This window comes from Pseudomonas bharatica CSV86 (genome assembly GCF_000319305.2).
GTDB classification, from domain to species: Bacteria; Pseudomonadota; Gammaproteobacteria; order Pseudomonadales; family Pseudomonadaceae; genus Aquipseudomonas; species Aquipseudomonas bharatica.
Genome location: NZ_AMWJ02000004.1, coordinates 170,847 through 401,532, shown reverse-complemented (window position 1 = coordinate 401,532; position 230,686 = coordinate 170,847). Strand labels below are relative to the sequence as shown.

The window sequence follows — 230,686 nt, the reverse complement described above, 5'->3', positions numbered from 1 at the left end:
GGACTCGCCGACCATCTCGCTGATGGCCAGGCCCAGCGACTCCGGCAGGCCCTGGCCGCCGTGCTCGACGTCATGGGCCAGGCTCGGCCAGCCGCCTTCGACGAACTGCTTGTAGGCTTCCTTGAAGCCGGCCGGGGTCTTAACGCCGGATTCGCTCCAGGTGCAGCCTTCCAGGTCACCCACGCGGTTCAGCGGGGCCAGCACCTGCTCACAGAACTTGGCGCCCTCTTCGAGGATGGCGTCGACCATGTCCGGCGTGGCGTCCTGGCAACCCGGCAGGCTCTGATAGTGCGCTTCATAGCCGAGCAGTTCATCACGGACGAAACGAATATCACGCAAGGGGGCTTTGTAGTCAGGCATAGCGATGAACCTCTGCTGATGAATCCTGGTTGGGTTGAAAGACCACGCCGAGCAGTTCGGCCTTGGGGTCAAACGATTGTTTGAAACATACGTTTACGACCATGCCTTGTCAACACCCGGCCAATGACACTTCTGCCATCGTTCAGACGAACTACGAGCGTAGGAAAAGTCTTAGCAGCGGGTAGCCGAACGCCTGGCAGGAAAGCCAAGGCGCTGATGCATAAAGCGTAGGGGAGAAAGATGAAGCCTGAGGCGTCGCGCCTCAGGCGTAGGTATCGATCAAGGTGCCGAGCATTTCGTCCGATGCTTTGGCCACTTTGACACCGAGTTCAACCTGATGCTTGCCCAAGGCCTGCTCGACGCTGGCGGTGGCCATGTCCATCTGTTGGCTGCGATCCACGGCGCGCAGGCGCTCGGCCTGGAAATCGCTGGATTGACTGGTAGCAGACCGCTCCACGGTGTTATTGGCGATCTGGCTGGCGGCCTGGTCGACGCGCTGCTGTCCGGCCTGAATGGCGCCCAGGCCGGCATAAAATGCGGAACTGCCCGAGATTTCCATTTCGAAACTCCAGAAAAGAGGATGGCAATACAGTGGCCTATTGAAGCAGAGATAGGCAGGTATTGCCGTTGAAAAACACTAATGGGGTTGGCTGCTGCAATAGAGAGGAACTAGCAGACCGACTCAACCCCTTGTGGGAGCTGGCTTGCCAGCGATTGGGCCAGGCCTGACAACATCATTGCCCATGCCTGCCTCATCGCTGGCAAGCCAGCTCCCACAAGGGTCCGTGTCAGTCCAGCAGGTCGATCTGCAAATGCTCCGCCACCGCTTCCGCCGAGGCGATCTTCAACTTCGGCACCCGCCCCAGGCACGGTGCCGGCAAGCGTTCGGCCAGGCTGGCCAGGTTCTCTTCCAGCCGAGAGGTCCGCGGATCGACGATGTTCGCGACCCACCCCGCCAACTGCAGGCCATCCCGGGCGATTGCCTCGGCGCTGAGCAACGCATGGCTGATGCAGCCGAGCCGCACGCCCACCACAAGGATCACCGGCAGTTTCAGGGCGATCGCGAGGTCGGACAGATTGGCATGATGGGACAAAGGCACGCGCCAGCCGCCAGCACCTTCGATCAGGGTGAAATCCGCGCCCTGGGCCAACACCTCGCGCATCGGTCCGAGCAGGCCCGCCACACTCAGGTCGACGCCGGCCTCCCGCGCGGCCAGGTGCGGGGCAATGGCCGGTTCGAAAGCGAAGGGATTGATCCGCTCATAAGGCAACTTGACGGTGCTCTGTGCCATCAACGCGAGGGCGTCGCTGTTGCGCAGCCCCTTGGGCGTGACCTCGCAGCCCGAGGCCACCGGCTTGGCGCCCAGAGTGCTGAGCCCGGCCAGTTGCGCCGCGTGCAACAGCCCGGCGGCGACGGTGGTCTTGCCGACATCGGTGTCGGTTCCGGCGATGAAGTAGGCCGCGCTCATCTCACTCCCCTTCCGTCAGCGGCTTGCGCAAAACGCCATAGACCACCTGGTAGGTCGCCGGCAGGCCCTGCGCCTGGCGAAACCGCTCGTAAGCCTGCAGCAAGCCCTGCATCCGCGCCCGCCCGGTCAGCCCGGCGGGACGCCCGGGATTGAGGTTGTGCGCGCCAAGGGCCTTGAGTTCGTGGGTCAGGCTGCGCACATCAGGGTAGTGCAGCACATGGGGTTGCGCGTGCAGGTCGAGCACCTCCAGCCCGCTCGCGCCGCACAGGCGCTGATAATCCTCGAAGCGGCGGAAACGATTGACATGCACCAGGCCGTCCACCGCTTCCCAGCTCGACCGCAGCTCCTGCAAGGTACCCACGCACAGGCTGGAAAACGCCAGTACGCCGCCAGGTTGCAGCACCCGTCGCGCCTCGCCCAGCACGGCGCGAAAATCCGCGCACCATTGCACCGCAAGGCTGGAAAACACCAGGTCGGCGCAGGCCGGGCGCAGCGGCAGGCGCTCGGCATCGCCAGCGACGTGATACGCCGCGCCCCCTGCATCGCGGGCATGGCGCAGCATGCCTTCGGCGATATCCACCGCCACACCGACTCCCTCGGCATAACGCCCCTGCAACGCCCGGCTGAAGTACCCGGTACCGCTGCCGAGATCGATCCAGCAACGGGGCACCAGTTCCTGCGGCACACGCTCCAGCAACTGGCTGCCTACCGCCCGTTGCAGCTCGGCAACGCTGTCATAACTGGCGGCGGCACGGGAAAAGGACGCGGCAACCTGGCGCTTGTCGGGCAAGGCGCCGGGCAGGGCCGGTCGGGATAGATCAGTCATCGCCACTCTCATGCAGGAAGGTCTTGATATTGGCTGCCAGCTCTTGCGGATATTCGAGGATGAAAGCGTGGGAGGAACCCTCGACCAAGCCCACCTCGACATCCGGCAGCCATTCGCTAAGGGCCCGGGCAGCCTGGACGGGCACCAGCTCGTCGGAACCGGCGAACAGATGCAGTTGCGGCCCGGTGTAGGCCTGCAATGCCGCACGGGTGTCCAAGCGCCCGAGCACCTCCAGGCCCTTGACCAGCAGCACCGGGTCGGTATCGGGCACGCCGATGCCCAGTTGCCGCAGTACGCTGCGCGGCTCCTGGGCCCCCTCGCTGCACAGCGACTTGAAGCGCTTGAGCGTGACCGCCGTATGGCTGCGACAGCCGTCCACGAAGGTCTCGAAGGTGTCCGGCGGCATGCCGTCCGGCCAGTCGGCGCGGGCGACGAAGCTGAGGTTGCTGGCGAAGGTCAACAGCCCGCAACAGTGATCGCCACGCCGCGCCGCCAGCTCGGCAGCGAGCATGCCGCCCAGCGACCAGCCACCCAGCCAGGTGTCCTTGGGCAGCCTTCGGTCCAGTTCGTCGAGCCAGGCTTGCGGGTCGTCGCTGACCAGGCTGGGCAGGGCCGCCAGTTCGACCCGAAGTCCGGCATCCTGTGCCCTCAAGCTTGCCGCCAGCGGTTCCAGCGCGGCGCTGCCCAGGCCCCAGCCCGGCAGAAGAATCAGATGGTTACGCATCGACAGGCTCCAACAGCGGATAGCACTCGGCCAATGCATTCAACAATAGCTGGACCTGCGCGGCGCTGTGCGCAGCCGTTAGCGTTACACGCAAGCGGGCGCTGCCGGCGGGTACGGTGGGCGGACGGATGGCGGTGACCAGCAGGCCGCGCTCGCGCAACATCCGCGAAAGGTGCAGGGCGCGCCCGGCATCGCCGATCATGATCGGCTGGATCGGCGTGAAGCTGTCCATCAGCTCCAGCCCGATCGCTTCGGCGCCACCGCGGAACTGGGCGATCAGCGCAGCCAGGTGCTCGCGGCGCCAGTGCTCGTCGCGCAGCAGGGCCAGGCTTTTCAGGGTGGCGCAGGCCAGCGCCGGAGGCTGGCTGGTGGTGTAGATATAAGGACGAGCGAACTGCACCAGGCTTTCGATCAGATCCTCGCTGCCGGCGACGAAGGCGCCTGCGGTGCCGAAGGCCTTGCCCAGGGTGCCGACCAGCACCGGCAGCTCTTCCGGGCTCAAGCCGAAATGCTCGGCCACACCGCCGCCCTTGCGCCCCAAGGTACCGAAGCCATGGGCGTCATCGACCATCAGCCAGGCACCCTTGGCCCGGGCACGGTTGAGCAGCTCGGGCAGGTCGGCGATATCGCCGTCCATGCTGAAGACACCGTCGGTCACCACCAGGGTGTTGCCCTCGGCCTTGTCCAGGCGCTTGTCGAGGCTGTCGGCATTGTTGTGCAGGTAGCGGTTGAAACGCGCGCCGCTGAGCAGGCCGGCGTCCAGCAGGGACGCATGGTTGAGGCGGTCCTGCAGCACGGTGTCACCCTGCCCCACCAGCGCGGTGACAGCGCCGAGGTTGGCCATGTAGCCGGTGGTGAACAACAGCGCCCGCGGGCGTCCGGTGAACTCGGCCAGGGCTTCTTCCAGCTGGTGATGCGGGGTGCTGTGGCCGACCACCAGGTGCGAAGCGCCACCGCCCACGCCCCAGCGTTCGGCGCCGGCACGCCAGGCAGCGATCACCTCGGGGTGATTGGCCAGGCCCAGGTAGTCGTTGCTGCAGAAGGCCAGCAGCGATTGCCCGTCCACCACCACCTGCGGCCCCTGCGGACTCTGTAGCAACGGGCGCTGACGGTACAGGTCAGCGGCGCGCCGTTGTTCGAGGCGCGCGCGAAGATCGAAGCTCATGCAGGCCTCAGGCCGATGCGGCGTCGTAGAACAGTTCGCTGCTCTTCTGCTCGACCAGCGCCTGCTCGATGGCCGCCTGGTGCACCTCGTCGGCATGCTCCTCGCGGGCTTCGGGCTGGATACCGAGGCGGGCGAACAAGCGCATGTCCTTGTCGGCCTGGGGGTTGGCGGTGGTCAGCAGCTTCTCGCCATAGAAGATCGAGTTGGCGCCGGCCATGAAGGCCAGCGCCTGCATCTGCTCGTTCATCTGCTCACGCCCGGCGGACAGGCGCACATGGGACTGCGGCATGAGGATCCGCGCCACTGCGAGCATGCGGATGAAATCGAACGGATCGACCTCCTCGGCGTTTTCCAGCGGCGTGCCGGCGACCTTGACCAGCATGTTGATCGGTACCGACTCGGGATGCTCCGGCAGGTTGGCCAGCTGGATCAGCAGGCCGGCGCGGTCATCCAGCGACTCGCCCATGCCGAGGATGCCGCCGGAACAGATCTTCATCCCGGCGTCGCGCACATAGGCCAGGGTTTGCAAGCGCTCGGCGTAGGTGCGTGTGGTGATGATGTTGCCGTAGAACTCCGGCGAGGTATCGAGGTTGTGGTTGTAGTAGTCGAGGCCGGCGTCGGCCAGGGCCTGGGTCTGCTCCTGGTCAAGGCGGCCGAGGGTCATGCAGGTTTCCAGACCCATGGCCTTGACGCCCTTGACCATCTCCAGCACGTAGGGCATGTCCTTGGCCGACGGGTGTTTCCACGCCGCGCCCATGCAGAAGCGGGTGGAACCGATAGCCTTGGCCCGGGCGGCTTCCTCCAGCACCTTCTGCACTTCCATCAGTTTCTGCTTGTCCAGGCCGGTGTTGTAGTGACCGGACTGCGGACAATATTTGCAATCTTCCGGGCAGGCACCGGTCTTGATCGACAGCAGGGTGGAAACCTGGACGCGATTGGGGTCGAAATGCGCCCGATGCACCGACTGCGCCTGGAACAGCAGGTCGTTGAACGGCTGCTGGAACAGGGCTTTGACTTCGGCCAGGGACCAGTCGTGACGAAGCGTTGCAGTTGTGCTGGCGCTCATGGGTGTTTCCTTGTTTAGGCTTGTACTGGCGCCGGGATCGGATTGCCCGCCAGCGCATCACGGATAGTCCGCATAGTTAAGGAAGGCCCATGCGCTGTCAACCCGCACCTAAACAGAAGGTTTACATCTGCTCAAATAACAACCAGCCCTGCCTTTTATGCGACGAAGCGTCCGAGCAGGCTCAGCCCATCTGTATGCCCTGTGAAAGTGAATTGCCGTGGCTGGATGAACAGTGCCGGGTATGCGCCCTGCCCCTGCCGATCGACGGCCTGCTCTGCACCCAGTGCGCGCGACGGCGTCCAGTGTTCAGGCGGGTGCTGGTGCCGTGGCACTACGGATTTCCGCTGGATGCCCTGATCACCCGTTTCAAGCACCAGCGCCAATGGCCGCTGGGCCGGTTGCTGGCGCAGATGCTCGGCAACTGGCTGGCCCATCGTTTCGCCGAAGGGCTGCCACGCCCGGCCCTGCTGCTGCCGGTGCCGATGGCCAGGCAACGTTTGCGCCAGCGCGGCTACAACCAGGCCGCGATGCTTGGCCAGTGGATCGCGGCGCAGCTGTCGATTTCCTGCGACCCTGAATTACTGAGCCGCCCTGTCGAGACCATCGCGCAACAGGAACTGGATGCCCGAGCGCGCAGGCGCAACCTCGCCAATGCCTTCGCCATCGTCCGGCCCGAAGCCGTCGAAGGCCTGCATGTGGCCCTGGTGGACGACGTCATGACCACCGGCGCCACCGCCCAGGCCCTGGCCCGGCTGTTGCGCGATGCCGGCGCGGCGCGGGTGGACGTCTATTGCCTGGCACGTACGCCGCGCCCCGGCAACGCTTGACTTGGCAGGGTCAGGCAGGCACTTTCCTGCCGATCATCGCCAGCTTTGGTACCGGTCCCCATGTCACTGCCCACGCCCCTGTCCCAGCACATCGTCCGTCGCCCGCAACGCATCGCCCTGTTGCAGCACATCGATGAGCAAGGCTCCATCACGCGGGCCGCCAAGGCAGCGGGGATGAGTTACAAGGCCGCCTGGGATGCCATCGACGAACTCAACAACCTGGCCGCCCGGCCATTGGTGGAGAGAAGCGCCGGGGGCCGTGGCGGTGGTGGCGCTCAGCTGTCGGACGAAGGCCGGCGGGTGCTGCGCCTGTACCAGCGTTTGCAGATTCTTCAGGCGCAGGTCCTCGAGGAAGCCGAAGACAGCGGCGACCTCGACCTGATCGGGCGCCTGATGCTGCGCACGAGCGCGCGTAACCAGCTGCACGGGCAGGTCACTGCCATCCACCCGCAGGGCCGCAACGACACCATCGAACTGACCCTGCCCGGCGACCTGCGCATCCAGGCGCAGATCACTCGCGACAGCACCCAGCGCCTGGAACTGCAGATCGGCACCACCGTGGTCGCCTTGATAAAGGCCGGCTGGCTGCAGCTGGCCACCCGCGACGCTGCGGTCACGCATGGCAGCAACTGCCTGGAAGCGCGCATCGACGAGGTGCAGGAAGATCCCCACGGCGCCAGCGAACTGCGCCTGAGCCTGGGCAGCGGACAGACCCTGTGCGCGTTTGCCGAGCAGGACTGGCTGAACACCCACAGCCTTGGCGTCGGAAGCTTCGTACAGGTCACCTTCCTTCCTACCTACGTTCTTCTCGGAACACCCGCCTGAAAAACGCCACAAAACTGTCATAGGGCCTGATTAAGGTGACTGCCACGAACCGCAGGGAGCCTGACATGAACCTATTAGAAGAAAACCAGCCGACCGACCTCGAGCAACTGGTCGGCCTCAGCCGTCGCCGTTTCATCGGTGCCGGAGCCTTGTGTGGAGCGGCGCTGTTTCTCGGCGGCAACCTGCTGAGCCGCAGCGTGCTGGCCAACAGTGTGAGCGCCGCGTCCGGCAGCCCGTTGCTCGGTTTCAGCGCGATTGCTTCCTCCACCGCCGACGGCATCAGCCTGCCGCCGGGCTACAAGGCTTCGGTGTTGATCAGCTGGGGCCAGCCCCTACATCCCGGAGCGCCGGCTTTCGACCCGTCCGGCAAGGGCACGGCCAAGGCCCAGGAAATGCAGTTCGGCGACAACAACGACGGCATGAGCCTGTTCCCCTTCCCGGGCGATGAAAACCGCGCGCTGATGGCGATCAACAACGAGTACACCAACTACCGCTACCTGTTCGATCACGGCGGCCAGCCGGCCAATGCCGAAGACGTGCACAAGGCCCAGGCGGCCGAAGGTGTGTCGGTGATCGAAGTGCAGCGCAACAACGGCCAATGGCAGTTCGTCCAGGATTCCCGGTACAACCGGCGCATCCACGGCAACACACCGATGCGCATGAGCGGCCCGGCGGCCGGCGATGCCTGGCTGCGCACCGCCGCCGACAACAGCGGCAGCAAGGTCCTCGGCACCTTCCAGAACTGCGCCAACGGCAAGACGCCCTGGGGCACCTACCTGACCTGCGAAGAAAACTTCACCGATTGCTTCGGCAGCAGCGATCCGCAGCAGGCCTTCGATGCAGGGCAGAAGCGCTATGGTGCCTCGGTGACGGGCAAGGAGGTCGGCTGGCACCAGCACGACCCGCGCTTCGACCTGGCGAAAAACCCCAACGAGTTGAACCGCCATGGCTGGGTGGTGGAAATCGATCCGTTCGATCCGCAGTCCACACCGGTCAAGCGCACCGCCCTCGGCCGTTTCAAGCACGAAAACGCAGCACTGGGCGAAACCCGCGACGGCCGCGCCGTGGTGTACATGGGCGACGATGAGCGCGGCGAGTTTATCTACAAGTTCATCAGCCGCGAGCGCATCGACCACAAGAACCCCACCGCCAATCGCAACCTGCTGGACCACGGCACCTTGTACGTGGCCCGTTTCGACGATGGCGACGGCAACCCCGGGCACCCGAAGGGCAAGGGCCAGTGGCTGGAACTCACCCACGGCAAGAACGGCCTCAACGCAGCCGCCGGTTTCGCCAGCCAGGCGCAGGTCCTGATCCACGCGCGCCTGGCCGCCAGCGTGCTGAAGGCCACGCGCATGGACCGTCCGGAATGGATCGTGGTCAGCCCGAAGGACGGGCAGGTCTATTGCACCCTCACCAACAACGTCAAGCGCGGTGAAGAAGGCCAGCCGGTAGGCGGTCCAAATCCGCGGGAGAAGAACGTCTACGGACAAATCCTGCGCTGGCGCGAAACAGGGGATGACCATGGCTCGATGACCTTCGACTGGGATCTCTTCGTGGTCGCCGGCAATCCGCAGGTGCATCCTGGAACGGCCAAAGGCGGCTCGGGCAACGTCACCGTACAGAACATGTTCAACAGCCCCGACGGCCTGGGCTTCGACCCGGACGGCCGGCTGTGGATCCTCACCGACGGCGACTACAGCAATGCCGGGGATTTTGCCGGCATGGGCAACAACCAGATGCTCTGCGCCGATCCGGCGACCGGGGAGATCCGCCGCTTCATGGTCGGGCCGGTGGCTTGCGAGGTGACCGGGATCGCCTTTGCGCCGGACCAGAAGACCCTGTTCGTCGGCATCCAGCACCCGGGCGAAACCGGCGGCTCGACCTTCCCCGAGCACCTGCCCAATGGCAAGCCACGGTCGTCGGTAATGGCGATTACCCGGGACGATGGCGGCATCATCGGCGCCTGACACAAAGGACTGGTTAACACAAAACCTTGTGGGAGCTGGCAAGCCAGCTCGCACAAGGTTCTCTGAATGCCTTGAGAATTGGACCTCTCCAGGAAACACCCCCTGGGTTACCATGCCGGAATCGATGCGGCCCTTTTTTCCTCGCCGCACAGCCGGAGTCGCGCATGTCCCACCCCTTCGATACCCTCACCCCCGATCTGGTCCTGGATGCCATCGAAAGCCAGGACCTGCTCAGCGATGCCCGCGTGCTGGCATTGAACAGCTACGAGAACCGGGTGTACCAGGTCGGCATCGAAGACGCCGAGCCGGTGATCGCCAAGTTCTACCGCCCCGGCCGCTGGAGCGATGCCGCCATCCTCGAGGAACATGCCTTCACCGCCGAACTGGCCGGGTGCGAAGTGCCCGTGGTCGCCCCGCTGCTGCATAACGGCAAGACCCTGTTCGAACACGCCGGTTTCCGCTTTGCGCTGTTCCCCCGTCGTGGCGGTCGTGCGCCGGAGCCAGGCAATCTCGACCAGCTCTATCGCCTCGGCCAGTTGCTCGGCCGCCTGCATGCGGTCGGTGCCAGCCGTCCTTTTGTCGAGCGCGAAAGCCTCGCTGTGGATAACTTTGGTCATGCCTCACTGAGCACCCTGCTGGAAGGCGACTTCGTGCCGAAAAGCCTGCTTCCGGCCTTCGAATCCGTGGCACGCGACCTGCTCAAGCGCATCGAGGCCATCTACGCCCGCACCCCGCACCAGCAGATCCGCCTGCACGGCGACTGCCACCCCGGCAACCTGATGTGCCGCGACGAGGTATTCCATATCGTCGACCTCGACGACTGTCGCATGGGCCCCGCAGTCCAGGACCTGTGGATGATGCTCGCTGGCAGCCGCGAAGAGCGCCTCGGCCAGCTCGCCGAGCTAATGGACGGCTACAACGAATTCCACGATTTCGATCCCCGCGAGCTGGCCTTGATCGAACCCCTGCGCGGCCTGCGCCTTTTGCACTACAGCGCCTGGCTGGCGCGGCGCTGGGACGATCCGGCGTTCCCGCGCAGCTTCCCCTGGTTCGGCCAGGAGCGCTATTGGGGCGACCAGATCCTGGCGTTGCGCGAGCAGTGCGCGGCACTGGACGAAGAGCCACTCAAATTGTTCTAGAAGCGGCAGGACCTCTGTCTACAATAGCCGCGCAACCCGTTAGCCCAAGCAAGGATCATCATGACTGCCGCCAACCCGCGCCGCGGGTACATTCTCGGCCTGACCGCCTACATCATCTGGGGCCTGTTCCCCATCTACTTCAAGCTCCTGCAAAGCGTCCCGGCGGTGGAAATCATCGTCCACCGGGTGCTGTGGTCGGCGCTGTTCGGCGCGGCGTTGCTGCTGGTCTGGAAACACCCCGGCTGGTGGCGCGAACTGCGCGAGAACCCGCGGCGCCTGGCCATCCTGGCCCTGAGCGGTTCGTTGATCGCCTTCAACTGGCTGACCTACGTCTGGGCGGTGAACAACGGGCGCATGCTCGAAGCCAGCCTCGGCTACTACATCAACCCGCTGGTCAACGTGTTGCTGGGCATGCTCCTGCTCGGTGAGCGCCTGCGCCGCCTGCAATGGGTCGCGGTGGGCCTGGCGGCAGCGGGGGTGGCGCAGCAGGTGTGGCAAGTGGGCAGCCTGCCCTGGGTATCGCTGGCCCTGGCCCTGAGCTTCGGTTTCTATGGGTTGATCCGCAAGCAGGCGCCTGTAGCGGCCTTGCCCGGCCTTGTAGTGGAAACCTGGATGCTGGTGCCGATCGCCATCGGCTGGCTCCTGCTCAACCCGATGGCCAGCAGCGCCCAGCCGGAGTTCTATACCACCAGCCAGGCGTTGTGGCTGATGGCTGCCGGGCCGGTGACCCTGGTGCCGCTGGTCAGCTTCAACGCAGCGGCCCGCCACCTGCCCTATACCACCCTGGGCTTCCTGCAGTACCTGGCGCCGACCCTGGTGCTGCTGCAGGCGGTGCTGCTGTTCGACGAGCACCTGTCGAGCAGCACCCTGGTTGCGTTCATGTTTATCTGGGCCGGCCTGGCCCTGTACAGCGTCGATGCCTGGCTGAGCCTGCGCAAGCGCGCCTGATCAAAAAACGATCAAGCCGCTACAGGCCACGTGATTCGTGGCCTGTAGCAACCTCTCCCAAGGTTATCCACATCCTCATCCCCGCGCTTTGTGCACAAGCCGCTGATTTCTGGCGGTTTTTTGCTCAATCCTTGGGAAGCTTTGATCCACGTGGCCTGCACGTCGCAGCCCCCAGCTTATCCACAGGGCGATCCACGCGAAAACGGGATAAGTGCCTGGGGATAACCTACTCCTCCGGACGCAGTTCCAGCTCGACCATGAGGTCGTCGGCCAGCTCTTCAAGGCGCACCTGCAGGCCGTCCAGCGACAGGGTCAGCGGTACCGCAAGCAGGGCCTCGGCATGGAACAGCGGCTCGCTGCTCATGGGGCCGGGCGCACGTCGGTACTCAAGCGCTCGACATTGACGCCCTGTTCGGCCAGCAGACGGGTGATATCGCGGACGATCCCGGGCCTGTCATTGCCCACCAGGCTCATGGCAATCGGCTTCCATGAACAGGATGGCTCGATCCCGCTTTCCGCGATCAACACGCGAATGCCGCGCTCGCCCAGGGCCTGCAGGGCGTCGACCAGTTCATCATGGGACTCGGCCGGCACGGCAATGCGCAGGATCCCGGCGAACTGCCCGGCCATCCGCGACATGCGGCTTTCCAGCCAATTGCCGTTATGCTCGGCGATGGTTTGGGCGATACGCTCGACCTGCCCGGCCTTGTCGGCGGCAATGACGGTAAGAACAAGATGGTTCACGCGGACGACCCTCTGCAATACCCGTGGAAACGCCGCTGGCAGCATGGCGTCGGGTCAGTATAGGCAAGGCGCGGCAACCTGCCGCAGAGGAACGGAAAAGCGAATCGTGTACTGTTTTAAGATTTATCTGGAACAATCCACACGTTTTTTGCGAACATATCCCTTCCCAGCGTGACCCCATGCGACCAAACGGTCGCAGAACGACGTATTTAGTCTAATTTTCACATGCGCAGCGCATCATGTAGTATGCCGCAGCGTGGACTACAAAACGTTCCGATCGATGTCTGCCAAGCGCCTGTGAAAATGCGCAACCGCCCTCCAGCCAGCCTGGCGGGCCGCATCCAGTCGCCCGTCAGGGCATGTCCTGGTGCCGTGTTTAGAGAAGCGCGCAAGGCATAAATAGAAAAGCGATATAGCTGAGCAGAGTGAGGCAAGCAATGACTGAACACGTTCAAGTCGGTGGCCTTCAGGTCGCCAAAGTCCTGTTCGACTTCGTGAACAACGAAGCGATTCCCGGAACCGGCGTCAGCGCCGAGAAGTTCTGGGCAGGTGCGGAAAAGATCATCAACGACCTCGCTCCAAAGAACAAAGCCCTGCTGAGCAAACGCGACACCCTGCAAGCGCAGATCGATGCCTGGCACCAGGCGCGCAAAGGCCAGGCCCATGACGCCGCGGCCTACAAGGCTTTCCTTCAGGAAATTGGTTATCTGCTGCCAGAAGCGTCGGATTTCCAGGTGTCCACCCAGAATGTCGACGAAGAAATCGCCGTGATGGCCGGCCCGCAGCTGGTGGTCCCGGTCATGAACGCCCGTTTCGCCCTGAACGCCTCGAACGCCCGCTGGGGCTCGCTGTACGACGCGCTGTACGGCACCGATGCCATCAGCGAAGAAGGCGGCGCCGAAAAGGGCAAGGGCTACAACAAGGTCCGCGGCGACAAGGTCATCGCCTTCGCCCGCGCCTTCCTCGACGAATCCGCGCCACTGGCCGCCGGCTCCCACGTCGATGCCACCCGCTACAGCATCGAAGGCGGCAAACTCATCGTCGCCCTCAAGGGTGGCAGCAACAGCGGCCTGCGTGACGACGCGCAACTGATCGGCTTCCAGGGCCAGGCCAGCGAGCCGACCGGCATCCTGCTCAAGCACAACGACCTGCACTTCGAAATCCAGATCGACCCGACCACCCCGGTCGGTCAGACCGACGCCGCCGGCGTGAAGGACATCCTGGTCGAAGCCGCCCTGACCACCATCATGGACTGCGAAGACTCGGTCGCCGCCGTGGACGCCGACGACAAGGTCGTGGTCTACCGCAACTGGCTGGGCCTGATGAAGGGCGACCTGGCGGAAAGCGTAAGCAAGAACGGCCAGACCTTCACCCGCACCATGAACCCGGACCGCGAGTACACCGCGCCGAACGGTGGCACTGTCACTCTGCACGGTCGTTCGCTGCTGTTCGTGCGCAACGTCGGTCACCTGATGACCATCGACGCGATCCTCGACAAGGACGGTAACGAAGTGCCCGAGGGCATCCTCGACGGCCTGGTCACCAACCTCGCGGCGATGCACAACCTGAACGGCAACACCTCGCGCAAGAACAGCCGCAAGGGTTCGGTGTACATCGTCAAGCCGAAGATGCACGGCCCGGAAGAAGCCGCGTTCACCAACGAGCTGTTCGGCCGCATCGAAGACATGCTGGGCCTGCCGCACAACACCCTGAAAGTCGGGATCATGGACGAGGAGCGCCGCACCACGGTCAACCTCAAGGCATGCATCAAGGCCGCCAGCGAGCGCGTGGTGTTCATCAACACTGGCTTCCTCGACCGTACCGGCGACGAGATCCACACCTCCATGGAAGCCGGCGCGATGGTGCGCAAGGGTGCCATGAAGGCGCAGAAATGGATCGGCGCCTACGAAAACTCCAACGTCGATATCGGCCTGGCCACCGGCCTGCAAGGCCGTGCCCAGATCGGCAAGGGCATGTGGGCCATGCCGGACCTGATGGCCGACATGCTGGAGCAGAAGATCGCCCACCCGCTGGCCGGTGCCAACACCGCCTGGGTACCGTCGCCGACCGCTGCGGCCCTGCACGTGCTGCATTACCACAAGGTCAACGTCAAGGAACGCCAGGCCGAACTGGCCAAGCGTGCCCCGGCGTCCGTGGACGATATCCTGACCATCCCGCTGGCACCGGACACCAACTGGTCCGCCGAGGAAATCCGCAACGAGCTGGACAACAATGCCCAGGGCATCCTCGGCTACGTGGTGCGCTGGATCGACCAGGGCGTGGGTTGTTCGAAGGTGCCGGACATCAACGATGTCGGCCTGATGGAAGACCGCGCCACATTGCGCATCTCCGCCCAGTTGCTGGCCAACTGGCTGCGACATGGCGTGGTGACCGAAGCGCAGGTAGTGGAAGGCCTGAAGCGCATGGCGCCGGTGGTGGACAAGCAGAACGCCAACGACCCGCTGTACCGCCCGATGGCACCGGACTTCGACAACAACATCGCCTTCCAGGCGGCGGTCGAGCTGGTAGTGGAAGGTGCCAGGCAGCCGAACGGCTACACCGAGCCGGTGCTGCATCGTCGTCGTCGCGAGTACAAGGCGCGTAACGGCCTGTAAGTGCTGTACAGGCCAGACATCGATGGTGTCTGGCCTGGCCTCATCGCTGGCAAGCCAGCTCCCACAGGGACTGCATGCACCGCAAAACCTGTGGGAGCTGGCTTGCCAGCGATTAGGCCATCCCCAGCAACAAATTCTTCTCAGGAAATCCCCAGCTCCCGCCGCACCAACTCCATCAATTTCCCCACCTCGATCGGCTTGAGCAGGAAGTCCACGACGCTCAGGTGCATCGCGGTGATCGCATCCTGCACCCCGGCATCCCCGGAAATGATGATGATCGGCAGCTCCGCCCGCTCCGACTCGCGCACCTTGCCGATCAGTTCCAGGCCATCGAAGGGCCCCATTCGCAAATCGGTGACCAGCAATCCGATGCGCCGGTCGCGCAGGATCGTCTTCAATGCCTCGCGCGCATCGGTCAGGGCAAGGCATTCGATGCCTTCGGCCTGGAGGTACTGGGCCAGCAACTCGCTGGCGTCTTCATCATCATCGACGACCAGCACTTTCTGCGGCCGGGCGGGCGGTGCGGACACTTCCGCCAGGGCCTCGCGCTCTGCGTCGCTCAGTAAATCGTCGTGGTCAGGCATGGGCATCTCATTGGTTCCAGAGCACGCAAAAGCTTATTTATCAAGTTCAGACCGCAAACAGAGCGCTTGCAACCTGCATTTCGTCGGCGCCCTAGACTTACGTCCAATGGGCACCCGGCCCTTGCACATCCGACCATGGCGGCAATAACAACAATCGGTTTCGCCCACGAGACCCCGAGACGGTGCCGTTGATGAGCAAAATGGACGCGTTCGACCAGGCCGGTAAAACCGCGGTAATGCAGAACATCCAGGGGACCATGCAGTTCCTGCAGCGCTTTCCGCCGTTCAACCAGATGGAAAACGCCCATCTGGCGTACCTGGTGGAACAGTGCCAGCTGCGCTTCTACGCCGCCGGGGACAGCATCATCAAACCCGCCGACGGCCCCGTCGAGCACTTCTTCATCGTCAAGCAAGGCCGCGTGGTCGGCGAGCGCACCCATGTGGTCAAGGGCGGCACGGAAACCACCTTCGAAATCACCCGCGGCGAATGCTTCCCGCTGGCCGCCCTGCTCGGCGAAAGGGCTACCCGCACCGAGCATATCGCCGGCGAGGACACCTTCTGCCTGCAACTGAACAAGGCCGCCTTTATCCGCCTGTTCGCCCTGTCCGATGTGTTTCGGGATTTTTCCCTGCGTGGCGTGAGCAGCCTGCTCGACCAGGTCAACCAGCAGGTCCAGCGCCGTGCCGTGGAAACCCTGGGCAACCAGTATTCACTCAACACCCGCCTCGGTGAACTGGCGATGCGTCATCCGGTGGTCTGCACGCCGGCAACCAGCCTGCGCGAAGCGGTGCGGATGATGGATGAGAGCCAGGTCGGCAGCATCGTGATCGTCGATGAGCAGCGCTTTCCGGTGGGCATCTTTACCTTGCGCGACCTGCGCCAGGTGGTGGCGCGCGCCGAAACCGACCTTGACTCGGCGGTGTCCGGACACATGACGGCCTCGCCCTTCTACCTGCCGCCCCAGGCCAGCGCCTTCGATGCCGCCATTGCCATGACCGAGCGCCACATCGCCCACGTCTGCCTGGTGGAAGACCGCCGCCTGTGCGGCGTGGTTTCCGAGCGCGACCTGTTTTCCCTGCAACGGGTCGATCTGGTCCACCTGGCCCGCACCATCCGCAGCGCGCCGCGCCTGGACAACCTGGTCGCCCTGCGCGGCGAGATCGGCCAGTTGGTGGAGCGCATGCTGGCCCACGGCGCCTCCTCGACCCAGATCACCCACATCATCACCCTGCTCAACGACCACACCGTATGCCGGGTGATCGAGCTGGCGATCGAGGACAAGGGCGATCCCGGCGTGCCTTTCTCCTGGCTGTGCTTCGGCAGCGAAGGCCGCCGCGAACAGACACTGCACACCGACCAGGACAACGGCATCCTTTTCGAGGCGAAGGACGCGGTGGAAGCCGCCGCGATCCGCGAGCGCCTGCTGCCCCTGGCCCAGCGCATCAACCAGGACCTGGCGCAATGCGGTTTCAGCCTGTGCAAGGGCAACATCATGGCCGGCAACCCGGAGCTGTGCCTGTCGCGCAGCGAATGGGCCCGGCGCTTCTCGGCGTTCATCCGCGAGGCGACCCCGGAAAACCTGCTGGCCTCAAGCATCTATTTTGACCTGCGGGTGGTCTGGGGCGATGGCCGGGGCTGCGAGCAACTGCGCCACGGCATCCTTGAACAGGTCGCCGACAACCGCCTGTTCCAGCGCATGATGGCCGACAACGCGCTTCGCCAGAAACCGCCGGTGGGCCGCTTCCGCGAATTCGTCCTGACCCGCAGCGGCAATGACAAGGCCGCCACCCTCGACCTCAAGGTTCAGGGCCTGACGCCTTTCGTCGATGGCGCACGCCTGCTGGCCCTGGCCCACGGCATCAGCGCCAACAACACCCTGGAGCGCCTGCGCCAACTGGTGGAAAAAGAGGTGATCGACCCACTGGACGGTGGTGCCTTCGAAGAGGCGTATCACTTCATCCAGCAGACCCGCATGCAGCAGCACCAGATCCAGACCCGGCAGAACCTGCCCTACTCCAACCGCGTCGATCCGGATGATCTGAACGACCTGGACCGGCGCATCCTGCGTGAATCCCTGCGGCAGGCCCAGCGCCTGCAAAGCAGCCTGGCGCTGCGGTACCAGTTATGAGCCTGTTTGCCTGGCTGCGTCCCGCCCAACCCACCCTGCCGGACGACCAGCGCCAGCGCCTGGCCCGGCTGGCTGCCGCTCCCGTACTGGACGAGCGGCCCCTGCGCCAGCAGCGCTGGTGGTGCTGGACCTGGAAACCAGCGGCCTCAACCTTAACCGCGACCAGGTGTTGTCCATCGGTGCTGTGGTGATCGAGGACGGCGCCATCGACTTCGGCCAGCAATTCGAACGTACCCTGCACCGTCACGACCACAAGCTTGCGCCCAGCGTGCTGATCCACGGCCTGGCGCCCAGCGCTATCGCCGCGGGGTGCGATCCGGCGCAAGCCTTGCTGGACCTTATGGAGTTCATCGGCGACAGCCCGCTGCTGGCTTTCCACGCCGGGTTCGACCAACGCATGCTGGGCCGCGCACTCAAGGACAGCCTCGGCTACAAGCTCCAGCACCCGTTCATGGATGTCGCCGAACTGGCACCGCTGCTCAACCCGGACGTTGTGCTACGGGACGCCGGGCTCGATGACTGGATCGCTCATTTCGGCCTGCAGGTCGAGGAACGCCACAACGCCAGCGCCGATGCCCAGGTTACTGCCGAAATCGCCTTGATCCTGTTCAGCCAGGCCCGGCGCCAGTTGCTCGACAGTCCGCGGCAACTGGAACAGCGCCTGCAAGGCTGGCGGCGCAAGCGCCAGCAGCATCACGGTTTGTAAGACCTTTCCCGGAAAGACCGACGAGCAATCCGATAAGCGTTAATTGCACAGTGCTAGCTGCTCTGACACAATCGCGAATAATTCTCGTTAGTTAACACTTTCTTTTCCGGGGAACGCCTTGTCGTCCGTACCTAGCCCTCACAGCGAGCTGGTTGGCGCACTGTACCGCGATCACCGCAGCTGGCTGCTCGCCTGGCTGCGCCGCAACCTCGCCAGCGCCGAACGTGCCGAAGACCTGAGCCAGGACACCTTCGTTCGTCTGCTCGGCCGCGACGAGCTAACCGCCCCGCGTCAGCCGCGGGCGTTCCTTATGGCGGTGGCCAAAGGGCTGCTGTTCGACCATTTCCGCCGTACCGCGCTGGAACAGGCCTATCTGGACGAACTGCTGCTGATGCCCGAGGCCGAGCACCCGTCGCCGGAAGCCCTGCACCTGATTCTCGAAGACCTCAAGGCCATCGACCGCCTGCTCGGCAAGCTGTCGAGCAAGGCCCGCGCGGCCTTCCTGCACAGCCGCCTGGACGGCATGAGCCATGCCGAGATCGCCGACAGGCTCGGCGTTTCGGTAGCCCGGGTGCGCCAGTACCTGGCCCAGGGCATGCGCCAGTGCTACATCGCCCTGTACGGCGAGCCGACATGAAGGGGATGAATGGCGCACCGGTCTCGGCCCCGGTGCTCGATGCCGCGATCAACTGGCAATTGTGTTTCGATGCCGGCAGCGACAGCGCCCAGCAGCGGGCCGAGTTCGAGCGCTGGCATGCTGCGAGCGAAGAGCACGCCCGGGCCTGGCGGCAACTGGGCATGCTCGACCAGCGTTTCGCTGCGGCTGCCGGCCCGGCACGCAAGGCCTTGCAGCAATCCCGCGTCGGCCTGCGCCAGCGCGTGCGCAAGCTCGGCGGCGGGCTGGCCAGCCTGGTACTGCTGGGTGGCCTGCTCAACTGGATCAACCTGCACCAGCCGCTGGGCTACTGGCTCGCCGACCAACGCACCGGCACTGGCGAAACCCGCAGCCTGCGCCTGGACGACGGCACCCTGGTCAGCCTTGCCACGCACTCCGCCGTGGATATCCGCTTCACGGCCAAGGAGCGCCTGATTGTCCTGCACGATGGCGAGATTTCCGTCGAGACCGGGCACAAGGACAACGACCGACGGCCCTTCGTGGTCGCTACCGACGACGGCCGCCTGCGTGCCTTGGGCACCCGTTTCCTGGTGCGCCTGGAAAGCGACGGCACGCGGTTGAGCGTGTTGCAGTCGGCAGTCGCAGCCAAGCCGCATGACAGCGGCGAGGAGCAGGTGGTGCAGGAAGGTCACCAGGTGTTGATGAACCATGAGCGCCTGGGGCGGATCGACACACTCGCGGTCGGCGCCGACGCCTGGACCCGCGGCATGCTGGTGGTGGACAACGTGCGGCTGGCAGATCTGGTCGGCGAACTGGGTCGTTATCGCAGCGGGTACCTGGGCGTGGCACCGGAAGTGGCGGACCTGCGGATCACCGGAAGCTTCCCGCTGCATGACACCGACCTGGCGCTGAAGTCGCTATTGCCCACCTTGCCGGTGCAGGTGCAGCAGCGCACGCCATGGTGGGTGACCGTGGTGGCTCGCGCAGACAAATAGGTATCGGCCTTACGGGCCTCATCGCTGGCAAGCCAGCTCCCACAGGGATCGCATATACCCTGTGGGAGCTGGCTTGCCAGCGATGAGGCCCTCACAAACACCACCGAAATCTAAATCAAAAATATTTTCACTAACCCCTATCACTTTTTGTTTCTCGTTCGGCATGGAGGCTATTCAGCACAAAAATTCCCGTCGAGGACTCGCATGACCCGCTCAATCAAAAGCCTCCTGCGCCCCAGCCTGCTGGCCGCGGCCATCGCCATCGCCACCCCGCTGATCGCCGCCGAGCAGGCTCCGCGCACCTACAACTTGCCAGCAGCCCCGCTGGCCAGCACCCTGAACCAGATCGCCAGCCAGGCGGGTATCGCCCTGGCGCTGGATCCGGCGTTGGCGAGTGGCAAGACCTCCGCACCGGTGAAAGGCGAGTACAGCGGCGTGAGCGCGTTGCAGCAGGCCTTGCGCGGCACTGGCCTGCAACTGCAACAAAGCAGCGAAGGGACCTACACCCTGTCGGCGGTCGAAGAAGGCGTCCTGGCCCTGCCCAGCACCGATATCAACGCTACTGTCGCCAGCTTCGACGGCAGTGCTGCTGCCGGCTATCGCAGCGAGAACGTAAAGAACGTCGGCGCCCTCGGCGGCATGAAGCTGCAGGACACGCCCTACTCCATGAGCGTTGTATCCCAGGAGTTCCTCAAGAACACCCAGACCACCAGCCTCGACGACGTCTTCAAGCGCAACCCCGCCACCCAGTTGTACGGGCCACGTGCCGCCGGTTATGCCAGCGCCGTGGCGATCCGCGGTTTCAGCGGTTCGGGCAACATGAACATCGCCAATGACGGCCTGCGCTTCAGCAACGGCGCCGATGCCGGCAACTTCATCGAAGACACCGAGCAGCTGGAAATCATCACCGGCCTCACCGGCTTCCTCTATGGCCCGGGCACGCCGGGCGGCCTGGTCAACTACGTGCTCAAGCGCCCGACCTACGAGCGCTACAACAGCGTCACCCTGGGTAATGCCGGCGGCCAGAACTACTACCTGCATGGCGACTTCGGCGGCAAGATCGACGACGCCGGCGTCTTCGCCTATCGCCTCAACGTCCTGACCCAGGACGGCGAGACCGCGATCGACCTGCAAAAGCACCGTCGCCAGATGATCAGCGCGGCGCTGGACTGGAACGTCAACGACGACCTGCAGATCCAGTTCGATGCGTCCCATCGCAAGAACCAGATGCGCGGCCTGAGCAGCTACTGGTATGTGTTCCCGGGCGCCGAGCGGCCTGACGCCTCGTCGCTGAAAAACGACAAGATGTACAGCCAGAAGTGGTCCTTCTCCGACAACGAGACCGACAAGGCCGGCGTGCGCGCCAACTGGCGCCTGAACGACACCTTTACCCTGCGCGCGGCCTTCGCCGCCCAGCAGTACACCGATGAGTTCACCTACACCGGCCCGACCATCAACAGCACCGGCACCTACAGCCAGCCGATCTACGCCTTCGCACCGATCGAAAGCGAAGAGAAGTCCGGCTCGCTATTCCTCGACTCGGTCTTCGCGACTGGCCCGCTGGGGCACAAGCTGACCGTGGGCTACCAGGGCAACACCACCCGAGTGAAGCAATACGAGGATCACATTCCGTACCCCGACTGGCAGTACCAATCTCCTGTGGGCACCCTGCCGCTGGACCAGCGGCCACAGGTCGACAAGCCCTCTTGGTCCATCGGACACGGTGACCAGCGCCTGGCCAACAGCGCGGAAACCAACAACTTCCTGATCGGTGACGTCATCACCTTCAACGAACAGTGGTCGACCATCCTTGGCGTGACCCAGACCCAGATCAAGAGCTACACCAACGAGTTCGTCTACGCCAAGGCGTTCGGTCAGCCGGAGACGGAGACCAAGTACAACAAGAGCAAGACTTCGCCGAACATCTCGCTCATCTACAAGCCAGTTCCCTGGCTGACCACCTACGCCACCTATATCGAAGGCCTGCAGGCCGGCGGCGTGGCGCCGAACGACGCGATCAATGCCGGCCAGGCACTGGCCCCGCAGGTAAGCGAACAATACGAGATTGGCGCCAAGGCGACCGTGGGCGAAACCCTGCTGACTCTGGCCTTCTTCAACATCGACAAGCCGAACAACTACAAGAACAGCCTTGGCCTCTACACCCAGGATGGCCGCCAGGAAAACAATGGCATGGAATTCAGCGTGACCGGCAAGGTAATGCCCGAACTGACGGTGGTCGGCGGTATCACCCTGCTCGATCCGAAGGTCAAGAAAACCGCGGTCACCGCCAACGAAGGCAACGCGCCGACCAACGTCGCCAAGCAGTTGGCCAAGGTCTACGCCGAGTACGACGTGGCCGCGATCCCCGGCTTTGCCCTGACCGGTGGCGCCTACTACACCGGCAAGCAGTACGCCGATGAGGCCAACCATGAAAGCCTGCCGTCGTTCACCACCTTCGATGCCGGTGCGCGCTACAAGATGCATGTGTCGGACAACGACGTGACCTTCCGCGTCAACGTGGCCAACCTGGCGAACAAGGAATACTGGCTGAACAGCTTCTACCTGGGCGATCCGCGGACCGTGCAGTTCTCGGCTCAGCTGGAGTTCTAAGTCTGGGGCCGCTCTGCGGCCCTTCGCGGGCAAGCCACGCTCCTACAGTCCCCGCCCCGTAGGAGCGTGGCTTGTCGGGCCGCCGAACCGCCGCGAAGGCCTGCGCAGCAGGCCCAAAAATCAAACAGGCAAAAGACCTGTCCTCGCTCATACACCGGTTAGCCAGATACTATGCAAGCCAAGACCATCCGCCGCTGGTCCGCAGTCCACACCTGGACCAGCCTGATCTGCACCCTGTTCCTGCTGCTTTTGGCAGTAACGGGGTTGCCGCTGATCTTCCATCACGAGATCGACCACCTGCTGGGCGATGCGCCCGAGTTGCAGGTGATGCCTGCTGACACACCCAGGCTGGACCTCCAGCAGCTTGTCGTGAAGGCCGAGGCCCACCGCCCGGGCGAGGTGATGCAGTACTTCGGCTGGGACGAGGACGACAGCAACGGCGTGGTGGCGATCATGGCCGCCAGCGCCGGCACCGAGCCGAACTCGTCGCATACCTTCATGCTCGACGCCCGTACCGGCGAGGCGGTGGAAATGCCGTCGGCCAACGGCGGCTTCATGATGGTCATGCTGCGCCTGCACGTGGACATGTTCGCCGGGCTGCCAGGCAAGCTGCTGCTGGCCTTCATGGGCGTGCTGTTCGTGGTGGCGATCATTTCCGGGGTGGTGCTCTACGCACCCTTCATGCGCCGCCTGGACTTCGCCACCGTGCGTCATGAAAAGTCACGGCGTACGCGCTGGCTCGACCTGCATAACCTGATCGGCATCGTCACCCTGACCTGGGCCTTGGTGGTCGGCGTGACCGGGGTGATCAGCGCGCTGTCCGACCTAGTCATCGCCGCCTGGCGCAACGACAGCCTGGCCCAGATGGTCGCGCCGTACCGGGATGCGCCGCCGCTGACCGAACCGGCTCCGGTCAGTCGGGTCCTGGATATCGCAGCCGGAGCCGCGCCGGGCATGCAGCCGGACTTCATCGCCTTCCCGGGCACGCGCTTCTCCAGCGAGCACCACTATGCGGTGTTCATGAAAGGCAGCACGCACCTGACCTCGCACCTGCTAACGCCGGTATTGATCGATGCCAGTACCCTGAAGGTCACGGCCGTGGGCGAGCGCCCCTGGTACATGGACGCCATGGGCCTGTCGGCGCCCCTGCATTTCGGCGACTACGGCGGCCGCCCCATGCAAATTCTCTGGGCGGCGCTGGATGTGCTAACCATCATCGTGCTCGGTAGCGGGTTGTACCTGTGGTGGGTGCGCCGACGGACGGAGGCGGGCCGATGACCTGGAAGGTATTCGGCATGCCGCTGCTGATCGGCGTGCTCGGGGCGGCGGGGCTGTTTGCCGCGCTGCTCGGGGATGGCTGGTGGGATGTCCTGTCCTGGGTCGGGCTGGGGTTGCCGGCCTGGTATGGGTTCAGGGGTTTCTTCAGGTAAATCTGTGGTGCCCCCAATCGCTGGCAAGCCAGCTCCCACAGGGATCCCTTGTGGGAGCTGGCTTGCCAGCGATGAGGCCCTGAAGAGCACCAACAAACCCACGCCGGGAACATTCCCCAAAAACCCGATCCAACCCTCGTTTTCCCTGCCTTTCCCGGCTGACGAGGTCCCTCCCCCATGAAACGCTTCGCCCTGGTCTCCTTCCTGGCCCTGGCTGCCACCCCGGTGTTCGCCTTCAATCTCGGCGATGCGGCCAACGCCATCTCCACTATCCAAGGCCAGCAGAACAAGGCTCCGGTCCAGGCGCCCGAAGCCTCGGCCAACCTGCTCAATACCCTGGGCAGTCAACTGGACATCACTCCCGAGCAAGCCATCGGCGGCACCGGTGCCCTGCTGGGCCTGGCGCGCAACCAGCTCAGCGGCAGCGACTACGAACAACTGAGCAAGGCGGTACCGGGCCTGGACATGCTGTCCGGGGACAACGCCCTGGGCGGGCTGGCGGGCTTGGGTGAACTGCTCGGCAAGAGCGGAGAAAGCTCGGCCCTGGGCAATGCCCTGGGCGGCAATGTGAAGAACGGCAGCGACCTGAACAACGCCTTCAGCGCGCTGGGCATGGATACCGGGATGATCGGCCAGTTCGCCCCGCTGATCCTGCAATACCTCGGCCAGCAGGGCGTGGCCGGTTCGCTGCTGCAAAGCCTGGCCGGCATCTGGGGCCACGGCACTACCGCACCGCTGGCCCCGACGCCGCGCTCATCGGTTTAATTCGGCGCGCAGGCGCTCGATGCGCTCGTCCTTGTCGTGCCACAGCTGGTTGACCCAGGCCTGCACGGCCTGGCGCACGGCGGGGTCGGTTTCGTAGTCGCCGGCCCACAGCGCCGGGTCCAGTTCGCGCACCTCGATATCGACAATCACCCGCGGGATCGAGCCGCTGACCAGGTCCCAGAACCCCGGGGCCTTGTCGCCCGGATAGACGATGGTCACGTCCAGCAGCGCATCCAGCTGTTCGCCCAGCGCCGCCAGGACGAACGCCACCCCGCCCGCCTTGGGCTTGAGCAGGTGCTTGTACGGCGACTGCTGCGCCGCACGCTTGGCCTCGGTGAACCGGGTGCCTTCAAGGTAGTTCACCACCGTCACCGGCTGGCGCTTGAACAGCTCGCAGGCGGCCTTGGTGATTTCCAGGTCCTGGCCCTTGAGGTGCGGGTGCTTGTCGAGAAAGGCCTTGCTGTAGCGCTTCATGAACGGGTAATCCAGCGCCCACCAGGCCAGGCCCAGCAGCGGCACCCAGATCAGTTCCTTCTTCAGGAAGAACTTGAAGAACGGGATCTTGCGGTTGAGCACCTGGATCAACGCCGGGATATCCACCCAGGTCTGGTGGTTGCTGACCGCCAGGTACGAGGTGTCCAGGCGCAGGTTCGAGTTGCCGCGCACATCCCAGGCCGTAGGAATGCACAAGGCGAAGATCAGCTTGTCGATTTCGGCCCAGGTCTCTGCGAACCACATCACCATCCATGATGCGTAGTCGCGGTAGCGACCGGGCAGGACCAGCTTGAGCAAGGCGAAAACCATCAACGGCCCGATAAGGACCAGAGTGTTGAGCAACAGCAACAGGGTGACGAAACTGCCGGTGAGCAGGCGACGCATAAGTCGACTCTTATCGTGGGAAAACAGTCGGCCATTTTAAGCAGCCGGGTGAGGAACACCAAACGCCACCGGCATACGGTCACAGACAAATGTTTCACATTGTGTTGTTTACAGTCTGTTGCCGAACCTGTAGCCCAACGGCAGTCTAAGCACTGTCACGATCCCAGGAAGCACTGCATTGAAACCACTGATTGCCCTGCTCGGCCTGCTGTCCCTGCCGGTGATGGCCGCCGAGCCCGACCTCTATGGCCGCTACGAATACATCGGCGTTGCCGATATCGGCCAGACCTTCAAGGCCAAGATGGACACCGGTGCGCTGACCGCCTCGCTGTCGGCCAGGAACATCGAGCAGTTCACCCGTGACGGCGAGGACTGGGTGCGTTTCCGCCTGGCCACCAAGGACGCCAACGACAAGGTCTACGAACACAAGCTCGCGCGCATGAGCAAGATCAAGAACCGCGCCGACGAAGAGGACGAGGAAGGTGCCGATATCGCCCACCGCCCGGTGATCGACCTGGAACTGTGCCTGGGCGACGTCAAGCGTACGGTCGAGGTCAACCTCACCGACCGCAGCAGCTTCAACTACCCGCTGCTCATCGGCGCCAAGGCCCTGCGCGAGTTCAACGCCGCGGTCAACCCGGCCCGTCGCTACACCGCCGGCAAGCCGGACTGCGGCAAGTAAAGCGCGACAAGCGGCAAGTGCCAGCAGTTCGCTTTACACTTGCCGCTTGTCACTTCTCGCGTGCTCTTGCCCCATGCCCCATATCCTCATCGTTGAAGACGAAGCGGCGATCGCCGACACCCTGGTCTTCGCCCTGCAAGGCGATGGCCACAGCACCGAGTGGGTCAGCCTCGGCCAGCTGGCTCTGGAACGCCTGCGCCAGCAGCCGGCGGACCTGGTGATCCTGGACATCGGGCTGCCGGATATCAGTGGCTTCGAGACCTGCCGGCAACTGCGACGCTTCAGCGAGGTGCCGGTGATGTTCCTCAGTGCCCGCGACAGCGAGATCGACCGGGTGGTGGGCCTGGAAATCGGTGCCGACGACTATGTGGTCAAGCCGTTCAGCCCGCGTGAAGTCAGCGCCCGGGTGCGCGCCATCCTCAAGCGCATGGCGCCAGCACCCGCCGTCGCTCCGGCCCCAGCCAGCACGCCGTTCAGCCTCGACACCCTGCGCATGCAGATCCACTACCGCGAGCAGTTGCTCAACCTGACCCGCCACGAATTCCGCCTGCTGCAATGCCTGCTGGAGCAACCGGAGCGGGTGTTCAGCCGCGAGCAGTTGCTCGATGCCGTGGGGGTGTCCGCCGACGCCGGCTACGAGCGCACCATCGACAGCCATATCAAGAGCCTGCGCGCCAAGCTGCGCGGGGTCGCCGCCGATGCCGAGCCAATCCAGACCCACCGCGGCCTGGGCTACAGCTACAACCCGGCGCACGCCTGATGCGCCTGGGTACCCGCATCTTCCTGGTGTACTTCCTGTTCGTCGGGCTGACCGCCTGGTTCGTCCTCAACACCGTACGTGAACAGGTACGCCCGGCAGTGCGCCAGTCCACCGAGGAAACCCTGGTGGACACCGCCAACCTGCTCGCCGAGATCCTGCGTGACCAGGTCAAGGCCGGGACACTCGGCCAGAGCGAGTTGCCGCACGTGCTCAAGGCCTACGGCCAGCGCCGGCCCAACGCGGAAATCTGGGGCCTGGCCAAGACCGAGGTCAGTCACCGCATCTACGTCACCGACGCCAAGGGCATCGTTTTGCTCGACTCTGCCGGCGAGGCTGTAGGCCAGGACTATTCGCGCTGGAACGACGTCTACCTGACCCTGCGCGGCCAGTACGGCGCGCGCTCGACCCGCAGCGATCCCAACGATCCCGACTCGTCGGTAATGCACGTGGCGGCGCCGATCCGCGATGGCGAAACCCTGATCGGCGTGGTCACCGTGGCCAAGCCCAACCTGTCGCTCAAGCCCTACGTCGATCGCTCTGAAAAACGCCTGATTACCCTCGGCATCGGCCTGATCGTCCTCGGCCTGCTGGTCGGCGCGGCGCTGTCCTGGTGGCTGGCGCGCTCGCTGCGGCGCCTGACCCGTTATGCCCAGGCGGTCAGCGAGGGCGAGCGGGTCGCCCTGCCGCACTATCGCGGCGGCGAGCTGGCGATGCTGGCCGGCGCCGTGGAACGCATGCGCACCCAACTGGAAGGCAAGGACTACGTCGAACGCTACGTGCACACCCTGACCCATGAGCTGAAAAGCCCGCTGGCCGCGATCCGTGGCGCCAGCGAGCTGCTGCAGGGGCCGATGAGCGAAGAGCAGCGGCAGCGCTTCGCCAGCAATATCGAAAGCGAAAGCGCACGTATGCAGCAACTGATCGAGCGCCTGCTGGACCTGGCCCAGGTCGAGCAGCGCCAGGGCCTGGAAGATCAACAGCAGGTGGCCGTGGCGGCGCTGGTCGATGAACTGCTGATGGCGCGCGGGGCGCGCATCGAAAGCGCCGGCTTGCAGGTCCGGCAACGTATCCCGGCCGTGGCACGGCTGTACTGCGAGCCCTTCCTGATGCGCCAGGCCATCGGCAACCTGCTGGAAAACGCCCTTGATTTCACCCCGCCCGGTGGCTTGCTGGTGTTCGAGCTGGAGCAGGATGCGCAACGCGTGGCCCTGAGCCTGTTCAACCAGGGCGAGGCCATCCCCGACTACGCCCTGGGCCGGCTCAGCGAACGGTTCTATTCGCTGCCGCGCCCGGGCACGGGCCGCAAGAGCACCGGCCTGGGCCTGAATTTCGTCGAGGAAGTGCTGCACTTGCATGGCGGCTCGCTGGAGATCGCCAATGTCGAGGATGGGGTGCGCGTGCGGCTATGGCTGCCGGCCAGTCGCCTGGGCTGAATCTCTCCACAGAAGCTCCACACAAGCTCCCGAAAGCCTCCACATAGCGCCGCCAGACTGGGCTCCTTCTCAAGCGGAGCCCTTTGCATGAACAAGTCACTAAGCCTGAAACTCGGCACCATCGCCTTGCTGGTGGTGGTGTTGCTGATCCCGCTGGTCATGATCGGCGGCCTTATCGATGAACGCCAGGCCCTGCGCGACAGCGTGGTCGAGGATATCGCGCAAAGCGCCAGCCGGGCCCAGCAGATCAGCGGGCCGCTGCTGGTGGTGCCGTACAGCAAGTACGAGCGGGTGTGGAAGATCCAGGACGGCAAGAGTTTCCAGACCGCCGAAGTGACCAGGAGCTACTTGGTGTTTCTCCCCGAGCGTTTCGTCCTCGACGGCACCGCCAGCACCGAACTGCGCTCGCGGGGCATCTACCAAGCGCGGCTGTTCCATGCGCAGAGCCGGATCAGCGGGCAGTTCAAGGTTCCGGCCAACTGGGGCATCACCAGCGACCTGGACGACTACCGCTTCGACAAGCCCTTCATCGCCGTGGGCATCAGCGACATCCGCGGCATCCAGAACGGCCTGCAACTGCAGCTCGACGGCCGCACCCTGGACTTCGCCGCCGGCAGCCGGCTGGACTGGCTGGGCGGCGGCGTGCACGCGGTGATCGACAACCTCGACAGCAAGGCAGAGATGCGCATGGACTATGCCTTCGACCTCGACCTGCAAGGCACCGGGCAACTGCATGTGCTGCCGGTGGGCCGCAGCAGCAGCGTGACGCTCGCCGCCAACTGGCCGCATCCAAGCTTCATCGGCAACTACCTGCCCACCAGCCGCGAGATCGACGCGACGGGCTTCAAGGCGACATGGCAGACCTCGTTCTTCTCCACCAACCTCGAAGAGACCTTGAGCCGCTGCACCAGCCAGCAGAACTGCGAGGGCTTCGCAAGCCGGGCGTTTGGCGTGAGCTTCGTCGACCCGGTGGACCACTACCTGAAGAGCGAGCGGGCGATCAAATACGCGCTGCTGTTCATCGCCCTGACCTTTGCCGGCTTCTTCCTCTTCGAAGTGCTGCGCAACCTCAGCGTGCACCCGATCCAGTACGCGCTGGTGGGGGCGGCCCTGGCGCTGTTCTACCTGTTGCTGCTGTCGTTGTCGGAGCACATCGGCTTTGGCCTGGCGTATCTGTCGTCGGCGGGTGGCTGCGTGCTGTTGATCGGCTTCTACCTGTGCCACGTGTTGCACAGCCGTGTGCGCGGGTTCGGTTTCGCTGGCGGCCTGGCGGTGTTGTATGCGCTGCTCTACGGGCTGTTGAGCGCCGAGGATTACGCGCTGCTGATGGGGGCCTTGCTGCTGTTCGCGCTGCTTGGAGTATTCATGGTGCTGACGCGGCGGCTGGACTGGTACCGGGCCGGGCAGGTGCAGGGATGAGCGGGCTCAGGGAAGACCGGGAGTTTGGGGAGGCGTTGGTGAGGGGGATCAGGGGCTTGTGGAGCGCAGAGGTTTTTGTGGGGGCTGCTGGTCAGTCATCGCTGGCAAGCCAGCTCCCACAGGTACTGCATGCGCCGGACCCTGTGGGAGCTGGCTTGCCAGCGATAGGGCCCTCAGGTCAGGCCGGAGCGGTGGCCTTCATCGAAGCCCGCTGACTGACCTCGGCATACCAGGCCGCCAGCTTCGGCTGCTGCTCGCGCCAGCCGAAGTCCGGCATGCGCAGGTCGATATAGCCCAGGGCGCAGGCCACGCCAATCGAAGCCACATCGAACGCCGAGGCGATCTCGGCGTAGTGGTTTTCTTCCAGATCGGCCAGGCCCCGGCGGATCTTCTGCGTTTGCGCCTCGACCCATTGGTCCCAACGCTTCTCCTCCGGGCGCAGGAAGGTCTCGTAGCGGGTCAGCACCGCCGCATCCATGATCGCGTCCGCCTGCGAGGCCAGGGTCAGGCGCCGCCAGCGCGCCGAGCCCTCGCGGGGAATCAGCGGATTGCCGACATGCTGCTGGTCGAGGAAGTCGATGATCACCCGGCTGTCATGCAGGACGCTGCCGTCCTCCAGGCGCAGGGCCGGAATCTTGCCCGACGGGTTGCCCTGGTTGAGATCGGCGTCCGGGCTGACCGGGGTGATGTTGACCGGCTGCACCTTGACCCGGTCCACCTGGCCGGTTTCATGCAGCACCACCATTACCTTGCGCACGAACGGCGACAGCGGCGAATGGAACAGCGTCATGCTCGACATCACGGTTCCTCAGTTGTTTTGCAGGCTGGGCGGCAGGCAGACCCCAGTGCCACCGATGCCGCAGTAGCCGTCGGGGTTCTTCGCCAGGTACTGCTGGTGATAGGCCTCGGCGAAGTACACGGTCGGCGCCTGGTCGATCTCGGTGGTGATCTCGCCGAAGCCGGCCTTGTGCAGTTCCGCCTGGTACTGGTCGCGGCTGGCCTTGGCTTGCTCCAGTTGCTCCGGCGAGGTGCAGTAGATCACCGAGCGGTACTGGGTGCCGATATCGTTGCCCTGGCGCATGCCCTGGGTCGGGTTGTGCAGCTCCCAGAACATCGCCAGCAGCTCGCGGTAGCTGACCTTGTCCTTGTCGAACACCACCAGCACCACTTCGGTGTGGCCGGTCAGGCCGGAGCAGACTTCTTCGTAGGTCGGATTCGGGGTGAAACCGCCGGCATAGCCGACCACGGTGCTGATCACGCCCTCGCGCTGCCAGAAGCGTCGTTCCGCGCCCCAGAAGCAGCCCAGGCCGAAGATGGCGAAGTCCACCGCGCCTTCGAAGAACGGGCCGAGCAGCGGCGTGTCCTTGAACACGAAGTGTTTTTCCGGCAGTGCCATCGGGGTTTCGCGACCAGGCAGGGCCTGTTCAGCGGTTGGCAGGACGTTTTTATTCACGAGGATTTCCGAACGCAAGACCATGAACCCATTCCTCTCGTCAGGTAGGCGGGCAGCGCCACGGCGCAGCCCTTATCGGGATAGACCGGTAGTGTGCCCGAGTGTTTCGCCGCTGTCAGGCGCTCGGGCCACGGGGATAGCGGCGCAGCTTGTCGACCAGTTCGTCGCCGGGGATCGGCCGGTCGAACAGGTAGCCCTGGCCGACATCGCAGCGGTGCCTGCGCAGGAACGCCAGTTGCTCCGCCGTCTCGATGCCCTCGGCGACCACCTTGAGCTTGAGGTTGTGGGCCATGGCCACCACCGCCGAGGTGATCTCCATGTCGTCCTGGCTGTCGGGGATGTCGTTGATGAAGCTGCGGTCGATCTTGATGATGTCGATGGGGAATTTCTTCAGGTAGCTCAACGACGAATAGCCGGTGCCGAAGTCGTCCATGGCCAGGGTCAGGCCGAGCTGCTTGAGCTGGTCCAGTTGGCGCCGGGTATCCTCGGTCGCCTCCAGCAGCAGGCCCTCGGTCAGTTCCAGCTCCAGCAGGTGCGGCGGCAGCGCTTCTTCCTGGAGAATATTGGCGATGGACGCGACCAGGTCGGGATCGGAGAACTGCTTGGGCGACAGGTTGATCGCCACCTGCAGGTTGCCCATGCCTTCGGCCGCCAGCTCCTGGCTCATGCGGCAGGCCTGGCGCGCCACCCACTTGCCGATGGGGATGATCAGGCCGGTTTCCTCGGCCACGCTGATGAACTGGTCCGGCCGGATCATGCCCTTCTCCGGGTGGTTCCAGCGCAGCAGGGCTTCCAGGCCGAGCAGGCGCCCGGTACGCAGGCACAGCTTGGGTTGGTAGAACACCTGCAGCTCGTTCTGCGCCAGGGCGCGGCGCAGGTTGTTCTCGACGAACAGCTTGTAGCTCGCCTCGGCATTCATCGCCTCGGTGAACACCTGGACCTGATGCTTGCCGCTGGCCTTGGCCTTGTGCAGGGCGAGGCCGGCGTTTTTCATCAGGGTCTGCGGGTCGCTGCCATGCAGCGGCGCGCAGGCAAGGCCCACGGAGCCGGTAACGTTGATCAGCTGGTTATCGACGAACATCGGCTTGTCGAGGGTATTGAGCAGTTGCTGGGCAATCTGCTGGCCGCTCTCCAGGTCGGTGTTGTTCAGCAGCACGGCGAACTCGTTGCTGGCGAAGCGCGCCAGGCTGCCGCCCGGGTTGAGGCTGTTGCGCAGGCGTCGGGCCAGGCTGACCAGCAGCTTGTCGCCGGTCTGGTGGCCGAGGCTGTCGTTGATCCGTTTGAAGTTGTCGATATCCACCAGCAGCAGGCAGATCGGCGTATCGCTGTCGCGGGCGAAGCGCTCGTCGAGGTTGCGGATGAACGCCGGACGGTTGCCCAGGCCGGTCAGGTTGTCGGTGTAGGCCAGGCGCTCGATGCGCTGCTGGGCCAGCTTGCTCTGGGTGATGTCCTCGTAGATGCCGATGTAGTGGGTCAGCTCGCGATTGTCGCCGTACACTTTGGAAATCGACAGTTGCCCCCAGTACGGTTCGAGGTTCTTGCGGCGGCTTTTGAATTCGCCCTGCCAGCTGTTGCCCATCGCCAGGCTGGACTCGTCGGACAGCAGTTCGCTGAGGTTCTCCAGCGCCGACAGCTCCGACAGCCGGTGCCCCTGGACCTCTTCGGAGCTGTATTGGGTGATCGCGGTGAAGCTCGGGTTGACGTACTCCACCACACCGTCGCGATTGACCAGTAGGAAGGCGTTGGCGCTCTGCTCCACCGCACGCTGGAACAGGTGCAGGGCGCTGGTCGCGGCACGGCGGTTGTGGTTGTTGATGACCTGGGCGAACTGGTCGGCCAGTTCGCCGGCAAAGGCGATCTCGTCGGTCTGCCAGGCCCGCGGGCTGCCGCCGTGCTCCAGGCAGAGCACGCCGACCACCTGGCCGTCGATACGGATGCTGGCGTCGAGCATGGCGATCACATCGCGCGGGCGCAGGCTCTCGGTGATATCCCGGGTGCGCGGGTCATGGCTGGCGTTGTGCGCGTCGATGGCGCGGCTGGTGTGCAGGGCTTCCAGGTAGTCCGGAAACAGGCCAGCGTCGATCGGTTCGGGCGTGCGGTACTCGCGGGTCTCGCGGTAAAACGCGGAGATCGGCTCCAGGCGCTGGCCTTCCAGGTACCACAGGCTGGCGCATTCGATGTTGTAGATCTCGCAGGCGCTGCGGGTGATCAGCTCGGCGGCTTCCTGCAGGGAATTGCCGGCGCTGTAGCGATGCCGTGCCAGGTGCAGGATCAGTTCCTGCTGGGCACGCACCCGCTCCAGGTGCTCGAGTTGTTCCTGCTGTGCCTGCTGGTTGAGCTTGAGGGCGATCTGCAGACGATTGTTGCGGGTTTCCAGAACATCGGCGCTCAGCTCCGGGCTGATGCCATCCTGCTCGTCGAGCACCAGCAGGTAGCCGCGCAGCAATTGGCGGTTGTGCTGCTTGTAGGCTTCGCCCAGTTCCAGCAGCGACAGCGGACCACTGTTGGTGTGCAGGGTATAGCGGCTGACGTAGTGGCTGCTGTTGGCCAGTTGCGCCTGGATGCTGTCATGCAGTTTGTAGCGGGCCTCGGGCTCCATCAGGCTGGCGTAGGGCGAGCCGACCAGGGCGCAGAGTTCAACCGCCGGCAGACCGAATTGACGTTCGCAACCCGGATCGAGATAGAGCATTGCCCAGCTCGCTTCGTTCAGCCGCTCGAAGCGCAACATGCCGAGCCGCGAAGGCACCGGCAACTGCGTCACTACCTCGGCCGCCGGACGGCTGGCGGCATCGGTTTGGCTCTTCATGGAAAGCTCGCTCGAATAAGACTGATGGCACGGGCGTTGGCACTTTGCTATGCACGTTCGGGCAAGGTTGCATCATGCGCCGGAGGCTGACAAGCACCAAGCTTGGCGCGTGTTTGATCTGTGTCGGCCAGACAGGGGATTTCTTCAACTCCCGAGGTGCAATACGAACCCTGTGGGAGCTGGCTTGCCAGCGATTACGATGGTGAATTCACCGCAGTCATCGCTGGCAAGCCAGCTCCCACAGGGGACGGTGTCGGCTTCTGAATGGCAAAAAAAAGCCCCGCCAAACGACGGGGTTGAGGTACGAGCGTGGCAGCTCGAAAGGGTTGCAGGCCTGCGTCCCCCGGTGGGGGGACACAGGCCGGACAGCAGTTACAGCAGCAAGGTGCGGATGTCGCCCAGCACGTCGCCCAGACGCTTGGTGAAGCGGGCGGCGGCGGCGCCGTTGATCACGCGGTGATCGTAGGACAGCGACAGCGGCAGCATCAGCTTCGGCTGGAAGGCCTTGCCGTCCCAGACCGGCTGGATGGTGGCCTTGGAAACACCGAGGATCGCCACTTCCGGCGCGTTGACGATCGGCGTGAAGCCGGTACCGCCAATGTGGCCGAGGCTGGAGATGGTGAAGCAGGCGCCTTGCATCTCGTCGGCCGAGAGCTTCTTGGTCCGGGCTTTTTCAGCCAGGGCCGCGGCTTCGGCAGCGAGTTGCAGCAGGCTCTTCTGGTCGACGTTCTTGATTACCGGTACCAGCAGGCCATCCGGGGTGTCGACGGCAAAGCCGATGTGCACGTATTTCTTGCGGATGATGGCCTTGCCGCTCGGGCCAGCGAACTGTTGAAGTCCGGCAGTTCCTTGAGCAGGTGGGCACAGGCTTTCAGCAGCAGCGGCAGCACGGTCAGCTTGACGCCGGCTTTCTCGGCGACGGCTTTCTGCGCTACGCGGAAGGCTTCCAGCTCGGTGATGTCGGCCGAATCGAACTGGGTCACGTGTGGCACGTTCAGCCAGCTGCGGTGCAGGTTGGCAGCACCGACCTGCATCAGGCGGGTCAGGGCCACTTCTTCCACTTCACCGAACTTGCTGAAGTCGACGGCCGGGATCGGCGGAATGCCGGCGCCGCCGGTAGCGCCGCCAGCGGCTGGCGCTTCCTTGGCCTTCTGCATCATCGCCTTGACGTACACCTGCACGTCTTCCTTCAGCACACGACCATGCGGACCGGTCGGCGATACGGCGCTCAGTTCGACGCCAAATTCGCGGGCCAGTTGGCGCACGGCAGGGCCGGCATGGACTTTCGCACCGCTCGGCGCAGGCGCAGCGGCCGGAGCGGCAGCGGCTGGGGCCGGAGCTGCGGCAGCAGGTGCCGGGGCAGCAGCAGGCGCGGCAGCCGGAGCCGGTGCAGCAGCGGCAGGCGCTGGAGCAGCAGCAGGCGCGCTGCCTGCGACCTTCAGTTTCAGGATCAGGTCACCGGTGCCGACTTCGTCGTCCAGCTTGGCGATCACGGCTTCGACCACGCCAGCGGCTGGCGACGGGATCTCCATGGAGGCCTTGTCGGACTCCAGGGTGATCAGCGACTGGTCGGCTTCGACGGTATCGCCAACCTTGACCAGCACTTCGATGATCTTGGCCTTGCCCGACGAGCCGATGTCCGGCACGTGGATGTCCTGGACGGCAGCAGCAGCCGAAGCGGCTGGCGCCGGGGCCGGAGCAGGTGCAGCCTCGGCCGGTGCAGCAGCAGGCGCGGCAGCGGCAGGTGCGGCGGCCGGAGCCTCGGGGGCCGCGGCAGCGGCACCCTCGACTTCCAGTTCCAGCAGTTCGTCGCCTTCCTTCAGGCGGTCGCCCAGCTTCACTTTCAGCGCCTTGATCACGCCGGCCTTGGGTGCCGGGATCTCCATGGAGGCCTTGTCGGACTCCAGGGTCAGCAGGCTCTGGTCCGCTTCGATACGGTCACCGACCTTGACGAACAGCTCGATGATTTCACCTTCACCGCTGCCGATGTCAGGTACGCGAATGAGTTCGCTCACTTAAAAATACTCCTCAGCAGTCCAGTGGGTTGCGCTTGTCCGGGTCGATGCCGAACTTGACGATGGCGTCGGCCACCACCTTCGGTTCGATCTCGCCGCGGTCAGCCAGGGCTTCCAGGGCAGCCAGCACGACGAAGTGACGGTCGACTTCGAAGAAGTGACGCAGCTTCTTGCGGCTGTCGCTGCGACCGAAGCCATCGGTACCCAGGACCTTGAACTCTTTGCTCGGCACCCACTGGCGAATCTGCTCGGCGAACAGCTTCATGTAGTCGGTGGAGGCGATGACCGGGCCCTTGCGGCCAGCCAGGCACTCTTCGACGTAGGTGACCTGAGGCTTCTGGCCCGGCTTCAGGCGGTTGCTGCGCTCTACGGCCAGGCCGTCGCGACGCAGTTCGTTGAAGCTGGTGACGGACCAGACGTCGGCGCCGACGTTGTACTCGTCGCGCAGGATCTTCGCCGCTTCGCGGACTTCGCGCAGGATGGTGCCCGAGCCCAGCAGCTGGACGTGGTGCGCCGCGTCGCGGGTGTCTTCTTCGAGCAGGTACATGCCCTTGATGATGCCTTCCTCGACGCCGGCCGGCATGGCTGGCTGGGTGTAGGCTTCGTTCATCACGGTGATGTAGTAGAAGACGTCCTGCTGCTCTTCGGTCATCTTCTTCATGCCGTCCTGGATGATCACCGCCAGCTCGTAGCCGTAGGTCGGATCATAGGTGCGGCAGTTCGGGATGGTGCCGGCAAGCATGTGGCTGTGACCGTCTTCGTGCTGCAGGCCTTCACCGTTCAGGGTGGTACGGCCGGCGGTACCGCCGATCAGGAAGCCGCGGGTACGGCTGTCGCCGGCCGCCCAGGCCAGGTCGCCGATACGCTGGAAGCCGAACATCGAGTAGAAGATGTAGAACGGCAGCATCGGCTGGTTGTGGTTCGAGTACGAGGTACCGGCCGCGATGAACGACGACATGGCGCCGGCTTCGTTGATGCCTTCCTCGAGGATCTGGCCCTTCTTGTCCTCGCGGTAGAACATCACCTGGTCCTTGTCGACCGGCTCGTAGAGCTGGCCCACGGACGAGTAGATGCCCAGTTGGCGGAACATGCCTTCCATACCGAAGGTACGGGCTTCGTCCGGGATGATCGGGACGATGCGCTGGCCGATTTCCTTGTCCTTGACCAGTTGCGCGAGGATCCGCACGAAGGCCATGGTGGTGGAGATTTCACGGTCGCCCGAACCGTCCAGGATCGCCTTCAGGGTTTCCAGCGGAGGCGTCGGGATGCTGAACGACTTGCTGCGGCGCTGCGGTACGAAACCGCCCAGTGCGGCGCGGCGCTCGGCCAGGTAGCGAGCTTCGGCGCTGCCTTCTTCAGGCTTGAAGAACGGCAGGTTTTCCAGCTCTTCGTCCTTGACCGGGATGTCGAAGCGGTCGCGGAAGTGACGCAGGCTCTCGACATCGACCTTCTTGGTGTTGTGCGCAGTGTTCTTGGCTTCGCCAGCACCGGTACCGTAGCCCTTGATGGTCTTGGCCAGGATGACGGTCGGCTGCTCTTTGTGGTTGACCGCCTGGTGGTAGGCCGCATAGACCTTGTACGGGTCGTGGCCGCCACGGTTGAGCTTCCAGATCTCGTCGTCGGACAGGTCGGCGACCATGGCCTTGAGTTCCGGGGTATTGAAGAAGTGCTCACGGACGAACGCGCCGTCCTTGGCCTTGTAGTTCTGGTACTCGCCGTCGATGACTTCGTCCATGCGGCGCTGCAGGATACCGTCGGTGTCCTTGGCCAGCAGCGGATCCCAGAAGCGGCCCCAGACCACCTTGTTGACGTTCCAGCCACCGCCACGGAACACGCCTTCGAGTTCCTGGATGATCTTGCCGTTGCCGCGAACCGGGCCGTCGAGGCGCTGCAGGTTGCAGTTGATGACGAAGATCAGGTTGTCCAGCTTCTCGCGGCCGGCCAGGGCGATCGCGCCCAGGGATTCCGGCTCGTCGCACTCGCCGTCGCCCATGAAGCACCAGACTTTCTGCTTGCCGGCAGGGATGTAGCCGCGGGCTTCCAGGTACTTCATGAAGCGCGCCTGGTAGATCGCCTGGATCGGACCCAGACCCATGGAAACGGTCGGGAACTGCCAGAAGTCAGGCATCAGCCATGGGTGCGGGTAGGACGACAGGCCGTTGCCATCGACTTCCTGGCGGAAGTTGTTCATCTGCTCTTCGCTGATGCGGCCTTCCATGAAGGCACGGGCGTACACGCCTGGAGAAGCGTGGCCCTGGAAGAAGATCAGGTCGCCGCCATGCTCCTCGGTAGGAGCCTGGAAGAAGTAGTTGAAGCCGATGTCGTACAGCGTGGCGCTGGAGGCGAACGAGGAGATGTGACCACCCAGGTCCGAGTCCTTCAGGTTGGTGCGCATGACCATCGCCAGGGCGTTCCAGCGAACCAGCGAGCGAATGCGGCGTTCCATGAACAGGTCGCCAGGCATGCGTGCTTCGTGGGTTACCGGAATGGTGTTGCGATACGGCGTGGTGATTGCGTATGGCAGCTGCGAGCCACTACGGGTGGCCAGCTCGCCCATACGGGTCATCAGGTAGTGAGCGCGGTCTTCGCCTTCTTTGTCGAGGACCGACTCAAGGGCGTCCAGCCATTCCTGGGTTTCGACGGGATCGAGGTCTTGCATGGCTTGCTCCAGGGCGGAAAGGCTTCCAGAATCGGTTGCCTGAAGTTTGCGACTGGCCTTTTGGGCAGACGACATGAATTCTTGGATTACCGAGGGTGGTCTCGGCGGCGTGTAGTTTTACTACAAATCGATCCGCCTTTACACGCCTTCTACTGAAAAAAGCAGTAGTAAAACTACATCAAACCCATCCGAGCCTTGCTAACGGCTTGTGGGAAAAAACGATACCGGTGATTCGAAACCGGTCGACAAAAGGCTTCTCGCGATGATTTCTGCCAAGAAAAACGCAAATGCCGCTATTTTCAACTTTTGTACGACAGTCCAGCCCGGGCCACGCCCTGACGCTGTAGCCACCACCTGCTTTTGCCCGCCGATCAAGGATAGACCATGAGCCTGCCTTCGCTGGTCGCACTGCCAGATACCCTCCAACACCTGACCGGCAGCAATGAACAGTCGCTGCGCAGCGCCGTGGCCGCTGTCGATGGCCTGAGCCTCGACGCTTGGACCGCCGAGCGCTGGGCCGCGTTCGCCCGGGTCGCCGCCGCCAGCGAATTCGTTCTCGAACAGAGCCTGCGCGACCCGGCCATGCTCCTGTCGCTGGCCGAAAGCGGCGAGCTGGAGCGGCGTTTCGCGCCGGGCGAACTGTGCGCGCAACTGGCCGCCGCCGCCCAGACCGCGACCACCGAGGACGAACTGGCGCGCAACCTGCGCCGCCAGCGCACCCGGCACCAGGTACGGATCATCTGGCGCGACCTGACCCGCCAGGCCGACCTGGTGGAAACCTGCCGCGACCTCTCGGGCATGGCCGACGCCGCCATCGACCAGGCCTATCAATGGCTCTATCCGCGCCACTGCCAGCAATTCGGTACGCCGATCGGCAACCGCAGCGGCCAGCCGCAACAGATGGTGGTGCTGGGCATGGGCAAGCTCGGCGCAGTGGAGTTGAACCTGTCGTCGGACATCGACCTGATCTTCGCCTTCCCCGAAGGCGGCGAGACCGAAGGCGTGAAGCGCTCGCTGGATAACCAGGAGTTCTTCAACCGTCTCGGCCAGCGCCTGATCAAGGCCCTCGACCCGATCACCGTCGACGGCTTCGTCTTCCGCGTCGACATGCGCCTGCGCCCCTATGGCTCGGCCGGCGCCCTGACCCTGAGCTTCAATGCCCTGGAACAGTACTACCAGGACCAGGGCCGCGACTGGGAACGCTACGCCATGATCAAGGCCCGGGTTGTCGCCGGCGACCAGGTGGCCGGCAGCCAGTTGCTGGAAATGCTGCGGCCCTTCGTCTACCGCCGCTACCTGGACTTCTCGGCGATCGAAGCGCTGCGCACCATGAAGCAGCTGATCCAGCAGGAGGTCCGGCGCAAGGGCATGTCCGGGAACATCAAGCTCGGTGCCGGGGGTATCCGCGAGGTGGAATTCATCGCCCAGGCCTTCCAGCTGATCCACGGTGGCCGCGACCTGAGCCTGCAACAGCGCCCGTTGCTCAAGGTGCTGGCGACCCTCGAAGGCCAGGGCTACCTGCCCGCGCCGGTGGTCGAGGAACTGCGCGAGGGCTATATGTTCCTGCGCTACACCGAGCACGCGATCCAGGCCATCGCCGACCGCCAGACCCAGATGCTCCCCGACGGCGACCTCGACCGTGCGCGCATCGCCTTCATGCTCGGTTTCCCGGACTGGGCCGCGTTCCATGACCGGCTGATGCATTGGCGCGCCCGTATCGACTGGCACTTCCGCCAGGTCATCGCCGACCCGGATGAGGACGAAGGCGAAGGCGAGGTGGTGGTCGGTGGCGAGTGGCTGCCGCTCTGGGAAGAAGCCCAGGACGAGGAAGCCGCCTGCCGTCAGTTGGAAGATGCCGGTTTCCGCGATGCACCGCGGGCCATCAAACTGCTCGCCGGCCTGCGTTCCAGCCCGCAGTTGCGCGCGATGCAGCGCCTCGGCCGCGAACGTCTCGATGCCTTTATCCCGCGCCTGCTGGCCCAGGCCGTGGAGCACGACGACCCCGACCTGGTGCTGGAGCGTGTCCTGCCCCTGGTCGAAGCCGTGGCCCGGCGTTCGGCCTACCTGGTGCTGCTCACCGAAAACCCCGGCGCCCTGCGCCGCCTGCTGACCCTGTGCGCGGCCAGCCCTTGGATCGCCGAACAGATCGCCCGCTTCCCGCTGCTGCTCGACGAACTCCTCAACGAAAGCCGCCTGTTCAGCCCGCCCCTGGCCCCTGAACTGGCTGCCGAGCTGCGCGAACGCCTGACCCGCATTCCCGAGGACGACCTCGAACAGCAGATGGAAGCCCTGCGCCACTTCAAGCTGGCCCACAGCCTGCGGGTCGCCGCGTCGGAAATCGCCGGCAGCCTGCCGCTGATGAAGGTCAGCGACTACCTGACCTGGCTTGCCGAGGCCATCCTCGACCAGGTGCTGGCCCTGGCCTGGCGCCAGACCGTGGCCCGCCATGGCCGGCCCCAGCGCAGCGACGGCAGCCCGTGCGATCCGGGCTTCATCATCGTCGGCTACGGCAAGGTCGGCGGCATCGAGCTGGGACATGGCTCGGACCTCGACCTGGTGTTCATCCACGACGGCGATCCGCAGGCCGAGACCGACGGCGCCAAGCCCATCGACAGTGCCCAATTCTTTACCCGCCTGGGCCAGCGCATCATCCACCTGCTGACCACCCAGACCGCCTCCGGCCAGCTCTACGACGTGGACATGCGCCTGCGACCCTCCGGCGCCTCCGGGCTGCTGGTCAGCTCGGTCGGCGCCTTCGAGCGCTACCAGCAGAACGAAGCCTGGACCTGGGAACACCAGGCCCTGGTCCGCGCCCGGGTGCTGGTGGGTTGCCCGCAGGTCGGCGCGGCCTTCGAGGGCGTGCGGGCCCGTGTCCTGGGCAAGCAGCGCGACCTGGCCGGCCTGCGCAGCGAGGTCAGCGAGATGCGCGCCAAGATGCGCGACAACCTCGGAACCAAATCCACCGCCGCCGGAACCGCCGCCAATGCCTACGACAGCGGCGTTCCCTTCGATATCAAGCAGGATGCCGGTGGTATCGTCGATATTGAATTTATGGTGCAATACGCCGCGCTCGCCTGGTCCCACAGCCATCCGGCGCTGCTGCGCTACACCGACAATATCCGCATCCTCGAAGGCCTCGAGGACGCCGGGCTGGTCCCGGCCAGCGATGCGGTGCTGCTGCGCGAGGTGTACAAGGCGTTCCGCTCCGCCGCTCACCGCCAGGCCTTGCAGAAACAGGCCGGGGTGATCGATGCCGGGCAGTTCGTCAACGAGCGCCAGCAGGTACGGCGGATCTGGAGCGAACTGGGACTGAGCTGAAACGTGATCGGGACCCGGCGGCAGGAAGCCCGCCTACACTGAGCGTCGTGGACGGTTGTCACCGAGCCTGAATATATAAAGAAGGGAGGCCAGTGCTGTTGCAAGACAGGCTGCAGCCTCCCTGATCGTTTCTGGATAAAGCATGAGAATTTTGATCATAGGGCCCAGTTGGGTGGGCGACATGGTAATGGCGCAGACGCTGTTCCAGGTCCTGAAGCAGCGTCACGCCGATTGCGTGATCGACGTGCTGGCGCCCGAATGGAGCCGGCCGATCCTCGAACGCATGCCGCAGGTTCGCCAGGCCTTGAGCTTCCCGCTCGGCCATGGCGTGCTCGACCTCGCCACCCGTCGGCGCATCGGCAAGTCGCTGGTCGGCCAGTACGACCAGGCGATCCTCCTGCCCAACTCGCTGAAATCGGCACTGGTGCCGTTCTTCGCGAAAATCCCCAAGCGCACCGGCTGGCGTGGCGAATTCCGCTACGGCCTGCTCAACGACGTGCGTCGCCTGGATAAAGAGCGCTACCCGCTGATGATCGAGCGCTTCATGGCCCTCGCATACCCGGCCGGCAGCGATCTGCCGCAGCCGTATCCGCGCCCGGCCCTGCAGATCGAAGCCGCCAGCCGCGACACCGCCCTGGCCAAGTTCGGCCTGGAGCTGGATCGCCCGGTCCTGGCCCTGTGCCCCGGCGCCGAGTTCGGCGAAGCGAAGAAATGGCCTGCCGAGCACTACGCCAAGGTCGCCGAGGCGAAAATCCGCGAAGGCTGGCAGGTCTGGCTGTTCGGTTCGAAGAACGACCACCCGGTCGGCGAGCAGATCCGCGAGCGCCTGATCCCGGGGTTCCGCGAAGAATCCGTGAACCTCGCCGGCGAAACCTCCCTGGCCGAGGCCATCGACCTGCTGTCCTGCGCCGACGCGGTGGTGTCCAACGACTCCGGCCTGATGCACGTCGCTGCCGCGCTGAACCGCCCGCTGGTGGCGGTGTACGGCTCCACCTCGCCGGGCTTCACCCCGCCCCTGGCCGACCAGGTGGAAGTAGTGCGCCTGGGCATCGAGTGCAGCCCGTGCTTCGACCGCACCTGCCGCTATGGCCATTACAACTGCCTGCGCCTGCTCGAACCGGGTGCGGTCAACGGCGCCCTGCAACGACTCGACGGCCCGGCGCTGGTCGATATCACCGAGGTTGATTAAGTGCGGGTTCTGCTGATCAAGACCTCATCCCTCGGCGATGTGATCCACGCCCTGCCGGCATTGACCGATGCGGCCCACGCCATCCCGGGCATCCGCTTCGACTGGGTGGTGGAAGAAGGCTTCGCCGAGATCCCGACCTGGCATCCGGCAGTGGACCAGGTGATCCCGGTGGCCATCCGCCGCTGGCGCAAGAACCTCTGGCAGACCTTCAGGAATGGCGAGTGGCGCCAGTTCAAGAAGCGCATCCGCGAGCAAAAGTACGACCTGGTGATCGACGCCCAGGGCCTGGTCAAGAGCGCCTGGCTGACCCGCTACGTGAAGAAGACGCCAATTGCCGGCCTCGACCGGTACTCGGCGCGCGAGGGTTTCTCCAGCCGCTTCTACGACCGCCGTCTGTCGGTTGCCAAGGGCCAGCACGCGGTGGAGCGCATCCGCCAGCTGTTCGCCCTGGCCCTGGGTTACGACATTCCCGAGGGCATCGGTAACTACGGCCTGGACCGCAGCCGCCTTGAAGAGGTCGGTGTCGCCCCTTATGTAGTGTTTCTCCACGGCACCACCTGGGACACCAAGCACTGGCCCGAGCTGTACTGGCGCCAGCTGGCCGAACGCCTGGGCCGGGCCGGCCTGCACGTGTGCCTGCCCTGGGGCAACCCGGTGGAAAAAGCCCGCGCCGAGCGCATCGCCCAGGACCTGAAGAATGCCCGGGTGCTGCCCAGGCTGAACCTGGCCGGGGTAGCCCGGGTACTGGCGTCGGCCAAGGCCTGCGTCGCGGTGGATACCGGGCTGGGCCACCTGGCGGCAGCGCTGGACGTGCCGACCGTTTCCCTGTTCGGCCCGACCAACCCGGGCCTGACCGGAGCCTATGGCAAGTCCCAGGTGCATGTCGCCAGCGACTTCCCCTGCGCGCCCTGCCTGCGCAAGAAATGCAACTACAAGCCGAGCGTCGAGGACCTGCGCCGGTTCGATCTCAAACGTGAGTGGCCACTGTGCTTCACTCGCCTGAATCCCGAACGGGTAGCGCGCCAGCTGGGCGAGCTGCTGCGGGCCGAGGATGTTCGTTGATGCAACTGGCTTTCGTGCTCTACAAGTATTTCCCCTTCGGCGGCCTGCAGCGCGACTTCATGCGCATCGCCCTGGAGTGCCAGCGCCGCGGGCACCGGATTCGTGTCTACACCCTGATCTGGGAAGGCGACGTACCACCCGGCTTCGAGGTGCTGGTGGCGCCGGTCAAGGCGCTGTTCAACCACCGCCGCAATGAAAAGCTCAGCGCCTGGATGGCGGCGGACCTGGCCAAACGCCCGGTGGACCGCCTGATCGGTTTCAACAAGATGCCCGGCCTGGACGTCTACTACGCCGCCGACGGCTGCTTCGAAGACAAGGCCCAGACCCTGCGAGGCGGCCTGTACCGCCGCTGGGGCCGCTACCGGCACTTCGCCGAGTACGAGCGTGCGGTGTTCGATCGCGAGGCGAAAACCGAAATCCTGATGATTTCCGAAGTCCAGCAGCCGCTGTTCATCAAGCACTACGGCACCCAGGAAGAACGTTTCCACCTGCTGCCGCCGGGCATCTCCCAGGACCGCCGCGCCCCGGCCAATGCCGCTGAGATCCGCGCCGGGTTCCGTCGTGAATTCAAGCTGGGCGAGGACGACCTGCTGCTGGTGCAGATCGGTTCCGGCTTCAAGACCAAGGGCACCGACCGCAGCCTCAAGGCCCTGGCCGCCCTGCCCCCGGCCCTGCGCAAGCGCACGCGGCTGATGGTCATCGGCCAGGACGATCCCAAGGTCTTCCAGTTGCAGGCCACCACCCTCGGCCTCGGCGACCAGGTGCAGTTCCTCAAGGGACGCAGCGATATACCGCGTTTCCTGCTCGGCGCCGACCTGCTGATCCACCCGGCCTACAACGAAAACACCGGCACCGTGCTGCTCGAGGCGCTGGTCGCCGGGCTGCCGGTGCTGGTCACTGCGGTCTGCGGCTACGCCCATTACATCGCCGAGGCCGACAGCGGCCTGGTGCTGGACGAACCTTTCGAGCAGGAGCAGTTGAACAGCTACCTGCAACGCATGCTCGAAGATCCCGCCGCCCGCGCCAGCTGGGGCCAGAACGGCCTGGCCTTCGCCGAAACCGCCGATCTGTACAGCATGCCGGAGCATGCCGCCGACGTGATCCTCGGTCAGGAGCGCTCATGAAACTGATACTCAAGGAGCCGTTCAAGCGGCTCTGGACCGGACGCGACCCCTTCGAGGCGGTCGAGGCCCTGCAGGGCGAGGTCTACCGCGAGCTGGAAGGCCGCCGCACGCTGCGCACCGAGGTCGCTGGCGAGGGCTTCTTCGTCAAGATCCACCGTGGCATCGGCTGGGGCGAGATCTTCAAGAACCTGTTCAGCGCCAAGCTGCCGGTGCTCGGTGCCGGCCAGGAGTGGACCGCTATCCAGCGCCTGCATGAAGCCGGCGTGCCGACCATGACCGCCGTGGCCTTCGGCGAGCGCGGCAGCAACCCGGCGACCCAGCATTCGTTCATCGTCACCGAGGAGCTGGCACCGACCATCAGCCTGGAAGATTTCAGCATCGACTGGGCCAGGCAGCCGCCCGAGCCGCGCCTCAAACGCGCCCTGATCGCCGAGGTGGCGAAGATGACCGGCAGCATGCACCGCGCCGGGGTCAACCATCGCGACTGCTACATCTGCCACTTCCTCCTGCACACCGACCGCCCGGTGACGGCGGATGACTTCCGCCTGTCGGTCATCGACCTGCACCGCGCCCAGACCCGTGACAGGATCACCCGGCGCTGGCGCGACAAGGACCTGGCTGCCCTGTACTTCTCGGCGCTGGACATCGGCCTTACCCGGCGCGACAAGCTGCGCTTCCTGCGCGGTTACTTCAGGCAGCCGCTGCGCCAGGTCCTGGCCGAGCAGGCGAGCCTGCTGCGCTGGCTGGACGGCAAGGCGCAAAAGCTCTATGAGCGCAAGCAACGGTATGGGGACGCGCTCTGATGGCGGGTTGGACACTGGAGCCGAAGTACGCGGCCCTGGCAGAGGATTTCGGCAGCATTGACGCGGTCTTCGCCCTCAAGGGCGAGCATCTGACCCGCGATCCGCTGAGCGAAGTGATCCGCGTCGAGCGTGACGGGGTCAACTACTACGTCAAACGCTACACCGGCGCCGGCAAGCATCTGCGCCGCTACTTGGGCAGGCCGCGGATCAAGGCCGAATGGCAGAACCTCAAGCAGTTCGCCAAATGGCAGATCCCCACCGCCGAAGTGGTTGCCTGCGGCCTGGAGCGCAACGGCCTGAGCTTCGGCCGCGGCGCCATGATCACCCGCGAGCTGCCGCGCACCGAAGACCTCTCGGCCCTGGCCGAACGCAACGATGCGCGCCTGCGCGACCGCCAGTGGGTCGATCACCTGAGCCGCCAACTGGCCCGGCATACCCGGGTGATGCATGACCACCACTTCACCCACAACGACCTGAAGTGGCGCAACCTCCTGGTGGACGATAACGGCACGCTATTCTTCATCGACTGCCCCACCGGCGACTTCTGGTGGGGCTTCATGCTGCGCTACCGCATCACCAAGGACCTGGCGTGCCTGGATAAAGTGGCGAAGTACCATCTTTCCGCCACCCAGCGCCTGCGCTTCTACCTGCAATACCGCCAGCGCGAACGCCTGAACGCGTCGGACAAGAAGCGCATCCGCCACATCGTGAAGTTTTTCGAGGGACGTGAATGAGTGATTTTGTCGCCAGTGCCGACGTGGCGCTGCTCGAACGCCATGGCTTGAACGGCTTCGAGCAGCTCTGGGCGCTGCAACTGGACGCGGTGGACGAGCCCAACACCGGACGCGGTGGCTGGAGCAGCGTGTTCCGCCTGGAGCTGGAGGGCAAGGGGTTCTACCTCAAGCGCCAAAGCGACTACCTGACCCATACCCTGCACGCCCCCTTCGGCGAGCCGACCTTCGCCCGCGAATTCCGCAATATCAGCCGTTACCAGAAGCTGCATATCCCGGCCCTGCAGGCGGTGTACTACGGCGAGCGCAAGGTCGAGGGCCAGCGTCGTGCGATCCTGATGACCCGCGCCCTCGATGAATGGACCGACCTCGACCTGCTGCTCGGCCAGTGGCAGGAACTGGACGATGGCCAGCGCCACGGCATCCTCCGTGCCTGCGGCCAGCTGGCGCGGACCCTGCACGGTGCCGGGCAGGTGCATGGCTGCTTCTATCCCAAGCACATCTTCCTGCGCGAACGCGGCGACGGCTGGAACGCGCAGCTGATCGACCTGGAAAAGACCCGCCCGCTGCTGTTCGGCCAGCGCGACCGGCTCAAGGACCTGGAACCGCTGCTGCGCCGCGCCCCGGTGTGGAGCGAGGCGCAGATCCGCCTGCTGCTGGCCGCGTACCTCGACCAGCCGGCGGACAGCTCGTTGGTGCAGGCCTGGCTGCAACGCTTGCTGCACCGCCGTCGTCACAAGGAGACCCGCTGATGCGCCTGTCTGAACTCAAGGATGCCGGCCGTACCCCGCAATTGCCCCTGGGCATCACTCTGGCCGATGCTGCCGGCAGCGCTGAACTGCAACTGCTCAGCCTGCTGCGGGTACTGCCGGGGCAGCGTTACGTCGGCGCGGGTGTCTGGCGCGGCAGGCCGGTGCTGGCCAAGCTGCTGGTCGGCAGCAATGCCGCCCGCCACTTTCAGCGCGAACTGGCCGGGGTGCGCCTGCTGGCGGACAACGGCGTGACCACCCCGCTGCTGCTCGCCGACGGCCTGGAAGAAGGCCAGGGCGGCTGGCTGCTGTTCGAATTCCTCGAAGGCTCGCGCAGCCTGGGCGATGCCTGGGCCGAGGTCGAGGGGCAGGCGCCGCTGAGCGACGCGCAGAGCCTGGTGCTCGGCGAAGCCCTGGCTGCCGTGGCGCAGTTGCATGCCAAGGGCCTGTGGCAGGACGACCTGCACCTGGACAACCTGCTGCGCCACAACGGCCAGCTGTTCATCATCGACGGTGGCGGCATCAAGGCCGAGACGCCGGGGCAGCCGTTGTCGCGCCAGCAGGTATTGCAGAACCTCGGCGTGCTCTTCGCCCAGTTGCCCAAGCGCCTGGAACCCTTCATCGAAGAGCTGCTGGTGCACTACCTGCTGGCCAACAGCGAGCACGCCCTGCCGCTGGAAGCATTGCAGAAACAGATCGACAAGGTGCGTCACTGGCGTATGAAGGACTACCTGGAAAAAGCCGGGCGCGACTGCACGCTGTTCGCGGTGGAGCGCGGGGCTTCCGGCCTGCGGGCCATCCCGCGCACGGAAGTGGCGGCGATGCTGCCGGTACTGGAGCAGGCCGACGCGCTGATCGACCAGGGCCACCTGTACAAGACCGGTGGCGCCGCCAGCGTAGCACGGGTCGAGTTCCAGGGCCGGCCACTGGTGATCAAGCGCTACAACATCAAGGATGCAGCCCACTGGTTCAAGCGCTTCTGGCGCCCGAGCCGGGCCTGGCATTCATGGATCGAAGGGCATCGCCTGGCGTTCCTCGGCTTCGCCACGCCAAAACCGCTGGCGGTGCTGGAAACACGTACGCTGGGGCTGCGGGGCAAGGCGTACCTGGTGACGGAATGGCTGGAAGGGCCGGACCTGATGACTGCTTTCGCGCCCTACGTGGAAAGCGGCGAGGTGCCGGAAGATCAGTTGGCAGCGTTGCAGAACCTGCTCGCCCGGTTGATCCACGAGCGCATCAGCCATGGCGACCTCAAGGCCTACAACCTGTTCTGGCAGGACGGGCAATGGGCGCTGATCGACCTGGACGCCATGAGCCAGCACGCGACGCAGATGAGCTTCGCCCCGGCCTTCGCCAAGGACCGCGCGCGGTTGCTGCGCAACTGGCCGGCGGAGAGTGCGCTGTACAAGCGGCTGGACGAGTGCCTGCCGAAACTCTCCGACTGACACACAAAACCTGTGGGAGCTGGCTTGCCAGCGATAGCTGTAGTGAATTCACCACAGCTATCGCTGCGGTTCGGCGGTCCGACAAGCCAGCTCCCACAGGTTCGGTGCACCCCATAAGAAAGGGGCCAGACGTGGCCCCTTCTTCATGTCCGCTTACGCCGCACTGAACATCTTGTGCGGGTCGATCACGAATTTCTTCGGCACACCGGCATCGAATTCGCCATAGCCTTCCGGTGCCTGGTCCAGGCTGATGACCTGCACCCCGACCACCTCGGCGATGTTGATGCGGTCCCACATGATCGCCTGCATCAGCGCGCGGTTGTACTTCATCACCGGGGTCTGGCCGGTGTGGAAGCTGTGGGACTTGGCCCAGCCCAGGCCGAAGCGGATGCTCAGGGCACCGATCTTCGCCGCGGCATCCACCGCCCCCGGGTCCTCGGTCACGTACAGGCCCGGGATACCGATCTTGCCGGCCACGCGGGTGACCTGCATCAACGAGTTGAGTACCGTGGCCGGTGCTTCCGCCTTGGCCCCGGCATGCCCATGACCACGGGCCTCGAAGCCGACCGCATCGACAGCGCAATCCACTTCCGGCTCACCCAGCAGGTTGGCGATCTGCTCATGCAGCGGGGTGTCCTGGGACAGGTCGGCGATCTCGAAGCCCTGGGCCTTGGCGTGCGCCAGACGGACAGGGTTGACGTCGCCGACGATCACCACCGCCGCACCGAGCAGGCGCGCCGAGGCAGCAGCGGCCAGGCCGACAGGGCCGGCGCCGGCCACATAGACGGTGCTGCCCGGGCCTACGCCGGCAGTCACCGCACCGTGGTAGCCGGTCGGCAGGATATCGGACAGGCAGGTCAGGTCGCGGATCTTCTCCATGGCCTTGTCGCGGTCCGGCAGTTTCAGCAGGTTGAAGTCGGCATACGGCACCAGCACGTATTCGGCCTGGCCGCCGGTCCAGTCGCCCATGTCGACATAACCGTAGGCACCACCGGCACGGGCCGGGTTGACGGTCAGGCACACGCCGGTGTGCTGTTCCTTGCAGGAGCGGCAGCGGCCGCAGGCGACGTTGAACGGTACCGACACCAGGTCGCCGATCTTCAGGTTCTCGACATCGCTGCCCTTCTCCACCACCTGGCCGGTGATTTCATGACCCAGGACCAGGCCGACCTGGGCGGTGGTCCGGCCGCGCACCATGTGCTGGTCGGAGCCGCAGATATTGGTGGACACCACCTTGAGGATCACCCCGTGCTCGATCTTGCGACCGCGCGGGTCCTGCATCTTCGGATAATCGATCTTCTGCACCTCGACCTTTCCGGCGCCGAGATACACCACTCCACGATTGCCAGACATGCTCTTACCTCGCTTGATTTGTAATTATGCAGCGTTGGTTGAAGCGCCACCGTCCATGGGCGGCATGTGTTACTGGAATGGGGGAATTGTGGGCCTGCCTGCCGTGAATGCAGTGACTGGATGCGACAGCCAGTTATCTACCGGCGGCAGGTTTTTGTCGGTTTCAGAAATGCAAATCGCTGGCAAGCCAGCTCCCACAGGTACTGCATGCAGCGGACCCTGTGGGAGCTGGCTTGCCAGCGATGAGGCCAGTCAGAGCACTACAGTTCGATTGGCGTTCAGGAAAACCCGCCGCTCGATGTGATACCCCACAGCCCGCGCCAACGTCAGGCACTCGATATCCCGCCCCTTGGCAATCAGGTCCTCGGGATAGTGGCTGTGATCCACCACTTCCACACCCTGGGCGATGATCGGGCCTTCGTCGAGGTCGTTGTTGATGTAGTGCGCCGTGGCGCCGACCATCTTCACGCCCTTGTTGTAGGCCTGGTGATACGGCTTGGCGCCCTTGAACCCGGGCAGCAGCGAGTGGTGGATATTGATCGCCCAACCGTCCAGGCGGCGGCACAGCTCGGGCGACAGCACCTGCATGTAGCGGGCGAGGATCACCAACTCCGCGCCGGACTCCTCGATCACCTGCAGGACCTTGCGCTCCTGCCCCGGCTTGTCATGGGGATCCAGCGGGAAGTGGTAGTACGGAATATGGTGCCACTCGGCCAGGGGTGCGAGGTCCGGGTGGTTGGAAATCACCGCCACCACGTCCATGCCCAGCTGGCCGATACGCTGGCGATAGAGCAGGTCGTTGAGGCAGTGGTCGGCCTTGGAAACCATGATCACCACCTTGGGCCGGTGGTTCGGTGCGGTCAGCTCGAAGGCCATGCCAAAGGCCTCGCCACGCTCGGCCAGGCCGGCACGGAAAGCGTGTTCATCGAAGTCCTCGGGTTGACGGAATTCGACGCGGATGAAGAAGCGCCCGGACAGCCGGTCATCGAACGAGTGGTGCTCGGTGACATAGCAGCGCTGCTCGTAGAGGAAGCGGGTAACCGCATCCACGGTGCCGAGCAGGCTCGGGCAGTCGGCGGTGAGGATCCAGGTGTCCGGGGCACGGCTCATGGCGATACTCCTCAGGCTTCGATGGCCAGGCCGTATTCGGCGGAGGCGTCCTGCAGCCACAGCCACCAGTAGTCGGAGAAGCTGCGGCGGATCAGCAGTTCCCAGGTTTCCTCGCCGGTACGGCGGATCACCAGTTGCGACTTGGCGAACACGGTGCCGACGGCCTTGCCGACCGGGAAGTTGTTCGGGTGCACGTCATAGCTGGTGGACTTCATCAGCACTTCGCGGACTTTCGGGCCGCTCAGTTCCAGCAGGGTCTGCCCGCCGCTGACATTGACCACCTGGATATGCTGGCCGGCGAGCGCTTCGCGCAGGGCGTTCTCCACCGGGACTTCCTGGCCGCCGGGCACGATCAGCAGCCACTCGTCCGGGCCGAGCCATTGCAGGGACATCTCGCCGTTGGCGACCACGGTCAGGGCCACCGGCAATTCCAGGCCGATGGCCTTGAATACGCCGCTGGCGAAAGCCGGGTCATGGGCGTCGCCGCGCAGGGTCAGGTGACCGAGGAATTTCTTTTCGCGCAGCGTGACACCCGGGTTCTTGCGGCCCTTGCCGACCAGGCTGGACAGGTCGGCGTGGTGCAGCGGCGATTCGGCCTTGGCGTCGGAGCCAGGGCGTTGTTCGTAGACGTTGATGGCGCTCATCTTTTTCATACCTGCCTTGAATTCTGTTGGACCTGTGTCGCTTTCGAGGGCCTCATCGCCGGCAAGCCAGCTCCCACAGGTACTGCATGCACCGGACCCTGTGGGAGCTGGCGTGCCAGCGATGAGGCCATCACAGCCCCCACAGGCACTCCGTCAAACGTTCTGCCGCTCACCTTTCGGATCGAAGAACACCGAAGAACAGATCTCCGCCTCGATCACGCTGCCATCGGCCTGCGGCGAGTAGACGCGCTGGCCCATGCGCTTGAGGCCGCCCTTGACCACGCCCATGGCGAACGAATAGCCCAGGGAGTTGGCGGCGTAGCTGGAGGTGACGTGGCCGACCATGTCCATCGGGATCGGTTGCTTCGGATCGAACACCAGTTGTGCACCTTCCGGCAGCCATTTGGTCGGATCCACCGGCTTGAGGCCCACCAGTTGCTTGCGGTTTTCGCGCACGCAGTCCTCGCGGTTCATGCCACGCAGACCGATCCACGAGAACGGCTTGTTGCGGCCGACGCACCAGCTCATGTTGAGGTCGTCCGGGGTCATCGAGCCGTCGGTGTCCTGGCCGACGATGATGAAGCCCTTCTCCGCCCGCAGTACGTGCATGGTCTCGGTGCCATACGGGGTCAGGTTGTACTTCTTGCCGGCCTCGACGATCTTCTCCAGCACGCCCATGGCATAGTTGGCCTGGATGTTGACCTCGTAGGACAGCTCGCCGGTGAAGGAAATCCGGAACACCCGCGCCGGCACGCCGCCGACCAGGCCTTCCTTCCAGCTCATGAACGGGAAGGCGTCCTTGTCCAGGTCGATATCGCTGACCTCGCTGAGCAGCTTGCGGCTGTTCGGGCCGGACAGGGTCAGGGTCGCCCAATGGTCGGTGACCGAGGTGAAGTACACCTTCAGGTCCGGCCATTCGGTCTGCTGGTAGATCTCCAGCCATTGCAGCACACGGGCCGCGCCGCCGGTGGTGGTGGTCATGATGAAGTGGTTGTCGCCGACGCAGGCGGTCACGCCGTCGTCGAAGACCATGCCGTCTTCCTTGCACATCAGGCCGTAGCGCGCCTTGCCCACGTCGAGCTTGGTCCAGGCGTTGGTGTAGATGCGGTTGAGGAACTCACGGGCATCGGGGCCCTGGATGTCGATCTTGCCCAGGGTCGAAGCGTCCAACAGGCCCACGCTGTCGCGCACGGCCTTGCATTCACGGGCCACGGCGGCGTGGATGTCCTCGCCGGCACGCGGGAAGTACCACGGCCGTTTCCACTGGCCGACATCCTCGAACTCGGCGCCGTTCTTCACGTGCCAGGCATGCAGCGCGGTGAAGCGCACCGGCTCGAACAGGTGGCCGCAGTGACGCCCGGCAACCGCGCCGAAGGTGATCGGCGTGTAGTTCGGGCGGAACATGGTGGTGCCCATTTCCGGAATGGTGATGCCCATGGAGCGCGCGGCGATCGCCAGGCCGTTGATGTTGCCCAGCTTGCCCTGGTCGGTACCGAAGCCCAGCGCGGTGTAGCGCTTGACGTGCTCGACCGACTCGAAGCCCTCGCGGGTCGCCAGTTCGATGGCGGCGGCGGTGACGTCGTTCTGCTGGTCGACGAACTGCTTCGGTGCGCGGGCAGTGCTCTTGTCGTGGGGGACCTGGAACAGTGCGACGGTGGCTTCTTCCTGGCGCGCCAGGGTCTTCGGCACGGTCACGGCCGGAGCCTTGAAGCCGGCCTCGGCGGCGGCCAGGGCGCCACCGGCAAAGCCGTCGGCCAGGCTGTCGCCCAGGGCGAAGACGCCATTGATGCCACCGACGCACACACGTTTCTGCGGCGCATCGCCCGGTACGAAGCCGAGGATGTCTTCACGCCAGACCGGCTTGCCACCCAGGTGCGAAGCCAGGTGCACGACCGGGCTGTAGCCACCGGAGCTGCCGATCAGGTCGCAGTCCAGCCACTCGCCGGGGCTGGTGACCTTGTGCGCCTTGACGTCGATGGCAGCGACACGGGCACCGGTCACGCGCTTGCTGCCGCGGGACTCGACCACGGCGCTGGAGGTGAGGATGCGAATGCCCTTGGCCCGCGCTTCTTCCACCAGCGAACCACGCGGGTTGTGGCGCGCGTCGGCGATGGCGACCACTTGCAGGCCGGCGTCGTGCCAGTCGAGGGCCACGCGGTAGGCATGGTCGTTGTTGGTCGACAGCACCAGCTTGCGGCCTGGGGCCACGCCGTAGCGGCGCACATAGACGGAAATGGCACCGGCCAGCATGTTGCCCGGTACGTCGTTGTTGGCGTAGACCAGCGGACGCTCGTGGGCGCCGGTGGCCAGGACCACGCGCTTGGCACGCACGCGGTGCATGCGCTGGCGAACCTGGCCGATCGGCGCGCGATCACCGAGGTGGTCGGTCAGGCGCTCGTGGATGGTCAGGAAGTTGTGGTCGTGGTAGCCGTTGACGGTGGCACGCGGCAGCAGGGTGACTTCCGGCATGCCCTTGAGTTCGTTGACCGCAGCGGAAACCCATTCGGTCGCCGGCTTGCCGTCGAGGCTTTCGCGGCTGTCGAGCAGGCTGCCACCGAACTCTTCCTGTTCGTCGGCGAGGATCACCCGCGCACCGCTACGGCCTGCGGCCAGGGCGGCAGCCAGGCCGGCGGGGCCGGCGCCGACCACCAGCACGTCGCAGTGCTGGTTCATGTAGTCGTAGGTGTCCGGGTCGTTCTGCAGTGGCGCGCGGCCCAGGCCGGCTGCCTTGCGGATGTACTTCTCGTAGGTCATCCAGAACGACTGCGGGTACATGAACGTCTTGTAGTAGAAGCCCGGCGGCATCATCTTGCCGCCGACCTTGCCGATGATGCCCATGACGTCGTTGTTCACGCTCGGCCAGCCGTTGGTGCTGGTGGCCACCAGGCCGGAGTACAGCGCCTGCTGGGTGGCACGCACGTTCGGCACCTGGGTGGCTTCGCTGGCGCCGATCTGCAGGATGGCGTTCGGCTCCTCGGCACCGGCGGCGATGATGCCGCGCGGACGCGAGTACTTGAAGCTGCGCCCGACGATGTCGACGCCGTTGGCCAGCAGCGCAGCGGCCAGGGTGTCACCGGCATAACCCTGGTAGGTCTGGCCGTTGAAGGTGAAGTTCAGGACCTTGCTGCGGTCGATGCGGCCGCCGCTGGAAAGACGATAAACCTGGCTCATACCTTTTCTCCCTGGCCGTTGGCGACCAACTGCGGGGCGCTGCTTTTACCGGTGACTTGCGGCTTGGCGCCGATCTTGTAGGTTTCCAGGATCTCGTAGGTCACGGTGTCGCGGGTGGCGTTGAAGTACTGGCGGCAACCGGCAGCGTGGATCCACAGTTCGTGGTGCAGGCCGCGCGGGTTGTCGCGGAAGAACATGTAGTCGCCCCACTGCTCGTCGGTGCAGGCGTTCGGGTCCAGCGGACGCGGGATGTGCGCCTGACCGGCCGAATGGAACTCTTCCTCGGACCGCAGTTCGCCGCAGTGTGGACAGAAGATGTGCAGCATGATGGATTCTCCTGTTAGTGGGCGACGGCGGCTGCGCCGTGTTCGTCGATCAGGGCGCCGTTGTGGAAACGGTCGATGGAAAACGGTTTGGCCAGCGGGTGCATTTCGCCCTTCGCCAGGCTGGCGGCGAAGACGTTGCCCGAGCCCGGGGTGGCCTTGAAGCCGCCAGTGCCCCAGCCGCAGTTGAAGAACATGTTCTTCACCGGGGTCTTGGAGATGATCGGGCAGGCGTCCGGGCTGGTGTCGACGATGCCGCCCCACTGGCGGTTCATGCGCACGCGGGAGAGGATCGGGAACATTTCCACAATGGCCTGCAGGGTGTGCTCGATCACCGGGTACGAGCCGCGCTGGCCGTAGCCGACCCAGCCGTCGATACCGGCGCCGATCACCAGGTCGCCCTTGTCGGACTGGCTGATGTAGCCGTGCACGGCGTTGGACATGATCACGCTGTCGATGATCGGCTTGATCGGCTCGGACACCAGCGCTTGCAGCGGGTGGGATTCCAGCGGCAGGCGGAAGCCGGCGAGGCGCGCCATGTGCCCGGAGTTACCGGCGGTGACCACGCCGACGCGCTTGGCGCCGATGAAGCCCTTGTTGGTTTCCACGCCGATCACGGTGTTGTTTTCCTTGCGGAAGCCGATCACTTCGGTCTGCTGGATCAGGTCGACGCCCAGGGCATCGGCGGCACGGGCGAAGCCCCAGGCCACGGCATCGTGGCGGGCCACGCCGCCGCGGCGCTGCACGGTGGCGCCGATGATCGGATAGCGGGTGTTCTTCGAGCAGTCCAGGTAGGGAATTTCTTCCGCCACCTGTTTCGCGTTGAGCAGTTCGCCGTCCACGCCGTTGAGGCGGTTGGCGTTGACCCGGCGCTCGGAGTCACGCATGTCCTGCAGGGTGTGGCACAGGTTGTAGACGCCGCGCTGGGAGAACATCACGTTGTAGTTGATGTCCTGGGACAGGCCTTCCCAAAGCTTCATGGCGTGTTCGTACAGGTGTGCCGACTCGTCCCACAGGTAGTTGGAGCGCACGATGGTGGTGTTGCGCGCGGTGTTGCCGCCGCCCAGCCAGCCCTTCTCGATCACGGCCACGTTGGTGATGCCGTGTTCCTTGGCCAGGTAGTAGGCCGTGGCCAGGCCGTGGCCGCCGCCGCCGACGATGACCACGTCGTAGACTTTCTTCGGCGTTGGCGTGCGCCACATGCGCTGCCAGTTCTCATGATGGCTGAGGGAATGCTTGAAGAGGCCGAAGCCCGAATAACGTTGCATGGTTCTTTGCTCCACTCAGCGGTAAACCGGGAAGTCCGCACACAGTGCCGACACGTTGCGCGCCACATCGGCTTCCACATCGGCGTCACCGAGGTTGTCGAGGATGTCGCAGATCCAGCCGGCCAGGGCCACGCACTGGGCAACCTTGAAACCGCGGGTGGTGACGGCCGGGGTACCGATGCGCAGGCCCGAGGTCACGAAAGGCGACTGCGGGTCGTTGGGCACGGCGTTCTTGTTGACGGTGATATGGGCACGGCCCAGGGCGGCATCGGCATCCTTGCCGGTCAGGCCCTGGCGGATCAGGCTGACCAGGAACAGGTGGTTGTCAGTGCCGCCGGACACTACATCGTAGCCACGATCGATGAACACGCCAGCCATGGCCTGGGCGTTTTCGATCACTTGCTGCTGGTAGGCCTTGAAGCCAGGCTCGAGGGCTTCCTTGAAGCACACGGCCTTGGCCGCGATCACGTGCATCAGCGGGCCGCCCTGGGCGCCAGGGAAGACCGCGGCGTTGAGCTTCTTCTCGATCTCTTCGTTGGCCTTGGCCAGGATCAGGCCGCCACGAGGACCGCGCAGGGTCTTGTGGGTGGTGGTGGTGACCACGTCGGCATACGGCAGCGGGTTCGGGTACAGGCCGGCGGCGACCAGGCCGGCGACGTGGGCCATGTCGACGAACAGCAGCGCACCGACCTTGTCGGCGATCTGGCGGAAGCGCGGGAAGTCGAGGGTCTTGGAGTAGGCGGAGAAGCCGGCGACGATCATCTTCGGCTTGTGCTCGACGGCCAGGCGCTCGACTTCGTCGTAGTCGATCAGGCCGGTGTTGGTATCGATGCCGTATTGAACCGCGTTGTACAGCTTGCCGGAGGAAGACACCTTGGCGCCGTGGGTCAGGTGGCCGCCGTGGGCCAGGCTCATGCCCAGGATGGTGTCGCCGGCCTGCAGCAAGGCCAGGTACACCGCGCCGTTGGCGGAGGAACCGGAGTGTGGCTGGACGTTGGCGTAGTCGGCGCCGAACAGCTGCTTGGCACGCTCGATGGCCAGGGCCTCGACCTTGTCCACATGCTCGCAACCGCCGTAGTAGCGCTTGCCCGGATAGCCTTCGGCGTACTTGTTGGTCAGGCCGCTGCCCTGGGCCTGCATGACGCGCTTGCTGGTGTAGTTCTCCGAGGCGATCAGCTCGATGTGATCTTCCTGGCGTTGCTCTTCGGCGTTCATGGCCGCCAGCAGTGCATCGTCGTAACCCTGGATCTGGTCTTGCTTGCTGAACATCGCATTTCTCCCGGCAGCGGTGGGGCTCTTATTTAAGTGGAACCCGTGTCATTGACGGGTGTCCTTTGCAGCGATGGTATGACCGGGACGGCCCTGCCAGATGCCTGCGCACGCCACGCAAAGGTGCGTTTACGACATTGTTTTGTCTTGTTTGCGATAGTCGCTCTTTCGGGCCTCATCGCTGGCAAGCCAGCTCCCACAGGTGCGGCGTGTACAGTCCCTGTGGGAGCTGGCTTGCCAGCGATGAGGCCCCTGAAAACGACATCGAAACCAGGTTGTATAGGCAACCTGACAGGCCATGCTTTAGAGTGCTCCCCTGCCTTGCTAACAGGACCCGAGCCATGACAGAACAAAGCCAGCAATTCGCCAGTGACAACTATTCCGGTATCTGCCCGGAAGCCTGGGCCGCCATGGAAAAGGCCAACCAGGGTCACGAACGCGCCTACGGCGACGACCAGTGGACGGCCCGCGCCGCCGACCATTTCCGCCAGTTGTTCGAAACCGACTGCGAAGTGTTCTTCGCCTTCAACGGCACCGCGGCCAACTCCCTGGCCCTGTCGTCCCTGTGCCAGAGCTACCACAGCGTGATCTGCTCCGAGACTGCCCACGTCGAGACGGACGAATGCGGTGCGCCGGAATTCTTCTCCAACGGCTCGAAGCTGCTCACCGCGCGCAGCGAGAACGGCAAGCTGACGCCGGCATCGATCCGTGAAGTGGCGCTCAAGCGCCAGGACATCCACTATCCCAAGCCGCGCGTGGTGACCATCACCCAGGCCACCGAGGTCGGTAGCGTGTACCGCCCGGAAGAACTCAAGGCGATCAGCGAGACCTGCAAGGAACTGGGGCTGAACCTGCACATGGACGGCGCCCGCTTCGCCAACGCCTGCGCCTTCCTCGGCTGCTCGCCGGCGGAACTGACCTGGAAAGCCGGGATCGACGTGCTGTGCTTCGGCGGCACCAAGAACGGCATGGCGGTGGGTGAAGCGATCCTGTTCTTCAACCGCAAGCTGGCCGAGGACTTCGACTACCGCTGCAAGCAGGCCGGGCAACTGGCCTCGAAGATGCGCTTCCTGTCAGCGCCCTGGGTAGGCCTGCTGGAAAACGGCGCGTGGCTGCGTCACGGGCAGCATGCCAACCATTGCGCGCAGTTGCTGAGCGGCCTGGTGGCGGATGTCCCGGGGGTCGAACTGATGTTCCCGGTGGAAGCCAACGGGGTGTTCCTGCAGATGCCGGAGGCGGCGCTGGAACAGCTGCGGAATAAAGGCTGGAGGTTCTACACCTTCATTGGCAGCGGTGGGGCGCGGTTCATGTGTTCGTGGGACACCGAGGAAGCCCGGGTGCGGGAATTGGCGGCGGATATCCGGGCTGTGATGGGGGGCTGAGGGCCTCATCGCTGGCAACGCCAGCTCCCACAATGTCCGCGTCGCTGCAGAACCCTGTGGGAGCTGGCTTGCCAGCGATAGTGATCTAGAGCCGGAAACCGCCCATCTGCCGGGCCAGGTCATCCGCCAGCCGCTGCAACGCCTCGCAATCCTGCCGGCAGCCCTGCACCTCCACCGCCGTCTGCCGGGCCAGTTCGGAAATCCCCTGCACATTGCGGTTGATCTCTTCGGTCACCGCCGACTGCTCCTCGGTCGCCGTTGCCACCTGCAGGTTCATATCGCTGATCCGCTCGACCTGCCCGGTAATGGTGGTCAACGATGCACCGGTCAACTGGCTGGACTCCACTCCCGTCCCCGTCGCCGCCTGCCCGGCATGCATCGAGTCCACCGCCGTGCCGGTGCCCTGCTTGAGGCGCTGGATCATTTGCTGGATCTCGCCCGTGGACACCTGCGTGCGCTGCGCCAGGGTGCGCACTTCGTCGGCCACTACGGCGAAACCACGGCCCATCTCCCCGGCCCGCGCCGCTTCGATGGCCGCATTGAGCGCCAGCAGGTTGGTCTGTTCGGAAATGCTGCGGATCACCGCCAGCACCTTGTCGATCGACGCCACCTCCTCGGCCAGTTGGCTGACGGCCCCGGCCGCCGTGCCGATCTCGCCCGACATGCCTTCGATATGGGCGATCGAGCGCTGCACCACGCTGCGTGCCTGCAAGGCTTCGTCCCGGGCGGTCTGCGAGGCGTGCGCCGCTTCCCCGGCGTTCTGCGCGATTTCCTGCACGGTCAGGCCCATCTCGTGCACGGCGGTAGCGACCATCTCGGTCATCGCCTGCTGCTGCGACGATCGCTCGGCGGTGCTGACCACCACATGGATCACCTGCCCCACCGCCTTGTGCAGTTCTTCGCTGGTGCGCAGTACCTCGCCGATCAGCTTGCGCTGGCTGTCGAGGAAGCGGTTAAAGCCACGGGCCAGGTCACCCAGTTCATCGCGCCGGCTCTCGTCGAGGCGATGGCTGAGGTCGCCGCCGCCATCGCCGATCGCGCCCAGCGCGGCGGTGACCTGGCGCAGCGGCCGCACGATGCCTCGCGCCAACCACACCACCAGCAGCAGCGACAACAGGGCCACGGCGGCGCCGGTCAGGCTGGTCAGCCATACGGTCTGCTTCACCTGCGCATAGATCTGCGCCTGCGGCACTTCTGCCACCAGCCGCCAATTCAGGTCCCGCAGTGGCAGGCTCAGGGCCAGCCAGGTTTCACCGTCGCGCTCGAAGCTCACGTTCTCGAAGCCATCACTGTTGAGCAGGATGGCCTGCGCCGCCGCTTCGCCAATCTGCTCGGCCAGTTGGCGCTTGCCGCCATGTTCGGTCTGCGGATGAACCTGGATCAGGCCATCGTTGCGCACCAGCATCACCCGCCCGTGCTCGCCGAAGCTGAAATCGTGGATCAGTTCGGACAACTCGGTCATGCGCAGGCCGAGGCCACCCACACCGACCAGCCGGCCGTCCTTTTCCACCCGGTAATCGATGAACAGTGCCAGTTCGCCGGTGCTGGTGTCGGTATCGATGTTGAGCACCCGCTGGTTGCCGCTGTCGATGAAGCCGTAGAACCATTTGTCCGCGGGATTGCTGCGGCTAAGGGTGCGGTCCAGGCCCTTCTCGTTGTAGTAGTGGTTACTCAGGGTCGAGGCATAGACCGAGGTGAAGGCCTTGTTCTTGTCGCGCAGGGTGTCCAGGTATTCGACCACCGCCGGGGTCTGCGCCGGATCTTCCCCGGCTGCCAGCCAGTCGCGCAGCATGGGGTTCCAGGCGATATCGGCCGCTGCGGTCAGCGGCCTGGCCAGCATGCGCTCGATGTCGTTACGAATCGCCTCAATGCTGGCCGGCAGCGCCGTGTCCACCAGGTAACGCTCGGTCAGGCGGTTGACCGCCACGGTATAGATCGCCACCACGATCAGGATGCTCGCCAACAGGGCTGCGCCCATGCTTGCTATCAATTGCCATTGGATACTGCGCCGCCAGAAGTGCATGGGTGTTCCTCGAGGAAATAAAAGCCTGTAGTGCAAATGACAGGCCAATTGTATACAACACAGGTATACGATATTTCCAGACGGGCACGACAATATCCCGGACAAAACGTAGGGTCAGTGAAAAAAGGCGGGGATCACTCGGAACCTGTGGGAGCTGCGGTTCGGCGCCCCGACTTGCCAGCGATGAGGCCGGTACAGCCCCCACAAATATTGGGAAATCAGGCGTTATCGATCGCCTGGGAAATTGCATCGACCGTGGCGCTGACTTGCTCTTGATAACGGTCGAGGGTTTGCTGGTGCGCCTGCTGCAGTGCGATCTGCTGCGAACACAGGTTCAAGGCCGCCAGCACCAGCAGCTTGTCGCCGATCAACGACGGGTAGCTGCGCTTGGTTTCGGCCAGGGATGCCTTGAGCATCCGCACCGCGTCGGCAAGCACCTGCTCCTGGCCCGCCGGGGCCTTGATCGAATAGTCGTTGCCCATGATCGAGACGACATTGATCGTCTTCGCAGACTCGTTCATGCGCCGACGGTACCGCTGGCACGTTCGATCAGGGCCTGGATGCGGGCGTTGGTGCCGGCGTACTTCTCTTCCTGCTCCATCAGGCTCAGTTGCAGGCTTTCGTTCTCGTCACGGGCCTGGGCCAGTTCGCTGTCCAGTTGGGCATTGCGCTCGGCCAGTTGCTGATTTTTCTGCAGCAGTTCGCTGACCAGTTGTTCCAGTTGACTCAGGATGGTGTCCAGCATGGTGACCTTCTCCAGGGAGGGGTAAATCGGGGGCGCACACGATAAAGAAAACATGCCCGACCCGCCAGAGATATCGGGGCCAGAGCCCCGCGTTGGTGCACATTGACCTGACATGGGTCACTCGGTTCCCCCTCCGGTCGGACAAAGCGCGATCAGCGGCCAATGATTTTGTCCGACAAAGCCTCAAGTCCGCCCGCCGTTTACCGATAGGCATTAAGAACACCCCAACTTTGCGCATGGATCGCGTTCCTTCCCGAGCCTGGATACGAACCATGTCCTTACGCAATATGAACATCGCCCCGCGTGCACTGCTGGGCTTCGCGCTGATCGGCACGCTAATGCTGACCCTGGGCATCTTCGCCCTGCACCAGATGAGCGACATCCGCCAGGCCGGCCAATCGATCGAGCGGGTCACGGTGCCGAGTATCAAGGCCCTTGACCAGATCAACCTGTACACCCTGCGCCTGCGCACCCTGTCCTATCGCCTGATGATCAACCGCGAAGCGGACCTGCTGCAAACCACCTACAGCCAGCTGAACGAGCGCAACACGCAGATCGATGCCGCGCGAAAAATCTACGAACCGCTGATCGCCAGCGACGAAGAACAGGCCGTGTACAACCAGTTCGTCCAGGCCCTCGGCCAGTACCGCCAGCTGGAAACGCGCATGGTCCAGCTCTCCCAGGCCAACGACCTCCCGGCGATCCGCGAGATGATCAACCGTGACCTGTTGCAGAACATGGAGCTGATTACGGGCACCGTGGACAAGCTGGTCAAGATCAATACCGAGCAGACCCGCGACATCAACCAGACGGCCGCCGATCAGTATTCTAATGCCTTTACCCTGGTCATCGCCCTGCTGGTCGCGGCCACGGTGCTGACCTTCCTCTGTGCCATCGTCCTGACCCGCAGCATCGTCAGGCCGATGAGCGAAGTGCTGGGCGTCGCCGAGCAGATTGCCAGCGGCAACCTGACCCAAAGCATCCGCCCCGAGGGCAAGGATGAAGCCACCCGCCTGCAACAGGCCATCGCGACCATGCAGGAGCAGCTGCGCGACACCCTGCAGCAGATTTCCGGCTCCGCCACCCAACTGGCGTCGGCCGCCGAAGAGCTGAACAGCGTCACCGAGGAAAGCGCCCGCGGCCTGCAACAGCAGAACAATGAAATCCAGCAGGCGGCCACTGCGGTCACCGAGATGACCAGCGCCGTGGAGGAAGTGGCGCGCAACGCGGTCAGCACTTCCGAAGCCTCGGCCGAAGCCACCCGCTCCGCCACCGACGGGCGCGACCTGGTGCTGGAGACCGTCAGCGCCATCGAACGCATGAGCACCGACGTGCAAAGCACCTCGGTGCTGGTCGGCAACCTGGCCGAACAGTCGCGGGATATCGGCAAGGTGCTGGACGTGATCCGCGGCCTGGCCGACCAGACCAACCTGCTCGCCCTCAACGCCGCCATCGAAGCCGCGCGGGCCGGCGAGGCCGGTCGCGGGTTTGCCGTGGTCGCCGATGAAGTCCGGGCGCTGGCGCACCGCACCCAGCAATCCACCCAGGAAATCGAACGCATGGTCAGCAGCATCCAGGGCGGAACCGAGCAGGCGGTCAGCTCCATGCGCAACAGCACCGAACGCGCCGAGTCGACCCTGAACATCGCCCGTGGTGCCGGTAGCGCGCTGGATACCATCACCGGTGCCGTGGCGCAGATCAACGAGCGCAACCTGGTGATCGCCAGCGCCGCCGAAGAGCAGGCCCAGGTAGCGCGGGAAGTGGACCGCAACCTGGTGAACATCAATGACCTGTCGGTACAATCGGCGACCGGCGCCCACCAGACCAGCGCAGCCAGTGCCGAGCTGTCGCGGCTGGCGGTAGACCTGAATAACCTGGTGGGGCGGTTCAGGGTCTGAGACCTGCTTCGTCTGTGATGACCCTATCGCTGGCAAGCCAGCTCCCACAGTGACCGCGTGCACCGCTGGACCTGTGGGAGCTGGCTTGCCAGCGATGAGGCCATGAATATCGACAGTGATACTAGGAATTCACCACACAATCCGGCATCCCTGGAGCACCACCTACACCCTCGCAAAACCAATTCCTACAAATCTTCGCGAAATCCCCCGGAAACCGCTTAATCCCCGGTAATCCCCCGCCTTTTTCCCCTGCACGTTTTGAATCATTTCCCCCGGTAAAACGCCTCGACATCCCCTACCCTCGCGCGCTCGAACCTGACGAGTACGCCAGCCCCTACCATGCACACCCAGCCCCGCCAGAGCATCGCCTTCTGGTTCGCCAGCAACTTTCTCCCCGGCCCGCTCGCCATCGGCTTCCTCGGCCCGCTGCAGGGCCTGGGCTTCTGGCAGTCGGTGCTGGCGATCATTCCGGCGATACTGCTCGGCAGCCTGGTCTCGCGCCGGCAGCCTTTCATCCCCTGTGCAATCCTGCTGCTGCCGCTGGCCTTGGTTCTGCACACCGTGCATTTGCAGATCCTCGCGCGCATGGCCATTCACCTGCTGCCCGGAACACCCCAGCATTGGCTGCTGCTGGCGGTAAGCCTGTCGGCATTGCTGGCATTCATTGGCCCGCCCTTGCTGTATCGGCTCCTCACATTGCTGGCACCTTTGCTGGCGCTGGTCCTGGTGCTGCTGGGTTTCGCCGCTCCGCTGTTGCTGGAAGCCGATACGGCACAACGCCAGCCGGGTTTTGCCTGGTCGGCCTTCGCCTCCCTGGCAGTAGCGGCGACACTCTGGCAGATCCTGTTGCCTGCGCTGGTCAACCAGGGGCCGGCACATTACCTCGGCCTGAGCCTGCCAGCGCTGGGCCTGATGTGCCTCGGCGCCCTGATGGCCTCGGCCATTCCCGCCGTGGATACGGTGCTCAGCCTGCGCCTGCTGGGCGAACGGATCATCCCCGGGCTGGGTAGCGCCACCCTGGCCTTGCTGGCGCTGTGCATGCTCGGGGCCATGGCCGTGCAGGGCCGTGCGCTGGTCACCGCACTCGCCGCCAGGCCCAGAAAAACCAAAGCCCGCGTGCTGCTGCTCGCGGGCTTCGTTATGTCGCTGCTGTTGACTTGGGTTCCCTTGTACTAACCTCAGTATTCGATCCGCACATCCCCCTTCGGCACGCTGCAGCAGGACAGGATGTAGCCTTCGGCGACGTCCTCGTCGGTGATCCCGCCGTTGTGCTCCATCTCTACTTCGCCACCCAGCTTGAGCACCTTGCAGGTGCCGCAGATACCCATGCCGCAAGCCTTGGGAATCATCAGGCCGACCTTGGCCGCAGCGGCATGCACGGTCTCGCCGGGCACGATTCGGCTGCTCTTGCCGGTGGCGGTGAACTCCACCAGGTGCATATCGCTGGCGGTGATTTCCTCTGCCGCTTCCGCTGCCTGCTCGGCATGCTCCACCGCGTCGGCCTTGGCCTCCGGCGGCGTCGCACCGAAGGACTCCTCGTGATAGCGGCTCATGTCGTAGCCGGCGGCTTCGAGCAGGCGCTTGACCGCGGTCATATAGGGCGTCGGGCCGCAGCAGAAGATCTCGCGCTCCATGAAGTCCGGCGCCATCAGTTCCAGCAGCTTGTGGTTCAGGTAGCCGCGATAGCCGGCCCAGGGCTCGCCGAGGCCATGTTTCTCGCAAATGATGTGCAGGCTGAAGTTAGGAATCCGCGACGCCATGTGCTCCAGCTCGCGGTGGTAGATGATGTCCTTCGGCGAGCGCGCGCTGTGCACGAAGACCATATCGACGTTGCCGTTGGTGTCGTAGAACCAGCGGGCCATGGACATCACCGGGGTGATGCCGACGCCGCCGCTGAGGTACAGGACCTTCGGGCTGGGGAAGTCGATGGCGTTGAACAGCCCGACCGGCCCGTGCACCGCCAGTTCCTGGCCCTCGTGCAGGGTGTCGTGCAGGTAGTTGGAAACCTTGCCGCCCGGCACGCGCTTGATGGTCACCGAGAAGCTGTAGGGCACCGATGGCGAGCTGGAAATGGTGTAGGAACGCATAACCGGCTGGCCTTCGATTTCCAGCTCCAGGGTGACGAACTGGCCCGGCTTGAAGAAGAACATGATCGGCTGGTCGGCCATGAAGCAGAAGGTGCGCACGTCCCAGGTTTCCTGGATGACCTTGACGCAGCGAACGATATGGCGGCCGTTGGCCCAGGTCTGGGTGGTCACCGGGTTGAGGAAGGTATTGGACATGCTCGGGTCTCCACGGCCGACTGCGGCCTGATGATGCCGATAATGCGCAAGCCATCGGCGCTGCACTTACCTGTTCACGACATCGGCGTGCTTATCGCGACCAGCCCCTGCCGACAAGGGCTGGCGCGTCGGAAACGGATTCGATCATGTCGCCCATGGATATGGTTCGCGTCGTCGGCAATCGCACACTCCGTCGCAAATGATCCCTGCACAAATGCCCTGCGTCGCATAACAACGATTAGCCACTTTCGCCGGCCCACCGAGGCCATGAGGACACGCACGATGGACGTCACCACCCTGAGCCTGGACGATCCGCTGGAACCAGCACGCAAGGCCACCGCCGAAATGCTGCAGAACCGCGAGCGCACCTTCTCGCTGCCGCAACCCTTCTACACCGACGAGCGCCTGTTCCAGATCGACATGCAGGAGATCTTCCACAAGGAGTGGCTGATCGCCGGCATGACCTGCGAAATCCCGGCCAAGGGCAACTTCCTCACCCTGGAAATCGGCAAGAACCCGATCATGGTGGTACGCGGGGCCGAGGGCCAGGTCCACGCCTTCCACAACGTCTGCCGCCACCGCGGCTCGCGCCTGTGCACCAGCGACAAGGGCAAGGTGGCCAAGCTGGTCTGCCCGTACCACCAATGGACCTACGAGCTGGACGGCCGCCTGCTGTTCGCAGGCACCGAAATGGGCGCCGACTTCGACATGAAGCAGTACGGCCTGAAACCGGTGCATGTGAAGGTCGCCGGCGGCTACATCTTCATCAGCCTGGCGGAAAACCCGCCGGCCATCGACGAGTTCCTCGCCACGCTGGCGCACTACATGGAACCGTACGACATGGAAAACACCAAGGTGGCCGTGCAGACCACCCTGCTGGAAAAGGCCAACTGGAAGCTGGTCCTGGAAAACAACCGCGAGTGCTACCACTGCAGCGGTTCGCACCCGGAACTGCTCAACACCCTGCTCGAATGGGACGACACCAACGATCCGCGCGCGACCCAGTCGTTCAAGGACCACGTCGCCGCCTCCGCCGCCGCCTGGGAAGCCGAGAAAATCCCGTACCTGCACAAGAGCCACGGCCTGCGCAACCGTATCGTGCGCATGCCGCTGCTCAAGGGCACCGTGTCCATGACCATGGACGGCAAGCAGGCCTGCAGCAAGCTGATGGGGCGGATCCAGAACCCCGACCTCGGCTCGATGCGCATCCTCCACCTGCCGCACTCGTGGAACCACTGCATGGGCGACCACATGATCGTCTTCACCGTGTGGCCGATCAGTGCCCAGGAAACCAAGGTCACCACCAAGTGGCTGGTGCGCAAGGACGCCGTGGAAGGCGTGGACTACGACCCGCAGCGCATGCGCGAAGTGTGGGACGCCACCAACGACCAGGACCGTCGCCTGGCCGAGGAAAACCAGCGTGGCATCAACTCCACCGCATACCAGCCAGGCCCGTACTCGAAAACCTACGAGTTCGGCGTGGTCAACTTCATCGACTGGTACAGCCAGCGGGTGTTGAACAACCTGGGGGCGGAGCCGGCGCCTTATCTGAAGGATGTTTCGGTGTAACCAAGTCGCTCTGCGCAAGCGCCGGGCCCAAGCGGGCCCGGCTCGGCTACTGCCGAATTGAGGACCCCGACTGCCGTGTCCCATGCCTGTTCAATTCTGCGGCCCGGACGAGAGCGGTTGAGCGCAGCTCATGCACGATTAACCCAGTGTTGATGACATCAGGCGGGTACTCATCGAGCCCCTCGAATGTCTTAGGGTACTCCGCTCGGCCAGCGGGCCCGGATTTGGGCATGCCCGATACAGGTACTGCAGTTTTTATCCACAGCCGGGTGGTCAGACTGGCAGACCCCGAATGGAACTCCACCCCCGAGCGCGTGAACGAATATCGATCGAGTGAAGGCGTCGCCTGGCGGGTGGGGCGCGTGTGGCTAGCCGCAACAGCCGGGACATCCGATCTATTGATTCCCTGGCCACTGAACGCTACAGGCTGAGGCGCCATCCTGTGCCTAGAAACAGAAGGTGCCTGGCGTTGTGTGCCAAGCGGTAGACGAGGTATGTTCCAGTCAGTCCGCGCAGACACATGGATTTGTAGATCCAGTTGCGGTCTCATCGTCTTTTGAAAGCCCCTGGTTTGCCATCCCTGGAGCCAGGAAACCACCACCCGCCCACTTGGATCGCCATTGTTCAGCGGGTCACCTGCGCAATATCCATATCCATTGAACCCACCCGCCTCGAACGGGCTTAGCTCGTCCATACCTTGAAAGCGCCTCAGCAGTGGATTGTAGAAACGATAACCCACTCCCAGTGCGTATCCGTCCAGCAGCGTTTCGCGAAGCTCACCATTGAAGCCCTGGCGTGACTGCGGCGGCCGATCTGCGCTTTGCACACCGTAGGGTTCGCAGGCGATGCGGTTGAGCCTGCCGGCATGTTCTGCAATTACCGTCTGGCTGTGATTGGTGGCGATCAGCACTGTGGTGACAGCCTTTCGACCATGGTCAGCATCCGTACCGAGGTCTTTCATTGCTGGATGTTCCTGTAGGCGAATTTGTAGCCACCACGCTAATCCAGTCGTCGGCACAGCGAAACTGGCAGAAATGCCAGGTCAGCTACGCCCCGCACCCGACCTACTCGGGACGATTCCAACTGCCCCGCGTTGGCCATAGTCGCCGGAAATACTCTGCGGTACGCCCGCTACGCCTCTGCACGACCTGCTGTTGCGACTGCATCTCCGGCAAGATTGGAGGGGTGGCCCGCCTCGACGAGAGATTCCTCATTTCGATATCCGGATCGTTCATCGACGCTACATTCAACCTGGGCTGCTCGTTCCGTTCGATTTTTTTCGGACCATGGACGAACTTGCCCACGGTGCGCCAGCGATGGGAGGTGAAGTCTTTCGCAGGCGTCACCCCCACAACCAGCCTACCGGTGACCAGTACGCCGAGCGTTGTGTACAGGCTGATATGAGTAAGGTCCTTCGCCAAGCGTGACTCCGGGTCCTCCATGCTCAGCTTGGTGGCCGCGGCCCCGAGTCCTCCCCCTGCTATTCCGGCAATGGTAGCAGCGGCATCCAGCCCCCCGGGGACGAGCTGAGAGGTGGCCCCATCGAAGCCCAGCCATGCACGCGGGAGCCAGGGCGCGCCAGCCTGGCCAGCGGAGGAACGATGAGAGACATGAACCCGTAGCCGATGGATATACCAGCAACGACCAGACTCACGATGTGAATATCTTCTGTCGCGCGTCCCGTCGGGTCCCTTCTATTGACCGGGTCGCCCAGGCAATAGGCGTAGGCATTCAAGCCCCCCGCGCCGAACGGGCTCAGTCGGTCCGGGCAGTGAAAGCGCATGAGCAACGGGCTGTAGACCCGGTGGCCGTTGCCCAGGTGATACCAACCCGCAGCCTCCAGGTGGTGGCCGTTGAAGCCAGGTTGTGAGAATGGTCTGCTCATCAATAGTTGGTCGCGAAGAAGCGCACGCTTTGCTTGCGCTGCCCACGAATATCCCGGTTGATCTTCGGTAAATCTCCAATTACCGAACCTCGACTGCTGGTCGACGCAACGCTGACTATCGATCCCGAGCGCGGCGAACCCGACACATGCGAAGGAATACTGGAAATCGGAGAAGCCGACTGCTCACGCGGCGGCGGCGGTGTCCGCTGTACCGGATTGGCCGGGGGCGTGCTCGCGGGCGGAGTGACCGAGCGGAGCGGAACGGGTGTTTGGGGCGGGGAAGCCGGCGGCACATACTTGACGTTCGATTCCCTGTACATCTTGTCACGCATCACCTGAATGCGTTCGTTGAAGCGATCCTGCCGGTCCACCCTCCGCGCGAGCCAGACGCGCGTCGCGGCCGAGATGGTCGACAACGATGTGCCTAGCCAGTTGAGGTACCTGCCCTCGGGATTGCCCAGCAGTTGCTCGACGGAACCATACATGCCGATCAGGGAACCACTGAAGCTGATATAGGTAGCCGTCAGCGGCGCGCGTTTTTGCATGGCTGGCGCCGTGCTGCGCAATGCGTAGGCAGCCAGGCTGAACAGCATCATGTTCAGCCCCAGCGACAGCAGGGGGGTGATCTTTTCTTCCCAGCGTCCGGTCGGATCCACGGCGTTCACCGGGTCACCGGAGCAGTAGGCATAGGGATTGAGCCCGCCGCGCTGGAAGGGACTCCAGCGGTCCGGGCCGTGGAAACGCAACAGGATCGGATTGTAGGCCCGATAACCATTGCCTGGTAGATAGCAACCCCAAGGCTCGAGAACCTGGCCGTTGAAGGCGGCGCGGGTTGCATCAGGCACTGTTCGATCAGTCCGGACGGCGGGCAAAGTCGGCATGCTGAACCTCACGCAGGTAATCCCTCGTTTAACCTTACGCCTTGATCCGGGACGAGCACTACTGACAGTTCTATCAGGTAGCGGGGCCCTCAGTACGGCTGTGCATTTTTTGAACAACCCTCGCAGGCCCCCGCATTTGCTGAACAAAACCACCTTGGCAACATTTTATCCACAGCTCGACCCACAGCTATTGTGGGCAACCCCTGTGGAAAGCGCCCGGGGTGCACGCTGGCCGCACAGAGGTAAACCGATCAATTTTTGACCACTTCGCTCGACCCCTTGTAAAACCTGGCCTTCAGCGCTCAGCGAACACCTTATCCACAAAGGGGCCAACAGACTTTGTGTGAAACTTTTCATTCCGTGTCATGAGCTGTGGATAAGGTCGAAAACCTCCGATTTACCTGGGCTATAGAGCATCTGACCGGATTTTTTCGAACAATTGAACATATTTTGATCAAACCATATAAGTACATGATTTACATGAACTTATTTTTTGAAAGAACAGTTTATCCACAGAACCGCCAACAAGGATTGTGGGCAACTCCTATTGCCCAAGGCTGATCAACAGCGCGCATTCCTGGATCTGAGCTGTACGATATATGACCAGAAACGCGAAAGCCTTGCAGAGCAAGGCTTCCAGAGGGTGACCAACATTTTATCCACAGAGCCGCCAACAGACTTTGTGCACAACGCTCAGCGCAGCACGCCTTCCTCCACCAGCAGCTTGAGAATCGCCTCGGCGCCCGCCTGTGGGCTGACATCCTTGAGCACCTGACCGCCGCCACCACTGGCCTTGGCCGTAGCGGCCTTCATGCGGTCCGCGCCACTCTTCGCCTTGATCACCTTGAGCCGCTTGGGCCGCGGCTTCGCCGGCAGCAATTCGGCACTTTCGAACAGTTCGTCGTCGACGATTTCCACCTCGTGAGGCGCCAGCACGCCGCGCCGGGCCGGGCCGAAAGCGCTCTGGCGAGGCTTCGGTGCGGCGTTATCCACAGAGGCGAGAAACGGCAGGCGCACTTTCAGCCGCCTGCGCTGCCCGCGAGGCAAGGCTTGCAGCACCTGCGCAGTGCCATTTTCGATGGATTCCACCTCGGCCAGCCCTACCACCAACGGCCAGCCCAGGCGTTCGGCCAGCAAGTACGGGAGCATCCCCGAGCCTTCGCCGGTTTCCGCCTGGCTGCCGGTCAGCACCAGTTGCGCTCCGGCATCACGCAGGTAATCACCGAGCGGTCCGAGCACATCGGCACCGGCCGGTTGTTCCAGTACCTCCAGTTTCTCCAGGCCCATGCCCAGGTAGGCGCGCAAGGCTTCTTCCCGTGGGTCGCCGGCATGCAGCACCCGCAGGCTGTCGCCGGCCAGTTGCAGCCCCAGTTCCACCGCGCGGGCGTCCTGTTCGGCGCGGCGGCTGCGCCCCGAGGTGGGGTGGGCGCCGACCGATACCAGGCTGATGATCTTCGTGTTCATGACGTTGCCCTGCCCTTATGCCGCATCGCGCCGGGCGCCGTTGCGGAAGTTGTCCACAGCCTCGATCAGGGCCTGGAGGATCGCTGCGCTGTCACCGATCACCGAGAGATCGGCGCGTTTGATCATGTCGCAGCCCGGATCCATGTTGATCGCCACCACCTTGTCGCAGGCGCCGATGCCCTGCAGGTGCTGGATCGCCCCGGAAATACCCACGGCCACATAGACCCGCGCGGTAACCCAGGTGCCGGTGGCACCCACCTGGCGGTTGCGCGGCATGAAGCCGTCGTCCACCGCCACCCGCGAGGCGCCTTCGGTGGCACCGAGGGCTGCCGTGGCACGGTGGAACAGCGCCCAGTCCTTGACCCCGTTGCCACCGGAGACGATGAACTCGGCCTCGGCCATGGCGATGGCCGCCGGGTCTACCGCCACCGGGCCGAGATCCTCGATCCGCGACAGGCTGCGCGCTACGCCTGTGGACAACTCCACCGGCAAGGCTTCATGGCGGGTTTCGCTGACCGGTTCGGCACATTCGGCGGCGGCCAGGATCAGGCGTGGCAGATTGCGCACCAGGTCCTGCTGGCCAGCACCGGCGCGCCCGCTGGAAAGCCCGTCCTTGACCTGCCAGACCCGCGTCGCCGGGCGTTCGCCCAAGGCGGCGGCAAAGCGCCGGCCCAGTTCGCCACCACCGGTACGGCTGTCAGGCAGCAACCAGTGGCGTGGCGAAAACTGGTTATCCACAGCCCGCAGGCCCTGCACCCTTTGTTCCGGTGCATAACCCTCGAACTGCTCGCCGTCGATCAGCAGCAGGCGGTCGACACCATTGCCGGTAAAGTTGCTTTCCTTGTGCTCACCGAACACCACGGCCAGCACCGCGCCGTCGCTGCCGGCCAGGCTGTGGGCCAGGCCGAGCAGATCGCGGTCGTGGCTGCTCAAGCGACCGCCGACCATGTCCGGGACCACGGCGATATAGAACGCCGGCGCCGTGACCTGGTGCAGCGGCAGTTGTACCTCGGCCGCCGCGCTGCGCTTGCTGCTGCCACCACCTTGCTGGGCGCCGCTGCGGTCGATGCGCTTGAGGCCGTTGGGGCCGATGAAGCCGAGCGCGTGGGGATTCTTGCGGATGACGCCGTTGGGCCCCATCCAGCTGTCCTGCTTGACCTGCATGGCCGCATGCAGCGGATGCAGGCGGTTGCGTGCGATCCATTCGGCACGCGGGTCGCGGCGAATAATGTCGCTCATCAGTGCACCTCCGCAGGTTCACGTTTGCTCGGCGCCGGCTTGCTCGGCGCGGCACTTTCCACCAGGGCATCGGCCACCAGTTCGGCCAGGTCCTTGATCAGCGGCCGGGGTTCGACCACGCCTTCGAGCATGGCCGTGCACTGTGGACAACCTACCGCCACCACCTCGGCGCCGGTCTCGCGGATGTCTTCCATGCGCATATCGGGAATGCGCTGCTTGCCCGGGATATCGGTGATCGGCGCACCGCCGCCACCACCGCAGCAGCGGGAACGGAAGCCGGAACGCTCCATCTCCTTGACCTCGATGCCGAGGGCGCGCAGCACCTGGCGCGGCGCCTCGTATTCACCGTTGTAGCGGCCCAGGTAGCACGGGTCGTGGTAGGTCACGCTGCCGCCCTTGTGTGCGTCGAGGCTGAGCTTGCCGGCGTCCAGCAGTTCGGCGATGTAGGTGCTGTGGTGCTGCACCAGGTACTCGCAGCCAAAGGCGCCGTATTCGTTCTTCAGCACATGGAAGCTGTGCGGATCGCAGGTGACGATGCGCTGGAAACGGTATTTCGCGAGCGTCTGGATATTGCGCTTGGCCAGGGTCTGGAAGGTGGCTTCGTCACCCAGGCGCCGGGCCACGTCGCCGCTGTCGCGCTCTTCCAGGCCGAGCACGGCGAAGTCCACGCCCGAGGCTTTCAGCACCTTGACGAAGGCGCGCAGGGTGCGCTGGTTGCGCATGTCGAAGGCGCCATCGCCGACCCAGAACAGCACCTCGGTGGATTTCACCTCCGAGAGCACCTTGAGGTTCAGGTCCGCGGCCCAGTTCATGCGTCCGCCCGGGTTGAAGCCGCCGGGGTTGTCGGTGGCGATCAGGTTATCGAGGACTTCCGCACCCTTGTTCGGCGTGGCGCCCTTTTCCAGGGTCAGGTGGCGGCGCATGTCGACGATGGCATCGACGTGCTCGATCATCATCGGGCATTCCTCGACGCAGGCCCGGCAGGTGGTACAGGACCACAGAGTCTCGGCGTCCACCAGGCCGTTGACGATCGGCTGGTGCGGATGGCCGCCGTGTTCGCCGATCGGCTTGCCAGGGTACGGGCTGCCGGCGAACTGCGCGTCGGTGCCACCGGCCAGGCCGATGACCATGTCCTGGATCAGTTTCTTCGGGTTCAGCGGCTGGCCGGCAGCGAAGGCCGGGCACATCGCTTCGCACTTGCCGCACTGCACGCAGGCATCGAAGCCGAGCAACTGGTTCCAGGTGAAGTCCTTGGGTTTTTCCACGCCCAATGGCGCGCTGCGGTCTTCCAGGTCCAGCGGCTTGAGGCCGGTGGAGCGGCCGCCGCCGAAGCGCTCGGCGCGGCGGTGCCAGGCCAGGTGCAGGGCACCGGCGAAGGCGTGTTTCATCGGGCCGCCCCAGGTCATGCCGAGGAACAGCTCCGACACGCCCCAGATCACCCCCAGCCCCAGCAGGCCGACGAGGAACCAGCCGCCGAAGCCTTCGGGGAGGATGCCGGCTACCGGCAGGGTGGCGATGAAGAAGGTGGTGGAAAACACCAGCAGGCTTTTCGGCAAGCGCATCCAGGGGCCTTTCGACAGCCGCGAAGGCGGGTCGAGGCGGCGCTTGAAGACGAACAGGGCACCACAGAACATCAGCACTGTCGCCGCCAGCAGGGCGTAGCCGAGGATCTTGCTGTGCAGGCCGAAGCCGTGGACGACAATGGCGAGCACGGCGGACAGGACGAAGCCGCCAGCGGTAGCCACGTGGGTTTTCGACATGTACTTGTCGCGTTCCACCACATGGTGGAGATCGACCAGGTAACGCCGCGGCATGGCCAGCAGGCCGGCCAGCAGGTTGACCGGCGACGGCCGGCCCTGGCGCCACATCCGCACGCGCCGCACGGCGCCGAGCACGGCCAGGCCGAGGGCGGCAAACAGCAGGACGGGGAGGATAACGTTCAGCATGGGAAGCTCCCGCTCGGGTTGGAGTTGGCGCGTACCCTGTGGGAGCTGGCTTGCCAGCGATTGCAATGGTGGATTCACTACCGCTATCGCTGGCAAGCCAGCTCCCACAGGGTCCGTGCCGCTCTCTCGATCAAGGTCCGATCAGAAGTCCTTGCACAGGCGCAAGGCGTCATAGATCGCCGCATGGGTATTGCGCTGCGCCACGCAGTCGCCAATGCGGTACAGCAGGTAACCGTCGCCAGCCTGGCCGAGGATCGGCTGCGGCTGGATGGCGAACAGGGCTTCCACATCGATCTGGCCCTTGTTGCGCGAACCGTCCTTGAGCGCGTAGTACAGCGCTTCGTCCGGCCGCACGCCGTTCTCGATCACCACTTGGTCGACCACCCGTTCTTCCTTGGCCCCGGTGTATTCGTTCTCCAGCACCGCCACCAGCTTGTCGCCCTCGCGGTAGACCTTTTCCAGCATCAGGTCGCCGGTCATGATCACTTCCTTGGGGTACATGCTGCGGTAGTAGGTGGGGAACGAGGTCCCGCCGATGGCCACGCCCGGCTTGATGTCGTCGGTGACGATCTCGACCTGGCTGCCCTTGTCAGCGATGAAGTCGGCCACCGACATGCCGGTGAATTCGCAGATGGTGTCGTAGACCAGCACGTTCTTGCCCGGCGCGACCTTGCCGTCGAGCACGTCCCAACTGCTGACCACCAACCCTTCGGCAGCGCCCCAATGTTCGTTCTGCTCCATGAACGGATGACCGCCCACCGCCAGCACCACGATGTCCGGGCGCAGGTCCATGATGGTGTCGGCATCCGCCGCGGTGCCCAGGCGCAGATCCACCTTCAGGCGTGCCAGCTCCAGTTGGTACCAGCGGGTGATACCGGCGATCTGGTCGCGTTGCGGGGCCTTGGCGGCGATGGTGATCTGCCCGCCGATCTGCTCCTTCTTCTCGAACAGGGTCACGTCGTGGCCACGCTCGGCAGCGACCCGCGCCGCCTCCATGCCCGCCGGGCCGGCACCGACGATCACCACCTTGCGCTTCGGCCCGGTGGATTTCTCGATGATGTGCGGCACGCCCATGTATTCACGGGAGGTCGCGGCGTTCTGGATGCACAGCACATCCAGGCCCTGGTATTGGCGGTCGATGCAGTAGTTGGCACCGACGCACTGCTTGATCTGGTCGACCTGGCCCATCTTGATCTTGGCGATCAGGTGCGGGTCGGCGATGTGCGCACGGGTCATGCCGACCATGTCGACATAGCCGCCTTCGAGGATGCGCGTGGCCTGGTTCGGGTCCTTGATGTTCTGCGCGTGCAGCACCGGGGCCTTGACCACTTCCTTGATGCCCGCCGCCAGGTGCAGGAACGGCTCCGGCGGGTAGCTCATGTTGGGGATCACGTTGGCCAGGGTGTTGTGGGTGTCGCAACCCGAGCCGATCACGCCGAAGAAATCGACCATGCCGGTGGCATCGTAGTACTTGGCGATTTCCTTCATGTCCTCGTGGCTGAGGCCATCGGGGTGGAATTCGTCACCGCAGATACGCATGCCGACGCAGAAGTCCGGCCCGACCTCGGCGCGCACCGCCTTGAGCACTTCCAGGCCGAACTTCATGCGGCCTTCGAAGCTGCCGCCCCATTCGTCGGTGCGCTTGTTGACCCGCGGGCTCCAGAACTGGTCGATCATGTGCTGGTGCACGGCAGACAGCTCGACGCCGTCCAGGCCGCCTTCCTTCGCGCGGCGGGCAGCTTGCGCGTAGTTGCCGATCACCCGCCAGATCTCTTCCGGCTCGATGGTCTTGCAGGTGGCGCGGTGCACGGGTTCGCGGATGCCGGACGGCGACATCAGGGTCGGCCAGTGGTAGCCGTCCCAGCGCGAGCGACGGCCCATGTGGGTAATCTGGATCATGATCTTGGCGCCGTGCTTGTGCATGGCGTCGGCAAGATTCTGGAAGTGCGGGATGATCCGGTCGGTGGACAGGTTGACCGACGACCACCACTGCTGCGGGCTGTCGATGGCGACCACGGAAGAACCGCCGCAGATGGCCAGGCCGATGCCGCCCTTGGCCTTCTCTTCGTAGTACTTCACATAGCGCTCGGTGGTCATGCCGCCGTCGGTGGCATAGACCTCGGCGTGCGCGGTACTCAGCACACGGTTGCGGATGGTCAGTTTGCCGATCTGGATCGGCTGGAACATAGCTTCGAACGCCATGGCGGGTGCTCCTCGACTTACAACGGCTTGACGATGAACAGGCCGTCGTCGTGGCCTTCTTCGGAACCGCCGTAGACCTGCTCGGCGACCGTACGGATGTTGCTGCCGCGAGCGGCGAGGATCTGGTCCATGGCCCCGGCGAACCAGCCGGTGAACATGTAGTCGACCTTGCGCCCGACCTTGCCGTAGACGTAGACGAACGCGGAGTGCTCGAGCTTGACGCTGGCGGTGCCTTTATCCAGGTCGATGTCCTGGATCTTGAACAGGCCCCAGCCGCGCTGGGACAGGCGCTTCATGTAGTGCTCGAACACCGCCACACCTTCCAGGCCGTGGCATTCGGCTTCCTTCTCGCACCAGTGCCAGGCGGACTTGTAGCCGGCCTTGTAGAGAATTTCGGCATAGGCCTCGGCGCCCAGCACTTCCTCGATGCCCATGTGATTGTTGACGAAGAAATGCCGCGGTACGTAGAGCATCGGCAGGGCATCGCTGGTCCAGACACCGGTCTCGCTGTCGACTTCGATTGGCAATTGCGGGGCGATCTTGGCCATGGAAACTCAACTCCAGAAATATGTATTGGCTGCCCCCGCCCTGATGCGGGGGTTCGATAGAGAGGCTTCGGAGGCTTACTCGCCCCAGACATCCTTGAGAACGTTCACCCAGTTTTCGCCCATGATCTTGCGCACCACGCGCTCGGAATGGCCGCGCTTGAGCAGGGTTTCGGTGAGGTTGGGGAACTCGCCCACGGTGCGGATGCCCAGCGGGTTGATGATCTTGCCGAAGTTGGTCAGGCGACGGGCGTAGCCCTTGTCGTGGGTCAGGTATTCGAAGAAGTCCTGGCCATGGCCCTGGGTGAAGTCGGTACCGATACCGATGGCGTCTTCACCGACGATGTTCATGGTGTACTCGATGGCCTCGGCGTAGTCGTCGATGGTCGAGTCGATACCCTTGGCCAGGAACGGCGCGAACATGGTCACGCCGACGAAGCCGCCGTGGTCGGCGATGAACTTCAGTTCCTCGTCGGACTTGTTGCGCGGGTGCTCCTTCAGGCCCGAAGGCAGGCAGTGGGAGTAGCACACCGGCTTCTTCGATTCGAGGATGACTTCCTCGCTGGTCTTCGAGCCTACGTGCGACAGGTCGCACATGATGCCGACACGGTTCATCTCGGCGACGATCTCGCGACCGAAGCCCGACAGCCCGCCGTCACGCTCGTAGCAGCCGGTGCCGACCAGGTTCTGGGTGTTGTAGCACATCTGCACGATGCCCACGCCGAGCTGCTTGAACACGTCCACGTAGGCGATCTGGTCTTCGAACGCGTGGGCGTTCTGGAAACCGAAGAGGATGCCGGTCTTGCCCAGCTCCTTGGCCTTGCGGATATCGGCGGTGGTGCGCACGGGCATCACCAGGTCACTGTTTTCGCGGATCAGCTTCTGGCTCGCGGCGATCTGGTCAACGGTCGCCTTGAAGCCCTCCCAGACCGACACGGTGCAGTTGGCCGCGGTCAGCCCGCCCTTGCGCATGTCCTCGAACAGTTCGCGGTTCCACTTGGCGATGATCAGACCGTCGATAACGATGCTGTCGGCGTGTAGTTCGGCTGGGCTCATCAGGCTGTCCCCTTTATTGGCAATCGCGCGCCGAATCGTCTGCCGGCGCTATTGGGGGTCAGCATATGCCTCGGTTGATTGTCGTCCCGATGCAAAAACGACAGGGGAATTGCCGAAAGCGTCAAAGGGCGACAAAGGGTGGCGGGAAGGGTCGTGGAAGGCCCTCCGACTGCCATGGTTCGCGCATTTCACTAGTGTCTGCGGCTCCCTTAATGACAGGAGTCACCCATGAACAACCTGACCGATCAGCTGGAATTCATCGCCTCGCTGGAAATCGCGACCAACGTAGTGCGTCCACTGCTGCAAAGCCCGCCGGATGAGCCCGACGCTCCTGGTCCATCCAGCGACAGTGCGGTGGTCGCCGGCGACAGCCTGTTGTCCTTCGTCGCCGGCCTGACCCGCCAGGCCCGGGAAGATGTGCTCAACAGCACCCTGCTGATGCAACTGGCGGCGAACAAGCGTTTCGACAAGGCGCGGCAGCGCGAGGAATGGTTCGGGTTCTATACCGAGGGCCTGGGCAAGCTGGGCTGGACCCTGTCGCACACCGAACTGCTGCGTTTCCACCCGAGCCAGGCGTCGTTCTGCATGAATGACGTCATCATCGAAATCATCGAAGGCGTCGTCGGAGGTTCGGCCTTCAGCCCCATCGCCCGGCGCACCCTGGAGTCGCTGCGCAAGCAGCCCCATGCCCTGGAGCTGTTCATGAACCACAGCAATGCCGGGCATGTCGGCACCTTCCAGATCCTGCCCTGCTCGCAGAATGCCGCGGGTGACGTGACCATGCTGATGAATTGCGTGCAACTGATCCGCAATGTCAGCAACAACAGCTTCCTGTTCATCAACTTCCAGAACAACGAAGTGCAGATCTTCCGCTCGGCACAGACGGCGGTGCTGAATGTGCAGGCGTACGAGCAGGTGCGCGGCGCGGTGGTCGAGAAGCTGGGGAGGAATGCCAGCCAGTTCGTGGCAAATCTGAGTCTTTGACTGTTCTTCCGGGCCCTATCGCTGGCAAGCCAGCTCCCACAGGTTCAGCGGTGCACGCGGCCCCTGTGGGAGCTGGCTTGCCAGCGATAGGGCCATCAACAGCAACCACTATGCAGGTACAGCCTCCCCTTCCAGCATCACCGTCCGCTCGAACAACCCCGCCAACACCACCTGGTGCGTCACCGCCACCACCGTGCACCCCGGCAACTCCCGCTTGAGCATCTTCAACAGGCCCCGGGCACTGTCGTCATCCAGCTGGTTGGTCGCCTCGTCCAGGTACAGCGTCTGCGGCCTGTACAGCAAGGCCCGGGCCAGGCTGATGCGCTGCTGCTCGCCGCCACTCAGGGCGCGTTGCCATTCACAGGTGTCGTCCAGCCGTGCGGCCAGCGCGGCGAGCCCGACCTTGGCCAGCGCCCCGGCAAGTCGACCGTCACTGGGCAGAACCGTGTCCGGATACGCCAGCAGTTCACGCAATGACATTCGCGCCAGATAAGGCTGCTGCGGCAACAACAGGCTTCGCCCTGGCGGCAACTGCCATTGGCCCCGGCAGTAGGGCCATAGACCCTGCAAGGTGCGCAGCAGCGTCGACTTGCCAAGCCCGCTGCGCCCGTCCAGGCGTACCCACTGCCCCGGCATCACCCGCACATCCAGCCCGTCCAGCAGTACGGTGCCGTCTGGCCGGCACACCACTAGCCCTTCGGTGCACAGGCAGGCCCCTGCCGGCACCTCGCGAACCTGCTGGCGGCTGGCGGCAATCGCCCGCTCGAACTGCTCCAGGCGCTGCAACGCCGCGCTCCAGCGCACCAGCTTGGGGTACAGCTTGATAAACCAGCTCAGCGAGCCCTGCACCGCCGTGAACGCACTGCGGATCTGCATCAGCCCGCCCAGGGTGATGGTCTTCGCCAGGAACAGCGGCAAGGCGGCGAATACCGGGATAATCAGGCTGACCCGCTCGAACGCCACAGTAAACAGGCTCAGGTTGCGTTCGCGCCCCATCAGTTGCCGCCAATTGTCGGCAATCGCCTGGAAATGCCCGGACAACTGCCGCCGCTCCACCGCTTCGCCGCGGTACAGGGCAATCTGCTCGGCATGGTCGCGCTTGCGCAGGAGGCTGGCACGGAAGTCCGCCTCGCGGTGTTCGCGTTCGTAGTTGAGGTGGTGCAGCGGCTTGCCGACCCAATGGGTAACCAGGCTGCCGAGCAATGTGTAGGCCAGCACCAGCCAGACCAGATAGCCGTCGATGCTGAACGCCGTGCCGAACAGGCTGAAGGTCTGGGTCCCGGACAGTTCCCAGAGAATCACCACGAAGGCGCCGACCTGGGCCAGATTGATGACGAAAGACGCCACCAGCTCGATGCTCAGGTCCACCATCATGTCCACATCTTGGGCGATACGCTGGTCCGGGTTGTCCGGCTCGTTGCCCAGGCCCAGGCGATAGAAGGCCTGGTCGCCGAGCCAGTCGGCGGTAAGGCGCTCGGTCATCGCCTGGCGCCAGCGCATCACCAGGCCCTTGCGCAGCCAGTCGAGGTACACGTAGATCAGCACGTAGGCGCCGATATACAGCGAGTACTGGCCCATCAGCGCATACAGCGCGTCGGTGTCGAAGGCGCCGAGGGTGTCGTAGAAGGTCTTACTCCAGGCGTTGATCCACACGTTGATCTGCACCACCAGCAAGCCCATGCCGATCACCCCGGCAAGCATCACCCAGGCCGGCCACTGCCGGCGGCTGGCCCAGAAGGGCCGTGACAGGCGCCAGAAGGCACGCAGGGCGTTCACAGGGCCTGGTCCTGCGCTGCCGGGGACGGCAACAGGCGAAGTTGGACCTGGTTGGCGCGGGGGAACAACTGCCCGGCCATGGCCTTCAATGCACCGCTGTTCAGGCCTTCAGGCAGCCGCGCCTGGCTGCTCAGGTAACGCGGATCGCCCCAGTGGCGCTCGCTCAGGACCAGGCGGCGCTGTTGCGTCGCCGGGTCGTCGCGGCGTTTGCTTTCCTGCCTGGCCAACTCCGCCCTCTCGCCCTTGACCCATTCGGCGCTCACCGCACCCGGCAGTTTATCCAGGGCGTCCTGGGCAAGGGCCCAGAGCTCATCGACCCGGGCCGGATCGCAGGTGAAGCTCAACCGGCTTTCGATACGACCGGTGTCGGGGTTCAGCTCGCTGTCGAACTTGAGCCGGTACACCCCCGCCGCTTCGCCACGCAGGCGCTGCTTGAGCTGCAGGCTGGCGAGATCACGCAAGGCCGCGACCCGCGCCGCCGCCTGCGGGCTCCAGGGTTGTTCGCTGAAACTGCTGGCCTGGAATACCGCGCGGGGCTCCAGGGCAATGGCCAGGGATTCGCTGCGCCGGCCCGGTTTCTGCGAGGCCGCGGCGGGATTCAGGGCCTTGCCCCTGGGGATATTCGCCAGATGGGCGAGCACTGCCTGTTCGAGCGCCTCCGGCTCGATATCGGCCATCAGGTAGTAGGTCACCGGTGCCGCGGACAGGCGCTGCCAATCACCGTCCAGCGCGGCAGCATCCAGGGCCCGCAAGGCCGCAGCATCCGGCGCCTGCCAGCTATCGCGCCCGTACATAAGGCGGCGCATGCTCGACGCTTCGCGCTCGCGCACATCGTCCGGACGGCTTTGCAGGCGCTTGAGCAGTTCTTCCCGGGCCTCGCTGAAGGCCGCCGGGTCGATACGGACATTGACCTGGCTCAGGCGATAGCTTTGCAGCAGGTCCGCCAGCGCACCCTCGCCCGGCGTAACGCCCAGGCTCAGTTGCAGGCGCTGGGGTTTCTGCTCGACGCCCAAGGTCACTTTCCGCGCCTTGCGCCAAGCGTCCAACGCTTCGGCGGAAATCCCGGCCGGCGTGCTCTGGGTCGCCAGTTGCGTGGTCATCTGGGTACGCCAGACCGGTCGGTCGGCCAGGTTGTAGCCCGCCGTCGAATCCGCCTGCAGCGACCAACGTCCGCCTTCGGCATTGGCTCGCAGCCAGACCAGCCGGTCGCCATTGCCCAGCGACCAGTGCTCGACCTTCTCTTCGGCGAACGATCTGCGCTTTACCATACTGCCTGGCGCCGGCAGCGCCGGCATGACCAGTTCGGCGAGGGGCTTGCTGGTGCTCTCTGCGGCTTGCTGTTTCGGTGCAGCCAGCGCGGTATGGGCGATGGAGTCCTGCAATCGTTCCACCTCGGCCACCGTCGGCAGCTCCAGCGGCGTCACACCGGGGGCGCTGAGCTGCAACACCCGGTCGCGGCTGGCGAGCCAGCGCCGCAGCCGCTGGTTCAGGTCGTCCCGGTCGATGCTGCCGAGCACCTCGAGGTAACGCTGCGCCGCCGCATGCTTCGCCACGACGGGCTTGTCCTGCACGGCAGCGTTGTTCAGTTGCTCGACCCACTGCTGGAAGTCCCGCGAGCCATCCTTGGCCAGGGCTTTCTCACCCAGCTTTTGGATGACTTCACGCTCGTGCTGCATTTCGGCTTCGGTGAAACCGTGCTGGCGCAGGCGCTCGATCTCGCCCAGCAACTGTTGCAGGGCCCGGCGATGCTGCTGGCCGTCCACCCCGGCGGCGATGCCAAGTACCGTGGAATGCTCGCCGATCAGGGTTTTCTGCGCGGTCAGGCTGCGCACGCCATCCAGCGGCAGTTGCCGACGCAGGCTGGTGGTCAGGGCGGAAAGCGCCATCCGATCGATCAGTCGCTCGCGCATGGCGGCCCGGGTGGTGCCGCGGCTGTCCGGCTCGTGCAAACGGAACAGCAGCGCCACCTGGTTGCTGCCGGACTGGGGATCCTGGAGGCGGAAGACCTTGAGCCTGTCGTCCAGCGGCAATTCGCGTTGCTCTCGACCTGGCAGAGGGCCCGCCAGCGGTGCGGAGAAGGCCTGTTCGATCTGCTTCGCCAGTTCGACGGGCTCGAAATCCCCGACCACCGAAAGGATCATGTTGTTCGGCACGTACCAGCGCTGTTGATAACGCTTGAGTGCTTCGACACTGGCCTTGCGAATGGCGCCCTCGTTGCCGATGGTGCGGTGCGCCGGGTAATGGGAGCCGGCACGCTGGGACGCGATGCGCTGCTCGTTCATGCGCTGGGCCACGCCCAACCCGCCGCGCCATTCCTCGATCACTACCGGGCGCTCGCGCTCCAGGTCGGCGGCATCATAGTCCATGGCGAAGACCAGGTCGGACAGCGCTTCCAGCGCCTGCGGCGCCTCTTTCACCCCGGACGGCGGGCTGAGCAGGTACTGGGTGCGGTCGTAGCTGGTCACCGCGTTGAAGTGCCGGCCCTGGATCCAGCCGAGGCTGGTCATGCGCTGACGCAGGTCATCGGTGTCGCCGCCATGGCTATAGAACGTCAGGTGCTCGACCAGGTGGGCAACGCCGACCTGATCGGCCTCCTCGTCCACCGAGCCGGCCTGCACGGTCAGGCGCAGGTCGAGGCGGTTGGCCTGGCTGGCATCGCGCACCAGGCGGTATTCCAGGCCGTTGGACAGGGTGCCGCGGACCACAGCGGCATCCCAGGGCAGCGCCTCGTCGGGCGCCTGGGACGTGGCGCAGGCGCCGAGCAGCAGCGGGCCAAGCAGGCCCGCAAGGATCTTGTTCATCAGGTTCATTCCACGGTGAGGAAAGTCAGAAGCGGTAGCCGACCTCGAGCCAGTACTGGCGGCCGATCTCGTAGGTGGTACGTGCGGTGGAGCTGCTGGAGACGATCGTGTTGACCCGGTCGGTGACGTTGGTCACGTCCACCGCCATGAACAGCGCCTGCTCCTTCGCGGTGGGGATCTCCCATTTCACCTTCAGGTCCCAGGTCGGCGCCGGGCTGACCTTGGCCACGTCGTAGACCGCCAGGGATTCGCCACCGACATCAACGTCCCTGCCGGTATCGATGATCTGCTCGTAGGCGCCGCGATAGCGGAAGAAGTTGCTGATGGTGAGGTTCCACTGCGGGATCTCGGTGATAGTGCTCAGGCGTGCGGTCCACGGCCGGTTGAAGTCGCTGGCCGGCAGCTCGTTGTAGGGCATGCGCGAGCCTTTGTAGATCACGTCGCTGTTGTCGTACTCGTCGGCGTCCACCGAGCTGTCGTAGCTGCCGTAGGCGTCCTTGGTTTGCGACCAGTTCAGGGCCACCTGCAAGCTGGTCAGGCTGTTGAGCACGCGGATCGGTTGGACCGGAGTAATGGTCAGGCTGACGTTGTCGCTCTCGCTGGAGCCTTCGTTGGTGTACTTGGTGTAGAGCGTGGTGTAGCCGGCCAGCGGGTCTTCGCCGAGGACCCGGACGTTGGTCTTGACGATCTTGTCGTGGCCCTTGCGGTGCACGTACTTGAGGCTGAAGTCGGTGTCGAGCCAGCGCTGTTCGAGACCCAGGGTCAGTTCGTCGTCGTAGGGGATGTCCAGGGTAGAGAAGCGCGTGGTGTTGAGGTTGGTGCTGCCGACCCAGGCGGAAGTCTGGGTGGCGCGGCGGTACAGGGTGTTCATCGCCTGGCGGCCGTCGGCCAGGCGGTACTTGAACAGGTTGCGCCCGTAGTAGCGGTTGGCACCGAAGACCAGCACGGTGCTGCGGTCACCGAAGAAGTCATAGTCACCAGCAAAGCGCGGCGACAAGGTTTTCTGGTCCATGTAGTCGTCGCCTTCGAAACGCACGCCGGGGCGCAGGCCGAGCTTGCCGATCTGGATGGCATCCTGGGCGTACAGGGCCCAGGTGGTCTCCTCGACCTGGATTTTGCCCGCACCATATTCGGTGCGAAGGTTGGCCCACTGCCGGGTAGTGCCGTTGAGCAGTGGACTGACCGAACACCAGGGGTCGTCGTTGGCGCAGCTGGTGCCGTTGTCGCGGGTGAAGCCGGACACGCCCTGTCCGGTTTCCTTGCGCTCCCAGGTGGCTTTCTTCTGGCCCAGATCGAGGCCTGCGGTGAAGGCGTGGTTGGCCCCGGCGAAGCGCAGGGTTTCCCAGTCCACCTTGAGGCTGTAGTCGAGGCCCTTCTGGGTCTGGTCGAGATTGCCGAAGGAGCCTTCGCCACTGCGGGAGGTATTGCTCGTCGGGTTGCCCCAGTTCTTCGCCTCGGAGTAGTACCAGTTGATGATGTCGTCGGCATCGGCGCGGCGCGAGCTGTAGAGATCGGTGTAGGCCAGGGTGTGGGTCCAGCGCGCGCTGTCGCCTTCCCAGGTCGCCTTGATCGCGCCCTGCTGTCCGCCATTGATATTGGTGTACTTCGAGTCCAGGTAGTTGGCGCGGAACAGGGTGTTTTCCTGTGGCGCCTTGAGCAGTGTGGTTTCCAGGGTCAGGCGGTCGTTGACGTCCCAGTAGGTCTTGAGCAGGTAGCTGTCGAGCTGGCGCGTCTGGTCCTCGCGGCTGTCGTTGTTGGGGCTGGTGTAGTTGTTGTCGTAGAGGTTCAGCGGCATGGTCGAACGGCGCTGGGAGAAGCTGAAGATCGCCCCGAAATTGTCGGTCAGGTGACCTTCGAGGGTGCCGCGCAGGGTGGTTTTCTCGAACTCCGGAGTGTACTGCTCGTCGGTGGAACTGTCGAAGTTGCTCTGGTCGGCTTCGGTGATGTGGTATTTGGTCCACTCCGAGCGGCTCAGGGCGTAGGAAAACTTGCCGTGGAAATCCTGGGTCGGCCGGCGGGTGATGGAGTCGATGACGCCGCCGTTGAAGCCACCGTACTCGGCCGGCACGTTGCTGTCGTAGACCTTCACTTCTTCCAGCAGGTCAGCATCCAGGGCGATGCCGTAGGAGCGGCTCGGCGCCGCGTCGAACTGGCGCGATTCGCTGTAGCCATGGGCGCCGGGATCGAGGTCGTTGTTGATCGAGATCCCGTCGATCATGAAGTTGTTCTGCCAGAACTTGGCGCCGTTGATGCTGATATCCGCCGGGTCGATTTCGCCGGGATTGTTCGAGCTTTGCTGCGAGCCACTGAACTGTACCGCCGGGTGCATCTGCAGCAGCTTGGTGATGTCACCGTTGGCCCCGGGGAAGTTCTGTACCGCCTTGTGGTTGATCACCGTGGCGCCCTGGTAGCTGTTTTCCTCGGTGTTGCCGAGGACCAGGGTCTCATGCAGTTCCAACTGGCCATTGGCGGCTTCGGCCAGCAGGCGGAAACTCAGCACGCCATCGTTGTACTCCCAGGTAATGCCGCTGCCCGCCAGCAGCATCGATAGCGCGCCGAGGCTGTCGATCCGGCCCTGGACCGGGTTGGACTGGTGATCGCGCAGCCACTGCGCATCCACCGTCACCTGCAGGCCGCTCTGCTGGCCGAAGGCGACCAGCGCACTGGACAGACGCTGGGCCGGGATGTCGAAACTGTGGACCCTGTTCGGCCACTGGCTGGCAACCTCGTCGGCCAGCGCCAAGGGCGTTTGCGCCCCCAGGCAGGCCAGGCCCAGCAAGCCACCGCACGCAGCGCGTTTCAACGACAACCAAGCGCCCCGGCCTTGCGGCACCGGGCAAAACACCTGAGACATACCACGCTCCCCGACCCGGGCAATTCCCGGAAAAAATTAATACGAATCGATCTCATTGCTGCGCGCGGAGCAGAAGACGGGGTAGCGCGGGGGATTTTCAGAAAAAAGATGAAAAAGTTTCGGGAGGGGATTTTTGAGGTGTTGCTGATGGCCTCATCGCTGGCAAGCCAGCTCCCACAGGGTCCGGTGCATGCAGTTCCTGTGGGAGCTGGCTGGCCAGCGATGAGGCCCGAAAGGAGGAATGAAGAAGTTTCAGCGCAGCACGATCACCCAAGGCCCATAAGCCTCGACCTTGCCGCCATGTGGCTGCAGCACCGCACGCAACGCCGCCTGCGGCTTGCGCAGGTCATACACGCCGGTCACCCGCTTGCGCCCCAGCTCATCGTTGCGCAGCACCACCAGCCCTGGCGTATAGCGACTCAAACGGGCCACCACCTCGCTGACCGGCGTGTCATCGGCAATCACCTGGCCATTGCGCCAGGCCGCCGTCTGCCCCGGGGCGAATGTATCCACCCGGGCCTGCCCTTCGTGATACTCCAGCCGCTCACCCGGCTTCAACTGCGCCGCCAGCGCCTTCGCCGCGCGCCAGTCATCGACCTTGACCGAGCCTTCCTGCACCGCCACGCGCATCTGCCCGGCACCGGCACCGACATCGACGTTGAACGCCGTGCCGGTCACCGTGACCTCCAGCGCCTCGGCGCGCACATGGAAGGGCTTGATCTTGTCCGGCGTGACCTTGAAAAACGCCTGCCCACGAAGCAACTTCACATCGCGCCGATCACCGGCGTACTCGACGGCGATCGCCGTGTCGCTGTCCATCTGCACCAGGCTGCCGTCGGCCAGGGTGACATCGCGGGTTTCGCCCATGCCGGTGCGATAGTCCGCCTGCATGCGCAGGCTGAGGGACGGCGCCAGGGCGATCATCAGACACGCGGCAATCGCCCCACCCAGCCAATAGCGCCGCCGCTTCGGCCGTACCGGAAGGGCCACCACCGGCGCCAGCACCGGCTCGGCCGGCCATTGCGCCTGGGTGGTCGGCGCCAGTTGCGCACTCAGTTGCCAGATCCGCTCGGCCTTGCGATAGGCCTTGGCATTGGCCTCGTCGGCGGCGCACCACTGCTGCATTGCGGCGCGCAATTGCCCATCGCCGGGGGCCGCCTGCAGGCGCAGGAACCAGTCCAGCGCCTGGTCGCGGCGCCGGGTGGCGCTGTCCGCTGACGTCATGTCGGGCATGTCTCCAAAGGCAGAAAAGGTCGGCAAGGGTCGCACAGGCGCCCCGTCTCCGGCAAAAGACGCGGCAGACACCGATTTTTCCAGCTCATCGTCACGGCGCTCACTCATCGTCCGGCTCCAGGCGTTCCAGGCAATGGCGCAGGGCGTCGTGCACCAGTTGGTGAACCAGGCTGGTGGAGACATCCAGATGGCTCGCCACCTGCTGCAGGGTAAAGCCGCCCAAGCGATGCATCTCGAAGGCCAGGCGCGTGCGTTCGGGTAATTCTTCAAGGGCCCGGCTGATCGCCGCCAGTTCGTTCTGGCCGCTGACCTCGCGCTCCGGCGAAGCGCTGCTGGACGGCAGTTCGGCGAGGATCTCGTCGCCGCCGGGCTGGACCTTTTCCGTGGCGCTGCGGCGGGTCAGGTCGAGGGACAGGTTACGCACGATGCGGTACAGGTAACTGGCCGGATGGCGGATCGCGGCGTCTTCTTCCTGGCGGCTGAAACGCAGCCAGGCTTCCTGCACCACATCCTCGGCCCGCGACCGGCAGCCGACGATGGGCGCCGCATAATCCAGCAGCGCCGCGCGATGCGCGAGGTAAAGCTTCAGCTTGTCGTCCGCCACGATTCGGCTGCCTGTCGAAGAAGTCGCCCGGAGGCATGGGCGGGCGATGTTACCGGCAGTCGATAATCATTATCAATAACAACCGCCAAAACCTTCATCTATGCTCCCTGTTCTTTGCCTTGGCAAAGAGCGAGAATCGCCGTCCATAGACCTTTTAATGGCCCTTTGGGAGATGACTTTGATGAAATCGATGGTCTTGCTGATGCTCGCGGCCCTGGCCGTCGGCGCCCACGCTGCCGAAGAAGAAAGCACGCCATGCGACAACGTGGAAACCGACCAGCAGAACTACGAATGCGCCCGCTACAGCCGCACCGCCTCCGAGCGCGAGCTGGACGCCGCCTTCGCCGACCTGCAGGACCGCATCAAGGAACAATACGCCGGCAAGGCCGCGAAAATCGCCGAACTGAGCAAGCGCCTCAACGAAGCCGAAACCATCTGGAAACAACTGCGTGACGCCGACTGCAAGGTCGAAACCTACGACATCCCCGCAGGCAAGGCCTTCGACGCCGCGCAGAACACCTGCATGGCGCAGCGCAACGACGACCGCTCCGAATACCTGCAATCCCTCGGCCTGCCGACCTCCGACTGAGACTTCCATGATTACGTGCGGTATCGAACTCAAGGGCAGCGAAGCCCTGCTGGCCCTGGCCAGCCTGGACGCCGGGCAACCGGTACATCTGCCCAGCGCCATCAAGAAGATCGGCATCGAAGATGACGAGGATGCCGGGCAGGTCCGCGAGTTTTTGGCCCGTGTGCAGGCGTTTGTTAGTGAACACGGCGTGACTCATGTAGCGATCAAGAAGCGCAGCAAGAAAGGCGACTTCGCCGGTGGGCCGGTGACGTTCAAGCTGGAAGGGCTGCTGCAGTTGCTGCAGGGGTGCGAGGTGCTGCTGGTGTCGCCGCAGACGATTGCGGCGCAGGGGAAGAAGCATGACCTTGCGCCTCCGGCGGCCCTCAACAAGTATCAGCATGAGGCGTGGAAGAGTGCTTGCTCGGTGCTTTTCACACGCTGAATTCACGCCACTCGCCAGTCCGGATCCCCTTCGGTTGGTGGTGTCACCGACACGGGCGATGAGCTTTGGTGAGCATTTCAGAACAGCATTCCGCAGTCATGGCGCCGTCCTCGACTCGAGATCCATTTCGGCAGGCCATTTAACCTTTGGGGCAAGGAGCACGGCGATGTTGCACCACAGCACATCGTTGTGATCTTTCGCCGGGCCGGGGGGAGGCAGCGCGTCAGGGCCTTTCTGCATGTAGGTGCAGATGTAGGCCCAAGCGTGCCCGTCAGCGCCCATGGTGGTAAGAGGGAAACGGTCGATGACTTCGTTGGTGCCCGGCTTGACGATGGAGAGCACCACGCCGCCCTTGATGATGATCCCGTGGGTAGTCGCGCCACGCTGCAACCAGCGCTCGGCCCGTACTTGCGACCAGTCATAGGCTACCGGTGTCACTTGCCAGCGCTCGAAAGGGTTCCACCAGCGGTGGTTGAAGTTGTACGCGTAGAGTCGTTGCCTGGCTCGGTTAAAGCGGAGTGGTAAATCCCGGGGAGGGGATACATCAAGCTTCCAAAAAATTGGGAGCGACCAAGCTCCAATCAATAACATGGAAATAAATATAAACCACTCTTCAGGCTTAAGCGTTCTTTCAGCCGTTATATAAAGCCAGGAAACAAATAAAAGCGATATTGCCAGTAAGGGCACAGAAACGACCACCAAACCTCTGACAAGCGCCGCAGCTCTGGGTATCTCTAGAAAGACATCATCTTGGTGGTTAGGCGTGTCAAAACCGAGGGACGGCGCAAGAGTGGGCAACTCGTCAGGACCGGATAAATCCTCCCGCCAACCCGGACAAGGTGGAGCAAGCTTCGGCCTATTCATTCCAGCTCCCTTCAGCGCCCTTAGCCGTCATGCTCATGGCGCCGTCCTCGATTCGAGATCCATTTCGGCAGGCCATTTAACCTTTGGGGCCAGGAGCATCGCGACGTTGCACCACAGCACATCGTTGTGATCTTTCGCCGGGCCGGGGGAGGCAGCGCGTCGGGGCCTTTCTGCATGTACGTGCAGATATAGGCCCAGGCATGCCCGTCAGCGCCCATGGTGGTAAGAGGGAAACGGTCGATGACTTCGTTGGTGCCCGGCTTGACGATGGAAAGCACCACACCGCCCTTGATGATGATCCCGTTGGTCGTCGCGCCACGCTGCAACCAGCGCTCGGCCCGTACTTGCGACCAGTCGTAGGCTACCGGTGTCACTTGCCAACGCTCGAAGGGGTTCCACCAGCGGTAGTTGAAGTTGTAAGCATAGAGGTGCTGGCGAGCGCGGTTGAAACGCAGAGGAAGATCCCGGGGAGGTGCCAACTCAATTTTCACGCAAACCGAGACTGACCAGACACCAACAAAGCCGCAACCGAGCAATATGATCCACTCTTCAAACTTCAGTGTTCGCTCGTCAAATAAGTAAAGCCATAACATTACGACTGTGGCAATACCTTCGATCAGCGCTAGCCAAATCCACCATCCTCTTGCAAGCGCCGATGCCCGGGGCAACTCTAAGAAAATTTCATCCTGATGGTTAGGCGCGTCGAAACCGAGATTCGGAAACAATACTGGCAATTCGTGGGGGTGAGGCAGGTCCTCTTGCCAACCTGCACATTGGGGTCTCAGTTTAGGGCTGCTCATAGAACCCTCTCCTCCGCTCTCCGGAGAAGTTTGTCCTCCTTAAGGATGAGCCGGGCTACTCCTTGTTCATCACTCTTGTTGGGCCAATAGGAGACCTCAAGTTCCACGGCGTGGAAGTCAAGAAAGCCATTGAAGGCAATGGAACCACTGATCTCAAGCGTTCCGGATTTGGCATCGTGATGAATGACGGAAGAAGGCCCATTAGGGTCGCATCCGCGTCCCGTCCAGGCAGCAACAGCGGGAGGTCTGCTCTCATCTCCTGCACGCCCCTCTGCGATAACCTTTCCTTCTCCACTAAGCTGGTACGCCCGTAGTACCCACTCATAGTGCGACTCTTCAACACCATACCGCGGCAGGATCGCTCTGTAATCCAAGCTTCCACCGTGCCCCGAAACCTTGTCGCCTGGTCTCTGGACGCGGTGAATTACCTCTACATCAGCGGCCAAACCCAGCAACGCCGCATTCAAGGCGCCAATTGCAATATCCATATCTTGTGCTGTCACCCAGCGACGATGTTTCTCCGGTAGCCCCCAATATGAATGCCTCGCCCAGAGTTCCAACGGCTGTGACTCATTTCCTTTCGCCCACGTTGCCAGTGCGTAAGCGGCAAGACCTAGCAGTAGGGCGACTCCTAGCGGACCAAGAAGTCCGGCGGTTCCCAAGGAGCCCAGAACTCCTGCAAGCGCAGAGGTTCCTGCCAAGACAGCTGAGCCAACGTACGCATTTCTCGCGGCGTTATCGCCAACCTCACCCGCCCGAACCGCCGCAAACCCATACTGCATCCCCTCCATCGCCGTCGCCACCGAAACCACCGCTCCTCCGTACTGCATAACCCTCAAACCCAACCCGACCGGCTGCACCTGTCCTGCCACGGGAATAGTCAGTTCCGGCCGCAGCATCTGGATAGCACCGCCAACACTTTCAACCGTCGCCCCCATCACGCCGAACGAAGCTGACATCACCGCCGCCAACGCCTCCGGATGCCGGTCGCTCAGGGCTTTCTGCATGTTCTGGTAGCTTCTGAGCAAGGCATCCTGCTGGAAATACAAACTGACCAGCCCCAGGCTCGTATTCGCGGCACCAGGCCTGCCGGCGCTGGCAACGTTGCGCATACCCTGGATGGATTCCCTGGCCAGCATCCGGGCGGCGTCGGCATTGACGCTCAGATGGTAGGCAAGGTCCTTCAGCCCGCCCGCCAGGGCAGTTGCATCAATCCTGACGTGACGCAAAGCATCGCCGATGCCGTCGCCGACACCGGCTTGAAGGTGTTGAAGACGAGCGTGCAACGCTTCCGCACTCTCCAGAGTCCACACCTTGATTTCGATCAGCGTCGCATAGCTGCTCGCCAGGGCCGGGGCGAAGTGGTTGCTTAGCAGCATGGCCCGCACCTTGCGCTCGGCCGGCTTGCGAAACTGCTGGTCGAGTTGCCCGATAAGGCGTTCGGTTCCCTCGTGAAGCACCTCGTTCAGTAATGTGAGGTACTCCCCCACCTTGAGTGCAATGGTGAGCTGCGTGACCTGAATACCTGAGAAGCGCAGCAACGCCTCCCTGTGCAGATGCCCGACCAGCGCCTTGGTGTGATCTGCCAACTCGCTTCCGAGGGCATTGCTGGCGGTGGCGGCTGCCGCGAGCAGTCCGCCGATGGCCGCCTGCACAGGGGCCACCATGAGCTCCTTGCCTTCCGAGCTGCTGATGATGGTCTTGATGGTGTGGTACACCCGGGTCCGTTCGTCTCCGTTCAGATCGTCGCCCAAAAGCTCAAGCAGTCTTTTGTCCTGGGCCAGCAAGGCTTGGTAGAAGTGACTATTGTGGTCGTCCAGCAGCTTTTTCCAGAGTCGCTGGGTAGGGCCCAACCTGCCTTCTTCGACCTTGTCGGTCGTGCCACCGTCCAGGCACGTCCGGTTCATGAGGGTGTAAGCCTCCACCGACCTCATGGAAGTAACGCTGTAGTCGTTGAGGGCCGCCAGTTGAAAGGCGGCGCCCTGGTAGTGGCTTGCGTAAGGCTCAGCGACCTCGTCGACGATCTTTTGCCATACCTCGAGTGTCTTCTGGTAGCTGGCTTCGAAGGCGCCACGAGCCTCCTCGTCATAGCGGTCATCAAGCCGTTCACCCGCGTCGGCTTGCTCTTCCAAGGTCCTGCGCTGCTTCTCCTTCTCCAGATCAAGGGCCGGCAACGGAGCCCGATAGGATTGAGGTCTGGCGTTGTACTCGCGTCGATTCTCGACCGCCGCCTCGGCTTCCTTGATTGCAAGGGCTTGCGCCCTCTTGGCCTTTAGTTGACGGATACCAAGCAAGGCCTGGGACGTGTAGAACTCGAAGTTTCGCTGCGGCTCCGCCCGCCACTCCAGCATGGCCCGATACCGCTCCAGCCGCTGCGCATTGAGCTCCTGCACCACGCCGATCGGATCCGGCAACACCAAAGCCAGCACGCCGTTGGGCAACTTGTACTGCTGGGTCACCGTACCCACATGTGCCGCCAATGCGCGAAGCCGGTGATTACGTGGATAGAAGCCGTGCACGCTGTGGAAGTCGTCGGCCATGGGCTGGGCATATTCAAGGACCTGGTGCATCTGCAAGTCAGTTTCGGTCATGGCGATGCCGACGCTGGCCGGGTCTTCGCAGGCGGTCTTGAGGTCGAGCTTGTAGAAGCGCTCGTCGAGGTTCATACCGTCGACCACGCCACCACTCTGGTAGGCGTGCAACACCGCCTCGGGCCAGGGATCGTTGGCGATTGCCAGCCAGGCAGTGGAGTACCTGTGGAAATTAATGTTGATGAAGGAGGCGGGAATGTCGTGGTCCTGCTGGAAGCAGATCCTGCTCAACGGCACCGGCTCCTGGCGCGGGACCTGAAACGCCGGGAACTGGCGCAATACACCTTCGGGAGTGATCTGGTACGCCTGCCAGTACTTGCGGTCGAGCAGCACATAGAGAAAGCCCCGGCGCAGGATGCGTGGCTGACCGAGGATCATGCGCACGGCCTTGACGTCGGAGCCGTGGGAAACCGGCCGCGCCTGGGTTTGCCAGGGCTCGGGGGCGTAGGCGGCACGCAGCGGCAGGATGGGCAGACCCCAGCGCTGGCAGGTCTGGCAGCGCTCGAGAGGGACCGGTTCGGCTTGCTCGACGGCTGCATCCAGGTTCAGGGCGAAATTGAAGTTGGTGTCGAAATTCATGAGTAATCCTCCGCCAGGGGCAGTTCGGCCACGACGCGTTTCCAGAATGCATCGCTGCAAGTTGCGAAACCACTTTGCAGATCAGCGAGGCCCGTGCGCGCCTGGGCGATGATCTGTTGGACTTCCGGGTGCTGTGGCAGATAGGGGTGAAACATCACCCGATACAGGCTGAGAAAAATGAGGTCGCGACTCGTTGTCAGGCCTAGCCGCTCTGCGTCACGGATCAGCCGAAAGGCATGCACGCCGGCCTGCGGCGGGAGAATGGAGGCGCCTTTCCAGTGCCAGGGGGCGAAGGCTGGCGGGCGCTTCTGGGCATGACGCCAAACGCTGAGAAATGCATGGATCGTCGGTGCCAACCGCTGGGTTTGCCTTGCCAGTTCGGACAGCTCCGGATAGCAGTCGTAATCAGGACTGCGCATCAGGGTGTAACCGTCCCAACTGACCGGGAACAGCCAGTGCCGGATCGGGCTGAGCAAACAACCCGCCTCCTGGTCCATCGCACACAGCAACAGCTCCAACCTCAGCGGTTCGAACCAGGGCGAGGGTTTTCCTGCGTTGTCGGCGGTGGTGTGGCAACGCGTCGCGATATGCTCCGCGACGACCTCCAGCGGTTGCCGGCTGGCGAGCCAACCGCAGATATACCGCTTTCTGTAGTCCAGGTCCCAGGCGGCATAGTCGGCGCTGAGGTCGAGATAATGCTGCAAAACACCCTCACCCGGGGCCGCCAGCTGTATCAGCGCGGGACAGAGTTCGGGGCTGTGGGAGATGTCGGGCCGTAGCACGCGGGTGATAGCCATGGCACCCAGCGACTCGGTCAGCGATGTCACGCTGAGAGGATGATGCAGTGCACATTCGGCCTGGCCGTCTACAAGCAGGTACAGGTGCTCATCCAGCGTACGGTAGTCCCTGGCGAAGTTGATAACGGGTTCCCGGGTCATCGGCCGCCCTCCCCGCAATTGTTCTTGTCGCCTTCGACCACTTCGCTTGCCAATGCCAGGCTATTGCCGGAGCCTCCGCCCGGCTTGGTCATCGGGCCGATAAGCGTGATCGCAATGCCGTCCAGGGTGATGCCTGACGCATCGATGCGCAGCGTGCCGCCCGAGCCCTTGATGACCACAGCCTCCGAGGAGTGGATTTCGTACACCTTGGTGTGATGCGTGATGCGCTGGCCGGCCTGCAGATCAACCGTACCCTGCACCCGCTGATCCAGATTTCCGCCGATCTCCACGCTGTGGTTGGCGGCGGTTTTGTCCAGACGGCTACTACCGACCTCTTCGGTCCGGTCCCCGGTGGTGTTGATGCTGTGGTTGCCGCCGATGATCAAGTCGTCGTTGTTGCCAATCTCATGTCGCCGGTGCTGTCCGATCAGCACCTGCTCGTCATTGCCCACGGTGTCCTTGCGGTCGTGGCCAACGGTGAGGCTCTCGTCGTTATCCACCCGCTCGCTGCGGTCGTGCCCGACGTGGGTGGTTTCGTCGTTCTTGACCTCGTTCCTCTGGTTCCTCTGGGCATGGATGAAGACTTCCTCCTGCCCGGCCTCGTCCTCGAAGCTCAGCTCGTTGAAACCGTCACCCTTGTGGGTCTGGCTCTTGAAGACCATACGGGTCTTGTTTGCGGGCAGTTCGTAGGGCGGGCGCTGAAGTGCCGTCACGCACCGACCGGTGATCACGGGCTGGTCGGCATCCCCGTTCTGGTAGCTGACGATCACGCCCTGACCGATGCGCGGGATTGCCATATGCCCCCATAGCGCTCCGGCGATGCCTTGCGAAACCTGGATCCAGCAGGAGCTGTGTTCGTCGTTCTTGCCCACCCGGTCCCACGGGAACTGCACCTTCACCCGGCCGTATTCATCGCAATGGATTTCCTCGCCCGGCGGCCCCACCACCGTGGCCGGCTGCGGGCCGTCGATACGAGGTTTGGGCAGCGGTTCGGGGCGCCATTCGGCATCGTGTGGCACCAGGGTGGCGATGCAGGTGTAGTAGGTGCCGCAGTCGGCCCCGGCACTTTCCTCGGCCTGGCTGACGTACTGCTTGCCGCGGTGCTCCAGGCGCACCGGGCGCCAGCCGCGGTTCATGTTCTCGCGGGGGTGGCCGACCATGTCGAAGAACAGGCCCGGCACCAACCGAGCGTCGTCGCCCTCGGCAATGACCTGGCAGGCGTCACCGCGCAGGCCGAGCAGGCGGCTGCGGCTGAAGGCCTCGCCGGGCTTTTCTCCGCGGTAGCGACCGGGGTAGTCGTAGCGCTCGTAGTTGTCCGCCTGGTGCTCGAGGTCGGTGGCCTTGTACGTGCTCTGCTCGGTGTATCTCGGGTTCTTGAAGCTGTAGTCGCGCTGCACCTGGCGGGCGCTGCGCACGTTCTCGCTGTAGGTGAATCGGTGCAGCGCGGGGCCCGGGCGGTCGGCGCCGGGCTTGGGGTTGTATTCCACCGGCGGGCCGGGCTGCTTGCCGAAGATCCACAGGTAGTCGCAGTGGATCAGGCGATGGCCTTCCTCGCTGTGCAGAAAACCGTAGAAAAAGCCTTCCTCGCGCATGATGCGCTCGACGAAGTGATAGTCGGTGTCGCCGGCCTGCACGCAATACTCGCGCACAGTGTGGGCCTTGGCCGCGCGCAGTTCGTAGTCGAGGGTGAGGGCGTGCTTTTTCAGCATCACGTTGGCGATGTCGGGCACGCTGAGGGTCTGGAAGATGCGCCAGTCCGAGCACAGGTGCAGGCGGGCCAGGCGGGGCTCGACGATGGCGCGGTAGCGGGTGCGGCGAAAGCCGGTTTCGCCCTGCTGGAAGGAACTCACCAAACCATGGACGTAGCGCACGGGCTGGCCGCCCTGCCAGAGGGTGAACAGCGCGGGGCGGTCGAGGATCTCGCCGAACTTCACGGCGGCATCGGTGCTGCTCAGGTCGACTTCGAGGCGAAAGGTTTCGGAGAGGGCCTCGGTGAGGTGGAACTCGACGACCTCGAATTCACCGGCTGCTGCGGTGAAGGTGAAGCGCAGATCGGATTGGGCAGGCATGGGAAATCCTTGTCAGCCCGTTACAGGGCCAACGATCCTTGTGCATGTAGGAGAAACCGGCACATTGCTGCGCCGGTTGTCAGACGGGGCCGGCGCTTAGTCCTGCTTTTCCTTGGGCTGTCGCCAATCGTAGGAACCCTCGGTAGTGCCGGGCCCATGGATCCAGGTGATCTTGCGATAAGACAGAGCGACCTTCAGTTGCTCACGGGTGCTGTCGTTATCCATCAGTTGGGCATGCGGTAGCATTGCCGTCATGCTAACGACGTAGGCGTCTTCGAGTTCAATGGTGAAAAAATGTTCGGCCTTCCGTTCGAGAGCTGGGCGGTACCACTTCAATACCACCTTAGGCAGCAACTCCCCATCAGCAAGGGCCTGATACAACAGCGGTGTGCCCTTGGTCATTATCGTGGTAAAGGTCAGCGGGCCGTGTACGGCCTTGCCCGTAGGCTGGCCGCTTTGCGGATCCGTCGGTGTGGTGATCTCGTGATGGATCTCCTGAACCAGGATCTCGTCCTCGTGCCCTTGTATGGAAGATGCTCCCAAGGACTCCAGACTGGAGGCCTCCGCGGTAATGTTGCCCTGAGTTTGGCCCGTGATCGAGATATAAGCAGGCAAAGACATAGTTCGCTTCCTTGTTTCATTGAATTGAAGGCCTTCTGGGCCGTCGCGCCATCACTGATGGCGAAGGGTTTGAAGCAGCGGCTGCTTCAAGCTTGCGGGCCTTGCTCGAGCGGCCCGAAAGTCAGGGTTTGAGAATGAACTCCAGGGACTCGAGCACCTCTCGCGTGGAGTTGCCGAGGCTGATGGAAAAGGCCAGATAGCTGCCGAGCAGGACCACCCCGGCAATGGCCCATGGCGTCCACAGTGGCCATTGCCGTGCCAGGCGGTAGCGCCGCGATGCCACGTGCTCCGGCACCTCGGTCAGGCGCTCGGGCGTGTCGCCGCGCTGTGAACGCAGCACCCGGTGCAGCTTGCCGATGATCCCGTTGAGGATTTCCCGGTTGTTGTGCTGCAGGCCGTACTTGCCCTCGAAGCCCAGGCACAGGCACAGGTACTTGAATTCCAGGACGTCGCGGTAACGCTCCGGGTCCATTTGCATGCGCGCAAGAACGGTGAAGAACTTCTCGCCGCCCCAGGTTTCGTTGTGGTGGTAGCTGAGCAGGGAGCGATCAGACCAGTTCGAGGCGTGCGACCACGGCCTGGCCATCACCGCCTCGTCGATGAAGGTGCATAAGGCATAGCGGTAAGCCAGTTGCGTGACGGGGTCGTAGCCCAGTTGGCGGACTTCTTCGGAAAGCGTGGTGATGTGGTCACGAACGCTGATATAGAACCCATTGACATTGGCAACGCGATCAAGCTGGCGCACGCGCATTACCAATCCGAGCAGCGGCTGGGCTGCATCGATCAAGGGATTGAGGCTGTGGCCGCGCAGTCGGAATTGCAGGTCGGGATCATTGTCGATAGTGCTCATCGACATGTGATCCTTGTCCTGCTGCTTGCTGGCAACCCCGGGCTGCGTTCCTTGGGGCTGGGGTTCCTGAGTCTCCTTCGGAAGGACGGCCGGGGAAGACGCGGAGCTTTCGATATTGGCGTTGATGGAAGCACTCATCTCACTGACTCCTGATAGCCCAGAACTGCAACTGCAACTCCGGGAAGTCGCCGCTGATATGGAAACCAAAGCTCTTCGCACCCTTGGGCATCAGCGTTGGCCAATTGGCCGCGGTGCGATCGAGCTGGAAGTAGGTGAAGCCGGCGTGGAACGGCAGGTGCCTTGGTGCCACGGGCAGCGGGCTGAGAGGGATGCCCGGCAGTTGCAGGCGGATCAGCTCGGGCAGTTTTTCCTGGGAAGCCACCTTGGCCTGCTGCAGGAACAGGTGGCGCATCCTTTCCAGCGGCATGCGGGCATTCACGGCGAGGATGAAGTCGGCGCCGTCCATCAGGCTGTCGTCGTTGACCTGCGCGGTGAGCATGCCGTGCGCCTGCCTCACCAGCGGGAGGGACATGGCACGGGGTTGCAGCACGGTGCCGAGCAGCCGGCGCAGGGTCTGCTCCAGCATAAGGAAGGTATTTTGGGTAAGCGGATTAAATGGTTGATCTTACCTTTGCATGAGAGTGAGACAGACCGGCATCTCATCGGATTATCTGGTTGATGCTTCACCTACTGCTGGTGCATGTTTCCTTCGCTAATTCCAGCAAGAACCCCACACGCCTCAACTTCCCGGTCATCGTTGCAACTCGCTCTCAGTGAAACGAGTTGTTTCTCAAGCGCTTGCAGAGCGGTTATCTGCGACCGCACATGAGAGATGTGATCATCGAGCAAGGCGTTGACGGCGGTACAAGGCTGATGAGGGTCGTCCTCATAGCTCTGTAGTTCGTGAATCTCAGCCAGTGACAGGCCCAGGATTCTGCAGCGACGGATGAAGGCCAGCCCCTCACCATGCTTCTCGGTATAGACACGGTAACCGTTGTCCTGCCGATCAGGCGGCGGCAACAAGCCCTGCTGTTCATAGAAGCGGATCGTCTGTGTTTCGACCCCTACCAACTGCGCCAACTGACCAATGCGCATCAGCCTCCTCCCCAACGGATTCTTTACTCTATTGACCTTATAGTAGCTTTATAGTTTTAAATGGTACCACAACATTGTTCAAGTGGAGTCGTATCATGAGCAAATCCTGTGGTGGCGCCTGTGGCGGTGATGCAACGTCCGCAGCGGATACCGATATACAGGCCTCCTCCGAGGCGCCAGGGAGATGGGTCAGTGTTTATGCCGTGCCGAAGATGGACTGTCCATCAGAAGAACGAATGATTCGCCTAGCCCTGAACGGCTTTGAGGAGATTCGGGCGCTGTCCTTCGACTTGTCGAACCGCCGGCTGAAGGTCGTGCATGACGGCGAGGTCGAGCCCGTCACCTCGAAACTGAAGACCTTGGGGCTAGGCGCCTCGCTTCAGGAAACCGTCGCTGCAAATCCGGAGACCATCAAGGCCGCCGAGTTTTCGGCAGCTTCTGCTAAGCAAGAATCCGGGACCCTGCGCTGGTTGCTCGGCATCAATGCACTTCTGTTCGTGGTGGAAATGACTGCCGGTCTGATCGCCCGGTCCACCGGCCTGATTGGAGAATCCCTGGACAATTTTGCCGATGCGGCGGTGTACGGGCTTGCCCTTTATGCGGTTGGACATAGCGTGAAAATGCAGGTACGTGCCGCGCATCTTGCTGGTGTACTGCAACTGATCTTGGCTGTGGGCGTGCTCGTAGAGGTGGTGAGACGCTTTGTATTCGGTAGTGAGCCTGAATCGCTGGTGATGATGGCTATCGCATTCGTCGCATTGATTGCCAATACCAGTTGTCTGCTGCTCATATCCAAACATCGGGAAGGCGGGGCGCACATGAAGGCAAGCTGGATATTCTCGGCCAACGACGTGGTGATCAACCTGGGGGTCATCACCGCCGGCGCCCTGGTCGCGTGGACCGGTTCCAATTATCCGGATCTGATTATCGGCACCATCGCGGGGGGCATTGTACTTAACGGTGCCAGACGCATTTTGGCGTTGAAGGGTTAAATAATGCTCATTATTGGCAAAAAGCTCTCGCCGTATGCCCTATTGTCCATATCGGGCCTGCTGGCAGCGTCTGATCAGGCTGTAAAGTGGCTGGTGCAGCAATCAATGGCCTATGGCGAGTATGTTTCGGTGACCCCGTTCTTTAACTGGGTGCACCTATGGAACACCGGTGCCGCATTCAGTCTTTTTGCGAATGGTGGAGGCTGGCAGCGCTACTTTTTTATCGGAATCGCGGTAGTGGTCTCGATTTTTCTGATCAAGCTGATCCTTGAAAATCGTCATAAAGGAGAAGCCATCGCTTACAGTCTTATCCTCGGTGGCGCCATGGGCAACCTGATTGACCGGGTCTTTCGCGGCTATGTTGTGGATTCCTTTGATTTCTATTGGCGAGACTGGCATTGGCCGGCCTTCAACCTGGCTGATATTGCAATTGTCCTCGGTGCCTTACTTTTCGTTTCCAGCAGCTTGTTGGGTAAAAAAGCAAACACCAATGCCGAGTCGGATGGATCTGACTGACACCTACGCCTATACAACACCATGACCGAACTTCCCGACAACATCCTTCACCTGCCGCAATACCAAGTACTGGGCTGCAAATCAACCGACGACGAAATGCACTTCCAGGTGGACGTGCCCGATCCCATCGCCTGCGAGGAATGCGGCGTGCAGGGTGAGTTCGTACGGTTCGGCAAGCGTGACGTTCCCTATCGTGATCTGCCCATCCACGGCAAGCGGGTCACTCTCTGGGTGGTCCGCCGCCGATACACCTGCCGGGCCTGCAAGACAACATTCAGGCCCCAGCTACCGGAGATGGTGGACGGATTCCGTATGACACTGCGGCTGCATGAGTACGTGGAGAAGGAATCCTTCAACCACCCCTACACCTTTGTGGCGGCACAGACCGGCCTGGACGAGAAGACGGTGCGCGACATCTTCAACGCCCGCGCCGAGTTCCTGGGGCGCTGGCACCGCTTCGAGACGCCCCGCATCCTGGGCATTGACGAGCTATACCTGAACAAGCGCTACCGCTGCATTCTGACCAACATTGAGGAGCGAACCCTGCTCGACCTGCTGGCCACCCGCCGCCAGGACGTGGTGACCAACTACCTGATGAAGCTGAAAGACCGGCAGAAGGTCGAGATCGTCAGCATGGACATGTGGAACCCCTACCGGGCAGCGGTCAAGGCTGTGCTGCCCCAGGCCCGTATCGTGGTCGATAAGTTCCATGTGGTGCGCATGGCCAACGATGCCCTAGAGAGAGTGCGCAAGGGCCTCAGAAAGGAGCTGAAACCGTCCCAGAGCCGGACTCTCAAGGGAGACCGGAAAATCCTGCTGAAACGCGCTCACGAAGTCTCAGACCGGGAGCGCCTCATCATGGAGACCTGGACAGGCGCGTTCCCGCAACTGCTGGCCGCCTACGAGCACAAGGAGCGCTTCTACGGCATCTGGGACGCCACCACACGGCTCCAGGCAGAAGCCGCCCTGGACGAGTGGATAGCCACCATCCCGAAGGGCCAAAAGGAAGTCTGGAGCGATCTGGTCAGGGCAGTGGGAAACTGGCGCGAAGAGACCATGACCTACTTCGAGACGGACATGCCCGTCACCAACGCTTACACGGAGTCCATCAACCGACTGGCCAAGGACAAGAACCGTGAAGGGCGCGGTTACTCCTTCGAGGTGATGCGGGCACGAATGCTCTACACCACGAAGCACAAGAAGAAGGCACCGACTGCGAAGGTCTCTCCTTTCTACAAGAAAACCATCGGTTACGGACTGCCGGACTTCGCAGAGGAACTCAACTACGGAGTCGATCTATCAACCATCTGAGGGTGGTATCAGATTGATGGGGTGAAGGTGCCCCATCAACCATTAAATCCGTATACCCGGTATTTTTCGGGCTGTCGTGCTGGTACGCGGGAATTCGGGCGCAAGCCGCGACTCGTCGATGCAGGTGGCCAGCTCGCCGCTCGCCTGGCCGCAAGCCAGGTAGGCATCCAGCGGCCGTACATCCGGATCCCGGGCCAGATGGCGGAACTGGTGCTGCCAGCGGTTTAGCGCCTGCAGCAGGCTGAAGTCAGTGAAGTCCGCGACACCCGACTGCCCCGGCGAACCGATGCGCTGGGCGATGCTCTTGGCCCGCTCGTGCATCAGCGAGGAAATTTCCTCCATGAAGTGCGCCAGTGGGCGAATGGCGTGGAGGTGCAGGCCGGTAATGTAGAAACCGCTATCCATCAACAGGCTGCCATCCGGCTGCAGATCGAGGATGCGCCCCAGCGCCAGTTTGGTGAAGGCGCTGCGGTCATCGCGCTCCAGGGCCAATTGCAGATTCGGCACGGCCAGGTCCAGCGGCGAGTGGTCACCCTGGTGGCTATGGGTATCGCGGACCTCCTCCGAGCGCAGCAGGTAGCGGGCGTCATCCTGGCTGTCCGGCCAGCGCACCTGCCCGGTGCCGTCCGAGCGCAACGGCAGCGTGAGGTACACGGTCTGGTTGGCCGCACTGGCGTCGGGAATGGCCAGCGGATCCGGTGGCGGCTGGTCATGGGGAATATCGAACGGCGTACCGTCCGGCATGATGCCGCGGGCGCGAACGATGGCGATCTTGCCGAAGGCGAGGAACTCCTGGTTCAGCTCCAGTTCGCTGAAACCAAACCCGTAGCGGCTGCCACTGCGGGCGTTGATGCAGTGCTCCAGGTAACGGGTGGCCTGCTGGAAATGCTGGGGTTTGACGAAGAGGCCTTCGCCCCAGACGACGGGATTACGGGTGGTCATCGGTAGGATCTCGCAGGGTTGCGGACGCCGGCAGGGGCGGGTGCGGGTCGGTAGCTTTCATCGGTGATCGCGACGCGGCTGCCCTGCAGCATCACCATGAGCGGGTACTTGCGGCCGCGCGATTCGATGCGGAATACGTCGTGCCAGCGTTCGGGATTGGGGGTGTGAAAGTCGGCGACCACCGCGATGTAGCGGGTGTCTTCGTCGACATCGGCGAACTCGATGAACTTGAACTGGCCGGGCACGAGGATGTAGTCGTCGGCGGCCAGCAGCGTGCTGCCCAAGGCCTTTTCCGGCGCGCTGCGAAGCCGTTCTGGATCGGCGTTCTCGAGCATGGAGTCGTCCTTCAACTGCAACACGCGGAAGCCGACCGGAGTCGCGTTGCCCGGCATGGCCCGCGCCTCGGCAGCCCGGGCCAGGGCCGGGCCATGGCCGTACTGACCAAGATCGAGGTCGGCCCGGGATTGCTCCTCACCAGAAGGCGACGCTTGCCCCTTGCGTAGCAACCAGTTCGCGGGCTGCGGCCAGCGTGATGCGCTGCTGTCGGTGAACAGCGTCTCGGGCTGTGACTTGCCGAGGGTCATCGGGGGGCGTGCTCATCGACCACCAGGCCTGGAATGGCCAGGCGCTGGCGCACGGCAAGTGCACCGGCGACGTTGCTTCGTTCGTTTTCGAAATGCTCCGCCAAGGCACGCAGATGCATGACCAACTCGTCCTTGTTGGCGCTACGCAAATTCACTGCGAACGGCCCCAGCCCTTCCATGTCCAGTGGCGCTGCCAGCGTTTCTTCACCAGGAGCAAACGACGCCAGGCTGAGCGGGTTGGGATTGACGTCCGGGCTGGCGTACAAGCTCAGGGCAACCTGTGAGAGCTGCTCATGAGCGGCCCCGACCTGGATTGATGGGTTCATCAGCACCTGGCCGCTCTTGCTCAGCACGTTGCCCACCGCGCTGCAGCCGCCAAGCGTGCTTGCGGCCAGCAGGAGCGTGATGACCTGCCTCATCATGCCTCCGCGCGCAAAGCCTGGTCGAAGGCTTGCTCGAAGACTTCCCAGAACAGCTTGTCGAAACCTTGCTGCCGGCCGGACTTCAGTTCCTCGTAATAGTGGCCATACATGTGCCAGGCCCAGTCGGCCGTCGCCACCTGTCCGCCTCGCGCCGGCCGGTAGCGCTGGAACCGCTGCTCCAACTGTTCGGGCGAGAACGCCTGCAGCAACGCGGCCAGTCCTGCGCTGATGGCCCGGTGCATGGCGATCTGCTGACGGCGGATCTGCTCCAGCGACTCTTCCACCGCCGCCGAAGGCGACAGGTGAACAACGCTACGCTCGGCAGCGAACAGTGCCCGCACGGTTTCCGGATAGCCTTGCCCGAGGCGCAGCGGGTTGTCCTCGATGGGCTGTAGCGTGCGTCCGGCCAGGGAAATGCGCTGCCGGTCATCGGCAGCGGGAACATTCAGCGCAGCAAGGCCACGAATCAGGGCCCCGATCGTGCGCCCAGCCTCGTTGAGCAGTGCGTAGGCATCGAGCTCGTCCACCGTGCCAACGGTTGCGCCGATACCGTCCAGCAACGGCTCGACCAGTACTGCGGGCTGTGCTTGGCCGGAGCACTGGCGTTGAATCCAGTCCTGGGCGGCGGGGTGCTGGCTATCCTGCTGCGACATGAAGATTTCTCCTGGGGCGTGCACGGGGTTGCCGTAGACGGCTTCGGACCGGGTCGTGGCGACGTCGGCCTGGGCGGCCATCGGCGTATGCCCGTAGTGATGTGAATCGAGGCTGTCCGCCGGGCCGCCATTGGCAACGTCGAGCGCCTTGAGGGGATCGAGCAGGCCGTCAGGTCCAGGCCGCTCGCCAAGAGCCTGGAACCCGGCCTGGCCCGCTGGCTGATGCGGTTCGCCAGCGAATTCCTGCGGCGCGGCTTCCGGAAGCGCGGTCATGAAGTCGCCGGACACCTGGCCCACGGCGGCGCCATGGCTGTCAGGATCGTCCGCCTCGCAGAGGTCACTCCCCAGATGCACGGAGATCTGGTACGGGCCGATATGCAGCGTGTCACCATCGCTCAATTTGCCGCCGACGCCGGTGCCGAGCGGTTGCGTCTGGTCGTTGACGCGGGTCTCGCCACAGCGGTCGATGACCATGAATCCCCCGTCCTTATAGCGGACCTCGCAGTGTCGCGGCTTGACCGTGGCGTGGCGGTCAGACAGCGTCCAACTGGCATGCTGCGATCCGATGCTGCCGCCCTTGGCGTCGAACAGGTGCCGGGGAGCGCTGCCCTGCTGGAGCACCTGGGGGTTGTCCACTACCAGCAACAGGCGCGGGTTGGCGTTATCCAGAGTCATGTGCGTACCGTGAGTCGAACGGGAGGAGGAGTGCGCCGTCGTGGCTGTTCGAGAAAACTGGTCCAGCCGAGCTGGCAGCCGCTGTCGCGCCCGAGGTTGAAGGCAGGAACTTCGTTGGCGCGCAGCCGCAACTCGAGGTCGCCAGGGGTCTGGTCGCGCAACAGGTAAGCAATCAGCATCCGCAGCCGTTCGAAGTTCTCGCCCTTGGGCAGGAACTCGCGAAAACGCGCCTGCGACAGGTCAGAAATGACCAGGGTGAACTTGCAATGCCGCGTGCGGACCCTGGCACCGAGGCGGAAGCTTTCGCCCAGGCAGCCGTTGCGCTGCCCAAGCCGGGTACGGGCGGGCGCTTCGATATCGGTGTCGCGCAGTTCGAAATCGCGCAGGCCGACTTCCTGCAGATCGAAGCAATGGGCAACAAGCCCGGCGACCATGTCCGGCGAACGGCTGCGGTGCACCACGGCACCTGCGAAGCTGAGCAGGCGGCTCCAGGCAATCGGGGTGACGCCGCGAATGGCGTTGTCCTTGAGCCCGACCAGGGCGAAAAGGCGTTGCGAAAGCCGGTCGCTCGCCCCCGGACGGAAGCGGATGTAATGCCGGTACTTGCGCCAGGCCTGGTGCAACAGGGTAAGCAGGCGGTGATTGAAGAAGTCGAAGAACGCCGGGCGAATTCCTTCACCCTGCCCGGCCTCGTAGGCCAGGCGTTCGAGGTAGTACGACGGCAACGGTGAATCGGGTCCGTGCATGCCGAGGAAGGTTGCCTGCACGAGGTACTGGTGCGGCAGTGCATCATCGAGACGCCGGGCCAGGGCAACGTCCGAGGGGGGAAATCCGACACCGGCGAAATTGCTCAGGCAAACGCGCTGGCGCTCGGCGGCATAGGCATCGGCAGATTCCAGGTCATCATCATGCAGCCCATGCAGGCGCTCGAGCAGACAGAAGAAGTCGTACTCCCGGGCGGCCCCGAGCAGGTTCTCACTCAGATCAGGGGCTGTGTGCCGCTGCGGATCGGCCATGCGTAATGCTCCTGATTCTTGAGGTTGATGGCTTCCAGCACATGGAAGGAGGAAATGCTGGCGTACACGGAGAGGAAATGGCTCAACACCGTGCCGAAGAGGTACAGGTCGCCCTCGCAGGAGAATCCGTCCTGGTCGAGCTTGACCAGGGTGCGCAAGCCACGGATGGGCAGGGCCTTGAACATCCGGTCGATGGGCGCGGTTTGCACGTCCTGCAGGGCACCGAGGCGCATCTGCGTGGCGCGGGAACGCTGCAGGTCGTGGTGGGCGGCAAAGTCATAGGCGCGGATGACGGCCTTCAAGGGTTCGGCCGAAAGCAACGACAGGTAGGTGGGTGACAGGTTGGAGATCAGCGTCCACAGCAGGTCGCCATCCAGCACTGGCCGGTACGACGGGGTCGGCGCGGTCAGGTTGCGGCATTCGACGAAGGTCGGCATGTCTGCGGTGCGTACGCAGATGTCGCCCACCGCCAAGGCCTGCGGCAGGTCGCGGTTGCTGCAGGTCAGCGAGAAGGAAACGGTTTCATTCCGCCCGATGTAGTGCTGTTCATCGCCGCGCACGAATGAAACCCGGTGCTCGATACCGGCATCCACCAGCGATTGGGCGATGCGGGTGCGGTAGTAAAGAACGGTTTGTCCTCGCTCGAAGTCGATCTGGTGGCGTAACGACTCGAACGGCTGGTAGGTCCGCAGCCAGGTGCCAGGTTGATCGGAACCCTCGCATTTCCAGCCGTCGACACGATCGATGCTGAATATCTCGTAGGCATCGGGGCGCTGGCTCGCCGGGCGCACACGATGATCGAGGGTCTTGCCGGTCAGGCTGACCGGTTCGGCATCCTGCTCGAAGAGATTGACGGCGGGCGCGCAGTACAAGGCCATGTCCCCGGTCCGTATGCGGATGTCGTTGGGCATGGGCCGGGTGAAGCGGAACTCCAGGCGGATGCGCTGCGTGCTGCTTGCAGGCCACAGGGCTCGCAGGCCGGTGAGCCCGAAGAAGAAGTAGCGCCGCGGAAAGAGGAAGTACTCCTGCAGGACGCGATAACCATCCAGGGCGTTCTTCGGGTAGGGCAGCAAGGCATCATCGGGGCTGAATCCGGGGAACACGACCTGCCCGGCAGGAATGTGCCGGACCAGGCCATCGCACTCCATGCGGACCTGGTCCAGATAGCAGGACAGCCACAGGTACAACGTCCTGGCGCAGTAGTCGCTGCCGCTCAGGTAGAAATCCAGGCGGTCGCAGTCGTAGGTACTGGGTGGGTTCTGGCTCAGGGTGGCGAGGTCCACGCACACCGTCGATTTCTCCAGCGAATGCACATCGCTGATTTCGCTGATCTGCAGCGGATAGATATCGACGTGCGAGCAGGTGCGGAACTGGCAGGCTACGCCGTCGACATCGAGCGAGCCGACACGCGTGCCCCTGGCAATACGCTGGCGCACGGTGAACGAGCGGTCCACGGGTGGAAACTGCATGATGGTGGCGCTGGGCAGCGGCCGTAGATAGTTCGGCCACAGCAGTTGCAGCAAGGAATGGGTGAGTTCGGGAAAGTCATCCTCGATCTTCAGGCGCAACCTGGCTGTCAGGAAAGCGAAACCCTCCAACAGCCGCTCCACATCCGGGTCGGATGCTTCGTCGCCGAGAAACCTCGCCAACTGCGGGTTCCTGCGCGAAAAGACCCGGCCGAGCCGGCGCAGGTAATCCAGCTCTTCGCGGAACTTGCTCTTCAGTGACATCCCGCCTCCACGTCTCTTCTCGTCACAACACCTGGATCCTTTGTTGTCGCCGATGCAGCAGCAGGTCGATCTCGACCTGATCGGAAGCTTCGACGAGCGGTATCTGGCAGTGCAGGCGAAAGCACAGGCCGAGGGGTTGTTCGGCGCTGGCCAGCGGACGAACGTCCAGGACCCGGACACGAGGCTCGTACAAGGCGATCATTTCGCGAATGTCCTGGCAGATCTGCGCTCTCAGCTCCATCTGGCCGGCGCCGGCATCGTTCATGTCGGGCAACCCGAGGCCGGGGCAGCTCTGCGAGCCACCCCGACGAGCGTTGAGCAGGTGCTCCAGGTTGTTCTTGATGGCCTGCACCTGCCCCGAGCCCTGAGCCTGCCGGTTACCCAGGCGACGAGGCGGCAGGTCGGGCTCGAGCCGCTGGAACAGGCTTCCCGACGCTGGTCCGGACGATACGGCCGGGTTCACCGTCATTCCTTGTCGAGCCGACCGACAAGCGACAGCTCGAAATTGGCGCCCATGTACTTGAAGTGCGGGCGGACCGACAGCGATACCTGGTACCAGCCAGGATTACCCTCGACGTCGTGAACCTGGATCTTCGCGGCGCGCAACGGCCGACGGCTGCGCACGTCGGACGATGGGTTTTCCTGGTCGGCAACGTACTGGCGGATCCAGTTGTTGAGCTCGCGCTCCAGGTCCGGACGCTCCTTCCAGCTGCCGATCTGCTCGCGCTGGAGCACCTTCAGGTAGTGGGCCAGCCGATTGATGATCATCATGTAGGGCAGTTGCGTGCCGAGCATGTAGTTCGTCTGCGCGACCTGGCCCTCGGGCGTCCTGGCGAAGAGCTTCGGACGCTGCACCGAATTGGCCGAGAAGAACGCCGCGTTATCGCTGCCCTTGCGCATGGTCAGCGGGATGAAGCCTTCGCTCGATAGCTCGAACTCGCGACGATCGGAAACCAGCACTTCGGTGGGGATCTTGGCCTGCAACTGGCCGAGCGACTCATACAGGTGAACCGGCAGGTCATCGACGGTGCCGCCCGACTGCGGGCCGACAATGTTCGGGCACCAGCGATACCTGGCGAAGCTGTCGACGATACGACTCGCCAGGGCGAACGATGTGTTACCCCAGAGATAGTTGTCGTGGTTGCCGTCAATGGTCTCGCGATAATCGAAACTGCGCGCCGGGTTCTCCAGCGGGTCATAGGGCTCGCGCAACAGGAAGCGCGGCATGCTCAAGCCCAGGTAGCGGGCATCCTCGGAGTCGCGCAGGCCGCGCCACTTGGTGAAGCGCGGGCCGTCGAAGATATCCTTCACTTCCTTGAGGTTGCACAGCCCCTGGAACGACCCCAGGTTGAACATTTCCGGGCCTGCGGCGGCAAGGAACGGCGCATGGGCCATGGCGCCGACGGAGGCGACGTAGCCGAGCAGCTTGATATCGGGCGCTGAGGGCCCGAAGGTGTAGTTGCTTACCATGCAGCCGACCGGCTGGCCGCCAAACTGACCGTAGCCGGAAGTGTAGACGTGACGATAGAGACCGCTGCGGGTGATATCGCCAGCGCTTTCGAAGTCATCCAGCAGCTCGGTCCTGGTTACGTGCAGCAGGTCGATCAGGATATTTTCACGAAAGTCGGTGCGGTCAACGAGGAACTTGAGCCCCCGCCAGCTCGACTCCAGGGCCTGGAACCCGGGATGGTGCAGGATGACGTCCATCTGCTTGCCGATCCGTATGTCGATCTGCGCCAGCATCTGGTCTACCCGTTGCTTGTTGACCGGTTGCTGGCGATCGGGCGACTTGAGCATCTCGGCGATGAAGGCTGCCACACCGCGCTCGGCGACGGCGTAACCCTCCTGGCTGGGTTCGATTCGGGTCTGCGCGAGAATCTGGACCAGCAGGCCGCTTTCTTGATGGGCGTTCTGTTGTTCCGCGGCGGCGGAGTGCGCGTTTGTCATGCTCATGTCCTTTGAAACCTGAATGGATGGATGTCTCGCCCGGCCGGGCAGGCTCAGCCCTGGCTCTCGCCCAGCACGGTTTCCAGCTCCCTGGCGAGCTGACCGCGCGCCGCTTCGTCGCCGAGCATGGCCTGCAACTGCTTGCGAAACGCCGGAACATTGCCCAGCGGCCCTTTCAGGGCAACCAGCGCCTCGCGCAACTCGAGCAGCTTGTTGAGTTCGGGAATCTGGCGGGCGATGGCATCGGGACTGAAGTCGTCGATGGAGCGGAACTTGAGATCGATATCCAGCGTGTCATCCGCGTTCTCAGAGAGAACGCTGGGGATGCTTTCCCTCAGGCCTATACCTTGCTCGGCCATGACAGCGTTGAAACTGTCCTTGTCGATCCGGACCGCTGTTCTGTCTTCCAGCGCGGCGTCCTCTTCACGCCCGGTGAAGTCACCAGTCACCAGCAGGCGCAGGGGAAGTTCAACTTCTTCCTGCTCGCCATTTGTGGCAGGGACGTAAGTGATATTGATGCGTTCCTTCGGGGCGACCGAGCCTTTCCTGTTTGCCATTAACCACTTCTCCGGAAGTTGTGTTTATTAGTTGGAGTACGTTGCAGCATCAATTCGCAGGCGCAATGAAACCCGGCTCCCGGCGGACTTATTCAGTTACGCAAACCCCACTGTAGAAAAAGTTCGCGCCTTTCTTGCTTCGGACTTTTACCGAAAAAATCGGCAAGTTGGCACATTGACGCATGAACGCCACCAAGGCTAGAACAGCGGAGGCAAGCAGAAAAATAGGAATTTTCCTAATCACATGAAGGAAGCGTCCTGAGGTACTTGGTTTTTCGACCTGAGGGAAATTTCCAAAAAAATATCGGAATATTCCTATATACCGGAATTTACTTTTGGTGCTTTCTTTCCAGCCAGTTATCGCTCCGAAAACTGCTACGGCAAACTTCAACTAATACGGGCGTCCCGCGCGAAATCCGACAGTCTTCCGAGAACGGACTTCGGCGCAACAAGGAAGTAATTCCTTCTTATCAAAGGTGAGTTCCAAAAATGATCACGGTCGACCCGGCTGCACTGATAGAACGCCTCAACCCCTTTTGCCGGCAGGCGCTGGAAGAAGCAGCAAACCTGTGCATCGCCCAGGGAGGCGCAGAGGTGACCGTGGTGCATGTGCTGACGGCACTGCTTGGGCAGCCTGCCGGTGATGTGCGCATCAGCCTCGCCAACGCCGGCCTCGCCGTGGAGGCCGTGCAGCACGCCGTGGCCAGTGGCTTCGAGGAGCGTCATTCGGGCCGCAGCCAGTATCCATCCTTCTCGCCCCTGCTGATCGAGGTGCTGCAGGAAGCCTGGCTGCTCGGTTCGGTAGAACTGGGGCAGCCACATATCCGCAGCGGCGCGGTCTTTCTTGCGATCTTGCTCAACCCGTCCCGTTACCTGCCCCTGGCAGCGGTGCATCTGCTCGACAAGGTCAGTCGCGAGGGTTGCGCAAGGGCTTCGGCGCCCTGCTTGCGGCTTCGGCGGAGGCTCCGGAGCCAGCCGCTGCGGCCAGTCCCCCGAGCAGCCCCGCCGAGTGCAGTGCACTGGCCAGGTTCGGCCACGATTTCACCGCCCAGGCCCGGGAGGGCCGGATTGATCCGGTGTTGTGTCGCGACGGGGAGACCGACCTGATGGTCGATATTCTTTCCCGCAGACGCAAGAACAATCCCATCGTGGTGGGCGATGCCGGCGTCGGCAAAAGTGCGGTGGTCGAAGGGCTCGCCCTGCGCATCGTGCAAGGCCGCGTGCCCGAACCACTGCGTCGTGTCGAGCTGTGGGGCCTGGACCTTGGCGCCCTGCAGGCAGGCGCCTCGGTGAAGGGCGAGTTCGAAAAACGCCTGAAAGCCGTCATCGACGAAATCAAGGATGCCACCCATCCGATCATCCTGTTCATCGACGAAGCCCACACCCTGATCGGTGCAGGCAACAGCGCCGGAGGCAGCGACGCGGCCAACCTGTTGAAACCGGCGCTGGCCCGGGGCCAGTTGCGCACCATCGCAGCGACGACCTGGTCGGAATACAAGAAATACTTCGAAAAGGATGCGGCACTGGCCCGGCGTTTCCAGTTGGTCAAGCTGGAAGAGCCCACACCTGAACAGACGGTGAAAATCCTGCGGGGCCTGCGCCCCGTCTATGAAGCTGCGCACCAGGTGCTTATCGGTGACGATGCGCTGCAGGCCGCCGCTGCCCTGTCGCACCGCTATCTCTCGGGGCGACAGCTACCGGACAAGGCCATCGACGTGCTCGACACCGCCTGCGCCCGGGTGGCCTCTACCCTCGCCGAGCCTCCCAGACGGCTCGCCACGCTGGAAAACGAACTCCGGCAGATCGACGCTGAATACGCCCAGCTCGTACGTGATCAACGGGCTGGCCGGCCAGTGGCCGCACAGCGCCTGGAGGCCTTGAGCCAAGCGCGTGAGGGCATCAAGCTGGACGCCGAGCAATTACAGCAGGCGTGGACACAACAGAAGGCACTGGTAGACGAAATCCTCGTCCTGAGGGCTGGCAGCGAGGACGAAGAACTATCCGGGGCACTGCCCCGGAAGGTCGAACAGTTGAGCGAACTGCAGCGTCCGGAAGCCCTGGTACACGCCGATGTCGGCACCGAACAGATCGCCGGGGTGATTGCCGACTGGACCGGTATCCCCGCCACGACCCTTGGCAGCGATCAGATGACGCGCCTGGAGAACCTGCCGGTCAACCTGCGCGAGCGCGTCAAGGGCCAGGCCCCTGCCCTGGATATTCTCTACCGGCACCTGCTCACCGCGATGGCCGATCTGCGCCGACCGGGCACGCCCATGGGCGCCTTCCTGCTGGTCGGGCCCAGTGGCGTGGGCAAGACGGAGACGGCCTTGGCAGTGGCGAACTCGCTCTTTGGCGGGGAGCAGTTCCTGACCACCATCAACATGTCCGAGTATCAGGAGAAGTTCACCGTCTCCCGCCTGCTAGGTGCTCCGCCCGGCTATGTCGGCTATGGCGAAGGCGGTGTGCTCACCGAAGCCATCCGCAGGCAGCCCTGGTCGGTGGTCCTGCTCGATGAAGTGGAGAAAGCCCACCCGGAGGTGCTGGACCTGTTCTACCAGGCGTTCGACAGGGGCGAGCTGAACGACGGCGAAGGCCGGCGCATCGACTGCCGCAACATCCTGTTCCTGCTCACCTCCAACCTCGGCTTCGACCAGGACGATGACCCGCTGCATGACCTCGACGGCGAAATCCTGCGCCAGCGGCTCGCCGCCTTTTTCAAACCGGCACTGCTGGCGCGGATGCAGATCGTTCCCTACCGCTATCTGGACGACGATGTGCTCGACGACATCATCGAAAGCCGTTTGCTGCGGTTACAGGAGCAACTTGATCAACGTCACCAGGCCACGCTGACCATCACCTGTACCGCACGCAACGAACTGCGGGCACGTTGCGCGCGACATCGCAACGGAGCCCGCATGCTTGATGCCATCATCGATGGCGAACTGCTCCCGCCGCTTTCGCTGTCGGTCCTGCAACGACTGTCTCGCGGCATCAGGTTCCAGCGTGCGGAACTGCACTGGAACAACGGCGCCTTCACGGCAACATTGGCCTGAGCCGGGAGGACGCCACTGCATGACACTGATACGCCTTGCCTTGCTGACAGCAATACTTCTTGCAGGTTGCGATAGTGGAGCGCGCGCCACGGCCGCGCCCTCTGAATGCATACGCATCGTTTCCGCCCTGGAGCGTCTTGCCTGCTTCGATGCGGCGGCCGGGACACCGCCAATGCCTGTGCCTGAGGCCCCTGTCGCGACCGAAGCCACGCCCAAGGTGCCCGGCATCAGGCTGCTGGTCGATGCCAACGAGGCTGGCCGGCTCGCCGAGGAGACCCTATCGAGGATCACCCGCAGCCCGGATGTGCTGCCAGGACAGGACAAAGTGGTGATCTCCGCACCCTCGCTGGCGGGCGACCAACCCGGCACCTGGCTGGCGATCAGTTGCCTGTCGAACATCTCCCGCCTGCAGTTGCTGAGTGTCGAACCCTTGCCGGTGAATCACATCGGTATCCGCCTCATGCTGGACGGCCGACCACTGACGCCAACCCGCACCTGGCAAGTGCTGGACGACGGCACGGTGGTCGACGCCGGCCGTGGCTTGGTGGCCATCGAGCAGTTGCGCCAGTTGACCCGTCCAGGCGAGTGGCTGCAGGTCGAGAGCAACCATGCTTCGCTGCATGACATCAGGTTCGATGCCAGGGCGCTGGCCGAACAGATGTCCTGGCAACGGGAGGCCTGTCACTGGTGAAGCAACTTCCACCACTGGACCTGAAGGCATTGCTGGCCGCACTGGATGAGCGCCAGCCCGCAGGGACGTTCGATGCAGAGAACCCGCTGTTCCAGGATATCGACCAGGAAATGGTCAAGCTTGGCGGCCTGCAGGAACGGACCATCGACTGGGAATTCGTCGACCAGGGTGCCCGTCGATACCTGACCGACCACTGCAAGCACTTCCGTATCGCAGGCCACCTGATCACGGCACACCTGCGAACGAACAGTTGGCGCGGCTGGGCCGAAGCCACCAGCGTACTGGCCGCAATGGTCGAGAAATACTGGGAGGCCGGGCACCCCAAGCCTGGTCCCACGGGGTATGCCGGCAAACGCCGGCTGGTCGGGCAGTATCTGGAACGACTGGGCGACGCCCTGCCCCATCTCGACCGCAAGGGCTATGACGAGGAATTCCACAAATCCGCCCAGCATGCCCTCGACAGCCTCCAGGCCAGTGCGCCCCTGTCGGGGCTGGATGTTCCGCAATTGAGCCGGCTGGAAAGCACGCTGCGACGTTACGCCGAGTCCACCCGCGCACCCGAGCAGGCAGAACAGCCGCAGCCGGCAAGCCTCGAGCCGCTGGCCGATGCGTTCTTCGCGCCTGTCTTGGCCAGCCCGGAAAATGAAAGGGAGTATCGCCGTTCGCTGCTCTCGGCTGCCGAGACCATCAATCTCAAGGACGCCTATGACCCCACCGGCTACCTGCTGCGTCGCTTCGCCCTGTGGGCACACCTGACCCAGGCGCCGTACGCCCACAACGATAACCGCACTGCGTTGATGGCCACGCCCCTGGAGATCACGGACATCTACGAAAAAGCCCTGGCGAACAACAGTATCGATCCGCCGCTGCTGCAGCGGATCGAACGCAGTGTGGCTGCATCCCCGTACTGGCTGCGTGGCAGCTTCCTCTCGGCCAGCGTGGCGCGCAAGCTCGACATGCCAAGGGTCGCCGAAGCCATACGCCAGACCTGCGAGCGCCTGGTAACCCGCCTCCCCGCCTTGACCTCGCTGGCATTCGCCGATGGTCGCGCGCTAATCGATGACGACACCCAGGCCTGGCTGAGCGGTTCCGCGGAGAACGCCGGAGCCGGCTCAGATCCGGAGTATCCGGCGCTGCGCGACGAACTGGCCACGCTGCTCGACAGCGCAGGAGTGGAATCGATGCTGCGCAGCCTGGAATCGCTCCAGCAGCAAAAGTCCGAACCACGCCATGCCTGCCACCTCATGACCATCGCGGCCCAACTGCTCGCCTCCCGCGGGCTGAACTGGCTCGCAGAGGGTCTGTACGCCCGGGCCCGCAGCGTCATGGACAGCACCAGCATCCGCGCCTGGGAACCGCAACTCCACGAGCTGCTGGTACGCCACACACCGGCTGGCGAAGAACAGAAGCATTGAACAGGAGCATCGCCATGGAGAACATCTGGACCAACCTGCAACGATATGGCCGGCCCGTCCTGCGCTGGCTCAAGCCCGGCATGCCTTACATGCTGCCGAGCGTGCTGATCCTGGCGGTGGTTGCCATCTGGTGGCTCGGCCCCCACTGGGTCCTCGCTGATCGCCGGCCGCTCGCCAGCCTGGCCGCACGCGTCCTGCTCACGATCATGCTGCTGGTCCTGCCCTTGTTGGGCTGGGCGCTTCACTTGCGTCGACGCACCCGGCTACTGGAGGCAGAACGCGAACACGCCCGGGAGGTGCAAGACGACCCCTGCCTGCGCTTCATCGAGGCCCAGGAACGCGACCTTGACCGCAATCTGGCACTGCTCCAGGCCAATCTCAACGGCCGCAACGCCTTGTACCAGATGCCCTGGTACCTGGTGCTGGGGCAGGAAAACTCGGGCAAGACCAGCTTCGTCAACCGCTCCAGCCAGAGCTTCTCGCTGAGCGGAGAAATCAAGGCCAGTGCCTGGCGCCAGCACGATGACCCCGACAGGCTCTACCCGATCGACTGGTGCATCGGCGAGCAGGCGGTACTCATAGACCCTCCAGGCGAGATCATCAGCCAGCGCCGCAGCATCGCGGGCTTGCCGGAAGATCTCCCTGCGCGCCTGTGGAACAGCTTCGTCACCTGGCTGGGCCGCAATCGCAGCCGTCGGCCGCTGAACGGCGTGGTCCTGATGGTCAGCCTGGTGACCCTGCTGAACCAGAAACCCAGTGACCGCAAGGCCCTGGCCGCACTGCTGCGTGCCCGCTTGATCGAACTCAGCCGCGAACTGGGTACGCGCCCGCCGCTCTACGTCGTGCTCAGCAAGTTCGATTTGCTCGAGGGCTTCGAGCCGCTGTTCGCCCGACTGCCCAATTCGGTGCGCGAGGACATCTTCGGTTTTACCTTCACCCTCGACTCGGTACGCGACTACGACGCCTGGCTCGACGAACTGGGGGCGCGCTACGACGCTTTCCTCGATCGCCTCAACGAGCAGGTCTTCGATGCCATGGCCCAGGTCGGTGACGTCGCGCAGCGGGAATCCCTGTACTCGCTGGTGCGGCAGCTGTCCGGCCTGCGTCCGGTGCTGCTGGACTTTCTCGCGGACGTGATGGGCAGCGACCGCTTCGTCACGCCGTCGCTGCCACGGGGCGTGTTCTTTTCCTCGGTGTTCCAGCAGGGGGTTCTCAACAACGCCTTCGTATCCTCGGCGGCACAAAGTTATGGCCTGGCCGAGCCGGCCAACAAGATGCATCCCAGCGGGCGGGCAATGGTCTACTTCGCCCAGCGCCTGTTCCAGCACGTCATCTACCCCGAAGCCGGCCTGGCCGGCGACAATCCTCGGGTCTTGCGGCAGAAGCGACACGCCCTGGCCGTGCACTTCGGCGTGGCATCGCTGGGCAGCCTGCTGATCATCGGCGGCTGGTACCACTATTACAGCATCAACCGCGACAAGGCAGCGAGCGTCATGGAACGCAGCCGTGCCTTCAGCGCCAGCGCGATCGACGGCACGCTGGACCCCAGCGGTGGCAATCTGCTGCTGCCGCTGGACCAGATCAGCAACGCCGTCGCCGTCTATGGCAACTACCGCAATGCCTGGCCGGTACTGGCCAACATGGGCCTGTATCAAGGCCGGGCAATCGGCCCCAAGGTCGATGAAGCCTACCTGGCCTTGCTATCGCAACGCTTCCTGCCCGCCCTGGCCAGCGGCGTGATGGAATCGCTGGACGGCTCCGACCTGGACGGTGACGCCCAACTGGCGGCACTGCGGGTCTATCGAATGATCGAAGACCGCCCCAATCGCCGCGCCCCGGTGGTGGAAAACTGGATGGCCGCCTACTGGCAACGAGCCTTCCCTGGCGACGACAGCACCCAACGCGCCTTGATGCGTCATCTGGACTACGCCATGAAGTACGTCGACACCCAGTTGCCGCAGTACCAGGAGCGCGTTGCCACGGTGCAGCGCCACCTGCGGCAAATCCCCCTCCCGGAACGGGTATACATGACCATGCGCCAGGAGGCCGGAGAGTCCCAGCGTTCACCGTTGGACATACGCAATGAAATCGGCCCGGCCTACGACATCGTTTACCAGACCGACGCCGAAGCCAGCGGCCGCATCGATGCCCTGCTGACCGCCAACGGCTACCGCAGCTACTTCGCCAGGCGCAGCGAGGCCCTCACCGAACTGGCGATGATCGACCAATGGGCAGTGGGCGAGCGCAGCGGAGTCGATTACTCGGAGGCTGACAAAGCCATCCTCAGCGAGCGCATCCGGGCAATCTACAGTCGCGCCTACGTGGAAACCTGGCAACGCAACCTTGCCCGGCTCGAGGTGCGGGACTTCCAGGATATCGCCGATGCCGTCGGCATACTGGACAGCATCACCGGCCCCGCCGCGCCTTTGCGGCGTCTGCTCGAAACGGTACGGGACAACAGTGACTTCGGCGTCACGAGCATAGCCGACGCCAGCTCGACCCCAGTGGCCGACAAACTGGCCGGGCACAGCGACGATGCCGTGCAGACGCCACTGATCATGGACGTCGCCCGCGCCTTCGCGCCGCTGAACCAGTTGCTGGAGACCAGGGGGGAACGGGCACCCTATCTGGATGAAACGATGCTGGCCATTGGCGGTGTGCAGGACAAGGTGCGCGTCCTGCACGACAGCCCTGAACGCGGCAAGACCGCACTGGCCATGGTGGTGGAGCGCTTCTCGCTGAAGGGCCCCGACCCCATCGCCAACCTGCAGAGGATCGCCGCCGGATTGCCCGAGCCGATCAATCGCCAGGTCGCCAAGCTGGCCGCCGAATCCTCGCGGATCATCCTGGTGGAGGCGCTGCGCGAGTTGGAACGGCGCTGGGACAGCGACGTCCACCGTTTCTATCGTGAGCGCCTGGCCAATCGCTACCCGTTCAACCCATCGAGTCGGGAGGAAGCCTCGCTGGAAGATTTCACGGCATTCTTCGGTCCACAGGGCCGCTTGCAGCAGTTCCGCGAGCAATACCTTGACCTGTTCCTCGAAGATAACCTCGAAGCGCTCTACTCCGAGCGTCTCGGCGGCTACCTGGTGCGGGCGGAGGTGCAGGAACGACTGCAGTCGGCCGAGCGCATCCGCGACGCCTTCTTCAATAGTCGCGGGCTGCTCGGGGTGCAGTTCTACATCGAGCCGCTGGGCCTGGCACCGAACAAACGCAGCAGTTCGTTCAGCGTCGAAGGACAACTGGTCACCTACAACCATGGCCCGACCACCAGCACGGCGCTGATCTGGCCCAATACCCTGGCGCCGAACAACGAAAGCCGCATCACCCTGGTCAACGCCGGCGGCAGCAGCAGCGGCATGGTCCATCGCGGGCCCTGGTCGCTCTATCGGCTGCTGAGCCAGGCGCGGCTCAACGGCACCACCAGCACCAGCGTGGACCTCAGCTTCGCCGCGCCGGACGGCGGCATGCGCTACCGCATCAGTACCGAGAAAGCCAACAACCCGTTCACCCAGCCGCTGTTCAAGGGCTTTGCCTTGCCCCGGACACTGTTGCAGGAGGGGGTATAAGGTCGTTCAACCACCACTGACCGCCCGCCGATCCTCCCGCGGACACCGCTGGAACCGCGCCCGGTAACTGCGGGTGAAATACGAAGGTGAGTCGAAGCCGCAGGCGATGCTCACCTCCAGCACGCTCATCTCGGTCTGGCGCAGCAGTTGCCGCGCCTTGTCCAGGCGCAGGCGCAGGTAGAAGCCGCTGGGCGTGTCGTTGAGGTAGAGGCGGAACAGACGCTCCAGCTGACGGCGGCTGACCTGCACCGATTCGGCCAGATCGAGGGTGTTCAGCGGCGTTTCCGTATTACGCTCCATGGCGCCGATCACCTGCACCAGCTTGCCGTTGCTGATGCCGTAGCGCGAAGCGATCTGCATGCGCTGGTGGTCCTGGCGCGGGCGGATTCGGCCGAGCACGAATTGCTCGGAAACCTGGATCGCCAGCTCGGCGCCGTGGGCCTGGCCGATCAGGTCGAGCATCAGGTCGATGGACGCCGTACCGCCCGCCGAGGTGATGCGGCGGCGGTCCACTTCGAAGAGTTCCTGGGTTGCGTCCAGCCGCGGATAGCGCTCCTTGAACGCCTCCAGCGCCTCCCAGTGCAGGGTCACCCGGTGGCCGTCGAGCAGTCCCGCTTCGGCCAGCAGCAGCGTGCCGGTATCGATCCCGCCCAGCACCACCCCTTCGTGATCCAGCTTGCGCAGCCAGTGGGCCAGGGCCGGGCTGTAGCTGTGCAGCGGCTCGAACCCTGCCACCACCAGCAAGGTCGCGCCCTTGCCCAGCGGCTCCAGCGGGCCGTCGGCGTTGACCGACATGCCATTGCTCGCCTCCACCGCGCCGCCGTCCAGGCTCAGCACCCGCCAGCGGTACAGCCCGGGGCGAAAGCGGTTGGCCACGCGCAGCGGTTCCAGCGCCGAAATGAAGCCCAGGGCAGAGAAACCGGGTAACAGCAGAAAGTGGAATTCCTGGGGCATGGCGCCGTCTCGCTGAACGGGGAATCAGGGTTAATACTCCGCAGGTCGCCACTGTGCAAGAGCTGGTCGCCAGAGTGCGATTGACCCGGGCCATCCCCACGTAACTTGAGCACCACGGCTCGCAGAAGCCGCCCCCCTCATAACAATTAGAACTGCCGTTGGAGGAGCCACCATGCAATCGATCAGTCGTTCGCTCTTGATGCTTGTCGGTACCGCAGTCCTCAGCACCAACGTAATGGCCGCCGACCCGGCCGCCTGCAAGAACGTGCGCCTGGGCGTCGTCAACTGGACCGACGTGATGGCCACCAGCGCCATGACCCAGGTACTGCTCGACGGCCTCGGCTACCAGACCAAGCAGACCAGCGCCTCGCAGCAAATCATCTTCGCCGGTATCCGCGACCAGCGCCTGGACATGTTCCTCGGCTACTGGAACCCGATCATGACCCAGACCATCACGCCCTTCGTCGACGCCGGCCAGGTCAAGGTGCTCGACGCACCCAGCCTGAACGACGCCCGGGCCACCCTCGCCGTGCCGAAGTACCTGGCCGACAAGGGCCTGAAGACCTTCGCCGACATCCACAAATTCGAGAAGGAACTGGGCGGCAAGATCTATGGCATCGAACCGGGCTCCGGGGCCAATACCCAGATCAAGGCGATGATCGCCAAGAACCAGTTCGGCCTGGGCAAGTTCCAGTTGGTGGAGTCCAGCGAGGCCGGCATGCTCGCCGCCGTCGATCGCGCCGTGCGGCGCAAGGAAGCGGTGGTGTTCTTCGGTTGGGCACCGCATCCGATGAACGTGAATATCGATATGGAATACCTCAGCGGCAGCGAAGGCGCCCTCGGCCCGGACGAAGGTCGCGCCACGGTGTGGACGGTGACCGCGCCGGACTACGCCAGCCGTTGTCCGAACGTGAGCCGGCTGCTGACCAACCTGACCTTCAGCACCGAGGACGAGAGCCGCATGATGCAGCCGCTGCTGGACCACAAGGACGCGCTGGAATCGGCGCGCCAGTGGCTCAAGGATCACCCCGAGGACAAGGCGCGCTGGCTCGAGGGTGTAACCACCCTCGATGGCAAGCCGGCTGCGGACAACCTCAAGCTTACCGCCAACTGATCCACCGCTATCGCTGGCAAGCCAGCTCCCACAGGGGACTGTGTGCACCGGACCTGTGGGAGCTGGCTTGCCAGCGATGAGGCCATCCCAGACAACCAAAGAACCCGCGAACAAACCGTCCCGCGAAGCCCCGACACGCCTGAAGGAAACCGCAATGAACCACGACGTCATCATCACCTGCGCCCTCACCGGCGCCGGCGACACCGCCAGCAAGAGCCACTTCGTCCCGGTCACGCCCAAACAGATCGCCGCTGCCGCCGTGGAAGCGGCCAAGGCCGGCGCCACCGTGGTCCACTGCCATGTCCGCGATCCGCAGACCGGTCGTTTCAGCCGCGATGTCAGCCTGTACCGCGAAGTGATGGAGCGCATCCGCGAGTCCGACACCGATATCATCGTCAACCTCACCGCCGGCATGGGCGGCGACCTGGAAATCGGCCCTGGCGAGATGCCCATGGAGTTCGGTGCCGGCACCGACCTGGTCGGTCCCCTGGAGCGCCTGGCCCATGTCGAGGAACTGCTGCCGGAAATCTGCACGCTGGACTGCGGCACCCTCAACTTCGGCGACGGCAACAGCATCTATGTTTCCACCCCGACCCAACTGCGTGCCGGCGCCAAGCGCATCACCGAGCTGGGCGTGAAGGCCGAGCTGGAAATCTTCGACACCGGCCACCTGTGGTTCGCCAAGCAGATGATCAAGGAAGGCCTGCTCGAAGATCCGCTGTTCCAACTGTGCCTGGGCATCCCGTGGGGCGCTCCGGCGGATACCGCGACCATGAAGGCCATGGTCGACAACCTGCCGCCGAACGTGACCTGGGCCGGCTTCGGCATTGGCCGCATGCAGATGCCGATGGCGGCCCAGGCGGTGCTGCTGGGCGGCAACGTGCGGGTCGGCCTGGAAGACAACCTGTGGCTGGAAAAAGGCGTACTGGCGAGCAACGGCCAGTTGGTGGAACGCGCCGCCGAAATCCTCCATCGCCTCGGCGCCCGGGTCCTGAGCCCTGCCGAAGGCCGCGCCAAAATGAACCTGACCCGTCGCTGATCTTTTCCAGGAGTCCACCATGAGTTTCATTACCGATATCAAGACCTTCGCCGCCCTGGGCAGCGGTGTGATCGGCAGCGGCTGGGTCGCCCGTGCCTTGGCCAACGGCCTCGACGTAGTGGCCTGGGACCCGGCGCCCGGCGCCGAGCAAGCCCTGCGCAAGCGCATCGCCAATGCCTGGCCGGCCCTGGAGAAACAGGGCCTCAAGCCCGGCGCCTCGCAGTCGCGCCTGCGCTTCGTCGCAACCATCGAGGAATGCGTGCGCGATGCCGATTTCATCCAGGAAAGCGCGCCGGAAAGGCTGGACCTCAAGCTCGATCTGCATGGCAGGATCAGCGCAGCGGCCAAGCCGAATGCACTGATCGGGTCGAGCACCTCGGGCCTGCTGCCGAGCGAGTTCTACGAGTCATCGACACACCCCGAGCGCTGCATTGTCGGCCACCCGTTCAACCCGGTGTACCTGCTGCCGCTGGTGGAGATCGTCGGCGGCCGCAACACCTCACCCCAGGCCATCGAAGCAGCCAGGCAGGTCTATGCGTCGCTGGGCATGCAGCCACTGCATGTGCGCAAGGAAGTTCCCGGTTTCATTGCCGACCGCCTGCTCGAAGCGCTGTGGCGCGAGGCGCTGCACCTGGTCAACGACGGCGTGGCGACCACCGGCGAGATCGACGATGCGATCCGCTTCGGCGCCGGCCTGCGCTGGTCGTTCATGGGCACTTTCCTGACCTACACCCTGGCCGGTGGCGATGCCGGCATGCGCCACTTCATGGCCCAGTTCGGCCCGGCCCTGCAATTGCCCTGGACCTACCTGCCGGCACCGGAGCTGACCGAGGAACTGATCGACGCGGTGGTCGACGGTACCAGCGAACAACGTGGCGAACGCAGCATTGCCTCGCTGGAGCGCTATCGTGATGACTGCCTGCTGGCGGTGCTGGACGCGGTAAAAACCACCAAGGCCCGCCACGGCCTGAACTTCAGCGATTGAACGGAGAACCGCGATGCCTGCGCTGACCACCTACCGGACCCCCGTGCTGCCGGACTGGGTCGATTACAACGGGCATCTGCGCGATGCCTTCTACCTGCTGATCTTCAGCTATGCCACCGATGCGTTCATGGAATGCATCGGACTGGACGGCGACAACCGCGAGGCCACCGGGCATTCGCTGTTTACCCTGGAGTGTCATCTGAATTACCTGCACGAGGTCAAGCTGGGCACGGAGGTGACGGTGCAGACCCAGGTGATCGGCCATGACCGCAAGCGCGTGCACCTGTATCACAGCCTGCACCGGGAAGGGTTTGCCGAGGCGCTGGCGGCAAGCGAGCAGATGCTGCTGCATGTGGACCTGGCGGGGCCGAAGTCGGCGCCGTTCGAGGCGGCGGTGCTGGCGCGGTTGCAGGGGATCGTGGTGGAACAGGAGGATTTGCCGGTGCCGGCGTTTGTCGGGCGGGTGATCGGCCTGCCGAAATAGTTGCTTTTTGCGGGCCTCATCGCTGGCAAGCCAGCTCCCACAGGGTCCGCGTCGCTTATTCGATGGACAAAAAACTGCCCCGGCAAGCCGTGACGCAGCCGGGGCAAAGAGCGAGCAACCTACCGTGCCAGAAGGGTGGTGACCAAACCGCCCTCGACCTGTGCATGACTCCAGTGTGCACACTCCCGTTACCGCCGATTTTGCCGAAAACGACCTGTTCATAGGTAAAGCGGCCATCGCGACAATCTGTCCTTGCCCGCTATGCCGGGCGCTTCCAGAATCGGACCACGACTTCTAAATGCCACAAGGACAACAGCCATGATGCATGCGGATTTGATTGATCAGGAAGACCTGGTAGGCCACCTGCGCGCCCTGGGCTTCGAGACGCCGTCCGGAGTCAGCGCGGAGCAGGCCTGCGAGCATGCGGTACGCGGCTTGAGCGCACCGCAGGCCAAGGCGTTGAAGGGCATGGTGGAGCAGATGTACACCGGCAGCGCGACCATCCTGCCGGCAGTGCGCCAGGCGATCGAAAAGCAGTTGTTGCCGGCGCTGGCGGAGTTCAAGGCCACTCATCAGTAACTTCGAGGGCCTCATCGCTGGCAAGCCAGCTCCCACAACCTGTGGGAGCTGGCTTGCCAGCGATGAGGCCCTCGAATTCACAACAAGGCTGTGATCACAACCTCACACTGGCAAACGTCGATTCGTTGCGCGCCTGGCTCAATGCCGCCATCGGCCCTGCCATCGGCGACAGCACCAGCGCCTGCGGAATCGGCATCATCGCCACCTGCTGCGCGGTATTCGAGCCGACACGCTCATCCCGCGGCGGAATGCCGAAGTACTCGCGGTAGCACTTGGAGAAGTGCGGGGTCGAAACGAAGCCACACACCGAGGCCACTTCGATGATCGACATCGGCGTCTGCTTGAGCAGTTGCCGCGCACGGATCAGGCGCAGCTTCAGGTAGTAGCGCGACGGCGAGCAGTGCAGGTACTTCTGGAACAACCGTTCGAGCTGCCGGCGCGAAACCGACACGTAGACCGCCAGTTCGTCCAGGTCGATCGGCTCTTCCAGGTTGGCTTCCATCAGCGCGACGATTTCCTGCAGCTTCGGCTGGTTGGTACCGAGCATGTGCTTGAGCGGCACGCGCTGGTGATCCTGCTCGTTGCGGATGCGCTCGTAGACGAACATTTCCGAGATCGCCGCCGACAGCTCGCGACCGTGGTCGCGGCTGATCAGGTGCAGCATCATGTCCAGCGGCGCGGTGCCGCCAGAACTGGTGAAACGGTTGCGGTCGAGGGTGAACAGGCGGGTGCTCATGCTCACCCGCGGGAAAGCTTCCTGCATCGCCGCCAGACATTCCCAGTGGACGCTGCAATCGAAACCATCGAGCAGCCCGGCACAGGCCAGTGCCCAGCTACCGGTGCACACCGCGCCAAGACGCCGCGACTGACGGGCCTGGCCCTGCAGCCAGGTCACATGTTCACGGGTCACGGTGCGCTGGATGCCGATGCCGCCGCAGACGATCACGGTATCCATCGGTGGTGCCTTGTGCATGGCTGCGTCCGGGGTGATCTGCAGGCCGTCGCTGGCCCAGACCTGGCCGCCGTCCACGCTCAGGGTGTGCCAGCGGTACAGCTCGCGGCCGGACAGCTGGTTGGCCATGCGCAGCGGCTCCACGGCGGAGGCGAGGGAGATAAGGGTGAAGTTGTCCAGCAGCAGGAAGCCGATGGATTGGGGTGCGCGGGTCTGGGATTGGGTCCCGGCATTGTAAGACGTCATCGCGATCTCTCCTCACACAAAGCAGGTTGCGCCCCAGGCGTGGGCTCATTGTTGTTATGCACCCTGTCGACTCGATTGCAGGGCATGGCTTTGCTCTCGCAAATGCCGTGCCTGAAATTGAATGGCTATTCAATAAATCCTGAAAGCGACCTCGCGACCTGTCTAAAAAGCGCTTTGTATCAATATGAAATCTGCGCGGAAAGGCGCGGGCCAAAGCATGTCGGAATGTTTCGTGAGCAGTTCGGTAGCACCCTGATACGGGATGCCCAGAAACGACACCCGGTAGTGTCACCGCAAGTAGTGTGGGAAATGGTGACAGGCGGTATGAGAAGCGTCTGAGCCCACGCGCCAAAAAGCGGCGTGGGCTCGAAGGGATGTGCGAAAAGTGCGCAGCAGAATCAGCACTCGATGGCGCTGACCGCCAGGCCGCCGCGGGAGGTTTCCTTGTACTTGTCGTGCATGTCGGCGCCGGTGTCGCGCATGGTGCGGATCACCCGGTCCAGCGAGATGAAGTGATCGCCGTCGCCGCGCAGGGCCATCTGCGCCGCATTGATCGCCTTGACCGCAGCGATCGCGTTGCGCTCGATGCACGGCACCTGGACCAGCCCGCCGACCGGGTCGCAGGTCAGCCCGAGGTTGTGCTCCAGGCCGATTTCCGCAGCGTTTTCCAACTGCTCCGGCGTCGCCCCGAGCACCTCGGCCAGCCCTGCCGCGGCCATGGCGCAGGCCGAGCCGACTTCGCCCTGGCAGCCTACTTCGGCACCGGAGATGGACGCATTCTTCTTGCACAGGATGCCCACCGCCGCCGCCCCGAGGAAGAAGTCGACCACGCAGGCTTCACTGACCTTGTCGCTGAAGCGCATGTAGTAGTGCAGCACCGCCGGAATGATCCCGGCCGCGCCATTGGTGGGTGCGGTGACCATGCGCCCGCCGGCGGCATTCTCTTCGTTGACCGCCAGGGCATAGAGGTTGACCCACTCCATGGCGCTCAGGGTCGAGCCGATCACATTGGGCTTGCCCAGCTCCAGCAGGCTGCGGTGCAGCTTGGCGGCGCGGCGCTTCACATTGAGCCCGCCGGGCAGCGTGCCCTCATATTTCAGGCCGTTCTCGACGCAGTCCTGCATGGCGCGCCAGAGCTTCATCAGGCCGGCGCGGATTTCCGCTTCGCTGCGCCAGACCTTTTCGTTTTCCATCATTAATTGCGACACGCGCATGTCGTTTTGCTTGCAGCGCTCGAGCAGTTCCGCCGCGCTGTTGAAATCGTAGGGCAGCACGGTGTTGTCGCTGTCCAGTACGCCGCTCGCCGCCTGCGCCGCATCGACCACGAAGCCGCCGCCGACCGAGTAGTAGGTGTCGCTGTGCAACTCGCCTTCGGCGTGCTCGGCAACCAGGGTCATGGCATTGGGATGGTAGGGCAGGTTCTCGTCCAGCAGGCGCATGTCGCGGCTCCAGACGAATTCGACCGGGTACCGGCTATCGAGCTGCAAGGTGTCTGTTTCGCGCAGTTCGGCGATGCGCTGGCCGATGGTCGAGGGGTCGATCGAATCGGGCCATTCGCCCATCAGGCCCATGATTACCGCGTTGTCGCTGCCGTGGCCGACGCCGGTGGCGGAGAGCGAACCATAGAGCCGTACTTCGATGCGCTGCACCCGCTCCAGCTCGCCCCGTTCACGCAGGCCCTGGACGAACAGGGCGGCGGCGCGCATGGGCCCGACGGTATGGGAACTGGACGGGCCGACGCCGATCTTGAACAGGTCGAACACACTGATGGCCATGGCCACGAACCTCCTGGTTGGGCAGGTGTGCGCCCCCCAGGACACGGGCGCCACAACTGCTACGCTGACGGGGCGGCAATCCGCCGATTTCGCGCATCATCCGGCTTTTGGCGGCGCCCCTGTCGTCTGCAACCGACCCACTCTTGTCCAGCAACGCCGCCCCCCGGCGGCTGCCGAAAAGCGCCGTTTTTCGCGTCGCTCACGGGCTGAACGGGGGTTTCGCCGGGCCGAATAATCCATAAACGACCTCACCGGCACTGGAAGCGACCCTGCCTGTACTGGTTACGACCCACCCTGTAGGCGTTTGTTTTTCGCTGGTAGATGATCGTTATCGACTCGATTGCACGGCACTCGTCCCGCTGTCGTCCGGCAGCCGGCCCGACCGATGCACCAATAAAGCATGGCGGTCCATGGGACATCCGACAAAAACACTCAGGAGTCCGTAAATGAAAGGTTCACCCTCGCTGTTACTGGCCGCGTTACTGAGCATTCCGGCGCTGGCCCAGGCCGTGGAGCCTGAACAATGTCACACGGTCAACTTTTCCGATGTCGGCTGGACCGACATCACCGTCACCACCGCGGTGACCAGTGCAGTCCTCGAATCCCTCGGCTACAAGACCCGCACCACCATGATCTCCGTCCCGGTGACCTACAAGTCGCTGGCCGACGGCAAGAACATGGACGTGTTCCTCGGCAACTGGATGCCGACCATGGAAAACGACATCAAGCAGTACCGCGATGCCGGCACCGTGGAAACCGTCCGCGCCAACCTGGAGAACGCCAAGTACACCCTCGCGGTGCCGCAGTCGCTCTATGACAAGGGCCTGCACGACTTCGCCGATATCGCCAAATTCAAGAAGGAACTGGACGGCAAGATCTACGGCATCGAGCCCGGCAACGACGGCAACCGCACCATCCAGAGCATGATCGACAAGAACGCCTTCGGCCTGAAGGACGCCGGCTTCAAGGTGGTGGAGTCGAGCGAGGCCGGCATGCTGGCCCAGGTCAGCCGGGCGGAAAAACGTGAAGGCAACATCGTGTTCCTCGGCTGGGAACCGCACCCGATGAATACCCGTTTCAAAATGAAGTACCTCACCGGTGGCGACGACTACTTCGGCCCCGATTTCGGCAAGGCCACCGTCCTCACCAACACCCGCAAGGGCTACGTGCAGGAATGCGCCAACGTCGGCCAGTTGCTGAAGAACCTGTCCTTCACCCTGGACATGGAAAGCACGCTGATGGGCAACGTGCTCGACGACAAGATGAAAGCCGACGCCGCGGCGAAAGCCTGGCTGAAGAAAAATCCTCAGGTGCTCGACACCTGGCTGGCCGGTGTTACCACCGTGGACGGCAAACCCGGCCTGGAAGCCGCCAAGGCCAAACTCACGCAGTAAGCACGTCCCCGCGACGGCCATGACCGGCGCGGGGAGTTTTCGAATCCTTGCAGGTGGACGCTCGCTATCATGCTGATCGATCAAAAAATACCCTTGGGCCAGCACATCGCGGCCTTCGTTGAATGGCTGACCCAACACGGGGCCAATTACTTCGATGCCTTTGCCGCGGCGCTGGAATGGATGATCCACGGCGTGACCGGGGCCCTGACCTGGTTCAATCCCTTCGTCCTGATCGGGCTGATCGCGGTGGGCGCGCACCTGATCCAGCGCAAGTGGGCGCTCACCGCCTTCTGCGTCGCGTCCTTCCTGCTGATCCTCAACCTGGGGTACTGGCAGGAAACCATGGAAACCCTGGCCCAGGTGCTGTTCGCCACCCTGGTCTGCGTGGCCATCGGCGTGCCACTGGGCATCCTCGCCGCGCACAAGCCGATGTTCTACACCGCCATGCGCCCGGTCCTCGACCTGATGCAGACGGTCCCCACCTTCGTTTACCTGATCCCGACCCTGACCCTGTTCGGGCTGGGCGTGGTCCCCGGGCTGATCTCCACGGTGGTGTTCGCCATCGCCGCGCCGATTCGCCTCACCTACCTGGGCATCTGCGACGTGCCCCAGGAACTGCTCGACGCCGGCAAGGCCTTCGGCTGCTCGCGCCGGCAACTGCTGTCCCGTATCGAACTGCCCCATGCGATGCCGAGCATCGCGGCCGGTGTCACCCAGTGCATCATGCTGTCGTTGTCGATGGTGGTGATCGCCGCGCTGGTGGGTGCCGACGGCCTGGGCAAACCCGTGGTCAATGCACTGAACACCGCCGATATCGCCCTGGGCTTCGAAGCCGGGCTGGCGATCGTCCTGCTGGCAATCATGCTCGACCGTATCTGCAAACAACCCGATGTACAGGTAAGGGGTGAGGCATGAGCATCATTCGCTTCGAAGACGTAGACGTCATTTTCTCCAATCGACCGCGCGAGGCTCTCAGCCTGCTTGACCAGGGCCTTTCGCGGGAGCAGATCCTCAAGAAAACCGGGCTGGTGGTCGGCGTGGAAAAGGCCAACCTGGATATCAACAAGGGCGAGATCTGCGTGCTGATGGGCCTGTCCGGCTCGGGCAAGTCGAGCCTGCTGCGCTGCATCAATGGCCTCAACACCGTCAGCCGCGGCAAGCTGTTCGTCGAGCATGAAGGCTCGCACATCGATATCGCCCACTGCACCCCGGCAGAACTGAAGATGATGCGCACCAAGCGCATCGCCATGGTGTTCCAGAAGTTCGCCCTGATGCCCTGGCTGACGGTGCGCGAGAACATCAGCTTCGGCCTGGAAATGCAGGGCCGCCCGGAGAAAGAGCGGCGCAAGCTGGTAGACGAGAAGCTGGAGCTGGTGGGCCTGGCGCAGTGGCGCAACAAGAAGCCCGACGAGCTGTCCGGCGGCATGCAGCAGCGCGTCGGCCTGGCCCGTGCGCTGGCCATGGACGCCGACATCCTGCTGATGGACGAACCCTTCTCGGCCCTCGACCCGCTGATCCGCCAGGGCCTGCAGGACGAGTTGCTGGAATTGCAGACCAAACTGAGCAAGACCATCGTCTTCGTCAGCCACGACCTCGACGAAGCGCTGAAACTGGGCAGCCGCATCGCCATCATGAAAGACGGCAAGATCATCCAGTACAGCAAGCCGGAAGAGATCGTGCTCAACCCGGCCGACGATTACGTACGCACCTTCGTCGCCCACACCAACCCGCTCAACGTGCTCTGCGGCCGCAGCCTGATGCGCAGCCTCGACCAGTGCAAGCGGGTCAACGGCTCGGTATGCATCGACCCGGGCGTCGATTCCTGGCTCGACCTCGCCGACGGCGTGATCAAGGGCGCGCGCCAAGGCGCCAACGGCCTCGACCTGCAGAACTGGGCGCCGGGGCAATCGGTGGAAGCGCTGGGGCGCAAACCGACCCTGGTGCACGCCAACATCGGCATGCGCGATGCCCTGCAGATTCGCTACCAGACCGGCAACAAGCTGGTGCTGCAGGATGACAACAAGGTGGTCGGCATCCTCGGCGACAGCGAGCTGTATCACGCGCTGCTGGGCAAGAACCACGGCTGACCGTTGTGGCCTCATCGCTGCGGTGCGGCGGTCCGACAAGCCAGCTCCCACAGGTACTGCATACACCGTACCTGTGGGAGCTGGCTTGCCAGCGATGAGGCCCTGAAGAACAACACAGGATTTAGCCTATCCTCAATCGCGTGCCCCCCACCCAGGACAACCCGCACGCGATGAACAAACCCACCACCCGGCGTCTCGACCTGCGCTTCCTGATGCTGGCCTTCGCCATCTTCTCGGCCCTCGCCACCCTCGCCAACAGCCTGGTAGTGGCCTACGGCGTGCAACGTGACGCGCTGATCCACGCCACCCTGGAAGCCAACCATGCCTATGCGGCAAAGGTTGCCTCCAGCATCGGCGCCTTCCTCAAGTCGGCCCATGCGCACCTTGGCTACAGCGCCCTGCAACTGGCCGAAGACTTCGACAACCCACGCCTGCTTCACGCCGAAGCCCGCCGCCTGCAAGCCCAGGACGAAGACTTCAATACCGTGGTCATCACCGATGCCGGTGGCAAGGTATTGCATACCCATCCCGAGAACGTACTGGCCACCGGCAGCAACCTCGACTCCGAGGAGATCCGCCGCGCAGTGGAGCAGCACCGGCCGCTGATCAGCCACGCCTACGTCTCCGCTACCGGCAACCTCATGGTGTTCATCTCGCACCCGGTGTTCGCCGCCGACGGCAGCTTCCTCGGCGTGGTCGGCGGCGCCGTGTACATCCGCAAGGACAGCGCCCTGAGCACGGTGGTTTCGCAGCACTTCCACCACGACGGCACCTTCGCCTTCGTCGCCGACAAGCACCGCCGGCTGCTCCATCACCCCACCACCGAACGCATCGGCGAAGTGCTCAAGAGCAGCGCCACGGTGGATGCCGCGCTACGCGGCGAGAGCGGCAGCATGGCCGTGGACAACTACCTGGGCGTGCCGATGCTGGCGGGCTACGCACCGGTCGCCAACGCCGATTGGGCGGTAGTGGCCCAGCAGCCCCGGGCCATCGCACTGTCCACCCTTGGCAAGCTGATGCAGTCGATGTTCCTCGACCTGCTGCCGGCCAGCATCATCGGCCTGCTGCTGTTGTGGATCGGCGCGCGCTGGATCACCCGGCCACTGCAACAGCTGGCAGACAACGCTACCCATCTGTCGCAGCCGCAGACCATCGACGAACTGGGGCGGATCAAGGCCTGGTACAAGGAGCCGGCGGCCATTCGCCAGGCGCTGATCACCAGCGTGCAGCTACTGCACCGCAAGATCGGCCGGCTCAGCGAGGAGGCCCAGAGCGACCCGATGACCGGCCTGGCCAATCGCCGGGCCATGGATGCGGCACTGGACTTGCTGGACCAGTCCGGGCAGCCCTATGCGGCCCTGGCCCTGGATATCGATTTCTTCAAGCGAGTCAACGATACCTATGGTCACGACGCCGGCGACATCGCCCTGAAGCAGGTGGCCGCGATCATCGCCGGGCATTCGCGCTCCGGCGACCTGGCCTGCCGCGCGGGCGGCGAGGAGTTCGTGCTGTTGCTGCCGGAAACCAGCCTCGCCGAGGCCGGTACCATCGCCGAGCGTATCCGCGCCCAGGTCGAAGCCAGCGAAGTCCCTGGCGTCGGCTTTATCACCCTGTCCATCGGCGTTGCCTGTCGCAGCCCGCAGGCCGACAGTGCCGCCGAAGTGCTCAAGCAGGCCGATGACAATCTTTACCGGGCCAAGGAGAGCGGGCGTAACCGGGTGGTCAGCTAGCCAGCCCCGCCAGGGCCTGCCGTGCCACTTCGCGGCCCTGGCGCAGTACATCCTCTTTCCATTGCGGCTCATCGACATAGAAGGCATCCCGCAGTTGCTGCTTGATCTCGCGCCGCTGCGCCGCGCCGGCCTGGGGATTGTTGTGCAGCCATTGCTCGGCGCGCAGGGCGTCGAGTACCTGCTCGCCGGGCAGGGTGCCGTATTCCAGGGTCAGCCCGGTGAACTCGGAGGGCGTGCATTCCTCCAGGGCGCTATAGACCATCAGCCCGGTCAGCGGCACCGAAACCGACTGGCCGTCCTGCGACGAACGCACCGCATCGCCCCACCAGCGCCGCGCCCGCGCCAGCATCGGCGAGTCGCCCGGGCCGGAGTAGATCCGCTCGCCATAGCCCTTGGGCCCCAGCCCGGTGTGGATATCCAGCCACACCAGGTGCGCGCAGGCACGACCATGGCGGCGCAGGATTTCGCGCAGGGTGCGGTTGCTCCAGGTAGGCGCGGTGCCGGTGTAGAACAGCCCGTCCGGGTGACTGGATTGCCCGCCGGAAATGGCCTTCTGCAAATGCTTGCGCCCCCGCCTGGCCAGCTTCGACAGCAGGCGCAGGCGGTTGCCCAGCGACGGCGGCCACTGCCGGGGGATCATCACCGGGTGCAGCGCCGCGTAGTCCGGGTTGGGCGCGCAGGGCAGGCTGAAATCGCGGAAGTTGCGGTTCAGGTCGACGTTTTCGTGGGTCCAGCGGCGCAACCAGGAAAAGCCCCAGGGATTGGCCGCATGCACGAAGACCACGGCGCAGCGCGCCTCGCCGGCCAGGCGCAGGAAGTCGCGGTCTCGCAGCAGATCGATCTGCACGGCGGAGCCGCAAAAGCCTTCGACCCCGTGGCAGCCGCTGGTTATCAGCAGTACATGTTCTGCATCGGCCGGGCCACTGCGGGCCACATCGACCGCCAGTTCCTCGCCGGCACTTCCGGGCAGCGGATGGGTATAGGACTCCACGGGCAGGTCGAGGGCGGCACAGGCCTGGAGGAAGGTTTGGCGTGCCTGGGCGTAGGTCTGGGAGAAACAGTCAGCGGAGGTCATCGCGGCTCCTGGGGCTTTTCGCGGGATGAGTCTGGCCCGCAGGCCGCCCGTGAAGGCCGGCCCGCAAGCGGGGAAATGGAATCGGGAAAGGCTGGGGATCAGTTCGGCTGCAACGCGGCCTCGATCCGGAGCTCGTTCGCCTGCAACTGCTCGCGGGTGCGTTGCGGCCGCACCAGCCAGAACGCCAGCGCCGTGGACGCGAGAATCGCCACGCCGATCAGCACCAGGGACAGCTCGAAGCCACGGGCAATATCGTCGCCCTGCCCCGCCACCATCTGCCCCACCAGCCAGGGCGCGAGCATGCCGGCGCTGGTCAGGCCGCCGATATGGATCGACAGCATCGAGCCGCGCCGGGCATCAGGGGCGATAAAGGCGACGATGGTGTTGGCAAAGGTCGGCAGCACGTTGATCAGCACCGCCCCGGTGGCATACAGCGCCAGGGTCGCGGGCAGATGGCCGTGGGCCTGGGTCAGGGCAACGAAGGCCAGCCCGGCGCCGAGGCAACACGCCAGCGGCAAGGCCACCATCGCCCGCTGCACCGAGGCGCCCCGGGCCAGCGCGCGCTGGGACAGGGCCGATACCAGCAGGTTGCAGAGGATCACGGCGAGGGTCACCGACATCACCGTGTAGCCCGACTGCATCGGCGCCATGCCCAGGCCCTTTTGCAGGTACAGCGGCACCCAGCTGTAGATCAGTGCATTGGGCAGGTAGCCGACGAAGCCAAGCAGGGTGATGCCGAGGAAGGTGCGGTTCAGCAGCAACCGCCGATAACCGGGAAGCGGCCCGCTTGCCGGCTGCCGAGCGGTATCGGCATGGCTGCCTTCGCGCCCGAACGCCAGCCACAGCAGCATCCAGGCGAACCCCAGCACCGCCAGGCCGGCGTAGGCCAGGCGCCAGCCGACCTGGGCAATCAGGAACGGCAGGCTGACCGCCGCAAAGATCGCGCCGAGCATGATCGACACCTGGATCAGCGATGCCGGCATGACCCGCTCGGTCGGGCCGAACCATTTGAAACAGGCATGCTGGGTCACCGCCGTACCCGGTCCGGTGCCGGCACCGAGCATCAGGCGGCTGATCACCAGGGCCATGAAGCTGCTGCTGACGCTGACCAGCAACTGCGACACCATCCACACCAGCGACATGCCCACGAGGATCCAGCGGCTGGGAAAGCGGTTGGCCAGGAAGCCCACGGCTACGCCGGACACCGAATAGAGAAAGAAGAACGCACTGCCGATGAAGCCGAACTCGGCCGGGGTCAGTTTCAGTTCGTCGATGATCTGCGCGCCGGCGAAGGCGAAGATGCTTTTGTCCAGCACGCTGATGACCATCACGCTCATCAGCAGGACCAGCACCAGGTTACGTCGGGAGAACAGCATGCACGGGTTCCTCCATGGGTCAGGCGGGCAGGATGCCGCAGGCGCCGGGCGACGGATAATCATCTATCGGCATGCTTATCAGGGTTGGTTATCGAGGGGCGAGCGCAGGGTGCTCGGGTGCTTGAAGGCGTAGAGGATGTCATCGACCATCATCTGGGTTTCCCGGGTCATCAGTTCCGGCGGGCGGCACACCAGGGAAATGTCGGTGCCCGGCACCCGTTCGGCGATCGACAGCATGTCGAGGTTGCCCGACACCACCGGCAGGTCGAACACCCGCCGCGACCAGGAACTGACGGCATCGGTGGTGGCCGCCAGCTCGGCGTAAAGCACCACCGAAGCGCACACCAGGATGCGCTGCGGCGGGGTCACCCCGCACTCCTCGAACATGCGCCCGGCCAGCGAGCTTTCCAGGGTATCGGGCAGCAGCCATTCCAGATCCAGCAGCTCGGCCAGCGACCTGGCCTTCGATAACGGATGCCCCTTGCGTACAGCCAGGGTGGTGGGCTGGGCATACAGCTCGTGCCACTCGAAGCCCTCGACACTGCGCGACGGCGGGTGCGACGTCAGGGCCAGGTCCAGCAGGCCCTCGCGCAGCCCTTCGAGGAGCTTGGCCGGACGCAGCTCATGGATCTGCAACTGCACCTTCGGGTAGCGCTTGCGGTAGCTGAGGATGCAGGCAGCGAATTGCTGGCTGGGCGTCACCGGCGACACGCCGATGGTCACCTGGCCGTCCATGGTGCCCTTGAGGGTCTCGATCTCGTCCCGGGCACGGCGCACTTCCTCCACCACCAGGCGCGCGCGGCGCACCAGGTGCTCGCCATAGGACGTGGCAGTAATGCCGCGGTTTGAGCGCACCAGCAGCGGCACGCCGAGCTCCGACTCCAGTTCCTTGATGCTCTTGGACAGGGCCGGCTGGGAAATATGCAGCAGGCGCGAGGCCTCCTGGATGCTGCCACTTTCGCAAATGGCGACGATGGCACGCAGTTGATGCAACTTCATGGGCATTCACCAACAACGGAAAAAGGCGCCATACAACAGCGTTCGCGGCGCAAAGCCAAGCCCCGCCGCGATCACCGGTCGCCTTAGCGAATTCCTGTAGCGCGCAGGGCGTTCGGGGTGAAGTCCTTGCTCGACGCGTTCTGCGAAAAGTCGTAGCTGCCCTTCTTCTCCTCATTCCGCAGCCCCGACACCGTGTAGCGCCCGCTGAGCACGTCGTAGTGGGTTTCGGCGGTCAGCCAGGGGAACTGCTGGTCATAGAAGAACCGCGCATGCCCTTCGGAAACCCGCCACAGGTTGCCACGGCCGTCATAGGCGTCCGCCTCGGCGATCTGCCAACTGTCCTCGTCGATATACAGGTCGCGCTTGCTGTAGATATGCCGGCTGCCGGGCTTGAGGGTGGCAACCACATGCCAGACCCGGTGCAGCTCGTAGCGGGTGTGGTCGGGGTTCAGGTGGCCCGGGCGGATGATGTCGTCGTACTTGAGCTTCGGCGAGTCGAGGGCGTAGCTGTTGTAGGGAATGTAGATTTCCTTCTTGCCCACCAGTTGCCAGTCATAACGGTCCGGCGCGCCGTTGAACATGTCGAAGTCGTCGTAGGTACGCATGCCTTCGGCGCCGGGGCTGTCGTAGCCGACCTGCGGGGCACGCCGCACGCGACGCTGGCCGGCGTTGTACATCCAGGCCATGCGCGGCTCGGCGACCTGGTCGAGGGTCTCCAGGACCAGCATCACGCTGCCCGCCCGGCGCGGCGGCGAAAGCACTTCCTGGCGGAAGTAGAACAGGATGTTCTGCATCTTCTGCGGGTCGTAGTCCGTCAGGCCGAAGGGGAAGGCGAACTGTTCCTTCATCATGCTGACGGTGTAGGCACCGTTATCCTGCGGGTTCATCTGCGCGGTATTGCGCAGGATCGACACGCCGCGGTAGCGGGTGATGTGGTTCCAGATCACCTCCAGGCCGTTCTGCGGGATCGGGAACGGGATCGCCATGTCGAAGTCCTTCAACCCGTTGCCGCCCTCGGCCAGGGTGGTACGGGTGGCATTGGCGCGCACCGCCTCGAACACTTTCGGCGGCAAGGTGACGCTGCGGTGCGTGGTGTACACCGGGATGCGGTAGGTGTCGGGGAAGCGCTTGAGCATCGCCAACTGGCCCGGTGTCAGGCGCGCCTGGTACTGCGCGGCATTCTGCGCGGTGATAACGAACAGCGGTTTTTCATTGGCATAGGGGTCGGGGACAAAACCGCCGGCATCCACCGCGCCGGTGCTGGCGGGCAGGCCGCCGCTCCAGGCCGGGATGTTGCCGTCGGCGTTGCCGGCCTTCTCGGCCCCGATGGGCGTGAGGTCCTTGCCCAGGCGCGCGGCATCCTGCTCGGACACTGCGGCCATCACCTGGCTGGCCAGCAGGCCCAGGGCCAGGCAACTGCTGCGGATCAACGCTTTGCGATTCATGCTGTGCTCCAGAAACAGGGGGCGTCAGAAGCTGACGCCGAGGCTGACGGCGAGGAAATCGCGGTCGGTATTGGTGTTGAAGTCGCCGCCGAAGTAGTCGGTGTAACTGACGCTCAGGTTGTAGCGGGTCAGGTACTCGGCATCGAGGCCGACGCTGACCGACTTGTCGCCTTCGTTGAAGGTCGGGCCGAAGCCCTCGACGTCATGGGCGAAGGACAGGTTCGGGCGCAGCACCACGCCACCGATCAGGTCGGCATATTCCAGACCGGCGCGCAGGCGGTAGCCCCAGGAGTTGGCGGTGTAGAAGCCCTTGCTGGTGCATTGGTCGGGGTTGACCGGGTTGGCCGTGCGCGTGCACAGGGCATTGCCGGAGATCCCGCCGAGCAGCGGCGCCGTGCCGGCATTGGCCAGTTGGCCATTGCCGTAGACGCTGCTGCGGCCGAAACGCAGGTCGGAACCATCGGTGGGGCCAAGATCGGCGATATGGCTGTAGCCGATCTCGCCGACCAGGGTCAGGCGGTCGGCGCCGATGAAGGTCAACTGGTCAATGGTGCGGGTGAAGGTCACCTGGGCCTGGGTGAACGGCTTGCGCACGTAGCCGTTGATCTGCGAACCATAGGCGGAACTGGCGAAGCCGCTGTCGAAGATCGGCAGGCCGGCGTTGACCAGCGGGCTGGTGGCGGCTGCACCGAGGGTCGCGGCCGCCGATACGTCGCTGGCGTTGAGCGACATCGGCATGTTCGGCCGGTAGCTGATTTCCCCGGCCACCGCCGTGGCGCCCAGCGTGGTACTGAAGCTCAGGCCGTAAAGGCGGATGTCTTCCGGGTATTCCAGGTAATAGCGCGCAGTGCTGGCACCGCCGCGCCCGGCCAGGCCGCCTACCGGATCGACCAGCGCACCGCGCCCGACCGTCCAGGTGCTGGTCGGGGTGCGGCTGTGGTAGTTCATGGCATAGAAGCCGAACTCGGTGTCGTTCAGCTCCGGCACCATCCAGCGCAGGGCCACGCCGAACTGACCACCATCGCGCGCATCCTTGTCGGACAGGCGCGGCACGTAGCCGTAGCCGCCGAGCACGCCCGTACCGTCGATATCGCGATCGAAGTCGCTGCCATTGATCGCCATGTTGATATCGCAACCCTTGGCCGCCACATCGCTGCTGAAGAAAGTGCCGCAGTTGTCGGCAACGCTCTTCTCCCACTTCAACTGATAGAAGGCCTCGATCGACAGGCCATCGGTCAGGCCCTGGTTGAAATACAGCATGCTCACCGGGATCAGCGCTTCCTTGACCTCGGAGCCCGGGCGGCGCAGGGCCGAGACGTCCACCGGGTTGATGCTGTTGATGCCGTTCTGGATGAACGTGCTTTCGCCCCAGCTCACCACCTGGCGGCCGGCCCGGGCCGTGCCGGGCAGGTCGCCGATGCTGTAGTTGTGGTAGACGAAGGCGTCCAGCAACTGCACGCCCGAGGACCTGGCAGCGTTGTCGGTGTGGCTATCGTCGATATCGTACAGCGGGCGGTGTTCGTCCTTGAGCTCGAAGTCGTACCAGTACTTGCCGCGCAGGAACACGCCGCTGTCGCCGTACTTGAGCTCCAGGTCGTGGATGCCCTTGAAGATCTTCGAGAAGGTTTCGCCCTTCTTGAAATTCAGCCGGCCGTCGTCCGAGGTCTGGGTGGAAGCGCTGCCGCCGTTGCGGCTGCCGATGAAGGCGCGGTCTGGATTGGCCATGGCCCAACTGGCGCCGATGGACAGGGTCGAATCGAAACGACCCTCGATTTCCCCAATGTTGAACGTGGCGGCCTGGGCGCTTGCGGCGCCGAGTGCCAGGCTGACGGCCAAGGGCACTGCACGGGGCCGGATGCCGGCGATGGTGTCTGTTGTTCTTTTCATGGTGCTCTGCGCCTTGAACTGCTGTTCATGTGAAAGCCATCCTCCGGACGCCGCACTGCCTGGCGCCGGGCGGGATGCATGGTAAGCAGCGAGTCACACCCGCGACCTCTGAAAAAAAGTGATGCCCATAGCCAAATGCGCGGGTGATCCGGCACCGATAACCGCAGGCTATGGGGATGCAGAGGATTCAGTACGGAGCAGCGCAGGGCCTGGCCTAGAGTCGGCAGGTTCGTTCCCCATCGAGATTTCTCCATGAAGATTGCCCTGACCGGCGACAGCATCCTGCAGCGCCGCCTGCACAGCCATGCCGACCAGACCCTGAGCCCGCTGTTCGACCTGATCCGCGCGGCCGACGTCAGCTTCACCAACCTGGAAGTGCTGCCCAACGACTTCGCCGGCGACCCGGCGCTGGAAAGCGGCGGTTCGCATTTCGGTGCGCCGGCCTGGGTCCTGGACGAGTTGGTCGAGGGCGGCTTCGACCTGTTTTCCACCGCCAACAACCACAGCCTCGACTACGGCATCAGCGGGCTGCACGCGGCCCACGAGCAGTTGCACAAGCGCGAGTTGCTGTTCGCCGGGACCGGGCGCAACCTCGAAGAGGCGCGACGCCCGGTGTACTGCACCAGGCCAGCCGGCACCGTGGCCTTGCTGGCGTGCAGTTCCACCTACGGCAAGGGGCAGGAAGCCAGCGACCAGAGCCGCGACATGCCCGGGCGACCTGGCCTCAATCCGCTGGGCTACGACACCCTGCACGAAGTGAGCACCGAGCAGATGGAGCAGGTGCGCCGGCTGGTCGCCGACCTGGGCCTGGACAAGCTCTACCAGGGCGCGGTGGACCTGGGTTTTGCCCATCCCCTGCCGGATCCGTCGCTGCAGGTCTTCGGCCCGTTCACCCCGCTGCTGTTCCGCGAAGGCGCACGCACCCGCCTGCGTACCCTAGCGCGGAAAAAGGATGTGGACGGCATCCTGCGCTGGGTCGAGGAAGCGCGGCTGACCTCGGATATCGTCATGGTCAGCCTGCACGCCCATGAGCTGGGCTACAACGAACAAGGCGAATGGGACCTGGAAACCCCGGCGGAATTCATCCAGCCGGTGGCGCGCCGGCTGATCGATGCCGGCGTGGACATCGTGGTCGGGCACGGCCCGCATCTGCTGCGGGGCATGGAGCTGTACCAGGGCAAGCCGATCTTCTACAGCCTGGGCAATTTCATCGGCCAGAACGAGCTGGTGGAACGCCTGCCGGTGGACAGCTACGACCAGTTCCGGGTCGACCGCCAGCAGACGCCGTCGAAGGTTTTCCTGCAGCGCACGCGGAATGACAGCCGGAGTTTTCCGTCGGATGCGCGGTTCTGGGAGACGGTGGTACCAGTGTGTACCTTCGACGGGCGGACGCTGACCGGGATCGAGTTGCATCCGGTGAGCCTGGGGCTCGGCGAGGCGATCCACCGCCGGGGGCGGCCGCGGCTGGCGCAGGGGGAGCAGGCGCGGGGGATCCTGGAGCGGTTTGCGGCGCTGTCCCGTGGCTATGAAACCCGATTGGAGATTCAGGGAGACATAGCCCGCGTACTGCTGTGAAAGATGTTCTGGATTCATCGGCCCTATCGCTGGCAAGCCAGCTCCCACAGGGTCTGTGGGAGCTGGCTTGCCAGCGATAGGGCCAGCAGCAACAACAAAAAAGAAAGGGCCTGAACCGGCCCTTTCTTCACATCAGCTATACACCCGCCCCAACAACTGCCGGTGGCTCTCGAACTGATCCAGCACATCCCGGGTGATCTGGTCCGGGGTGAAGCCCATCAGGTCGTATTCCTGGCTGCCGTTGTGCAGGTAGACCTCGGCGCGATAGAAGCGCTGGCGCACTTCGCTTTCACCTTCCACCGGCGCCTCGCTCGGCGCGGCCAGGTAGCCGTCCAGGCTGACTTCATAGACGAACGGATTGCCTTCTTCCATCTCGATGCGCAGGCCCATGGCCGAGCGCGATTGACCGAGGCGGGTCTGCACGTCCAGGCCCATGGCCTTGAGCTGCTCGGCGGCTTCCCTGAGCGCCGGGCTGACCTGCTTGTCCATGAAGCGCTGGACGATCGACTGGGTCGGTTGCAGGTCCAGCTGGCTCAGGCGCTCGCTGAAACCACGCCGGCCGCGGGCGGCCAGCTCGGCCTGCTCCTGCTCGATCTGGCTGTCCTGCTTCATCGCCTTGTACAGGCCGACCATGAACACCACCAGCACCACCGAGAACGGCAGACCGGCCAGCACCACCATGGTCTGCATGGCTTCGAAGTTGCCGGCAAAGAGCAGACCGACGGTGACCACCGTGATGATCACGGACCACAGGATGCGCAGCCAGTGCGGCGCGTCTTCATCGACGCTGCCGCCCTTGCACGAGAGGTTGGCCATCATCACCGCGCCGGAGTCGGCCGGGGTAAGGAACAGCACGAAGCCGACGAAGACCGCCACGCCCACGACGATCTTCGCCGCCGGGAAGTGCTCCAGCAGTTGGTAGATCGACATCGACGGCTGTTCCAGTGCCGTGCGGCCGAGCTCCACGGCCCCCTGGTTGATCACCAGGTCCAGCGCGGTGTTGCCGAAGATCGACAGCCAGGCCAGGGTGAAGCCCAGCGGAATCAGGAGCACGCCGGCGACCAGCTCGCTGACGGTGCGGCCGCGGGAAATCCGCGCAATGAACATGCCGACGAACGGGCCCCAGGAGATCCACCAGGCCCAATAGAACACGGTCCACAGGCCCAGCCAGCGCTCGGACTTGGCGCCGTCGCCTTCGTAGACATAGAGGTCGAAGGTCTTGAGGACCACGCCGTTGAGGTAATCACCGATGTTCTGCACGAAGCCGTTGAGCAGGTGCAGGGTCGGGCCGTTGAGCAGAACGAACAGCAGCAGGCCGCTGAACAGGATGATGTTCAGGTTGGACAGGCGGCGAATGCCGTTTTCCACCCCGGATACCGCGGCGATGGTGGCCACGGTGCTCATCACCAAGATCACGATCAGCAGGTTGGTGTTGTTGTGCTCCATGCCGAACAGGTATTCCAGCCCGGAGGACACCTGCATCGAACCGATACCGAGGTTGGTCACCAGGCCCAGCAGGGTCACGAACATGCCGAAGATGTCCACCGTGTGGCCGGCGGCACCCTTGACCCAGCGCTCGCCCAGCAGCGGGTAAAGCGCCGAGCGCAGGGCCAGCGGCTGGTTGTGGCGGTAGGCGAAGTAAGCCACGGCCAGGCCGACCAGGGCGTAGATCGCCCAGCCATGCAGGCCCCAGTGCAGGAAGGTCAGCTGCAGGCCTTCGCGGGCCGATTGCAGGCTGGCCGGCGCGCCTTCAGGCGGATTGAAGTAATGGTCCAGCGGTTCGGAGGCGCCGAAGTACAGCAGCGAGATACCGATGCCCGAGGAAAACAGCATGCCGGCCCAGGCGCCGTAGCTGAAGTCCGGCTTGTCGTCCTTGCCGCCGAGCTTGAGCTTGCCGTAGCGGGAAAAGGCGATGGCGATGACGAACAGCAGGTAACCGCCGATCACCAGCATGTAGTACCAGCCAAAGCTGCGCGACAACCAGGCCTGGGCCTGGCCGAGCACACTACCGGCGGTTTCCGGGGCAGCGATAAGCAAGGCGGTCAAGCAAAGGATCAGCAGCGTCGAGGTGAAAAACACCACACTGTTGACCCGGACCCTCTCGGCGGGGGTCTTGATCAGGGAGGCAGAACTCATTGCACGGATGCTCCAAGGCGGTGCGTAGGAAAAAGGGACAACGACCCGTCACCCGGGCAATTGGTGCAATAGCCCCATCGCCGCAGGTGTTATAAAAGCACCTTGAAAAACCGTGATCCCAATACGAATGCGCTGGAAACCCGCTGCAAAACCCCGGCTCGAGGGTTGTGCCTCCTGGCTTGCACGGCCTGGGGCGAAGCGGTCCAACGGTGCGTCTGTGCGCGTGAAACACCTTGTTTTGCGGGGTACACGTCTTTTCGGGGGTGCCAATTCGCGACTTCTGACCGGCCCTAAACCCTGTCAATGTTACGAATTGTCGCAGAGCTTATTCTTTGTTGATTGAACGTTCAATCAAAACAAAATAGACTGGCCTTCGCCGAGTCAGCCGCCTGTCGTCTGCTCGCAGGCCTGAGGAGATTTGCCAGATGCCCAAGGTCGGTATGCAACCCATTCGCCGCCAGCAGTTGATCGATGCCACGTTGACGGCTATCGACCAGGCCGGCATGGGTGATGCCAGCATTGCGCTGATCGCCCGTTTGGCCGGTGTGTCGAATGGCATCATCAGTCACTACTTTCGGGACAAGAACGGCCTGATCGCAGCGACCATGCAGCACTTGATGACGGTATTGAGCGAGGGCGTCGCCGCCCGTCGCCAGGCACTTACGGACAACAGCCCGCGCGCCCACCTGCAGGTGATCATCGAAGGCAACTTCGACGCCAGCCAGGTCAACGGCCCGGCAATGAAAACCTGGCTGGCCTTCTGGGCCACCAGCATGCACCAGCCGTCCTTGCACAGGTTGCAGCGGATCAACGATCACCGCCTGTATTCCAACCTGTGCTGCCAGTTCCGCCGGGTTCTGCCGCTGCCCGAAGCACGCAGCGCGGCCCGCGGCCTGGCAGCCTTGATCGACGGTTTGTGGCTGCGCGGGGCGCTGTCGGGAGACAGCTTCGATACCCACCAGGCGCAGCAGATCGCTTACGAATACATGGATCTACAACTGGCGAAACAGACGAGCCCGGACACCCAGAACCAGGCCTCTGAAACCCCGCGCACAGCGCCCCGCACGAAATCGGGAGCTATCGCCGGCTAGCCAAATCACATTGCACTTGCGAGGACACTATGGCCCGTTTCGAAACGCAAAAACTCTACATTGACGGTGGTTATGTCGACGCTGGCAGCGATGCCACCTTCGAAGCTATCAACCCGGCCAACGGCGAAGTCCTCGCCCACGTGCAACGCGCCACCCAGGCCGACGTCGAGCGCGCCGTGGAAAGCGCCGAGCGCGGCCAGAAAGTCTGGGCCGCGATGACCGCCATGCAGCGTTCGCGCATCCTGCGTCGCGCCGTCGACATCCTGCGCGAGCGCAACGACGAACTGGCCGCCCTGGAAACCCTGGACACCGGCAAGTCCTACTCGGAAACCCGCTACGTCGATATCGTCACCGGCGCCGATGTGCTGGAGTACTACGCTGGCCTGATCCCGGCCATCGAAGGCGAGCAGATCCCGCTGCGCGACTCCTCGTTCGTCTACACCCGCCGCGAGCCGCTGGGCGTCACCGTCGGTATCGGCGCTTGGAACTACCCGATCCAGATCGCCCTGTGGAAATCCGCCCCGGCCCTGGCCGCCGGCAACGCGATGATCTTCAAGCCGAGCGAAGTCACCTCGCTGACCACCCTGAAACTGGCCGAGATCTACACCGAAGCCGGCCTGCCGGACGGCGTATTCAACGTCCTGACCGGCAGCGGCCGCGAAGTCGGCACCTGGCTGACCGAGCACCCGCGCATCGAGAAGGTGTCCTTCACCGGCGGCACCACCACCGGCAAGAAGGTCATGGCCAGCGCCTCCAGCTCGTCGCTGAAGGAAGTGACCATGGAACTGGGCGGCAAGTCGCCGCTGATCATCTGCGACGACGCCGACCTCGATCGCGCCGCCGACATCGCGATGATGGCCAACTTCTACAGCTCCGGTCAGGTCTGCACCAACGGCACCCGCGTATTAGTTCCAGCATCGATGAAGGCCGCTTTCGAAGCGAAGATCGTCGAACGCGTCGCGCGCATCCGCGTTGGCAACCCGGAAGACGAGAACACCAACTTCGGCCCGCTGGTCAGCTTCCCGCACATGGAAAGCGTCCTGTCGTACATCGCCAAGGGCAAGGAAGAAGGTGCCCGCGTCCTGTGCGGCGGCGAGCGCCTGACCGAGGGTGAATTCGCCAAGGGCGCCTTCGTTGCGCCGACCGTGTTCACCGACTGCCGCGACGACATGACCATCGTCAAGGAAGAGATCTTCGGCCCGGTGATGAGCATCCTCAGCTACGAAACCGAAGAAGAAGTGATCCGCCGCGCCAACGACACCGAATACGGCCTGGCCGCCGGCGTCTGCACCAACGACATCAGCCGCGCGCACCGCATCATCCACCAGCTGGAAGCCGGTATCTGCTGGATCAACGCCTGGGGCGAATCGCCGGCGGAAATGCCGGTCGGTGGCTACAAGCAATCCGGCGTCGGTCGCGAAAACGGTGTCAGCTCGCTGGCCCAGTACACCCGCATCAAGTCGGTCCAGGTCGAGCTGGGCAACTACAACTCGGTCTTCTAAGCCGAGCTTCGTAGCTGCGCCCGGTCCCTGCCGACCGGGCGCCTCCCCGCTTTCCCACCCGCTTGCTCAAGAGGGAACAGAACATGTCCGCCCATATTTTCGACTACATCATCGTCGGTGCCGGCTCGGCCGGTAACACCCTGGCCGCGCGCCTGACCGAAGACCCGGGCGTTACCGTCCTGCTGCTGGAAGCCGGCGGCCCGGACTACCGCGCCGACTTCCGTACGCAGATGCCCGCCGCCCTGGCCTTCCCGCTGCAGGGCCGCCGCTACAACTGGGCCTACGAGACCGATCCGGAGCCGCACATGAATGGCCGCCGCATGGAATGCGGTCGCGGCAAGGGCCTCGGTGGCTCCTCGCTGATCAACGGCATGTGCTACATCCGTGGCAACGCCATGGACTTCGATGGCTGGGCAAAACTGCCAGGCCTGGAAGACTGGACCTACCTCGACTGCCTGCCGTATTTCCGCAAGGCGGAAACCCGTGACATCGGTCCCAACGACTACCACGGCGGCGATGGCCCGGTCAGCGTGGCAACGCCGAAAGCCGGCAACAACCCGCTGTTCCACGCCATGGTCGAAGCCGGCGTGCAGGCTGGCTATCCGCGTACCGAAGACCTCAACGGCTATCAACAGGAAGGCTTCGGTCCGATGGACCGCAGCGTCACCAAGAACGGCCGCCGTTCCAGCACTGCCCGCGGCTACCTGGATCCTGCCAAGAAGCGCCCGACCCTGACCATCGTCACCCACGCCCTGACCGACCGCGTGCTGTTCGAAGGCAAGCGCGCCGTGGGCGTGACCTACCTGGTCGGCTCCAGCGAAGAACGCGTGGAAGCCCGCGCGCGCAAGGAAGTCATCGTCTGCAGCGGCGCCATCGCGTCGCCGCAACTGCTGCAACGTTCCGGTGTCGGCCCGCGCGAACTGCTGGAGAGCCTGGACATCCCGGTAGTGCACGAACTGCCGGGCGTCGGCGAAAACCTCCAGGACCACCTGGAGCTGTATCTGCAATACGCCTGCACCCAACCGGTGTCGCTGTACCCGTCGCTGCTGTGGTGGAACCAGCCGGCCATCGGTGCCGAATGGCTGTTCAACGGCACCGGTATCGGCGCCAGCAACCAGTTCGAGGCTGGCGGTTTCATCCGTACCCGTCCGGAATTCGAATGGCCGAACATCCAGTACCACTTCCTGCCGGTCGCGATTAACTACAACGGCTCCAATGGCGTAAAGGAGCATGGCTTCCAGGCGCACATGGGCTCGATGCGTTCGCCGAGCCGCGGCCGCATCAAGCTGAAATCCCGCGACCCGCGCCAGCACCCGAGCATTCTGTTCAACTACATGGCCACCGAGCAGGACTGGCAGGAGTTCCGCGACGGCATCCGCCTGACCCGCGAAATCATGGCCCAGCCGGCGCTGGACGCCTACCGCGGCCGCGAGATCAGCCCGGGCGAGCACGTGCAGACGGACGAAGAGCTGGACAAGTTCATCCGTGAGCACGCCGAGACCGCGTTCCACCCGTCCTGCTCGTGCAAGATGGGCGAGGACGACATGGCGGTGGTCGATGGCCAGGGCCGGGTACACGGCATGGAAGGCCTGCGGGTGGTCGATGCGTCGATCATGCCGATCATCATCACCGGCAACCTCAACGCGACCACGATCATGATCGCCGAGAAAATCGCCGACAAGATCCGCAATCGCCAGCCGCTGCCGCGCAGTACCGCCAAGTACTATGTGGCGAACGGCGCGCCGGTCAAAGGCAAGGCCCTGCGCGAAGTGTGATGGTGGCTGCACTGGCCTCATCGCTGGCAAGCCAGCTCCCACAGGGTCCGCGATACCTGTGGGAGCTGGCTTGCCAGCGATAGGGCCAGCACAGGCAACACATAGAAAGGCACCTGACCCAGGTGCCTTTTGTACATCTGCGGAAACGCTTTACAGCCCGCCAATTCATCAGGTTAGAATCGGTTGGCACGCGACCTGCTTATCAAGCCAGGTCCTCTTTTTCCCGCGATGTCCCCCGGAGTACTGCCTTTGGATGCGAGCACCATCAACAGCCTGTTCCTTATCGGCGCATTGCTGGTGGGTGCAAGTATTCTGGTCAGCTCCCTGTCCTCACGCCTGGGCATCCCGATCCTCGTCATCATCCTTGCGGTCGGCATGGTCGCCGGAGTCGATGGCGGCGGCATCATCTTCAACAACTATCCGGTCGCCTACCTGGTCGGCAACCTCGCCCTCGCCGTGATCCTGCTCGACGGTGGCCTGCGCACACGGGTCGCGAGTTTCCGCGTGGCGCTGTGGCCGGCGCTGTCGCTGGCGACGGTGGGCGTGCTCATAACCACGGGCCTGACCGGCATGGCCGCCGCCTGGCTGTTCGACCTGAACCTGATGCAAGGCCTGCTGATCGGCGCCATCGTCGGCTCCACCGACGCCGCCGCAGTGTTCTCCCTGCTCGGCGGCAAGGGCCTGAACGAACGGGTCACCGCCAGCCTGGAAATCGAATCCGGCAGCAACGACCCGATGGCGGTGTTCCTCACCGTGACCCTGATCGACATGATCGCCAGCGGCCAGACCGGCCTGCACTGGAGCCTGCTGTGGCACCTGGTGCGCGAGTTCGGCATCGGCGGCGTGCTCGGGCTAGGCGGCGGCTGGCTGATGCTGCAACTGGTCAACCGCATGAACCTGGCCGGGGGCTCTATCCAATCCTGGTGATCGCCGGTGGCCTGGTGGTCTTCGCCCTGACCAACGCCCTGCACGGCAGCGGCTTCCTCGCCGTGTACCTGTTCGGCCTGGTGTTGGGCAACCGCCCGATCCGCAGCCGCCATGGCATCCTGCACATGCTCGACGGCATGGCCTGGCTGGCGCAGATCGGCATGTTCCTGGTCCTCGGCCTGCTGGTCACCCCGCACGACCTGCTGCCGATCGCCCTGCCGGCCCTGGCCCTGGCGCTGTGGATGATCCTGATCGCCCGGCCGCTGTCGGTGGTTGCCGGCCTGCTGCCGTTCAAGGCCTTCCATGGCCGGGAAAAGGCCTTTATCTCCTGGGTCGGCCTGCGCGGGGCGGTACCGATCATTCTCGCCGTGTTCCCGCTGATGGCCGGCCTGCCCCAGGCCCAGCTGTACTTCAACCTGGCGTTCTTCATCGTGCTGGTCTCGCTGCTGGTGCAGGGCACCAGCCTGCCGTGGGTCGCGCGCCTGCTTAAAGTGACCGTGCCACCGGATCCGGCGCCGATCTCCCGTTCCGCCCTGGAAGTCCACATCACCAGCGAGTGGGAGCTGTTCGTCTACCGCCTCGGCGCGGAGAAGTGGTGCATCGGTGCCGCCCTGCGCGAGCTGAAGATGCCCGAGGGCACCCGGATCGCCGCGCTGTTCCGCGGCCAGCAACTGCTCCATCCGTCGGGTAGTACGGTGCTGGAAGTCGGCGACCTGCTCTGCGTGATCGGCCACGAACACGACCTGCCGGCCCTCGGCAAGCTGTTCAGCCAGGCGCCGCAACGCGGCCTGGACCTGCGTTTCTTCGGCGACTTCGTGCTCGAAGGCGACGCAGAACTGGGGGCCGTGGCCGCATTGTACGGCCTGCAGCTCGACGGCCAGGACCCGCATATGCCGCTGGCACGCTTCATCCAGCAGAAGGTTGGCGGTGCGCCGGTGATCGGTGACCAGATCGAGTGGAACAACACCACCTGGACCGTCGCCCTCATGGACGGGAACAAGATCCAGAAAGTGGGGATCAAATTCCCCGAAGGAAGCCGCCCCGGCCCGGGTCTGTTCCTCTAAACTCCAATTTCCAGTCCGGCTGTACGAATTTTCTGCCTATGTCACTGCGCACTGTTATTGGCGCGGCCCTTCTCGGGCTGTGCCTGTCGTTCACCTCCGCCTTTGCCGCGGAGCCACCCAGCACCGAGAGCGTCCAGCAAAGCCTGGACAAGATCGCCGACCGCAAGCTGCCGGAAGCCGATCAGAAGGCGCTGCAACAGGTGCTGGAGCAGACCCTCGCCTTCCTCGCCAGCCGCGACGACTACAGCAAGCGCCTGGCCGCGCTCAAGCAACAGCTCGCCGACGCGCCCAGGCTGACCACCGAAAGCCAGCGCGAGCTGGCCCGCCTGTCGGCCACCAAGCCGGTGCCGGTAGCCCAGCGCTATGCCAACCAGACGGTGCCGCAACTTGAGCAACTGCTCTCCGAGCGCACCACCGAGCAGGGCGAGCTGCAGAAGTCACTGTCCGAAGCCAACAGCCTGATCATCAACTCCCAGACCCGGCCCGAGCGCGCCCAGTCCGAGATCAGCCTCAACCAGACCCGCAGCCAGCAGATCAACAGCACCCTCAAGCAGGGCAAGGACGGCGGCAAGAACCTGTCCGCCGACCAGCGCAACCAGCTCAACGCCGAACTGGCCTCGCTCAACGCCCTGACCCTGCTGCGCCGCCAGGAACTGGCCGGCAACAGCCTGCTGCAAGACCTCGGCAATGCCCAGCATGACCTGCTGATGGAGCGCGCCGCGCGCCTGGAGCAGGAAATCCAGGACCTGCAGACCCTCATCAATGAAAAGCGCCTGGCCCAGTCGCAGAAGACGGTCACCGAACAGTCCCTCGAAGCGCAAAAGGCCGGCGGCAGCACCCTGCTCGCCACGGAAAGCGCGACCAACCTCAAGCTCTCCGACTACCTGCTACGCAGCACCGACCGTCTTAACGAAGTCACCCAGCAGAACCTCAAGGCCAAGCAGCAACTGGACAGCCTGACCCAGGCCGACCAGGCCCTGGACGAGCAGATCAACGTGCTCAAGGGCAGCCTGCTGCTGTCGAAGATCCTCTACAAGCAGAAGCAGGCGCTGCCGCACCTCAAGCTCGACCGCGACCTGGCCGACCAGATCGCCGACATCCGCCTGTACCAGTTCGAGGTCAACCAGCAGCGCGAGCAGATCAGCAGCCCGAGCCAGTACGTCGACAAGCTTCTGGAAAACCAGACCGCCGACCAGGTCACCCCGGAACTGCGCAAGGCCCTGCTGGAAGTGGCGATCACCCGGGTCGACCTGCTGGAGCGCCTGAACCGCGAGCTGAGCGCGGTGCTCAACGAGTCCATTACCCTGCAACTGAACCAGAAGCAGTTGGTCAGCACCGCCCTGAACCTGCGCGCCACCCTCGACGAACAGATGTTCTGGATCCCCAGCAACAAACCGCTGGACGTCGAATGGCTGCGTACCCTGCCCGAGCGCTTCCAGAAGCAGGTCACCAGCCTGCCCTGGGGCTCGGGCATCGCCGAACTGGCCGACGGCCTGCTGGAGCGGCCGTTGCTGTTCCTGCCGCTGCTGCTGATGATCGGTGGCCTGCTGTGGCGCCGTAACTACCTCTACGAACAACTGCGCAAGGTCCATGGCGATGTCGGCCACTTCAAGCGCGACAGCCAGTGGCACACGCCCCAGGCGATCCTGATCAATATCCTCCTGGCCCTGCCGCTGGCCCTGCTCCTGGCCCTGTGCAGCTACGCCCTGCAGATCGATGCGCGGGGCCAGAACGCCAATCTCGGCGCTGCCCTGTGGGAAATCGCCCAGGCCTGGTTGGTGTTCTACACCGCGTACCGGGTCCTGGCCCCGGGCGGGGTGGCCGAGCTGCATTTCCGCTGGCAGAAACCCCAGGTCGAATTCCTCAGGCGCTGGATCCGTCGCCTGGGCGCGGTGGTGCTGGCACTGGTCGGCGTGGTCGCGGTGGCCGAACACCAGCCATCGGCCCTGGCCGACGACGTGCTCGGCATCGGCGTGGTGCTGACCTGCTACGCCCTGATGGCCTGGCTGCTCAGCCGCCTGCTGCTGAGCAGCCCGACCCATCGCAACACCTCGCTGTTCCGCAAGGCCGTGGGCGTGGCCTTCACCGCCCTGCCCATCGCCCTGTTCGTCGCCGTGTGCTTCGGCTACTACTACACCGCGCTGAAACTCACCGACCGGCTGATCGACACCCTCTACCTGCTGATGTTCTGGCTGGTGATCGAGGCCACCTTCGTCCGCGGCCTGTCCGTGGCGGCGCGGCGCCTGGCCTACCAGCGCGCCCTGGCCAAGCGCCAGGCGGCCAAGGAAGGGCTGGACGGCGAAGTACCGGTGGAAGAGCCGACCCTGGACATCGAGCAGGTCAACCAGCAGTCCCTGCGCCTGATCCGCCTGGCCTTGCTCGGTGGCTTCCTGGTCGCCCTGTACTGGGTCTGGTCCGACCTGATCAGCGTGTTCTCCTACCTCAACAACTTCACCCTGTACGAATACACCAGCGGCACCGGTGCCACCGCGAGCATGGTGCCGATCAGCCTCGGCGACCTGCTCGGCGCGCTGGTCATCGTCGGTATCACCCTGGCCCTGGCGCGCAACCTGCCGGGCCTGCTGGAAGTGCTGGTGCTGTCGAAACTGGACCTGGCCCAGGGCAGCGCCTACGCCACCACCACCCTGCTCTCCTACGTGATCGTCGGCGTCGGCTTCGTTTCCACGCTTTCGACGCTCGGGGTCAGCTGGGACAAGTTGCAATGGCTGGTGGCGGCGCTGTCGGTAGGCCTGGGCTTCGGCATGCAGGAAATCTTCGCCAACTTCATCTCGGGCATCATGATCCTGTTCGAGCGCCCGGTGCGTATCGGCGACACCATCACCATCGGCAACCTGTCCGGCACGGTGAGCAAGATCCGCATCCGCGCCACCACCATCACCGACTTCGACCGCAAGGACATCATCGTCCCGAACAAGACCTTCATCACCGGCCAGTTGATCAACTGGTCGCTGACCGACACGGTCACCCGGGTAACGCTCAAGCTCGGCATCGACTACGGCTCGGACCTCGACCTGGTACGCGACCTGCTGCTCAAGGGCGCCCGGGAAAACCCGCGGGTACTCAAGGACCCGGAGCCGATCGTGTACTTCCTGAATTTCGGCGAAAGCTCGCTGGACCACGAACTGCGCATGCACGTGCGCGACCTTGGCGACCGCAACCCGACGCTGGACGAACTGAACCGCTATATCAACCGCGAGTTCAAAGCCCACAACATCAAGATTTCCGTGCGCCAGGTGGAGGTGTTCCTGATGGACACCTCGGGCAACAAGAAACAGCTGATCCCGATGGAGCAGCCGGTCGAGCAGCCAAAACCCGACGATACGTCCAAGCCGTAAAGGAGTCGCCTCGTGAAAGGCCTCGACGAACTGACCTTCGACAACCGCTTCGCCCGCCTGGGCGATGCGTTTTCCACCCAGGTGCTGCCGGAGCCGATCGACGATCCGCGGCTGGTGGTGGTCAGCGAGGCGGCCATGGCCCTGCTCGACCTCGAGCCCACCGAAGCGCACTCGCCGGTGTTCGCCGAGCTGTTTGGTGGGCACAAGCTCTGGTCCGAGGCCGATCCCCGGGCCATGGTGTACTCCGGGCATCAGTTCGGCTCGTACAACCCACGGCTGGGCGACGGCCGCGGCTTGCTGCTGGGCGAGGTGCGCAATGACGCCGGCCAGCACTGGGACCTGCACCTCAAGGGCGCGGGCCAGACGCCCTACTCGCGCATGGGTGATGGCCGCGCGGTGTTGCGCTCGTCGATCCGTGAATTCCTCGCCTCCGAAGCCCTGCATGCCCTGGGCATCCCCAGCAGCCGCGCGCTGTGCGTAATCGGCTCGAACACGCCGGTGTGGCGCGAAACCAAGGAAAGCGCGGCCATGCTTCTGCGCCTGGCGCCGAGCCATATCCGTTTCGGCCACTTCGAATACTTCTACTACACCCGCCAGCCGGAACAGCAGCGCCAGCTCGCCGAGCATGTACTGGACCTGCACTACCCCGAGTGCAAGGCGGCCGACGAGCCGTACCTGGCGATGTTCCGCAGCATCGTCGAGCGCAATGCCGAACTGATCGGCAAATGGCAGGCCTATGGGTTCTGCCATGGGGTGATGAACACCGACAACATGTCGATCCTTGGCATCACCTTCGACTTCGGGCCGTTTGCCTTCCTCGATGATTTCGATGCCGGGTTCATCTGCAACCACTCCGACGACCAGGGGCGCTACAGCTACAGCAATCAGGTACCCATCGCCCACTGGAACCTCAGCGCCCTGGCCCAGGCGCTGACGCCGTTCATCAGCGTCGAGGCCTTGCAGGAAGCGCTGGGGTTGTTCCTGCCGCTGTATGAAGCCCACTACCTCGACCTGATGCGCCGCCGGCTCGGCCTGACCACGGCGGAAGAAGGCGACAAGGTGCTGATCCAGCGCCTGCTCAGCCTGATGCAGCCGGGCGCGGTGGACTACAGCCTGTTCTTCCGCAAGCTCGGGGATCAGCCGGTGGAACAGGCGCTGGGGGTGGTGCGCAGTGATTTCGTCGATCTGGCGGGCTTCGACAACTGGTCGCAGGACTATCTGGCGCGGGTGCAGCGCGAGCCGGGCAATGCCGACGGGCGGCGGGAGCGAATGCATGCGGTGAACCCGCTGTATGTACTGCGCAACTACCTGGCGCAGCGGGCCATCGAAGCGGCACAGAGTGGCGACTACTCCGAAGTGCGACGCCTGCATGCGGTGCTGGCCCGGCCGTTCGAAGAACAGCCGGGGATGGAAGCCTATGCCGAACGGCCGCCGGAGTGGGGCAAGCACCTGGAGATCAGTTGTTCTTCCTGAGCACGCGGATGACTGTGGGAGCTGGCTTGCCAGCGATGAGGTCAGCAAGAACACTCCACAACCATTGCTGGTGCTCAGTGGGACTTCAGATCTTTTTTTCTGACCTGGCCAATGCAGCGCCCTTCAGGGCCCCATCGCTGGCAAGCCCCCACAGGGTTCAGCGGCGCCGCGGACACACTGTGGGAGCTGGCTTGCCAGCGATGAGGTCAGCAAGAACACTACACAACCTCTGCTAGTGCTCAGTGGGACTTCAGATCTTTTTTCTGATCTGGCCAATGCAGTGCCCTTCAGGGCCCCATCGCTGGCAAGCCAGCTCCCACAGTGTCCGCGGCGCAGCTCAGAACCCTGTGGGAGCTGGCTTGCCAGCGATGAGGCCCGCAAGAGCATTGAAAACTCCGGAGCCCACCGCCACATACCCAACAACACCCGCCCCGGACCCAATCCCATGACCGACCCACTCCTGATTCCCTGCCCCCACTGCAACGGCCTCAACCGCATCCCCGCCGACCGCCTGGGCGACACGCCGAAATGCGGCCGTTGCAAGCAACCCGTCCTGCTGGACAAACCCTTCGAGCTGAAGCAAGCCGACTACGCCAGCCAGATCAAGGGCGACCTGCCCCTGCTGATCGATGTCTGGGCCGATTGGTGCGGGCCGTGCAAGTCCTTTGCGCCGATCTTCGAGCAGGCCGCACGGCAACTGTCCGGACGCTGCCGGCTGGCGAAGCTGGACAGTGAGGCCAACCGCGAACTGGCCGGCCAGTTGAATATCCGCTCGATCCCCAGCCTGATCCTGCTCAAGAACGGCCAGGAAGTGGCGCGGCAAAGCGGTGCATTCCCACTCCAGCACCTGCTGGAGTGGCTGCGCACCCAAGGGATCTAAGCGTTCTCTTCCAGCAACGAGTGCAACTCGACGAACTGCTGGGTCAGCTTGTGCCGCGGTTCCAGGTGGATCAGCGGCAGGCAGGCCTGGTGTGACTCGCGCATCTTCACCGAGCTGTTGAGGTACACCGGCAGTACCGGCAGCCCCTCTTCCACCAGTTCGTCGAGCATCTGCTGCGGCAGGCTGGCCCGGGGCTGGAACTGGTTGACCACGATGCCCTCGACCTGCAGCTCTTCGTTGTGGTCTTCCTTGAGGTCTTCGATTTCCGAGAGCAGGCCGTACAGCGCCTGACGCGAGAAGCTGTCGCAATCGAAGGGAATCAATACGCGATCGGCCGCGATCAGCGCCGATACCGCATAGAAATTCAGGGCCGGCGGGGTATCCAGGTAGATCCGGTCGTAGTCTTCGCTCAATTCATCGAGCAGTTTGCGCAGCTTGTTGATCTTGTGCTTGGCCTCCAGCTTGGGCTGCAGGTCGGCCAGCTCCGCCGTGGCGGTGACCACATGCAGGTTGTCGAACGGCGTCTCGTAGATATCCACCTTGTTCTTCTTGGCGAACGGCCCCGACGACAGGCTCTGCTTGAAGAAGTCGGCGATACCCATAGGGATGTCCTCGCCGGTCAGGCCGGTGAGGTAGTGGGTGGAGTTGCCCTGGGCATCCAGGTCGATCAACAGGGTCCGATAGCCTTCACTGGCACTGACCGCCGCAAGATTGCAAGCGATGCTGGACTTGCCGACGCCGCCTTTCTGATTGAACACCACGCGCCGCATGGAAAGACCTCCGTGTTTCAAAGAATGACCGAGTATGTGTCCGACCTGCAGGATTGACCAGCATTGAACAGCTCAAGATCCGGCAAAGGCGACCGACAACAGCTCCGGGCCGTCTGTCGGGAAAAGGCGGCCCGAGGAAATAAGCGGCGCTATTTGAGGTCTGTTCCAGTCACCTGGTTCCGTAATCAATAGCAATACATTGTTTACGACGGCCCCCTTGCACCGGGATAATGCCCGCCACTCGGCGATTTCGCCCGCAGGCCGTTGCTCCGAGTCCCCCTCGGCATGGAAGTCCCTCAGGGCGAGATACACACCTTGATCACATTCAACATCAGTCAGTGGCGCGCCTGGGCGCCCGGCCTCCAGTCGGCTGCGCATTGGCAGCAGTGGAGCCATGGCGAACGCGCGATCGATGCCGGCGAGGCGTCGCCGGATGTCTCGTTCCTGCCCGCCATGCAGCGCCGCCGCCTCAGCCGCCTGGCGCGCATGGCCTTCGCCGTGGGCTGGCCGCTGGCCGAAGGCCTCGCGCCACTGCCCTTGGTGTTCGTTTCCCGGCATGGCGAAACCCCACGCACCCTGGAGATCCTCAGCGACCTTGCGGCCGCCCAGCCCTTGTCGCCGACCCAGTTCAGCCTTTCGGTACACAACGCCGTCATCGGCCTGTGGTCGATCATGCGTGGTGAAACCGCCGAGATGACGGCCATCGCCGCCGAAGGCGACGGTTTCGAACACGCCGTGGTGGAAGCGGCCGGCCTGCTCCACGATGGCGCCCCGGCGGTGCTGCTGATCGTCGCCGAGGAACACCCGCCTGCTGCCTACAGCCCCTGGATCACCGACGTGCCTTGCGACTATGCCCTCGGCCTGCTGTTGACCCCCGGCGACCAATGGCGCCTGTCCCTGGAGGGCGACAAGGCCGCTCCGGCCAGCGAACCCCATGCCTTGAGCTGGCTGCGCAACCTGCTCGCCAACCGTTCGACCTTTACCCACACCCTGAAGGACCGCACATGGAACTGGCAACGCAAGACCTGAGCCGCTCGCGCCGCGACGCCTGGCTCTGGCGCCTGCTGGCCACCGCCTTGAGCTTCCTGCTGTTCGGCCTCGGCGGCTTGTGCCTGCGCCTGCTGGTCTTTCCCCTGCTGGCCTGCCTGCCCGGCGATCGCCTGCGCCACCGGCAACGGGCAAGGCACACCATCAGCTGGCTGTTCTGGCGCTTCATCCGCTTCATGGCCGCCTGCGGCGTGCTCACCTACGAAGTGCGGGGTGCCGAGCGCCTGGGCCGTCCGGGGCAGATGATCATCGCCAACCATCCGTCGCTGATCGACGTGGTGTTTCTGATCGGTCTGGTCCGCCAGAGCAACTGCGTGGTCAAGCAGAGCCTGTTCGGCAACCCGTTCACCCGCGGCCCGGTGAGTTCGGCGCAGTACATAAGCAACGACGGCAGCATGGACATGCTCGATGCCGCCGTGGCCTCCCTGCAGAGCGGTCAGACCCTGGTGATATTCCCCGAAGGCACCCGCACCGACCCGGGCCAGGCCCCGTCCTTCCACCGCGGCGCAGCGGCCATCGCCCTGCGCGGCGCGCGGGTGATCACCCCGGTGACCATCACGGTCAACCCGACCACCCTGACCAAGTGCGAGCCCTGGTACCGCATCCCGGACCGCCGCGTGCACTTCACCCTGCGCGTCGGCGCCGACATCGACCCACAGGTCTTCGCCAGCCAGGGCCCGGCCCCGCAGGCCTCGCGCAAACTCAACGACCACTTGCACCAGTACTTCATCAAGGAGCTCGCCGCAGATGAGCAATCCCCAACTCAACCATGACATCAAGGACCTGATCATCGAGGCCCTGGGCCTGGAAGATATCAGCGCGGACGATATCGGCGACGAGCAGACCCTGTTCGGCGAAGGCCTGGGCCTCGACTCGGTGGACGCCCTGGAGCTCGGCCTGGCGATCCAGAAACGCTACGGCATCAAGATCGACGCCGACGCCAAGGACACCCGCTCGCACTTCACCAACGTGGCGACCCTCGCCGCCTTCGTTACCGCCAAACAGGCTGCCTGAGACACGTACCATGCAAACCCGCGAAGACATCTTCAACACCCTGCGCGACGCCCTGGTCGAACTGTTCGAACTGGACGCCGGGCGCGTCACCCTCGACGCCAACCTCTATGAAGACCTGGAAATCGACAGCATCGACGCGGTCGACCTGATCGATCACATCAAGCGCCAGACCGGCAAGAAAATCGCCGCCGACGAATTCAAGGCCGTGCGTACCGTCAACGACGTGGTCGAAGCGGTGTTCCGCCTGGTCAACACCGCGGCATGAAACGCCTGGTCGGGCTCGGGCTGGTCGTGGCCGGCCTGGGGTACCCGTTCGCAGTGCACTTCGGCATGGCGCATTTCGCGCCCTGGCAGTTCGGCCTGCTGCTGGGCAGCCTGTGGCTGGCCCGCGCCCTGACCCAGCCGCACAATCCCGGCGGCCGTTGGATGGCCCTGGTGGCCATCGCCTTCTGCGCGCTGCTGGCGGTGCTGGACGATCCCGCGCTGCTGCGCTGGTACCCGGTGCTGATCAGCGCCTTCATGCTGGCCCTGTTCGGCGCCAGTCTGAAATTCGGCCCACCGGTGGCCGAACGCCTGGCTCGGCTGAGCGACCCGGACCTACCGGAAAAGGCCGTGCGCTACACACGCCAGGTAACCCAAGTGTGGAGCGGCTTTTTCCTGGTCAACGGCCTGGTCGCCGCCGCCCTGACCCTGTGGGCGCCGCTGGCCTGGTGGACCCTTTACAACGGCCTGATCGCCTACTGCGCGATGGGCCTGCTGTTCGCCATCGAATGGCTGGTTAGACAACGCGTGCGAGGACGCTCATGAAATGGATAAACCTTGAGCAGATGCTGTGGCCGACCGAGGGCGCACGCCTGGTCAGCCACGCCCCGGCGCTGGATCATCGGCAACTGGCCGGGCAGGCCCTGCAACTGGCCGCCGGCCTGCAGGCACGCGGGGTAAAGCGCCTGGCGGTCTATCTGGAAGATGCCGCCGAACTGGCCGTGGCCCTGCTCGGCGCCTGGCGTGCCGGCGTCGAGGTACTGTTGCCCGCCGACCTGCAAGCCCAGACCCGCCAGCGCTGGAACGCCGAAGTGGACCTGTGGCTGAGCGAGCAGGACCAACGCCCCGCCGAGCTGTTCGCCGCCGCCCTGGTCCCGGCCGACCTGGACCTCGACACCTGCCGCCTGAGCCTGTGCACCTCCGGCTCCAGCGGTGCGCCCAAGCGTATCGACAAGTGCCTGCGCCAGCTCGCCAACGAGGTCAACAACCTTGAAGCGCTATGGGGCGCCGGGCTGGGCGAGGCCTGCATCATCGGCAGCGTCGCCACCCAGCATATCTACGGCCTGCTGTTCCGCGTGCTGTGGCCGCTGTGCGCCGGACGCAGCTTCGTTCGCCGCCAGTTGCCCTTCCCCGAGGATCTGCAGCGGGCCAGCCGCGAGCACCCGGCGTTCGCCTGGGTCGCCAGCCCGGCGCTGCTCAAGCGCATGGGCGATAACCTCGATTGGCCGGCCCTGAGCACCGTGCGCCAGGTGTTTTCCTCCGGCGGCGAACTGCCCGCCGAGGCCGCCCGCGAACTGCACCAGCGCCTGGGCCAATGGCCGACGGAGATCCTCGGCAGTTCGGAAACCGGCGGCATTGCCTGGCGCCAGGGCGAAAGCCTGTGGCAGCCCTTCGCCGGCATCCGCCTGAGCCAGAACGACGATGGCGCCCTGTGCATCGCGTCGCCGTACCTGCCTGCGGGGCATACCGAGGAAAGCGCCGACGCGGTCAGCTTCGATGGCAATGGCCGCTTCCGCCTGCTCGGCCGCCTTGACCGCATCGTCAAGCTGGAAGAGAAACGCATCGCCCTGCCGATGCTGGAACAGGCGCTGCTCCAGCACCCTTGGGTCGAGGACGCCCGCCTTGGCGTGATCCACGGCAACCGCGCCTCCCTCGGCGCCTTGCTGCAACTCGGCGCCAAGGGCATGCATGCCCTGCGCAACCAGGGCCGCCGGGCGGTGACCGACGCCTTGCGCCAGCACCTCGCCGGCCATTGCGAACCGCTGGCCCTGCCCCGCCGCTGGCGCCTGCTGCGGCAACTGCCCTACACCGCACAGGGCAAGCTGCCGCAAGCGCTGGTCGATAACCTGCTGATGGCGCCGCGCCCGTCGAGGCCGGAGGTGGTCGGCGAACGGCAGGTGGACGGCGAACTGCACCTGGACCTGGTGGTTCCCGCCGACCTCGCCTATTTCAACGGCCACTTTCCCAAAACCCCGGTACTTCCCGGCGTGGTCCAGGTGGACTGGGCCATCGCCCTCGGCCAGCCGCTGCTCGACGCGCCACGGCGCTTCGCCGGCATGGAAGTGCTGAAATTCCAGCAACTGGTGCGCCCCGGTGACCAGGTACTGCTGACCCTGCGTTTCGATGCCGAGCGCAGCAAGCTGTATTTCTCCTACAGCTGCGCCGGCGCGCCCTGCTCCAGCGGGCGGATCATCCTGGAGGCGGGCCAATGATCAAGCCCTGCGCGGTCATCCCGGTCTACAACCACGAGCTGGCAGTGCCTGCGGTGGTCGCCGACCTGCGCGCCGCCGGCCTGCCCTGCGTGCTGGTGGACGACGCCAGCAGCCCGTCCTGCGCGGCGGTACTGCGCCAGCTGGCGCAGCAGCCAGACACCTGGCTGGTGCAACTGCCGGTCAACCAGGGCAAGGGCGGCGCCGTCATGGCCGGCCTGCGCGAGGCAGCGCGGCAGGGGTTCAGCCACGCCTTGCAGGTGGACGCCGACGGCCAGCACGACCTGGCCGATGTCAGCCGCTTCCTCGAACACGCCGGCGCCCATCCCGAGGCGCTGATCTGCGGTTTTCCACAGTACGACGCCAGCGTGCCGAAAGGCCGCCTGTACGCCCGTTACCTGACCCACGTGTGGGTGTGGATCAACAGCCTGTCGCTGAAGATTCCCGATTCCATGTGCGGCTTCCGCGTCTACCCGCTGCCGCCGGTGCTGGCCCTGATCGACAGCGTGAACCTCGGCAAGCGCATGGACTTCGACCCCGAGGTGCTGGTGCGTCTGTCGTGGCGCAACCAGCCGATGCGCTGGCTGCCGACCAAGGTGCATTACCCGCAGGACGGCCTCTCGCATTTCCGCCTGTTCCACGACAATGCGCTGATCTCGAAGATGCACACCAAGCTGTTCTTCGGCATGTTGCTGCGCGCCCCGGCGATCCTCTGGCGGCGGCTGACGGCATGAACCAGCAGGAAAAACACTGGGCGGCCCACGAAGAACGCGGCAGCTTCCTGCTGATGAAGCTCACCGCCTTCGGCGTCAGGCTGCTCGGCCGCCGGCTGCTGAGCCCGGTGCTGTACGGCATCGTCCTGTACTTCTTCCTTTTCGGCCGGCGTGCCCGCGAGGCGGCGCGGACCTACCAGCACAACCTCGCCGAGTGGAGCGGCCAGCCAGCGTTGCGCCCCACCACCGCTCGCGTGTTCGGCCAGTTCATGGCCTTCGCCGACGCGCTGCTGGACAAGCTCGATGTGTGGAACGGCAGGCTCGGCCTGGACCGGATCGAGATCAACGACCCCGGCCAACTGCACGGCCAGTTGCGCGCCGAGCGCGGTCAGATGCTGGTGGGCGCGCACCTGGGCAACCTCGAAGTGTGCCGGGCCCTGGCCGAAATGGGCCAGCAGGTGACCATGAACGTGCTGGTCCATACCCGCCACGCCGAGCGCTTCAACCGCCTGCTGGGCGAGGCCGGGGCCACGCACCTGCGCCTGATCCAGGTCAGCGAGCTGGACCCGGCGACCATGCTCCAGCTCAGCCAGCGCCTGGAGCGCGGCGAATGGCTGGCGATCGCCGGCGACCGCGTACCGCTGCATGGCGGGCGCACCGTGACCGTGGACTTTCTCGGTCATCCGGCGAAGTTCCCGCAAGGCCCGTGGCTGCTGGCCGGGCTGCTCAAATGCCCGGTCAACCTGCTGTTCTGCCTGAAACGCCAGGGCCGCTACCAGGTAACCCTCGAACCCTTCGCCGCCGCCGTGGAATGGCGCCGCAGCCAGCGCGACCAGGTGATCGCCGAACATGCCGCGCGCTACGCCGAGCGGCTCGGCCATTACTGCCTGCAAGCCCCGCAGCAATGGTTCAACTTCTACCCCTTCTGGAAGACCGATGACGATGCAACCGCGTGAGTCCGTTACCTTCGGCGAGTCGCCGCTCTCGATCGAAGCCATCCATGCCCTGGCCCACGGCAAGGCCGCAACCCGCCTGCAGGACGATGCCGACTACCGCGCGCGCATCGCCCGGGGTGCGCAGTTCCTCGATACGCTGCTGGACAAGGAAGGGGTGATCTACGGGGTGACCACCGGCTACGGCGACTCCTGCGTGGTCGCGGTGCCGCTGGAGCATGTCGAGGCGCTGCCCAGGCACTTGTTCACCTTCCACGGTTGCGGCCTGGGCCGGGTCTTCGACGCTCCGTCCACCCGCGCCCTGCTGGCGGCGCGCTTGCAGTCGCTGTGCCACGGGGTGTCCGGGGTGCGGGTCGAGTTGCTGGAGCGCCTGCATGCCTTTATCGCCCACGACATCCTGCCGGTGGTTCCGGAAGAAGGCTCGGTGGGCGCCAGCGGTGACCTGACGCCGCTGTCCTACGTGGCCGCGACCCTGTCCGGCGAACGCGAAGTGCTGTATCGCGGCGAACGCCGCCTGTCCGCCGACGTACACCGCGAGCTGGGCTGGGCGCCGCTGGTGCTGCGGCCGAAGGAAGCCCTGGCATTGATGAACGGCACCGCCGTAATGACCGGCCTGGCCTGCCTGGCCTGGACCCGCGCCGACTATCTGCTCAAGCTCGCCACGCGGATCACCGCGCTCAACGTGGTTGCCCTGCAAGGCAACCCGGAGCACTTCGACGAGCGCCTGTTCGCTGCCAAGCCGCACCCGGGCCAGACCCAGGTTGCCGCCTGGCTGCGCCAGGACCTGGCGATCGACGCGCCGACCGCGCCCCTGCACCGCCTGCAGGACCGCTACTCGCTGCGCTGCGCGCCGCACGTGCTCGGGGTACTGGCCGACAGCCTGGGCTGGCTGCGCGGTTTCATCGAGACCGAACTGAACAGCGCCAACGACAACCCGATCATCGACGGCGATGCCGAGCGCGTCCTGCATGGTGGCCACTTCTACGGCGGTCATATCGCCTTTGCCATGGACAGCCTGAAGAACCTGGTGGCCAACGTTGCCGACCTGCTCGACCGCCAGCTCGCCCTGCTGGTGGACGTGCGCTACAACCACGGCCTGCCGAGCAACCTGTCCGGCGCCCCGGCCGACCGCGCCATGATCAATCATGGCTTCAAGGCCGTGCAGATCGGCGCCAGCGCCTGGACCGCCGAGGCCCTGAAAAATACCCTGCCGGCCAGCGTGTTCTCGCGCTCCACCGAATGCCACAACCAGGACAAGGTCAGCATGGGCACCATTGCCGCCCGCGATGCCCTGCGCGTACTGGAGCTTACCGAACAGGTCGCCGCCGCCACCCTGCTGGCCGCCAACCAGGGCGTCTGGCTGCGCGGCCGCGAAGCGGATGCCCGGCCCCTGCCGCCGGCGCTGGACGCCATGCACCGCGCCCTGCTCGACGACTTCGCCCCGGTGATCGAGGACCGCGCCCTGGAAAGCGACCTGCGCCACTGCCTGCAACGCATCGCCCAGCAACACTGGAGGCTCCATGCGTAGTCAGGGTGTTCTCCACGTCGATAGCGAAGTGCTGGTGCCGTTCTTCGATGTCGACAGCATGCTGGTGGTCTGGCACGGGCACTACGTGAAGTACCTGGAAGTGGCGCGCTGCGCCCTGCTCGATCATCTGGGCCATAACTACGTGCAGATGCAGGACTCCGGCTACGCCTGGCCGGTGATCGACCTGCAACTGCGCTACATGCGCGGCGCCACCTTCGGCCAGCGCCTGAAGGTGCGGGCCAGCCTGGTGGAGTGGGAAAACCGCCTGAAGATCAACTACCTGATCAGCGACGCCGTCACCGGCGAGCGCATGACCCGGGCCAGCACGGTGCAGGTGGCCGTGCATATCGCCAGCCGCGAGATGCAGCTGGCCTCGCCGCAGGTGATGCTCGACGCCGTGCAGAAGGTGCTGCCATGAAACGCAACCGCCTGCTGCTGGCCCTCGGCCTGATGCTGTGCTGCGGCCTGGCCCATGCCTTCGGCCTGGAAGACCTGCGCAAGCAGTTGAGCGAGCCGGAGGTGATCAAGGGCCCGTTCATCCAGGAAAAGCACCTGCGCGCACTGCCCCAGCCGCTGGTCAGCACTGGCCAGTTCGTGCTGGCCCGCGACCACGGCCTGCTGTGGTTGCTGCAAAGCCCGCTGAAACAGGATTACCGCCTCAATGCCTCCGGCATAGCCCGTCGCGATGCCGCCGGCTGGCAGGTCATCCCCACGCGCACGGCCGGCACCGAGCAGAACAAGCTGTTCTTTGCGGTGCTGCAGGGCGACAGCAGCGGCCTGGAGCGCGACTTCGAACTGGCCCTGCAAGGCGACGCCAGGGCCTGGCAACTGCGCCTGACCCCGCGTTCGCTGGTGCTCAAGCAGATCTTTACCGGCATCGAGATCCACGGCGGCCAGTTCGTCGACCGTATCGAGCTGCTGGAAACCCAGGGCGACAGCACCGTGCTGCGCATGCCGTCCAGCACCAGCACTACGCTGACCGACGCGGAGCGCCACGACCTTGTCGATTGAGCGCCTGCTGCCGCGTCTGTTCCTGTTCTTGCTGGTCGGGGTCATGGCCCTGGCCAGCTGGCAGTGGACGCGCGGCCCGGCCTTGTCGGCGGACCTGATGACCCTGGTCCCGGGTGCCACCGAAGACCCGCTGGTCAAGCGCGCAGAGCAGCGCATGCAGGAGCCGCTGAACCGCGAAATGCTGGTGCTGGTGGGGCATGCCGAGCGCGATAAGGCCATCGTAATGGCCGAGCAGTTGGGCAAGGAATGGCAAGCCAGCGGCCTGTTCGAAAAGGTCCAATGGAGCCTGCAAACCGACCTGCAGGCGGTACGCGAACAACTGCTGCAAGGCCGTCTGGCGATGCTCGCCAAGGCCGACCGCGATAGCCTGGTCGAGACCCCCGACGCCTTTATCCAGCAACGCCTGCAAAGCCTGTTCGATCCCTTCGCCGGTTTCAGCCTGGTGTCCAGCCAGGACGATTGGCTGGGCCTGACCGGGCGCATCCAGAACAGCCAGCCGCGCCCCGCGTCCGTCGAACTGGATACCGCCAGCGGCGTGCTGCTGGCCAAGGCCGACGACAGATACTGGGTGCTGCTGCGCGCCCGCACCGAGGGCAATGCCTTCGACATGAAGCTGCCGTTGCGGGTCGCCGAGCTGTTGCAGCAGTCCCGTGACCAGGCCGCCGCGCAGGGCGCGCAACTGCTCGCGGCCAGCGGCCTGCTCTACGCCGCCGACGGCCAGCGCCAGGCCAGCCGGGAAATGACCTGGATCGGCGGCGGCGCGACGCTCGGCATCCTGCTCCTGCTGTTGCTCACCTTCCGCAGGTTCCGCGTGCTGCTGGCCTTCGTCCCGGTGCTGGTGGGCATGCTGTTCGGCGCCACCGCCTGCATCGCCCTGTTCGGCCAGATGCATGTAATGACCCTGGTGCTGGGCTCCAGCCTGATTGGCGTGGCGGTGGACTACCCGCTGCATTTCCTCTCGAAAAGCTGGAGCCTGCGCCCGTGGAACACCTGGCAGGCGGTGCGCAAGACCCTGCCGGGCCTGAGCCTGAGCCTGGCCACCAGCTGCATCGGCTACCTGGCCCTGGGCTTCACACCATTCCCGGCCCTGACCCAGATCGCCGCGTTCTCCGCCGCCGGGCTGATCGGCGCCTACCTGGGGTCGGTGTGCCTGCTGCCGGCGCTGTTGAAGAATATCGACCTGCAACCGGCGCAATGGCCGCTGCGTATCGCCGAAACCCTGGTGGACCTGCGCCTGCGCTTGCTGCGCCGGGTGCCGACGCCGGTGCTGGGCGTGCTGCTCCTGGCCTTCTGTGCCGGCGGCCTGTGGCACCTGGAAAACCGCAACGATATCCGCCAGTGGGTCAGCAACTCGCCGGTACTGCTGGACGAGGCCAAGGCGGTGGCGCGGATCACCGGTTACCAGCCCACCAGCCAGTTCTACCTGGTGCGTGGCACTGACGAAACGCAGTTGCTGGAGCGCCTTGCCAGCCTCGGCCAGCGCCTCGATGCCCAGGTCGCCAGTGGTCAGCTCAAGGGCTACATGGCGCTCAACCAGTTGCTCGCCAGCAGTGCCGAGCAGGCCCGCTTGCGCCAGGCGCTGGAGGCCCTGCCGCAACACTGGCAGCCGCTGCTGGCGAGCGGTGTCCCGGAGGCAACGCTGCAAGCCGAGCTGACCCGCCTGCGCGCCCTGCCGGTGCTCGATATAGACCAGGTCCTGGCCGGCCCGCTGGGCGAGGCCTGGCGCTCGCTGTGGCTGGGCAAGGACGCAGCGGGCGTCGCCGCCGTGGTCAGCCTGCAAGGCGCAAGCGATCCGGCTGTGCTGCGTCAACAAAGCGAAGGCCTCGACGGTGTACAACTGGTGGACCGCCTCGGCGAGCTGAACCGGCTGTTCGCCGCGACCCAGGTCAGCGCGGCGGAATTGAAGCTGCTGTCCTGCGTGCTGATCGTGGTGCTGCTGGTGTTGCCCTTCGGTTTCGGCGCCGCCGCGCGCATCGTCGCCCTGCCCCTGCTGGCGGCGCTGTGCAGCCTGGCCAGCCTCGGCTGGCTAGGCCAGCCCCTGACCCTGTTCAGCCTGTTCGGCCTGCTGCTGGTCACGGCCATCAGCGTCGATTACGCGATCCTCATGCACGAACAGATCGGCGGCGCGGCGGTAAGCCTGCTCGGCACCCTGCTGGCGGCGACCACCACCTGGCTGTCGTTCGGCCTGCTGGCAGCTTCGAGTACGCCTGCCGTGAGCAATTTCGGCCTGGCCGTGAGCCTCGGCCTGGCCTTCAGCTTTGCCCTGGCCCCCTGGGCCGCGCCGCGCCACATGGAGAAGTCGGCATGAGTGTCATGCTGTTCTGGGCCCTGGCCCTGTCGTTGTTCCTGATCGCCGGCGAAATCGGCCGGCGCCTGGGCCTGATCAGCATCGTCAGCCACCTGCTGCTGGCGACCCTCGGCCTGCCGCTGCTGATGCTGTTGTGGGTCGAGCCGCACTGGCAGCTCAGCGGCGCGCAACTGATCGCGCCGGCCTGGCTGAAGACCCTGTACGGCCTGAGCTTCGCCCTGTTGCTGGGGCATATCCTGTCCGATGTCGTCGAGCTGAAACTCGACCGCCAGAGCCTGAAGATCGCCCTGCCCAGTTTCCTCGTGCCCTTCGCCTGCGGCCTGGGCTGCGGTTTCCTGTTGCTGCCGGAGCAGCCCTGGCTGACATCCCTGGCGTTGGGCCTGGTGTTCGCCATTACCGCCGTGCCGGTGCTCTACCTGTACCTGCGCAATATCGGCTATCCACCCGCGGCCACCCGGCGCCTGATGCAGGTGGCGATCGGCATCGATGTGCTGTGCTGGCTGCTGTTCGGCCTGGGCAAGGGCAGCCTGGATCCGCTGAGCCTGGCCTGGCCGCTGCTGGCCGCCTGCGCACCGCTGCCGCTGTACCTGCTGGGGCTGCGCCGCCCGTGGCTGTTCGGCCTGGCGTTTCTCGCCCTGCTGTTCGTCGCCGAGCACTACAAGCTCAACGCGCTGATCCTGGGCATTGGCTACATGGCCTGCCTGGCCTGGCTCAAGCTGCCGCTGCGCCTGCCACTGCCGGCGGCGTGGATCGAACGCCTGCAACAGGGCGTGGCGATCCCGCTGATCCTCACCTTCGGCATCGTCCAGATCGACTTCGGCCACCTGCTGCAGTCCCTCGACCTGCTGCAACTGGGCGCGCTGGTGCTGCTGCCGATCCTCAGCAAGATGGCCGGCAACTGGCTGGGCCTGCGCTGGGCCAGCCTGTCGTTCCCCGGCGCCAGCCGCTGGCGGGAAAACCTGCTGCTGAACATTCGCGGCCTGAGCGAAATCGTCTTCCTCAATCTTCTGCTGCAACACCAGCTGATCAGCCCGGCGCTGTACTTCGCCCTGATGCTGATGAGCCTGATCGCCACCCTGATGCCCGCCATCGCCGGGCTGCACCGTCTTCCAGTTCTCAACGTTTCAACGGCAAGGAGGCCCCATGCCCGCCAGTGATGTACAACAACGCCAGGTCCTGATCATCGGCGCCGGCCCGTCCGGCGCTATCGCCGCCGCGCTGCTCAAGCGCAAGGGCCATGATGTGCTGATCATCGAGCGCCAGCTGTTCCCGCGCTTCTCCATCGGCGAGAGCCTGTTGTCGCACTGCATCGACTTCGTCGAGGAAGCCGGCATGCTGCCCGCCCTCGAAGCGGCGGGCTTCCAGTACAAGAACGGCGCGGCCTTCGCCTGGGGCGAGGAATACAGCGCCTTCGACTTCGGCCAGACGTTCAGCAAGGGCCGGCCGAGCACCTTCCAGGTCCAGCGCGCGCGCTTCGACAAGCTGCTGGCCGACGAAGCCGCGGCCCAGGGCGTGGAGATCCGCTACGAAGAGGAAATCATCGCTGCCGACTTCGAGCGTGAACGCCCGCAGGTGCGCGTGCGGCGCGAGGATGGCAGCGAGTACCAGGTAGAGGCGCAGTTCGTCCTCGATGCCAGCGGCTATGGCCGGGTGCTGCCGCGCCTGCTGGACCTGGAGGCACCGTCGAGCTTCCCGGTACGCCAGGCGGTGTTCACCCATATCGAGGACCGCATCGACCATCCGCACTTCGACCGCAACAAGATCCTCATCACCACCCACCCGGAACATCGGGACATCTGGTTCTGGACCATCCCCTTCAGCGATGGCCGCTGCTCCCTCGGCGTGGTCGCCGCAGCCGAACATTACGCCGACGCGCCGCAGGACCTGGATGCCTGCCTGAAAGGCTTCGTCGCGCAAACCCCGAGCCTGGCGAAGGTGCTGGCCAAGGCGGTGTGGGACACGCCAGCGCGGACCATCGGCGGCTATTCGGCCAATGTGAAAACCCTGCACGGCCCGGGCTTCGCCTTGCTCGGCAACGCGGCGGAATTCCTTGACCCGGTGTTCTCCTCGGGCGTGACCATCGCCATGCGTTCGTCGAGCATGGCCGCCGCCGTGCTCGACCGTCAGCTCAAGGGCGAAGCGGTGGACTGGGAGCACGAGTTCGCCACCCCGCTCAAGCGTGGCGTGGACACCTTCCGCGCCTATGTCGAAGGCTGGTACAACGGCAGCTTCCAGGACGTGATCTATCATCCCGGGTCCTCGCCCGAGATCCGCGCCATGATCGCCTCGATCCTCGCCGGCTATGCCTGGGACGAACGCAACCCCTTCGTCAGCGAACCCAAGCGGCGCCTGCGCATGCTCGCGGAAATCTGCGCGAGGGAAGAGGCATGAGCGAGCAGCGCTTTTTCAGCGAAACCTATGTCGAGGAAACGAAGTTCGGCTTCTGGTTCCTGCGCAGCCATACCTGGCAGCATCATGTACTGCGCGTGGCGATCAACGACCTGCGCCGCCTGTTCGATGGCGAGCCGCCGCAAGCGCCGGTGCTGCTCGATGTCGGTTGCGGCCAGGGGCGCTCGTTCAAGCATCTGCAGCAGGTATTCCGGCCGGGCAAGCTGCTCGGCACCGATGCCGACCCGCACAGCCTGGAACTGAGCGGTGCCGAGGCGGTGAACCTGGGGCTGAAGGTGGAACTGAAGGGCAGCGACTGCGCCAACCTGCAATTCCCCGACGCCAGCATCGATATGCTGTTCTGCCACCAGACCTTCCACCACCTGGTAGAGCAGGAAAAGGCCCTGGCCGAGTTCTGGCGGGTGCTCAAGCCCGGCGGCTACCTGCTGTTCGCCGAATCCACCGAGGCCTATATCGATACCTGGGTGATCCGCTGGCTGTTCCGCCATCCGATGCATGTGCAGAAGAGCGCGGAAGGCTACCTGCAGATGCTGCGCGAGCAAGGCTTTGAGTTCGGCGAGAAGAATGTCTCGTACCCGTACCTGTGGTGGAGCCGCTCCAGCGACTTCGGCCTGCTCGAACGCTTCGGCCTGCGCAAGCCGCCACCGCCGGGCCAGCGCGAGGAAACCCTGGTCAACGTGGTGGCACGCAAGCCCCTGGATGCGGCATGAAAAGGCTGTTGCTGCTGGTCGCCTGCCTGATCCTGGCCGCCTGCGCGGTGCGCCCGCCGCTGCCGCAGCAGTTGCCGCCGCTGAAGCTGCCGATGACCCTGCATGTGCAGCGCGAACAGGCCGATCAGCGCCAGGACTGGTTGCTGGTGATCCAGCGCGAGGACCAGCGCCTGCGCTGGTCGATGATGGATCTGCTGGGCATTCCCCAGGCCCGCCAGCTGCTGGAGAACGGCGAATGGCAGGCCGACGGCCTGCTGCCACCGAACCCGGCGGCCCGCGAGCTGTTCGCCGCGCTGCTGTTCGCCTTGACCCCGGCCGAGCGCCTGGCGGCGCTTTATCCGGCGGCGCAGCAGCAGGATAATCAGCGCTGGCTTGGCGAGCGCTGGCATGTCAGCTACCGACAGGCCGACGACTTCACCTTGAACATGCAGCAAGGCCTGCGTTATCTAGTCACCCCCTGCCCGGCGAGAACGCTCCATGACCGCTTACCTCAACGCCCTGGGCCTGGTCTGTGCCCTTGGACGCGATCAGGCCGAAGTCGCCCGCCGCCTGTTCGCCGGTGACTGCTCCGGCATGCGTGAGGCCGACGGCTGGGTGCCGGACAAGCGCGTGGTGGTCGGCGCCGTGACCGGCGAGCTGAGCCCGCTGCCGGGCGAGAGCCGCAACAACCAGTTGCTGCACGAGGCCGCCCTGCAGATCGAAGCCCCGTTGCGCGCCGCCGTCGAGCGCTTCGGCCCGCAGCGGGTCGGCGTGGTCCTGGGCACCAGCACCTCGGGCATCGAGGAAGCCAGCCAGGGCATCGCCGAGTACCTGCGCGAGGGCCGGTTCCCGCCCGGGTACGACTATGCCCAGCAGGAACTCAGCGCCCCGGCGGTGTTCCTCGCCAACTGGCTGCGGGTCAGCGGCCCGGCCTACGTGATCTCCACCGCCTGCACCTCTGGCGCCCGCGCCCTGCTCAGCGCCCGCCGCCTGCTCGACCTGGGCCTGTGCGACGCGGTGGTGTGCGGCGGCGTGGACAGCCTGTGCAAGCTGACCCTCAACGGCTTCACCGCCCTCGAAGCGATGAGCGGCGAGCGCTGCAACCCGTTCTCGGTGAACCGCAGCGGGATCAATATCGGCGAGGGCGCGGCGTTGTTCCTGATGACCCGCGAGGCGAATGCCGAGGGCGGCAACATCGCCCTGCTCGGCGCCGGCGCCAGCTCCGACGCCTACCATATTTCCGCGCCGGAGCCCGCAGGCAAGGGCGCCCTGGCGGCCATGCAGAAGGCCTTGGACAGCGCCGGTCTGAAGCCCGCGCAGATCGATTACCTGAACCTCCACGGCACCGCCACCCGGCACAACGACGCCATGGAAAGCCTGGCGGTCAACGGTTTGTTCGGCGCCCGGCTCGCCTGTTCGTCGAGCAAGGCCATGACCGGCCACACCCTCGGCGCCGCCGGTGCCCTGGAAGCGGCGCTCTGCTGGCTGAGCCTGGCCCACGGCCAGTTGCCTCCGCACCTGTGGGACGGCCAGCAGGATCCCGAGCTGGCGCCCCTGAACCTGATCGGCCCCGGCCAGCGCTTGCACGCCGGCGGCCCGCACCATCTGATGAGCAATTCGTTCGCCTTCGGTGGCAACAACATCAGCCTGATTCTCGGAGACACCCCATGATTGCCTGGCCATTGGCCGAACTCCTGCCCCATGCCGGCGACATGATCCTGATCGACGGGATCGAGTCGTTCGACGAGGAGCAGATCCACGCCCACCTGACCGTGCGCCCCGGCGGCCTGTTCAACCGCGAGGACGGCAGCCTGCCGGCCTGGGTCGGCATCGAGCTGATGGCCCAGACCGTGGCCGCCTATGCCGGCTGCCGCGCGCGCCAGCAGGGCAAGCCGGTGGAGCTGGGCTTTTTGCTCGGCACGCGCAAGTTCGAATGCGCTGTCGAGCATTTCCCCGTGGGCGCAGAACTGCGCATCCATGCCCTGCGCTCGCTGGAAGACGACAACGGCATGGGCGTGTTCGAGTGCCATCTGTACGGACCGGGGCTGCACGCCACGGCCCGCCTGAATGTTTTCCGTCCGCCGGAGGTCGCGCAGTACCTGGCCGAAGCGGGCGATGAGGAGTCCCGACATGAGTGAGACCATCCTGGTCACCGGTTCCAGCCGCGGTATCGGCCGGGCCATCGCCCTGCGCCTGGCCCGCGCCGGCTTCGACCTGGTGCTGCATTGCCGTGGCGGCCGTACCGAAGCCGAGGCCGTCGCCGATGAAGTGCGTGGCCTGGGCCGGCAGGCCCGGGTCCTGCAGTTCGATGTGGCCGACCGCGCCGCCTGCGCCGCGATCCTCGGCGACGATGTGGAAACCCACGGCGCCTACTACGGCGTGGTGTGCAACGCCGGCCTGACCCGCGACGGCGCCTTCCCGGCCCTGACCGAGGAAGACTGGGACCAGGTGCTGCGTACCAACCTCGACGGTTTCTACAACGTCCTGCACCCGGTGATGATGCCGATGATCCGCCGCCGCGCGCCGGGTCGCATCGTCTGCATCACCTCGGTGTCGGGGCTGATCGGCAACCGCGGCCAGGTCAACTACAGCGCCTCCAAGGCCGGGGTGATCGGCGCCGCCAAGGCCCTCGCCATCGAACTGGGCAAGCGCAGGATCACGGTCAATTGCGTCGCTCCCGGACTGATCGACACCGCCATGCTCGACGAGCACGTACCGGTCGAGGAGCTGCTGAAGATGATCCCGGCCCAGCGCATGGGCACGCCGGAAGAGGTCGCCGGTGCGGTGAACTTCCTGATGTCCGCCGAGGCTTCGTACATCACCCGCCAGGTCCTGGCCGTCAACGGAGGCCTGTGCTGATGAAACGCGTGGTCGTCACCGGCATGGCCGGCATCACCTCCCTGGGCAGCGACTGGGCCACGATCTCGGGCAATTTCGCCGCCAACCGCAGCGGGATCCGGCGGATGGACGAATGGAACCGCTTCGAAGAGCTCAATACCCGCCTGGCCGGGCCGGTGGATGATTTCGCCGTGCCGTCCGGCTGGACCCGCAAGCAGCTGCGCAGCATGGGCCGGGTCTCGCGGCTGGCGGTGGCGGCGTCGCAGAATGCGCTGCTGGACGCCGGGCTGCTCGATGATCCGTTAATCCGCGACGGGCGCATGGGCGTGGCCTGCGGCTCGTCCACCGGCAGCACCGACGAGATCAAGGCGTTCGGCAACATGCTGCTGAACTCGGTGGCCGAAGGGCTCAATGCCAATTCCTACGTGCGCATGATGCCGCATACCACCGCCGCCAACATCAGCATCTTCTTCGGCCTGACAGGGCGCCTGATCCCGACGTCCAGTGCCTGCACCAGCGGCAGCCAGGGCATCGGCTACGCCTACGAGGCGATCAAGTTCGGCCGCCTGCCGATGATGCTCGCCGGCGGCGCCGAGGAACTGTGCCCCACCGAGGCCATGGTGTTCGATGCGCTATACGCCACCAGCCTGAAGAACGACACCCCGCACAAGACCCCCAGCCCCTACGACAGCGGCCGTGACGGCCTGGTGATCGGCGAAGGCGCCGGCATGCTGGTGCTCGAAGAACTGGGGCACGCCCTGGCCCGGGGCGCGCGCATCCATGCCGAGATCGTCGGCTTCGGCAGCAACGCCGACGGCCAGCACACCACCCGTCCCGAGCAGGCGACCATGCGCCGGGCCATGGAGCTTGCGCTGGAGGATGCCGACCTGGCCCCGCACGCCATCGGCTACGTCAACGGCCATGGCACCGCCACCGAGCAGGGCGATATCGCCGAGACCCTGGCCACCAGCGCCCTGTTCGGCGCGCGGATGCCAATCAGTTCGCAGAAAAGTTTCCTCGGCCACACCCTGGGCGCTTGCGGCGCGCTGGAAGCCTGGTTCAGCATTGAAATGATGAACAGCGACCGCTACGTGCACACCCTCAACCTCGACAACATCGATCCACGCTGTGGCGAGCTGGACTACCTGTGCGGCGAGTTCCGCAGCATCAGCAACCAATACGTCATGAGCAACAACTTCGCCTTCGGCGGGGTCAACACGTCGTTGATTTTCCGCCGCTGGGCCTGAAACCGACTGGAGAGAAAGGAATGTCTTCAATGATTCGCGCGGCCCTGCTGGGCCTGGTACTGGCTTTCGTCGCTGGCTGCACGTCCAAACCGGTGATGGTGCCCAAGGAACTGCTGGTGGTCGGCCACGCCTATACGGACGAGGAAATCCAGCGGGCCATCGTCAAGGCCTCGGCCGAGCGCGGCTGGACCGTACGCAGTACCAGCCCGGGCCTGGTCCAGGCCGATATCACCGTGCGCAACACCTTCTTCGCTGCCGTGGATATCCGCTACAGCCTGAGCAACTTCCGCATCGAGTACCGCGACAGCCGCAACCTCGGCTACAACGACGGCAAGATCCACCGAAACTACAACCGCTGGGTCTACAACCTCGATAAAAGCATCATGCGCGAACTGCAACGCATCGAGTCCGATCGCATGGTGCAGCGCGCCCTCAACGAACAACGCTCCACCACTTATTAATCAAGGAAAGACACCATGCGCTTGAAAACCTGGACCGCCACCACCGCCCTGCTGCTGTGCGCCTTGCCGGGCATCAGCCAGGCCCGGGATACCGCACTGTTCCTGCCGTTCGAGAAGGTGGTTCAACAGATGACCGCCGAGAAGAAGCTCGATGGTTCGGTGAAGTTCTATTTGGCCGGTGTACAACCGCGCGGCAAGGTCAGCGTCATCAGCCCGAATGCGACCACCAACAAGAAAACCAACGCCTTCAACAAAAGCGATGAAGCCGCTTGCGAATGGGCCCTGCAATCGGCCCTGCTGACCATGCAAGACGCGGCCAAGAAGGTGGGCGCCAACGCCGTCACCAATATCGCCAGCTACTACAAGAAGAACGAGCGCAAGGACGCCAGCACCTACGAATGCCACGCCGGGGCCGTTATTGCCGGTGTTGCGCTGAAAGGCGATCTGGCGAAGGTCGACTGATCCCGCTCAGCCCTTGCGCGTGAGCAGCTCGACGAAGGCGCCCGCCATCGCCGAGCCCTGCTCGCGCCGCTGCACCAGCCACACCGCCGTGACCGCATCGGCATCCAGCAGCGTGCGATAGACCACCCCGTCGATACGCATGCGCTGGAACGATGCCGGCAGCACCGACACCCCCAATCCCGCCGAGACCAGACCGATGATGGTCATCACCTCCGCCGCCTCCTGGGCGAAATGCGGGGTGAATCCGGCTTGCCGCGCCAGGCTCAACAGTTGGGCATGCAGGCCGCTGCCATAGCTGCGCGGGAAGAACACGAAGGGCTCGTTGGCCAGGGCCTTGAGCTCAAGGCCCTGTTCCGAACCCTCGACCAGCGGGTGGTCGGCATTGAGCACCGCCACCAGCGGCTCGCGGAACAGCTCCGTCGCCACCAATGATTCCGGTAGCGCCAGGGGCCGCATCAGGCCGACCTCGATGCTTTCGTCCAGCAGGGCGTCGGCGACATCGCGGCTGCTCATTTCCTTGAGGTTCAGGTGCACCGCCGGGAAACGCTGGCGGAAGCTGTAGATGGCCTTTGGAATGCTGGAATTGAACGGTGCCGAGGAGGTAAAGCCGATCTTCATCTCGCCCAGCTCACCCAATTGTGCGCGGCGGGCAACGTCGGCAGCCTTGTCCACCTGGGCCAGGACCTGGCGGGCCTCTTCAAGGAACAGGCGCCCAGCTTCACTGAGTGCCACCCGTCGGTTGGTGCGCTCGAACAGGCGCGCCCCCAGCTCCTGTTCCAGGGCCTGGATCTGCTGGCTCAGGGGTGGCTGGGAAATGCCCAGGGCCTGCGCGGCCCGGCCGAAATGCAGCTCTTCGGCGACCGCGATGAAGTAACGCAGATGGCGCAATTCCATGGATGCTCCAATAGGTCGTAGAACCTCTTAAACAGGTCGAACAATATATTGGAAATGATCATTAGCCAGCTATATGCTTTTTTTCAACTGCCCCAGAGGCCGCCCCCGCCGAGGCTCCCGTGAAAACTGCTGTAGCGCCCCACGCCCACGACCTTCCCCCCGAACCTGTGGCCGATATCGCCGCCCCCCTCAAGGACACCTGGATCGAGAAAGGCACGCCGGCCTTCATGCGGACCGTGCTGGCGCTGTTCTGCGGCGGTTTCGCCACCTTCGCCCTGCTCTACTGCGTACAGCCGATGATGCCGCTGCTGTCTCGCGACTTCGCCATCAATGCGGCGCAAAGCAGCCTGGTGCTGTCGGTGTCCACCGGCTTGCTGGCGTTCGGGCTGCTGATCACCGGGCCGATCTCCGACCGTATCGGGCGCAAGCCGGTGATGGTCTTCGCCCTGTTCTGCGCGGCCCTGAGCACCATCGCCAGTGCACTGATGCCGACCTGGGAAGGCGTGCTGGCGATGCGTGCACTGGTGGGCCTGTCGCTCAGCGGCCTGGCGGCGGTAGCGATGACCTACCTGAGCGAGGAAATTCATCCCCAGCACATTGGCCTGGCGATGGGGCTGTACATCGGCGGCAATGCCATTGGCGGAATGAGCGGGCGACTGATTGCCGGGGTGCTGATCGACTTCGTCAGTTGGCATACGGCGATGCTGGTGATCGGTGGCCTGGCCCTGATCGCCGCGGCGCTGTTCTGGAAGGTGCTGCCGGAGTCGCGCAACTTCCGTTCGCGCTCGCTGAACCCGCGCAGCCTGCTCGACGGTTTCGTCCTGCACTTCCGGGACGCCGGCCTGCCCTGGCTGTTTCTCGAAGCCTTCCTGCTGATGGGTGCGTTCGTCACCCTGTTCAACTACATCGGTTACCGCCTGCTGGCCGAGCCGTTCAATATGAGCCAGGCGCTGGTGGGGCTGCTGTCGATCGTCTATCTGTCGGGCATCTACAGCTCGGCGCAAATCGGTGCACTGGCCGACAAGCTGGGTCGGCGCCGGGTGTTCTGGGGCACCATCCTGCTGATGTTCAGCGGCATGCTGCTGACCCTGTTCAGCGCCTTGCCGCTGATCATCGTCGGCATGCTGGTATTCACCTTCGGCTTCTTCGGCGCCCACTCGGTGGCCAGCAGCTGGATCGGCCGCCGGGCATTCAAGGCCAAGGGGCAAGCGTCGTCGCTGTACCTGTTCAGTTACTACGCGGGATCGAGCGTGGCGGGGACGGCGGGTGGGGTGGCCTGGCATTACGCCGGGTGGAACGGGATCGGGGTGTTCATCGGGAGTTTGCTGGTGGTGGCGTTGGGGGTGGCCTTGTATCTGAGCAAGCTGCCACCGAAAGTGGCCTAGATACAGAACCCTGTGGGAGCTGGCTTGCCAGCGATTTGGCCCGGCCTGACAACCTCTTTGTCATTGCCGGCCTCATCGCTGGCAAGCCAGCTCCCACAGGTTATGTGCAACCCTTAAGGGCGCAGATCAGTTCACGATCTCGACGATATCCACATCCACTTCCCGCGACATCAGGTGCTTTTCCACCTCGCCGGTCAGCTTGACCCTGGTCTTGTCATTGAACGCCACGGGCGGCAGGTCTTCGTCGTCGATCTCGACGGTGATGGTGCCGGTGTTGTCCTTGAACTCGTACTTGTCGTCGTTGTTGACCTTCTTGATCACATAGCCGGTCAGCACCACCGGAGTGTCGTCCGCAGCATCGTTGGCGGCGACCACGCTGGTGACGCTCTGCGCACCTGGGCCGGTGTAGCCGGTGCCGGCAGCCAGGGCAGCGGTACTGAACAGGGGGGCGAGGATAAGGGCGAGGTAACGGGTTTTCATGGTTCTGATTCCTTGGCAGGTTTTGATGGGATCAGATTACCCAGGCAGGCTGAATTGAAGCTTAAACCTGATATTTCTGTCAGTTGTGCCTGATTCGAAGCGCATGGCTTGATGATTCCTCCTCCACGAGGACATCGACATGCTCACAAACTCCCTGCGTTACTTCTGCCTGCTCACTGCGCTGTTCCTGCAGATCCCCTGCGCCGTCAGCGCCGATGACCCAGGGCGCAGCGTTGTCCTGCGCCTGCAACAGCGCTTCGACGATATTCGACCGGAATGCAGCGATGGCAGCGCGGCGATCAACTGCAACGGCGTCATCATCCGCGCCATCCGTGACACGTCCAACCCGGCGTTCTGGAACCCCAGCCCGGAAAATGTCGAGCGCAAGGGCGTGTCCTTCTCCTATATCCGCAAGGATGTTGGCAACGAACGGTTGGCGGGCGATTCGGGGTTGATCATGGCCCCGCTGGGCGAGCCGAGCGAGCAGCCGCTGACGGTAAGGTGCGTGTTTCCGCTGAATGCCGCTACTGACAGTCGTATCGAGAGCTGCGGAACCGAGCAGTTCCCGCTGCCGTGTCATTTGAGCGGTGTGGTGGATATCCCGACCTGGCAGGCGCACTTTGCCGAGTACACCGGAACCAAAGCTTGCTACTTCGAGCCAACGGCGCAGTGGTTCCAGTTCAGCATTGAGGTGCGTCAGCACTTTCCGCACCCAGTGCATCGTACGCTTTGGAATGAGGTGGTCATTGCGCCGTGGCCGGAGAACATCCCCGACAAGCTGCCGCTGGAGGCGTTGTATTACAGCGGCGAAGGCTTGGAAAGGGCTCGGCAGATGCAGGACAGCTTCATGGCCGCGACCGGGAAATTCATTCCCATCGTGCAGATCGACCTGACCAGGACGCCGGTGTTCTATTACGAACCGAAGGATCAAAGGGTGCAGCCAAACTAACTGGCGACGCCTAAACCTGAGGGAGCTGGCTTGTCGGACCGCCGAACCGCAGCGATTACGATGGTGGGTTCGCTACCGCAATCGCTGGCAAGCCAGCTCCCACAAAGTCAGCCGTGGTACTGGGCCGACAGTTCATGCACCGCGTTGATGAACACGCCTGCATGCTCCGGATCGACTTCCGGGGTGATGCCGTGGCCCAGGTTGAACACATGACCCGTGCCATGCCCATAGCTGGCGAGGATGCGCGCCACCTCGGCGCGGATGGCTTCAGGCTTGGCGTAGAGCACGGTCGGGTCCATGTTGCCTTGCAGGGCGACCTTGTCACCCACGCGACGGCGGGCGTCGCCGATCTCGCAGGTCCAGTCCAGGCCCAGGGCATCGGCACCGGCCTCGGCGATGCTTTCCAGCCACAGGCCGCCGTTCTTGGTGAAGAGGATCACCGGCACCTTGCGCCCCTCGTGTTCGCGGATCAGGCCGCTGACGATCTTGCGCATGTAGGCCAGGGAGAATTCCTGGTACGCCGCGGCCGAGAGGTTGCCGCCCCAGGTGTCGAAGATCTGCACCGCTTGCGCCCCGGCCAGGATCTGCCCGTTGAGGTAGCTGGTGACCGACTGCGCCAGCTTGTCCAGCAGCAGGTGCATGGCCTGGGGATTGTCGTAGAGCATGGCCTTGGTCTTGCGGAAGTCTTTCGACGAGCCGCCTTCGACCATGTAGGTGGCCAGGGTCCAGGGGCTGCCGGAGAAGCCGATCAGCGGTACGCGGCCATTCAGCTCGCGGCGGATGGTGCTGACCGCGTCCATGACATAGCCGAGGTCCTTCTGCGGATCGGGGATCGGCAGGGCTTCGATGTCGGCCAGGCTGCTGACCACTTTCTTGAAGCGCGGGCCTTCGCCGGTTTCGAAGTACAGGCCCTGGCCCATGGCGTCGGGAATGGTGAGGATGTCGGAGAAGAGGATCGCCGCGTCCAGCGGGTAGCGGTCCAGCGGTTGCAGGGTCACTTCGCAGGCGAATTGCGGGTTCATGCACAGGCTCATGAAATCCCCGGCCTTGGCGCGGCTGGCGCGGTACTCCGGGAGATAGCGGCCGGCCTGGCGCATCATCCACACCGGGGTGACGTCTACAGGTTGCTTGAGCAGCGCGCGCAGGAAACGATCATTCTTCAAGGCAGTCATGTCGGCATCCGGAAAAAAAGTGCGGGCATTTTCTCAGACGCACAAAGAAAAGGCACGGTGCTAGCCGTGCCTTTTGTCTATCAGGATGCCTTGGGTCAATAGATTTTTCAGACGCCCAGGTAATCCAGGATCCCTTCCGCCGCATTGCGGCCTTCGAAGATCGCCGTCACCACCAGGTCGGAACCACGGACCATGTCGCCACCGGCGAAGATCTTCGGGTTGCTGGTCTGGTGCTTGAACTGGCCTTTTTCCGGAGCAACCACGCGACCCTGGCTGTCGGTGCGGATATCGAACTGCTCGAACCAGGGCGCCGGGCTCGGACGGAAGCCGAAGGCGATGACCACGGCATCGGCCGGGATGATCTCTTCGGAGCCCGGGATCGGCTCGGGGCTGCGACGGCCACGGGCGTCCGGCTCGCCGAGACGGGTCTCGACCACCTTCACGCCTTCGACCTTGTCTTCACCGATGATGGCGATCGGCTGGCGGTTGTAGAGGAACTTCACGCCTTCTTCCTTGGCGTTCTTCACCTCTTTGCGCGAGCCGGGCATGTTCGCCTCGTCACGGCGGTAGGCGCAAGTCACGGCCTTGGCGCCCTGGCGGATCGAGGTCCGGTTGCAGTCCATCGCGGTATCGCCACCACCAAGGACCACGACCTTCTTGCCCTTCATGTCGATGAAGTCTTCCGGCGACTTCTCGAAGCCCAGGTTGCGATTGACGTTGGCGACCAGGAAGTCCAGGGCGTCATGCACGCCAGGCAGGTCTTCACCAGGGAAGCCGCCCTTCATGTAGGTGTAGGTGCCCATGCCCATGAACACTGCATCGAACTCTTCGAGCAACTGTTCCATGGTCACATCCTTGCCCACCTCGGTGTTGAGGCGGAACTCGATGCCCATGCCGGTGAAGACTTCGCGACGATTGCTCAGCACGGTCTTTTCCAGCTTGAACTCGGGGATGCCGAAGGTCAGCAGGCCGCCGATTTCCGGGTTCCTGTCGAACACCACCGGGGTCACGCCGCCACGCACCAGGATATCGGCACAGCCAAGGCCGGCAGGACCGGCACCGATGATGGCGACGCGCTTGCCGGTCGGCTTGACCTTGGACATGTCGGGACGCCAGCCCATGGCGAAAGCGGTGTCGGTAATGTACTTCTCGACCGAACCGATGGTCACTGCGCCGAATCCGTCGTTCAGGGTGCAGGCGCCTTCGCAGAGGCGGTCCTGCGGGCATACGCGGCCGCAGACTTCCGGCAGGGTGTTGGTCTGGTGCGACAGCTCGGCCGCCGCGAGGATGTTGCCTTCGGAGACCAGCTTCAGCCAGTTGGGGATGAAGTTGTGGACCGGGCACTTCCACTCGCAATACGGGTTGCCGCAACCCAGGCAGCGATGGGCCTGCTCGGCCGATTGCTGGGGTTTGAAGGGCTCGTAGATCTCCACGAACTCTTTCTTGCGCTGGCGCAACAGCTTCTTCTTCGGATCCTTGCGCCCGACTTCGATGAACTGGAAGTCATTACTCAGACGTTCAGCCATTTTTCAAAACCTCTATACAGCAGCTGCAAGCTATAAGCTGCAAGCCGCAAGTCGATCACTAATGCCCGGCAAACCTCGTACTGCTTCGCTTGCAGCTTGAGGCTTGCCACTTGCAGCTGCTTTATTGCGGGTTGGCCCGGGTGCTGGAGAGCAGGTTCTTCAGGTTCGCCGCCTTCGGCTTGACCAGCCAGAAGCGACGCACGTAGTCATCCAGGTTTTCCCAGAGCTCGCGGCCCCATGCACTACCGGTTTCCTCGACGTACTCGGTCAGCACGCGGTGCAGATGGCTGCGGTAAGCCTCCATCGCCTCGCCGGTGATCCGCTGGATTTCCACCAGTTCATGGTTCAGCTTGTCGACGAAGCTGTTGTCCATGTCCAGCACGTAGGCGAAGCCGCCCGTCATGCCGGAGCCGAAGTTGTAGCCGGTCTTGCCCAGGACGCAGACAAAACCACCGGTCATGTATTCGCAGCAGTGATCGCCAGTGCCTTCGACGATGGCGTGGGCACCGGAGTTGCGCACCGCGAAACGCTCGCCCGCGGTACCGGCGGCGAACAGCTTGCCGCCGGTGGCGCCGTAGAGGCAGGTGTTACCGACGATGGCGCTGTCCTGGGTGGCGAACGGGCTGCCGGCTGGCGGCACGATAGTCAGCTTGCCACCGGTCATGCCCTTGCCGACGTAGTCGTTGGCATCGCCTTCCAGGTGCATGTTCAGGCCGCCGGCGTTCCAGACGCCGAAGCTCTGGCCTGCGGTGCCCTTGAAGCGGAAGGTGATCGGCGCCTTGGCCATGCCCTGGTTGCCGTGCAGACGGGCGATCTCGCCGGAGACCCGCGCGCCGATGGAACGGTCGCAGTTGCAGATATCCAGTTCGAATTCGCCGCCGCTCAGGTCGCGGATGGCCGGGAGCGCCATCTGCACCATCTTCTCGGCCAGCACGCCCTTGTCGAATGGCGGGTTGCGGTCGACCTCGCAGAACTGCGGCTTGTCCGCCGGTACGTGGGCACTGCCCAGCAGCGGGCTGAGGTCGAGGTGTTTCTGCTTCTCGGTTTCACCCGGCAGCATTTCCAGCAGGTCGGTCCGCCCGATCAGCTCGCCGAGGCTGCGCACGCCCAGCCTGGCCAGCCATTCACGGGTTTCTTCGGCGATGTAGGTGAAGAAGTTCACCACCATATCGACGGTACCGATGTAGTGATCCTTGCGCAGCTTGTCGTTCTGGGTGGCTACGCCGGTGGCGCAGTTGTTCAGGTGGCAGATACGCAGGTACTTGCAGCCCAGGGCGATCATTGGCGCGGTGCCAAAGCCGAAGCTCTCGGCGCCGAGGATGGCTGCCTTGATCACATCGAGGCCGGTCTTCAGGCCGCCGTCGGTCTGTACCCGGACCTTGCCGCGCAGGTCGTTGCCGCGCAGGGTCTGGTGGGTCTCGGCCAGGCCCAGTTCCCACGGGGCGCCGGCGTACTTGATCGAGGTCAGCGGCGAAGCACCGGTACCACCGTCATAACCGGAGATGGTGATGAGGTCGGCATAGGCCTTGGCGACACCGGCGGCAATGGTACCGACACCGGCTTCCGCCACCAGCTTCACCGAAACCAGCGCCTGCGGGTTGACCTGCTTGAGGTCGAAGATCAGCTGCGAGAGGTCTTCGATCGAGTAGATGTCGTGATGCGGCGGTGGCGAGATCAGCGTCACGCCCGGCACTGCGTAGCGCAGCTTGGCGATCAGGCCGTTGACCTTGCCGCCTGGCAACTGGCCGCCTTCGCCCGGCTTGGCGCCCTGGGCAACCTTGATCTGCAGCACTTCGGCGTTCACCAGGTACTCGGGAGTGACACCGAAACGACCGGTAGCGACCTGCTTGATCTTCGAGCTGCGGATGGTGCCGTAGCGCGACGGGTCTTCGCCGCCTTCACCGGAGTTGGAGCGCGCACCCAGGCGGTTCATCGCCTCGGCCAGGGCTTCGTGGGCTTCCGGCGACAGTGCGCCCAGGGAGATACCAGCGGAGTCGAAGCGCTGCAGGATGGCTTCCAGCGGCTCGACCTCACTGAGGGCCAGGGCCTGGTCGGCGGTCTTGACCTTGAGCAGGTCGCGGATCATGGACACCGGACGGTTGTCCACCAGCGCGGTGTATTCCTTGAACTTGGCGTAGTCGCCCTGCTGCACGGCAGCTTGCAGGGTGTTGACCACGTCAGGGTTGTAGGCATGGTACTCGCCACCGTGGACGAACTTCAGCAGGCCGCCCTGCTGGATCGGCTTGCGCGCGCTCCAGGCTTCGGCAGCGAGCAGCTTCTGCTCGTTCTCGATATCGACGAAGCGCGCGCCCTTCAGGCGGCTGGCCACGCCACGGAAGCTCAGGCCGACCACTTCTTCCGACAGGCCGACGGCTTCGAAGAGCTGCGCGCCACGGTAGGAAGCGATGGTGGAGATGCCCATCTTCGACAGGATCTTCAACAGGCCCTTGGAGATGCCCTTGCGGTAGTACTTGAAGACTTCGTCCAGGTCACCGAGCACTTCGCCGGTGCGGATCAGGTCGGCCAGCACTTCGTAGGACAGGTACGGATAGACCGCGGAAGCACCGAAACCGATCAGCACGGCGAAGTGATGCGGGTCGCGGGCGGTGGCGGTTTCCACCAGGATGTTGCTGTCGCAGCGCAGGCCTTTTTCGGTCAGGCGATGGTGCACGGCACCGACCGCCAGGGAGGCGTGGACCGGCAGCTTGCCCGGCGCGATGTGACGGTCGGTCAGCACCAGTTGGGTCTTGCCCGAGCGCACGGCTTCCTCGGCCTGGTCGGCGATGCTGCGTACGGCAGCTTCCAGGCCCAGGCTTTCCTCGTAGTTGAGGTCGATGATGTGACGCTCGAAGCCAGGTCGGTCGAGGTTCATCAGCGAGCGCCACTTGGCTGGCGAGATCACCGGCGAGCTGAGGATCACGCGGGAGGCGTGCTCAGGGGATTCCTGGAAGATGTTGCGCTCGGCACCGAGGCAGATCTCCAGCGACATCACGATTGCTTCGCGCAGCGGGTCGATCGGCGGGTTGGTCACCTGGGCGAACTGCTGGCGGAAGTAGTCGTAGGTCGAACGCACGCGCTGCGAGAGGATCGCCATCGGCGTGTCGTCGCCCATCGAGCCGACCGCTTCCTGGCCCTGCTCGCCGAGCGGACGCAGAACCTGGTCACGCTCCTCGAAGGTGACCTGGAACATCTTCATGTATTGCTTGAGCTGGTCGGTGTCGTAGCTGGCCACGCCCTGGTCGTCGCTGAGGTCGGCCTGGATGCGCAGGGCATTCTGGCGCAGCCAGCGCTTATACGGATGGCGCGACTTGAGGCGATCGTCGATGGCATTGGTATCGAGGATCTGGCCGGTCTCGGTGTCCACGGCGAAGATCTGGCCAGGGCCGACACGGCCCTTGGCAATCACGTCTTCCGGCTTGTAGTTCCACACGCCGATTTCCGAGGCCAGGGTGATGTAGCCGTTGCGGGTGGTCACCCAGCGCGCCGGGCGCAGGCCGTTGCGGTCGAGCAGGCAGACCGCGTGGCGGCCTTCGGTCATCACCACGCCCGCCGGGCCGTCCCACGGCTCCATGTGCATGGAGTTGTACTCGTAGAAGGCGCGCAGGTCGGCGTCCATGGTCTCGACGTTCTGCCACGCTGGCGGAATGATCATGCGCACGCCGCGGAACAGGTCGATGCCACCGGTGACCATAAGTTCGAGCATGTTGTCCATCGAGGACGAGTCGGAACCTACGCGGTTGACCAGCGGGCCGAGCTCTTCCAGGTCCGGGATCAGTTCGTTCTCGAACTTGGTGCGACGGGCCTGGGCCCAGTTGCGGTTACCGGTGATGGTGTTGATTTCGCCGTTGTGGGCGAGGAAGCGGAACGGCTGTGCCAGCGGCCATTTCGGCAGGGTGTTGGTGGAGAAGCGCTGGTGGAATACGCAGATCGCGGTCTGCAGGCGTTCGTCACCGAGGTCCGGATAGAAGGCGGCGAGGTCCGCCGGCATCATCAGGCCTTTATAGATGATGGTCTTGTGCGAAAAGCTGCAGATGTAGTGGTCGGTGTCTTCGGCGTTGGCTACCGAGGAGCGACGACGGGCGCTGAACAGCTTGATGGCGAATTCCTGGTCGCTCAGGCCTTCGCCGCCGATGAACACCTGCTCGATCTGCGGCAGGCGCTCCAGGGCCAGGCGGCCGAGAACGCTGGTGTCGATCGGCACCTGGCGCCAGCCGACCAGTTGCAGGCCGGCAGCGAGGATTTCGCGATTCATGTTTTCGCGGGCGGCTTCGGCCTTGGCGGCGTCCTGGTTGAAGAACACCATGCCGACGGCGTACTGCTTGGGCAGTTCGGTGCCGAAGGTTTCCTGGGCGACGGCGCGCAGGAACTGGTCGGGCTTCTGCATCAGCAGGCCGCAACCGTCACCGGTCTTGCCATCGGCGTTGATCCCACCGCGGTGGGTCATGCAGGTCAGGGCTTCGATAGCCGTTTGCAAAAGGTGGTGGCTGGGTTCGCCCGTCATATGGGCGATCAGACCGAATCCACAGTTGTCCTTGAATTCTTCGGGATGGTACAGACCTGTTTTCATAGACACTTTCTCACCAGGTTCGCCTCTCACAAAGGCAAATCTTTTTAATTCAACCACTTACCATCCACGCCGAACGAACGCCAGCTTTGCGGGGGCAATACGGGTGCCATTGTTGCACGGCGACAGTGAATCCCACAAATTTGATGACGAATCATCGAAAATCCATGTCGCATTTTTGAATGTTTTTAAGCGATTGCCGTGGTAACGGCTTGGCTCCACTCTGAAGCGTTTCAGCCTGGACTGCAAGACGGGCTTGTGGCCGGCAGTCTGGGACAGAAAAGCCTGCCGTGCACATGCACAGCAGGCTGTCTGGAAATTCAGAGGTTGATCTTCAGGTGGCGGGGGTAGGTTGCCACCTGGATCGGCTGTTTACTAGCGAGTCGCAGCGAGCTCTTGCTGGACGCTTGCGACGGTGCGAGGCCAAGGTTTACCAGCCTGGACCTTGGCTGGCAAGGACTTGATGGCATTCAGTGCCGCATCGCGACTGGAGAAGCTGCCGTAGGTCACGACATAGAGCGGCTTGCCCTGCAGGTTTTTCTTGAAGTAGCGATAGTCGCCACCCTGGGCCTTGACGTATGCCTGGGCGGTGGCCTCCGAACTGGTACCGAGGATCTGCACCACATAGTTGCCCGGCGCCTGGGAGGCGTACCAGCCACTGCCAGCGCCGCCGGCGGCCGGTTTGGCAGCCGGTTTCTCCGCTGGTTTGACTGCAGGCGTGGCAGGCTTGGCCACGGCGACTTCAGCCGGCTTCGACGCAGGTGCAACCGGTTTGCTGGCTGCCGGAGCGGCAGGCTGGTGAGCCGGAGCAACCGGCTGTGCGGACGCCAGCGTCTGCGACGGCTGGATGGGCTGGGCAGGCGTCGGCGCCGGGCCGGCGACAGCGCCTTCGGGCGGCGCGGTGGTGGTCACGGTTGGCGGCTGCAGGGCGGTATTGCCGGCCGGGCCGCCTTCCTCGCCTTCATTCATGCCGGCAGCTTCGGCCAGCGGGCCGCGCATGACCGGCTGCGACTGCCCCACCAGCGGCAGTGGCATCGGCTGCGACGAACCGGCGAACTCGATCGCCGGACCGCCATTGTTCGATTGTGCATTGCCAGGCTGGCCCTGGCCCAGCGGCAGTTGCGCCTGCTCGGTGGGTGCGGCGGTCTTCGGCTGGTCGCCCTTCTTCGGCATCAGCACGGCGGCGCCGACGGCAACGATTACCACGGCGGACAGCGCCAGCACATGTTTCTTCGGCATAGAGAACCCCACTGATGGTCGCTTCGCCGTCGAACGGCTGGCGATCATGGCTTCGATCAAGGTGTCACGGGCAACCTGGTTGATGTTCCCGGGCCAGCCTTCGGAATTTTGCTGGATATCGGCGATCTGCTCGGCAGTGAACACCTCGATGCCACGCCCTGCACCTTCCAGACGCTGCTCCAGGTACTCCCGGGTTTCGTCTTCGCTGTAGGGCTGCAACTCGATGACATGGAAGCGTTCGTCTTCGATTTCCAGCGCATCCAGGCTGGTGATCAGCGAGGGCTCACCGAACAGGAATACGTGGGGGCGACCTTCGGCGGTGCCCGCCGCCAATTCCAGCAACGCTTGGAGCGCCGATTCGCCAAGTTGTTCCGCATCGTCCACCAGCAAGTAGACTTCCTGGCCGGTCAGGCCGAGCTGTACCACCTGGGAAAGGATCGCCGGGACTTCGGCCGTTGCCACGTTGAGCGACTGCGCCACCTGGGCCAGCACACTGGCGGCATCGCTGGCGCCGCGGGCGGAGACCACGACGCTTTGCACCGACTGCTTGTTGGTGCTGGCGACGAGCGCCTGGCGCAGCAGGGTCTTGCCACTGCCGTGCGGGCCGGTCACCACCAGCAGCAGCTGGCTGTAGCGGGCCAGGTGATGCAGTTGGCCCAGGACCGGCTTGCGCTGGGCGGGGAAGAACTTGAAACCCGGGACGCGCGCGGCGAAGGGATCGTGGTTCAGCTGGTAGTGGCCGAGGAAGGCCTCATCGGCATGCAAACTAGTCATCTGGCTCTCATCGACCTCAAAGCTGGGCCACGATGGCGGGGTAGTCCGCCGCCAGGGTGGCCTGAAGAATCTCTTGCGGGTAGTCGTCGGTGACCAGCGCCTCGCCCAGCTTGCGCAGCAGGACCAGGCGCAGACGACCATCAAGTACTTTCTTGTCCACGGACATGTGCTGCATGAACTGCGCAGGCGTCATGTCCGCGGGCGGCACGACCGGCAACCCGGCGCGCTGCATCAGGCGAATACCACGATCGCGGTCCGCCTGACTGATCCAGCCCAGGCGCATGGACATCTCCAGGGCCATGACCGTCCCCGCCGCCACCGCCTCGCCATGAAGCCAGACACCATAGCCCATCTGGGTTTCGATGGCGTGGCCGAAGGTATGGCCGAGGTTCAGGGTGGCACGCACCCCGGATTCACGTTCGTCGGCGCCTACCACTGCGGCCTTGGCCGCGCAGGAGCGGCGGATGGCCTCGGTCAGGGCCACGCCATCGAGGTTGCGCAGGGCCTCGACGTTGTCTTCCAGCCAGCCGAGGAACGGCTCGTCGCAGATCAGGCCGTACTTGATCACTTCGGCGAGGCCTGCGGACAGCTCCCGCGGCGGCAGGGTGCGCAGGCTGGCAGTATCGATCAGCACGGCGTTGGGCTGGTAGAAGGCACCGACCATGTTCTTGCCCAGCGGGTGGTTGATGCCGGTCTTGCCGCCAACCGAGGAGTCGACCTGGGACAGCAGGGTGGTCGGCACCTGGATGAAGTCCACGCCACGCTGGTAGCAGGCTGCCGCGAAGCCGGCCATGTCGCCGATGACACCACCACCGAGGGCGATGACCGTGGTGCGGCGATCATGTCGTGCACCGAGCAGCGCGTCGAAGATCAGTTGCAGTGTTTCCCAGTTCTTGTAGGACTCGCCGTCCGGCAGCACCACGGGCAGTACCTTGTAGGCACCGAGGGTCTGGCTGAGGCGCTCCAGGTACAGGGGCGCGACGGTCTCGTTGGAAACGATGGCGACCTGCCGGCCGGCAATGTGCGGCGCCAGCAGTTCAGGTTGTTCCAGCAGCCCTTCACCGATGTAGATCGGGTAGCTGCGTTCGCCCAGGTCGACCTTAAGTGTCTGCATGTATCCCCACGAAGAACGAAGACGCGGCCCCGAAAACCCGGTCCGCGTGATAACAAAGTACCCTGTCAGGGCATGACTGGTCGCCGAGGATAGTCATGCGTCAGCGGGGCGGCAACTTCTGCAAGCGTTCGAGAATATCCAGGACCACCATGCGCGGTGGCCGTTCGTCGGTTTCAACCACCAGGTCGGCGATTTCCCGGTAAAGCGGATCGCGCAACGCCAGCAGGTTGCGCAGGGTTTCCTCGGGATTGGCAGTGCGCAGCAACGGGCGATTGCGGTCGCGGGCAGTGCGCCCCACCTGCTGTTCGACCGAGGCATGCAGGTAGATGACCCGGCCGCCATCATGCAGCGCCTTGCGGTTGGCGTCGCGCATCACCGCACCGCCACCGGTCGCCAGGACCAGGCCGTCGGCGGCGCAGAGTTCGGCGATCATGGCCTGCTCGCGATCACGAAAGCCCGGTTCACCCTCTTTATCGAAGATCCACGGGATATTGGCGCCCGTGCGCAATTCAATTTCCTTATCGGAATCCTTGAAAGGCAGGCGCAGCTCTTTGGCAAGCAGGCGGCCGATGGTGCTTTTGCCAGCACCCATCGGCCCAACAAGTATCAAATTTCGCACAGAATCAATGACTCACAGCAATCGCCTGGTCATTCATGATACGCGGAGTCAGGAAGACCAACAGCTCGGATTTTCTTTCTTGGACGGTAGAGCGACGAAACAGCCGCCCAACATACGGCACATCGCCCAAAAATGGCACCTTATCCACCACATTACTTTTGCTGGTGGAGTAAACCCCACCGATCACGATGGTCTGGCCGTCGCCGACGCGCACCCGGGCATTGACCTCGTTCTTGCGAATCGGCGGCACGCTGCCCTGAAGATTCAGGTAGTCCGGTTCGTCCTTGGTTACCTTGACCTGCATGCTCACTTCGCCGCCAGGCATGATCCTGGGGGTGACTTCCAGCGAAAGGGAAGCCTCGCGGAAAGTGATGGAGGTGGTGCCGTTGGCACCCGACTCCTGGTAAGGAACCTCCGAACCCTTGAGGATCCGTGCGGTTTCCTTGTCGGCGGTGAGGACCTTGGGCTGGGAGATGATCTCGCCGTTGCCGGATTTTTCCATGGCGCTGAGTTCCAGGTCCAGGAGGCCGCTGTCCCCGATCAGGCCGAATCCTATACCTGCGGTGGCGCGTTCGACACCCATGTCGACGAAGGTTGGCGAATCATCCCCGCCGATTCCCGGAGCGAGGCGACCGCCCTTTGAACCACCCCAGCGCACGCCCAGGCCTCGCTCGTAATCCACGTTGGCCTCGACGATACGCGCCTCGATCAGCACCTGGCGCACCGGTACGTCCAACTGCCCGACCAGGCGGCGCAAGGTGTCGAGGCGCTGCGGTTGCTGGCTGGTGATCAGACTGTTGGTGCGCTCGTCGACGCTGATCGCCCCCCAGGGTTCCTCCTCCGGACCGGCCTCCAGCAAAGGCTGCAGCAACGTGACAATATCCGCAGCCTGGGCATGGCTGACCGACAGGAACGCCTGTTCCCTCGGACCGTAGACCGGGCGCCCCGCGTTCTCTAGTTCGCCGAGCGGAGCGACCAGCAGGACGTTTCCGTCCAGCCGCCGGCCCAGCCCCTTGCTCTGCAGCACCGTATCCAGCGCCTGCTCCCAAGGCACTTCGTGCAGCCGCAGAGTGATATTGCCGCGTACTTCGTCGCTGACCACCAGGTTGACCCCGACGAAGTCGGCCAGTACCTGCAATACGGCCCGGACCTCGACATCCTGGAAGTTCAGCGACAGTGGCTTGCCGGGGTCGGCCATAGCCACGGGTGACAGAAGCATCAGGTACAACAGCCATGATCTGAACGTCCTGTTCATTCGCGTTTTCCCACATCCATTGGTTTTGCACGGACCCTGTGGGAGCTGGCTTGCCAGCGATTGCGGTAGTGAGCCCACCATCGTAATCGCTGGCAAGCCAGCTCCCACAGGGTCCGCGTCCTGCTTTAGAAGAGCCTCAGCACCCGCGCTATCCCTGTCGCGACGCCCTGAAGCTCCACCCGCCCCTCCTCTATTGCCACCACCTGGCCCGAGCCGATGCGGTCGCCTTTTCGCAGCAAATGCACCTCCGCCCCAAGACGAACCAGCGCCGCCTGCCCCTTCGGGTCCCGCAGATAACCCACCATCCGCACCTGATCCAGGGACACTTCAGCCACGTTCGAGACAAACGGCTCGAACGGGTTGTGCACCTGCGTAGATGGCGCCACGGCCGTTACTGCGACCGCACCCGACTGAAGCGCCCGGTAAGCCTGCAGCCGCAACCCCAGGCGCAATACCCCGGGCGAGGCCTCGTCCGTCGCGACCAGGTGCACCTCATGCAATGTCACCAGCCTTTCCAAGCCACCCAGCCCCGCGAGAAAGCGCTTCAGGGCCCGGTAATCCCCGGACACACGCACCAGCAGCGGCAGTTCGACATGGTTCGGCTGCTGCTCGGGCTCCAGCGCCGAGACCTGCTCGAAAGACAACCCTGCGCCCAATTGGCCAAGGCTCTGCAACAGGCTCGCCAGGCCATCTTCGTCGAACAGCTCGCGCTGCCTGCGCCGCAGGTCGTCTTCCAGTCGTGCAAGCTGCGCCTGTTGTTCCGCATGGGTATCCACCTTTGCCGAACGCGTCTGCCATTGCTGCTGCAGCTGGTCGTGCCGCTCCTGCGCCCGGGCGATGGAATCGAGCACTCCGCGACCGTGGAAACCAAGGACCAGCCCCGGCGGCAGCGACAGGCATGCAGCCAGCAGCGCGCCCTTCGCCCACCACGGCCAGCGCAGCAGCAGGCGCCAGTCCAGCAGGTCGTCGATCAGCGCGAGATTCATGGCGCCGGCCGCTGGAGGCTTACCGACACACGGAAGCGCTCACCCGCCGGCGAAGACGCCAGTTCCTGTAGATCCGGCGCCCCCAGGCCCGGCGACTGGCGCAGGTTGCGCAGCAACTGCGCTACTTCGGCACCACTGCGCGCCAGGCCGGAGAGACCCAGCTCACCGTCGGCCATATGCAGTTCGCTCAGCCTGGCTCCCGCCGGAACGATATGCATGAGGTGAAAAAGCAGGTCGCCGCCACTGCCCTGTCGCTGCTGCAGCCCCTGCAATTCGTCCGATTGCGCCTGCAAGGCATCGATCCGCTCTCCCAGCAGCGTGACCTGCTCCAGCTTTTCGGCAAGCCCGGCGATGCGTTCATCCAGCCGCGCATTGGCCCCTGCCTGACGCTCCAGACGCTGGTCCAGCACTGCGACGCCCACTACTGATAGCAATGCGCCCGCCACCAGGCTACCGAACAACATCCCTTGCCATCGCCGGATCGCTTGCCGGCGCCGCCATTCGCGCCACGGCAGGAGGTTGACCCCGGCCATCAGTTGCAGCCCCTCAAGGCCAGGCCGGTGGCAACGCCAAGCAAGGGCGCGGCCTCCTGCAATCCGTCGTCGTTCCCTGGCAGCAACAGCCCTGCCAAGGGATCGAAAACCCGCGCGGCAATGCCCAGGCGTCGCTGCAACTGCCCGCCGAGCCCGTCGCGATCCGCATGGGCACCGGCCAGCCACAGCCGATCCGGCATGGCACCGGGTTCTCGCAACAGGCACTGATCGACGAATTCCACCAGCATGTCGAGCCGCGGCTCCAGGGGCATCTGGCGCTCGCTGAACGCCAGCCCGCCATCCGCGCCGAAACCATGGAACCCCCAGGCCTCCGGCTCCAGCAGCACCACCGCGGACGACGCCAAGGCCTGTCGAGCCAGTACCCGCTGCCAGGCGTGGCTGTCGATATCGACGATTCGCGCCTGCAACCCTGCCAGCCCCATTACCCGCTGCAGGCTATCCAGCCACTCCTGGCGACAGGCCGTGAACGCTACGTTGAGCATGCCCGGCGTGCCGGGAACAACCCGATAGTCCAGCGCCGCCTCCTCCACCGCAAATGGAATGAACTGCTCGGCCTCGTCGCGTAACCGCTCGTCGATTTCATCGTCGTCCAGCCCTGGCGGCATCGCCACCGCATGCTGGATGACCGCCGCAGAGGGCACCGCCAGTGCAGCTTCACGAGTGCTCGCACCGCTGCGCGCCCGTGCCCGCGCAAGCGCATCGGCAACCGCCTCATGGGCCACCACCCGCCCATCGGCCAGTGCGCCCGGTGGCAAGGGTTCGATCGCCCACCCCCGCAAGGCCAGCCCTGACGGACGCCGCTCCAGTTGCAGCAACCTGACCGTACCGGAGGCAATTTCTACTCCCAGCAGTGAACCGGCATCCCGCCCTGTGCGTCCAAACATCCTGTTTTCCCCGTTCGTGGTTGAAGCTTCGTCCTGAAAAAAGGCAGCAAGTCGCCGTCCTGGCGAGGGAGGCGACAGCCCCACCTTGACACCCGGTGCAAATCCCGCGTGGAAGTGAAAATTGCTTATAATGCGCAGCGTTTTCCGGCCCGCCGGGCCCTGCGCTCAATCCAAAACCCCAACTGGACACCCCAACGCCTTGATACGCCTGCTGAAGTTCTTCTGGTGGTCTTTCGTCGCAGTCATTTGCGCAGCCGTCCTCGGTCTGAGCGGCGCGTTTCTGTATCTTAGTCCCAGCCTGCCGTCGGTCGAGGCACTGCGAAGCATCCAGTTGCAGATACCGCTGAGGGTGTACAGCAGTGACGGCAAGCTGATCGCCGAGTTCGGCGAAATGCGGCGGTCTCCAATCCGTTTTGCGGATATTCCCCCACACTTCATTCAGGCATTGCTGTCAGCCGAGGACGACAATTTCCTCAATCACTATGGTGTCGACCCCAGCAGCCTGATGCGTGCCGCCACGCAACTGCTCAAGTCCGGGCATATCCAGACCGGCGGCAGCACCATCACCATGCAGGTGGCGAAGAACTTCTTCCTGACCAGCGAACGCAGCTTCTCGCGCAAGACCAACGAGATCCTCCTCGCCTTGCAGATCGAACGCGAACTGACCAAGGACGAGATCCTCGAGCTGTACGTCAACAAGATCTACCTGGGTAACCGCGCCTACGGCATCGAGGCCGCGGCGCAGGTGTACTACGGCAAGTCGATCCGCGATATCAGCCTGGCGCAGATGGCCATGATCGCCGGCCTGCCCAAGGCGCCGTCGCGCTTCAACCCGCTGGCCAACCCGGCGCGGGCCAAGGAGCGTCGCGACTGGATCCTCGGGCGCATGTACAAGCTGGGCAAGATCGACGAGGCAAGCTACCAGGCCGCACTCGCCGAGCCACTGAACGCCAGCTACCACGTGCCGACGCCGGAAGTGAACGCGCCGTACATCGCCGAAATGGCCCGCGCCGAGATGGTCGGACGCTACGGCAGCGATGCCTACACCGAAGGCTTCCGCGTTACTACGACGGTTCCGAGCAACCTGCAGGAAATCGCCAACAAGGCGGTGCTCGACGGCCTGACCGACTACGACCAGCGTCACGGTTATCGCGGCCCCGAATCGCGCCTGCCGGGCAAGACCCGCGCCGCCTGGCTGCTGGAACTGGCCAAGCAGCGCCCGATGGGCGGCCTGGAGCCGGCCATCGTTACCCAGGTCGACAAGAGCGGCCTGCGCGTGCTGACCCGCAACGGCGACGAGGCCAGCGTGGCCTGGGACACCATGAAGTGGGCCCGTCCGTTCCTCAATACCAACAGCCAGGGTCGCGCACCGCAGCAAGCCAGCGACGTGGCCCAGGTCGGCGACCTGATCCGTGTCCGGCGCAAGGACGATGGCAGCCTGGCCTTCAGCCAGGTACCGGGCGCACAGAGCGCGCTGGTAACCCTCGACCCGAACACCGGCGCGATCCGCGCCCTGGTCGGCGGTTTCTCCTTCGAGCAGAGCAACTACAACCGTGCCACCCAGGCCAAGCGCCAGCCAGGCTCGAGCTTCAAGCCGTTCGTCTACAGCGCCGCCCTGGATAACGGCTACACCGCCGCCAGCCTGGTCAACGATGCACCGATCGTGTTCGTCGACGAGTATCTGGACAAGGTCTGGCGACCGAAGAACGACACCAATACCTTCCTCGGCCCGATCCGCATGCGCGAGGCGTTGTACAAGTCGCGCAACCTGGTGTCGATCCGCCTGCTGCAGAGCATGGGCGTGGACAGTACCATCGACTACATCGCGAAATTCGGCTTCAACAAGCAGGACCTGCCACGCAACCTGTCTCTGGCGCTGGGCACCGCAACCCTGACACCGATGGAGATCGCCACCGGCTGGAGCGCCTTTGCCAACGGCGGCTACAAGATCAATCCGTACCTGATCGAGCGCATCGAAAGCCGCAACGGCGAGACGCTGTTTACCGCCAATCCGGCGCGCACCCCCGCCGGCCACGACGACCAGGACGGTATCGCTGCGCCACAGGCACAGCCGATCATCACCGACAGCCAGCAGGCCCCTGCGACGCAGCCGCAGGCTCCGGTGCTCGCCGAGCGGATCATCGACGGCCGGACCAGCTACATCCTCACCAGCATGCTGGAAGACGTGATCAAGCGCGGCACCGGCCGCCGCGCCCTGGCCCTGGGCCGCAACGACCTGGCCGGCAAGACCGGCACCACCAACGAATCCAAGGATGCCTGGTTCTCCGGCTACAACGCCGACTACGTAACCACGGTATGGACCGGCTTCGACCAACCGGAAACCCTGGGTCGCCGTGAATATGGCGGCACCGTGGCGTTGCCGATCTGGATGAACTTCATGGGGCCGGCGCTGAAGGGCATGCCGGAGCATCAATTGCCGGAGCCGGAAGGCATCCTCAGCCTGCGCATCGACCCGGTCAGCGGCCGGGCGGCGACGCCGAGCACGCCGAACGCCTACTTCGAGCTGTTCAAGGCCGAGGATACGCCACCCTCGGTGAACGAAATGGGCAACGGCACCGCACCGGGCAGCCCGCTGCCGGCGGACGAGGCGGCGCCGATGGATCTGTTCTGATCCTGAGTCTGTATTGGCTTTGCTGGCCTCATCGCTGCGGTGCGGCGGTCCGACAAGCCAGCTCCCACAGGGACCGCATGCACCGCTGAACCTGTGGGAGCTGGCTTGCCAGCGATAGGGCCCTGAAGAACACAGCAAATCCCCAGCCCAATAAAAAAGCCCCGGCTCTCGCGAGCCGGGGCTTTTTCTTGTTACTTCAGCGGATCAACCGTTGAACACTTCATCCACGCTGTTCAGCGGGTAGTGCTTCGGATACGGCAGGGTCGCTACGCCGGATTCGATGGCAGCCTTGGCCACGGCATCGGAAACGACGTTGAGCAGGCGTGGGTCCAGTGGCTTCGGAATGATGTAGCCACGACCGAATTCCAGTGCCTGGACGTTGTAGGCGTCGCAGACTTCCTTCGGCACCGGCAGCTTGGCCAGGTCTTTCAGGGCGTTGGCGGCGGCGATCTTCATTTCTTCGTTGATGCGCTTGGCGCGAACGTCCAGGGCACCGCGGAAGATGAACGGGAAGCCCAGTACGTTGTTGACCTGGTTCGGGTAGTCGGAACGACCGGTAGCCATGATCACGTCGCTACGGGTAGCGTGGGCCAGTTCCGGGGAGATTTCCGGATCCGGGTTGGAGCAGGCGAAGACGATCGGGTTGGCCGCCATCGACTTCAGGCCTTCCGCGCTCAGCAGGTTCGGACCGGACAGGCCGACGAACACGTCTGCGCCATCCAGGGCATCGGCCAGGGTGCGCTTGTCGGTAGCGTGGGCGAACACCGCCTTGTACTGGTTCAGGTCGTCACGGCCAGCGTGGATCACGCCGGAACGGTCGATCATGAAGATGTTCTCGACCTTGGCACCCATGCTGACCAGCAGCTTCATGCAGGAGATGGCGGCAGCACCGGCACCCAGGCAGACGATCTTGGCTTCGCCAAGGGTCTTGCCGGCGATTTCCAGGGCGTTGATCATGCCGGCAGCGGTAACGATCGCAGTGCCGTGCTGGTCATCGTGGAAGACCGGGATGTCGCACTGTTCGATCAGGGCGCGCTCGATCTCGAAGCACTCGGGTGCCTTGATGTCTTCCAGGTTGATGCCACCGAAGGTGATGGAGATGCGCTTGACGGTGTCGATGAAGGCTTGCGGGCTTTCGGAGTCGACTTCGATGTCGAATACGTCGATACCGGCGAAACGCTTGAACAGAACACCCTTGCCTTCCATGACCGGCTTGGACGCCAGCGGGCCGAGGTTACCCAGGCCGAGAATGGCGGTACCGTCGGAGATCACCGCGACCAGGTTGCCCTTGCCGGTGTATTGGTATGCCAGCTCAGGATCGCGACCGATTTCACGCACCGGCTCGGCGACGCCCGGGCTGTAGGCCAGCGCCAGGTCGCGTGCGGTTGCGGTCGGTTTGGTGAGCTCGACGCTCAGTTTCCCCGGACGAGGCTGAGCATGATATTCGAGAGCGGCAGTTTTCAGGTCTGACATGGTGGGCATTCCGCTTGTTTACTGTTCTGACGGACCGCCGAGGATACGCAAAGAGCAATGGGCCGACAAGACTGCCCGGTCACTTGTGTCAAGGCCTTTAACCTACGACTTTCAGCCAAGACCCGCGTAATTCAAGGCTTTCACTGTGTACAATCGAGGGTAAAAAATGTTCACAATTTTTTGCTTCCGATCCATTCCAGCATGCTCGCGTCAGTGAGCGGCAGCAACCAGCGTTTTTCGCCACGTTTCAGTCGAGCGCTGCGGGAACGATCCAGCACCCAGCCGCGCACCTCCAGATGGCGGCCTTTCAGACCGGAGGTAAAGGAAGAGGGGAAGCTGTGCAACAAGCGTGCTGGCACCTGCACCACCAGTGAATCGTCCATTTCGATGCGAATACTCTGGCGAGTGCGCCGAACATCGCTGACTTTCCCGCCAACCAGGGCAAAACCCGAACGGCGCAAGGCGCTCGCCTTCTGCACCGGGGCATCCCGCCAGATACCCCGCCCGGCCTTGCGCGCCGCCTTCTCAGCCTGACGCTGGCACGCCACCTGGCTAACGTTGGGCGCCACGGCCACACGAAATCCGAGCCCCTCGCTCAACAGGCGGGCCGCGAGATTGTCACCAGAGCGACCGTACACCTGGGCCAGAGTACGCCCGTATTTGTCGCGAGGCTCCCGGCCCGGACGCAGCCCGACGACCCCGCCGCTTTCCCGGACCAGCGCCGCCAGACGCCGACGGGCGGCTTCGGCCAGGGGCTCGCCGGGCCTGCCCCGCCGCGCGAGTTCCGGAGCATTGATGCCGATCAGGCGCACGCTGCGCCCATCGACCAGGCGCAGCGTGTCGCCATCCACCACGTTGCGCACACCGACCATGGCCAGCCTGTCCGGTGTCGGACAGAGCGCCAGGGCTGGCATCTGCCAGATCACGGCCATAAAAAAAGCGCCCACAAGGGGCGCTTTCTTCAGCAACGCGGGTAACCCCACGCGCAAACTTACTTCTTGGTGCCGAACATGCCGAAACGGTCGGCGAACTTCTGTACGCGGCCGCCGGTGTCCAGGACTTTCTGCTTACCGGTGTAGAACGGGTGGCACTCGGAGCAAACGTCGATCGCCATTGGCTTGGCCAGGGTCGAACGGGTTTCGAACTTGTTGCCGCAGGAGCAGGTCACAGCGACGACTTCGTAATTCGGGTGAACTTCTGGTTTCATGGTGAAACTCCTCGACTGCGTGCCGCCACCCAACACCATTGTTGAATACCGCACGTAATTAGGCGGCGAATAATACCAGAGGCTGTCCTCAACGCAAGATGTCGCTCGCACCGACCGTCGTCTGCTAGGCTCGCCGGCACCTGGTACCAGCCCTACAGAGAACAACGCGCGTGTCCGACGTCATCCTTCGCCTTGCCCTGCCTTCGCCTTTGCGCAGGCTGTTCGACTACAGGGCCACGGCAAACATGGCCCGCCAGGCGCTGACGCCCGGCATGCGCGTGCGTGTACCCTTCGGGCGCCGCGAGATGATCGGCATCCTCGTGGAAGTGGCCGAACACAGCGAAGTGCCCGCCGACAAGCTGAAACCGGCGATTGCCCTGCTCGACCCGGTCTCGCCCTTGCCGCCGGCGCTGTTCAAGCTGTGCCTGTGGACCGCCCAGTATTACCAGCACAGCCTCGGCGATACCCTGAGCTGGGCGCTGCCGGTGCTGCTGCGCCAGGGCGAACCCGCCGAGGCGCGACAGGAACGCTTCTGGCAGGTCGCGTCGAATGCGCGCCTGGACGATCCGCGCATCGCCCGTGCGCCACGCCAGCGCGAAGCCCTGAATACCCTGGCGCAACATCCCCACGGTGTTGCCCATGGCTTGCTCGGCAAACTCGGGCTGAGCAAGGACAGCCTCGACCTGCTGCTGGCCAAGGAGCTGGTCCAGGTGGAAGTCCGCCGCCACGCCCCGCAGGCCCGCCATGAACACTGGCTGGCCCAGCCGGAACTGCCCCTGAACGATGAGCAGCGCGCCGCCTTCCATGCCGTGCGCGCCGGGTTCGGCGCCTTCCACGCCTTTCTCCTGGCCGGCGTGACCGGCAGCGGCAAGACCGAGGTCTACCTGCAACTGATCCGCGAAACCCTCGAAGCCGGCAAGCAGGCACTGGTGCTGATCCCGGAGATCAACCTCGGCCCGCAGACCCTGGCGCGCTTCGAGCAGCGCTTCAATGCACGCATCGCCCTGCTGCATTCGGCGGTCAACGACCGCGAACGCCTGGATGCCTGGCTCGCTGCCCGCGACGGCGAGGCCGACATCATCATCGGTACCCGCTCGGCGCTGTTTACGCCGATGAAGAACCCGGGTCTGATCATCATCGACGAGGAGCACGACGGCTCCTATAAACAGCAGGAAGGCCTGCGCTACCACGCCCGCGACCTGGCCCTGGTGCGGGCGCGGCAGGAGAACATTCCGATCCTGCTGGGCTCGGCGACGCCGTCTCTGGAAAGCCTGCACAACGCCCATTCCGGCCGCTACGGCCTGCTGCGCCTGAACCATCGGGCCGGCGGCGCCCAGGCACCACGATTCCTGCGTCTGGATGTAAAAAGCCGGCCGCTGGACAGCGGCATCAGCGGCCCGATGCAGCAGGCCATCGGCCAGACGCTCGCCGCAGGCCAGCAGGTGCTGGTGTTCCTCAACCGCCGCGGTTTCGCCCCGACCCTGCTGTGCCACGATTGCGGCTGGCTATCCGAGTGCCCGCGCTGCGATGCACGCATGACCGTGCACCAGCGCTCCGGCGAGTTGCGCTGTCATCACTGCGGCTATGACGAGCGCGTGCCGCGCCAGTGCCCGCAATGCAGCCATGTCGACCTGCGTCCGGTGGGTGCCGGTACCGAACGGGCCGAGGAACGCCTGGGCATCCTGTTCCCGGATTACCCGGTGTTGCGGGTGGACCGCGACAGCACCGCGCGCAAGGACGCGATGAACCAGCTGTTCGCCACCATCCAGCGCGGCCAGCCGTGCATCCTGGTCGGCACGCAGATGCTCGCCAAGGGCCATCACTTCCCGCGGGTGACCCTGGTGGCCATCCTCGATGCCGATGGCGGCCTGTTTTCCGGCGACTTCCGCGCCAGCGAGCGCATGGCGCAACTGATCGTCCAGGTCGCCGGGCGCGCCGGACGCGCCGAGGAACCGGGCAAGGTGATCATCCAGACCCACCTGGCCGACCATCCTTTATTGGTGCAACTCACCGAGCAGGGTTATTTCGCCTTCGCCGAACAGGCCCTGAGCGAGCGCCGCGCCGCAGGCCTGCCGCCGTTCGCCCACCTGGCCCTGCTGCGTGCCGAAGCACACAAGCCAGGCCAGGCTGAAGGTTTTCTCGACGAAGCCTGCTCCGCCGCCGAACGTTTGCTCGCTGAACAGGGTCTGCATGGCATCGAATTGCTTGGTCCGGTGCCTGCGCCGATGGAGCGCCGTGCGGGCCGCTACCGTGCCCAACTGCTGTTGCAGGCCAATGCACGAGCGCCGCTGCACCGGCTGATCGCCGCCTGGCTGCTAGTGTTGGAGGGGCTGCCGAGCGGTCGCCAGGTGCGCTGGTCCATCGACGTGGACCCCGTGGACCTGTACTGAGCCCGGCCCCAAAAGGTTGGCAACCCGCGCCCGGCAACGGATAATGCCCAGTTTTTCCACCTGCGCCCCGAAGCGCCACCGCGCTTGCGGTCGAAAGAGAATCCCATGAAAGACACCATTCGCCAGCTCATCCAGCAAGCCCTGACCCGACTCACCGCCGACGGTGTGCTGCCTGAAGGGCTGTCGCCGGCGATCCAGGTGGAAAACGCCCGGGACAAGACCCACGGTGATTTCGCCAGCAACATCGCCATGATGCTGGCCAAGCCGGCCGGCCTGAAACCGCGCGACCTGGCCGAGAAGATCATCGCCGCGCTGCCGGCCGATGCACAGGTGAGCAAGGTCGAGATCGCCGGCCCCGGCTTCCTCAACTTCTTCCAGAACACCCAGGCCCTGGCCTCGCGCCTGGATGCCGCCCTGGCCGACGCCAAGCTTGGCGTGCACAAGGCCGGCGCCAGGCAGAAGGTGGTGGTCGATCTGTCCGCGCCGAACCTGGCCAAGGAAATGCACGTTGGGCACCTGCGTTCCACCATCATCGGCGACGCCGTGGCCCGGGTCCTGGAATTCCTCGGCGACGAGGTGATCCGGCAGAACCACGTCGGCGACTGGGGCACCCAGTTCGGCATGCTGATGGCCTACCTGGAAGAAAACCCGATCACCAGCGACGAGCTGTCGGACCTCGAGAACTTCTATCGCGCGGCGAAGAAGCGTTTCGACGAATCCCCCGAGTTCGCCGACCGTGCCCGCGCCCTGGTGGTCAAGCTGCAGGCCGGCGATGCCGAGTGCCTGAAGCTGTGGACCCGCTTCAAGGACATTTCCCTGTCCCACTGCCAGAAAACCTACGAGCTGCTCAACGTCAAGCTGACCATGGCCGACGTCATGGGCGAGAGTGCCTACAACGACGACCTGCCCAACGTGGTCAACGACCTCAAGGCCAAGGGCCTGCTGGTCGAGAGCAACGGCGCCCAGTGCGTGTTCCTCGAAGAATTCAAGACCGCCGACGGCGAACCGCTGCCGGTGATCGTGCAGAAGGCCGATGGCGGCTATCTCTACGCCACCACCGACCTGGCCGCCCTGCGCTACCGCAGCAACGTGCTGCATGCCGACCGCGCCCTGTACTTCGTCGACCAGCGCCAGGCCCTGCACTTCCAGCAGGTGTTCGAAGTGGCCCGCCGCGCCGGCTTCATCACTCACCCGATGCAGACCGAGCACATGGGCTTCGGCACCATGAACGGCGCCGACGGCCGCCCGTTCAAGACCCGTGACGGCGGCACCGTGAAGCTGATCGACCTGCTGACCGAGGCCAAAGAGCGCGCCTACACCCTGGTCAAGGAAAAGAACCCGGAGCTGCCGGAAGACGAGCTGCGCGCCATCGCCAAGGTGGTCGGTATCGACGCGGTGAAATACGCCGACCTGTCCAAGCACCGCACCAGCGACTACAGCTTCAACTTCGACCTGATGCTGAACTTCGAAGGCAACACCGCGCCCTACCTGCTGTACGCCTACACCCGCGTCGCCGGCGTGTTCCGCAAGCTGGGCAAGGACTTCAGCGAAGTCGATGGCCAGATCGTGCTGCAGGCCCAGCAGGAACAGGACCTCGCCGCGCGCCTGGCGCAATTCGCCGAGATCCTCAACAACGTCGCGGAGAAAGGCACCCCGCACGTCCTGTGCAGCTACCTGTACGATGTCGCCGGCCTGTTCTCCAGCTTCTACGAGAACTGCCCGATCCTCGCAGCGGAAACTCCGGAACAGCAGCAAAGCCGCCTGCGCCTGGCCGCCCTGACCGGCCGCACCCTGAAACAGGGCCTGGAGCTGCTGGGCCTGGAAACCCTGGAGCGCATGTAAGTTGGCTGCCAAGAAAAAACCTGCTCCCAAGCGTGGCGCCAGCCGCAACCAGCCGGCGGCGAAGAAGCCGATTCCGGGCTGGATGTGGCTGGCGGCCGGCCTGACCATCGGCGCGTTCATCGTTTTCCTGATGAAGCTGGAGCCGGGCCGCGATGAGGTGAAGCGGGAGAAGCCCGAGCAGCAGAAAGCCGAGAAGATCGCCGAGGCCAACAAGACCCCGCCAAGCCCGCAGGCGCCGGTCAAGCCGAAGTACGACTTCTACACCTTGCTGCCGGAGTCGGAAGTCATAGTGCCGCCGGAAGCGGTGCCGGAGAAAACCCCGCCGGTCCCGGCGCAACCACCGGTAACCCCGGCCGAAGCCGCGAAGATCGACACGGCACGGGCGCAGGCCGCGCTCAATGGCGAAACGCCGCCGCCAGCGCCACCGGTGATCAAGCCCGCAGCCACCACGCAGTTCTATCTACAGGCTGGCTCGTTCCGCAAACAGGCGGACGCGGACAAGGTTCGGGCACAGATCATCCTGCTCGGGCAATCGGTGCAGGTAGAGTCCGGCACGGTGAAGGAAGAGACCTGGTACCGCGTGCTGGTCGGCCCGTTCAGCAACCGCGAACAGCTGACCGTAGCGCAGAAGCAACTGGCCGGCAGCGGCTTCAACAACCTGCTGTTGCAGCAGCGCCAGACCCGTCAGTAATCCCCGCCGCACACAAAAAGGCCCTGATGCGAATCAGGGCCTTTTTGCTTAGTAGCGCTCTTGCGCGTTCTTCATCGAAATCTGGGTATTCAGCGTCCAGAAGTCGTAAAGCACACCGATCAGGAACAGCCCGCCGGTGAACAGGTAGATCAGCCCGGTGATCCACTTGCCCATGAACATGCGGTGCACACCGAAGACCCCGAGGAAGGTCAGCAGCAGCCAGGTGACGCTGTAGTTGACCGGCCCGGCATGGAAACGCAGGTCGGCTTCGCGGTCCATGGCCGGGATCAGGAACAGGTCGATGATCCAGCCGATGCCCAGCAGCCCTAGGGTGAAGAACCAGATGGTGCCCGTCACCGGCTTGCCGTAGTAGAAGCGATGCGCCCCCAGAAAACCGAAGATCCACAGCAGGTAGCCGATGACCTTGCTGTGCGTATCCGGGCGTCCTGCGTTTTGATAACCGTTCATTCATAGCCTCGAGGGTTAGGAAAAAAATATCTAAAAATGATGTGACTTTTTTGGAACTTACCGACGTATGACAGTTCCGAGACGACCAGCGGACCAGAAACTGACAAAAAAGCTGTTATAAAGTTGCGCGCCAACACCTACAAGAGCCTTGCCTAATGCGTTCTTTTTTCAAGACATGGCTGACCATTTGCCTATTGATGCCACTGGCCGCCCACGCCACCAACCGTGAGCAACGTCTTCCCAACGGATATGTCGGCTATACCGCCAACGCCACCGCGGTTCGCTCGAACAAGAGTAGCTCCGGCAAATCCCATCTTTCTCGCCGGGCGACCCACGCCGCTGCCAGGCAGGTCGTCGCGCAGATGCCCGCCAGCCAGAGCAGCGACGTGCTCAGCCGCGCCGTCAACCAGCTGGGCACGCCCTATCGCTGGGGCGGCAGCACGCCGGGCAAGGGTTTCGATTGCAGCGGGCTGGTCAAGTACGCCTTCAACGACATCGACGAAGTAGACCTGCCGCGCACTTCCAATGCCATGGCCAACGGCGATCATGGCGTGAAGGTCGAGCGCAAGGACCTCAAGCCTGGGGACCTGCTGTTCTTCAACATTCGCAGCCGCCGCGTCAATCACGTGGCCATCTACCTGGGCAACGACCGCTTCATCCATGCCCCTCGTACCGGCAAGAACGTGACCATCGACACGCTGAACAAGCCGTACTGGCAAAAGCACTACGTGGTCGCCAAGCGCGTGTTGCCGCAACAGCAACAAGAGCTTCGCCTGGCCAAGCGCTGATCCCGCATTTTTATTGATGCTGATGGCCTCATCGCTGGCAAGCCCCACAGGGACCGCGTGCACCGCTAAACCTGTGGGAGCTGGCTTGCCAGCGATGAGGCCACCAGCAGCACCCCGCCACCCGGCCTAGTGCCATAAAGCCCCGACAAGCGGGTAGAATGCCCCGGACCCAAAGCTGCCGGCATCGATCCCATGTCCACCCTAGCAGACAACCTTTCCACCCTCGCCGCCCGCATCCAGGCCGCCGCCACGGCAGCCGGTCGCGATCCGGCGGACATCCAGTTGCTGGCCGTGAGCAAGACCAAGCCCGCCAGCGCCGTGCGCGAAGCCTTCGCCGCCGGGGTACGCAACATCGGCGAGAACTATCTTCAGGAAGCCCTGGGCAAACAGGCGGAATTGGCCGACCTGCCCTTGACCTGGCACTTCATCGGCCCCATTCAGTCGAACAAGACTCGCGCCATCGCCGAGCATTTCGATTGGGTACATTCGGTGGACCGACTGAAAATCGCACAACGCCTTTCCGAACAGCGCCCCGACCACCTGGCGCCGCTGAACCTGTGCCTGCAGGTCAACGTCAGCGGCGAAGCCAGCAAATCCGGCTGCACGCCACAGGAACTGCCGGCCCTGGCCCAGGCCGTCGCTGCGTTGCCCAGGCTGCGCCTGCGCGGCCTGATGGCGATTCCCGAACCCACCGACGACCGCGCCGCCCAGGATGCCGCCTTCGCCCGCGTGCGCGAATTGCAGGACAGCCTGGGCCTGGGCCTCGACACCCTGTCCATGGGCATGAGCCATGACCTGGAGAGCGCCATCGCCCAGGGCGCGACCTGGGTCCGCATCGGCACCGCGCTGTTCGGTGCCCGCGACTACGGCCAGGCCTGATCCATGCTTTTTTCCTTTTCTTCTCGCAAGGACCTGACATGAGCAAGACTCGTATTGCCTTTATCGGCGCCGGCAACATGGCCGCCAGCCTGATCGGCGGCCTGCGCGCCCAGGGCCTGGAAGCGGCGCAGATCCGCGCCAGCGATCCGGGCGCCGAACAGCGGGCGAAGATCCACGCCGAGCACGGCATCGACCTGTTCGAAAGCAACGCCGAAGCCATCGAGGGCGCCGATGTGGTGGTGCTGTCGGTCAAGCCACAGGCGATGAAAGCCGTCTGCGAAGCACTCAAACCGAGCCTGAAGCCCGGACAGCTGGTGGTCTCGATCGCCGCCGGCATCACCTGCGCCAGCATGAAAAAATGGCTCGGCGCCCAGCCCATCGTGCGCTGCATGCCCAATACACCGGCCCTGCTGCGCCAGGGCGTCAGCGGCCTGTACGCCACCGACGAAGTCAGCGTCGAGCAGCGCCAGCAGGCCGAGCAACTGCTGTCGGCCGTAGGCATCGCCCTGTGGCTGGACAGCGAGGCCCAGCTGGATGCGGTCACGGCCGTGTCCGGCAGCGGCCCGGCTTACTTCTTCCTGCTGATCGAGGCAATGACCGCCGCCGGCGAGAAGCTTGGCCTGTCCCGCGAGACCGCCTCGAAACTGACCCTGCAAACCGCCCTTGGCGCCGCCCACATGGCAGTGTCCAGCGATGTCGACGCTGCCGAGCTGCGCCGCCGGGTAACCTCGCCAAACGGCACCACCGAAGCGGCGATCAAATCCTTCCAGGCCAACGGTTTCGAGGCACTGGTAGAACAAGCACTGGGCGCCGCCGCGCACCGCTCGGCCGAAATGGCCGAACAACTGGGCAACTAAGGAGCCTTACATGATCGGATTGAGTTCCGCCGCCGTCTTCATCCTGCAGACCCTGGGCAGCCTGTACCTGCTGGTGATCATGCTGCGCTTCATCCTGCAACTGGTCCGCGCCGACTTCTACAACCCGCTGAGTCAGTTCGCCGTGCGCGCGACCCAGCCGCTGCTCAAGCCGATGCGCCGGATCATCCCCAGCGTGTTCGGCCTGGACATGTCGTCGCTGGTGCTGGCGATCATCGTGCAGATGCTGCTGATGGGCGTGATCCTCGTGCTGCTCTACGGCACCGCCGGCAATCCGCTGAGCCTGCTGATCTGGGCGCTGATCGGGGTCACCGCGCTGTTCCTCAACATCTTCTTCTACGCACTGATCATCAGCGTGATCCTCTCCTGGGTCGCTCCGGGCAGCCATAATCCGGGCGCCGAGCTGATCAACCAGATCTGCGATCCGTTCCTGGCGCCGTTCCGTCGCATCCTGCCGAACCTCGGCGGCCTGGACATCTCGCCGATCCTCGCGTTCATGGTGCTGAAGCTGATCGACATGCTGGTGATCAACAACCTGGCGCTGATGACCGGGATGCCGGAAGTGCTGCGTCGCCTGATCTGATTTCACCGCTGTTGCTGATGGCCTCATCGCTGGCAAGCCAGCTCCCACAGGTCCGCGTCGAGCACAAATCTTGTGACTGACCCAAAACCCTGTGGGAGCCGGCTTGCCGGCGATGAGGCCATCAGTGACAAGACAATTTCTGCAGCACTGCACGCGGACCTGTGGGAGCTGGCTTGCCAGCGATGCGATCGCCGCGATTCACTTGGCACATTGCTTGCCGCTCCTCCCGGTGGTCTTTAGACTGACGCGTCATTCACGCGTGAGCAGGGTCGATGTCCACTGTCCTTCCCGAAGATTCCGTCGGTCTGGTTACACCGCAAATCGCCCGGTTCGATGAACCGCTGGCCCTCGCCTGTGGCCGCTCGCTGGCCGCCTACGAGCTGATCTACGAAACCTACGGCACGCTCAACAGCACTGCCAGCAATGCCGTGCTGATCTGCCATGCGCTGTCCGGCCATCACCATGCCGCCGGCTACCACAAGCCCGACGACCGCAAGCCGGGCTGGTGGGACAGCTGCATCGGCCCGGGCAAGCCGATCGATACCAACCGCTTCTTCGTGGTCAGCCTGAACAACCTCGGCGGCTGCAACGGCAGCACCGGCCCGAGCAGCCTCAATCCGGCTACCGGCAAGCCCTACGGTGCGGACTTCCCGGTCCTGACCGTGGAAGACTGGGTACACAGCCAGGCGCGCCTTGCCGATCGCCTGGGCATCCAGCAGTGGGCGGCGGTCGTCGGCGGCAGCCTCGGCGGCATGCAGGCCCTGCAATGGACCATCACCTATCCGGATCGTGTACGGCATTGCGTGGATATCGCCTCGGCACCCAAGCTGTCGGCGCAGAACATCGCCTTCAACGAAGTCGCCCGCCAGGCCATCCTGACCGACCCGGAGTTCCACGGCGGCTCGTTCCAGGACCAGGGCGTGATCCCCAAGCGCGGCCTGATGCTGGCGCGCATGGTGGGGCATATCACCTACCTGTCCGACGACTCCATGGGCGAGAAATTCGGCCGCGAACTCAAGAGCGACAAGCTCAACTACGACTTCCACAGCGTCGAGTTCCAGGTGGAAAGCTACCTGCGCTACCAGGGCGAGGAGTTCTCCGGGCGCTTCGACGCCAACACCTACCTGTTGATGACCAAGGCGCTGGACTACTTCGACCCCGCCGCCCGTCACGGCGGCGACCTGGCGGCGAGCCTGGCGCACGTGACCGCGGACTATTGCGTGATGTCCTTCACCACCGACTGGCGCTTCTCCCCGGCGCGCTCGCGGGAAATCGTCGATGCGCTGATCGCCGCGCGCAAGAACGTCTGCTACCTGGACATCGACTCGCCCTACGGCCACGACGCCTTCCTGATCCCGACGCCGCGCTACATCCAGGGCTTCACCAACTACATGAAACGCATCGTCTGCTGAGGACCCCATGAGAGCCGATTTGGAAATCATCCAGGACTGGATCCCCGCCGGCAGCCGCGTGCTCGACCTGGGTTGCGGTAATGGCGAGCTGCTCGCATCGCTGCGCGACAACAAGCAGGTCACCGGCTATGGCCTGGAAATCGACGCCGACAACATCGCCGAATGCGTGGCCAAGGGCGTCAACGTCATCGAGCAGGACCTCGACAAGGGCCTGGGCAACTTCGCCAGCAACAGCTTCGACGTGGTGGTCATGACCCAGGCCCTGCAAGCCGTTGAATACCCGGACCGGATCCTCGACGAAATGCTGCGGGTCGGCCGCCAGTGCATCATCACCTTCCCCAACTTCGGCCACTGGCGCTGCCGCTGGTACCTGGCGACCAAGGGTCGCATGCCGGTTTCGGACTTCATGCCGTATACCTGGTACAACACGCCGAACATCCACTTCTGCACCTTCGAGGACTTCGAGGCCCTGTGCAGCGAGCGCCGCGCCCAGGTGCTTAACCGCCTGGCGGTGGACAATCGTCACCGCAACGGTTGGGGTGGCCGCCTGTGGCCTAATCTTCTAGGTGAGATCGGTATCTATCGTGTCAGCAGCCCCGGCCTGCAGGAGCACAAGGTCGCGGTATAACCGTCATCGAAATCGGAGGATAGGATCATGCGTCGTCTAGCCCTGTTGTTGATCAGCCTGTGCCTGGCCATGCCGGCGCTGGCCGCCGATGCCGCGAAGCCGGAACGCAAGGAAGTGTTCGGCGACGTCACCGTGCATTACAGCGTGTTCAACTCGACCTTCGTGCAGCCCGCCACGGCCCAGGCCGCCGGGCTGGTCCGCAGCAAGAACCAGGGTGTGATCAACATTACCGTGCTCAAGGGCGGCAAGCCCGCAGTGGCCAATGTCAGCGGTACCGTCAGCGACCTGACCAGCCGCCAGAGCGCCCTGACGTTCAAGCAGGTTACCGACCAGGGCTCCATCTACTACCTGGCGCAGTTCCCGATCGAACAGGAAGAAAGCCGCACCTTCGCGATCAAGGTCGGCTCCGGTGACACCAGCAACGACTTCAGCTTCACTCAAACCGTATTCCCGGGCGAATGATGAATATCCAGCAACTCGTATTGGCCAGCCACAACGCAGGCAAACTCAAGGAACTGCAGGCCATGCTCGGTGACACCGTGCAACTGCGTTCCATCGGTGAATTCAGCAGCGTCGAGCCGGAAGAAACCGGCCTGTCGTTCGTCGAGAACGCCATCCTCAAGGCGCGCAATGCCGCGCGTATTTCCGGTCTGCCGGCGCTGGCCGACGACTCGGGCCTGGCCGTGGACTTCCTCGGCGGTGCACCGGGTATCTACTCCGCGCGCTATGCCGACGGCAAGGGCGACGCGGCGAACAACGCCAAGCTGCTCGACGCCCTGAAGGATGTACCGGAAGCCGAGCGCGGCGCACAGTTCGTCTGCGTCCTGGCCCTGGTGCGGCATGCCGATGACCCGCTGCCGATCCTCTGCGAAGGCCTGTGGCACGGTCGCATTCTCACCGCTGCCAGCGGCGAGTACGGCTTTGGCTACGACCCGTTGTTCTGGGTGCCGGAAACCAACTGCTCCAGCGCCGACCTGGCCCCGGCCGACAAGAACCGCTTGAGTCACCGCGCCCGTGCAATGAGCCTGCTGCGTCAACGTCTGGGCCTGGCATGACCGAAAAATCGCCAGCCCAGCCACTGCACGCGGACGAGGCAGGTTTCACCACTCAGGCACCACGGGCGGCGCTGCCGCAGCTTCCGCCCCTGGCGCTGTACATCCATATCCCGTGGTGCGTGCGCAAATGCCCGTACTGCGACTTCAACTCCCACACCGCCAGCGCCAACCTGCCTGAAGAGGAATATGTCGACGCGCTGCTGGCCGATCTGGAGCAGGAGCTACCGGCGGTCCATGGCCGGCCGATCAGCAGCATCTTCTTCGGCGGCGGTACGCCGAGCCTGTTCAGCGCCAAGGCCTTGGGCCGGCTGCTGGCCGGGGTCGAGCAGTGCATTCCGTTTGCCAGCGATATCGAGATCACCCTGGAAGCCAACCCCGGGACCTTCGAGCAGGAAAAGTTCAAGGCCTACCGCCAGTTGGGCATCAATCGCCTGTCCATCGGCATCCAGAGCTTCCAGCAGAGCAAGCTTGAAGCCCTCGGGCGCATCCACAATGGTGACGAAGCGATTCGCGCGGCGGATATGGCGCGCAACGCCGGCTTCGACAACTTCAACCTCGACCTGATGCACGGCCTGCCGGACCAGACCCTCGATGAAGCCCTGGCCGATCTGCAGCAGGCCATCGACCTGGGTCCGACGCACCTGTCGTGGTACCAGTTGACCCTGGAACCGAACACGGTGTTCTGGAACCAGCCGCCGGAGCTGCCGGAGGACGACATCCTCTGGGATATCCAGGAAGCCGGCCAGGCCCTGATGGCCAGCCACGGTTATCGCCAGTACGAAATCTCCGCCTATGCCCAGCCGGGCAAGGCAGCACGCCACAATCTGAACTACTGGAGCTTCGGCGACTTCATCGGTATCGGCGCCGGCGCCCACGGCAAGCTCAGCCACCCGGACGGGCGCATCCTGCGTACCTGGAAGACCCGCCTGCCCAAGGACTACCTGAACCCGGCCAAGGCCTTCAAGGCCGGGGAGAAGCTGTTGCCACTGGATGAACTGCCGTTCGAATTCCTGATGAATGCCCTGCGCCTGACCGACGGCGTGGAGGCGACACTCTTCAGCCAACGCACAGGGCTGCCGATGGACCAACTGAAGGAGGCTCGCCGCGAGGCCGAACAAAAGGGCCTTTTGCAAGTCGAACCGACGCGGCTGGTCGCCACGCCACGCGGCCAGTTGTTCCTCAATGACCTGTTGCAGTACTTCTTGACCTAAGGAAAGCGCATGGACCTGGTACTCGACCTGCTCTCGACCATCTCCCGCTGGAGCCGCAGCAATCTGTCGGAGATTTCCCTGGCTTTGGTGGGTTGTCTGCTGGTGCTATTCGGCACCGATATCAAAAGCTGGGTCGAAGGCCGCCTGGGCAACCTGGCCGGCGCCCTGCGCGTGCCGTTCATGGCGCTGCTGGTGCTGATCGGTAGCGGCGCTGCCTTGATCTACGCCACTCCGTGGGTGGTGCGGGGACTGAGCCAGTTCAACAACTATGCGCTGGCTCCGGTGTTGCTGGTGGTGCTGGTGTTGATCGGTGTAGTGGCCGATCGGCGGGGGTAATATTGAGGGCCTCATCGCTGGCAAGCCAGCTCCCACAGGTTCAGCGGTGCACGCGATACCTGTGGGAGCTGGCTTGCCAGCGATGAGGCCCTCGGAAGCACTGAATCAATCAGCCAGCTTCTCGAACTTCAAATCCCACACCCCATGCCCCAGGCGCTCACCACGGCGCTCGAACTTGGTGATCGGACGCTCTTCCGGCCGCGGCACATAGGCCCCGTCCGCCGCCTGGTTGCGGTAACCCGGCGCTGCACTCATCACTTCCAGCATGTACTCGGCATAGGGCTCCCAGTCGGTAGCCATGTGGAATACACCGCCGACCTTCAGCTTGCGCCGTACCAGCTCGGCGAATTCCGGCTGGACGATACGGCGCTTGTGATGCCGGCTCTTGTGCCATGGATCCGGGAAGAACAGCATCAGGCGATCGAGGCTGTTGTCGGCGACGCAGCGGTTCAGCACTTCGATGGCATCGCAGTCATACACCCGCAGGTTCTTCAGGCCCTGGGTCAGCACGCCGTTGAGCAGCGCACCGACACCCGGACGGTGTACCTCGACCCCGATGAAGTCCTGCTCCGGCGCGGCAGCCGCCATCTCCAGCAGGGAGTGGCCCATGCCGAAGCCGATTTCCAGGGTGCGCGGCGCCGAGCGACCGAATACCTGGTCGTAGTCCACCGGGCTGTCGGCCAGCTTGAGGATGTACAGCGGGCCGCCCTGCTCCAGGCCGCGCTGCTGGCCTTCGGTCATGCGCCCGGCGCGCATCACGAAACTCTTGATGCGGCGGTGCTGGCGCTCTTCGCCTTCTTCGGTGACAGGCGTTTCTTGCGATTCGGTCATCTGGGACTCTTACTTGATCAGGCCATCCAGCGGCGACGAGGCGCTGGCATAGAGTTTTTTCGGCATGCGGCCGGCGAGGTACGCCATGCGACCGGCGATGATCGCATGCTTCATGGCCTCGGCCATCATCACCGGCTGCTGCGCATGAGCGATGGCAGAGTTCATCAGCACCGCCTCGCAACCCAGCTCCATGGCGATGGTGGCGTCGGAAGCGGTACCGACACCGGCATCCACCAGCACCGGGACCTTGGCTTCTTCGAGGATGATCTGCAGGTTGTACGGGTTGCAGATCCCCAGGCCAGTGCCGATCAGGCCAGCCAGCGGCATGACCGCGATGCAGCCGGCTTCGGCCAGCTGGCGGGCGATGATCGGGTCATCGCTGGTGTAGACCATTACGTCGAAACCGTCCTTGACCAGCACTTCGGCGGCCTTGAGGGTTTCGATCACGTTAGGGAAGAGGGTTTTCTGGTCGGCCAGCACTTCCAGCTTGACCAGGTTGTGGCCATCCAGCAGTTCGCGAGCCAGGCGGCAGGTGCGCACGGCTTCGACCGCGTCGTAGCAGCCGGCAGTGTTGGGCAGGATGGTGTAGCGGTCTGGCGGCAGTACGTCGAGCAGGTTCGGCTCGCCCGGGTTCTGGCCGATGTTGGTCCGGCGCACGGCGACGGTGACGATCTCGGCGCCCGAGGCCTCGATGGCCAGGCGGGTTTCTTCCAGGTCGCGGTACTTGCCGGTGCCGACCAGCAGACGTGACTGGAAGGTACGACCGGCCAGGGTGAAGGGCTTGTCGCTACGAACGTTGCTCATCGTTGATCCTCTTGTGGGGTGAGGGACTTGCGGGTGGTCGCGGCTGGTTCCTAGCCGCCGCCGATGGCGTGGACCACCTCGACCTGGTCGCCCTCGCTGAGGGCGGTGCTCTCGTGCTGGCTGCGCGGCACGATGTCCAGGTTCAGTTCGACCGCCACCCGGCGCCCGGCCAGGTCGAGCCGGCCCAGCAGCGCCGCGACGCTCTCGCCGTCGGGCAATTCGTAAGGTTCACCGTTCAGTTGGATGCGCATGCGCACGGCCGCCATTGTTTTCAGGGGCCCGCATTCTAGCGCCGATCAACGCCCGAACCCAAGGGTGGCCGGCACCATTCGTCACGATTTTCGACCCATGAGTCAGCTCAGGCGCCAGGCCGTCAGGCCCAGGCACAGCCAGCCGGCAAGGAATGCCACGCCGCCAATCGGGGTGATGATGCCGAGCTTGCCGACGCCGCTCAGGGTAAGCAGATACAGGCTGCCGGAAAACAGCAGGATGCCCAGGATGAACAGGCTGCCGGCCCAGGTGGTCAGGCGACCGGGCAAATGCACGCTGAGGATGGCCACGCCGAACAGGGCCAGGGCGTGGATCAACTGGTAGGTCACGCCGGTCTGGAAAATCGCCAGGTACTCGGCACTGAGGCGGGCCTTCAGGCCATGGGCAGCAAAGGCGCCCAGGGCTACGCCGGTGAAGCCGAAGAAGGCCGCCAGCAAGAGGAAGCTGCGAAGCATGCGAAGAACTCCAAGGAGACACGGGCCTGTATAATGGCCCGCTCATCCGCCGCGGCCAAGCCATCATCATGCTGTCATCCGTTCTCCGCCGCCTTTTCCGTGCCGCGCTCTGGTTCGCCGCTGGCAGCGTCGTGCTGGTGCTGGTTTTCCGTGTCGTTCCGCCACCGGGGACGGCGTTGATGGTCGAGCGCAAGATCGAGTCGTGGATCGATGGCGAGCCCATTGACCTGCAACGGGACTGGGAGCCCTGGGACAGGATCTCCGATGATCTGAAGGTTGCGGTGATCGCTGGCGAGGACCAGAAGTTCGCCAGCCACCATGGCTTCGACTTCACCGCCATCCAGGCGGCCTTGGCACATAACGAACGGGGCGGAACTATCCGCGGCGCCAGCACCTTGAGCCAGCAGGTGGCGAAGAACCAGTTCCTCTGGTCCGGCCGCAGCTGGCTGCGCAAGGGGCTGGAAGTATGGTTCACCGCGCTGATCGAGCTGTTCTGGTCGAAGGAGCGGATTCTCGAGGTCTACCTGAACAGCGCCGAGTGGGATGAAGGCGTGTTCGGTGCCCAGGCCGCAGCGCGACATCACTTTGGCGTGGATGCGAGCCGGCTGAGCCGGCAGCAGGCCAGTTTGCTGGCGGCAGTGTTGCCCAATCCGCGCAACTGGAGTGCCAGCCGCCCGAGCACCTACGTGGCGCGGCGAGCCGGGTGGATTCGGCAGCAGATGAGCCAGTTGGGTGGGGATGGTTATCTGCAGCAGTTGCAGTCACGGTGATGGCGTCTGCTCCGGCCTCATCGCTGGCAAGCCAGCTCCCACAGGTCCGGTGTATGCAGTATCTGTGGGAGCTGGCTTGCCAGCGATGAGGCCTTAACAGGCAACAAAAAACCCGACCTTGCGAGTCGGGTTTTCTTTTTCCGGCTACCGGAGCGTCAAGCAGCGATCAAGGCCTTCACCTTGTTCATCGCGTTCTTCTCCAGCTGGCGGATACGTTCCGCGGAGACGCTGTACTTGGCCGCCAGGTCATGCAGGGTGGCCTTTTCCTCTGCCAGCCAACGCTGGTAGAGAATATCGCGGCTGCGCTCGTCCAGGCCTTGCAGGGCTTCATGCAGGTTGTTCGACGAGCTGTCGCTCCAGTCGGCATCTTCCAGTTGGCGAGCCGGGTCGTAGCGATGGTCTTCCAGATAGTTGGCTGGCGACTGGAAGGCACTGTCATCGTCGGCTTCGGAAGCCGGGTCGAAGGCCATGTCCTGGCCAGTCAGGCGACTTTCCATTTCGCGGACTTCACGCGGCTCCACACCCAGGCTTTCAGCGACGCGATGCACTTCGTCGTTGTTCAGCCAGGCCAGACGCTTCTTCTGGCTGCGCAGATTGAAGAACAGCTTGCGCTGGGCCTTGGTGGTCGCAACCTTGACGATGCGCCAGTTGCGCAGGATGAATTCGTGGATCTCGGCCTTGATCCAGTGCACCGCGAAGGACACCAGACGCACGCCCATTTCCGGGTTGAAGCGCTTGACTGCCTTCATCAGGCCGACGTTGCCTTCCTGGATCAGGTCGGCCTGGGCCAGCCCGTAGCCGGCGTAGCTGCGGGCGATATGTACTACGAAGCGCAGGTGCGCGAGCACCATTTGCCGAGCGGACTCAAGATTTTGCTCATAGTAGAGACTCTCGGCCAGTTCACGCTCCTGCTCGGCGGTCAGCAATGGAATGCTGTTCACCGTGTGCACGTAGGCCTCGAGGTTTGCACCCGGGACCAGCGCATAAGCAGGTTGCAAAGAAGTGGTCATACGAAAAAACCTCCGACTCACTGAACTCGTGCCCGTAGGCACTGCCATCATTGACCGGGAACCGCGAGACAAGTTCCCCTCACTTGTATAGTCAATGCCGGCAAAAAGACACTATCGCGGGGCCAGCTCACTCAGGTGGCGAGCAACCGCGATCCATGCACCGATATACCCTAACAGCACCGCCCCAAGCAAGAGCGACAGACCATCGGCCGAGGGCACACCGGCCAGGGCGAAGTCGCTGCCATACAGTCCTGAAAGGTCGACCACCGCGTCATTCAGCCAGTTCAACCCGAATGCCAGCACTCCCCAGGACAGGATCCCCGCCCCAGGCCATACAGCGCCCCCATATAAAGGAAGGGGCGGCGAACGTAGCTGTCGGTGCCGCCGACCAGCTTGATGACTTCGATTTCCGTGCGGCGGTTCTCGATATGCAGGCGAATGGTATTGCCGATCACCAGCAACAGCGCCGATACCAGCAATACGGTCAGGCCGAAGACGAAACGGTCGCCCAGCTTGAGAATCGCCGCCAGACGCTCGACCCAAACCAGGTCGAGCTGGGCCAGCTCCACATGCGGCAGTTCGGCCAGACGTTGACGCAGTGCGTCCAGCGCCGGCTTGTCGACCTCGTTCGGCGTCACCACCACTACACCCGGCAGCGGGTTTTCCGGCAGCTCGCGCAAGGCTTCGCCGAGGCCGGACTGCTGCTGGAACTCGTTCAGCGCCTGTTCGCGGCTGACGTATTCGGCATCCGCCACCCCGGGCAGTGTCCTGATCTGCTCGCGCAGCGCTTCGCCATCGCGCACGCTGGTATCCAGCTTGAGGTACAGGGAAATCTGTGCCGCGCGTTGCCAGGATCCGCCGAGCCGTTCGATATTGCTGAGGATCAACGACAGGCCCATGGGCAGGCTCAACGCCACCGCCATGACCAGGCAGGTGAAGAAACTGCCGATCGGCTGCTTGCCGAGGCGGCGCAGACTGTCCAGCAGGCTGGAGCGATGGCTTTCCAGCCAGGCGTGCAGCAGGGTGCGGAAATCCGGGCCGTCGTCGTCTTCGGCGCCCTTCTTTTTCTTCGGTTGCGGATCGGCCGGTTTCGGCGCCACCCGTTCGGATACTTTCGGACTGCGTGTCGCACTCATTGCCCGGCCTCCCCATCGCCGATCAGGCGGCCGCGCTGCAGCGTCAGCATGCGGTGACGCATGCGCGCGATCAGGGCCAAGTCGTGGCTGGCGATCAGCACGCTGGTGCCCAGGCGGTTGATATCTTCGAAAACACCCATGATCTCCGCGGCCAGGCGCGGGTCGAGGTTACCGGTAGGTTCGTCCGCCAGCAGCAGGGCCGGACGATGCACGATGGCGCGGGCGATGCCGACGCGCTGCTGCTGGCCGGTGGAAAGATCACCGGGGAACAGCTCGGCCTTGTCCGAAAGCGCCACGCGCTCGAGCGCCGAGTCGACCCGCTTGGCGATCTCGACCTTGGACAGGCCGAGGATCTGCAACGGCAAGGCGACGTTGTTGAACACGGTGCGATCGAACAGCAATTGGTGGTTCTGGAAGACCACACCGATCTGGCGGCGCAGGAACGGGATCTGCGCAGTGCTGATCTGCCCCAGGTCCTGTCCGGCCAACAGCAGCTTGCCACTGGTCGGACGCTCCATCGCCAGCAACAGGCGCAACAGGGTGCTCTTGCCGGCGCCGGAGTGACCGGTCACGAACAGAAACTCGCCCCGCCGCACCCGAAAACTCAACTCATGCAGGCCAACGTGACCATTCGGATAGCGTTTGGCGACCTGTTCGAATCGAATCATGGATGCTCCTGCTCGGCAAACAGTGCTTTAACGAAGGGTTCCGCCTCGAACGGACGCAGATCGTCGATCCCTTCCCCTACGCCAATATAGCGAATGGGCAGGCCGAACTGCTTGGCCAGGGCGAAGATCACCCCGCCCTTGGCGGTGCCGTCCAGCTTGGTCAGGGCCAGACCCGTCAGTTCGACGCTCTGGTTGAAGTGCTTGGCCTGGTTGATGGCGTTCTGGCCGGTACCGGCGTCGAGCACCAGCAGGACCTCGTGCGGCGCATCGGCATCCAGCTTGCCGATGACCCGACGGACCTTCTTCAGCTCTTCCATCAGGTTGTCCTTGGTATGCAGGCGCCCGGCGGTGTCGGCGATCAGCACGTCGATGCCACGGGCCTTGGCGGCCTGCACGGCATCGAAGATCACCGAGGCCGAGTCGGCACCGGTGTGCTGGGCGATGACCGGGATATGGTTGCGCTCGCCCCACACCTGCAACTGCTCGACCGCTGCGGCGCGGAAGGTGTCGCCGGCGGCCAGCATGACCTTCTTGCCTTCGAGCTGGAGCTTCTTCGCCAGCTTGCCGATGGTCGTGGTCTTGCCGGCACCGTTGACGCCGACCACCAGGATCACGAACGGCTTGTTTTGCGATTCGATGCGCAGCGGCTGTTCGACCGGCTTGAGCAGTGCCGCCAGTTCGGCCTGCAGCGATTTGTACAGGGCGTCGGCGTCGGCCAGTTGCTTGCGCGCGACCTTCTGGGTGAGGTTCTGCACGATCAGCGAAGTGGCTTCGACACCGACGTCGGCGGTCAGCAGGCGGGTTTCGATTTCGTCGAGCAGGTCGTCGTCGATGGCCTTCTTGCCGAGGAACAGGCTGGCCATGCCTTCGCCGATGCTGGCGCTGGTCTTCGACAGGCCTTGCTTGAGGCGGGCGAAGAAGCCGGTACGGGTTTCTTCTGCAGCAGCAGGCGCCACCACAGGCGCAGCGACGACCGGTTCAGGCTCGGCCACGACCACCGGAGCGAGCGGTGCGGGCGCTGGAGCAACCACGGGAGCGGGCGGCGGAACCACTGCGGGAGCGGGTTGCGGCGCAGGCTGGGCAGCGACGGCGGGCAGTTCGGGAATCGGCGGCGGGGGTGTCGGTTCCAGGTCAGGCACCAGCGCTACCGGCTCTTCCGGCACCGGCAGGACCAGGCTGGACTCCGGCACGGGAGGCGGTGCAACAGGCGGCTCGACAATCGCCGGCGCGACAGGCTCGGGAGCGACCACCGGCGCAGCCGCGACCGGCACCTCCGCGATCGCTGCCGGAGCAAGTTCGGGAGCGTCAGGGGCCTGGGTTTCAGGCTGTTCGACAACAGGTTGCTGGGGCTTCTTGCGCAGCCAGCCGAACAGGCCTTTCTTTTCACCGGGGGCGCCCGGCGTTTTCTTGTCGTCGTTGGAACCAAACATGGAAGACGGCTATCTCAGGGTGGCGATGCGCCAGTGCGGCGCCTCAGAATTCTTTTGTAACGCAGAACAGACTCCTTTGAAGCCGGCTCGTTCGTGCGCGTCGTCTATTTTGTCGGGGGAGCCTTTGCGGCGACATCCTCGACAGGCATGGTCGCCAGGCAACCGGATCAGTATCCTAGCACCTCCTAGCCCGCCGACGCTAAGGCCAAGCGGGCAGCCCAACAGGTTGAATCATCGATGAATGCTCTAGCCCGCCGTGCCGCCGGCCTACTGCTCGGCACGATCTGCATGCCCCTCGCGGCCTTCGCCGCCGACCCGCAACCCACCCATGAATTCATCCTCGACAACGGCCTCAAGGTGGTCGTACGCGAAGACCACCGCGCCCCGGTGGTGGTGTCGCAGGTCTGGTACAAGGTGGGTTCCAGCTACGAGACCCCGGGTCAGACCGGCCTGTCCCACGCCCTGGAACACATGATGTTCAAGGGCAGCGAGAAGCTCGGCCCGGGCGAAGCCTCGCGCATCCTGCGCGACCTCGGCGCCGAGGAAAATGCTTTCACCAGCGACGATTACACCGCCTATTACCAGGTGCTGGCCCGCGATCGCCTGAACGTCGCCCTGGAACTGGAGGCTGACCGCATGGCCAGCCTGCGCCTGCCGGCCGACGAGTTCAGCCGCGAAATCGAGGTAATCAAGGAAGAGCGTCGCCTGCGCACCGACGACAATCCGGGGGCCAAGGCCTACGAACTGTTCAAGGCCATGGCCTATCCGGCCAGCGGCTACCACACCCCGACCATCGGCTGGATGGCCGACCTGCAGCGCATGAAGGTCGAGGAGCTGCGCCATTGGTACGAGTCCTGGTACGCGCCGAACAACGCCACCCTGGTGGTGGTCGGCGACGTCACCGTGGATGAAGTGCGCAAGCTGGCCGAGCGCTGGTTCGCGACGATCCCGAAACGCAGCCTGCCGCCGAGCAAACTGCCGCTGGAACTGGCCGAGCCCGGCTTGCGCCAGCTCACCGTGCATGTCCGCACCCAGCTGCCGAGCCTGATCTTCGGCTTCAACGTACCGGGCCTGGCCACTGCGAAGAACCCGCGTGAAGTCCACGCCCTGCGCCTGATCTCCGCCCTGCTCGACGGCGGCTACAGCGCGCGCATGGCCAGCCGCCTGGAGCGCGGCGAAGAACTGGTGGCCGGCGCCTCCAGCCGCTACGACTCGTTCGCCCGCGGCGACAGCCTGTTCGTCCTTTCGGCGACGCCGAACACCCAGAAGAAAAAGACCCTGGCCGAGGTCGAGGCCGGTATCTGGAAACTGCTGGACGAGCTCAAGACCACCCCGCCCAGCGCCGAGGAACTGGAACGCGTGCGCGCCCAGGTCATCGCCGGCCTGGTCTACGATCGCGACTCCATCAGCAGCCAGGCCACCACCATCGGCCAGCTGGAGACCGTCGGCCTGTCGTGGAAGCTGATCGACAACGAACTGGACGAGCTGAAGAGCGTGACCCCGGCGGACATCCAGGCCGCCGCCCGCACCTACTTCACCCGCGAACGCCTGAGCGTTGCCCATGTACTGCCCGAGGAGCCGGCGAAATGATCCAGCCGACCATCCGCTTGTTCGCCGCCACCGCCCTGGCCTTTGCCCTCATGGCTCCGGTGCAGGCCGCTGATACCAAGCCCGCCAACACCCTGCAATCCGTCGCGGAACTGGAGGGCAAGGCGCCGCCCACCCACCGCACCCTGGACATCCAGACCTGGAACACCGCCGAAGGCGCCCGCGTGCTCTTCGTCGAGGCCCACGAGCTGCCGATGTTCGACCTGCGCCTGACCTTCGCCGCCGGCAGCAGCCATGACGGCAACCTGCCAGGCATCGCCTCGCTGACCAACGCCATGCTCAACGAAGGCGTGGCCGGCAAGGACGTCAATGCCATCGCCGAAGGCTTCGAAGGCCTGGGCGCGGACTTCGGCAACGGCGCCTACCGCGACATGGCGGTAGCCTCGCTGCGCAGCCTGAGCGTTGCCGACAAGCGCGAGCCGGCGCTCAAGCTGTTCGCCGAAGTGGTCGGCAAACCGACCTTCCCCGCCGATGCCATAGCCCGGATCAAGAACCAGATCCTCGCCGGCTTCGAATACCAGAAGCAGAACCCCGGCAAGCTGGCCAGCCTGCAACTGTTCGAGCGGCTGTACGGCAAGCATCCCTATGGGCATCCGGCCGACGGCACCGCCGAGAGCATCCCGCCGATCACCGTGGACCAGTTGCGCGCCTTCCACGCCAAGGCCTATGCCGCCGGCAACACGGTGATCGCCCTGGTCGGCGACCTCAGCCGCAAGGACGCCGAAGCCATCGCCGCCCAGGTTTCCGCCGCCCTGCCGAAAGGCCCGGCGCTGGCCAAGGTCGAGCAGCCGGTGGAACCCAAGGCCGGCCCGAGCCATATCGACTTCCCGTCCAAGCAGACCCACCTGCTGCTGGCGCAACTGGGCATCGACCGCAACGATCCGGATTATGCCGCGCTGTCCCTGGGCAACCAGATCCTCGGTGGCGGCTCGTTCGGCACCCGGCTGATGAGCGAAGTCCGCGAGAAACGCGGCCTGACCTACGGCGTCTATTCCACCTTCGTGCCGATGCAGGCGCGCGGGCCGTTCATGATCAACCTGCAGACCCGGGCCGAGCTGAGCGAAGGCACCCTGAAGCTGGTCCAGGACCTGCTGCGCGATTACCTCAAGACCGGGCCGACCCAGCAGGAGCTGGACGACGCCAAGCGCGAGCTGGCCGGCAGCTTCCCGCTGTCCAACGCCAGCAACGCAAGCATCGTTGGGCAATTGGGCGCCATCGGTTTCTACAACCTGCCGCTGACCTACCTTGAAGACTACATGCGCCAATCCCAGGAACTGACCGTCGAGCAGGTCCGGGATGCGCTGAATCGCCACCTGTCCGCGGACAAGCTGGTTATCGTTACAGCAGGGCCGAAGGTGCCGCAGCAACCGTTGCCACCACCCCTCGCCAAACCCGCCGAGCAGCCGCTCGGCGTACCGGAGCATTAATGGCCAGTCCATCCAAGCCGCACGCGGGCCAAGGCCAGTTGCGCATCATCGCCGGCGAATGGCGCAGCCGTCGCCTGAGCTTCCCCGACGCCCCCGGCCTGCGCCCGACGCCGGACCGGGTGCGGGAAACCCTGTTCAACTGGCTTGCCCCGCATATCGAAGGGGCCAAGGTGCTGGATGCCTTTACCGGTGCCGGCGCCCTGTACCTGGAAGCGCTGTCCCGCGGTGCCGGCGACGCCGTGGCCGTGGACAGCAACCCGGCAGCCATCGCCAGCCTGAAGAACAACCTGGAAATCCTCCGCTGCCCGCGCGGGCAGGTGGTGCAGAGCGATGTCCTGCGCTATCTGCAGGGCGAGGCGAAGCAGCGGTTCGACGTGGTCTTCCTCGACCCGCCGTTCCATCAGGATTTGCTGCCGAAAACCTGCGAGTTGCTGGAAAACGGCGGCTGGCTGGCTGATCACGCCTGGATCTACACCGAAAGCGAGGCCGCGCCATCGTCCCTGGCCCTGCCGGGTAGCTGGCGCCTGCACCGGGAAAAGAAAGCCGGCCAGGTGCACTACGCACTGTGGGAACGCGGCTGATCGTCATCTGTCCGTCATACGGCGCGGCAGCTGCTGCAACCAGCACATACACTGGTTGACAGAGCTGCCGCGTTTTTCCGAGTGATGTCCTATGTCCACGTCTTCCTTCACGCCCGCAACGGGCCTGCGCAATCCTCACCTGCAAACCCTCTGGGGGCCTCTGTGGCGCAAATCGTTGCCCCTGGCTCACCAGCGCGAGCGCCTGTGGCTGGCCGATGGCGACTTCCTCGACCTGGACTGGGGCGGCCCGCATCGCGCCGATGCGCCGCTGGTGCTGGTATTGCACGGACTGACCGGGTCGTCGTCCTCCCATTACGTGCTTGGCTTGCAGCACGCCTTGCAGGCGCAAGGCTGGGCCAGCGTGGCGGTGAACTGGCGCGGCTGCTCGGGCGAACCGAACCTGCTCGCCCGCAGTTACCACTCCGGCGCCAGCGAGGACCTGGCCGAGGTGATCGCCCATTTGCGCGCGCAACGGCCCTCGGCGCCGTTGTACGCGGTGGGTTATTCGCTGGGCGGCAATGTCCTGCTCAAGCACCTGGGCGAAGCCGGCTCGGCCAGCCAGTTGCAAGGCGCCGTGGCAGTGTCGGTGCCGTTTCGCCTCGACCAGTGCGCCGACCGCATCGGCCTGGGTTTTTCCCGGGTCTACCAGCGGCACTTCATCCGCGAAATGATCAGCTACGTGAAGACCAAGGAGCGCGACTTCCTCCATCGCGGCCATCACGAAGGCCTCGAAGCCTTGTCCCGCCTCGGTCCGCTGACCAACATGCGCACCTTCTGGGACTTCGACGGGCGCATCACCGCGCCGCTCAACGGTTTCAGCGATGCCCACGACTACTACAAGCGCTCGTCCAGCCGCTATTACCTGGGCGAAAACCGCACGCCGACGCTGATCATCCAGTCCAGCGACGACCCCTTCGTGTTCCGCCACAGCCTGCCCGAGGCCAGTGAACTGGCACGCACCACCACCCTGGAGCTGCATAGCCACGGTGGTCATGTCGGATTCGTCGATGGCAGCCTGCGCCAGCCGGGGTACTACCTGGAACGGCGGATTCCCGAGTGGCTGGCGCAACTGGGCTGATCAGTCGCCGGTAGCGACCTGGCGCTGCGGGTCGGTGATCCATTCGCTCCAGGAGCCGGCGTACAGCGGTGCCAGCGGGTAGCCAGCGAGGCTCAGGGCAAACAGGTTATGGCAGGCGGTAACGCCGGAACCGCAATAGGCCACCAGTTCTTCGGGCTTGCGTGAACCCAGCAATGCGGCGAAACGCGCCTTGAGCTGGTCGGGCGGGAGGAAGCGCCCGTCGCTGCCAAGGTTGTCGGTGAAAGCCGCGCATTGCGCACCCGGAATATGCCCCGCCACCGGGTCGATCGGTTCCACTTCGCCACGGAAGCGCGGCAGGGCGCGGGCATCGAGCAGGGTCAGGGCCGGATCGCCCAGGCGCTCGCGCAATTGCTGGGCACTCACCAGCAGCTTCGGATCGGGCTTGCCGCTGAAGGTGCCTTCGTGGCGCTCCGCCGGATCCAGGCTCAACGGCAGGCCCGCCGCGTGCCAGGCCTTCAGCCCGCCATCGAGGATGAATACCCCGTTGCGTTTGCCAAGCCAGGCCAGCAACCACCAGGCGCGGGCGGCGAAGGCACCGGGGCCGTCGTCGTACAGCACCACGTCGCTGTCATTGCTGATGCCCCACTGCTGGAAGCGCTCGATCAGCCGCCCGGGCTGCGGCAGCGGATGACGCCCGGTCACACCCTTGACCACCGGCCCGCTGAGATCGCGCTCCAAGTCGGCGAAATGCGCGCCGGCGATATGCCCCTCGGCGTAGCTGCGCTGACCGTAGTCAACGTCCTCCAGGGCGAAACGACAATCGAGAATCACCAGCTTCGGCTCGCCAAGGCGTTCCGCCAGTTGCCGGGGTGCAATCAGTTGCGCGAGGGGCATGACAGTCTCCATATCGATTGAAAGGGCACGCTACTGCTCCAGCGCATGCTGCAGCGGAACGTGGAATTCTTCGCACAGCGCGTCCACCGCCGGCTTCGCCGTGGCGGTGACATAGCCGAGCTCCAGCACCAGTACCTGATAGACACCACGCTTGATGGCTTCTTCACTCAGGTGGGCGGAATTTTCCCGGGTGGTGCAGAGAAAGCGCACCCAGGACGTCAGGATGATCCAGGTATTGAGCGTCAGCGCTTCGATCTGCACCGGGGTCATCTCAAGGATCCCGGCGCTGACGAAACCCTCGTAGATGGCCTGGCCCTGCAGCAGGCAGCGCTGGGAAAAACGCCGGTAACGGTCGGCCAGCGCCTTGTCGCTGTCGAGCAGGTGTTCCAGGTCGCGGTGCAGGAAGCGGTAGTTCCACATCGCCGCGAGGATCGCCTGCAAATAGAAACGCTTGTCTTCGACCGTGGCCAGGCGGCCCTTGGGCGGGTGCAGGAAGCTCTCGACCTGTTCCTCATACTGACTGAACAACTCGGCAATGATTTCCTGCTTATTGGCGAAGTGGTAGTACAGGTTGCCCGGCGAAATCTCCATGTGCGCGGCGATGTGGTTGGTGCTGACACTGCGTTCGCCCTGCTGGTTGAACAGTTCCAGGCTGTTTTGCACGATGCGCTCGCGGGTCTTGATGCGCGGGGCCATGACACGGGTTCCGGATTCATGAGCTTGAATGATGGGTTGATCTTACGGCGTCGGTCGGTGGGTTGCATCCATGGCATCTGTGGGGGATTCACCGCGGACCCTGTGGGAGCTGGCTTGCCAGTGATGAGGCCCTCAAAGCCATACAAAACCAGAATTAGAGTATATGCTCTAGCCCAAACAACAAATCACGGAGGCCCCGATGCCCCAACTGGACTGGCTCGACACCCTGTTCGCCGACCAACGCGCCGCCTTCGCCCGCCTGCCCATGCCGCCCCTGGCCCAGCGCCGGCAGTGGCTCAAGGCACTGCGCCAGGCCCTGATCGCACGCCAGGACGAGCTGGTCGCCGCCATCGACCAGGACTTCGACGGCCGCAGCGCCGACGAGACCCGGCTCGCCGAACTCATGCCCAGCGTGCTCGGGCTGGCCCACGCGGAAAAACACCTGTCGCGCTGGATGAAACCTGTCCGTCGCGCCGTCGGCCTGGCCTTCCAGCCTGCCAGCGCTCGCATCCACTACCAGCCGCTGGGCGTGGTTGGCGTCATCGTGCCGTGGAACTACCCGCTGTTCCTCGCCATCGGCCCGTTGACCGGCGCCCTCGCCGCCGGCAACCGGGTGATGCTCAAGCTCAGCGAAGCCACTCCGGCGACCGGCCTGGTGCTCAAGTCCGTGCTCGAATCGGTGTTTCCCGCCGACATGGTCTGCGTGGTCCTCGGCGAGGCCGAAGTGGGCGAAGCCTTCTCGCGCCTGCCCTTCGACCACCTGCTGTTCACCGGCGCAACCAGCATTGGCCGCAAGGTGATGAGCGCCGCCGCTGCCAACCTGACCCCCGTGACCCTTGAGCTGGGCGGCAAGTCTCCGGCCATTGTCTCGAACACAGTGCCCCTGGCCGACGCCGCCGAACGCATCGCCTTCGGCAAGACCCTCAACGCCGGGCAGACCTGCGTCGCCCCCGACTACGTGCTGGTGCCGCGCGAGCGCATCCCGGGCTTCATCGACGCCTACCGCGACGCCGTTCGGCGCTTTTATCCGCAAATCACCGGCAACCCCGACTACACGGCGATCATCAGCCCGCGTCACCTGGCCCGGCTCAACGGCTACCTCGACGACGCCCGCCGCCAGGGCGCGCGGATCACCAGCCTGTACCCGGAGGAAACTCCAGCGGACCGGCGCTTGCCGCCGCTGGTCCTGGAAAATGTCAGCGATGCCATGCAGGTGATGCAGGACGAGATCTTCGGCCCCTTGCTGCCGGTGGTGCCCTACGACCAGATCGACGATGCCATTGCCTACGTCAACCAGCGCCCGCGCCCTCTGGCCCTGTACTACTTCGGCTACGAGCGCGGGGAGCAGCGCCTGGTACTGGATAACACCCATTCCGGCGGTGCCTGCCTCAACGACACCCTGCTGCATGTGGCCCAGGACGACCTGCCGTTCGGCGGCGTCGGCCCGTCAGGCATGGGGCACTACCATGGTTTCGAGGGTTTCCAGACCTTCAGCCAGGCCAAGGGCGTGCTGGCCAAGCAGCGCCTGAACCTGGCGCGGCTGATCTACCCGCCCTACGGCAAGCGCCTGCAACAGCTGGTGTACCGTTTCTTTATTCGCTGATCGCTGCATAACAGGCCCACAACAATGACAACACGCCTGCACCAGGCCGCCGCGCTGAACCGTCGCGGCCTGCTCAAGTTCAGCCTTGGCGCCACGCTGTTCCTCGGCGGCGCCAGCCTGGTCGGTTGCAGCCCCGCAACGGCGGCACCCGGCTATCGCATCCTGCGCGACGACGATCTGCCGATGCTGCGGGCAGTCACGCCGGTGGTGCTGCAAGGTACCGCAGCGCCGCTCGAGCAGGTCCTCGCCCGCCTCGACGAAGCCCTGGCCAGCCTGTCGCCGGAAATGCTCAAGCTGACCCGGCAACTGTTCGATGTGCTTGCCCTGCCTTTCACCCGAGGTCCGCTTACCGGTATCTGGGGCCCGTGGCAGCAGGCATCGCCGCAGGCTATCGAAGCCTTTCTCCGGCGCTGGCGCGACAGCTCGCTGAACCTGCTGCGCCAGGGCTATTGCTCGCTGCTGCAACTGCTGCTGATGGCCTGGTACAGCCTGCCCGGATCCTGGGGCGCGTGCGGTTACCCCGGCCCACCGAAGATCTGAACAAGAGCCTGACCATGCCCGTATCCGACCCGTTCCGCGAAGGCCTCGCCCGCGGCTGGAAAGCCCGTGACGCCTCGGCCCTGGATCACCACCTGGACCTGGAAACCGATATCGCCATCATCGGCAGCGGTGCCGGCGGCGCCACCAGCGCAGAGCTACTGAGCGCTGCCGGCTACCGGGTGCTGCTGATCGAAGAAGGTCCGCTGAAAACCAGCAGCGACTTCCACATGCTGGAGAACGAGGCCTACGCCAGCCTTTACCAGGAAGGCATCGGCCGCCTCAGCAAGGACGGCGCGATCACCATCCTTCAAGGCCGCGCGGTAGGCGGCACCACCCTGATCAACTGGACCTCCAGCTTCCGCACACCGGAGCCGACCTTGCGCCACTGGGCCAGCACACATGGAGTCGAGGGCCATGGCGTGGACGACCTCGCCCCCTGGTTCGAGCGCATGGAGCGGCGCCTCGGCATCGCGCCCTGGCAGATGCCGCCCAATGCCAACAACGACGTGCTGCGCCGGGGGTGTGCGGCGCTGGGCCTGGACTGGAAGGTGATCCCGCGCAATGTCCGCGGCTGCTGGAACCTGGGTTATTGCGGCATGGGCTGTCCGGTGAATGCCAAGCAGTCGATGCTGGTCACCAGCATTCCAGCGGCACTCGAAGAGGGTGCAGAACTGCTCTACCTGGCCCGCGCCGAATACCTGGAGCACGACGGCGAGAGGATCGAGGCGTTGCACTGCGTGGCCATGGACCCGCAATGCGTGGCGCCGACCGACCGGCGCATCCGCGTGCGCGCCCGCCACTACGTGCTGGCCGGCGGAGGCATCAACAGCCCGGCGCTGCTCCTGCGTTCCAAAGCGCCGGACCCGCACCGGCTCCTCGGCAAGCGCACCTTCCTGCACCTGGTCAATTTCAGCGCCGCGCGCTTTGCCGAGCCGGTAAACCCGTTCTACGGCGCACCGCAGTCGATCTACAGCGACCATTTCCAGTGGCGCAACGGCATCGACGGGCCGATGGGCTACAAGCTGGAAGTCCCGCCCCTGCACCCGGCCCTGGCCGCGACCCTGCTCGGCGGGTTCGGCGAGGACAATGCCCTGCGCATGGCCGACCTGCCCAATACCCATGTGATGCTGGCCCTGCTGCGCGACGGTTTTCACCCGCAGAGCATCGGCGGCAGCGTGGAGCTGCGCAGCGATGGCTC

At 64.3% G+C, this 230,686-nt stretch carries 191 protein-coding genes and 10 pseudogenes (2 of these 201 only partly in view); 106 read left to right on the top strand and 95 right to left on the bottom strand.

The features are described from left to right. The 7 genes from CSV86_RS28330 to bioB form a co-directional block, all read right to left on the bottom strand. Positions 1-360 carry the start of a phenylacyl-CoA dehydrogenase gene (locus tag CSV86_RS28330; protein ID WP_009404195.1) on the bottom strand. Its footprint begins 1,446 nt before the window's first position, so only the first 360 of its 1,806 coding nucleotides appear in the window; it begins with the start codon at positions 358-360; its stop codon lies beyond the left edge, outside the window. 262 nt (positions 361-622) lie between these two features. Then, positions 623-919 carry a hypothetical protein gene (locus CSV86_RS28325; protein WP_009404193.1) on the bottom strand — a complete coding sequence of 99 codons (297 nt, stop codon included), beginning with the start codon at positions 917-919 and terminating at the stop codon, positions 623-625. A 229-nt stretch (positions 920-1,148) separates the two neighbouring features. Then, the gene (bioD, locus tag CSV86_RS28320) at positions 1,149-1,829 is read right to left on the bottom strand and encodes a dethiobiotin synthase (RefSeq protein WP_009404191.1); all 681 of its coding nucleotides are present in this window, start codon (positions 1,827-1,829) and stop codon (positions 1,149-1,151) included. Position 1,830: 1 nt separating this feature from the next. Further along, positions 1,831-2,655 carry a malonyl-ACP O-methyltransferase BioC gene (gene bioC / locus CSV86_RS28315; protein ID WP_009404189.1) on the bottom strand — a complete coding sequence of 275 codons (825 nt, stop codon included), beginning with the start codon at positions 2,653-2,655 and terminating at the stop codon, positions 1,831-1,833. Continuing rightward, a complete protein-coding gene (locus CSV86_RS28310; RefSeq protein WP_009404187.1) occupies positions 2,648-3,379 on the bottom strand; it encodes an alpha/beta fold hydrolase in 732 nt (243 codons plus the stop codon). The genes bioC and CSV86_RS28310 overlap by 8 nt, the downstream gene beginning before the upstream one ends. Next, the gene (gene bioF, locus CSV86_RS28305; protein ID WP_009404185.1) at positions 3,372-4,544 is read right to left on the bottom strand and encodes an 8-amino-7-oxononanoate synthase; all 1,173 of its coding nucleotides are present in this window, start codon (positions 4,542-4,544) and stop codon (positions 3,372-3,374) included. Before bioF ends, CSV86_RS28310 begins: the two co-directional genes overlap by 8 nt. Before the next feature lie 7 nt (positions 4,545-4,551). Further along, entirely contained in the window at positions 4,552-5,610 is a 1,059-nt protein-coding gene (gene bioB, locus CSV86_RS28300) for a biotin synthase BioB (protein WP_009404184.1), read from the bottom strand. 89 nt (positions 5,611-5,699) lie between these two features. On the opposite strand from bioB, the gene CSV86_RS28295 reads away from it, so the two are divergent. From CSV86_RS28295 to rarD, 5 genes are all read left to right on the top strand, one after another. Then, positions 5,700-6,437 carry a ComFC family protein gene (locus CSV86_RS28295; RefSeq protein WP_037061634.1) on the top strand — a complete coding sequence of 246 codons (738 nt, stop codon included), beginning with the start codon at positions 5,700-5,702 and terminating at the stop codon, positions 6,435-6,437. Between the two features lie 60 nt (positions 6,438-6,497). After that, positions 6,498-7,262, top strand: coding sequence for a TOBE domain-containing protein (locus CSV86_RS28290; protein WP_009404180.1), 765 nt, complete (start codon positions 6,498-6,500; stop codon positions 7,260-7,262). 65 nt (positions 7,263-7,327) lie between these two features. Beyond that, positions 7,328-9,232, top strand: coding sequence for a PhoX family protein (locus CSV86_RS28285; protein ID WP_009404178.1), 1,905 nt, complete (start codon positions 7,328-7,330; stop codon positions 9,230-9,232). 164 nt (positions 9,233-9,396) lie between these two features. Next, positions 9,397-10,371: an SrkA family protein kinase gene (locus CSV86_RS28280; protein WP_009404175.1), complete on the top strand. Its 975-nt coding sequence runs from the start codon at positions 9,397-9,399 to the stop codon at positions 10,369-10,371. A gap of 60 nt (positions 10,372-10,431) precedes the next feature. Beyond that, positions 10,432-11,319, top strand: a complete 888-nt coding sequence (gene rarD / locus CSV86_RS28275; RefSeq protein ID WP_009404173.1) for an EamA family transporter RarD — start codon at positions 10,432-10,434, stop codon at positions 11,317-11,319. A 226-nt stretch (positions 11,320-11,545) separates the two neighbouring features. Here rarD and CSV86_RS28270 read toward each other — a convergent pair. Further along, positions 11,546-12,063, bottom strand: a pseudogene (locus tag CSV86_RS28270) (glycine cleavage system transcriptional repressor). 437 nt (positions 12,064-12,500) lie between these two features. On the opposite strand from CSV86_RS28270, the gene CSV86_RS28265 reads away from it, so the two are divergent. After that, positions 12,501-14,678, top strand: a complete 2,178-nt coding sequence (locus CSV86_RS28265; protein ID WP_009404170.1) for a malate synthase G — start codon at positions 12,501-12,503, stop codon at positions 14,676-14,678. Between the two features lie 140 nt (positions 14,679-14,818). Here the strand turns inward: CSV86_RS28265 and CSV86_RS28260 are convergent, their stop codons facing one another. Next, entirely contained in the window at positions 14,819-15,262 is a 444-nt protein-coding gene (locus tag CSV86_RS28260; protein WP_037061633.1) for a response regulator, read from the bottom strand. A 191-nt stretch (positions 15,263-15,453) separates the two neighbouring features. Between CSV86_RS28260 and CSV86_RS28255 the strand changes: the two genes are divergently transcribed. The 8 genes and pseudogenes from CSV86_RS28255 to CSV86_RS28220 all read left to right on the top strand — a co-directional run bounded on the left by CSV86_RS28255 (position 15,454) and on the right by CSV86_RS28220 (position 24,513). Further along, positions 15,454-17,391 (top strand): DUF294 nucleotidyltransferase-like domain-containing protein, encoded by a 1,938-nt coding sequence (locus CSV86_RS28255; protein ID WP_009404167.1) that lies wholly within the window; start codon positions 15,454-15,456, stop codon positions 17,389-17,391. Next, positions 17,388-18,097, top strand: a pseudogene (locus CSV86_RS28250) (3'-5' exonuclease). The gene CSV86_RS28255 and the pseudogene CSV86_RS28250 overlap by 4 nt, the downstream one beginning before the upstream one ends. Before the next feature lie 118 nt (positions 18,098-18,215). Next, positions 18,216-18,734: an RNA polymerase sigma factor gene (locus tag CSV86_RS28245; protein ID WP_009404165.1), complete on the top strand. Its 519-nt coding sequence runs from the start codon at positions 18,216-18,218 to the stop codon at positions 18,732-18,734. Continuing rightward, entirely contained in the window at positions 18,731-19,708 is a 978-nt protein-coding gene (locus CSV86_RS28240; RefSeq protein ID WP_009404164.1) for a FecR domain-containing protein, read from the top strand. Before CSV86_RS28245 ends, CSV86_RS28240 begins: the two co-directional genes overlap by 4 nt. A 204-nt stretch (positions 19,709-19,912) precedes the next feature. Further along, entirely contained in the window at positions 19,913-22,318 is a 2,406-nt protein-coding gene (locus CSV86_RS28235) for a TonB-dependent receptor (protein ID WP_009404163.1), read from the top strand. Between the two features lie 171 nt (positions 22,319-22,489). Then, positions 22,490-23,596 carry a PepSY-associated TM helix domain-containing protein gene (locus CSV86_RS28230; protein WP_009404162.1) on the top strand — a complete coding sequence of 369 codons (1,107 nt, stop codon included), beginning with the start codon at positions 22,490-22,492 and terminating at the stop codon, positions 23,594-23,596. Beyond that, positions 23,593-23,748 (top strand): hypothetical protein, encoded by a 156-nt coding sequence (locus CSV86_RS28225; RefSeq protein ID WP_009404161.1) that lies wholly within the window; start codon positions 23,593-23,595, stop codon positions 23,746-23,748. Before CSV86_RS28230 ends, CSV86_RS28225 begins: the two co-directional genes overlap by 4 nt. A gap of 177 nt (positions 23,749-23,925) precedes the next feature. Continuing rightward, on the top strand, positions 23,926-24,513 hold the full coding sequence (locus CSV86_RS28220) for a DUF2780 domain-containing protein (protein ID WP_009404160.1): 588 nt from the start codon (positions 23,926-23,928) through the stop codon (positions 24,511-24,513). On the opposite strand, the gene yihG is transcribed toward CSV86_RS28220, so the two are convergent. Continuing rightward, on the bottom strand, positions 24,502-25,392 hold the full coding sequence (yihG, locus tag CSV86_RS28215; RefSeq protein ID WP_009404158.1) for a 1-acylglycerol-3-phosphate O-acyltransferase, YihG family: 891 nt from the start codon (positions 25,390-25,392) through the stop codon (positions 24,502-24,504). The genes CSV86_RS28220 and yihG overlap by 12 nt on opposite strands. Positions 25,393-25,570: 178 nt before the next feature. Here yihG and rloA2 point away from each other — a divergent pair, with 178 nt between their 5' ends. From rloA2 to creD, 4 genes are all read left to right on the top strand, one after another. Further along, complete coding sequence (gene rloA2 / locus CSV86_RS28210) at positions 25,571-26,074, top strand: retropepsin-like aspartic peptidase RloA2 (protein WP_009404156.1); 504 nt, start codon at positions 25,571-25,573, stop codon at positions 26,072-26,074. Positions 26,075-26,147: 73 nt separating this feature from the next. Beyond that, positions 26,148-26,834, top strand: coding sequence for a two-component system response regulator CreB (gene creB, locus CSV86_RS28205; RefSeq protein WP_009404154.1), 687 nt, complete (start codon positions 26,148-26,150; stop codon positions 26,832-26,834). Next, entirely contained in the window at positions 26,834-28,267 is a 1,434-nt protein-coding gene (gene creC, locus CSV86_RS28200) for a two-component system sensor histidine kinase CreC (protein WP_009404152.1), read from the top strand. Before creB ends, creC begins: the two co-directional genes overlap by 1 nt. Before the next feature lie 87 nt (positions 28,268-28,354). Beyond that, complete coding sequence (gene creD, locus CSV86_RS28195) at positions 28,355-29,686, top strand: cell envelope integrity protein CreD (protein ID WP_009404151.1); 1,332 nt, start codon at positions 28,355-28,357, stop codon at positions 29,684-29,686. Positions 29,687-29,864: 178 nt separating this feature from the next. Here the strand turns inward: creD and CSV86_RS28190 are convergent, their stop codons facing one another. The 5 genes and pseudogenes from CSV86_RS28190 to aceE all read right to left on the bottom strand — a co-directional run bounded on the left by CSV86_RS28190 (position 29,865) and on the right by aceE (position 38,619). Continuing rightward, positions 29,865-30,485 (bottom strand): glutathione S-transferase, encoded by a 621-nt coding sequence (locus tag CSV86_RS28190; protein WP_037061628.1) that lies wholly within the window; start codon positions 30,483-30,485, stop codon positions 29,865-29,867. A gap of 9 nt (positions 30,486-30,494) precedes the next feature. Further along, positions 30,495-31,163 (bottom strand): peptide-methionine (S)-S-oxide reductase MsrA, encoded by a 669-nt coding sequence (msrA, locus tag CSV86_RS28185; protein WP_009404147.1) that lies wholly within the window; start codon positions 31,161-31,163, stop codon positions 30,495-30,497. Positions 31,164-31,254: 91 nt separating this feature from the next. Then, the gene (locus CSV86_RS28180; protein ID WP_009404145.1) at positions 31,255-33,945 is read right to left on the bottom strand and encodes a putative bifunctional diguanylate cyclase/phosphodiesterase; all 2,691 of its coding nucleotides are present in this window, start codon (positions 33,943-33,945) and stop codon (positions 31,255-31,257) included. A 372-nt stretch (positions 33,946-34,317) separates the two neighbouring features. Beyond that, positions 34,318-35,960, bottom strand: a pseudogene (gene aceF, locus CSV86_RS28175) (dihydrolipoyllysine-residue acetyltransferase). A gap of 13 nt (positions 35,961-35,973) precedes the next feature. Then, positions 35,974-38,619 (bottom strand): pyruvate dehydrogenase (acetyl-transferring), homodimeric type, encoded by a 2,646-nt coding sequence (gene aceE / locus CSV86_RS28170; RefSeq protein WP_009404141.1) that lies wholly within the window; start codon positions 38,617-38,619, stop codon positions 35,974-35,976. A 384-nt stretch (positions 38,620-39,003) separates the two neighbouring features. On the opposite strand from aceE, the gene glnE reads away from it, so the two are divergent. From glnE to CSV86_RS28130, 8 genes are all read left to right on the top strand, one after another. Next, positions 39,004-41,937 carry a bifunctional [glutamate--ammonia ligase]-adenylyl-L-tyrosine phosphorylase/[glutamate--ammonia-ligase] adenylyltransferase gene (gene glnE, locus CSV86_RS28165; RefSeq protein WP_009404139.1) on the top strand — a complete coding sequence of 978 codons (2,934 nt, stop codon included), beginning with the start codon at positions 39,004-39,006 and terminating at the stop codon, positions 41,935-41,937. 142 nt (positions 41,938-42,079) lie between these two features. Beyond that, on the top strand, positions 42,080-43,126 hold the full coding sequence (waaF, locus tag CSV86_RS28160) for a lipopolysaccharide heptosyltransferase II (RefSeq protein WP_009404137.1): 1,047 nt from the start codon (positions 42,080-42,082) through the stop codon (positions 43,124-43,126). Beyond that, a complete protein-coding gene (gene waaC, locus CSV86_RS28155; protein ID WP_009404135.1) occupies positions 43,127-44,188 on the top strand; it encodes a lipopolysaccharide heptosyltransferase I in 1,062 nt (353 codons plus the stop codon). Then, positions 44,188-45,312, top strand: coding sequence for a glycosyltransferase family 4 protein (locus tag CSV86_RS28150; protein WP_009404133.1), 1,125 nt, complete (start codon positions 44,188-44,190; stop codon positions 45,310-45,312). The genes waaC and CSV86_RS28150 overlap by 1 nt, the downstream gene beginning before the upstream one ends. Continuing rightward, on the top strand, positions 45,309-46,115 hold the full coding sequence (gene rfaP / locus CSV86_RS28145; RefSeq protein WP_009404131.1) for a lipopolysaccharide core heptose(I) kinase RfaP: 807 nt from the start codon (positions 45,309-45,311) through the stop codon (positions 46,113-46,115). Before CSV86_RS28150 ends, rfaP begins: the two co-directional genes overlap by 4 nt. Next, a complete protein-coding gene (locus CSV86_RS28140) occupies positions 46,115-46,849 on the top strand; it encodes a lipopolysaccharide kinase InaA family protein (protein WP_009404130.1) in 735 nt (244 codons plus the stop codon). The genes rfaP and CSV86_RS28140 overlap by 1 nt, the downstream gene beginning before the upstream one ends. Beyond that, positions 46,846-47,598 carry a lipopolysaccharide kinase InaA family protein gene (locus CSV86_RS28135; protein WP_009404129.1) on the top strand — a complete coding sequence of 251 codons (753 nt, stop codon included), beginning with the start codon at positions 46,846-46,848 and terminating at the stop codon, positions 47,596-47,598. The genes CSV86_RS28140 and CSV86_RS28135 overlap by 4 nt, the downstream gene beginning before the upstream one ends. Further along, the gene (locus CSV86_RS28130; RefSeq protein WP_009404128.1) at positions 47,598-49,040 is read left to right on the top strand and encodes a lipopolysaccharide kinase InaA family protein; all 1,443 of its coding nucleotides are present in this window, start codon (positions 47,598-47,600) and stop codon (positions 49,038-49,040) included. The genes CSV86_RS28135 and CSV86_RS28130 overlap by 1 nt, the downstream gene beginning before the upstream one ends. 153 nt (positions 49,041-49,193) lie before the next feature. On the opposite strand, the gene fdhA is transcribed toward CSV86_RS28130, so the two are convergent. The 7 genes from fdhA to CSV86_RS28095 all read right to left on the bottom strand — a co-directional run bounded on the left by fdhA (position 49,194) and on the right by CSV86_RS28095 (position 58,178). Next, positions 49,194-50,393 carry a formaldehyde dehydrogenase, glutathione-independent gene (fdhA, locus tag CSV86_RS28125; RefSeq protein ID WP_009404126.1) on the bottom strand — a complete coding sequence of 400 codons (1,200 nt, stop codon included), beginning with the start codon at positions 50,391-50,393 and terminating at the stop codon, positions 49,194-49,196. A 252-nt stretch (positions 50,394-50,645) separates the two neighbouring features. Further along, a complete protein-coding gene (gene purU / locus CSV86_RS28120; protein WP_009404124.1) occupies positions 50,646-51,503 on the bottom strand; it encodes a formyltetrahydrofolate deformylase in 858 nt (285 codons plus the stop codon). Between the two features lie 11 nt (positions 51,504-51,514). Further along, positions 51,515-52,147, bottom strand: a complete 633-nt coding sequence (locus CSV86_RS28115; protein WP_009404122.1) for a sarcosine oxidase subunit gamma — start codon at positions 52,145-52,147, stop codon at positions 51,515-51,517. Between the two features lie 153 nt (positions 52,148-52,300). Then, the gene (locus tag CSV86_RS28110; protein ID WP_009404120.1) at positions 52,301-55,318 is read right to left on the bottom strand and encodes a sarcosine oxidase subunit alpha; all 3,018 of its coding nucleotides are present in this window, start codon (positions 55,316-55,318) and stop codon (positions 52,301-52,303) included. Beyond that, positions 55,315-55,644, bottom strand: a complete 330-nt coding sequence (locus CSV86_RS28105) for a sarcosine oxidase subunit delta (RefSeq protein ID WP_009404116.1) — start codon at positions 55,642-55,644, stop codon at positions 55,315-55,317. Before CSV86_RS28105 ends, CSV86_RS28110 begins: the two co-directional genes overlap by 4 nt. Before the next feature lie 14 nt (positions 55,645-55,658). Continuing rightward, positions 55,659-56,909, bottom strand: coding sequence for a sarcosine oxidase subunit beta family protein (locus CSV86_RS28100; RefSeq protein WP_009404115.1), 1,251 nt, complete (start codon positions 56,907-56,909; stop codon positions 55,659-55,661). Between the two features lie 15 nt (positions 56,910-56,924). Beyond that, the gene (locus tag CSV86_RS28095; protein WP_009404114.1) at positions 56,925-58,178 is read right to left on the bottom strand and encodes a serine hydroxymethyltransferase; all 1,254 of its coding nucleotides are present in this window, start codon (positions 58,176-58,178) and stop codon (positions 56,925-56,927) included. 341 nt (positions 58,179-58,519) lie between these two features. On the opposite strand from CSV86_RS28095, the gene CSV86_RS28090 reads away from it, so the two are divergent. Then, positions 58,520-59,560 carry a threonine aldolase family protein gene (locus CSV86_RS28090; RefSeq protein WP_009404113.1) on the top strand — a complete coding sequence of 347 codons (1,041 nt, stop codon included), beginning with the start codon at positions 58,520-58,522 and terminating at the stop codon, positions 59,558-59,560. An 85-nt stretch (positions 59,561-59,645) separates the two neighbouring features. Here the strand turns inward: CSV86_RS28090 and CSV86_RS33870 are convergent, their stop codons facing one another. The 3 genes from CSV86_RS33870 to CSV86_RS28075 all read right to left on the bottom strand — a co-directional run bounded on the left by CSV86_RS33870 (position 59,646) and on the right by CSV86_RS28075 (position 62,328). Next, positions 59,646-61,583, bottom strand: coding sequence for a methyl-accepting chemotaxis protein (locus CSV86_RS33870; protein WP_037061624.1), 1,938 nt, complete (start codon positions 61,581-61,583; stop codon positions 59,646-59,648). 218 nt (positions 61,584-61,801) lie between these two features. Continuing rightward, on the bottom strand, positions 61,802-62,104 hold the full coding sequence (locus tag CSV86_RS28080; protein ID WP_009404111.1) for a cell division protein ZapA: 303 nt from the start codon (positions 62,102-62,104) through the stop codon (positions 61,802-61,804). Then, positions 62,101-62,328: a hypothetical protein gene (locus CSV86_RS28075; protein WP_009404110.1), complete on the bottom strand. Its 228-nt coding sequence runs from the start codon at positions 62,326-62,328 to the stop codon at positions 62,101-62,103. The genes CSV86_RS28080 and CSV86_RS28075 overlap by 4 nt, the downstream gene beginning before the upstream one ends. 236 nt (positions 62,329-62,564) lie before the next feature. Between CSV86_RS28075 and CSV86_RS33605 the strand changes: the two are divergent. From CSV86_RS33605 to CSV86_RS28065, 3 genes and pseudogenes are all read left to right on the top strand, one after another. Further along, positions 62,565-63,371: pseudogene (locus CSV86_RS33605) on the top strand (MCP four helix bundle domain-containing protein); the annotation flags it as partial. Then, positions 63,363-64,226 carry a methyl-accepting chemotaxis protein gene (locus CSV86_RS33600; protein ID WP_376699779.1) on the top strand — a complete coding sequence of 288 codons (864 nt, stop codon included), beginning with the start codon at positions 63,363-63,365 and terminating at the stop codon, positions 64,224-64,226. The pseudogene CSV86_RS33605 and the gene CSV86_RS33600, both read left to right, overlap by 9 nt. A 339-nt stretch (positions 64,227-64,565) precedes the next feature. Next, the gene (locus tag CSV86_RS28065; RefSeq protein WP_009404107.1) at positions 64,566-65,402 is read left to right on the top strand and encodes a hypothetical protein; all 837 of its coding nucleotides are present in this window, start codon (positions 64,566-64,568) and stop codon (positions 65,400-65,402) included. A 2-nt stretch (positions 65,403-65,404) separates the two neighbouring features. On the opposite strand, the gene gbcB is transcribed toward CSV86_RS28065, so the two are convergent. Next, positions 65,405-66,508 (bottom strand): glycine betaine monooxygenase reductase subunit, encoded by a 1,104-nt coding sequence (gene gbcB / locus CSV86_RS28060; RefSeq protein ID WP_009404105.1) that lies wholly within the window; start codon positions 66,506-66,508, stop codon positions 65,405-65,407. Positions 66,509-66,790: 282 nt separating this feature from the next. On the opposite strand from gbcB, the gene gbca reads away from it, so the two are divergent. Next, positions 66,791-68,077, top strand: a complete 1,287-nt coding sequence (gene gbca, locus CSV86_RS28055; protein ID WP_009404102.1) for a glycine betaine monooxygenase oxygenase subunit — start codon at positions 66,791-66,793, stop codon at positions 68,075-68,077. A 46-nt stretch (positions 68,078-68,123) separates the two neighbouring features. On the opposite strand, the gene CSV86_RS28050 is transcribed toward gbca, so the two are convergent. The 9 genes from CSV86_RS28050 to CSV86_RS28010 all read right to left on the bottom strand — a co-directional run bounded on the left by CSV86_RS28050 (position 68,124) and on the right by CSV86_RS28010 (position 79,295). Further along, positions 68,124-69,038, bottom strand: a complete 915-nt coding sequence (locus CSV86_RS28050; protein WP_080604794.1) for an RHS repeat-associated core domain-containing protein — start codon at positions 69,036-69,038, stop codon at positions 68,124-68,126. A gap of 519 nt (positions 69,039-69,557) precedes the next feature. Then, entirely contained in the window at positions 69,558-69,962 is a 405-nt protein-coding gene (locus CSV86_RS28045) for an RHS repeat-associated core domain-containing protein (protein WP_170395211.1), read from the bottom strand. Beyond that, the gene (locus CSV86_RS28040) at positions 69,962-70,807 is read right to left on the bottom strand and encodes an RHS repeat-associated core domain-containing protein (RefSeq protein ID WP_009404094.1); all 846 of its coding nucleotides are present in this window, start codon (positions 70,805-70,807) and stop codon (positions 69,962-69,964) included. The genes CSV86_RS28045 and CSV86_RS28040 overlap by 1 nt, the downstream gene beginning before the upstream one ends. A gap of 729 nt (positions 70,808-71,536) precedes the next feature. After that, a complete protein-coding gene (gene etfB, locus CSV86_RS28035; protein WP_009404092.1) occupies positions 71,537-72,307 on the bottom strand; it encodes an electron transfer flavoprotein subunit beta in 771 nt (256 codons plus the stop codon). Positions 72,308-72,322: 15 nt separating this feature from the next. Then, on the bottom strand, positions 72,323-73,546 hold the full coding sequence (gene etfA / locus CSV86_RS28030) for an electron transfer flavoprotein subunit alpha (protein WP_009404090.1): 1,224 nt from the start codon (positions 73,544-73,546) through the stop codon (positions 72,323-72,325). Further along, on the bottom strand, positions 73,546-75,492 hold the full coding sequence (dgcB, locus tag CSV86_RS28025) for a dimethylglycine demethylation protein DgcB (RefSeq protein WP_009404088.1): 1,947 nt from the start codon (positions 75,490-75,492) through the stop codon (positions 73,546-73,548). Before dgcB ends, etfA begins: the two co-directional genes overlap by 1 nt. Before the next feature lie 141 nt (positions 75,493-75,633). Continuing rightward, positions 75,634-77,694 carry a dimethylglycine demethylation protein DgcA gene (gene dgcA, locus CSV86_RS28020; RefSeq protein WP_009404086.1) on the bottom strand — a complete coding sequence of 687 codons (2,061 nt, stop codon included), beginning with the start codon at positions 77,692-77,694 and terminating at the stop codon, positions 75,634-75,636. Between the two features lie 17 nt (positions 77,695-77,711). Further along, positions 77,712-78,242 (bottom strand): 4-vinyl reductase, encoded by a 531-nt coding sequence (locus CSV86_RS28015; RefSeq protein WP_009404079.1) that lies wholly within the window; start codon positions 78,240-78,242, stop codon positions 77,712-77,714. A gap of 75 nt (positions 78,243-78,317) precedes the next feature. Beyond that, entirely contained in the window at positions 78,318-79,295 is a 978-nt protein-coding gene (locus tag CSV86_RS28010) for a dipeptidase (RefSeq protein ID WP_009404077.1), read from the bottom strand. A 228-nt stretch (positions 79,296-79,523) separates the two neighbouring features. Between CSV86_RS28010 and CSV86_RS28005 the strand changes: the two genes are divergently transcribed. Continuing rightward, entirely contained in the window at positions 79,524-80,279 is a 756-nt protein-coding gene (locus CSV86_RS28005; protein WP_009404073.1) for a hypothetical protein, read from the top strand. Positions 80,280-80,387: 108 nt separating this feature from the next. Here CSV86_RS28005 and CSV86_RS28000 read toward each other — a convergent pair whose 3' ends face one another. The 5 genes from CSV86_RS28000 to CSV86_RS27980 form a co-directional block, all read right to left on the bottom strand. Beyond that, entirely contained in the window at positions 80,388-82,055 is a 1,668-nt protein-coding gene (locus tag CSV86_RS28000) for an ABC transporter ATP-binding protein/permease (protein WP_009404072.1), read from the bottom strand. After that, complete coding sequence (locus CSV86_RS27995; protein ID WP_009404070.1) at positions 82,052-84,856, bottom strand: M16 family metallopeptidase; 2,805 nt, start codon at positions 84,854-84,856, stop codon at positions 82,052-82,054. Before CSV86_RS27995 ends, CSV86_RS28000 begins: the two co-directional genes overlap by 4 nt. A 25-nt stretch (positions 84,857-84,881) precedes the next feature. Further along, the gene (locus CSV86_RS27990) at positions 84,882-87,710 is read right to left on the bottom strand and encodes a TonB-dependent receptor plug domain-containing protein (RefSeq protein WP_009404069.1); all 2,829 of its coding nucleotides are present in this window, start codon (positions 87,708-87,710) and stop codon (positions 84,882-84,884) included. A 252-nt stretch (positions 87,711-87,962) separates the two neighbouring features. Next, positions 87,963-89,051, bottom strand: a complete 1,089-nt coding sequence (locus CSV86_RS27985) for a FecR family protein (RefSeq protein ID WP_240160623.1) — start codon at positions 89,049-89,051, stop codon at positions 87,963-87,965. Further along, the gene (locus CSV86_RS27980) at positions 89,044-89,547 is read right to left on the bottom strand and encodes a sigma-70 family RNA polymerase sigma factor (RefSeq protein ID WP_009404067.1); all 504 of its coding nucleotides are present in this window, start codon (positions 89,545-89,547) and stop codon (positions 89,044-89,046) included. The genes CSV86_RS27985 and CSV86_RS27980 overlap by 8 nt, the downstream gene beginning before the upstream one ends. A gap of 181 nt (positions 89,548-89,728) precedes the next feature. Here CSV86_RS27980 and CSV86_RS27975 point away from each other — a divergent pair, with 181 nt between their 5' ends. Continuing rightward, positions 89,729-90,136 (top strand): lysozyme inhibitor LprI family protein, encoded by a 408-nt coding sequence (locus tag CSV86_RS27975; protein ID WP_009404066.1) that lies wholly within the window; start codon positions 89,729-89,731, stop codon positions 90,134-90,136. A 7-nt stretch (positions 90,137-90,143) separates the two neighbouring features. Beyond that, positions 90,144-90,560, top strand: coding sequence for a DUF3010 family protein (locus tag CSV86_RS27970; RefSeq protein WP_009404065.1), 417 nt, complete (start codon positions 90,144-90,146; stop codon positions 90,558-90,560). A 96-nt stretch (positions 90,561-90,656) separates the two neighbouring features. Here CSV86_RS27970 and CSV86_RS27965 read toward each other — a convergent pair whose 3' ends face one another. From CSV86_RS27965 to cadR, 9 genes and pseudogenes are all read right to left on the bottom strand, one after another. Further along, entirely contained in the window at positions 90,657-91,358 is a 702-nt protein-coding gene (locus CSV86_RS27965; protein WP_240160622.1) for a DUF6708 domain-containing protein, read from the bottom strand. Between the two features lie 86 nt (positions 91,359-91,444). Beyond that, positions 91,445-92,224 (bottom strand): DUF6708 domain-containing protein, encoded by a 780-nt coding sequence (locus tag CSV86_RS32235; protein WP_240160621.1) that lies wholly within the window; start codon positions 92,222-92,224, stop codon positions 91,445-91,447. Next, a complete protein-coding gene (locus CSV86_RS27955) occupies positions 92,221-95,394 on the bottom strand; it encodes a T6SS effector BTH_I2691 family protein (protein ID WP_009404061.1) in 3,174 nt (1,057 codons plus the stop codon). The genes CSV86_RS32235 and CSV86_RS27955 overlap by 4 nt, the downstream gene beginning before the upstream one ends. Then, positions 95,391-96,332, bottom strand: a complete 942-nt coding sequence (locus tag CSV86_RS27950) for a hypothetical protein (RefSeq protein ID WP_170395208.1) — start codon at positions 96,330-96,332, stop codon at positions 95,391-95,393. The genes CSV86_RS27955 and CSV86_RS27950 overlap by 4 nt, the downstream gene beginning before the upstream one ends. Further along, positions 96,329-98,401 (bottom strand): type VI secretion system Vgr family protein, encoded by a 2,073-nt coding sequence (locus CSV86_RS27945; protein WP_170395205.1) that lies wholly within the window; start codon positions 98,399-98,401, stop codon positions 96,329-96,331. The genes CSV86_RS27950 and CSV86_RS27945 overlap by 4 nt, the downstream gene beginning before the upstream one ends. 96 nt (positions 98,402-98,497) lie before the next feature. Beyond that, positions 98,498-99,022: an Hcp family type VI secretion system effector gene (locus tag CSV86_RS27940; RefSeq protein ID WP_009407179.1), complete on the bottom strand. Its 525-nt coding sequence runs from the start codon at positions 99,020-99,022 to the stop codon at positions 98,498-98,500. Between the two features lie 121 nt (positions 99,023-99,143). Then, positions 99,144-100,010 carry a type IVB secretion system protein IcmH/DotU gene (gene icmH / locus CSV86_RS27935; protein ID WP_009407181.1) on the bottom strand — a complete coding sequence of 289 codons (867 nt, stop codon included), beginning with the start codon at positions 100,008-100,010 and terminating at the stop codon, positions 99,144-99,146. 1 nt (position 100,011) lies between these two features. Then, a pseudogene (tssK, locus tag CSV86_RS27930) lies at positions 100,012-100,461 on the bottom strand (type VI secretion system baseplate subunit TssK); the annotation flags it as partial. 98 nt (positions 100,462-100,559) lie between these two features. Further along, complete coding sequence (cadR, locus tag CSV86_RS27925; RefSeq protein WP_009403731.1) at positions 100,560-100,967, bottom strand: Cd(II)/Pb(II)-responsive transcriptional regulator; 408 nt, start codon at positions 100,965-100,967, stop codon at positions 100,560-100,562. Between the two features lie 95 nt (positions 100,968-101,062). Between cadR and CSV86_RS27920 the strand changes: the two genes are divergently transcribed. The 3 genes from CSV86_RS27920 to CSV86_RS27910 are packed head-to-tail and all read left to right on the top strand — an operon-like array spanning position 101,063 to position 103,786. Next, positions 101,063-101,959, top strand: coding sequence for a cation efflux transmembrane domain-containing protein (locus tag CSV86_RS27920; RefSeq protein ID WP_004364974.1), 897 nt, complete (start codon positions 101,063-101,065; stop codon positions 101,957-101,959). Between the two features lie 3 nt (positions 101,960-101,962). Beyond that, entirely contained in the window at positions 101,963-102,475 is a 513-nt protein-coding gene (gene lspA, locus CSV86_RS27915) for a signal peptidase II (RefSeq protein WP_003821921.1), read from the top strand. Positions 102,476-102,496: 21 nt separating this feature from the next. Continuing rightward, entirely contained in the window at positions 102,497-103,786 is a 1,290-nt protein-coding gene (locus CSV86_RS27910) for an ISL3-like element ISPpu12 family transposase (protein ID WP_004574636.1), read from the top strand. Between the two features lie 42 nt (positions 103,787-103,828). On the opposite strand, the gene tssK (CSV86_RS27900) is transcribed toward CSV86_RS27910, so the two are convergent. The 9 genes from tssK (CSV86_RS27900) to tssB are packed head-to-tail and all read right to left on the bottom strand — an operon-like array spanning position 103,829 to position 112,312. Beyond that, positions 103,829-104,728, bottom strand: a complete 900-nt coding sequence (gene tssK / locus CSV86_RS27900; RefSeq protein ID WP_170395203.1) for a type VI secretion system baseplate subunit TssK — start codon at positions 104,726-104,728, stop codon at positions 103,829-103,831. Continuing rightward, positions 104,725-105,312, bottom strand: a complete 588-nt coding sequence (gene tssJ / locus CSV86_RS27895) for a type VI secretion system lipoprotein TssJ (RefSeq protein WP_170395200.1) — start codon at positions 105,310-105,312, stop codon at positions 104,725-104,727. Before tssJ ends, tssK (CSV86_RS27900) begins: the two co-directional genes overlap by 4 nt. Continuing rightward, complete coding sequence (locus tag CSV86_RS27890) at positions 105,309-105,731, bottom strand: hypothetical protein (protein WP_170395197.1); 423 nt, start codon at positions 105,729-105,731, stop codon at positions 105,309-105,311. Before CSV86_RS27890 ends, tssJ begins: the two co-directional genes overlap by 4 nt. Beyond that, positions 105,731-107,062 (bottom strand): type VI secretion system-associated FHA domain protein TagH, encoded by a 1,332-nt coding sequence (tagH, locus tag CSV86_RS27885; RefSeq protein ID WP_009397053.1) that lies wholly within the window; start codon positions 107,060-107,062, stop codon positions 105,731-105,733. The genes CSV86_RS27890 and tagH overlap by 1 nt, the downstream gene beginning before the upstream one ends. Beyond that, positions 107,059-108,078, bottom strand: a complete 1,020-nt coding sequence (tssG, locus tag CSV86_RS27880; RefSeq protein ID WP_009397055.1) for a type VI secretion system baseplate subunit TssG — start codon at positions 108,076-108,078, stop codon at positions 107,059-107,061. Before tssG ends, tagH begins: the two co-directional genes overlap by 4 nt. Then, the gene (gene tssF / locus CSV86_RS27875) at positions 108,042-109,808 is read right to left on the bottom strand and encodes a type VI secretion system baseplate subunit TssF (RefSeq protein WP_009397056.1); all 1,767 of its coding nucleotides are present in this window, start codon (positions 109,806-109,808) and stop codon (positions 108,042-108,044) included. The genes tssG and tssF overlap by 37 nt, the downstream gene beginning before the upstream one ends. Before the next feature lie 22 nt (positions 109,809-109,830). After that, positions 109,831-110,277, bottom strand: a complete 447-nt coding sequence (tssE, locus tag CSV86_RS27870; RefSeq protein ID WP_051032685.1) for a type VI secretion system baseplate subunit TssE — start codon at positions 110,275-110,277, stop codon at positions 109,831-109,833. Then, positions 110,274-111,755 carry a type VI secretion system contractile sheath large subunit gene (gene tssC, locus CSV86_RS27865; RefSeq protein ID WP_009397059.1) on the bottom strand — a complete coding sequence of 494 codons (1,482 nt, stop codon included), beginning with the start codon at positions 111,753-111,755 and terminating at the stop codon, positions 110,274-110,276. Before tssC ends, tssE begins: the two co-directional genes overlap by 4 nt. Positions 111,756-111,808: 53 nt before the next feature. Beyond that, complete coding sequence (tssB, locus tag CSV86_RS27860) at positions 111,809-112,312, bottom strand: type VI secretion system contractile sheath small subunit (RefSeq protein WP_009397061.1); 504 nt, start codon at positions 112,310-112,312, stop codon at positions 111,809-111,811. 489 nt (positions 112,313-112,801) lie between these two features. On the opposite strand from tssB, the pseudogene CSV86_RS33920 reads away from it, so the two are divergent. From CSV86_RS33920 to tssM, 5 genes and pseudogenes are all read left to right on the top strand, one after another. After that, positions 112,802-113,107 (top strand): annotated as a pseudogene (locus CSV86_RS33920) (Clp protease N-terminal domain-containing protein); the annotation flags it as partial. Positions 113,108-113,232: 125 nt separating this feature from the next. Next, on the top strand, positions 113,233-115,365 hold the full coding sequence (tssH, locus tag CSV86_RS27855) for a type VI secretion system ATPase TssH (protein ID WP_240160619.1): 2,133 nt from the start codon (positions 113,233-113,235) through the stop codon (positions 115,363-115,365). Further along, complete coding sequence (locus CSV86_RS27850) at positions 115,247-116,056, top strand: type VI secretion system-associated protein TagO (RefSeq protein WP_311985891.1); 810 nt, start codon at positions 115,247-115,249, stop codon at positions 116,054-116,056. Before tssH ends, CSV86_RS27850 begins: the two co-directional genes overlap by 119 nt. After that, entirely contained in the window at positions 116,053-117,471 is a 1,419-nt protein-coding gene (gene tssA, locus CSV86_RS27845) for a type VI secretion system protein TssA (RefSeq protein WP_009396924.1), read from the top strand. The genes CSV86_RS27850 and tssA overlap by 4 nt, the downstream gene beginning before the upstream one ends. A gap of 14 nt (positions 117,472-117,485) precedes the next feature. Next, positions 117,486-121,040, top strand: coding sequence for a type VI secretion system membrane subunit TssM (gene tssM / locus CSV86_RS27840; protein WP_009396922.1), 3,555 nt, complete (start codon positions 117,486-117,488; stop codon positions 121,038-121,040). A 6-nt stretch (positions 121,041-121,046) separates the two neighbouring features. Here tssM and CSV86_RS27835 read toward each other — a convergent pair whose 3' ends face one another. Continuing rightward, entirely contained in the window at positions 121,047-121,994 is a 948-nt protein-coding gene (locus CSV86_RS27835; RefSeq protein WP_009396920.1) for a GlxA family transcriptional regulator, read from the bottom strand. 172 nt (positions 121,995-122,166) lie between these two features. On the opposite strand from CSV86_RS27835, the gene choX reads away from it, so the two are divergent. The 5 genes from choX (at position 122,167) to CSV86_RS27810 (ending at position 126,195) form a co-directional block, all read left to right on the top strand. Continuing rightward, the gene (choX, locus tag CSV86_RS27830; protein WP_009396918.1) at positions 122,167-123,108 is read left to right on the top strand and encodes a choline ABC transporter substrate-binding protein; all 942 of its coding nucleotides are present in this window, start codon (positions 122,167-122,169) and stop codon (positions 123,106-123,108) included. 154 nt (positions 123,109-123,262) lie between these two features. Then, positions 123,263-124,147, top strand: coding sequence for a 3-dehydrocarnitine:acetyl-CoA trimethylamine transferase CdhC (gene cdhC, locus CSV86_RS27825; RefSeq protein WP_009396916.1), 885 nt, complete (start codon positions 123,263-123,265; stop codon positions 124,145-124,147). 19 nt (positions 124,148-124,166) lie between these two features. Next, positions 124,167-125,132 (top strand): L-carnitine dehydrogenase, encoded by a 966-nt coding sequence (locus CSV86_RS27820; RefSeq protein WP_009396914.1) that lies wholly within the window; start codon positions 124,167-124,169, stop codon positions 125,130-125,132. Positions 125,133-125,145: 13 nt separating this feature from the next. After that, the gene (locus CSV86_RS27815; RefSeq protein WP_009396913.1) at positions 125,146-125,616 is read left to right on the top strand and encodes a thioesterase family protein; all 471 of its coding nucleotides are present in this window, start codon (positions 125,146-125,148) and stop codon (positions 125,614-125,616) included. A 318-nt stretch (positions 125,617-125,934) separates the two neighbouring features. Continuing rightward, complete coding sequence (locus CSV86_RS27810; RefSeq protein ID WP_009396912.1) at positions 125,935-126,195, top strand: hypothetical protein; 261 nt, start codon at positions 125,935-125,937, stop codon at positions 126,193-126,195. Positions 126,196-126,289: 94 nt separating this feature from the next. On the opposite strand, the gene gbdR is transcribed toward CSV86_RS27810, so the two are convergent. Together gbdR and CSV86_RS27800 are read right to left on the bottom strand one after the other, a co-directional pair. After that, positions 126,290-127,393 carry a choline metabolism transcriptional regulator GbdR gene (gene gbdR / locus CSV86_RS27805; protein ID WP_009396911.1) on the bottom strand — a complete coding sequence of 368 codons (1,104 nt, stop codon included), beginning with the start codon at positions 127,391-127,393 and terminating at the stop codon, positions 126,290-126,292. 398 nt (positions 127,394-127,791) lie between these two features. Further along, a complete protein-coding gene (locus CSV86_RS27800; RefSeq protein ID WP_009396910.1) occupies positions 127,792-129,168 on the bottom strand; it encodes an L-serine ammonia-lyase in 1,377 nt (458 codons plus the stop codon). 446 nt (positions 129,169-129,614) lie between these two features. On the opposite strand from CSV86_RS27800, the gene CSV86_RS27795 reads away from it, so the two are divergent. The 4 genes from CSV86_RS27795 (at position 129,615) to CSV86_RS27780 (ending at position 134,379) form a co-directional block, all read left to right on the top strand. Further along, positions 129,615-130,562 carry a choline ABC transporter substrate-binding protein gene (locus CSV86_RS27795; RefSeq protein ID WP_009396909.1) on the top strand — a complete coding sequence of 316 codons (948 nt, stop codon included), beginning with the start codon at positions 129,615-129,617 and terminating at the stop codon, positions 130,560-130,562. A 66-nt stretch (positions 130,563-130,628) separates the two neighbouring features. Further along, positions 130,629-131,477 (top strand): choline ABC transporter permease subunit, encoded by an 849-nt coding sequence (gene choW, locus CSV86_RS27790; protein ID WP_170395228.1) that lies wholly within the window; start codon positions 130,629-130,631, stop codon positions 131,475-131,477. Continuing rightward, positions 131,474-132,649, top strand: a complete 1,176-nt coding sequence (gene choV / locus CSV86_RS27785) for a choline ABC transporter ATP-binding protein (protein WP_009396907.1) — start codon at positions 131,474-131,476, stop codon at positions 132,647-132,649. The genes choW and choV overlap by 4 nt, the downstream gene beginning before the upstream one ends. 170 nt (positions 132,650-132,819) lie before the next feature. Further along, the gene (locus CSV86_RS27780; protein ID WP_009396905.1) at positions 132,820-134,379 is read left to right on the top strand and encodes a sensor domain-containing diguanylate cyclase; all 1,560 of its coding nucleotides are present in this window, start codon (positions 132,820-132,822) and stop codon (positions 134,377-134,379) included. Here the strand turns inward: CSV86_RS27780 and CSV86_RS27775 are convergent. The 5 genes from CSV86_RS27775 to CSV86_RS27755 form a co-directional block, all read right to left on the bottom strand. Further along, positions 134,372-135,454 (bottom strand): M14 family metallopeptidase, encoded by a 1,083-nt coding sequence (locus CSV86_RS27775; protein WP_009396904.1) that lies wholly within the window; start codon positions 135,452-135,454, stop codon positions 134,372-134,374. The genes CSV86_RS27780 and CSV86_RS27775 overlap by 8 nt on opposite strands. A 98-nt stretch (positions 135,455-135,552) precedes the next feature. Further along, positions 135,553-136,830 (bottom strand): MFS transporter, encoded by a 1,278-nt coding sequence (locus CSV86_RS27770; protein WP_009396903.1) that lies wholly within the window; start codon positions 136,828-136,830, stop codon positions 135,553-135,555. 78 nt (positions 136,831-136,908) lie between these two features. After that, positions 136,909-137,829 carry a LysR substrate-binding domain-containing protein gene (locus CSV86_RS27765; RefSeq protein ID WP_009396902.1) on the bottom strand — a complete coding sequence of 307 codons (921 nt, stop codon included), beginning with the start codon at positions 137,827-137,829 and terminating at the stop codon, positions 136,909-136,911. An 83-nt stretch (positions 137,830-137,912) separates the two neighbouring features. Further along, positions 137,913-139,274, bottom strand: coding sequence for a DUF1329 domain-containing protein (locus CSV86_RS27760; RefSeq protein ID WP_009396901.1), 1,362 nt, complete (start codon positions 139,272-139,274; stop codon positions 137,913-137,915). Positions 139,275-139,298: 24 nt separating this feature from the next. Next, entirely contained in the window at positions 139,299-141,161 is a 1,863-nt protein-coding gene (locus CSV86_RS27755; RefSeq protein WP_051032679.1) for a DUF1302 domain-containing protein, read from the bottom strand. A 252-nt stretch (positions 141,162-141,413) separates the two neighbouring features. On the opposite strand from CSV86_RS27755, the gene CSV86_RS27750 reads away from it, so the two are divergent. Further along, positions 141,414-142,736 carry a CapA family protein gene (locus tag CSV86_RS27750; RefSeq protein WP_009396899.1) on the top strand — a complete coding sequence of 441 codons (1,323 nt, stop codon included), beginning with the start codon at positions 141,414-141,416 and terminating at the stop codon, positions 142,734-142,736. 132 nt (positions 142,737-142,868) lie between these two features. On the opposite strand, the gene CSV86_RS27745 is transcribed toward CSV86_RS27750, so the two are convergent. Further along, on the bottom strand, positions 142,869-144,815 hold the full coding sequence (locus CSV86_RS27745) for a BCCT family transporter (protein ID WP_311985890.1): 1,947 nt from the start codon (positions 144,813-144,815) through the stop codon (positions 142,869-142,871). A gap of 482 nt (positions 144,816-145,297) precedes the next feature. Between CSV86_RS27745 and betI the strand changes: the two genes are divergently transcribed. The 7 genes and pseudogenes from betI (at position 145,298) to trxC (ending at position 156,940) form a co-directional block, all read left to right on the top strand. Beyond that, entirely contained in the window at positions 145,298-145,963 is a 666-nt protein-coding gene (betI, locus tag CSV86_RS27740; protein ID WP_009396897.1) for a transcriptional regulator BetI, read from the top strand. 29 nt (positions 145,964-145,992) lie between these two features. After that, complete coding sequence (gene betB, locus CSV86_RS27735; RefSeq protein WP_009396894.1) at positions 145,993-147,465, top strand: betaine-aldehyde dehydrogenase; 1,473 nt, start codon at positions 145,993-145,995, stop codon at positions 147,463-147,465. An 83-nt stretch (positions 147,466-147,548) separates the two neighbouring features. Next, positions 147,549-149,240, top strand: coding sequence for a choline dehydrogenase (gene betA, locus CSV86_RS27730; protein WP_009396892.1), 1,692 nt, complete (start codon positions 147,549-147,551; stop codon positions 149,238-149,240). Positions 149,241-149,489: 249 nt separating this feature from the next. Continuing rightward, positions 149,490-151,231: pseudogene (locus tag CSV86_RS27725) on the top strand (potassium/proton antiporter). A gap of 38 nt (positions 151,232-151,269) precedes the next feature. After that, complete coding sequence (gene mscK, locus CSV86_RS27720; RefSeq protein ID WP_009396888.1) at positions 151,270-154,587, top strand: mechanosensitive channel MscK; 3,318 nt, start codon at positions 151,270-151,272, stop codon at positions 154,585-154,587. A 12-nt stretch (positions 154,588-154,599) separates the two neighbouring features. Continuing rightward, positions 154,600-156,060, top strand: a complete 1,461-nt coding sequence (gene selO / locus CSV86_RS27715) for a protein adenylyltransferase SelO (protein ID WP_009396886.1) — start codon at positions 154,600-154,602, stop codon at positions 156,058-156,060. Between the two features lie 445 nt (positions 156,061-156,505). Continuing rightward, on the top strand, positions 156,506-156,940 hold the full coding sequence (trxC, locus tag CSV86_RS27710; RefSeq protein ID WP_009396884.1) for a thioredoxin TrxC: 435 nt from the start codon (positions 156,506-156,508) through the stop codon (positions 156,938-156,940). Here trxC and CSV86_RS27705 read toward each other — a convergent pair. Beyond that, positions 156,937-157,710, bottom strand: a complete 774-nt coding sequence (locus CSV86_RS27705; RefSeq protein WP_009396882.1) for a ParA family protein — start codon at positions 157,708-157,710, stop codon at positions 156,937-156,939. The two genes, trxC and CSV86_RS27705, sit on opposite strands and share 4 nt — an antisense overlap. Before the next feature lie 285 nt (positions 157,711-157,995). On the opposite strand from CSV86_RS27705, the gene CSV86_RS27700 reads away from it, so the two are divergent. The 22 genes from CSV86_RS27700 to CSV86_RS27595 are packed head-to-tail and all read left to right on the top strand — an operon-like array spanning position 157,996 to position 176,861. Further along, entirely contained in the window at positions 157,996-158,739 is a 744-nt protein-coding gene (locus tag CSV86_RS27700; RefSeq protein ID WP_170395191.1) for a beta-ketoacyl synthase chain length factor, read from the top strand. Further along, positions 158,715-159,530, top strand: coding sequence for a lysophospholipid acyltransferase family protein (locus tag CSV86_RS27695; RefSeq protein ID WP_009396878.1), 816 nt, complete (start codon positions 158,715-158,717; stop codon positions 159,528-159,530). Before CSV86_RS27700 ends, CSV86_RS27695 begins: the two co-directional genes overlap by 25 nt. Then, the gene (locus tag CSV86_RS27690; RefSeq protein ID WP_009396876.1) at positions 159,505-159,771 is read left to right on the top strand and encodes a phosphopantetheine-binding protein; all 267 of its coding nucleotides are present in this window, start codon (positions 159,505-159,507) and stop codon (positions 159,769-159,771) included. The genes CSV86_RS27695 and CSV86_RS27690 overlap by 26 nt, the downstream gene beginning before the upstream one ends. 10 nt (positions 159,772-159,781) lie before the next feature. Next, complete coding sequence (locus CSV86_RS27685; protein ID WP_009396874.1) at positions 159,782-160,036, top strand: acyl carrier protein; 255 nt, start codon at positions 159,782-159,784, stop codon at positions 160,034-160,036. Beyond that, complete coding sequence (locus CSV86_RS27680; protein WP_009396872.1) at positions 160,033-160,578, top strand: COG4648 family protein; 546 nt, start codon at positions 160,033-160,035, stop codon at positions 160,576-160,578. Before CSV86_RS27685 ends, CSV86_RS27680 begins: the two co-directional genes overlap by 4 nt. Further along, on the top strand, positions 160,575-162,245 hold the full coding sequence (locus tag CSV86_RS27675) for an acyl-CoA synthetase family protein (RefSeq protein WP_037059418.1): 1,671 nt from the start codon (positions 160,575-160,577) through the stop codon (positions 162,243-162,245). Before CSV86_RS27680 ends, CSV86_RS27675 begins: the two co-directional genes overlap by 4 nt. Further along, on the top strand, positions 162,242-162,976 hold the full coding sequence (locus CSV86_RS27670) for a glycosyltransferase family 2 protein (RefSeq protein ID WP_009396868.1): 735 nt from the start codon (positions 162,242-162,244) through the stop codon (positions 162,974-162,976). The genes CSV86_RS27675 and CSV86_RS27670 overlap by 4 nt, the downstream gene beginning before the upstream one ends. Continuing rightward, complete coding sequence (locus CSV86_RS27665; RefSeq protein WP_009396864.1) at positions 162,973-163,911, top strand: lysophospholipid acyltransferase family protein; 939 nt, start codon at positions 162,973-162,975, stop codon at positions 163,909-163,911. The genes CSV86_RS27670 and CSV86_RS27665 overlap by 4 nt, the downstream gene beginning before the upstream one ends. Continuing rightward, positions 163,892-165,436: an HAL/PAL/TAL family ammonia-lyase gene (locus CSV86_RS27660; protein ID WP_037059412.1), complete on the top strand. Its 1,545-nt coding sequence runs from the start codon at positions 163,892-163,894 to the stop codon at positions 165,434-165,436. Before CSV86_RS27665 ends, CSV86_RS27660 begins: the two co-directional genes overlap by 20 nt. Next, positions 165,429-165,854 (top strand): acyl-CoA thioesterase, encoded by a 426-nt coding sequence (locus CSV86_RS27655; RefSeq protein ID WP_009396860.1) that lies wholly within the window; start codon positions 165,429-165,431, stop codon positions 165,852-165,854. Before CSV86_RS27660 ends, CSV86_RS27655 begins: the two co-directional genes overlap by 8 nt. Continuing rightward, positions 165,851-166,447 (top strand): outer membrane lipoprotein carrier protein LolA, encoded by a 597-nt coding sequence (locus CSV86_RS27650; RefSeq protein ID WP_009396858.1) that lies wholly within the window; start codon positions 165,851-165,853, stop codon positions 166,445-166,447. The genes CSV86_RS27655 and CSV86_RS27650 overlap by 4 nt, the downstream gene beginning before the upstream one ends. Then, positions 166,437-168,755: an MMPL family transporter gene (locus CSV86_RS27645; protein ID WP_009396856.1), complete on the top strand. Its 2,319-nt coding sequence runs from the start codon at positions 166,437-166,439 to the stop codon at positions 168,753-168,755. Before CSV86_RS27650 ends, CSV86_RS27645 begins: the two co-directional genes overlap by 11 nt. Then, positions 168,752-169,912 carry a cation:proton antiporter gene (locus CSV86_RS27640; RefSeq protein WP_009396854.1) on the top strand — a complete coding sequence of 387 codons (1,161 nt, stop codon included), beginning with the start codon at positions 168,752-168,754 and terminating at the stop codon, positions 169,910-169,912. The genes CSV86_RS27645 and CSV86_RS27640 overlap by 4 nt, the downstream gene beginning before the upstream one ends. Continuing rightward, a complete protein-coding gene (locus CSV86_RS27635; RefSeq protein WP_009396852.1) occupies positions 169,899-171,146 on the top strand; it encodes an NAD(P)/FAD-dependent oxidoreductase in 1,248 nt (415 codons plus the stop codon). Before CSV86_RS27640 ends, CSV86_RS27635 begins: the two co-directional genes overlap by 14 nt. Continuing rightward, positions 171,143-171,874, top strand: a complete 732-nt coding sequence (locus tag CSV86_RS27630) for a class I SAM-dependent methyltransferase (RefSeq protein ID WP_009396850.1) — start codon at positions 171,143-171,145, stop codon at positions 171,872-171,874. Before CSV86_RS27635 ends, CSV86_RS27630 begins: the two co-directional genes overlap by 4 nt. Continuing rightward, positions 171,871-172,437 carry a hypothetical protein gene (locus CSV86_RS27625; RefSeq protein ID WP_240160618.1) on the top strand — a complete coding sequence of 189 codons (567 nt, stop codon included), beginning with the start codon at positions 171,871-171,873 and terminating at the stop codon, positions 172,435-172,437. The genes CSV86_RS27630 and CSV86_RS27625 overlap by 4 nt, the downstream gene beginning before the upstream one ends. Further along, positions 172,352-173,524, top strand: coding sequence for a beta-ketoacyl-[acyl-carrier-protein] synthase family protein (locus tag CSV86_RS27620; protein ID WP_009396846.1), 1,173 nt, complete (start codon positions 172,352-172,354; stop codon positions 173,522-173,524). The genes CSV86_RS27625 and CSV86_RS27620 overlap by 86 nt, the downstream gene beginning before the upstream one ends. Then, the gene (locus CSV86_RS27615) at positions 173,521-173,991 is read left to right on the top strand and encodes a hotdog family protein (RefSeq protein WP_009396844.1); all 471 of its coding nucleotides are present in this window, start codon (positions 173,521-173,523) and stop codon (positions 173,989-173,991) included. Before CSV86_RS27620 ends, CSV86_RS27615 begins: the two co-directional genes overlap by 4 nt. After that, positions 173,984-174,712, top strand: coding sequence for a 3-oxoacyl-ACP reductase FabG (gene fabG, locus CSV86_RS27610; RefSeq protein ID WP_009396842.1), 729 nt, complete (start codon positions 173,984-173,986; stop codon positions 174,710-174,712). Before CSV86_RS27615 ends, fabG begins: the two co-directional genes overlap by 8 nt. Next, positions 174,712-175,938: a beta-ketoacyl-ACP synthase gene (locus CSV86_RS27605; RefSeq protein WP_009396840.1), complete on the top strand. Its 1,227-nt coding sequence runs from the start codon at positions 174,712-174,714 to the stop codon at positions 175,936-175,938. Before fabG ends, CSV86_RS27605 begins: the two co-directional genes overlap by 1 nt. Positions 175,939-175,958: 20 nt before the next feature. Next, positions 175,959-176,399, top strand: coding sequence for a hypothetical protein (locus CSV86_RS27600; protein ID WP_037059408.1), 441 nt, complete (start codon positions 175,959-175,961; stop codon positions 176,397-176,399). Positions 176,400-176,414: 15 nt separating this feature from the next. Further along, positions 176,415-176,861: a hypothetical protein gene (locus tag CSV86_RS27595; protein ID WP_009396838.1), complete on the top strand. Its 447-nt coding sequence runs from the start codon at positions 176,415-176,417 to the stop codon at positions 176,859-176,861. A gap of 6 nt (positions 176,862-176,867) precedes the next feature. Here the strand turns inward: CSV86_RS27595 and CSV86_RS27590 are convergent, their stop codons facing one another. Further along, positions 176,868-177,755, bottom strand: a complete 888-nt coding sequence (locus CSV86_RS27590; RefSeq protein WP_009396837.1) for a LysR family transcriptional regulator — start codon at positions 177,753-177,755, stop codon at positions 176,868-176,870. Positions 177,756-177,922: 167 nt separating this feature from the next. Here CSV86_RS27590 and CSV86_RS27585 point away from each other — a divergent pair, with 167 nt between their 5' ends. Beyond that, a complete protein-coding gene (locus CSV86_RS27585; RefSeq protein WP_009396836.1) occupies positions 177,923-179,140 on the top strand; it encodes an MFS transporter in 1,218 nt (405 codons plus the stop codon). Positions 179,141-179,266: 126 nt separating this feature from the next. Here the strand turns inward: CSV86_RS27585 and CSV86_RS27580 are convergent, their stop codons facing one another. Beyond that, entirely contained in the window at positions 179,267-179,620 is a 354-nt protein-coding gene (locus CSV86_RS27580; protein WP_009396835.1) for a NirD/YgiW/YdeI family stress tolerance protein, read from the bottom strand. Positions 179,621-179,759: 139 nt separating this feature from the next. On the opposite strand from CSV86_RS27580, the gene CSV86_RS27575 reads away from it, so the two are divergent. Next, positions 179,760-180,569, top strand: coding sequence for a hypothetical protein (locus CSV86_RS27575; RefSeq protein WP_009396834.1), 810 nt, complete (start codon positions 179,760-179,762; stop codon positions 180,567-180,569). Between the two features lie 107 nt (positions 180,570-180,676). On the opposite strand, the gene hemE is transcribed toward CSV86_RS27575, so the two are convergent. The 11 genes from hemE to pilM all read right to left on the bottom strand — a co-directional run bounded on the left by hemE (position 180,677) and on the right by pilM (position 195,256). Continuing rightward, positions 180,677-181,741: a uroporphyrinogen decarboxylase gene (hemE, locus tag CSV86_RS27570; protein WP_009396833.1), complete on the bottom strand. Its 1,065-nt coding sequence runs from the start codon at positions 181,739-181,741 to the stop codon at positions 180,677-180,679. A gap of 107 nt (positions 181,742-181,848) precedes the next feature. Beyond that, positions 181,849-183,267 carry a glutamate synthase small subunit GltD family protein gene (locus CSV86_RS27565; RefSeq protein WP_009396832.1) on the bottom strand — a complete coding sequence of 473 codons (1,419 nt, stop codon included), beginning with the start codon at positions 183,265-183,267 and terminating at the stop codon, positions 181,849-181,851. Continuing rightward, positions 183,252-183,377, bottom strand: a complete 126-nt coding sequence (locus tag CSV86_RS32820) for a hypothetical protein (protein WP_283811619.1) — start codon at positions 183,375-183,377, stop codon at positions 183,252-183,254. The genes CSV86_RS27565 and CSV86_RS32820 overlap by 16 nt, the downstream gene beginning before the upstream one ends. Positions 183,378-183,388: 11 nt before the next feature. Further along, positions 183,389-187,834 (bottom strand): glutamate synthase large subunit, encoded by a 4,446-nt coding sequence (gene gltB / locus CSV86_RS27560; protein WP_009396830.1) that lies wholly within the window; start codon positions 187,832-187,834, stop codon positions 183,389-183,391. Positions 187,835-188,206: 372 nt separating this feature from the next. After that, positions 188,207-189,844, bottom strand: coding sequence for an SPOR domain-containing protein (locus CSV86_RS27555; RefSeq protein WP_009396829.1), 1,638 nt, complete (start codon positions 189,842-189,844; stop codon positions 188,207-188,209). Between the two features lie 16 nt (positions 189,845-189,860). After that, positions 189,861-190,958 (bottom strand): 3-dehydroquinate synthase, encoded by a 1,098-nt coding sequence (aroB, locus tag CSV86_RS27550; RefSeq protein WP_009396828.1) that lies wholly within the window; start codon positions 190,956-190,958, stop codon positions 189,861-189,863. 100 nt (positions 190,959-191,058) lie between these two features. Continuing rightward, the gene (gene aroK, locus CSV86_RS27545) at positions 191,059-191,577 is read right to left on the bottom strand and encodes a shikimate kinase AroK (protein ID WP_009396827.1); all 519 of its coding nucleotides are present in this window, start codon (positions 191,575-191,577) and stop codon (positions 191,059-191,061) included. 4 nt (positions 191,578-191,581) lie between these two features. Next, the gene (locus CSV86_RS27540; protein ID WP_037059402.1) at positions 191,582-192,832 is read right to left on the bottom strand and encodes a type IV pilus secretin PilQ; all 1,251 of its coding nucleotides are present in this window, start codon (positions 192,830-192,832) and stop codon (positions 191,582-191,584) included. Between the two features lie 125 nt (positions 192,833-192,957). Further along, positions 192,958-193,818, bottom strand: a complete 861-nt coding sequence (locus CSV86_RS27535) for a pilus assembly protein PilP (RefSeq protein ID WP_009396825.1) — start codon at positions 193,816-193,818, stop codon at positions 192,958-192,960. Then, positions 193,815-194,351: a PilN domain-containing protein gene (locus tag CSV86_RS27530; RefSeq protein WP_009396824.1), complete on the bottom strand. Its 537-nt coding sequence runs from the start codon at positions 194,349-194,351 to the stop codon at positions 193,815-193,817. The genes CSV86_RS27535 and CSV86_RS27530 overlap by 4 nt, the downstream gene beginning before the upstream one ends. Beyond that, a complete protein-coding gene (gene pilM / locus CSV86_RS27525; RefSeq protein ID WP_080604732.1) occupies positions 194,351-195,256 on the bottom strand; it encodes a type IV pilus biogenesis protein PilM in 906 nt (301 codons plus the stop codon). The genes CSV86_RS27530 and pilM overlap by 1 nt, the downstream gene beginning before the upstream one ends. A gap of 202 nt (positions 195,257-195,458) precedes the next feature. On the opposite strand from pilM, the gene CSV86_RS27520 reads away from it, so the two are divergent. Continuing rightward, positions 195,459-197,888: a penicillin-binding protein 1A gene (locus CSV86_RS27520; RefSeq protein ID WP_376699778.1), complete on the top strand. Its 2,430-nt coding sequence runs from the start codon at positions 195,459-195,461 to the stop codon at positions 197,886-197,888. A gap of 204 nt (positions 197,889-198,092) precedes the next feature. Here the strand turns inward: CSV86_RS27520 and CSV86_RS27515 are convergent, their stop codons facing one another. From CSV86_RS27515 to rpmE, 3 genes are all read right to left on the bottom strand, one after another. After that, positions 198,093-199,361 carry a malic enzyme-like NAD(P)-binding protein gene (locus tag CSV86_RS27515; RefSeq protein ID WP_009396821.1) on the bottom strand — a complete coding sequence of 423 codons (1,269 nt, stop codon included), beginning with the start codon at positions 199,359-199,361 and terminating at the stop codon, positions 198,093-198,095. Between the two features lie 170 nt (positions 199,362-199,531). Further along, on the bottom strand, positions 199,532-200,293 hold the full coding sequence (locus CSV86_RS27510) for a thermonuclease family protein (RefSeq protein ID WP_080604731.1): 762 nt from the start codon (positions 200,291-200,293) through the stop codon (positions 199,532-199,534). 59 nt (positions 200,294-200,352) lie between these two features. Next, entirely contained in the window at positions 200,353-200,568 is a 216-nt protein-coding gene (gene rpmE / locus CSV86_RS27505) for a 50S ribosomal protein L31 (protein WP_009396819.1), read from the bottom strand. A 170-nt stretch (positions 200,569-200,738) separates the two neighbouring features. Here rpmE and CSV86_RS27500 point away from each other — a divergent pair, with 170 nt between their 5' ends. The 3 genes from CSV86_RS27500 to CSV86_RS27490 all read left to right on the top strand — a co-directional run bounded on the left by CSV86_RS27500 (position 200,739) and on the right by CSV86_RS27490 (position 205,491). Further along, entirely contained in the window at positions 200,739-202,958 is a 2,220-nt protein-coding gene (locus CSV86_RS27500) for a primosomal protein N' (protein ID WP_009396818.1), read from the top strand. A 105-nt stretch (positions 202,959-203,063) separates the two neighbouring features. Continuing rightward, on the top strand, positions 203,064-204,800 hold the full coding sequence (gene argS / locus CSV86_RS27495; RefSeq protein WP_009396817.1) for an arginine--tRNA ligase: 1,737 nt from the start codon (positions 203,064-203,066) through the stop codon (positions 204,798-204,800). Position 204,801: 1 nt separating this feature from the next. Next, entirely contained in the window at positions 204,802-205,491 is a 690-nt protein-coding gene (locus CSV86_RS27490) for an SPOR domain-containing protein (RefSeq protein ID WP_009396816.1), read from the top strand. A gap of 48 nt (positions 205,492-205,539) precedes the next feature. Here CSV86_RS27490 and CSV86_RS27485 read toward each other — a convergent pair whose 3' ends face one another. Further along, positions 205,540-205,959: an NINE protein gene (locus tag CSV86_RS27485; RefSeq protein ID WP_009396815.1), complete on the bottom strand. Its 420-nt coding sequence runs from the start codon at positions 205,957-205,959 to the stop codon at positions 205,540-205,542. Between the two features lie 155 nt (positions 205,960-206,114). Here CSV86_RS27485 and CSV86_RS33595 point away from each other — a divergent pair. The 11 genes and pseudogenes from CSV86_RS33595 to CSV86_RS27435 all read left to right on the top strand — a co-directional run. Beyond that, positions 206,115-206,232, top strand: a pseudogene (locus CSV86_RS33595) (peptidase P60); the annotation flags it as partial. 80 nt (positions 206,233-206,312) lie between these two features. After that, positions 206,313-206,747, top strand: a pseudogene (locus CSV86_RS27480) (C40 family peptidase); the annotation flags it as partial. A 192-nt stretch (positions 206,748-206,939) separates the two neighbouring features. Next, complete coding sequence (locus CSV86_RS27475) at positions 206,940-207,626, top strand: YggS family pyridoxal phosphate-dependent enzyme (protein ID WP_009396811.1); 687 nt, start codon at positions 206,940-206,942, stop codon at positions 207,624-207,626. A 38-nt stretch (positions 207,627-207,664) separates the two neighbouring features. Then, the gene (gene proC / locus CSV86_RS27470) at positions 207,665-208,483 is read left to right on the top strand and encodes a pyrroline-5-carboxylate reductase (RefSeq protein ID WP_009396809.1); all 819 of its coding nucleotides are present in this window, start codon (positions 207,665-207,667) and stop codon (positions 208,481-208,483) included. Positions 208,484-208,493: 10 nt separating this feature from the next. Further along, positions 208,494-209,084: a YggT family protein gene (locus CSV86_RS27465; RefSeq protein ID WP_009396807.1), complete on the top strand. Its 591-nt coding sequence runs from the start codon at positions 208,494-208,496 to the stop codon at positions 209,082-209,084. Between the two features lie 272 nt (positions 209,085-209,356). Continuing rightward, positions 209,357-210,496, top strand: coding sequence for a homoserine O-succinyltransferase MetX (gene metX, locus CSV86_RS27460; RefSeq protein ID WP_009396805.1), 1,140 nt, complete (start codon positions 209,357-209,359; stop codon positions 210,494-210,496). 7 nt (positions 210,497-210,503) lie between these two features. Beyond that, the gene (gene metW, locus CSV86_RS27455) at positions 210,504-211,124 is read left to right on the top strand and encodes a methionine biosynthesis protein MetW (RefSeq protein WP_009396803.1); all 621 of its coding nucleotides are present in this window, start codon (positions 210,504-210,506) and stop codon (positions 211,122-211,124) included. A 27-nt stretch (positions 211,125-211,151) separates the two neighbouring features. Next, positions 211,152-211,586: a DUF4426 domain-containing protein gene (locus tag CSV86_RS27450; protein ID WP_009396801.1), complete on the top strand. Its 435-nt coding sequence runs from the start codon at positions 211,152-211,154 to the stop codon at positions 211,584-211,586. Then, positions 211,583-212,179, top strand: coding sequence for an RdgB/HAM1 family non-canonical purine NTP pyrophosphatase (rdgB, locus tag CSV86_RS27445; RefSeq protein ID WP_009396799.1), 597 nt, complete (start codon positions 211,583-211,585; stop codon positions 212,177-212,179). The genes CSV86_RS27450 and rdgB overlap by 4 nt, the downstream gene beginning before the upstream one ends. Next, positions 212,176-213,390 (top strand): radical SAM family heme chaperone HemW, encoded by a 1,215-nt coding sequence (gene hemW, locus CSV86_RS27440; RefSeq protein ID WP_009396797.1) that lies wholly within the window; start codon positions 212,176-212,178, stop codon positions 213,388-213,390. The genes rdgB and hemW overlap by 4 nt, the downstream gene beginning before the upstream one ends. A gap of 9 nt (positions 213,391-213,399) precedes the next feature. Further along, a complete protein-coding gene (locus tag CSV86_RS27435) occupies positions 213,400-213,726 on the top strand; it encodes a DUF3392 family protein (protein WP_009396795.1) in 327 nt (108 codons plus the stop codon). 105 nt (positions 213,727-213,831) lie between these two features. On the opposite strand, the gene trmB is transcribed toward CSV86_RS27435, so the two are convergent. From trmB to CSV86_RS27415, 4 genes are all read right to left on the bottom strand, one after another. Then, positions 213,832-214,557: a tRNA (guanosine(46)-N7)-methyltransferase TrmB gene (gene trmB / locus CSV86_RS27430; RefSeq protein WP_009396793.1), complete on the bottom strand. Its 726-nt coding sequence runs from the start codon at positions 214,555-214,557 to the stop codon at positions 213,832-213,834. Between the two features lie 9 nt (positions 214,558-214,566). Next, positions 214,567-215,361: a thiazole synthase gene (locus tag CSV86_RS27425; protein ID WP_009396791.1), complete on the bottom strand. Its 795-nt coding sequence runs from the start codon at positions 215,359-215,361 to the stop codon at positions 214,567-214,569. Positions 215,362-215,411: 50 nt separating this feature from the next. Then, positions 215,412-215,612, bottom strand: coding sequence for a sulfur carrier protein ThiS (gene thiS / locus CSV86_RS27420; protein ID WP_009396789.1), 201 nt, complete (start codon positions 215,610-215,612; stop codon positions 215,412-215,414). 102 nt (positions 215,613-215,714) lie between these two features. After that, on the bottom strand, positions 215,715-216,086 hold the full coding sequence (locus CSV86_RS27415; protein WP_009396787.1) for a DUF423 domain-containing protein: 372 nt from the start codon (positions 216,084-216,086) through the stop codon (positions 215,715-215,717). Positions 216,087-216,154: 68 nt separating this feature from the next. Here CSV86_RS27415 and mtgA point away from each other — a divergent pair, with 68 nt between their 5' ends. Next, the gene (gene mtgA, locus CSV86_RS27410) at positions 216,155-216,856 is read left to right on the top strand and encodes a monofunctional biosynthetic peptidoglycan transglycosylase (protein ID WP_009396785.1); all 702 of its coding nucleotides are present in this window, start codon (positions 216,155-216,157) and stop codon (positions 216,854-216,856) included. Positions 216,857-217,011: 155 nt separating this feature from the next. Here the strand turns inward: mtgA and rpoH are convergent, their stop codons facing one another. The 4 genes and pseudogenes from rpoH to ftsY form a co-directional block, all read right to left on the bottom strand. Beyond that, on the bottom strand, positions 217,012-217,866 hold the full coding sequence (gene rpoH, locus CSV86_RS27405; RefSeq protein ID WP_009396783.1) for an RNA polymerase sigma factor RpoH: 855 nt from the start codon (positions 217,864-217,866) through the stop codon (positions 217,012-217,014). A gap of 111 nt (positions 217,867-217,977) precedes the next feature. Further along, positions 217,978-219,002, bottom strand: a pseudogene (ftsX, locus tag CSV86_RS27400) (permease-like cell division protein FtsX). Continuing rightward, a complete protein-coding gene (ftsE, locus tag CSV86_RS27395) occupies positions 218,999-219,670 on the bottom strand; it encodes a cell division ATP-binding protein FtsE (RefSeq protein WP_009396779.1) in 672 nt (223 codons plus the stop codon). Before ftsE ends, ftsX begins: the two are co-directional and overlap by 4 nt. Continuing rightward, a complete protein-coding gene (gene ftsY / locus CSV86_RS27390; RefSeq protein WP_009396776.1) occupies positions 219,667-221,100 on the bottom strand; it encodes a signal recognition particle-docking protein FtsY in 1,434 nt (477 codons plus the stop codon). The genes ftsE and ftsY overlap by 4 nt, the downstream gene beginning before the upstream one ends. 237 nt (positions 221,101-221,337) lie before the next feature. On the opposite strand from ftsY, the gene CSV86_RS27385 reads away from it, so the two are divergent. The 4 genes from CSV86_RS27385 (at position 221,338) to CSV86_RS27370 (ending at position 225,794) form a co-directional block, all read left to right on the top strand. Further along, the gene (locus CSV86_RS27385) at positions 221,338-222,690 is read left to right on the top strand and encodes a M16 family metallopeptidase (protein ID WP_009396774.1); all 1,353 of its coding nucleotides are present in this window, start codon (positions 221,338-221,340) and stop codon (positions 222,688-222,690) included. Then, complete coding sequence (locus CSV86_RS27380) at positions 222,687-224,135, top strand: M16 family metallopeptidase (RefSeq protein ID WP_009396772.1); 1,449 nt, start codon at positions 222,687-222,689, stop codon at positions 224,133-224,135. The genes CSV86_RS27385 and CSV86_RS27380 overlap by 4 nt, the downstream gene beginning before the upstream one ends. Further along, positions 224,135-224,716 (top strand): 16S rRNA (guanine(966)-N(2))-methyltransferase RsmD, encoded by a 582-nt coding sequence (gene rsmD / locus CSV86_RS27375; protein ID WP_009396770.1) that lies wholly within the window; start codon positions 224,135-224,137, stop codon positions 224,714-224,716. The genes CSV86_RS27380 and rsmD overlap by 1 nt, the downstream gene beginning before the upstream one ends. A 91-nt stretch (positions 224,717-224,807) precedes the next feature. Next, entirely contained in the window at positions 224,808-225,794 is a 987-nt protein-coding gene (locus tag CSV86_RS27370; RefSeq protein WP_037059395.1) for a hydrolase, read from the top strand. Here the strand turns inward: CSV86_RS27370 and CSV86_RS27365 are convergent, their stop codons facing one another. Together CSV86_RS27365 and CSV86_RS27360 are read right to left on the bottom strand one after the other, a co-directional pair. After that, positions 225,795-226,649, bottom strand: a complete 855-nt coding sequence (locus tag CSV86_RS27365; RefSeq protein ID WP_009396766.1) for a sulfurtransferase — start codon at positions 226,647-226,649, stop codon at positions 225,795-225,797. A 30-nt stretch (positions 226,650-226,679) separates the two neighbouring features. Beyond that, positions 226,680-227,345 (bottom strand): TetR/AcrR family transcriptional regulator, encoded by a 666-nt coding sequence (locus CSV86_RS27360; RefSeq protein WP_009396764.1) that lies wholly within the window; start codon positions 227,343-227,345, stop codon positions 226,680-226,682. A 199-nt stretch (positions 227,346-227,544) separates the two neighbouring features. On the opposite strand from CSV86_RS27360, the gene CSV86_RS27355 reads away from it, so the two are divergent. The 3 genes in view from CSV86_RS27355 to CSV86_RS27345 are tightly spaced (at most 54 nt apart) and all read left to right on the top strand, a layout consistent with a single transcriptional unit that may run on beyond the window. After that, the gene (locus CSV86_RS27355; protein WP_009396762.1) at positions 227,545-228,948 is read left to right on the top strand and encodes a coniferyl aldehyde dehydrogenase; all 1,404 of its coding nucleotides are present in this window, start codon (positions 227,545-227,547) and stop codon (positions 228,946-228,948) included. Between the two features lie 54 nt (positions 228,949-229,002). Then, positions 229,003-229,488 (top strand): hypothetical protein, encoded by a 486-nt coding sequence (locus CSV86_RS27350; RefSeq protein WP_037059463.1) that lies wholly within the window; start codon positions 229,003-229,005, stop codon positions 229,486-229,488. Between the two features lie 14 nt (positions 229,489-229,502). Further along, on the top strand, positions 229,503-230,686 hold the 5' portion of the coding sequence (locus CSV86_RS27345) for a GMC family oxidoreductase (protein WP_009396758.1). 445 nt of this gene lie beyond the right edge of the window; 1,184 of the gene's 1,629 nt are visible here — the first part of the coding sequence; its start codon is at positions 229,503-229,505; its stop codon lies off the right edge, out of view.

Excerpts from the sequence above, each read along its gene's own strand:
- CSV86_RS28325 (WP_009404193.1), bottom strand. The coding sequence starts at position 919 with ATGGAAATCTCGGGCAGTTCCGCATTTTATGCCGGCCTGGGCGCCATT.
- bioD (WP_009404191.1), bottom strand. The coding sequence starts at position 1,829 with ATGAGCGCGGCCTACTTCATCGCCGGAACCGACACCGATGTCGGCAAG.
- bioC (WP_009404189.1), bottom strand. The coding sequence starts at position 2,655 with ATGACTGATCTATCCCGACCGGCCCTGCCCGGCGCCTTGCCCGACAAG.
- CSV86_RS28310 (WP_009404187.1), bottom strand. The coding sequence starts at position 3,379 with ATGCGTAACCATCTGATTCTTCTGCCGGGCTGGGGCCTGGGCAGCGCC.
- bioF (WP_009404185.1), bottom strand. The coding sequence starts at position 4,544 with ATGAGCTTCGATCTTCGCGCGCGCCTCGAACAACGGCGCGCCGCTGAC.
- bioB (WP_009404184.1), bottom strand. The coding sequence starts at position 5,610 with ATGAGCGCCAGCACAACTGCAACGCTTCGTCACGACTGGTCCCTGGCC.
- CSV86_RS28295 (WP_037061634.1), top strand. The coding sequence starts at position 5,700 with ATGCGCTGTCAACCCGCACCTAAACAGAAGGTTTACATCTGCTCAAAT.
- CSV86_RS28290 (WP_009404180.1), top strand. The coding sequence starts at position 6,498 with ATGTCACTGCCCACGCCCCTGTCCCAGCACATCGTCCGTCGCCCGCAA.
- CSV86_RS28285 (WP_009404178.1), top strand. The coding sequence starts at position 7,328 with ATGAACCTATTAGAAGAAAACCAGCCGACCGACCTCGAGCAACTGGTC.
- CSV86_RS28280 (WP_009404175.1), top strand. The coding sequence starts at position 9,397 with ATGTCCCACCCCTTCGATACCCTCACCCCCGATCTGGTCCTGGATGCC.
- rarD (WP_009404173.1), top strand. The coding sequence starts at position 10,432 with ATGACTGCCGCCAACCCGCGCCGCGGGTACATTCTCGGCCTGACCGCC.
- CSV86_RS28265 (WP_009404170.1), top strand. The coding sequence starts at position 12,501 with ATGACTGAACACGTTCAAGTCGGTGGCCTTCAGGTCGCCAAAGTCCTG.
- CSV86_RS28260 (WP_037061633.1), bottom strand. The coding sequence starts at position 15,262 with ATGCCTGACCACGACGATTTACTGAGCGACGCAGAGCGCGAGGCCCTG.
- CSV86_RS28255 (WP_009404167.1), top strand. The coding sequence starts at position 15,454 with ATGAGCAAAATGGACGCGTTCGACCAGGCCGGTAAAACCGCGGTAATG.
- CSV86_RS28240 (WP_009404164.1), top strand. The coding sequence starts at position 18,731 with ATGAAGGGGATGAATGGCGCACCGGTCTCGGCCCCGGTGCTCGATGCC.
- CSV86_RS28235 (WP_009404163.1), top strand. The coding sequence starts at position 19,913 with ATGACCCGCTCAATCAAAAGCCTCCTGCGCCCCAGCCTGCTGGCCGCG.
- CSV86_RS28230 (WP_009404162.1), top strand. The coding sequence starts at position 22,490 with ATGCAAGCCAAGACCATCCGCCGCTGGTCCGCAGTCCACACCTGGACC.
- CSV86_RS28225 (WP_009404161.1), top strand. The coding sequence starts at position 23,593 with ATGACCTGGAAGGTATTCGGCATGCCGCTGCTGATCGGCGTGCTCGGG.
- CSV86_RS28220 (WP_009404160.1), top strand. The coding sequence starts at position 23,926 with ATGAAACGCTTCGCCCTGGTCTCCTTCCTGGCCCTGGCTGCCACCCCG.
- yihG (WP_009404158.1), bottom strand. The coding sequence starts at position 25,392 with ATGCGTCGCCTGCTCACCGGCAGTTTCGTCACCCTGTTGCTGTTGCTC.
- creB (WP_009404154.1), top strand. The coding sequence starts at position 26,148 with ATGCCCCATATCCTCATCGTTGAAGACGAAGCGGCGATCGCCGACACC.
- creC (WP_009404152.1), top strand. The coding sequence starts at position 26,834 with ATGCGCCTGGGTACCCGCATCTTCCTGGTGTACTTCCTGTTCGTCGGG.
- creD (WP_009404151.1), top strand. The coding sequence starts at position 28,355 with ATGAACAAGTCACTAAGCCTGAAACTCGGCACCATCGCCTTGCTGGTG.
- CSV86_RS28190 (WP_037061628.1), bottom strand. The coding sequence starts at position 30,485 with ATGTCGAGCATGACGCTGTTCCATTCGCCGCTGTCGCCGTTCGTGCGC.
- msrA (WP_009404147.1), bottom strand. The coding sequence starts at position 31,163 with ATGGTCTTGCGTTCGGAAATCCTCGTGAATAAAAACGTCCTGCCAACC.
- CSV86_RS28180 (WP_009404145.1), bottom strand. The coding sequence starts at position 33,945 with ATGAAGAGCCAAACCGATGCCGCCAGCCGTCCGGCGGCCGAGGTAGTG.
- aceE (WP_009404141.1), bottom strand. The coding sequence starts at position 38,619 with ATGCAAGACCTCGATCCCGTCGAAACCCAGGAATGGCTGGACGCCCTT.
- glnE (WP_009404139.1), top strand. The coding sequence starts at position 39,004 with ATGAGCCTGCCTTCGCTGGTCGCACTGCCAGATACCCTCCAACACCTG.
- waaF (WP_009404137.1), top strand. The coding sequence starts at position 42,080 with ATGAGAATTTTGATCATAGGGCCCAGTTGGGTGGGCGACATGGTAATG.
- CSV86_RS28150 (WP_009404133.1), top strand. The coding sequence starts at position 44,188 with ATGCAACTGGCTTTCGTGCTCTACAAGTATTTCCCCTTCGGCGGCCTG.
- rfaP (WP_009404131.1), top strand. The coding sequence starts at position 45,309 with ATGAAACTGATACTCAAGGAGCCGTTCAAGCGGCTCTGGACCGGACGC.
- CSV86_RS28140 (WP_009404130.1), top strand. The coding sequence starts at position 46,115 with ATGGCGGGTTGGACACTGGAGCCGAAGTACGCGGCCCTGGCAGAGGAT.
- CSV86_RS28135 (WP_009404129.1), top strand. The coding sequence starts at position 46,846 with ATGAGTGATTTTGTCGCCAGTGCCGACGTGGCGCTGCTCGAACGCCAT.
- CSV86_RS28130 (WP_009404128.1), top strand. The coding sequence starts at position 47,598 with ATGCGCCTGTCTGAACTCAAGGATGCCGGCCGTACCCCGCAATTGCCC.
- fdhA (WP_009404126.1), bottom strand. The coding sequence starts at position 50,393 with ATGTCTGGCAATCGTGGAGTGGTGTATCTCGGCGCCGGAAAGGTCGAG.
- purU (WP_009404124.1), bottom strand. The coding sequence starts at position 51,503 with ATGAGCCGTGCCCCGGACACCTGGATCCTCACCGCCGACTGCCCGAGC.
- CSV86_RS28115 (WP_009404122.1), bottom strand. The coding sequence starts at position 52,147 with ATGAGCGCCATCAACGTCTACGAACAACGCCCTGGCTCCGACGCCAAG.
- CSV86_RS28110 (WP_009404120.1), bottom strand. The coding sequence starts at position 55,318 with ATGAGCCAGGTTTATCGTCTTTCCAGCGGCGGCCGCATCGACCGCAGC.
- CSV86_RS28105 (WP_009404116.1), bottom strand. The coding sequence starts at position 55,644 with ATGCTGCACATCTTCTGTCCACACTGCGGCGAACTGCGGTCCGAGGAA.
- CSV86_RS28100 (WP_009404115.1), bottom strand. The coding sequence starts at position 56,909 with ATGCAACGTTATTCGGGCTTCGGCCTCTTCAAGCATTCCCTCAGCCAT.
- CSV86_RS28095 (WP_009404114.1), bottom strand. The coding sequence starts at position 58,178 with ATGTTCAGCAAGCAAGACCAGATCCAGGGTTACGACGATGCACTGCTG.
- CSV86_RS28090 (WP_009404113.1), top strand. The coding sequence starts at position 58,520 with ATGACAGAACAAAGCCAGCAATTCGCCAGTGACAACTATTCCGGTATC.
- CSV86_RS33870 (WP_037061624.1), bottom strand. The coding sequence starts at position 61,583 with ATGCACTTCTGGCGGCGCAGTATCCAATGGCAATTGATAGCAAGCATG.
- CSV86_RS28080 (WP_009404111.1), bottom strand. The coding sequence starts at position 62,104 with ATGAACGAGTCTGCGAAGACGATCAATGTCGTCTCGATCATGGGCAAC.
- CSV86_RS28075 (WP_009404110.1), bottom strand. The coding sequence starts at position 62,328 with ATGCTGGACACCATCCTGAGTCAACTGGAACAACTGGTCAGCGAACTG.
- CSV86_RS33600 (WP_376699779.1), top strand. The coding sequence starts at position 63,363 with ATGCAGGAGCAGCTGCGCGACACCCTGCAGCAGATTTCCGGCTCCGCC.
- CSV86_RS28065 (WP_009404107.1), top strand. The coding sequence starts at position 64,566 with ATGCACACCCAGCCCCGCCAGAGCATCGCCTTCTGGTTCGCCAGCAAC.
- gbcB (WP_009404105.1), bottom strand. The coding sequence starts at position 66,508 with ATGTCCAATACCTTCCTCAACCCGGTGACCACCCAGACCTGGGCCAAC.
- gbca (WP_009404102.1), top strand. The coding sequence starts at position 66,791 with ATGGACGTCACCACCCTGAGCCTGGACGATCCGCTGGAACCAGCACGC.
- CSV86_RS28050 (WP_080604794.1), bottom strand. The coding sequence starts at position 69,038 with ATGAAAGACCTCGGTACGGATGCTGACCATGGTCGAAAGGCTGTCACC.
- CSV86_RS28045 (WP_170395211.1), bottom strand. The coding sequence starts at position 69,962 with ATGAGCAGACCATTCTCACAACCTGGCTTCAACGGCCACCACCTGGAG.
- etfB (WP_009404092.1), bottom strand. The coding sequence starts at position 72,307 with ATGAACACGAAGATCATCAGCCTGGTATCGGTCGGCGCCCACCCCACC.
- etfA (WP_009404090.1), bottom strand. The coding sequence starts at position 73,546 with ATGAGCGACATTATTCGCCGCGACCCGCGTGCCGAATGGATCGCACGC.
- dgcB (WP_009404088.1), bottom strand. The coding sequence starts at position 75,492 with ATGCTGAACGTTATCCTCCCCGTCCTGCTGTTTGCCGCCCTCGGCCTG.
- dgcA (WP_009404086.1), bottom strand. The coding sequence starts at position 77,694 with ATGGCGTTCGAAGCTATGTTCCAGCCGATCCAGATCGGCAAACTGACC.
- CSV86_RS28015 (WP_009404079.1), bottom strand. The coding sequence starts at position 78,242 with ATGGCCAAGATCGCCCCGCAATTGCCAATCGAAGTCGACAGCGAGACC.
- CSV86_RS28010 (WP_009404077.1), bottom strand. The coding sequence starts at position 79,295 with ATGAGCCCAGCCGAACTACACGCCGACAGCATCGTTATCGACGGTCTG.
- CSV86_RS28005 (WP_009404073.1), top strand. The coding sequence starts at position 79,524 with ATGAACAACCTGACCGATCAGCTGGAATTCATCGCCTCGCTGGAAATC.
- CSV86_RS27995 (WP_009404070.1), bottom strand. The coding sequence starts at position 84,856 with ATGAACAAGATCCTTGCGGGCCTGCTTGGCCCGCTGCTGCTCGGCGCC.
- CSV86_RS27990 (WP_009404069.1), bottom strand. The coding sequence starts at position 87,710 with ATGTCTCAGGTGTTTTGCCCGGTGCCGCAAGGCCGGGGCGCTTGGTTG.
- CSV86_RS27985 (WP_240160623.1), bottom strand. The coding sequence starts at position 89,051 with ATGAGTGAGCGCCGTGACGATGAGCTGGAAAAATCGGTGTCTGCCGCG.
- CSV86_RS27975 (WP_009404066.1), top strand. The coding sequence starts at position 89,729 with ATGAAATCGATGGTCTTGCTGATGCTCGCGGCCCTGGCCGTCGGCGCC.
- CSV86_RS27970 (WP_009404065.1), top strand. The coding sequence starts at position 90,144 with ATGATTACGTGCGGTATCGAACTCAAGGGCAGCGAAGCCCTGCTGGCC.
- CSV86_RS32235 (WP_240160621.1), bottom strand. The coding sequence starts at position 92,224 with ATGAGCAGCCCTAAACTGAGACCCCAATGTGCAGGTTGGCAAGAGGAC.
- CSV86_RS27955 (WP_009404061.1), bottom strand. The coding sequence starts at position 95,394 with ATGAATTTCGACACCAACTTCAATTTCGCCCTGAACCTGGATGCAGCC.
- CSV86_RS27950 (WP_170395208.1), bottom strand. The coding sequence starts at position 96,332 with ATGACCCGGGAACCCGTTATCAACTTCGCCAGGGACTACCGTACGCTG.
- CSV86_RS27945 (WP_170395205.1), bottom strand. The coding sequence starts at position 98,401 with ATGCCTGCCCAATCCGATCTGCGCTTCACCTTCACCGCAGCAGCCGGT.
- CSV86_RS27940 (WP_009407179.1), bottom strand. The coding sequence starts at position 99,022 with ATGTCTTTGCCTGCTTATATCTCGATCACGGGCCAAACTCAGGGCAAC.
- icmH (WP_009407181.1), bottom strand. The coding sequence starts at position 100,010 with ATGAGTGCTTCCATCAACGCCAATATCGAAAGCTCCGCGTCTTCCCCG.
- cadR (WP_009403731.1), bottom strand. The coding sequence starts at position 100,967 with ATGCGCATTGGTCAGTTGGCGCAGTTGGTAGGGGTCGAAACACAGACG.
- CSV86_RS27920 (WP_004364974.1), top strand. The coding sequence starts at position 101,063 with ATGAGCAAATCCTGTGGTGGCGCCTGTGGCGGTGATGCAACGTCCGCA.
- lspA (WP_003821921.1), top strand. The coding sequence starts at position 101,963 with ATGCTCATTATTGGCAAAAAGCTCTCGCCGTATGCCCTATTGTCCATA.
- CSV86_RS27910 (WP_004574636.1), top strand. The coding sequence starts at position 102,497 with ATGACCGAACTTCCCGACAACATCCTTCACCTGCCGCAATACCAAGTA.
- tssK (WP_170395203.1), bottom strand. The coding sequence starts at position 104,728 with ATGACCACCCGTAATCCCGTCGTCTGGGGCGAAGGCCTCTTCGTCAAA.
- tssJ (WP_170395200.1), bottom strand. The coding sequence starts at position 105,312 with ATGACCCTCGGCAAGTCACAGCCCGAGACGCTGTTCACCGACAGCAGC.
- CSV86_RS27890 (WP_170395197.1), bottom strand. The coding sequence starts at position 105,731 with ATGAGGCAGGTCATCACGCTCCTGCTGGCCGCAAGCACGCTTGGCGGC.
- tagH (WP_009397053.1), bottom strand. The coding sequence starts at position 107,062 with ATGACTCTGGATAACGCCAACCCGCGCCTGTTGCTGGTAGTGGACAAC.
- tssG (WP_009397055.1), bottom strand. The coding sequence starts at position 108,078 with ATGGCCGATCCGCAGCGGCACACAGCCCCTGATCTGAGTGAGAACCTG.
- tssF (WP_009397056.1), bottom strand. The coding sequence starts at position 109,808 with ATGTCACTGAAGAGCAAGTTCCGCGAAGAGCTGGATTACCTGCGCCGG.
- tssE (WP_051032685.1), bottom strand. The coding sequence starts at position 110,277 with ATGACGGTGAACCCGGCCGTATCGTCCGGACCAGCGTCGGGAAGCCTG.
- tssC (WP_009397059.1), bottom strand. The coding sequence starts at position 111,755 with ATGACAAACGCGCACTCCGCCGCCGCGGAACAACAGAACGCCCATCAA.
- tssB (WP_009397061.1), bottom strand. The coding sequence starts at position 112,312 with ATGGCAAACAGGAAAGGCTCGGTCGCCCCGAAGGAACGCATCAATATC.
- CSV86_RS27850 (WP_311985891.1), top strand. The coding sequence starts at position 115,247 with ATGGCGAACTGCTCCCGCCGCTTTCGCTGTCGGTCCTGCAACGACTGT.
- tssM (WP_009396922.1), top strand. The coding sequence starts at position 117,486 with ATGGAGAACATCTGGACCAACCTGCAACGATATGGCCGGCCCGTCCTG.
- CSV86_RS27835 (WP_009396920.1), bottom strand. The coding sequence starts at position 121,994 with ATGCCCCAGGAATTCCACTTTCTGCTGTTACCCGGTTTCTCTGCCCTG.
- choX (WP_009396918.1), top strand. The coding sequence starts at position 122,167 with ATGCAATCGATCAGTCGTTCGCTCTTGATGCTTGTCGGTACCGCAGTC.
- cdhC (WP_009396916.1), top strand. The coding sequence starts at position 123,263 with ATGAACCACGACGTCATCATCACCTGCGCCCTCACCGGCGCCGGCGAC.
- CSV86_RS27820 (WP_009396914.1), top strand. The coding sequence starts at position 124,167 with ATGAGTTTCATTACCGATATCAAGACCTTCGCCGCCCTGGGCAGCGGT.
- CSV86_RS27815 (WP_009396913.1), top strand. The coding sequence starts at position 125,146 with ATGCCTGCGCTGACCACCTACCGGACCCCCGTGCTGCCGGACTGGGTC.
- CSV86_RS27810 (WP_009396912.1), top strand. The coding sequence starts at position 125,935 with ATGATGCATGCGGATTTGATTGATCAGGAAGACCTGGTAGGCCACCTG.
- gbdR (WP_009396911.1), bottom strand. The coding sequence starts at position 127,393 with ATGACGTCTTACAATGCCGGGACCCAATCCCAGACCCGCGCACCCCAA.
- CSV86_RS27800 (WP_009396910.1), bottom strand. The coding sequence starts at position 129,168 with ATGGCCATCAGTGTGTTCGACCTGTTCAAGATCGGCGTCGGCCCGTCC.
- CSV86_RS27795 (WP_009396909.1), top strand. The coding sequence starts at position 129,615 with ATGAAAGGTTCACCCTCGCTGTTACTGGCCGCGTTACTGAGCATTCCG.
- choV (WP_009396907.1), top strand. The coding sequence starts at position 131,474 with ATGAGCATCATTCGCTTCGAAGACGTAGACGTCATTTTCTCCAATCGA.
- CSV86_RS27780 (WP_009396905.1), top strand. The coding sequence starts at position 132,820 with ATGAACAAACCCACCACCCGGCGTCTCGACCTGCGCTTCCTGATGCTG.
- CSV86_RS27775 (WP_009396904.1), bottom strand. The coding sequence starts at position 135,454 with ATGACCTCCGCTGACTGTTTCTCCCAGACCTACGCCCAGGCACGCCAA.
- CSV86_RS27770 (WP_009396903.1), bottom strand. The coding sequence starts at position 136,830 with ATGCTGTTCTCCCGACGTAACCTGGTGCTGGTCCTGCTGATGAGCGTG.
- CSV86_RS27765 (WP_009396902.1), bottom strand. The coding sequence starts at position 137,829 with ATGAAGTTGCATCAACTGCGTGCCATCGTCGCCATTTGCGAAAGTGGC.
- CSV86_RS27760 (WP_009396901.1), bottom strand. The coding sequence starts at position 139,274 with ATGAATCGCAAAGCGTTGATCCGCAGCAGTTGCCTGGCCCTGGGCCTG.
- CSV86_RS27755 (WP_051032679.1), bottom strand. The coding sequence starts at position 141,161 with ATGAAAAGAACAACAGACACCATCGCCGGCATCCGGCCCCGTGCAGTG.
- CSV86_RS27750 (WP_009396899.1), top strand. The coding sequence starts at position 141,414 with ATGAAGATTGCCCTGACCGGCGACAGCATCCTGCAGCGCCGCCTGCAC.
- betI (WP_009396897.1), top strand. The coding sequence starts at position 145,298 with ATGCCCAAGGTCGGTATGCAACCCATTCGCCGCCAGCAGTTGATCGAT.
- betB (WP_009396894.1), top strand. The coding sequence starts at position 145,993 with ATGGCCCGTTTCGAAACGCAAAAACTCTACATTGACGGTGGTTATGTC.
- betA (WP_009396892.1), top strand. The coding sequence starts at position 147,549 with ATGTCCGCCCATATTTTCGACTACATCATCGTCGGTGCCGGCTCGGCC.
- mscK (WP_009396888.1), top strand. The coding sequence starts at position 151,270 with ATGTCACTGCGCACTGTTATTGGCGCGGCCCTTCTCGGGCTGTGCCTG.
- trxC (WP_009396884.1), top strand. The coding sequence starts at position 156,506 with ATGACCGACCCACTCCTGATTCCCTGCCCCCACTGCAACGGCCTCAAC.
- CSV86_RS27705 (WP_009396882.1), bottom strand. The coding sequence starts at position 157,710 with ATGCGGCGCGTGGTGTTCAATCAGAAAGGCGGCGTCGGCAAGTCCAGC.
- CSV86_RS27700 (WP_170395191.1), top strand. The coding sequence starts at position 157,996 with ATGGAAGTCCCTCAGGGCGAGATACACACCTTGATCACATTCAACATC.
- CSV86_RS27695 (WP_009396878.1), top strand. The coding sequence starts at position 158,715 with ATGGAACTGGCAACGCAAGACCTGAGCCGCTCGCGCCGCGACGCCTGG.
- CSV86_RS27690 (WP_009396876.1), top strand. The coding sequence starts at position 159,505 with ATGAGCAATCCCCAACTCAACCATGACATCAAGGACCTGATCATCGAG.
- CSV86_RS27685 (WP_009396874.1), top strand. The coding sequence starts at position 159,782 with ATGCAAACCCGCGAAGACATCTTCAACACCCTGCGCGACGCCCTGGTC.
- CSV86_RS27680 (WP_009396872.1), top strand. The coding sequence starts at position 160,033 with ATGAAACGCCTGGTCGGGCTCGGGCTGGTCGTGGCCGGCCTGGGGTAC.
- CSV86_RS27675 (WP_037059418.1), top strand. The coding sequence starts at position 160,575 with ATGAAATGGATAAACCTTGAGCAGATGCTGTGGCCGACCGAGGGCGCA.
- CSV86_RS27670 (WP_009396868.1), top strand. The coding sequence starts at position 162,242 with ATGATCAAGCCCTGCGCGGTCATCCCGGTCTACAACCACGAGCTGGCA.
- CSV86_RS27665 (WP_009396864.1), top strand. The coding sequence starts at position 162,973 with ATGAACCAGCAGGAAAAACACTGGGCGGCCCACGAAGAACGCGGCAGC.
- CSV86_RS27660 (WP_037059412.1), top strand. The coding sequence starts at position 163,892 with ATGACGATGCAACCGCGTGAGTCCGTTACCTTCGGCGAGTCGCCGCTC.
- CSV86_RS27655 (WP_009396860.1), top strand. The coding sequence starts at position 165,429 with ATGCGTAGTCAGGGTGTTCTCCACGTCGATAGCGAAGTGCTGGTGCCG.
- CSV86_RS27650 (WP_009396858.1), top strand. The coding sequence starts at position 165,851 with ATGAAACGCAACCGCCTGCTGCTGGCCCTCGGCCTGATGCTGTGCTGC.
- CSV86_RS27640 (WP_009396854.1), top strand. The coding sequence starts at position 168,752 with ATGAGTGTCATGCTGTTCTGGGCCCTGGCCCTGTCGTTGTTCCTGATC.
- CSV86_RS27635 (WP_009396852.1), top strand. The coding sequence starts at position 169,899 with ATGCCCGCCAGTGATGTACAACAACGCCAGGTCCTGATCATCGGCGCC.
- CSV86_RS27630 (WP_009396850.1), top strand. The coding sequence starts at position 171,143 with ATGAGCGAGCAGCGCTTTTTCAGCGAAACCTATGTCGAGGAAACGAAG.
- CSV86_RS27625 (WP_240160618.1), top strand. The coding sequence starts at position 171,871 with ATGAAAAGGCTGTTGCTGCTGGTCGCCTGCCTGATCCTGGCCGCCTGC.
- CSV86_RS27620 (WP_009396846.1), top strand. The coding sequence starts at position 172,352 with ATGACCGCTTACCTCAACGCCCTGGGCCTGGTCTGTGCCCTTGGACGC.
- CSV86_RS27615 (WP_009396844.1), top strand. The coding sequence starts at position 173,521 with ATGATTGCCTGGCCATTGGCCGAACTCCTGCCCCATGCCGGCGACATG.
- fabG (WP_009396842.1), top strand. The coding sequence starts at position 173,984 with ATGAGTGAGACCATCCTGGTCACCGGTTCCAGCCGCGGTATCGGCCGG.
- CSV86_RS27605 (WP_009396840.1), top strand. The coding sequence starts at position 174,712 with ATGAAACGCGTGGTCGTCACCGGCATGGCCGGCATCACCTCCCTGGGC.
- CSV86_RS27600 (WP_037059408.1), top strand. The coding sequence starts at position 175,959 with ATGTCTTCAATGATTCGCGCGGCCCTGCTGGGCCTGGTACTGGCTTTC.
- CSV86_RS27595 (WP_009396838.1), top strand. The coding sequence starts at position 176,415 with ATGCGCTTGAAAACCTGGACCGCCACCACCGCCCTGCTGCTGTGCGCC.
- CSV86_RS27590 (WP_009396837.1), bottom strand. The coding sequence starts at position 177,755 with ATGGAATTGCGCCATCTGCGTTACTTCATCGCGGTCGCCGAAGAGCTG.
- CSV86_RS27580 (WP_009396835.1), bottom strand. The coding sequence starts at position 179,620 with ATGAAAACCCGTTACCTCGCCCTTATCCTCGCCCCCCTGTTCAGTACC.
- CSV86_RS27575 (WP_009396834.1), top strand. The coding sequence starts at position 179,760 with ATGCTCACAAACTCCCTGCGTTACTTCTGCCTGCTCACTGCGCTGTTC.
- hemE (WP_009396833.1), bottom strand. The coding sequence starts at position 181,741 with ATGACTGCCTTGAAGAATGATCGTTTCCTGCGCGCGCTGCTCAAGCAA.
- CSV86_RS27565 (WP_009396832.1), bottom strand. The coding sequence starts at position 183,267 with ATGGCTGAACGTCTGAGTAATGACTTCCAGTTCATCGAAGTCGGGCGC.
- gltB (WP_009396830.1), bottom strand. The coding sequence starts at position 187,834 with ATGAAAACAGGTCTGTACCATCCCGAAGAATTCAAGGACAACTGTGGA.
- CSV86_RS27555 (WP_009396829.1), bottom strand. The coding sequence starts at position 189,844 with ATGACTAGTTTGCATGCCGATGAGGCCTTCCTCGGCCACTACCAGCTG.
- aroB (WP_009396828.1), bottom strand. The coding sequence starts at position 190,958 with ATGCAGACACTTAAGGTCGACCTGGGCGAACGCAGCTACCCGATCTAC.
- CSV86_RS27540 (WP_037059402.1), bottom strand. The coding sequence starts at position 192,832 with ATGAACAGGACGTTCAGATCATGGCTGTTGTACCTGATGCTTCTGTCA.
- CSV86_RS27535 (WP_009396825.1), bottom strand. The coding sequence starts at position 193,818 with ATGAATCTCGCGCTGATCGACGACCTGCTGGACTGGCGCCTGCTGCTG.
- CSV86_RS27530 (WP_009396824.1), bottom strand. The coding sequence starts at position 194,351 with ATGGCCGGGGTCAACCTCCTGCCGTGGCGCGAATGGCGGCGCCGGCAA.
- pilM (WP_080604732.1), bottom strand. The coding sequence starts at position 195,256 with ATGTTTGGACGCACAGGGCGGGATGCCGGTTCACTGCTGGGAGTAGAA.
- CSV86_RS27515 (WP_009396821.1), bottom strand. The coding sequence starts at position 199,361 with ATGTCAGACCTGAAAACTGCCGCTCTCGAATATCATGCTCAGCCTCGT.
- CSV86_RS27510 (WP_080604731.1), bottom strand. The coding sequence starts at position 200,293 with ATGGCCGTGATCTGGCAGATGCCAGCCCTGGCGCTCTGTCCGACACCG.
- rpmE (WP_009396819.1), bottom strand. The coding sequence starts at position 200,568 with ATGAAACCAGAAGTTCACCCGAATTACGAAGTCGTCGCTGTGACCTGC.
- argS (WP_009396817.1), top strand. The coding sequence starts at position 203,064 with ATGAAAGACACCATTCGCCAGCTCATCCAGCAAGCCCTGACCCGACTC.
- CSV86_RS27485 (WP_009396815.1), bottom strand. The coding sequence starts at position 205,959 with ATGAACGGTTATCAAAACGCAGGACGCCCGGATACGCACAGCAAGGTC.
- CSV86_RS27475 (WP_009396811.1), top strand. The coding sequence starts at position 206,940 with ATGTCCACCCTAGCAGACAACCTTTCCACCCTCGCCGCCCGCATCCAG.
- proC (WP_009396809.1), top strand. The coding sequence starts at position 207,665 with ATGAGCAAGACTCGTATTGCCTTTATCGGCGCCGGCAACATGGCCGCC.
- CSV86_RS27465 (WP_009396807.1), top strand. The coding sequence starts at position 208,494 with ATGATCGGATTGAGTTCCGCCGCCGTCTTCATCCTGCAGACCCTGGGC.
- metX (WP_009396805.1), top strand. The coding sequence starts at position 209,357 with ATGTCCACTGTCCTTCCCGAAGATTCCGTCGGTCTGGTTACACCGCAA.
- metW (WP_009396803.1), top strand. The coding sequence starts at position 210,504 with ATGAGAGCCGATTTGGAAATCATCCAGGACTGGATCCCCGCCGGCAGC.
- CSV86_RS27450 (WP_009396801.1), top strand. The coding sequence starts at position 211,152 with ATGCGTCGTCTAGCCCTGTTGTTGATCAGCCTGTGCCTGGCCATGCCG.
- rdgB (WP_009396799.1), top strand. The coding sequence starts at position 211,583 with ATGATGAATATCCAGCAACTCGTATTGGCCAGCCACAACGCAGGCAAA.
- hemW (WP_009396797.1), top strand. The coding sequence starts at position 212,176 with ATGACCGAAAAATCGCCAGCCCAGCCACTGCACGCGGACGAGGCAGGT.
- CSV86_RS27435 (WP_009396795.1), top strand. The coding sequence starts at position 213,400 with ATGGACCTGGTACTCGACCTGCTCTCGACCATCTCCCGCTGGAGCCGC.
- trmB (WP_009396793.1), bottom strand. The coding sequence starts at position 214,557 with ATGACCGAATCGCAAGAAACGCCTGTCACCGAAGAAGGCGAAGAGCGC.
- CSV86_RS27425 (WP_009396791.1), bottom strand. The coding sequence starts at position 215,361 with ATGAGCAACGTTCGTAGCGACAAGCCCTTCACCCTGGCCGGTCGTACC.
- thiS (WP_009396789.1), bottom strand. The coding sequence starts at position 215,612 with ATGCGCATCCAACTGAACGGTGAACCTTACGAATTGCCCGACGGCGAG.
- CSV86_RS27415 (WP_009396787.1), bottom strand. The coding sequence starts at position 216,086 with ATGCTTCGCAGCTTCCTCTTGCTGGCGGCCTTCTTCGGCTTCACCGGC.
- mtgA (WP_009396785.1), top strand. The coding sequence starts at position 216,155 with ATGCTGTCATCCGTTCTCCGCCGCCTTTTCCGTGCCGCGCTCTGGTTC.
- rpoH (WP_009396783.1), bottom strand. The coding sequence starts at position 217,866 with ATGACCACTTCTTTGCAACCTGCTTATGCGCTGGTCCCGGGTGCAAAC.
- ftsE (WP_009396779.1), bottom strand. The coding sequence starts at position 219,670 with ATGATTCGATTCGAACAGGTCGCCAAACGCTATCCGAATGGTCACGTT.
- ftsY (WP_009396776.1), bottom strand. The coding sequence starts at position 221,100 with ATGTTTGGTTCCAACGACGACAAGAAAACGCCGGGCGCCCCCGGTGAA.
- CSV86_RS27385 (WP_009396774.1), top strand. The coding sequence starts at position 221,338 with ATGAATGCTCTAGCCCGCCGTGCCGCCGGCCTACTGCTCGGCACGATC.
- CSV86_RS27380 (WP_009396772.1), top strand. The coding sequence starts at position 222,687 with ATGATCCAGCCGACCATCCGCTTGTTCGCCGCCACCGCCCTGGCCTTT.
- rsmD (WP_009396770.1), top strand. The coding sequence starts at position 224,135 with ATGGCCAGTCCATCCAAGCCGCACGCGGGCCAAGGCCAGTTGCGCATC.
- CSV86_RS27370 (WP_037059395.1), top strand. The coding sequence starts at position 224,808 with ATGTCCACGTCTTCCTTCACGCCCGCAACGGGCCTGCGCAATCCTCAC.
- CSV86_RS27365 (WP_009396766.1), bottom strand. The coding sequence starts at position 226,649 with ATGCCCCTCGCGCAACTGATTGCACCCCGGCAACTGGCGGAACGCCTT.
- CSV86_RS27360 (WP_009396764.1), bottom strand. The coding sequence starts at position 227,345 with ATGGCCCCGCGCATCAAGACCCGCGAGCGCATCGTGCAAAACAGCCTG.
- CSV86_RS27355 (WP_009396762.1), top strand. The coding sequence starts at position 227,545 with ATGCCCCAACTGGACTGGCTCGACACCCTGTTCGCCGACCAACGCGCC.